At 65.4% G+C, this 222,532-nt stretch carries 230 protein-coding genes, 10 tRNA genes and 1 other RNA gene (2 of these 241 only partly in view); 141 read left to right on the forward strand and 100 right to left on the reverse strand.

Going from position 1 to position 222,532, the window contains the following annotated elements; genetic code table 11:
* On the forward strand, nt 1-137 hold the end of the coding sequence (locus tag Q9R14_RS04725; RefSeq protein ID WP_306003652.1) for an amino acid permease. 1,276 nt of this gene lie to the left of the window's left edge; only the last 137 of its 1,413 coding nucleotides appear in the window; its start codon lies off the left edge, out of view; it ends in the stop codon at nt 135-137.
* Entirely contained in the window at nt 137-490 is a 354-nt protein-coding gene (locus tag Q9R14_RS04730) for an Hpt domain-containing protein (RefSeq protein ID WP_306003653.1), read from the forward strand. The genes Q9R14_RS04725 and Q9R14_RS04730 overlap by 1 nt, the downstream gene beginning before the upstream one ends.
* Nucleotides 491-704: 214 nt before the next feature.
* Here Q9R14_RS04730 and Q9R14_RS04735 read toward each other — a convergent pair whose 3' ends face one another.
* Together Q9R14_RS04735 and Q9R14_RS04740 are read right to left on the reverse strand one after the other, a co-directional pair.
* Nucleotides 705-1,037, reverse strand: coding sequence for a chorismate mutase (locus tag Q9R14_RS04735; RefSeq protein ID WP_091747140.1), 333 nt, complete (start codon nt 1,035-1,037; stop codon nt 705-707).
* A gap of 40 nt (nt 1,038-1,077) precedes the next feature.
* Nucleotides 1,078-1,920 (reverse strand): ferredoxin--NADP reductase, encoded by an 843-nt coding sequence (locus Q9R14_RS04740; RefSeq protein WP_306003654.1) that lies wholly within the window; start codon nt 1,918-1,920, stop codon nt 1,078-1,080.
* 108 nt (nt 1,921-2,028) lie between these two features.
* On the opposite strand from Q9R14_RS04740, the gene Q9R14_RS04745 reads away from it, so the two are divergent.
* The 6 genes from Q9R14_RS04745 to egtB all read left to right on the forward strand — a co-directional run bounded on the left by Q9R14_RS04745 (nt 2,029) and on the right by egtB (nt 10,042).
* Nucleotides 2,029-4,278 (forward strand): S9 family peptidase, encoded by a 2,250-nt coding sequence (locus Q9R14_RS04745; RefSeq protein ID WP_306003655.1) that lies wholly within the window; start codon nt 2,029-2,031, stop codon nt 4,276-4,278.
* On the forward strand, nt 4,212-5,705 hold the full coding sequence (locus Q9R14_RS04750) for an amidase (RefSeq protein WP_306003656.1): 1,494 nt from the start codon (nt 4,212-4,214) through the stop codon (nt 5,703-5,705). The genes Q9R14_RS04745 and Q9R14_RS04750 overlap by 67 nt, the downstream gene beginning before the upstream one ends.
* 72 nt (nt 5,706-5,777) lie before the next feature.
* A complete protein-coding gene (locus Q9R14_RS04755; RefSeq protein ID WP_306003657.1) occupies nt 5,778-6,056 on the forward strand; it encodes a SemiSWEET transporter in 279 nt (92 codons plus the stop codon).
* Between the two features lie 86 nt (nt 6,057-6,142).
* Nucleotides 6,143-6,448: an SCP2 sterol-binding domain-containing protein gene (locus Q9R14_RS04760; RefSeq protein ID WP_039243606.1), complete on the forward strand. Its 306-nt coding sequence runs from the start codon at nt 6,143-6,145 to the stop codon at nt 6,446-6,448.
* Between the two features lie 105 nt (nt 6,449-6,553).
* On the forward strand, nt 6,554-7,780 hold the full coding sequence (locus Q9R14_RS04765) for an acyl-CoA dehydrogenase family protein (protein ID WP_306003658.1): 1,227 nt from the start codon (nt 6,554-6,556) through the stop codon (nt 7,778-7,780).
* A 102-nt stretch (nt 7,781-7,882) separates the two neighbouring features.
* Nucleotides 7,883-10,042 carry an ergothioneine biosynthesis protein EgtB gene (gene egtB / locus Q9R14_RS04770; protein WP_306004118.1) on the forward strand — a complete coding sequence of 720 codons (2,160 nt, stop codon included), beginning with the start codon at nt 7,883-7,885 and terminating at the stop codon, nt 10,040-10,042.
* An 83-nt stretch (nt 10,043-10,125) separates the two neighbouring features.
* On the opposite strand, the gene Q9R14_RS04775 is transcribed toward egtB, so the two are convergent.
* A complete protein-coding gene (locus Q9R14_RS04775) occupies nt 10,126-10,347 on the reverse strand; it encodes a general stress protein (protein ID WP_242076411.1) in 222 nt (73 codons plus the stop codon).
* A gap of 116 nt (nt 10,348-10,463) precedes the next feature.
* Nucleotides 10,464-10,625 carry a hypothetical protein gene (locus tag Q9R14_RS04780; RefSeq protein WP_017506186.1) on the reverse strand — a complete coding sequence of 54 codons (162 nt, stop codon included), beginning with the start codon at nt 10,623-10,625 and terminating at the stop codon, nt 10,464-10,466.
* 103 nt (nt 10,626-10,728) lie between these two features.
* On the opposite strand from Q9R14_RS04780, the gene Q9R14_RS04785 reads away from it, so the two are divergent.
* Entirely contained in the window at nt 10,729-11,022 is a 294-nt protein-coding gene (locus Q9R14_RS04785) for a hypothetical protein (RefSeq protein WP_052689558.1), read from the forward strand.
* 18 nt (nt 11,023-11,040) lie between these two features.
* On the opposite strand, the gene Q9R14_RS04790 is transcribed toward Q9R14_RS04785, so the two are convergent.
* The gene (locus Q9R14_RS04790; RefSeq protein ID WP_306003659.1) at nt 11,041-11,742 is read right to left on the reverse strand and encodes an MBL fold metallo-hydrolase; all 702 of its coding nucleotides are present in this window, start codon (nt 11,740-11,742) and stop codon (nt 11,041-11,043) included.
* Between the two features lie 191 nt (nt 11,743-11,933).
* Here Q9R14_RS04790 and tig point away from each other — a divergent pair, with 191 nt between their 5' ends.
* Complete coding sequence (tig, locus tag Q9R14_RS04795) at nt 11,934-13,277, forward strand: trigger factor (protein ID WP_306003660.1); 1,344 nt, start codon at nt 11,934-11,936, stop codon at nt 13,275-13,277.
* A 101-nt stretch (nt 13,278-13,378) separates the two neighbouring features.
* Here the strand turns inward: tig and Q9R14_RS04800 are convergent, their stop codons facing one another.
* Nucleotides 13,379-13,660 (reverse strand): hypothetical protein, encoded by a 282-nt coding sequence (locus Q9R14_RS04800; RefSeq protein ID WP_306003661.1) that lies wholly within the window; start codon nt 13,658-13,660, stop codon nt 13,379-13,381.
* Between Q9R14_RS04800 and Q9R14_RS04805 the strand changes: the two genes are divergently transcribed.
* From Q9R14_RS04805 to Q9R14_RS04815, 3 genes are all read left to right on the forward strand, one after another.
* Nucleotides 13,628-14,296: a hypothetical protein gene (locus Q9R14_RS04805; RefSeq protein ID WP_306003662.1), complete on the forward strand. Its 669-nt coding sequence runs from the start codon at nt 13,628-13,630 to the stop codon at nt 14,294-14,296. The two genes, Q9R14_RS04800 and Q9R14_RS04805, sit on opposite strands and share 33 nt — an antisense overlap.
* 93 nt (nt 14,297-14,389) lie before the next feature.
* Nucleotides 14,390-15,037: an ATP-dependent Clp protease proteolytic subunit gene (locus Q9R14_RS04810; RefSeq protein ID WP_017506180.1), complete on the forward strand. Its 648-nt coding sequence runs from the start codon at nt 14,390-14,392 to the stop codon at nt 15,035-15,037.
* 72 nt (nt 15,038-15,109) lie between these two features.
* A complete protein-coding gene (locus Q9R14_RS04815) occupies nt 15,110-15,430 on the forward strand; it encodes a hypothetical protein (protein WP_045811236.1) in 321 nt (106 codons plus the stop codon).
* A gap of 3 nt (nt 15,431-15,433) precedes the next feature.
* On the opposite strand, the gene Q9R14_RS04820 is transcribed toward Q9R14_RS04815, so the two are convergent.
* The gene (locus Q9R14_RS04820) at nt 15,434-16,081 is read right to left on the reverse strand and encodes an HAD-IB family hydrolase (protein ID WP_306003663.1); all 648 of its coding nucleotides are present in this window, start codon (nt 16,079-16,081) and stop codon (nt 15,434-15,436) included.
* 194 nt (nt 16,082-16,275) lie between these two features.
* On the opposite strand from Q9R14_RS04820, the gene clpX reads away from it, so the two are divergent.
* On the forward strand, nt 16,276-17,544 hold the full coding sequence (gene clpX / locus Q9R14_RS04825) for an ATP-dependent Clp protease ATP-binding subunit ClpX (protein ID WP_039243616.1): 1,269 nt from the start codon (nt 16,276-16,278) through the stop codon (nt 17,542-17,544).
* A 71-nt stretch (nt 17,545-17,615) separates the two neighbouring features.
* Here clpX and Q9R14_RS04830 read toward each other — a convergent pair whose 3' ends face one another.
* Genes Q9R14_RS04830 through Q9R14_RS04840 form a run of 3 tightly spaced genes read right to left on the reverse strand, consistent with a single transcriptional unit; the run spans nt 17,616 to nt 18,141 of the window.
* Nucleotides 17,616-17,810: a hypothetical protein gene (locus Q9R14_RS04830; protein WP_306003664.1), complete on the reverse strand. Its 195-nt coding sequence runs from the start codon at nt 17,808-17,810 to the stop codon at nt 17,616-17,618.
* Nucleotides 17,807-18,016 (reverse strand): hypothetical protein, encoded by a 210-nt coding sequence (locus Q9R14_RS04835; RefSeq protein WP_306003665.1) that lies wholly within the window; start codon nt 18,014-18,016, stop codon nt 17,807-17,809. The genes Q9R14_RS04830 and Q9R14_RS04835 overlap by 4 nt, the downstream gene beginning before the upstream one ends.
* Complete coding sequence (locus tag Q9R14_RS04840) at nt 18,013-18,141, reverse strand: hypothetical protein (protein WP_255520708.1); 129 nt, start codon at nt 18,139-18,141, stop codon at nt 18,013-18,015. The genes Q9R14_RS04835 and Q9R14_RS04840 overlap by 4 nt, the downstream gene beginning before the upstream one ends.
* Before the next feature lie 281 nt (nt 18,142-18,422).
* On the opposite strand from Q9R14_RS04840, the gene lon reads away from it, so the two are divergent.
* The 3 genes from lon (at nt 18,423) to Q9R14_RS04855 (ending at nt 21,311) form a co-directional block, all read left to right on the forward strand.
* Nucleotides 18,423-20,819, forward strand: coding sequence for an endopeptidase La (gene lon, locus Q9R14_RS04845; protein ID WP_306003666.1), 2,397 nt, complete (start codon nt 18,423-18,425; stop codon nt 20,817-20,819).
* A 105-nt stretch (nt 20,820-20,924) separates the two neighbouring features.
* Nucleotides 20,925-21,200 carry an HU family DNA-binding protein gene (locus tag Q9R14_RS04850; protein WP_017504003.1) on the forward strand — a complete coding sequence of 92 codons (276 nt, stop codon included), beginning with the start codon at nt 20,925-20,927 and terminating at the stop codon, nt 21,198-21,200.
* Between the two features lie 34 nt (nt 21,201-21,234).
* A tRNA-Val gene (locus Q9R14_RS04855) sits at nt 21,235-21,311 on the forward strand.
* A 58-nt stretch (nt 21,312-21,369) separates the two neighbouring features.
* Here Q9R14_RS04855 and Q9R14_RS04860 read toward each other — a convergent pair.
* Nucleotides 21,370-24,660 (reverse strand): autotransporter outer membrane beta-barrel domain-containing protein, encoded by a 3,291-nt coding sequence (locus Q9R14_RS04860; RefSeq protein WP_306003667.1) that lies wholly within the window; start codon nt 24,658-24,660, stop codon nt 21,370-21,372.
* A 311-nt stretch (nt 24,661-24,971) separates the two neighbouring features.
* Here Q9R14_RS04860 and Q9R14_RS04865 point away from each other — a divergent pair, with 311 nt between their 5' ends.
* Nucleotides 24,972-26,222: a glycosyltransferase gene (locus Q9R14_RS04865; RefSeq protein ID WP_306003668.1), complete on the forward strand. Its 1,251-nt coding sequence runs from the start codon at nt 24,972-24,974 to the stop codon at nt 26,220-26,222.
* Nucleotides 26,223-26,308: 86 nt separating this feature from the next.
* On the opposite strand, the gene Q9R14_RS04870 is transcribed toward Q9R14_RS04865, so the two are convergent.
* The 3 genes from Q9R14_RS04870 to Q9R14_RS04880 all read right to left on the reverse strand — a co-directional run bounded on the left by Q9R14_RS04870 (nt 26,309) and on the right by Q9R14_RS04880 (nt 28,270).
* A tRNA-Asp gene (locus Q9R14_RS04870) sits at nt 26,309-26,385 on the reverse strand.
* Between the two features lie 80 nt (nt 26,386-26,465).
* Nucleotides 26,466-26,542, reverse strand: a tRNA-Asp gene (locus tag Q9R14_RS04875).
* A gap of 96 nt (nt 26,543-26,638) precedes the next feature.
* A complete protein-coding gene (locus Q9R14_RS04880; RefSeq protein WP_306003669.1) occupies nt 26,639-28,270 on the reverse strand; it encodes an AbgT family transporter in 1,632 nt (543 codons plus the stop codon).
* A 205-nt stretch (nt 28,271-28,475) separates the two neighbouring features.
* Between Q9R14_RS04880 and Q9R14_RS04885 the strand changes: the two genes are divergently transcribed.
* The 26 genes from Q9R14_RS04885 (at nt 28,476) to Q9R14_RS05010 (ending at nt 52,018) form a co-directional block, all read left to right on the forward strand.
* The gene (locus Q9R14_RS04885; protein WP_017503999.1) at nt 28,476-28,853 is read left to right on the forward strand and encodes an NADH-quinone oxidoreductase subunit A; all 378 of its coding nucleotides are present in this window, start codon (nt 28,476-28,478) and stop codon (nt 28,851-28,853) included.
* Entirely contained in the window at nt 28,823-29,452 is a 630-nt protein-coding gene (locus Q9R14_RS04890) for an NADH-quinone oxidoreductase subunit B family protein (protein WP_087119131.1), read from the forward strand. The genes Q9R14_RS04885 and Q9R14_RS04890 overlap by 31 nt, the downstream gene beginning before the upstream one ends.
* Nucleotides 29,449-30,078 (forward strand): NADH-quinone oxidoreductase subunit C, encoded by a 630-nt coding sequence (locus Q9R14_RS04895; RefSeq protein ID WP_017503997.1) that lies wholly within the window; start codon nt 29,449-29,451, stop codon nt 30,076-30,078. The genes Q9R14_RS04890 and Q9R14_RS04895 overlap by 4 nt, the downstream gene beginning before the upstream one ends.
* An 86-nt stretch (nt 30,079-30,164) precedes the next feature.
* The gene (locus Q9R14_RS04900; protein ID WP_271043052.1) at nt 30,165-31,343 is read left to right on the forward strand and encodes an NADH-quinone oxidoreductase subunit D; all 1,179 of its coding nucleotides are present in this window, start codon (nt 30,165-30,167) and stop codon (nt 31,341-31,343) included.
* Nucleotides 31,340-32,017 carry an NADH-quinone oxidoreductase subunit NuoE gene (gene nuoE, locus Q9R14_RS04905; RefSeq protein WP_306003670.1) on the forward strand — a complete coding sequence of 226 codons (678 nt, stop codon included), beginning with the start codon at nt 31,340-31,342 and terminating at the stop codon, nt 32,015-32,017. The genes Q9R14_RS04900 and nuoE overlap by 4 nt, the downstream gene beginning before the upstream one ends.
* Nucleotides 32,017-32,280, forward strand: a complete 264-nt coding sequence (locus Q9R14_RS04910; protein WP_306003671.1) for a hypothetical protein — start codon at nt 32,017-32,019, stop codon at nt 32,278-32,280. The genes nuoE and Q9R14_RS04910 overlap by 1 nt, the downstream gene beginning before the upstream one ends.
* Before the next feature lie 5 nt (nt 32,281-32,285).
* Nucleotides 32,286-33,599 carry an NADH-quinone oxidoreductase subunit NuoF gene (gene nuoF / locus Q9R14_RS04915; RefSeq protein ID WP_306003672.1) on the forward strand — a complete coding sequence of 438 codons (1,314 nt, stop codon included), beginning with the start codon at nt 32,286-32,288 and terminating at the stop codon, nt 33,597-33,599.
* A gap of 2 nt (nt 33,600-33,601) precedes the next feature.
* Nucleotides 33,602-33,991 (forward strand): hypothetical protein, encoded by a 390-nt coding sequence (locus Q9R14_RS04920; protein ID WP_306003673.1) that lies wholly within the window; start codon nt 33,602-33,604, stop codon nt 33,989-33,991.
* Nucleotides 33,991-36,036 carry an NADH-quinone oxidoreductase subunit NuoG gene (gene nuoG / locus Q9R14_RS04925; protein WP_306003674.1) on the forward strand — a complete coding sequence of 682 codons (2,046 nt, stop codon included), beginning with the start codon at nt 33,991-33,993 and terminating at the stop codon, nt 36,034-36,036. The genes Q9R14_RS04920 and nuoG overlap by 1 nt, the downstream gene beginning before the upstream one ends.
* Nucleotides 36,037-36,039: 3 nt before the next feature.
* Nucleotides 36,040-37,113: an NADH-quinone oxidoreductase subunit NuoH gene (nuoH, locus tag Q9R14_RS04930; protein WP_165116609.1), complete on the forward strand. Its 1,074-nt coding sequence runs from the start codon at nt 36,040-36,042 to the stop codon at nt 37,111-37,113.
* Entirely contained in the window at nt 37,113-37,292 is a 180-nt protein-coding gene (locus Q9R14_RS04935; RefSeq protein WP_306003675.1) for a hypothetical protein, read from the forward strand. Before nuoH ends, Q9R14_RS04935 begins: the two co-directional genes overlap by 1 nt.
* A complete protein-coding gene (gene nuoI, locus Q9R14_RS04940) occupies nt 37,292-37,783 on the forward strand; it encodes an NADH-quinone oxidoreductase subunit NuoI (RefSeq protein ID WP_017503987.1) in 492 nt (163 codons plus the stop codon). Before Q9R14_RS04935 ends, nuoI begins: the two co-directional genes overlap by 1 nt.
* 74 nt (nt 37,784-37,857) lie before the next feature.
* A complete protein-coding gene (locus tag Q9R14_RS04945; protein WP_017503986.1) occupies nt 37,858-38,484 on the forward strand; it encodes an NADH-quinone oxidoreductase subunit J in 627 nt (208 codons plus the stop codon).
* Nucleotides 38,484-38,789 (forward strand): NADH-quinone oxidoreductase subunit NuoK, encoded by a 306-nt coding sequence (gene nuoK / locus Q9R14_RS04950; protein ID WP_039247409.1) that lies wholly within the window; start codon nt 38,484-38,486, stop codon nt 38,787-38,789. The genes Q9R14_RS04945 and nuoK overlap by 1 nt, the downstream gene beginning before the upstream one ends.
* A 2-nt stretch (nt 38,790-38,791) precedes the next feature.
* Nucleotides 38,792-40,879 carry an NADH-quinone oxidoreductase subunit L gene (gene nuoL / locus Q9R14_RS04955; protein ID WP_306003676.1) on the forward strand — a complete coding sequence of 696 codons (2,088 nt, stop codon included), beginning with the start codon at nt 38,792-38,794 and terminating at the stop codon, nt 40,877-40,879.
* 4 nt (nt 40,880-40,883) lie between these two features.
* Nucleotides 40,884-42,368, forward strand: coding sequence for an NADH-quinone oxidoreductase subunit M (locus Q9R14_RS04960; RefSeq protein WP_306003677.1), 1,485 nt, complete (start codon nt 40,884-40,886; stop codon nt 42,366-42,368).
* Nucleotides 42,369-42,377: 9 nt separating this feature from the next.
* Nucleotides 42,378-43,820 carry an NADH-quinone oxidoreductase subunit NuoN gene (gene nuoN / locus Q9R14_RS04965; RefSeq protein ID WP_306003678.1) on the forward strand — a complete coding sequence of 481 codons (1,443 nt, stop codon included), beginning with the start codon at nt 42,378-42,380 and terminating at the stop codon, nt 43,818-43,820.
* Nucleotides 43,821-43,824: 4 nt separating this feature from the next.
* Entirely contained in the window at nt 43,825-44,574 is a 750-nt protein-coding gene (locus Q9R14_RS04970) for a biotin--[acetyl-CoA-carboxylase] ligase (RefSeq protein WP_161639057.1), read from the forward strand.
* On the forward strand, nt 44,571-45,350 hold the full coding sequence (locus tag Q9R14_RS04975) for a type III pantothenate kinase (RefSeq protein ID WP_306004119.1): 780 nt from the start codon (nt 44,571-44,573) through the stop codon (nt 45,348-45,350). Before Q9R14_RS04970 ends, Q9R14_RS04975 begins: the two co-directional genes overlap by 4 nt.
* Nucleotides 45,351-47,024 (forward strand): ribonuclease J, encoded by a 1,674-nt coding sequence (locus tag Q9R14_RS04980; RefSeq protein WP_306003679.1) that lies wholly within the window; start codon nt 45,351-45,353, stop codon nt 47,022-47,024.
* A gap of 56 nt (nt 47,025-47,080) precedes the next feature.
* Nucleotides 47,081-47,989 (forward strand): hypothetical protein, encoded by a 909-nt coding sequence (locus Q9R14_RS04985; protein ID WP_306003680.1) that lies wholly within the window; start codon nt 47,081-47,083, stop codon nt 47,987-47,989.
* A 40-nt stretch (nt 47,990-48,029) separates the two neighbouring features.
* A complete protein-coding gene (locus Q9R14_RS04990; RefSeq protein ID WP_174085176.1) occupies nt 48,030-48,368 on the forward strand; it encodes a DUF3088 family protein in 339 nt (112 codons plus the stop codon).
* 9 nt (nt 48,369-48,377) lie between these two features.
* Nucleotides 48,378-48,644, forward strand: a complete 267-nt coding sequence (locus Q9R14_RS04995) for a DUF1467 family protein (RefSeq protein WP_017503976.1) — start codon at nt 48,378-48,380, stop codon at nt 48,642-48,644.
* 77 nt (nt 48,645-48,721) lie between these two features.
* Nucleotides 48,722-50,038: a proline--tRNA ligase gene (gene proS / locus Q9R14_RS05000; RefSeq protein WP_306003681.1), complete on the forward strand. Its 1,317-nt coding sequence runs from the start codon at nt 48,722-48,724 to the stop codon at nt 50,036-50,038.
* Entirely contained in the window at nt 50,035-51,321 is a 1,287-nt protein-coding gene (locus tag Q9R14_RS05005; protein WP_295237784.1) for a lipoprotein-releasing ABC transporter permease subunit, read from the forward strand. The genes proS and Q9R14_RS05005 overlap by 4 nt, the downstream gene beginning before the upstream one ends.
* A complete protein-coding gene (locus Q9R14_RS05010; protein WP_306003682.1) occupies nt 51,314-52,018 on the forward strand; it encodes an ABC transporter ATP-binding protein in 705 nt (234 codons plus the stop codon). Before Q9R14_RS05005 ends, Q9R14_RS05010 begins: the two co-directional genes overlap by 8 nt.
* Before the next feature lie 15 nt (nt 52,019-52,033).
* Here Q9R14_RS05010 and msrA read toward each other — a convergent pair whose 3' ends face one another.
* Entirely contained in the window at nt 52,034-52,657 is a 624-nt protein-coding gene (gene msrA, locus Q9R14_RS05015; protein WP_306003683.1) for a peptide-methionine (S)-S-oxide reductase MsrA, read from the reverse strand.
* Between the two features lie 386 nt (nt 52,658-53,043).
* Between msrA and dnaE the strand changes: the two genes are divergently transcribed.
* The 18 genes from dnaE (at nt 53,044) to Q9R14_RS05105 (ending at nt 73,285) form a co-directional block, all read left to right on the forward strand.
* Nucleotides 53,044-56,508: a DNA polymerase III subunit alpha gene (gene dnaE, locus Q9R14_RS05020; protein ID WP_306003684.1), complete on the forward strand. Its 3,465-nt coding sequence runs from the start codon at nt 53,044-53,046 to the stop codon at nt 56,506-56,508.
* Nucleotides 56,509-56,595: 87 nt separating this feature from the next.
* On the forward strand, nt 56,596-57,192 hold the full coding sequence (locus Q9R14_RS05025) for a DUF4142 domain-containing protein (RefSeq protein ID WP_242076449.1): 597 nt from the start codon (nt 56,596-56,598) through the stop codon (nt 57,190-57,192).
* A 227-nt stretch (nt 57,193-57,419) separates the two neighbouring features.
* Nucleotides 57,420-58,283, forward strand: a complete 864-nt coding sequence (gene rpsB, locus Q9R14_RS05030) for a 30S ribosomal protein S2 (protein WP_017503967.1) — start codon at nt 57,420-57,422, stop codon at nt 58,281-58,283.
* A gap of 111 nt (nt 58,284-58,394) precedes the next feature.
* A complete protein-coding gene (gene tsf / locus Q9R14_RS05035) occupies nt 58,395-59,336 on the forward strand; it encodes a translation elongation factor Ts (RefSeq protein WP_039247421.1) in 942 nt (313 codons plus the stop codon).
* A gap of 127 nt (nt 59,337-59,463) precedes the next feature.
* On the forward strand, nt 59,464-60,198 hold the full coding sequence (gene pyrH, locus Q9R14_RS05040; RefSeq protein WP_045811327.1) for a UMP kinase: 735 nt from the start codon (nt 59,464-59,466) through the stop codon (nt 60,196-60,198).
* Between the two features lie 38 nt (nt 60,199-60,236).
* Entirely contained in the window at nt 60,237-60,794 is a 558-nt protein-coding gene (gene frr / locus Q9R14_RS05045; RefSeq protein ID WP_017503964.1) for a ribosome recycling factor, read from the forward strand.
* A 37-nt stretch (nt 60,795-60,831) separates the two neighbouring features.
* Nucleotides 60,832-61,605 (forward strand): polyprenyl diphosphate synthase, encoded by a 774-nt coding sequence (gene uppS, locus Q9R14_RS05050; RefSeq protein WP_371929763.1) that lies wholly within the window; start codon nt 60,832-60,834, stop codon nt 61,603-61,605.
* Nucleotides 61,605-62,423, forward strand: a complete 819-nt coding sequence (locus Q9R14_RS05055) for a CDP-archaeol synthase (protein ID WP_306003685.1) — start codon at nt 61,605-61,607, stop codon at nt 62,421-62,423. Before uppS ends, Q9R14_RS05055 begins: the two co-directional genes overlap by 1 nt.
* A complete protein-coding gene (gene dxr / locus Q9R14_RS05060) occupies nt 62,420-63,616 on the forward strand; it encodes a 1-deoxy-D-xylulose-5-phosphate reductoisomerase (protein WP_242076450.1) in 1,197 nt (398 codons plus the stop codon). The genes Q9R14_RS05055 and dxr overlap by 4 nt, the downstream gene beginning before the upstream one ends.
* A 27-nt stretch (nt 63,617-63,643) precedes the next feature.
* A complete protein-coding gene (locus Q9R14_RS05065; protein ID WP_306003686.1) occupies nt 63,644-64,861 on the forward strand; it encodes a M50 family metallopeptidase in 1,218 nt (405 codons plus the stop codon).
* 29 nt (nt 64,862-64,890) lie between these two features.
* Nucleotides 64,891-67,350: an outer membrane protein assembly factor BamA gene (gene bamA / locus Q9R14_RS05070; RefSeq protein WP_306003687.1), complete on the forward strand. Its 2,460-nt coding sequence runs from the start codon at nt 64,891-64,893 to the stop codon at nt 67,348-67,350.
* A gap of 32 nt (nt 67,351-67,382) precedes the next feature.
* Complete coding sequence (locus Q9R14_RS05075; protein WP_055753512.1) at nt 67,383-67,988, forward strand: OmpH family outer membrane protein; 606 nt, start codon at nt 67,383-67,385, stop codon at nt 67,986-67,988.
* Nucleotides 67,989-67,995: 7 nt separating this feature from the next.
* A complete protein-coding gene (gene lpxD, locus Q9R14_RS05080; RefSeq protein WP_306003688.1) occupies nt 67,996-69,009 on the forward strand; it encodes a UDP-3-O-(3-hydroxymyristoyl)glucosamine N-acyltransferase in 1,014 nt (337 codons plus the stop codon).
* Nucleotides 69,006-69,500: a 3-hydroxyacyl-ACP dehydratase FabZ gene (gene fabZ, locus Q9R14_RS05085; RefSeq protein WP_371929780.1), complete on the forward strand. Its 495-nt coding sequence runs from the start codon at nt 69,006-69,008 to the stop codon at nt 69,498-69,500. Before lpxD ends, fabZ begins: the two co-directional genes overlap by 4 nt.
* On the forward strand, nt 69,500-70,288 hold the full coding sequence (gene lpxA / locus Q9R14_RS05090; RefSeq protein ID WP_306003690.1) for an acyl-ACP--UDP-N-acetylglucosamine O-acyltransferase: 789 nt from the start codon (nt 69,500-69,502) through the stop codon (nt 70,286-70,288). The genes fabZ and lpxA overlap by 1 nt, the downstream gene beginning before the upstream one ends.
* Nucleotides 70,285-71,124 (forward strand): LpxI family protein, encoded by an 840-nt coding sequence (locus Q9R14_RS05095; RefSeq protein WP_306003691.1) that lies wholly within the window; start codon nt 70,285-70,287, stop codon nt 71,122-71,124. The genes lpxA and Q9R14_RS05095 overlap by 4 nt, the downstream gene beginning before the upstream one ends.
* Entirely contained in the window at nt 71,121-72,290 is a 1,170-nt protein-coding gene (gene lpxB, locus Q9R14_RS05100) for a lipid-A-disaccharide synthase (RefSeq protein ID WP_306003692.1), read from the forward strand. Before Q9R14_RS05095 ends, lpxB begins: the two co-directional genes overlap by 4 nt.
* A gap of 2 nt (nt 72,291-72,292) precedes the next feature.
* Nucleotides 72,293-73,285 (forward strand): FUSC family protein, encoded by a 993-nt coding sequence (locus Q9R14_RS05105; protein ID WP_306003693.1) that lies wholly within the window; start codon nt 72,293-72,295, stop codon nt 73,283-73,285.
* Nucleotides 73,286-73,341: 56 nt separating this feature from the next.
* On the opposite strand, the gene gltA is transcribed toward Q9R14_RS05105, so the two are convergent.
* Together gltA and gltX are read right to left on the reverse strand one after the other, a co-directional pair.
* Nucleotides 73,342-74,643 (reverse strand): citrate synthase, encoded by a 1,302-nt coding sequence (gene gltA / locus Q9R14_RS05110; protein ID WP_045811199.1) that lies wholly within the window; start codon nt 74,641-74,643, stop codon nt 73,342-73,344.
* A 66-nt stretch (nt 74,644-74,709) separates the two neighbouring features.
* Nucleotides 74,710-76,125 (reverse strand): glutamate--tRNA ligase, encoded by a 1,416-nt coding sequence (gene gltX / locus Q9R14_RS05115; RefSeq protein ID WP_306003694.1) that lies wholly within the window; start codon nt 76,123-76,125, stop codon nt 74,710-74,712.
* Nucleotides 76,126-76,191: 66 nt separating this feature from the next.
* On the opposite strand from gltX, the gene Q9R14_RS05120 reads away from it, so the two are divergent.
* Nucleotides 76,192-78,309, forward strand: a complete 2,118-nt coding sequence (locus Q9R14_RS05120) for a ComEC/Rec2 family competence protein (protein WP_306003695.1) — start codon at nt 76,192-76,194, stop codon at nt 78,307-78,309.
* Here Q9R14_RS05120 and lexA read toward each other — a convergent pair.
* The 4 genes from lexA to Q9R14_RS05140 form a co-directional block, all read right to left on the reverse strand.
* Nucleotides 78,290-78,988 (reverse strand): transcriptional repressor LexA, encoded by a 699-nt coding sequence (gene lexA, locus Q9R14_RS05125; RefSeq protein ID WP_039247444.1) that lies wholly within the window; start codon nt 78,986-78,988, stop codon nt 78,290-78,292. The genes Q9R14_RS05120 and lexA overlap by 20 nt on opposite strands.
* Nucleotides 78,989-79,106: 118 nt before the next feature.
* The gene (trpC, locus tag Q9R14_RS05130; protein WP_306003696.1) at nt 79,107-79,901 is read right to left on the reverse strand and encodes an indole-3-glycerol phosphate synthase TrpC; all 795 of its coding nucleotides are present in this window, start codon (nt 79,899-79,901) and stop codon (nt 79,107-79,109) included.
* A complete protein-coding gene (gene trpD / locus Q9R14_RS05135) occupies nt 79,898-80,935 on the reverse strand; it encodes an anthranilate phosphoribosyltransferase (protein WP_306003697.1) in 1,038 nt (345 codons plus the stop codon). Before trpD ends, trpC begins: the two co-directional genes overlap by 4 nt.
* A 2-nt stretch (nt 80,936-80,937) precedes the next feature.
* Nucleotides 80,938-81,528 carry an aminodeoxychorismate/anthranilate synthase component II gene (locus Q9R14_RS05140; protein WP_295171191.1) on the reverse strand — a complete coding sequence of 197 codons (591 nt, stop codon included), beginning with the start codon at nt 81,526-81,528 and terminating at the stop codon, nt 80,938-80,940.
* 88 nt (nt 81,529-81,616) lie between these two features.
* Between Q9R14_RS05140 and Q9R14_RS05145 the strand changes: the two genes are divergently transcribed.
* Nucleotides 81,617-81,820, forward strand: a complete 204-nt coding sequence (locus Q9R14_RS05145) for a peptidoglycan-binding protein (protein ID WP_295183835.1) — start codon at nt 81,617-81,619, stop codon at nt 81,818-81,820.
* Here the strand turns inward: Q9R14_RS05145 and trpE are convergent.
* Together trpE and Q9R14_RS05155 are read right to left on the reverse strand one after the other, a co-directional pair.
* The gene (gene trpE, locus Q9R14_RS05150) at nt 81,817-83,334 is read right to left on the reverse strand and encodes an anthranilate synthase component I (RefSeq protein ID WP_306003698.1); all 1,518 of its coding nucleotides are present in this window, start codon (nt 83,332-83,334) and stop codon (nt 81,817-81,819) included. The genes Q9R14_RS05145 and trpE overlap by 4 nt on opposite strands.
* Nucleotides 83,331-85,238 (reverse strand): peptidylprolyl isomerase, encoded by a 1,908-nt coding sequence (locus tag Q9R14_RS05155; RefSeq protein WP_306003699.1) that lies wholly within the window; start codon nt 85,236-85,238, stop codon nt 83,331-83,333. The genes trpE and Q9R14_RS05155 overlap by 4 nt, the downstream gene beginning before the upstream one ends.
* 140 nt (nt 85,239-85,378) lie before the next feature.
* Here Q9R14_RS05155 and tpiA point away from each other — a divergent pair, with 140 nt between their 5' ends.
* The 4 genes from tpiA (at nt 85,379) to Q9R14_RS05175 (ending at nt 88,665) form a co-directional block, all read left to right on the forward strand.
* A complete protein-coding gene (gene tpiA / locus Q9R14_RS05160; RefSeq protein ID WP_306003700.1) occupies nt 85,379-86,131 on the forward strand; it encodes a triose-phosphate isomerase in 753 nt (250 codons plus the stop codon).
* 64 nt (nt 86,132-86,195) lie between these two features.
* A complete protein-coding gene (gene secG, locus Q9R14_RS05165) occupies nt 86,196-86,627 on the forward strand; it encodes a preprotein translocase subunit SecG (RefSeq protein WP_017503940.1) in 432 nt (143 codons plus the stop codon).
* A 122-nt stretch (nt 86,628-86,749) separates the two neighbouring features.
* Nucleotides 86,750-88,402 (forward strand): CTP synthase, encoded by a 1,653-nt coding sequence (locus Q9R14_RS05170; protein ID WP_045811188.1) that lies wholly within the window; start codon nt 86,750-86,752, stop codon nt 88,400-88,402.
* A gap of 98 nt (nt 88,403-88,500) precedes the next feature.
* Nucleotides 88,501-88,665: a hypothetical protein gene (locus Q9R14_RS05175; RefSeq protein ID WP_165116665.1), complete on the forward strand. Its 165-nt coding sequence runs from the start codon at nt 88,501-88,503 to the stop codon at nt 88,663-88,665.
* A gap of 1 nt (nt 88,666) precedes the next feature.
* Here the strand turns inward: Q9R14_RS05175 and Q9R14_RS05180 are convergent, their stop codons facing one another.
* From Q9R14_RS05180 to Q9R14_RS05200, 5 genes are all read right to left on the reverse strand, one after another.
* On the reverse strand, nt 88,667-90,022 hold the full coding sequence (locus tag Q9R14_RS05180) for a hypothetical protein (RefSeq protein ID WP_306003701.1): 1,356 nt from the start codon (nt 90,020-90,022) through the stop codon (nt 88,667-88,669).
* Between the two features lie 57 nt (nt 90,023-90,079).
* Nucleotides 90,080-90,412, reverse strand: a complete 333-nt coding sequence (locus tag Q9R14_RS05185; protein WP_306004121.1) for a hypothetical protein — start codon at nt 90,410-90,412, stop codon at nt 90,080-90,082.
* 45 nt (nt 90,413-90,457) lie between these two features.
* Nucleotides 90,458-91,015 carry an N-acetyltransferase family protein gene (locus Q9R14_RS05190; RefSeq protein ID WP_371929781.1) on the reverse strand — a complete coding sequence of 186 codons (558 nt, stop codon included), beginning with the start codon at nt 91,013-91,015 and terminating at the stop codon, nt 90,458-90,460.
* Between the two features lie 5 nt (nt 91,016-91,020).
* On the reverse strand, nt 91,021-93,240 hold the full coding sequence (locus Q9R14_RS05195; protein WP_306003703.1) for a S9 family peptidase: 2,220 nt from the start codon (nt 93,238-93,240) through the stop codon (nt 91,021-91,023).
* A gap of 79 nt (nt 93,241-93,319) precedes the next feature.
* Nucleotides 93,320-95,104 carry an acyl-CoA dehydrogenase gene (locus tag Q9R14_RS05200; RefSeq protein ID WP_306003704.1) on the reverse strand — a complete coding sequence of 595 codons (1,785 nt, stop codon included), beginning with the start codon at nt 95,102-95,104 and terminating at the stop codon, nt 93,320-93,322.
* 134 nt (nt 95,105-95,238) lie between these two features.
* Here Q9R14_RS05200 and Q9R14_RS05205 point away from each other — a divergent pair, with 134 nt between their 5' ends.
* Both Q9R14_RS05205 and Q9R14_RS05210 read left to right on the forward strand, forming a co-directional pair.
* Complete coding sequence (locus Q9R14_RS05205) at nt 95,239-95,790, forward strand: cytochrome b (protein WP_161639087.1); 552 nt, start codon at nt 95,239-95,241, stop codon at nt 95,788-95,790.
* Nucleotides 95,787-96,704 (forward strand): L-threonylcarbamoyladenylate synthase, encoded by a 918-nt coding sequence (locus Q9R14_RS05210; RefSeq protein WP_306003705.1) that lies wholly within the window; start codon nt 95,787-95,789, stop codon nt 96,702-96,704. Before Q9R14_RS05205 ends, Q9R14_RS05210 begins: the two co-directional genes overlap by 4 nt.
* Here the strand turns inward: Q9R14_RS05210 and Q9R14_RS05215 are convergent.
* The 5 genes from Q9R14_RS05215 to Q9R14_RS05235 all read right to left on the reverse strand — a co-directional run bounded on the left by Q9R14_RS05215 (nt 96,701) and on the right by Q9R14_RS05235 (nt 101,268).
* Nucleotides 96,701-97,768 (reverse strand): patatin-like phospholipase family protein, encoded by a 1,068-nt coding sequence (locus tag Q9R14_RS05215; protein ID WP_306003706.1) that lies wholly within the window; start codon nt 97,766-97,768, stop codon nt 96,701-96,703. The genes Q9R14_RS05210 and Q9R14_RS05215 overlap by 4 nt on opposite strands.
* 18 nt (nt 97,769-97,786) lie before the next feature.
* A complete protein-coding gene (locus tag Q9R14_RS05220) occupies nt 97,787-98,626 on the reverse strand; it encodes a 3-hydroxybutyrate dehydrogenase (RefSeq protein ID WP_306003707.1) in 840 nt (279 codons plus the stop codon).
* Nucleotides 98,627-98,679: 53 nt separating this feature from the next.
* Complete coding sequence (gene yaaA / locus Q9R14_RS05225) at nt 98,680-99,450, reverse strand: peroxide stress protein YaaA (RefSeq protein ID WP_306003708.1); 771 nt, start codon at nt 99,448-99,450, stop codon at nt 98,680-98,682.
* A 75-nt stretch (nt 99,451-99,525) separates the two neighbouring features.
* Nucleotides 99,526-100,263 (reverse strand): arginyltransferase, encoded by a 738-nt coding sequence (locus Q9R14_RS05230; protein WP_306003709.1) that lies wholly within the window; start codon nt 100,261-100,263, stop codon nt 99,526-99,528.
* Between the two features lie 114 nt (nt 100,264-100,377).
* Complete coding sequence (locus Q9R14_RS05235) at nt 100,378-101,268, reverse strand: flagellar motor protein MotB (RefSeq protein ID WP_045811177.1); 891 nt, start codon at nt 101,266-101,268, stop codon at nt 100,378-100,380.
* 116 nt (nt 101,269-101,384) lie between these two features.
* Here Q9R14_RS05235 and Q9R14_RS05240 point away from each other — a divergent pair, with 116 nt between their 5' ends.
* Nucleotides 101,385-102,245, forward strand: coding sequence for an NAD(P)-dependent oxidoreductase (locus Q9R14_RS05240; protein WP_306003710.1), 861 nt, complete (start codon nt 101,385-101,387; stop codon nt 102,243-102,245).
* 3 nt (nt 102,246-102,248) lie between these two features.
* Here Q9R14_RS05240 and Q9R14_RS05245 read toward each other — a convergent pair whose 3' ends face one another.
* Together Q9R14_RS05245 and hemB are read right to left on the reverse strand one after the other, a co-directional pair.
* Nucleotides 102,249-102,740, reverse strand: a complete 492-nt coding sequence (locus Q9R14_RS05245; RefSeq protein WP_306003711.1) for a GNAT family N-acetyltransferase — start codon at nt 102,738-102,740, stop codon at nt 102,249-102,251.
* A complete protein-coding gene (gene hemB / locus Q9R14_RS05250) occupies nt 102,740-103,738 on the reverse strand; it encodes a porphobilinogen synthase (RefSeq protein WP_306003712.1) in 999 nt (332 codons plus the stop codon). Before hemB ends, Q9R14_RS05245 begins: the two co-directional genes overlap by 1 nt.
* Nucleotides 103,739-103,886: 148 nt before the next feature.
* Here hemB and Q9R14_RS05255 point away from each other — a divergent pair, with 148 nt between their 5' ends.
* The 13 genes from Q9R14_RS05255 to Q9R14_RS05315 all read left to right on the forward strand — a co-directional run bounded on the left by Q9R14_RS05255 (nt 103,887) and on the right by Q9R14_RS05315 (nt 115,251).
* Nucleotides 103,887-104,687: a hypothetical protein gene (locus Q9R14_RS05255; RefSeq protein ID WP_306003713.1), complete on the forward strand. Its 801-nt coding sequence runs from the start codon at nt 103,887-103,889 to the stop codon at nt 104,685-104,687.
* 131 nt (nt 104,688-104,818) lie between these two features.
* A complete protein-coding gene (gene hemA / locus Q9R14_RS05260) occupies nt 104,819-106,045 on the forward strand; it encodes a 5-aminolevulinate synthase (RefSeq protein ID WP_306003714.1) in 1,227 nt (408 codons plus the stop codon).
* Complete coding sequence (locus Q9R14_RS05265; RefSeq protein ID WP_306003715.1) at nt 106,042-106,239, forward strand: hypothetical protein; 198 nt, start codon at nt 106,042-106,044, stop codon at nt 106,237-106,239. The genes hemA and Q9R14_RS05265 overlap by 4 nt, the downstream gene beginning before the upstream one ends.
* Before the next feature lie 69 nt (nt 106,240-106,308).
* Nucleotides 106,309-107,592 carry a serine hydroxymethyltransferase gene (glyA, locus tag Q9R14_RS05270; RefSeq protein WP_039245111.1) on the forward strand — a complete coding sequence of 428 codons (1,284 nt, stop codon included), beginning with the start codon at nt 106,309-106,311 and terminating at the stop codon, nt 107,590-107,592.
* A gap of 7 nt (nt 107,593-107,599) precedes the next feature.
* Nucleotides 107,600-108,070 carry a transcriptional regulator NrdR gene (gene nrdR / locus Q9R14_RS05275; protein WP_039245113.1) on the forward strand — a complete coding sequence of 157 codons (471 nt, stop codon included), beginning with the start codon at nt 107,600-107,602 and terminating at the stop codon, nt 108,068-108,070.
* On the forward strand, nt 108,070-108,690 hold the full coding sequence (locus Q9R14_RS05280; protein ID WP_242076483.1) for a RibD family protein: 621 nt from the start codon (nt 108,070-108,072) through the stop codon (nt 108,688-108,690). Before nrdR ends, Q9R14_RS05280 begins: the two co-directional genes overlap by 1 nt.
* Before the next feature lie 67 nt (nt 108,691-108,757).
* Complete coding sequence (locus Q9R14_RS05285) at nt 108,758-109,348, forward strand: riboflavin synthase (protein ID WP_306003716.1); 591 nt, start codon at nt 108,758-108,760, stop codon at nt 109,346-109,348.
* Nucleotides 109,348-110,484: a 3,4-dihydroxy-2-butanone-4-phosphate synthase gene (ribB, locus tag Q9R14_RS05290; RefSeq protein ID WP_055753613.1), complete on the forward strand. Its 1,137-nt coding sequence runs from the start codon at nt 109,348-109,350 to the stop codon at nt 110,482-110,484. Before Q9R14_RS05285 ends, ribB begins: the two co-directional genes overlap by 1 nt.
* Nucleotides 110,481-110,942, forward strand: a complete 462-nt coding sequence (gene ribH, locus Q9R14_RS05295) for a 6,7-dimethyl-8-ribityllumazine synthase (RefSeq protein ID WP_017503913.1) — start codon at nt 110,481-110,483, stop codon at nt 110,940-110,942. Before ribB ends, ribH begins: the two co-directional genes overlap by 4 nt.
* Entirely contained in the window at nt 110,939-111,463 is a 525-nt protein-coding gene (gene nusB / locus Q9R14_RS05300) for a transcription antitermination factor NusB (RefSeq protein WP_017503912.1), read from the forward strand. Before ribH ends, nusB begins: the two co-directional genes overlap by 4 nt.
* Nucleotides 111,463-112,452 carry a thiamine-phosphate kinase gene (gene thiL, locus Q9R14_RS05305; RefSeq protein ID WP_242076485.1) on the forward strand — a complete coding sequence of 330 codons (990 nt, stop codon included), beginning with the start codon at nt 111,463-111,465 and terminating at the stop codon, nt 112,450-112,452. Before nusB ends, thiL begins: the two co-directional genes overlap by 1 nt.
* A gap of 42 nt (nt 112,453-112,494) precedes the next feature.
* Nucleotides 112,495-112,926 carry a hypothetical protein gene (locus Q9R14_RS05310; RefSeq protein WP_306003717.1) on the forward strand — a complete coding sequence of 144 codons (432 nt, stop codon included), beginning with the start codon at nt 112,495-112,497 and terminating at the stop codon, nt 112,924-112,926.
* A gap of 177 nt (nt 112,927-113,103) precedes the next feature.
* Entirely contained in the window at nt 113,104-115,251 is a 2,148-nt protein-coding gene (locus Q9R14_RS05315) for a sodium-translocating pyrophosphatase (RefSeq protein ID WP_306003718.1), read from the forward strand.
* Between the two features lie 78 nt (nt 115,252-115,329).
* On the opposite strand, the gene Q9R14_RS05320 is transcribed toward Q9R14_RS05315, so the two are convergent.
* A complete protein-coding gene (locus Q9R14_RS05320; protein WP_306003719.1) occupies nt 115,330-115,809 on the reverse strand; it encodes an outer membrane protein assembly factor BamE in 480 nt (159 codons plus the stop codon).
* Nucleotides 115,810-115,900: 91 nt separating this feature from the next.
* Here Q9R14_RS05320 and Q9R14_RS05325 point away from each other — a divergent pair, with 91 nt between their 5' ends.
* From Q9R14_RS05325 to Q9R14_RS05355, 7 genes are all read left to right on the forward strand, one after another.
* Nucleotides 115,901-116,425 (forward strand): ubiquinol-cytochrome C chaperone family protein, encoded by a 525-nt coding sequence (locus Q9R14_RS05325; protein ID WP_306003720.1) that lies wholly within the window; start codon nt 115,901-115,903, stop codon nt 116,423-116,425.
* 5 nt (nt 116,426-116,430) lie between these two features.
* Nucleotides 116,431-116,949 (forward strand): DUF177 domain-containing protein, encoded by a 519-nt coding sequence (locus Q9R14_RS05330; RefSeq protein WP_306003721.1) that lies wholly within the window; start codon nt 116,431-116,433, stop codon nt 116,947-116,949.
* A gap of 139 nt (nt 116,950-117,088) precedes the next feature.
* Nucleotides 117,089-118,132 carry a phosphate acyltransferase PlsX gene (gene plsX / locus Q9R14_RS05335; protein WP_371929782.1) on the forward strand — a complete coding sequence of 348 codons (1,044 nt, stop codon included), beginning with the start codon at nt 117,089-117,091 and terminating at the stop codon, nt 118,130-118,132.
* Entirely contained in the window at nt 118,129-119,106 is a 978-nt protein-coding gene (locus Q9R14_RS05340; protein ID WP_137721609.1) for a beta-ketoacyl-ACP synthase III, read from the forward strand. Before plsX ends, Q9R14_RS05340 begins: the two co-directional genes overlap by 4 nt.
* A 77-nt stretch (nt 119,107-119,183) precedes the next feature.
* Nucleotides 119,184-119,492, forward strand: coding sequence for an integration host factor subunit alpha (locus Q9R14_RS05345; RefSeq protein WP_026108237.1), 309 nt, complete (start codon nt 119,184-119,186; stop codon nt 119,490-119,492).
* A 5-nt stretch (nt 119,493-119,497) separates the two neighbouring features.
* Nucleotides 119,498-119,905, forward strand: coding sequence for a MerR family transcriptional regulator (locus tag Q9R14_RS05350; RefSeq protein ID WP_045811158.1), 408 nt, complete (start codon nt 119,498-119,500; stop codon nt 119,903-119,905).
* Between the two features lie 59 nt (nt 119,906-119,964).
* Nucleotides 119,965-120,041, forward strand: a tRNA-Pro gene (locus Q9R14_RS05355).
* Between the two features lie 77 nt (nt 120,042-120,118).
* Here Q9R14_RS05355 and Q9R14_RS05360 read toward each other — a convergent pair.
* Entirely contained in the window at nt 120,119-120,313 is a 195-nt protein-coding gene (locus tag Q9R14_RS05360; RefSeq protein ID WP_242076494.1) for a DUF2842 domain-containing protein, read from the reverse strand.
* Complete coding sequence (locus Q9R14_RS05365; RefSeq protein ID WP_306003723.1) at nt 120,313-120,564, reverse strand: transglycosylase; 252 nt, start codon at nt 120,562-120,564, stop codon at nt 120,313-120,315. The genes Q9R14_RS05360 and Q9R14_RS05365 overlap by 1 nt, the downstream gene beginning before the upstream one ends.
* Nucleotides 120,565-120,698: 134 nt before the next feature.
* On the opposite strand from Q9R14_RS05365, the gene Q9R14_RS05370 reads away from it, so the two are divergent.
* On the forward strand, nt 120,699-121,799 hold the full coding sequence (locus Q9R14_RS05370) for a COX15/CtaA family protein (protein ID WP_306003724.1): 1,101 nt from the start codon (nt 120,699-120,701) through the stop codon (nt 121,797-121,799).
* Here Q9R14_RS05370 and Q9R14_RS05375 read toward each other — a convergent pair.
* On the reverse strand, nt 121,768-123,153 hold the full coding sequence (locus tag Q9R14_RS05375; RefSeq protein ID WP_306003725.1) for an alkaline phosphatase PhoX: 1,386 nt from the start codon (nt 123,151-123,153) through the stop codon (nt 121,768-121,770). The genes Q9R14_RS05370 and Q9R14_RS05375 overlap by 32 nt on opposite strands.
* Before the next feature lie 261 nt (nt 123,154-123,414).
* Between Q9R14_RS05375 and rplM the strand changes: the two genes are divergently transcribed.
* The 4 genes from rplM (at nt 123,415) to msrB (ending at nt 125,983) form a co-directional block, all read left to right on the forward strand.
* A complete protein-coding gene (rplM, locus tag Q9R14_RS05380; RefSeq protein ID WP_017503897.1) occupies nt 123,415-123,891 on the forward strand; it encodes a 50S ribosomal protein L13 in 477 nt (158 codons plus the stop codon).
* A gap of 2 nt (nt 123,892-123,893) precedes the next feature.
* Complete coding sequence (gene rpsI, locus Q9R14_RS05385; protein ID WP_017503896.1) at nt 123,894-124,388, forward strand: 30S ribosomal protein S9; 495 nt, start codon at nt 123,894-123,896, stop codon at nt 124,386-124,388.
* 101 nt (nt 124,389-124,489) lie between these two features.
* Nucleotides 124,490-125,440, forward strand: coding sequence for an N-acetyl-gamma-glutamyl-phosphate reductase (argC, locus tag Q9R14_RS05390; protein WP_306003726.1), 951 nt, complete (start codon nt 124,490-124,492; stop codon nt 125,438-125,440).
* A gap of 39 nt (nt 125,441-125,479) precedes the next feature.
* Complete coding sequence (gene msrB / locus Q9R14_RS05395) at nt 125,480-125,983, forward strand: peptide-methionine (R)-S-oxide reductase MsrB (RefSeq protein ID WP_039245147.1); 504 nt, start codon at nt 125,480-125,482, stop codon at nt 125,981-125,983.
* Here the strand turns inward: msrB and Q9R14_RS05400 are convergent.
* On the reverse strand, nt 125,980-126,357 hold the full coding sequence (locus tag Q9R14_RS05400; RefSeq protein WP_306003727.1) for a hypothetical protein: 378 nt from the start codon (nt 126,355-126,357) through the stop codon (nt 125,980-125,982). The two genes, msrB and Q9R14_RS05400, sit on opposite strands and share 4 nt — an antisense overlap.
* Entirely contained in the window at nt 126,354-128,294 is a 1,941-nt protein-coding gene (gene phaC / locus Q9R14_RS05405) for a class I poly(R)-hydroxyalkanoic acid synthase (RefSeq protein WP_306003728.1), read from the reverse strand. Before phaC ends, Q9R14_RS05400 begins: the two co-directional genes overlap by 4 nt.
* Before the next feature lie 84 nt (nt 128,295-128,378).
* Between phaC and Q9R14_RS05410 the strand changes: the two genes are divergently transcribed.
* The 9 genes from Q9R14_RS05410 to Q9R14_RS05450 all read left to right on the forward strand — a co-directional run bounded on the left by Q9R14_RS05410 (nt 128,379) and on the right by Q9R14_RS05450 (nt 133,677).
* Nucleotides 128,379-128,828 (forward strand): hypothetical protein, encoded by a 450-nt coding sequence (locus Q9R14_RS05410; RefSeq protein ID WP_306003729.1) that lies wholly within the window; start codon nt 128,379-128,381, stop codon nt 128,826-128,828.
* Between the two features lie 39 nt (nt 128,829-128,867).
* Complete coding sequence (gene recJ, locus Q9R14_RS05415) at nt 128,868-130,679, forward strand: single-stranded-DNA-specific exonuclease RecJ (RefSeq protein ID WP_306003730.1); 1,812 nt, start codon at nt 128,868-128,870, stop codon at nt 130,677-130,679.
* Nucleotides 130,680-130,757: 78 nt separating this feature from the next.
* Nucleotides 130,758-130,832 (forward strand) — tRNA-Glu (locus Q9R14_RS05420).
* A gap of 219 nt (nt 130,833-131,051) precedes the next feature.
* Nucleotides 131,052-131,591, forward strand: a complete 540-nt coding sequence (locus Q9R14_RS05425; RefSeq protein ID WP_045811719.1) for a cold-shock protein — start codon at nt 131,052-131,054, stop codon at nt 131,589-131,591.
* Between the two features lie 21 nt (nt 131,592-131,612).
* Entirely contained in the window at nt 131,613-132,092 is a 480-nt protein-coding gene (locus Q9R14_RS05430) for a DUF192 domain-containing protein (protein WP_306003731.1), read from the forward strand.
* A 45-nt stretch (nt 132,093-132,137) separates the two neighbouring features.
* Nucleotides 132,138-132,214: transfer RNA gene (locus tag Q9R14_RS05435), tRNA-Pro, on the forward strand.
* Nucleotides 132,215-132,291: 77 nt separating this feature from the next.
* Nucleotides 132,292-132,597 (forward strand): ETC complex I subunit, encoded by a 306-nt coding sequence (locus Q9R14_RS05440; RefSeq protein WP_039245189.1) that lies wholly within the window; start codon nt 132,292-132,294, stop codon nt 132,595-132,597.
* Between the two features lie 19 nt (nt 132,598-132,616).
* Nucleotides 132,617-132,693 (forward strand) — tRNA-Arg (locus Q9R14_RS05445).
* 27 nt (nt 132,694-132,720) lie between these two features.
* Nucleotides 132,721-133,677 (forward strand): rhodanese-related sulfurtransferase, encoded by a 957-nt coding sequence (locus Q9R14_RS05450; protein WP_306003732.1) that lies wholly within the window; start codon nt 132,721-132,723, stop codon nt 133,675-133,677.
* 7 nt (nt 133,678-133,684) lie between these two features.
* Here the strand turns inward: Q9R14_RS05450 and Q9R14_RS05455 are convergent, their stop codons facing one another.
* The 3 genes from Q9R14_RS05455 to Q9R14_RS05465 are packed head-to-tail and all read right to left on the reverse strand — an operon-like array spanning nt 133,685 to nt 135,869.
* Complete coding sequence (locus Q9R14_RS05455) at nt 133,685-134,437, reverse strand: DUF1295 domain-containing protein (RefSeq protein WP_306003733.1); 753 nt, start codon at nt 134,435-134,437, stop codon at nt 133,685-133,687.
* A gap of 50 nt (nt 134,438-134,487) precedes the next feature.
* Entirely contained in the window at nt 134,488-135,126 is a 639-nt protein-coding gene (locus Q9R14_RS05460) for a ChrR family anti-sigma-E factor (protein ID WP_306003734.1), read from the reverse strand.
* The gene (locus Q9R14_RS05465; protein WP_306003735.1) at nt 135,123-135,869 is read right to left on the reverse strand and encodes a sigma-70 family RNA polymerase sigma factor; all 747 of its coding nucleotides are present in this window, start codon (nt 135,867-135,869) and stop codon (nt 135,123-135,125) included. The genes Q9R14_RS05460 and Q9R14_RS05465 overlap by 4 nt, the downstream gene beginning before the upstream one ends.
* Here Q9R14_RS05465 and Q9R14_RS05470 point away from each other — a divergent pair.
* Both Q9R14_RS05470 and Q9R14_RS05475 read left to right on the forward strand, forming a co-directional pair.
* Nucleotides 135,868-137,205 carry an NAD(P)/FAD-dependent oxidoreductase gene (locus Q9R14_RS05470; protein WP_306003736.1) on the forward strand — a complete coding sequence of 446 codons (1,338 nt, stop codon included), beginning with the start codon at nt 135,868-135,870 and terminating at the stop codon, nt 137,203-137,205. The two genes, Q9R14_RS05465 and Q9R14_RS05470, sit on opposite strands and share 2 nt — an antisense overlap.
* Nucleotides 137,202-138,002, forward strand: a complete 801-nt coding sequence (locus tag Q9R14_RS05475; protein WP_371929764.1) for a DUF1365 domain-containing protein — start codon at nt 137,202-137,204, stop codon at nt 138,000-138,002. Before Q9R14_RS05470 ends, Q9R14_RS05475 begins: the two co-directional genes overlap by 4 nt.
* A 69-nt stretch (nt 138,003-138,071) precedes the next feature.
* Here Q9R14_RS05475 and Q9R14_RS05480 read toward each other — a convergent pair whose 3' ends face one another.
* The gene (locus Q9R14_RS05480; RefSeq protein WP_306003737.1) at nt 138,072-138,995 is read right to left on the reverse strand and encodes an NAD(P)H-hydrate dehydratase; all 924 of its coding nucleotides are present in this window, start codon (nt 138,993-138,995) and stop codon (nt 138,072-138,074) included.
* 24 nt (nt 138,996-139,019) lie between these two features.
* On the opposite strand from Q9R14_RS05480, the gene Q9R14_RS05485 reads away from it, so the two are divergent.
* Together Q9R14_RS05485 and glnA are read left to right on the forward strand one after the other, a co-directional pair.
* Entirely contained in the window at nt 139,020-139,358 is a 339-nt protein-coding gene (locus Q9R14_RS05485) for a P-II family nitrogen regulator (protein ID WP_008261682.1), read from the forward strand.
* A gap of 81 nt (nt 139,359-139,439) precedes the next feature.
* Complete coding sequence (gene glnA, locus Q9R14_RS05490; RefSeq protein WP_066551526.1) at nt 139,440-140,846, forward strand: type I glutamate--ammonia ligase; 1,407 nt, start codon at nt 139,440-139,442, stop codon at nt 140,844-140,846.
* A 99-nt stretch (nt 140,847-140,945) separates the two neighbouring features.
* Here glnA and tatC read toward each other — a convergent pair whose 3' ends face one another.
* From tatC to Q9R14_RS05505, 3 genes are read right to left on the reverse strand one after another with little or no spacing between them, the layout of a single operon-like run.
* Nucleotides 140,946-141,836 (reverse strand): twin-arginine translocase subunit TatC, encoded by an 891-nt coding sequence (tatC, locus tag Q9R14_RS05495; RefSeq protein ID WP_295240257.1) that lies wholly within the window; start codon nt 141,834-141,836, stop codon nt 140,946-140,948.
* A complete protein-coding gene (tatB, locus tag Q9R14_RS05500) occupies nt 141,833-142,411 on the reverse strand; it encodes a Sec-independent protein translocase protein TatB (RefSeq protein WP_306003738.1) in 579 nt (192 codons plus the stop codon). Before tatB ends, tatC begins: the two co-directional genes overlap by 4 nt.
* A gap of 23 nt (nt 142,412-142,434) precedes the next feature.
* On the reverse strand, nt 142,435-142,653 hold the full coding sequence (locus Q9R14_RS05505; RefSeq protein WP_017503863.1) for a twin-arginine translocase TatA/TatE family subunit: 219 nt from the start codon (nt 142,651-142,653) through the stop codon (nt 142,435-142,437).
* A gap of 110 nt (nt 142,654-142,763) precedes the next feature.
* Here Q9R14_RS05505 and rnhA point away from each other — a divergent pair, with 110 nt between their 5' ends.
* On the forward strand, nt 142,764-143,216 hold the full coding sequence (gene rnhA / locus Q9R14_RS05510; protein WP_306003739.1) for a ribonuclease HI: 453 nt from the start codon (nt 142,764-142,766) through the stop codon (nt 143,214-143,216).
* Here rnhA and Q9R14_RS05515 read toward each other — a convergent pair.
* From Q9R14_RS05515 to kdsA, 7 genes are all read right to left on the reverse strand, one after another.
* Nucleotides 143,213-144,610, reverse strand: a complete 1,398-nt coding sequence (locus Q9R14_RS05515) for an MFS transporter (RefSeq protein WP_306003740.1) — start codon at nt 144,608-144,610, stop codon at nt 143,213-143,215. The genes rnhA and Q9R14_RS05515 overlap by 4 nt on opposite strands.
* Nucleotides 144,611-144,640: 30 nt before the next feature.
* On the reverse strand, nt 144,641-145,099 hold the full coding sequence (locus Q9R14_RS05520; RefSeq protein ID WP_306003741.1) for an NfeD family protein: 459 nt from the start codon (nt 145,097-145,099) through the stop codon (nt 144,641-144,643).
* 17 nt (nt 145,100-145,116) lie between these two features.
* Nucleotides 145,117-146,106, reverse strand: a complete 990-nt coding sequence (locus Q9R14_RS05525; RefSeq protein WP_066551520.1) for an SPFH domain-containing protein — start codon at nt 146,104-146,106, stop codon at nt 145,117-145,119.
* Nucleotides 146,107-146,181: 75 nt separating this feature from the next.
* Complete coding sequence (locus Q9R14_RS05530; protein ID WP_306003742.1) at nt 146,182-147,273, reverse strand: DUF3089 domain-containing protein; 1,092 nt, start codon at nt 147,271-147,273, stop codon at nt 146,182-146,184.
* Nucleotides 147,273-148,274, reverse strand: a complete 1,002-nt coding sequence (gene rfaD, locus Q9R14_RS05535) for an ADP-glyceromanno-heptose 6-epimerase (RefSeq protein ID WP_306003743.1) — start codon at nt 148,272-148,274, stop codon at nt 147,273-147,275. Before rfaD ends, Q9R14_RS05530 begins: the two co-directional genes overlap by 1 nt.
* On the reverse strand, nt 148,274-149,752 hold the full coding sequence (gene rfaE2 / locus Q9R14_RS05540; protein ID WP_306003744.1) for a D-glycero-beta-D-manno-heptose 1-phosphate adenylyltransferase: 1,479 nt from the start codon (nt 149,750-149,752) through the stop codon (nt 148,274-148,276). The genes rfaD and rfaE2 overlap by 1 nt, the downstream gene beginning before the upstream one ends.
* An 18-nt stretch (nt 149,753-149,770) precedes the next feature.
* A complete protein-coding gene (gene kdsA / locus Q9R14_RS05545) occupies nt 149,771-150,649 on the reverse strand; it encodes a 3-deoxy-8-phosphooctulonate synthase (protein ID WP_371929765.1) in 879 nt (292 codons plus the stop codon).
* 111 nt (nt 150,650-150,760) lie between these two features.
* Here kdsA and Q9R14_RS05550 point away from each other — a divergent pair, with 111 nt between their 5' ends.
* From Q9R14_RS05550 to sseA, 3 genes are read left to right on the forward strand one after another with little or no spacing between them, the layout of a single operon-like run.
* Nucleotides 150,761-152,218: a deoxyribodipyrimidine photo-lyase gene (locus Q9R14_RS05550; protein WP_306003745.1), complete on the forward strand. Its 1,458-nt coding sequence runs from the start codon at nt 150,761-150,763 to the stop codon at nt 152,216-152,218.
* Nucleotides 152,219-152,250: 32 nt separating this feature from the next.
* On the forward strand, nt 152,251-153,471 hold the full coding sequence (locus Q9R14_RS05555; RefSeq protein WP_306003746.1) for a cyclopropane-fatty-acyl-phospholipid synthase family protein: 1,221 nt from the start codon (nt 152,251-152,253) through the stop codon (nt 153,469-153,471).
* Nucleotides 153,468-154,292 carry a 3-mercaptopyruvate sulfurtransferase gene (sseA, locus tag Q9R14_RS05560; protein WP_306003747.1) on the forward strand — a complete coding sequence of 275 codons (825 nt, stop codon included), beginning with the start codon at nt 153,468-153,470 and terminating at the stop codon, nt 154,290-154,292. The genes Q9R14_RS05555 and sseA overlap by 4 nt, the downstream gene beginning before the upstream one ends.
* Nucleotides 154,293-154,294: 2 nt before the next feature.
* Here the strand turns inward: sseA and Q9R14_RS05565 are convergent, their stop codons facing one another.
* Nucleotides 154,295-155,620 (reverse strand): dicarboxylate/amino acid:cation symporter, encoded by a 1,326-nt coding sequence (locus Q9R14_RS05565; RefSeq protein ID WP_306003748.1) that lies wholly within the window; start codon nt 155,618-155,620, stop codon nt 154,295-154,297.
* 33 nt (nt 155,621-155,653) lie between these two features.
* A complete protein-coding gene (locus Q9R14_RS05570; RefSeq protein ID WP_306003749.1) occupies nt 155,654-156,721 on the reverse strand; it encodes an amino acid ABC transporter substrate-binding protein in 1,068 nt (355 codons plus the stop codon).
* A gap of 104 nt (nt 156,722-156,825) precedes the next feature.
* Between Q9R14_RS05570 and metC the strand changes: the two genes are divergently transcribed.
* From metC to Q9R14_RS05590, 4 genes are read left to right on the forward strand one after another with little or no spacing between them, the layout of a single operon-like run.
* Nucleotides 156,826-158,004, forward strand: coding sequence for a cystathionine beta-lyase (metC, locus tag Q9R14_RS05575; RefSeq protein WP_306003750.1), 1,179 nt, complete (start codon nt 156,826-156,828; stop codon nt 158,002-158,004).
* A gap of 23 nt (nt 158,005-158,027) precedes the next feature.
* Nucleotides 158,028-159,374, forward strand: coding sequence for an O-antigen ligase (locus tag Q9R14_RS05580; protein ID WP_306003751.1), 1,347 nt, complete (start codon nt 158,028-158,030; stop codon nt 159,372-159,374).
* Entirely contained in the window at nt 159,349-161,433 is a 2,085-nt protein-coding gene (locus Q9R14_RS05585; RefSeq protein WP_306003752.1) for a DNA topoisomerase IV subunit B, read from the forward strand. Before Q9R14_RS05580 ends, Q9R14_RS05585 begins: the two co-directional genes overlap by 26 nt.
* A 48-nt stretch (nt 161,434-161,481) precedes the next feature.
* Complete coding sequence (locus tag Q9R14_RS05590) at nt 161,482-162,894, forward strand: FAD-binding oxidoreductase (RefSeq protein WP_306003753.1); 1,413 nt, start codon at nt 161,482-161,484, stop codon at nt 162,892-162,894.
* A gap of 18 nt (nt 162,895-162,912) precedes the next feature.
* On the opposite strand, the gene parC is transcribed toward Q9R14_RS05590, so the two are convergent.
* Nucleotides 162,913-165,114: a DNA topoisomerase IV subunit A gene (parC, locus tag Q9R14_RS05595; protein ID WP_039245099.1), complete on the reverse strand. Its 2,202-nt coding sequence runs from the start codon at nt 165,112-165,114 to the stop codon at nt 162,913-162,915.
* Nucleotides 165,115-165,247: 133 nt separating this feature from the next.
* On the opposite strand from parC, the gene Q9R14_RS05600 reads away from it, so the two are divergent.
* Nucleotides 165,248-166,990 carry a cytochrome c biogenesis protein DipZ gene (locus Q9R14_RS05600; protein ID WP_306003754.1) on the forward strand — a complete coding sequence of 581 codons (1,743 nt, stop codon included), beginning with the start codon at nt 165,248-165,250 and terminating at the stop codon, nt 166,988-166,990.
* On the opposite strand, the gene recO is transcribed toward Q9R14_RS05600, so the two are convergent.
* The 13 genes from recO to folK all read right to left on the reverse strand — a co-directional run bounded on the left by recO (nt 166,987) and on the right by folK (nt 177,933).
* Nucleotides 166,987-167,718, reverse strand: coding sequence for a DNA repair protein RecO (recO, locus tag Q9R14_RS05605; protein ID WP_306003755.1), 732 nt, complete (start codon nt 167,716-167,718; stop codon nt 166,987-166,989). The two genes, Q9R14_RS05600 and recO, sit on opposite strands and share 4 nt — an antisense overlap.
* Nucleotides 167,718-168,194, reverse strand: a complete 477-nt coding sequence (locus Q9R14_RS05610; protein ID WP_306003756.1) for a nuclear transport factor 2 family protein — start codon at nt 168,192-168,194, stop codon at nt 167,718-167,720. Before Q9R14_RS05610 ends, recO begins: the two co-directional genes overlap by 1 nt.
* A 47-nt stretch (nt 168,195-168,241) precedes the next feature.
* A complete protein-coding gene (locus Q9R14_RS05615) occupies nt 168,242-169,480 on the reverse strand; it encodes a serine hydrolase domain-containing protein (RefSeq protein WP_306003757.1) in 1,239 nt (412 codons plus the stop codon).
* A 15-nt stretch (nt 169,481-169,495) separates the two neighbouring features.
* Nucleotides 169,496-170,443: a GTPase Era gene (gene era / locus Q9R14_RS05620; RefSeq protein WP_306003758.1), complete on the reverse strand. Its 948-nt coding sequence runs from the start codon at nt 170,441-170,443 to the stop codon at nt 169,496-169,498.
* The gene (gene rnc, locus Q9R14_RS05625; RefSeq protein ID WP_112861980.1) at nt 170,440-171,150 is read right to left on the reverse strand and encodes a ribonuclease III; all 711 of its coding nucleotides are present in this window, start codon (nt 171,148-171,150) and stop codon (nt 170,440-170,442) included. The genes era and rnc overlap by 4 nt, the downstream gene beginning before the upstream one ends.
* On the reverse strand, nt 171,150-172,043 hold the full coding sequence (lepB, locus tag Q9R14_RS05630) for a signal peptidase I (RefSeq protein ID WP_306003759.1): 894 nt from the start codon (nt 172,041-172,043) through the stop codon (nt 171,150-171,152). The genes rnc and lepB overlap by 1 nt, the downstream gene beginning before the upstream one ends.
* Before the next feature lie 55 nt (nt 172,044-172,098).
* Nucleotides 172,099-172,500, reverse strand: a complete 402-nt coding sequence (gene acpS, locus Q9R14_RS05635; RefSeq protein ID WP_306003760.1) for a holo-ACP synthase — start codon at nt 172,498-172,500, stop codon at nt 172,099-172,101.
* A complete protein-coding gene (locus Q9R14_RS05640) occupies nt 172,497-173,237 on the reverse strand; it encodes a pyridoxine 5'-phosphate synthase (RefSeq protein ID WP_161639155.1) in 741 nt (246 codons plus the stop codon). The genes acpS and Q9R14_RS05640 overlap by 4 nt, the downstream gene beginning before the upstream one ends.
* Before the next feature lie 4 nt (nt 173,238-173,241).
* A complete protein-coding gene (gene pyrE / locus Q9R14_RS05645) occupies nt 173,242-173,826 on the reverse strand; it encodes an orotate phosphoribosyltransferase (RefSeq protein WP_306003761.1) in 585 nt (194 codons plus the stop codon).
* A gap of 50 nt (nt 173,827-173,876) precedes the next feature.
* Nucleotides 173,877-174,635, reverse strand: coding sequence for a TIGR00730 family Rossman fold protein (locus Q9R14_RS05650; RefSeq protein WP_306003762.1), 759 nt, complete (start codon nt 174,633-174,635; stop codon nt 173,877-173,879).
* Nucleotides 174,632-176,791 carry a bifunctional (p)ppGpp synthetase/guanosine-3',5'-bis(diphosphate) 3'-pyrophosphohydrolase gene (locus Q9R14_RS05655; protein WP_165118675.1) on the reverse strand — a complete coding sequence of 720 codons (2,160 nt, stop codon included), beginning with the start codon at nt 176,789-176,791 and terminating at the stop codon, nt 174,632-174,634. The genes Q9R14_RS05650 and Q9R14_RS05655 overlap by 4 nt, the downstream gene beginning before the upstream one ends.
* Before the next feature lie 134 nt (nt 176,792-176,925).
* On the reverse strand, nt 176,926-177,285 hold the full coding sequence (gene rpoZ / locus Q9R14_RS05660) for a DNA-directed RNA polymerase subunit omega (protein WP_017504892.1): 360 nt from the start codon (nt 177,283-177,285) through the stop codon (nt 176,926-176,928).
* Nucleotides 177,286-177,369: 84 nt separating this feature from the next.
* Nucleotides 177,370-177,933, reverse strand: a complete 564-nt coding sequence (folK, locus tag Q9R14_RS05665; protein WP_306003763.1) for a 2-amino-4-hydroxy-6-hydroxymethyldihydropteridine diphosphokinase — start codon at nt 177,931-177,933, stop codon at nt 177,370-177,372.
* On the opposite strand from folK, the gene Q9R14_RS05670 reads away from it, so the two are divergent.
* A complete protein-coding gene (locus tag Q9R14_RS05670) occupies nt 177,932-178,468 on the forward strand; it encodes an NYN domain-containing protein (RefSeq protein WP_306003764.1) in 537 nt (178 codons plus the stop codon). The genes folK and Q9R14_RS05670 overlap by 2 nt on opposite strands.
* Nucleotides 178,465-179,103 carry a uracil-DNA glycosylase gene (locus tag Q9R14_RS05675; protein WP_306003765.1) on the forward strand — a complete coding sequence of 213 codons (639 nt, stop codon included), beginning with the start codon at nt 178,465-178,467 and terminating at the stop codon, nt 179,101-179,103. The genes Q9R14_RS05670 and Q9R14_RS05675 overlap by 4 nt, the downstream gene beginning before the upstream one ends.
* 3 nt (nt 179,104-179,106) lie before the next feature.
* On the opposite strand, the gene smpB is transcribed toward Q9R14_RS05675, so the two are convergent.
* Together smpB and dapA are read right to left on the reverse strand one after the other, a co-directional pair.
* Nucleotides 179,107-179,580 carry an SsrA-binding protein SmpB gene (gene smpB, locus Q9R14_RS05680; protein ID WP_045810817.1) on the reverse strand — a complete coding sequence of 158 codons (474 nt, stop codon included), beginning with the start codon at nt 179,578-179,580 and terminating at the stop codon, nt 179,107-179,109.
* A complete protein-coding gene (dapA, locus tag Q9R14_RS05685; RefSeq protein ID WP_066628287.1) occupies nt 179,580-180,464 on the reverse strand; it encodes a 4-hydroxy-tetrahydrodipicolinate synthase in 885 nt (294 codons plus the stop codon). Before dapA ends, smpB begins: the two co-directional genes overlap by 1 nt.
* A gap of 125 nt (nt 180,465-180,589) precedes the next feature.
* On the opposite strand from dapA, the gene Q9R14_RS05690 reads away from it, so the two are divergent.
* Nucleotides 180,590-182,650, forward strand: coding sequence for a lytic transglycosylase domain-containing protein (locus Q9R14_RS05690; protein ID WP_306003766.1), 2,061 nt, complete (start codon nt 180,590-180,592; stop codon nt 182,648-182,650).
* Here the strand turns inward: Q9R14_RS05690 and Q9R14_RS05695 are convergent.
* The 4 genes from Q9R14_RS05695 to Q9R14_RS05710 form a co-directional block, all read right to left on the reverse strand.
* Nucleotides 182,644-183,426 (reverse strand): ABC transporter ATP-binding protein, encoded by a 783-nt coding sequence (locus Q9R14_RS05695; RefSeq protein ID WP_371929766.1) that lies wholly within the window; start codon nt 183,424-183,426, stop codon nt 182,644-182,646. The genes Q9R14_RS05690 and Q9R14_RS05695 overlap by 7 nt on opposite strands.
* Nucleotides 183,396-184,385 carry an iron ABC transporter permease gene (locus Q9R14_RS05700; RefSeq protein ID WP_306003768.1) on the reverse strand — a complete coding sequence of 330 codons (990 nt, stop codon included), beginning with the start codon at nt 184,383-184,385 and terminating at the stop codon, nt 183,396-183,398. Before Q9R14_RS05700 ends, Q9R14_RS05695 begins: the two co-directional genes overlap by 31 nt.
* The gene (locus Q9R14_RS05705; protein WP_306004124.1) at nt 184,382-185,107 is read right to left on the reverse strand and encodes an ABC transporter substrate-binding protein; all 726 of its coding nucleotides are present in this window, start codon (nt 185,105-185,107) and stop codon (nt 184,382-184,384) included. The genes Q9R14_RS05700 and Q9R14_RS05705 overlap by 4 nt, the downstream gene beginning before the upstream one ends.
* A gap of 68 nt (nt 185,108-185,175) precedes the next feature.
* Complete coding sequence (locus Q9R14_RS05710; protein ID WP_306003769.1) at nt 185,176-185,805, reverse strand: TetR/AcrR family transcriptional regulator; 630 nt, start codon at nt 185,803-185,805, stop codon at nt 185,176-185,178.
* A 204-nt stretch (nt 185,806-186,009) separates the two neighbouring features.
* Between Q9R14_RS05710 and Q9R14_RS05715 the strand changes: the two genes are divergently transcribed.
* Genes Q9R14_RS05715 through Q9R14_RS05725 form a run of 3 tightly spaced genes read left to right on the forward strand, consistent with a single transcriptional unit; the run spans nt 186,010 to nt 189,050 of the window.
* Nucleotides 186,010-187,326 carry a glycosyltransferase family 2 protein gene (locus Q9R14_RS05715; protein WP_306003770.1) on the forward strand — a complete coding sequence of 439 codons (1,317 nt, stop codon included), beginning with the start codon at nt 186,010-186,012 and terminating at the stop codon, nt 187,324-187,326.
* Between the two features lie 18 nt (nt 187,327-187,344).
* Complete coding sequence (locus Q9R14_RS05720; protein WP_306003771.1) at nt 187,345-188,256, forward strand: class I SAM-dependent methyltransferase; 912 nt, start codon at nt 187,345-187,347, stop codon at nt 188,254-188,256.
* The gene (locus Q9R14_RS05725; protein WP_306003772.1) at nt 188,253-189,050 is read left to right on the forward strand and encodes an RNA methyltransferase; all 798 of its coding nucleotides are present in this window, start codon (nt 188,253-188,255) and stop codon (nt 189,048-189,050) included. Before Q9R14_RS05720 ends, Q9R14_RS05725 begins: the two co-directional genes overlap by 4 nt.
* On the opposite strand, the gene Q9R14_RS05730 is transcribed toward Q9R14_RS05725, so the two are convergent.
* Nucleotides 189,047-190,324 carry an MFS transporter gene (locus Q9R14_RS05730; RefSeq protein ID WP_306003773.1) on the reverse strand — a complete coding sequence of 426 codons (1,278 nt, stop codon included), beginning with the start codon at nt 190,322-190,324 and terminating at the stop codon, nt 189,047-189,049. The two genes, Q9R14_RS05725 and Q9R14_RS05730, sit on opposite strands and share 4 nt — an antisense overlap.
* A 56-nt stretch (nt 190,325-190,380) precedes the next feature.
* Complete coding sequence (gene hrpB, locus Q9R14_RS05735) at nt 190,381-192,807, reverse strand: ATP-dependent helicase HrpB (protein WP_306003774.1); 2,427 nt, start codon at nt 192,805-192,807, stop codon at nt 190,381-190,383.
* A 145-nt stretch (nt 192,808-192,952) separates the two neighbouring features.
* Between hrpB and Q9R14_RS05740 the strand changes: the two genes are divergently transcribed.
* On the forward strand, nt 192,953-194,527 hold the full coding sequence (locus Q9R14_RS05740) for an amino acid permease (RefSeq protein WP_306003775.1): 1,575 nt from the start codon (nt 192,953-192,955) through the stop codon (nt 194,525-194,527).
* Between the two features lie 124 nt (nt 194,528-194,651).
* On the opposite strand, the gene Q9R14_RS05745 is transcribed toward Q9R14_RS05740, so the two are convergent.
* The 4 genes from Q9R14_RS05745 to Q9R14_RS05760 form a co-directional block, all read right to left on the reverse strand.
* Nucleotides 194,652-194,736, reverse strand: a tRNA-Leu gene (locus tag Q9R14_RS05745).
* 49 nt (nt 194,737-194,785) lie between these two features.
* A complete protein-coding gene (locus tag Q9R14_RS05750) occupies nt 194,786-195,148 on the reverse strand; it encodes a hypothetical protein (protein ID WP_306003776.1) in 363 nt (120 codons plus the stop codon).
* Nucleotides 195,149-195,216: 68 nt separating this feature from the next.
* Nucleotides 195,217-195,732, reverse strand: a complete 516-nt coding sequence (locus Q9R14_RS05755; RefSeq protein ID WP_045810805.1) for a Dps family protein — start codon at nt 195,730-195,732, stop codon at nt 195,217-195,219.
* A 125-nt stretch (nt 195,733-195,857) separates the two neighbouring features.
* A tRNA-Gln gene (locus Q9R14_RS05760) sits at nt 195,858-195,931 on the reverse strand.
* A gap of 201 nt (nt 195,932-196,132) precedes the next feature.
* Between Q9R14_RS05760 and Q9R14_RS05765 the strand changes: the two genes are divergently transcribed.
* Nucleotides 196,133-196,209: transfer RNA gene (locus Q9R14_RS05765), tRNA-Pro, on the forward strand.
* Nucleotides 196,210-196,269: 60 nt separating this feature from the next.
* Here Q9R14_RS05765 and ilvC read toward each other — a convergent pair.
* Nucleotides 196,270-197,304 (reverse strand): ketol-acid reductoisomerase, encoded by a 1,035-nt coding sequence (ilvC, locus tag Q9R14_RS05770; RefSeq protein WP_306003777.1) that lies wholly within the window; start codon nt 197,302-197,304, stop codon nt 196,270-196,272.
* Between ilvC and Q9R14_RS05775 the strand changes: the two genes are divergently transcribed.
* The 3 genes from Q9R14_RS05775 to Q9R14_RS05785 all read left to right on the forward strand — a co-directional run bounded on the left by Q9R14_RS05775 (nt 197,303) and on the right by Q9R14_RS05785 (nt 199,644).
* Complete coding sequence (locus Q9R14_RS05775) at nt 197,303-197,845, forward strand: DUF924 family protein (RefSeq protein ID WP_306003778.1); 543 nt, start codon at nt 197,303-197,305, stop codon at nt 197,843-197,845. The two genes, ilvC and Q9R14_RS05775, sit on opposite strands and share 2 nt — an antisense overlap.
* Nucleotides 197,846-197,920: 75 nt before the next feature.
* A complete protein-coding gene (locus tag Q9R14_RS05780) occupies nt 197,921-198,778 on the forward strand; it encodes a thymidylate synthase (protein ID WP_306003779.1) in 858 nt (285 codons plus the stop codon).
* An 11-nt stretch (nt 198,779-198,789) separates the two neighbouring features.
* Nucleotides 198,790-199,644 carry an alpha/beta hydrolase gene (locus Q9R14_RS05785; protein WP_306003780.1) on the forward strand — a complete coding sequence of 285 codons (855 nt, stop codon included), beginning with the start codon at nt 198,790-198,792 and terminating at the stop codon, nt 199,642-199,644.
* Nucleotides 199,645-199,950: 306 nt separating this feature from the next.
* On the opposite strand, the gene Q9R14_RS05790 is transcribed toward Q9R14_RS05785, so the two are convergent.
* A complete protein-coding gene (locus tag Q9R14_RS05790; RefSeq protein ID WP_306003781.1) occupies nt 199,951-200,538 on the reverse strand; it encodes a hypothetical protein in 588 nt (195 codons plus the stop codon).
* A 57-nt stretch (nt 200,539-200,595) separates the two neighbouring features.
* Between Q9R14_RS05790 and Q9R14_RS05795 the strand changes: the two genes are divergently transcribed.
* The gene (locus Q9R14_RS05795; protein WP_306003782.1) at nt 200,596-201,123 is read left to right on the forward strand and encodes a dihydrofolate reductase; all 528 of its coding nucleotides are present in this window, start codon (nt 200,596-200,598) and stop codon (nt 201,121-201,123) included.
* Between the two features lie 9 nt (nt 201,124-201,132).
* Nucleotides 201,133-201,453 (forward strand): YbjQ family protein, encoded by a 321-nt coding sequence (locus tag Q9R14_RS05800; protein WP_306003783.1) that lies wholly within the window; start codon nt 201,133-201,135, stop codon nt 201,451-201,453.
* A gap of 19 nt (nt 201,454-201,472) precedes the next feature.
* Here the strand turns inward: Q9R14_RS05800 and Q9R14_RS05805 are convergent, their stop codons facing one another.
* Together Q9R14_RS05805 and Q9R14_RS05810 are read right to left on the reverse strand one after the other, a co-directional pair.
* The gene (locus tag Q9R14_RS05805; protein WP_306003784.1) at nt 201,473-202,570 is read right to left on the reverse strand and encodes an NADH:flavin oxidoreductase; all 1,098 of its coding nucleotides are present in this window, start codon (nt 202,568-202,570) and stop codon (nt 201,473-201,475) included.
* Between the two features lie 76 nt (nt 202,571-202,646).
* On the reverse strand, nt 202,647-203,714 hold the full coding sequence (locus tag Q9R14_RS05810) for an Mrp/NBP35 family ATP-binding protein (RefSeq protein WP_306003785.1): 1,068 nt from the start codon (nt 203,712-203,714) through the stop codon (nt 202,647-202,649).
* Between the two features lie 74 nt (nt 203,715-203,788).
* Between Q9R14_RS05810 and miaA the strand changes: the two genes are divergently transcribed.
* From miaA to Q9R14_RS05825, 3 genes are all read left to right on the forward strand, one after another.
* On the forward strand, nt 203,789-204,661 hold the full coding sequence (gene miaA / locus Q9R14_RS05815; protein ID WP_306003786.1) for a tRNA (adenosine(37)-N6)-dimethylallyltransferase MiaA: 873 nt from the start codon (nt 203,789-203,791) through the stop codon (nt 204,659-204,661).
* 10 nt (nt 204,662-204,671) lie between these two features.
* Nucleotides 204,672-205,039, forward strand: a transfer-messenger RNA (tmRNA) gene (ssrA, locus tag Q9R14_RS05820).
* Between the two features lie 111 nt (nt 205,040-205,150).
* Nucleotides 205,151-205,624 (forward strand): SspB family protein, encoded by a 474-nt coding sequence (locus Q9R14_RS05825; RefSeq protein ID WP_017504863.1) that lies wholly within the window; start codon nt 205,151-205,153, stop codon nt 205,622-205,624.
* A gap of 6 nt (nt 205,625-205,630) precedes the next feature.
* Here the strand turns inward: Q9R14_RS05825 and Q9R14_RS05830 are convergent, their stop codons facing one another.
* Together Q9R14_RS05830 and Q9R14_RS05835 are read right to left on the reverse strand one after the other, a co-directional pair.
* A complete protein-coding gene (locus Q9R14_RS05830) occupies nt 205,631-205,990 on the reverse strand; it encodes a RusA family crossover junction endodeoxyribonuclease (protein ID WP_066551435.1) in 360 nt (119 codons plus the stop codon).
* Nucleotides 205,987-206,640, reverse strand: a complete 654-nt coding sequence (locus tag Q9R14_RS05835) for a peptidylprolyl isomerase (RefSeq protein ID WP_306003787.1) — start codon at nt 206,638-206,640, stop codon at nt 205,987-205,989. The genes Q9R14_RS05830 and Q9R14_RS05835 overlap by 4 nt, the downstream gene beginning before the upstream one ends.
* Before the next feature lie 61 nt (nt 206,641-206,701).
* On the opposite strand from Q9R14_RS05835, the gene fumC reads away from it, so the two are divergent.
* Nucleotides 206,702-208,093 carry a class II fumarate hydratase gene (gene fumC, locus Q9R14_RS05840; protein ID WP_306003788.1) on the forward strand — a complete coding sequence of 464 codons (1,392 nt, stop codon included), beginning with the start codon at nt 206,702-206,704 and terminating at the stop codon, nt 208,091-208,093.
* A 63-nt stretch (nt 208,094-208,156) separates the two neighbouring features.
* On the opposite strand, the gene Q9R14_RS05845 is transcribed toward fumC, so the two are convergent.
* Nucleotides 208,157-208,543, reverse strand: a complete 387-nt coding sequence (locus tag Q9R14_RS05845; RefSeq protein ID WP_242076603.1) for a YccF domain-containing protein — start codon at nt 208,541-208,543, stop codon at nt 208,157-208,159.
* A 96-nt stretch (nt 208,544-208,639) separates the two neighbouring features.
* Nucleotides 208,640-208,879, reverse strand: coding sequence for a DUF2171 domain-containing protein (locus Q9R14_RS05850; RefSeq protein WP_306003789.1), 240 nt, complete (start codon nt 208,877-208,879; stop codon nt 208,640-208,642).
* Between the two features lie 305 nt (nt 208,880-209,184).
* On the opposite strand from Q9R14_RS05850, the gene Q9R14_RS05855 reads away from it, so the two are divergent.
* Both Q9R14_RS05855 and Q9R14_RS05860 read left to right on the forward strand, forming a co-directional pair.
* Nucleotides 209,185-210,288, forward strand: a complete 1,104-nt coding sequence (locus tag Q9R14_RS05855) for a patatin-like phospholipase family protein (RefSeq protein ID WP_306003790.1) — start codon at nt 209,185-209,187, stop codon at nt 210,286-210,288.
* A 2-nt stretch (nt 210,289-210,290) separates the two neighbouring features.
* Nucleotides 210,291-210,479: a DUF4169 family protein gene (locus Q9R14_RS05860; protein ID WP_242076605.1), complete on the forward strand. Its 189-nt coding sequence runs from the start codon at nt 210,291-210,293 to the stop codon at nt 210,477-210,479.
* Between the two features lie 4 nt (nt 210,480-210,483).
* Here the strand turns inward: Q9R14_RS05860 and Q9R14_RS05865 are convergent, their stop codons facing one another.
* Nucleotides 210,484-211,368, reverse strand: coding sequence for a DMT family transporter (locus Q9R14_RS05865; protein WP_306003791.1), 885 nt, complete (start codon nt 211,366-211,368; stop codon nt 210,484-210,486).
* Between the two features lie 106 nt (nt 211,369-211,474).
* Here Q9R14_RS05865 and Q9R14_RS05870 point away from each other — a divergent pair, with 106 nt between their 5' ends.
* Together Q9R14_RS05870 and Q9R14_RS05875 are read left to right on the forward strand one after the other, a co-directional pair.
* Complete coding sequence (locus Q9R14_RS05870) at nt 211,475-211,882, forward strand: YbaY family lipoprotein (RefSeq protein WP_306003792.1); 408 nt, start codon at nt 211,475-211,477, stop codon at nt 211,880-211,882.
* Nucleotides 211,879-212,103: a ribbon-helix-helix domain-containing protein gene (locus Q9R14_RS05875; RefSeq protein ID WP_306003793.1), complete on the forward strand. Its 225-nt coding sequence runs from the start codon at nt 211,879-211,881 to the stop codon at nt 212,101-212,103. Before Q9R14_RS05870 ends, Q9R14_RS05875 begins: the two co-directional genes overlap by 4 nt.
* A 19-nt stretch (nt 212,104-212,122) precedes the next feature.
* Here the strand turns inward: Q9R14_RS05875 and Q9R14_RS05880 are convergent, their stop codons facing one another.
* A complete protein-coding gene (locus Q9R14_RS05880) occupies nt 212,123-212,386 on the reverse strand; it encodes a hypothetical protein (RefSeq protein WP_306003794.1) in 264 nt (87 codons plus the stop codon).
* 73 nt (nt 212,387-212,459) lie between these two features.
* Here Q9R14_RS05880 and Q9R14_RS05885 point away from each other — a divergent pair, with 73 nt between their 5' ends.
* Entirely contained in the window at nt 212,460-214,814 is a 2,355-nt protein-coding gene (locus tag Q9R14_RS05885) for an ATP-dependent helicase (RefSeq protein ID WP_306003795.1), read from the forward strand.
* A gap of 32 nt (nt 214,815-214,846) precedes the next feature.
* A complete protein-coding gene (locus Q9R14_RS05890) occupies nt 214,847-215,029 on the forward strand; it encodes a DUF3606 domain-containing protein (RefSeq protein ID WP_026108366.1) in 183 nt (60 codons plus the stop codon).
* Nucleotides 215,030-215,091: 62 nt separating this feature from the next.
* Here the strand turns inward: Q9R14_RS05890 and lpdA are convergent, their stop codons facing one another.
* From lpdA to eno, 7 genes are all read right to left on the reverse strand, one after another.
* Nucleotides 215,092-216,498 carry a dihydrolipoyl dehydrogenase gene (gene lpdA / locus Q9R14_RS05895; protein WP_306003796.1) on the reverse strand — a complete coding sequence of 469 codons (1,407 nt, stop codon included), beginning with the start codon at nt 216,496-216,498 and terminating at the stop codon, nt 215,092-215,094.
* Nucleotides 216,498-216,977 (reverse strand): glutathione peroxidase, encoded by a 480-nt coding sequence (locus Q9R14_RS05900; protein WP_306003797.1) that lies wholly within the window; start codon nt 216,975-216,977, stop codon nt 216,498-216,500. The genes lpdA and Q9R14_RS05900 overlap by 1 nt, the downstream gene beginning before the upstream one ends.
* 15 nt (nt 216,978-216,992) lie before the next feature.
* Nucleotides 216,993-218,294 (reverse strand): pyruvate dehydrogenase complex dihydrolipoamide acetyltransferase, encoded by a 1,302-nt coding sequence (locus Q9R14_RS05905; protein ID WP_306003798.1) that lies wholly within the window; start codon nt 218,292-218,294, stop codon nt 216,993-216,995.
* On the reverse strand, nt 218,291-219,670 hold the full coding sequence (locus Q9R14_RS05910; RefSeq protein ID WP_306003799.1) for a pyruvate dehydrogenase complex E1 component subunit beta: 1,380 nt from the start codon (nt 219,668-219,670) through the stop codon (nt 218,291-218,293). The genes Q9R14_RS05905 and Q9R14_RS05910 overlap by 4 nt, the downstream gene beginning before the upstream one ends.
* Before the next feature lie 3 nt (nt 219,671-219,673).
* A complete protein-coding gene (gene pdhA / locus Q9R14_RS05915; RefSeq protein ID WP_039243674.1) occupies nt 219,674-220,702 on the reverse strand; it encodes a pyruvate dehydrogenase (acetyl-transferring) E1 component subunit alpha in 1,029 nt (342 codons plus the stop codon).
* A 134-nt stretch (nt 220,703-220,836) separates the two neighbouring features.
* Nucleotides 220,837-221,136: a septum formation initiator family protein gene (locus Q9R14_RS05920; RefSeq protein ID WP_017504845.1), complete on the reverse strand. Its 300-nt coding sequence runs from the start codon at nt 221,134-221,136 to the stop codon at nt 220,837-220,839.
* 138 nt (nt 221,137-221,274) lie between these two features.
* Nucleotides 221,275-222,532 carry the 3' portion of a phosphopyruvate hydratase gene (gene eno, locus Q9R14_RS05925; protein WP_039243670.1) on the reverse strand. The gene runs 20 nt beyond the window's last position, so 1,258 of the gene's 1,278 nt are visible here — the last part of the coding sequence; its start codon lies beyond the right edge, outside the window — the gene reads right to left on this strand; it ends in the stop codon at nt 221,275-221,277.

Raw genomic sequence — 222,532 nt, forward strand, 5'->3', positions numbered from 1 at the left:
GCCTGGTCTTCTTCCTCAGCCTGAAGCCCGTGACGCAGATCGGCTTCGTGGTCTGGAACGTGGTCGGCGTGGCGATCTATCTGCTCTGGTCCTCGCGGAACTCGCGCCTCGCCAAGGGCGAGGAGACGGCGGCCTGATGGCATTGCGCGATCTGACGGGCGCCGTCGATTTCGCCGTGCTGAACGGCATGACGGGCGGGGACGACGCCATCAACGAGGAGGTGTTGGGCCTGTTCGTCAATCAGGCCGGCCTGTGGTCCGTCATGCTGGATTCCAAGGTCGAGGGCTGGCGCGACGGGGTTCATACGATCCGAGGCGCGGCGGCGGGCATCGGCGCGCGGGACCTGGCGGCGATCTGCGCCGAGGCGGAAGCGGTGGATCAGAGGTTGGCCGCGCCAGCGGTGGAGCGGGTGCGCGATGCTCTGCAAGCGGCGCTGGCCGATGTCGCGGCCTATCGGCACGAACTGATGCTGCGCGGTCTCAAGGGCTGAGGCGAAGCGGATGAAATTGCACTGCACTCCGAAAACGCGTGCAAAATACAAGAAAGTGCAATTTCGGCAGGCGAAGCGCGTCGCGATGTCAAAGACCGGACGCCCATTATACGCCGCCCTGAAAGAGCGGCGGGGTGATTGACGCTGCTGCGACCCAATCGGTTGAAACTAGGCTGAACTTTTTTCGCGGATAGGATGGCAGGCGTGCGCCGTCCTAGCTGCGAGTCCGGTCGTAGGTGGCGAACTCGTGGGCGATGCAGCGGTCGATGAGCAGGCGCCAGACGGGTTCGGCGATGTCGGGCGACAGATCGTGGGCCTCGGCCGAGACCAGAACCTTGGCGACCACGTCGTCGATCCGGGCCTGGTCGAAGACGGCGTCGCGGTCGGGCTTGATGCGGGCGGCGGCGTCCATGTAGCGCTGGCGCTCGGCCAGCAGGGCGACCAAGGCGCGGTCCAGGGCGTCGACGCCCTGGCGGACCTCGGCCATCGACTGGCATTCGGCGGGATCGACGCGCGCGTCGACGGCGACTAAGGCAGGCTTTGACATGGGCGTGGGGTTAGCGGGTCAGGCCGCCCAAGCCAAGTCGTCAGCCGACGAAGGCCCGCTCCAGCACGTAGTCCGCCGGTTCGGCGTTGGAGCCTTCCTTCAGGCCATAGGTCTCCAGCAGTTCGCCGACTTCCTTGATCATGGCCATGGAGCCGCACAGCATGGCGCGGTCGCGGGCCGGGTCGAACCCTTCGGGCAGGCCCAGGTCGTGGAAAAAGTCGCCGGACTTGATGCGGTCGGTGATCCGGCCCTTCTTCAACGGGCTGGGGGTTTCGAAATCCTCGCGGGTCACGGTGGGGTAATAGGTCAGCTGGGCCTTGGCCTCGTCGCCGATCAGAGGATCGTCGTGGATCTCGCGGGTGAAGAAGTCGCGGTAGGCGAGGTCGGCGACGCTTCGGACCGTGTGGATCACATAGACATGGCCGAAGCGGGAGTAGGTCTCTGGGTCGCGCGCGACGCTGAGCCAGGGCGCCAGACCCGTGCCGGTGCCGATCAGGAACAGACGCTCGCCGCCGGTCAGGGCGTCAAGAACCAGGGTGCCGGTCGGCTTCTTGCCCATCAGAACCGTGTCGCCGGGCTGGATTTTCTGCAGGCGCGAGGTCAGCGGGCCGTCGGCGACCTTGATCGAGAAGAACTCCAGCTCCTCGGCCCAGCAGGGGCTGGCGATGGAATAGGCGCGTAGGACAGGCTTTCCCGGTACACCGTCTTTGGCTTCGCCCGGTAGGCCAATCATCACGAACTCGCCCGAGCGGAAGCGGAAATCCTCGGGCCGCTTGACGCCAAAGCTGAACAGGCTGTCGGTCCAGTGGCGCACCCACAGAACCTCAAGCTCATTGAAGGGGCTGGCTTTCACGGGGGCGGGGGAGAGGGCGGCGTCTGTCATTGTGCGTCTCTCTAATCTGAGAACCCCTCGCAGGGAAGGACAAGCCTTTCACCCGGCGACGACATTTCCTCGTGACGGCTTGCAGAAGCACCGCTAGCGTCCCGACCCATGCGCACCCTTCTTCTCGCCTCGACCATCCTCCTGTCCGCCAGCTCGGCGCTTGCGCAGGAGACGCCCTCCAACATCCTGACGCCCGAGCGGGTGTTTTCCAGCCCCAGCCTGAACGGGCCGGTGGCCAAGGGGGTCAGCCTGTCGCCTGACGGCCAGTTGGTCGCCTTCCTGCGCTCGCGCGAGGACAATGTGGATGTGCAGGACCTTTGGGCCGCGCCGACGGGTGAGGGTGAACCCTACAAGCTGATCGATGCACGGGCGCTGGTTCCCGACGCCGGCGAACTGTCGGAGGCCGAGAAAGCTCGGCGCGAGCGGATGCGGATCAGCGCGCGCGGCGTGGTGGAATATTCGTGGGACCAGCAGGGCCGCTACATCCTGGCGCCGCTGGAAGGCGACATCTTCCTGGCGAACCGCGCGGACGGCAAGGTGCGCCGCCTGACCGAGACGCCTGCCGACGAGATCGACGCCAAGGTGTCGCCCAAGGGCAGCTACGTCTCCTATGTCCGCGATCAGAATCTGGTCGTCTATGATCTGGCGAGCGGCAAGGAGACGCCGATCACCGACGACGGCGCGGGCCTGATCACCTGGGCCACCGCCGAGTTCATCGCCCAGGAAGAGATGGACCGCGACACCGGATACTGGTGGAGCCCCGACGAGCGCTACATCGCCATGACGCGCGTGGACGAGAGCCCGGTCGATATCGTGCCGCGCTTCGAGATCACCGGCGGCGGCGCGACGATGGTGGAGCAGCGTTATCCTCGCGCAGGGCGGCCCAATGCGGTGGTCGAACTGTATGTGCGTGACCTGCAGGGCGGGGGACGGGTCAAGGTGGACCTGGGGTCCAACACCGACATCTATCTGGCGCGGGTGAACTGGTCCGGCGACGGCAAGACCCTGTATGTCCAGCGCCAGTCGCGCGACCAGAAGACACTGGACCTGCTGAGCGTCGATCCGACGACCGGCGCATCACGCGTGATCCTGAGCCAGAAGGCGCAGGCCTGGGTCGATCTGAACGACGACTTCCGCGTCCTGTCGGACGGCCGGTTCATCTGGTCCAATGAGGATTCGGGCTGGCGGCACCTGTATCTGTACGACCGCAACGGGCGTCGCCTGCGGGCCATCACGCGCGGCGACTATCCGGTCAAACATCTGGACGGCGTCAACGAGCAGACCGGCGATGTCTATTTCACCGCCTCGATGCGCGACGGCAAGGAGCTGCCGATCGAGCAGCAGATGTTCCGCGCCAATCTGAACCGCACGGTCGATCCGGTCGCGGTGACGCCGGGCGGCGGCTGGTGGACGGTGTCGGTGAACGGGCCGGCGACCGCCTATGTCGGCAACTATTCGGACCCGGCGACGCCGACGCAGTCGGCCCTGTACCGCATCGACGGCACGCGCGTGCGCTGGATCGAAGAGAACAAGCTCGACGCCAGCCATCCGTTCGCCCCTTACGTCTCGCGCCTGCGCACGCCCGAGTTCGGCACGATGCAGAGCCACGGCCAGACCCTGGTCTGGCGCATGACCACCCCGCCCGACTTCGATCCGGCGAAGAAATACCCGGTGGTGATGCAGGTCTATGGCGGCCCCGGCACCGGGGCGGGCGTGCAGAAGAGCTGGCAGCCGCTGACCAACCAGCTGCTGACCGAGGCGGGCTACATCGTCTTCCGCGTCGACAATCGCGGCGAGGGCGATCGGTCGCAGGCGTTCGAGACCAGCATCTATCGTCGTCTGGGCATTCCGGCGGTCGAGGATCAGGCCCAGGCCGCGCAATGGCTGAAGACCCTGCCTTACGTCGATGCCGACCATATCGCGGTGATGGGCTGGAGCTTCGGCGGCTTCCTCAGCCTGTTGACCCTGACCGACAAGGACGCCGGCCTGGCCTCGGCCCTGGCGGGCGCGGCCCCGACGGAATGGAGCCTGTACGACACCCACTACACCGAACGGTATATGTCCACGCCCCAGGCCAATCCGGAGGGCTATGCCGCCACCGACGTCCTGCCGCGGCTGGATGACATGACGGGGCGGCTGCTGCTGCTGCACGGCATGGCCGACGACAATGTCATCTTCGGCAATGCGACGCGCGTCATCGACGCCTTGCAGGCCAAGAGCGTGCCGTTCGAGATGATGCTCTATCCCGGCCAGCGGCATGGCGTCCGCGGCGATCCGAGGCAACTGCAACAATGGCGCACCTATCTCGACTTCCTGGACCGCACGATCGGCAAGCGGGCCGAACCCAAGGCCGACTGACTCTGGCGGCTGCGGTCGCGCTGGCCCTTGCGGGCTGCGCGACCGGGCAGGGCGCCTATCCGGCTGCATCCGCCGTAGTCGCGGCGGGACGGGCCAACGACAGCGCCCATTCGGTCTTGGTCTGGACCGCGACATCACCCAGCCGGGGCGTGTCGGCGATTTCCGGCATGCCGATCCTGCTGAAGGACAATATCGAGACGGCGGACATGCCGACCACAGCCGGGTCGTTGGCGCTGGCGAACAATGCGCCGGGACGGGACGCGCCGCTGGTCGGGCGCCTGCGCGCCGCCGGGGCCGTGATCGTCGGCAAGACCAACCTGTCGGAATGGGCCAATATCCGGTCGTCGGACTCGATCAGCGGCTGGAGCGCCGTCGGCGGCCAGACGCTGAACCCCTATGATCCCGCGCGCACGCCGTGCGGATCATCCTCCGGCAGCGGGGCGGCGGTGGCGCTGGGGCTGACGCCCGTCGCCATCGGAACGGAGACGGACGGGTCGATCACCTGCCCGGCGTCGGTCAACGGCGTGGTCGGGTTCAAGCCGACCGTGGGCCTGGTCTCGCGCACCCACATTGTGCCGATCAGCCATTCGCAGGACACGGCCGGGCCGATGGCGACGACCGTCAGGGATGCGGCCAGGGTGCTTACGGTCATCGCGGGGTCCGATCCGGCCGATCCGGCGACGGTCGAGGCCGATGCGCACAAGGTCGATTACGCCGCCTGGCTGGACGCCAATGCGTTGCGCGGTGCGCGGATCGGGGTGATGCGGTTCCTGAAAGGCTACTCGCCCGAAACCCAGGCGGTGTTCGAGCAGAACTTGAAAGCCCTGCGCGATGCCGGCGCCGTGCTGGTCGATCTGCCCGAGGGCCCGGATGGCCGGGTCATAGGCGCGGCCGAGTTCAAGGTGCTGCTCTATGAGCTGAAACACGATCTGAACGCCTATCTGGCCTCGACCGACCCGCAGCAGGTTCTCACCCGCACACTGGCTGAGGTCATCGCCTTCAACGCCGCCGAACCGCGCGAGACGGTGCTGTTCGGTCAGGACATCTTCGAGCGCGCCCAGGCGATGGGCGATTTGACCGACGCTGACTATCTGGAGGCGCGCGCGACCTCGCTTAGACTGGCGGGGCCGGAGGGCATCGATCGATTGATGAGGGACAATGGCGTGATCGCCCTGATCGCGCCCACCACGTCGCGCGCCTGGACCAACGATCCCAAGGACGACGACGACATGCAGGGATCGGCCAGCCAGATGGCCGCCGTCGCCGGCTATCCGCACCTGACCGTGCCGATGGGCTTTGATCGGGGAATGCCCGTGGGAATCAGCTTCCTCGGCGGGAAGTGGGACGATGCGCGCATCCTTTCGCTGGGTTACGCCTTCGAACAGGTGACCCAGGCCAGACGGCCGCCGCCTGGCGTTCGACGCTGACCTCCTTTGGGGCGGCCGCCGAGAGAGCGGCATGTGCAGATTTAGCCTGAACGTCACGTCGACGATCGCGACATGAGCAACCTGATCGCCAATATCGTCGGCTCAGCGGCTGCGATCTGCTCGATCACCAGCTTCGCGCCTCAGGCGGTCAAGATCTGGAAGGAGCGCGACGCGTCGTCGGTCAGCTTGAAGACCTACTCCCTGACGGTGACCTGCTTCGTGCTGTGGGTCGTCTATGGCGTCATGACGCAGGCCTGGCCTGTTACGGTCGCCAACGCCTGCGCCCTGGTGATGGCGTCCGGCGTGCTGGTGATGAAGTGGCGGTTCCGTGACGGCGATCCGGAGAAGTGATCATACCTTTCCCCGACGTGATCTTGGCGCCCCCGCCGATGCGGGCTAACCCGTAGTCCACAACGTCCAACAGGGAGACGCCCCCAATGCCCGATCTCGCACAAGTCACCGAACACATTCGCGGCGCCGTCGGCGACAACTCCGGCCTCGGCAAGACCGTCAAGCTCGACCTCGGCGACGAGGGCAAGATCTTCATCGACGGCGCCTCCACGCCGAATACGGTGACGAACGAGGACAAGCCCGCCGACGCCACCGTCTCGATGAAGTGGGATGACTTCATGGCTCTGTCGGAAGGCAAGCTGGATCCGATGATGGCCTTCATGCAGGGCAAGCTGAAGATCGCCGGCGACATGATGATCGCCCAGAAGCTGGCTCCGCTGCTGAAGCGCTGATGCCGGTCTGAACGACCAGTTATGGCGGCGCGGCTCCCGACCAGGGGCCGCGCCGTTTTCGTATCGAGCGCTCGACAGAAGCGCGAACGGGAAAGAGGAAACGACATGGACTTCAAACATTCCGACCGCGCCCTGGATTGGCACGCCCGCGTCCGTCGCTTCCTGGACGAGCAGGTCATCCCGCGCGAAGCCGAGTATTTCGCCCAGGTGCGCGAGGATTCGAACCGTCAGCCGCCGGTCATGGAGACGATGAAGGCGGCCGCGAAGGAAGCCGGACTGTGGAACATGTTCCTGCCGGGCGACCATGAAGGTGAGAATGGGGGGGCGGGTCTGACCAATCTGGAATACGCGCCGCTGGCCGAGATGATGGGGCGGCATCTGTGGTCGGCCGAGGTGTTTAACTGCAACGCCCCCGACACCGGCAATATGGAGGTGCTCCATATGTACGGGAACGCGGAGCAACAGGCGCGCTGGCTGAAGCCCCTGATGGCGGGCGAAATTCGTTCGGCCTTCCTGATGACCGAGCCGGAGGTCGCCTCATCCGACGCCACCAACATCCAGACCCGGATCGAGCGGGACGGCGACCACTATGTCATCAACGGCCGCAAATGGTGGTCGACCAATATGGGCCATCCGAATCTGGCCGTGACCATCGTCATGGGCAAGACCGACCCGGACGCCGCATCCCACGCCCAGCAGTCGCAGATCATCGTACCGGCCGACACGCCGGGATTCCGCGTCGAGCGGATGCTGTCGGTGTTCGGCTATGACGAAAAGCCGATCGGCCATGCCGAGGTCGTGCTGGAGAACGTCCGCGTGCCGGTCGAGAACCTGATCGCCGGCGAGGGCAGGGGCTTCGAAATCGCCCAGGGACGGCTTGGCCCGGGCCGTATTCACCACTGCATGCGCACCATCGGTGCGGCCGAGCGGGCGCTGGAGCTGATGGTCACGCGGCTGTTGAATAGGACGGCATTCAAGAAGCAGTTGGCGGAACACTCGGTTTGGGAACAGCGCGTCGCCGAAGCCCGCACAAACATCGAGATGTGCCGCCTGTTGGTGCTGAAGGCCGCCTGGATGATGGATCAGGCGGGGGCCAAGAACGCCCGCTCCGAGATCGCCCAGATCAAGGTCGCTGCGCCGAGGATGGCCTTGCAGATCATCGACGACGCCATTCAGGCGTTCGGCGGCGCCGGTGTGTCAGGCGACACGCCCCTGGCCGAGCTTTACGCGGGTGTCCGCACCTTGCGCATCGCCGACGGCCCGGATGAGGTCCACAATCGCACCATTGCTCGGTTGGAATACGCTAAACATGGCGGCAGACCGATGCGCTGATGGGTGATCTCGAACGGCAAGTGTCTGGGAACCTTGGCCTTGTTGGTGCGTTTGTTGGGCACTGACAAGGCGCTGGGGCTGGTGTCGGACGGGACAGCTGACATGAATGCGCGCTCCGAGCCCGACCCGCGGCTTACGTCTGACGTGGCGCGGTTCAAGGCCGTGCGTTCACGCATGATCGATCTGGCGGAAGGTTTGTCTGCCGAGGATCTGTCAGCCCAGTCGATGGCGGATTGCAGCCCCGGCAAATGGCATCTGGCGCACACCAGCTGGTTTTTCGAGGCGATGATCCTGTCGTCCGATCCTGAATACCAGCCTGTCGATCCGCGGTTTCAGCAGCTGTTCAACTCCTACTATGAGGCCTTGGGCGAGCGGGTCAGGCGGGACCAGCGTGGGCTGATGACCCGGCCGTCGGTGGACGAGGTCCTGGCTTATCGACGCGAGATCGACCGCCGCATGATCGCGTGGCTGGCGCAGGGCGAGACCAGCGGCCATCAACGCTATCTGTTCGAGCTGGGTTTGCACCACGACCAGCAGCATCAGGAGCTTTTCCTGATGGATATGCTGAACCTGATGTCGCGCTCTCCGCTCGACCCCGCCGCCTATGAGATCGAGCCCAGAGCCGAGACGCTTCAGATCATGCGCGGCGGAGCGGTGGCGTTCGACGCCGGTCTGGTGACGATCGGCCATGACCAATTGGGCTTCGCGTTCGACAATGAGGGTCCTGCACACCGTGTCTGGCTGGAGCCGTTCGCTCTGGCTGCGGATCTGGTGACGAACCGCGACTGGATCGCCTTCATTCAGGATGGCGGCTATTCGCGTTCCGACCTGTGGCTGTCGGACGGCTGGGCGACGGTCAAGGCGGAGGGCTGGACCGCGCCGCTGTACTGGCGTCGCGAGGATGGCGATTGGACCGTGATGGGTTTGACGGGACGTACACCTGTCGATCCTGCCGCGCCGGTTCGCCACATCAGCTTTTACGAGGCTGACGCCTATGCCCGGTGGGCCGGCAAGCGTCTCCCGTCCGAGGCGGAATGGGAACATGCCGCCGCTTTCTCGCCTGATGCGTTCTCGAACCTGGCTGGTGAAGTGTGGCAGTGGACGTCCAGCGCCTATGCGCCCTATCCCGGCTTCCAGCCGACGCCGGGCACCGCCGCCGAATACAACGGCAAGTTCATGGCCAATCAGATGGTGCTGCGGGGCGGATCGTTCGCCACGCCGCCGGGTCATGACCGCATCACCTATCGCAACTTCTTCTATCCCCAACAGAGGTGGGCCTTCATGGGTTTGAGACTGGCTGAAGACCGGACCGTGGCGCGAGACGCCGCCGCGGACGACGCCCAAACCGCCGCCTTTCGAAAGGATATGATCGAAGGGCTGTCGCGCGCGCAAAAGGCCGTGCCGCCGAAGTGGTTCTATGACGCAGATGGGTCTCGCCTGTTCGAAGACATCACCGTGCTGCCCGAATACTATCCGACCCGGCAGGAAATGGCGCTTTTGCGCGATCGCGCGGCGGAGTTGACGGCCGACTTCGGCCCCGACGCCGTACTGGTCGAATTTGGATCCGGCGCCAGCGAGAAGACGCGGATCTTGTTGGACGCCGCCACCAATCTCGGCGCCTACGTCCCCCTCGACATCAGCGAGAGCGCCTTGATGGACGCCGCCATTCGCGTCCGCGCTGACTATCCGACGCTGCGCGTGCAGCCGGTTCTGGGGGACTTCGAGCATTTGGCGCCGCTGCCCGATGACCTGCCGTCGGGGCGACGGATCGGCTTCTTCCCCGGCTCGACCATCGGCAATCTGCAACCGGACGAGGCCGAAGCATTCCTGGCCGCGGCGCGTCGGATGCTGGGCGAGGGGGCGTTGTTCATTCTGGGCGTCGATCTGGTCAAAGATCCTGCGATTCTGGTCGCCGCCTATGACGACAGTCAGGGCGTCACAGCGGCCTTCAATCGCAATGTTCTGATCCGCGCCAACACCGAGCTGGATGCTGATTTCGACGTGGACGCCTTTGTTCACCGCGCCGTGTGGAACCCGGACGCCTCGCGCATGGAAATGCATCTGCAAGCGATTGCGCCGACGGCCGCGCGCATCGGAGATCGGACATTCCGCTTCATGACCGGCGAGACGATCCACACCGAAAGCTCGCGCAAGTTCACTCCTGAATCGATCCAGACCATGGCGGCCGCCGCCGGCTGGACGGTCGTCCGCATCGACACCTCTCCGGCGCCGAGCGTGGCCTTGGCGGTCCTGCGCGCCTGAGCCGAATGCGCGGCTGATCGCGGACAAGAAAAAGGGCGGCGCATCGTTCGATGGGCCGCCCTGTTTGTATCGAGTTTCGCCGACTATTGTCCGTCGGCTGCGTCCGTATCTTTCTTGGTCCCGTGCGACGCTTCGCCACCCTTGCGGCCGGCCTGTGCGGCGAGGCTGCGGTCTTGGGAGAAGCTGCGTTTTTCGCTGGGGACGCTGGCGCCCCCTTTGCGCGCGATTTCGCGCTGACGTTCGGGATCCATGGAGGCGAAACCTCGCTTGGAAACGCCGGAGGGGCGTGTGGGTTGGCTGTCCATCGTGTTCCTTTCAGTGCTGCCGTTGCACTTGCTGAAGTGAACCCAGTGACTCGGTGACGGTTCCGTAGGGAAGTCGGTTTTACTGTCGCGATCCTCAAGTGCGCGTGAGTTTGACTTCAGCCAGCGCCGTAAGGCCGCGAATCACCTTCGCCCCCACCATCCGGTTCCATCGGCGGAACTTCATCGGGGGTGTCTGAAGGCTGTATTTCCGGCTGCTGCGCCGGCTCAGGCTGGATCTCGGGTTGCGGCGTGGTCGGAGTGGGTTCGATATAGGTCATGAGCGGCTCCTTGTGCGATCAACCAACGCACCCTGATCGCCCGCGTTCAAAAAGGAACCATGGGTCGCAACGCCGGTTTGTTCAGCGAAGCACGGAGATCGACATGACCAACACCCCGATAAGCGCGACATCACCCGACGACATCGTCCTGGAGGACGATGATCTGACCCAACGTCTGGACCGACAGGCTGACGCAATCCTCGCCCAAGGCGAAGGCCGTAGCTTTGGCAAGACCACGTCGGTCCGTCAGGCCGTCAGAGAAGACGCCGGTCTGGTGCGTGAGAAGATTTCCGGCCGCGTTCATCGCGTGCAGGAAGACATTCAGGACAATCCGATGAAGGCGACGCTCTATGCGTTGGGTATCGGCGTCATCATCGGCATGATCCTGCGCCGATAAGCCACACGATCAGCAGGCTCAGGCAGGCCCCGACGGCGCACGCTGGATCGGGGCCTGTCGCATTGCGGCGTCAGACACGAACGGATTGTTCCGTCGCTCTTCGCCAAAGGTGGAGATCGGCCCGTGGCCGGGCACAAAGGTGACGTCGTCGCCAAGCGGCCAGAGCTTTTCGATCACCGAGCGGATCAAGGCGGGCGGGTCGCTCATCGGGAAGTCGGTGCGGCCGACCGAACCCTTGAACAGAACGTCGCCGACTTGAGCGAATCGCGCTGCGCGATTGAAAAAGATGACGTGCCCGGGCGTATGGCCGGGGCAGTGACGCACGTCCCAGGTCGTTTCGCCCAGCGTGACGGTGTCGCCATCTTCCAGCCAGCGGTCGGGCGTGAAGGGGCGGGCGTCGGGCAGGCCGTACATCCGGCCGCTTTCCACGATTCGGTCGATCCAGAACTGGTCGGCCTTCTGAGGGCCGGTGATCTGGACGCCGGTTTTTTCCTGCATTTCGGCTGCACCGCCCGCGTGATCCAGATGGCCGTGGGTGATCCAGATCTGATCCAGCGTCAGGCCGCGCCGCGTGACCTCACCCAGGACTACGTCGACCGAACCGCCGGGATCGATCACGGCGGCCTTGTTGGTGGCGGTGCACCAGACGGTCGTGCAGTTCTGTTGAAGCGGGGTGACGGGCGTGACGAAGACGCCGATGGGGGAGGCGGGTTGGCTCATTTGGTCAACATAGCCACGCAAAGGCCGCGAAACCACCGGCTCTGACCACGCCCGCGTTGACCTTTCGGGCCCTTCTCGACATAAGGGCGGGCTTCGAGGCGCCGCTCCACACGGGGCGGCCTTCTTGCTTTATCCATTCCGCGCCGGCCGTCTCGATGGCTCATGCGCCCCAGAGCGTCAGAATCCCGACCATGCAAGTCGTCGAAAAGTCGAACGAAGGCCTCAGCCGCGTGATCGCGGTCACCATTCCCGTCGCGGAGCTGAACGAAAAGCTCGAAGCCCGCGTCAAGGAAGTCGCCCCGCAGGTGAAGCTGAAGGGCTTCCGTCCGGGCAAGGTGCCGGTCGCCCACGTCAAGAAGACCTTCGGCCGTGAGTTCATGGGCGAGATCATCAACGCCGAGCTGAACGAAACCAGCCAGAAGGCCCTCGACGAAGCCAAGATCCGCCCGGCCGCGCCGGCCGAGATGAAGCTGACGTCGGACATGGACAAGGTCATCGCCGGTCAAGAAGACCTGGCCTACGAAATGTCGCTGGAAATCATGCCGGACTTCGAGCCGGTCGATCCCAAGACCCTGAAGCTGGAACGCCCGACCTATGAAGCGTCGGACGCCGATCTGGACGAGGCCCTGACGGAACTGGCCGGTCAGGCCAAGACCTACGAAGACAAGAAGGGCAAGACCGTCAAGGCCGCCGAGGGCGACCAGCTGACGATCGACTTCCTGGGCAAGCTGGACGGCGAGCCCTTCGAAGGCGGCGCCGCCGAGGACGCGGACCTGGTGATCGGCTCGGGCCGCTTCATCCCCGGTTTCGAAGAGCAACTGACGGGCGCCAAGGTCGGCGAGGAGAAGACCATCGAGGTCACCTTCCCCGAGAACTATCAAGCCGCCCATCTGGCCGGCAAGAAGGCCACCTTCGACATCAAGGTGAAGGCCATCAAGGCGGAAGCCGAATCCAAGATCGACGACGATTTCGCCACCCGCATCGGTCTGGAGTCGCTGGACAAGCTGAAGGAACTGCTGAAGTCCAACCTGGACCAGCAGTACGCCAGCGCCGCCCGTTTCAAGCTGAAGCGCGCTCTGCTGGACCAACTGGACGAGGCCCACGACTTCCCGCTGCCGCCGAAGATGGTGGACGCCGAGTTCGACGGCATCTGGCAGCAGGTCGAAGCTGACAAGACCGCTGGTCGTCTGCCGGAAGAAGACGCCGCCAAGTCGGACGAGGACCTGAAGGCCGAATACCGCAAGATCGCCGAACGCCGCGTGCGTCTGGGCCTGGTGCTGGCCGAGATCGGTCGCGCCAACAACGTCCAGGTGACCGACCAGGAGCTGAACGCCGCCATCCTGCAGGAAGCGCGCAACTATCCGGGCCAGGAACAGGCCGTCCTGAACTTCTACCGCCAGAACCCCAACGCCGCCGCCCAGATGCGCGCGCCCATCTACGAAGAGAAGGTCGTCGACCTGATCGTGGGCGTCGCCGACGTGACCGACAAGCCGATCACGAAGGAAGAGTTGCTGAAGGAAGAAGACGAGGGCTGATTTTTCGCTCGATTACACGACCGTAACTGGCGGTTGTGGTGTCTGAGTTGTAAGTCGAATGGGTCCGCAGTGCGGGCCCATTTTGCTTTTCAGGTATGCCGTCAATGTCTTTTTCCGCTGTCGCTCTGGCCGCCCTCATCACCGCAGGCGCGCAGGCGTAGCAGGCGCAGGATCCGGGACAGCCGCCCCTGACAGATCTGGAGGAGATCACGGTCGAGGGGCAGTCGCGGCGGCAGGCTGCGCGCCAGTTTGTCCAGCGGGTCGCGACCGCGCCTGCCGGTGCGCGGCTTGGACGATGGAATACGCCGCTGTGCGTCAGCGTCGCAGGATTGAAGGCGCCCTACGGTCAGATGCTTGCCGATCGCATCGGCGAAGTCGCTCACGACCTTGAAATTCGAGTGGGTGAGCCTGGCTGCACCGCCAATGTGCTCATCATCGCCACGGAGGATGGTCCCAGTGTCGCATCTGCGCTGGTGGAAGGTTGGCGTCGTCGCTTCCGTCCTCCAATCGACAACACAAACATGGGTTTGGCGGCGCTGGAGCGGTTCAAAACGAGTGATGCACCAGTGCGATGGTGGCATATTTCCCTGCCCGTATCCGCAGATACGGGCCAACTGGCGGCCCGTGTCGCAGGTGGAGAGCCGCCCTCGATTGGATCGCGGACCGTCAGCCGCATGAGGTCGCCACTGCGTTACGACCTGAACTCTGCGACCGTCGTCATTGATATGACGAAGGCCAGTGGCGTGCTTTTGCCAGCTTTGATGGACTACGCCGCGATGGTCGTCCTGGCCCAGGTCGATCCCCGCGCCGACTACTCCGATCAGCCCACGGTGCTGAATTTATTCGGTGATTCCCAGAACGTGACCGGCCTCACGGACTGGGATCGCGCCTATCTGCAAGCTCTTTATGAAGCGGAGCCTGATCGCGCATCCGCCGCTGCACAGGAGGCCGCCGTGGCGGAACGGCTGCAAAAAGGCCGTCGTGCAGCGGCGAACCAGCAAGACGCACAGACCGAATGAGCCGGGCGTCTTGCGCAGGGTGTCATCGAACGCGATATGCAGCATAACCGGCTGACGACGCTGAATCGTCGCCACTGCATCCGAGAAGGCTAAATGCGCGATCCGATCGAACTGATGAACATGAACCTTGTGCCGATGGTGGTGGAGCAATCCAGCCGCGGCGAGCGCTCCTTCGACATCTTCTCGCGTCTGCTGCGCGAGCGGATCATCTTCCTGACGGGACCGTTCGAGGACGGTATGGCGTCGCTGATCTGCGCCCAGCTGCTGTTCCTTGAATCGGAGAATCCGAAGAAGGAAATCAGCATGTATATCAACAGCCCCGGCGGTCAGGTGACCTCGGCGCTCGCGATCTACGACACCATGCAATACATCAAGAGTCCGGTTTCGACCGTGGTGATGGGCATGGCGGCCTCGGCCGGTTCGCTGATCCTGACGGCGGGCGCCGCTGGCCAGCGCATCGCCCTGCCGAATGCGCGGGTCATGGTGCACCAGCCCTCGGGCGGTTTCCGCGGCCAGGCGTCGGACATCGAATTGCACGCCGCCGACATCCGCTACACCAAGCGTCGTCTGAACGAGATCTACGTCCATCACACCGGCCGCACGTATGAGGAGGTCGAAAAGACGCTGGACCGCGACCACTTCATGTCGGCCGAGGAAGCCAAGGCTTGGGGCATCGTGGACCACGTCTATGATCGCCGCGAACAGGCCGACGCCGACGGCGTAAAGACGCCTGGCAACTAAGACCGCTGTCGAGAGACGAAAGGGCGCGCCCGTTGCGGCGCGCCCTTTTCATTTTGTGCTATCGGAACGGCCATGCAGTTCACACGAGATCAAAGCGGCACGGTCGATGTCGATGGCGAAAGCTACGTCTGGGAGCTTCGTCGCCAACCTCAGCCCAAGGGCGGCAACGTCTGGGAGGGCATGGCCGTTTCCCTTCGCCACGCGGACTTCAAGCGCGAAGCCATCGTCCAGTTTCCGCCGCCGCTTCGGCCCAACGGCCGGCCGGACGTGGAAAAGCAGCGCGTCAATGTCGACGCTGTCCGCACCGCCGTCGCCTCGGCGATCGAGGCGGGTTGGGACCCCACGTCACGCGGCAAGGCGATGGTGTTCGACGTGGACGCCGACGGGAACTGAACGTCAGGGCTTCTGACGGAAGACCCGAAAACCTGGCTGCTGGGCCATCGCCAGCATTTCGGTATCGCCCGAGGTGTCGCCATAGGCGGCCGTCAGGGTCATGTCTTCGCCATAGGCCGCCTTCAGCCGCCGCACCTTTTCCTGACCCCGACAATTCGGACCGGCGAAGTCGCCGGTTATCCGGTCATCGGCGTCGAAGACGAACTCGGTGCCCAGCAGGGCCTCGGCCCCCAGCTTTCGGGCGAATGGCGCGACGGTCGTCGTGGGCGACGCGGTCACGATGACGCGATGCGCGCCGCGTCGGCCCCAGTCGTTCCAAACCTCAAGCGCATCGGGGCGCATGAAGCGGGGCCAGATCTCTTCGGCGAAGGCTGCGGCTTCCGCTTCCAGCGTCTGGCAGTTCACGCCAAGCAGGAACTCCCTGACGGAGGCCGCCTTAATCCGTCCCCGGTCGCGATCCTTGGCGTAGGCGGCCAGCGCCGGAGCCAGCTTGACCAGTCCCAGCGCCCAGGCGCCCGGACCAGCGCGCCAGCGCAGGAACTCGGTGAAGCTGTCGCGAATCGTCAGCGTGCCATCGAAATCGAAAGCGACGATGACACGTCCATTTGCCGTGGACTGGCGTAAATCCTGCACAATACCCATGTCAGACATTCGCCTTGATCCCCGTCGACACTGATCCATCCACGCACTGCAACAATCCCCTGCCGCCTTCGGGGTTGTTCCGGAACGTGTGATGGGTGATTGTCATTTTTTGAAGACCTTCGCATCCAGAGTGCTGGAATCAATGTGAGGGAAGCGCGTTTCGGGCCATTTCGGTCCGCCCCGCGGGAGTGAGATAAGGGTCTATGACCAAAGCAGCCGGCACCGACGCCAAAAGCACCCTCTACTGCTCGTTCTGCGGAAAGAGCCAGCACGAGGTCCGCAAGCTCATCGCGGGCCCGACCGTCTTCATCTGCGATGAATGCGTCGAACTGTGCATGGACATCATCCGCGAAGAGCACAAGATCGGCTTCAAGAAGACGACCGACGGCGTGCCCACGCCCAAGGAAATCCGCGACGTGCTGGACGACTATGTCATCGGCCAGGCGCACGCCAAGAAGGTGCTCTCGGTCGCCGTCCACAATCACTACAAGCGCCTGAATCACGCGACGAAGAACAACGACGTCGAACTGGCCAAGTCGAACATCATGCTGATCGGGCCGACGGGCTCGGGCAAGACGCTGCTGGCCCAGACGCTGGCGCGCATCATCGATGTGCCCTTCACCATGGCCGACGCCACGACCCTGACCGAAGCCGGTTACGTGGGTGAGGATGTCGAGAACATCATCCTGAAGCTGCTCCAGGCGTCCGACTACAACGTCGAGCGGGCCCAGCGCGGCATCGTCTACATCGACGAGATCGACAAGATTTCGCGCAAGTCGGACAACCCGTCGATCACCCGCGACGTGTCGGGCGAAGGCGTGCAGCAGGCCCTGCTGAAGATCATGGAAGGCACCGTCGCCTCCGTGCCGCCGCAGGGCGGCCGCAAGCATCCGCAGCAGGAGTTCCTGCAGGTGGACACCGCCAACATCCTGTTCATCGTCGGCGGCGCCTTCGCCGGCCTGGAAAAGGTGATTTCGGCGCGTGGATCCGGCGCGTCGATCGGCTTCGGCGCCAAGGTCAAGGAGATCGACGAACGCCGCACGGGCGATATCCTGAAGGGTGTCGAGCCTGACGATCTGATGCGGTTCGGCCTGATCCCCGAATTCATCGGCCGCCTGCCTGTTCTGGCGACGCTGGAAGACCTGGATGAGACGGCGCTCGTCACCATTCTGACCGAGCCGAAGAACGCCTTGGTCAAACAGTACAAGCGTCTGTTCGAGATGGAGAATGTCGAACTGACCTTCACCGACGACGCGCTGATCGCCGTCGCCAAGAAAGCCATCACCCGCAAGACCGGCGCGCGCGGCCTGCGCTCGATCCTGGAAGGCATCCTGCTGGAGACCATGTTTGAACTGCCGACCTTCGAAGGCGTCGAAGAGGTCGTCGTCAACGCCGAGGTCATCGACGGCAAGGCCCAGCCTCTGCTGATCTACTCGGAAGCCTCCAAGAAAAAGGCCGACGGCGCCGCCTGAACCGGCGACAAACGCTGAAATGACCAAGGCCGGAGCGATCTCGCTCCGGCCTTTTTCTTGACTTGGGGCGATCACGCGGGTTCGGCCAGCATCAGGACATGGCCCGGATGGGCGTCGGCCTCGGCCTTGGCGCAACGGACGGCGCTTTTGGCGTCGGTGAAGACGCCTTCGAACAGGCCGTCGCTTGAGGTAATGCGCCAGCGATCGCCGACAGGTTGGATGGTCAGGACTTCGAAGGCGGGTGGCGAGGCTAGGGTAGTAATCATTGGGTTTGGCGATGTTGGTCGCGGTTCAGGCGGTCGGCCTCGGCCTGAAGTCGGGCGGCGAGACGTTCGGCCGAGATGCGATCGGGCAGGGGGCGAGTGCAGGCGTTGTTGACCGCCACGGCCCAACCGCTGGCGCGAGGCACGACCCGATAGCGTCGGGGAGGGGTGGCGCGGGTCACGCCGCCCTCGACATGGCCCTGCATCATCGCGCGCGGCCCTTGCGGATCGGGGCGCCGAACAGGGCGCCGATGAAGGTCATCGCCATCTGAAGGGTTGTCGGCGCCGGGACGGGACGTTTCAGGGTCTCGGCCAGCAGGTGGGAACGGCTCATGGTCATCTCCTTGGAGCGGCAGAAGACGCCCGATCCCCGTAAAGCGGCCATGTCGAAAGCGCCGCCGGGCGTAATGCGGACCTAAAGCGGCGCGATCGGAAGGCCTTGTGGCCACGCAGATGTGGGCCGTTCGGCGGTCACGCTTGAACCGCGGGTCTTTCAAACCACATACTCATCCGAACGCCGTCGGAATCGACGGGCCGTCATGCGCCGGTCGGGCCTCTTGCCCGGCGGACCCTGGCGGCGGGCCGGAGATGATCAATGGCCCAGGAGTACGCATCATGACTGAACCAAAAATCCTGCCCGTCCTGCCGCTGAGAGACATCGTCGTCTTCCCGCACATGGTCGTGCCGCTCTTCGTCGGACGCGAGAAGTCGGTGAAGGCGCTGGACGAGATCATGAAGGGCGAAAAGCAGATTCTGCTGGCGACCCAGAAGAACAGCGTCGACGACGATCCGTCGCCGGACGCCATCTATCCCATCGGCGTGCTGGCGAGCGTGCTTCAACTGCTGAAACTGCCCGACGGCACGGTGAAGGTGCTGGTGGAGGGCAAGGGCCGCGCGCGCTTGACCCGCTTCACCGACCGTGAGGAGTATTTCGAGGCCGAGGCCGTCGAGATCGAGGACGAAGCCGGCGACGCCTCGCAGGCCGAGGCCATGCTGCGCGCCGTGGTCGAGCAGTTCGAAAACTATGTGAAGCTGAACAAGAAGGTCCCGCCCGAGGCGCTCAGCTCCATCCCCCAGATCACGGACGCCTCCAAGCTGGCGGACTCGGTCGCCGCTCATCTGTCGGTCAAGATCGCCGACAAGCAGGGCCTGCTGGAAACCTTCGACGTGCCCAAGCGGCTGGAGAAGGTCTATGGGCTGATGGAGGGCGAAATCTCCGTCCTTCAGGTCGAGAAGAAGATCCGCTCGCGCGTGAAGCGCCAAATGGAGAAGACCCAGCGCGAATATTATCTGAACGAGCAGATGAAGGCGATCCAGCGCGAGCTGGGCGAGACCGACGACGCGCGCGACGAGATCATGGATCTGGAGAAGCGCATCCGAAAGACGCGCCTGTCCAAGGAAGCGCGGACCAAGGCCGAGGCCGAGGTCAAGAAGCTGCGCAACATGAGCCCGATGTCGGCCGAATCGACGGTCGTGCGCAACTATCTCGACTGGCTGCTGTCCGTGCCCTGGGGCAAGGCCAAGCAGAAGCCGATCGATCTGGCCAAGGCCGAGGACATCCTGGAAGAGGATCACTTCGGCCTGGAGAAGGTCAAGGAACGGATCATCGAGTATCTGGCGGTCCAGGCCCGCACCGGCAGCCTGAAGGGTCCGATCCTGTGCCTGGTCGGCCCTCCCGGCGTCGGCAAGACCTCGCTGGCCAAGTCCATCGCCAAGGCGACGGGCCGTGAATACGTCCGCATGTCGCTGGGCGGCGTGCGCGACGAGAGCGAGATCCGGGGTCACCGCCGGACTTACATCGGCTCCATGCCCGGCAAGATCATCCAGTCGATGAAGAAGGCCAAGACCACCAACGCCTTCGTCCTGCTGGACGAGATCGACAAGCTGGGATCGGACTGGCGCGGCGATCCGTCGTCGGCCCTGCTTGAGGTGCTGGACCCGGCCCAGAACTCGACCTTCGGCGACCACTATCTGGAGGTGGACTACGACCTGTCCCAGGTGATGTTCGTGACGACCGCGAACAGCCTGAACATGCCGCAGCCGCTGATGGACCGGATGGAGATCATTCGGGTGTCTGGCTACACCGAGGATGAAAAGGTCGAGATCGCCAAGCGCCACGTCCTGCCCAAGCAGCTGGCTGACCACGGTCTGAAAGACGGCGAGCTGATCGTGCCGGAAGACACGATCCGCGATCTGATCCGCTATTACACCCGCGAGGCCGGCGTGCGTTCGCTGGAGCGGGCTCTGGGCGGTCTGGCGCGCAAGGCCGTGCGCGAAATGGCCAAGACGGGCGCCAAGTCGATCACGGTCGATGAGGCCAAGCTGGCCGACTATGCGGGCGTGAAGAAGTTCCGGTACGGCGAGACGGATGAGGAGGATCAGGTCGGCATCGTCACCGGTCTGGCCTGGACCGAGTTCGGCGGCGACATCCTGACCATCGAGGCGATCAAGATGCCGGGCCGCGGGCGCATGACCGTGACCGGCAATCTGAAGGACGTGATGAAGGAGTCGATCTCCGCCGCCGCCTCCTATGTCCGCTCGCGTGCTCTGGCCTTCGGCGTCAAGCCGCCGGTGTTCGAGAAGACCGACATCCACGTCCACGTGCCGGACGGCGCGACGCCCAAGGATGGCCCGTCCGCCGGCGTGGCCATGACCGTGGCGATGGTCTCGGTTCTGACCGGCATTCCGATCCGCAAGGATATCGCCATGACCGGCGAGATCACCCTGCGCGGCCGGGTCACTGCTATCGGCGGCCTGAAGGAGAAGCTGCTCGCGGCCCTGCGCTCCGGCGTCAAGACCGTGCTGATCCCGCAGGAGAACGAGAAGGATCTCGCCGACGTGCCGGACAATGTGAAGTCGGCGCTGGAGATCGTGCCGATCTCCACGGCGGACGAGGCGCTGAAGTGGGCTCTTGTCGGCACGCTGACGCCGGTGGAGTGGGACGAGGCGGCCGAACCTCTGCCGGCCCCGGTCGCCGCTCCGGAAGGACCGGTGGCGGCGGTCAGCCACTAACGCCGAGTTGAACAGCGAGCGCCGCCGGTGACCCCACCGGCGGCGTTTTCGTTTTTGACGCAACCGCCGATCTGTCCTTTAGTGATTCGTTCTGGAGGGGGACGGATGACCAAGGCGGAACTGATCGGCCGGATGGCCAGCGCGGCGAACATCAGCCGCGACCAGGCCAAGACGGCGCTGGAAGCGTTTACCGACGGCGTGACCGAGTCGCTGACGCGCGGCGCGGATGTGAAGCTGATCGGTTTCGGCAGTTTCGTCGCCGTAGACCGCAAGGCTGGGGTTGCGCGCAATCCGCAGACCGGCGCGGCCGTCGCGCGTCCGGCGTCGCGCACCGCGCGCTTTCGCCCGGGCGAAGGTTTGAAAAGCGCCTTGAACGGTTGAGGCGCGACGGGCATAAGCCCGTCTCTGCCCTTGGGGGCGGCTAGCTCAGCTGGTCAGAGCATCTCGTTTACACCGAGAGGGTCGGCGGTTCGAACCCGTCGCCGCCTACCAAACAAAAAGGCCGCCGGATCGCTCCGGCGGCCTTTCGTTTGTCTGGATCGGGCTGCGATCAGAAGCGGAAGCTGGCCCGCAGCAGTAGCGAGTAACGGACGTAATCTTCCAGCAGCTCGGCGTCGCCGGTCAGCGACAGCATGCCCAGTTCGTTGCCAAAGTTCAGGCGGAAGCCCAGGATCGGCCCACCGCCTTCGATGGCGTCCGGCGACAGGATGAAGTCCGGGCCGCCGCTGGCGAAGCGCGCGATGGTTTCGCCGGCGTCGACCGAGATGTTCTGACGATAGCCGACGCGCAGTTCCGGACGGATCCAGCCGTTGCGGCCGAAGCCATAGCCGACGTTCATCGCCGCCACCGCCGAGAAGATGTGGCTGTCGCGCGAATCGATGTCGAGATCGAAGCCGTCGCCGCCGCCCTTCTCGCTGCGCGAGCCTTCCGACAGGCTGAAATACTCGCCGTAGATTTCGGGGCGGATGTTCAGACGGCCGAAGTTGCGCTCATACGAGGCGCCGCCGGCGACCGCCGCCGTCCAGCCGTGCCAGTCGGACTTGTTGTTCAGATAGACGCCGGTGGCGACCAGCGAGCGATCGGCGCTGAAGGAGGCGTAGCCCCCCGCCGCACGGGCCCAGGTCGTCCAGTACTGACCCTGAGCGCGCCAATACAGGCCCAGTTCCAGCAGGTTCGCGGACAGGACCTCTTCGGCCTCGGCCTCGGGATCCTTGATGTCGGACGAGGTGAAGGCGGCCGAGATGCCGACGGCGCCCAGGCTGGTGCCCTTTTCGACGCCGCCGGCGACGCCGAAGCCTTCGGACCGGAAACCGTAGGAGTCGGTCTTGTCCTTGTCGGCGTAGAAGTTGATCTCCTGCACCCAGGCGCTGGTTTCACCCGGCGCAGCGGCGGCGTTGCGCCCGGTCAGCGCGCGGGTGACCGCGTCCACGCCGGCCGACAGCGACATCAGCGGTCCGCCGGAGTGGTCGGGCAGCATCTGCTCGTAGGCGTCAATGAAGCCGTCGCGCGACGTCTGCGACAGGAACAGGTTGCGCAGGGCCTCATTGGACCCCAGCGCGCCATAGACGGCGTCGTAGGCGGACGCCTCGACCGGGATCAGACCGGCCTCGGAGGCCGTACGGCGACGCGCGTCGACATAGACGGTGTTGCCGGCCACGCCGCCCTGCACGACGTACAGATAAGGCGAGTTGTCCGACAGAAGGGTCTGGTTGATCTGACCCACATTCAGCGTGCCGGCCGTGATGACGTTGAACCGCTCGGGCTGATCGATCAGCGACGAGAAGCGGACGCCCAGGGTGGAGCCTGTCGCCAGGGTCGCATTGCCGCTGACGTTGAAGCCGCCGGCGCGGTCGTTGGCGGGGTCAAGATTGACCAGCAATGTCCCTTCGGCGCCGATGTTCAGGTTGGAGATCGCCGTGGCGCCGGTCTGGGTCGCGGCCAGGGTGCCCTTAGATACATTGATGTCCAGCAGGCCGTCGCTGTTGGCGATGGCGCCGGTCACGACCGCGCCGCCGCTGATGTTCAGCCGGTCGGCGCCGGCGCCGAAATCGATGTCGCCGTTGACGACGCCGTTCTCAATATTGAGCGTGTCGGCGCCCGAGCCGAGCTTGATCGCGCCGACGATGGCCGGTTCGTTGGCGTCTGGCACCCCGTCGCCGTCCGTGTCCGTCGCTGTGCTGCCGGCAGCGGCGGGAATGCCGTACTGCCGCAGGGTGACGCCGGTCGTATTTGCTGACAGGTCGAGTGCGGTCACTGTCCCATCAACTGGCGTCTCCGTGTTAGTCGCGGTGAGAGAGCCGAGAATCGAACCAGCGTTATTCAACTGAGTGAGCGAACCGGACTGATCGCGAATGACGGTCGCTGACCCTTGGTTGCCACTAAACGCTGCAACGAGATTTCCGGTATTCGTTAACGATGCGACGTTGGCGCCTGTGCTGATTAGGATACCAGTGGCGGCTTGAGCACTACTACCCGATGCCGCGGCCTGGATAGAGCCGGAGTTATAAATCGCGGGTGCTGTCACACCGGACCCGATCGCTATACCCGTGGCGTTGGCATTCAGGGCAGTTGACGATATGCCGCCCTCGTTTCGCACACCTCCAGCCACATTTACGGTCTGGCCGCCCGCCACGCCCAACTGCACAGCGCGAGAATCAAATCCGGAGTAGAGGCCCGATGCAATGATTGAGCCTCGGTTGATCAGACCGTACGCCGCATCACCTGTACCTACAGCGCCTAAAGTTACGGTGTTGGTCGTCGAACCGATCAAAAGAGCCGGCGCGCTGCCGAGAGAGGTGATCGATGCATTGGTTTCGCTTGCATCCGGGATGCCGTCGCCGTCCCGGTCCGTATCGTCACGGTTCTTGACGCCGTCGCCGTCATCGTCCTCATCGCCGTTCTTTACGCCGTCCTTGTCGTCGTCGCCCTCGATGCCGGCCTCAGAATAGGCGAGCGCTTTGTCCAGCAGCACGCCGCCGGCGACATTGGCGCCGACGCGCACGGCCGGTCCCCCTTGCAGTTTGTCGTCATCGTCCAGTTCGTCGAGGAACACGGTTGTAGCATTATCGAACGTGCCGGTCGTCGGACGCACGGGCGGCGGGGTCGTGTAGCGGTAGCCGGTAACGACCACGGTGGAGTGGATTTTCAGCGCGCCGCCGACATCGCCTTCGACGGAGACGCCCGATGCGTTGGCGCCCAGCGCCGAGATGGAGCCGGCGAGATCGACATTGCCGGAAATCGGTCCCGTGGTGCGAATGGCGGCGCTGTCGTTGCCGGTCACACGGACCGTTCCCAGGCTCTGAAGCTTGCCGTTCAGGGCGGATTCGACGGACAGGCCGTAGGAATTGTTGCCCTCGACCGCGATCGCGCCCGTGCCCTCGACCAGGATGTTGCCGGTGAAGGGCGAGGCGCCGGTGACCCGCACGCCGTAGCGGCCGGTTCCGGTGGCGAACGGGCCGTCAAGATCGCCGTCGCCGTCAGTGTCTTTTATGTCCGCTGTTTCCAGCGTGTCGTTGACAGTGATGGAGCCGCCGACGATCACCGAACCGGTGTTGCCGCCGTTGACCAGAAGACCCGTCGAGCCGTCGGCCGACTTGTCCATCGTGATCGAGCCGCCGCTGTCCAGATCGACCGTGTTGTTGCTGTTCAGGGTCACCGCCGCGCCCGAGGCGACGGCGACGCTGCCGCCGCTGGCGATGCGAATGTTGTCGGCGGCCGTGCCCGTCGCATTGGACGTCTGGATCGGCGTGGTCCGGGCGTTCGAGATGACGATCTCGGCCTGGGATCCGGTGGCGACCATCAAGGGGGCGATCGCCACGGCGGTCGCGAGCAAAATACGCATTCGGTAGAAACCCCTGGTGGTCACGCGTCACGTTACGGGAGACCCCTTAGCAGGGTCCGCGCCAGCGTTCCAAGTTTATCGAATTTGAGGCGAATGCAAGGCCGTGCTGCTCCTGAGGCGATCCTGTAAGGCGACCCGCGTTCGCTCGTGGATGCCTCAGAGACCGAATGCGGAGGAAATCGCGACGGCACGCACTTGAGCTTTGCCGCGCCGGGGTCTACGGGCGTCGGACGGTCCAGAGGCCGCGTCCCGTGGACGCATCCATCGAACCCCTCCGGCGTTCGACAGCCCAGACCAGGCGAGAACACTCCATGAGCATGACAGACCTCGACGTCCAGGAAAGCGAACTCCGACTGATTCCGGGGCTGGACGTGGAAGTCGCCGATACGCTGCGGGCCTTAAAGGCGGCGGCGATGGACGAGCGGCCCCGCCTGGTGGACACCACAATGCTCTATGCGCCGCGCTCGGGCGGGGTGAAGCGCTATATCCTGTCCAAGAAGGCGTGGATCGAGGCCAATCGGCCGGGAGTCAGTCACTCGCTGATCGTGCCCGGCGCGCGTCACAAGGCGAGAGCCGACGGCATCGTGCAACTTCGGGCGACCAAGCTGCCGTTCGGCGACGGCTATCGTTGGCCCAGTTCGGTGAAACGCTGGAGCGCCTGGGTCGCGGCGATGAAGCCGTCGATCATCGAGGCCGGAGATCCTTACACACCGGGGCAGGGGGCTTTGGAGGCCGGGCAGCGGGTCGGCTGCCCGGTCGTCGGTTTCTGCCACTCCGATCCGGCCGGGCTGGCGGCGCTGCACTTTGGCGAATGGGCCAAAAAGCCGGTGGAGAAGCGCTGGGCGAAGCTGTTTTCACAGTTTGATCGGGTCGTGTCGCCCAGTCGCTTTATCGCGCGGCGCCTGGAAGAGGCCGGTGTGAACAACATCGTCATCCGGCCTCTGGGTGTGGAGATCGACACCTTCCGTCCGGACCGTCGTGACCGGCAGTGGCTGCTGAAACAGCTGGGTCTGGGCGATGACGCGCGGCTGCTGTGTTTCGCCGGTCGTCCGGCCAAAGAGAAGAACGTCGATGTGCTGATCGAGGCGGTCCAGAAGCTGGGCGCGCCCTATCATCTGGTGCTGGTCGGGGCTGGTGCGGGGATGCCGGAAGAAGATCGCGTCATCTCCATGCCCTATGAAAGCGATCCCAAGGCGGTCGCCAAGATCATCGCCAGCTGCGACGCCTTCGTTCACGCCAATGACAAGGAGCCGTTCGGGCTGATCGTGCTGGAGGCCATGGCCTGCGGTCGCCCCGTGGTCGGGGTCAATGCGGGCGGCGTCGCCGAGACGGTTGACGAGAGCGTGGGGCAACTGGCCGCCAGCGCGGACGCCGACGATTACGCCCAGGCGGTCGAGGCCCTGTTCGCGCGCGATATCGAAGCGATCGGCCGGGCGGCGCGCGAAAAGGCGGTCAGCCAGTTCGCCTGGAATCGCGTCTTCGAGGATCTGTGCATGGTCTATGGGGAGCTGACGGGCGAAGCGGCGTTCGTGAACCCGGATATGGCACTGCCGCTGCACTGAGGCGGCCAGGGCTTTGATCCGTTCGAATGGCGCGTTTTGCGAAAACGGGAACGCGCCACTTCTTTTATCGATGTCTTGAAAAGAAGTGGCGCGAGTGACGGGGCTCGAACCCGCGACCTCCGGCGTGACAGGCCGGCACTCTAACCAACTGAGCTACACCCGCGTATCAGGTCGAAACTTTTGAGCTGTTTCGAAAGCTTTTTGGGAAGGCGGTGTGCGCCACTCTTCTATTTCTAGAAAGAGTGGCGCGAGTGACGGGGCTCGAACCCGCGACCTCCGGCGTGACAGGCCGGCACTCTAACCAACTGAGCTACACCCGCGTTTCCCGGCCGAAGCGGCTGTGCGCCCCGGCGAGGGGCGTCGTTTAGGCGGGCTGACACATCGCGTCAAGCGACCTTTTCGGAGAAACGCGCCCCTCAACGCGACGGGGCTGTGGACGGTGTGACGATCGCCGCCTGGGGCGGGCTGTGCGGGCCCGCTACGCCGCCGTCTGCAGGCTCATGGGCCGCCACGGCGGGAGGCGGCGGCTCATAGTGGACGCCGACGCCCGGCCCCAGCGGCAGGTCGAAGGCGACCCAGGCCGCCACCATGGCCAGACCGGCGACCAGGAAGGCCCCGGCATAGGGGAGCATCGTCGCCATCAAGGAACCAAGGCCGAATCGCGGATCCCAGCGCTGGGCGAAGGTCAGGATCAGCGGGAAGTAGCTCATCAACGGCGTGGCGATGTTGGTGACGGAATCACCCATGCGATAGGCGGCGGTCGTCATCTCGGGCGAAATGCCCAGCAGCATGAACATCGGCACCACGATGGGCGCCAGGGCTGACCACTTGGCCGAGGCCGAACCGATGAACAGATCGAAGAAGCACGAGACGAAGACCACGCAGATCAGCAGCAGAGGGGCGGGCAGGGCCAGGGTCTTCAGACCCGCCGCCGCATTGACCGCCAGGATCGGCCCCAGCCCCGACCAGTTGAACATGGCCACGAAGTGCGCGGCGAAGAAGGCCAGCACGATATAGGGCGCCAACTGGGCGATGCCGTCGCGCATCATCGTGACCATGTCGCGGTGCGACTGGATCGTGCCGGCTCCGGCCCCATAGGCCCCGCCGGTGACGAAGAAGGTGATGGCGAAGAAGGCGACCAGGGACTTGTAGAGCGGATTGAACTTCTGCTCCGGGTTCACCTCGGGATCGACGAACGGCGAGCCCGGTATGAAGGTCAGCAGGGCCCAGAGCGCGATCATGCCCAGAAGCGCCAGGCCGGCGAACTTCAGGCCGCGCTTTTCGGAGGCGGTCAGGGGCTGTTTTTCCGAGGCGTTCGGGGCGGCGACCCCCTCTGACGGCTTCCAGACGCCGAGGCGCGGCTCGATCACCCGGTCGGTCAGAAACCAGACGATGGGGGTGAAGACGAAGACGACGCCGACGATGAAGAACCAGTTGCCCGCGATGTTCACGGAATAGGACGGATCGATCAGGCGGGCGGCCGGCTCGGTGATGCCCAGGATCAGGGCGTCGCTGGCGCCGGGGAACAGGTTGCCGGCGTATCCGCCCGACACGGCGGCGAAGCCTGCGGCCAGACCCGCCAACGGATGTCGGCCCGCTGCGGCGAAGATGACGGCCGCCAGCGGGATGACCACGACATAGGAGGCGTCCGACGCGTGATGGGACACCATGCCGGTGATCACGACGACGGGCGTCAGTATGGAACGCGGGGCGTTCAGCAGGGCGCCGCGAATGGCGGTCGCGAACATCCCGGTGCGTTCGGCGACCGAAGCGCCATAGATGATGGTGATGACGATGCCGAGGGGCGGGAAGTCCGCCAGGGTGCGCGGCATGCCGATGATCAACTGTTCCAGATTCTCGGCCGACAGCAGGCTCTTGGCGACCAGTTGATCGCCGGTGACCGGATTAACGGCAGACCAGCCCAGGCCGGCGCCGACCATGCTGAGGACAATCAGACCGCCGATCAGCCACAGGAATAGGAAGACGGGATCGGGCAGCCGATTGCCGATCCGTTCGACAGCGTTCAGGGCGCGGCTGGCTAGGCTCATTCGGATGACTTTCGGTTACGCGATCGGCCCGCCAATAGGCCTTTGCAGCCCTGCGCCGCGCAAGCGTCGGCCCTGCGACATATGGCGCGCAAAGTTGCGAGCCATTCTCAATGAAAATCCAATGGTCGCAGGGGTTTGAACGGCGGCGGTCTTGGGTCTAAGAAGCGCCGAATCCCGCCTCTCCCCGGCGGACGAGGTTCTTCGAATGAACGCATTCCTTCTCGAATATCTTCCGGTCCTGGTCTTCGCCGGCGTAGCCGCCTTCATCGGCATTCTTTTCATCGTGCTGCCGCTGCTGCTGGCGCCGAAAAGCCCCGATAGCGAGAAGCTGTCGGCCTATGAGTGCGGCTTCAATGCCTTCGACGATGCCCGGATGAAGTTCGACATCCGCTTCTATCTGGTGTCGATCCTGTTCATCATCTTCGATCTGGAAGTCGCCTTCCTCTTCCCGTGGGCGGTGTCGATGTTCGATCTGTCGCACGCCGGCATGGTGTTCGCCTTCTGGTCGATGATGGTCTTCCTGGGCGTGCTGACCATCGGCTTCATCTACGAATGGAAGAAGGGAGCCCTGGAATGGGAGTAGTCGCCGCTTCCAAGCCCGCGGGCCTGGTGTCCGCATCGGGCGCGCCGCTGGTTCCGGCCGGCGCCGGCGCGCGTTCGACCGTCGAGGGTTATGATCCCAAGGTCCACGACAAGTTCTTCGAGGCCGTGAACATGGAGCTCGGCGAGCGCGGCTATCTGGTCGCCGCCGCCGACGACGTCATCAACTGGGCCCGCACGGGTTCTCTGATGTGGATGACGTTCGGCCTGGCCTGCTGCGCCGTCGAGATGATCCAGATGTCGATGCCGCGCTTCGATGTCGAGCGCTTCGGCATGGCGCCGCGCGCCAGCCCGCGCCAGTCGGACCTGATGATCGTCGCCGGCACCCTGACCAACAAGATGGCCCCGGCCATCCGCAAGGTCTACGACCAGATGCCCGATCCGCGCTATGTCGTGTCGATGGGCAGCTGCGCAAACGGCGGCGGCTACTACCACTATAGTTATAGCGTCGTACGCGGTTGCGACCGCGTGGTGCCGGTCGACGTCTATGTGCCCGGCTGCCCGCCGACGGCCGAGGCGCTGCTGTACGGCCTGCTGCAACTGCAGAAGAAGATCCGTCGCACGGGGACCATCGACCGATGACCTCTCTGGCTGTTCAAGCGCAACACGAAGCCGCCCTGACGCCTCTGGGCGCCGAGATGGTCGGCGCCCTGGGCGTCGAGGCCCAGGTGGCGTTCGGCGAACTGACGCTGGTCGCGCCGCGCGAGCGGATCGTCGAGGTGCTGACGACGCTGCGCGATCAGTTCGGCTTCCAGCAGCTGCTCGATCTGTGCGGCGTGGACTATCCGGATCGCAAGGAGCGGTTCGAGGTGGTCTATCACCTGCTGTCGATGACGAGGAACGCGCGCCTGCGGGTCAAGGTCTCGACCGACGAGACCCAGCCGGTGCCTTCGGTCATCTCGGCCTATCCGGCCGCCAACTGGTTCGAGCGTGAAGCCTACGACATGTACGGCATGCTGTTCTCGGGCCATCCGGACATGCGTCGCCTGCTGACGGACTATGGTTTCGAAGGCCATCCGCTGCGCAAGGACTTCCCGATGACGGGCTATGTCGAGGTCCGCTACGACGAGGAACAGCGCCGCGTGGTCTATGAGCCGGTCAAGCTGACCCAAGAGTTCCGCACCTTCGATTTCCTGTCGCCCTGGGAGGGCGCTGAATACCCCGCGCCGGTCCTGCCCGGCGACGAGAAGGCGGGAGGCCAGGCGTAATGGCTGACGGAAACCCCACTCTGCCGCCGCTAGGCGTCGATGTGTTCGAGGACGATCTCGACACCCGCACCGCGCACGCGCGCGAGATGGAAGACCGCAAGTTCACCATCAACTTCGGTCCGCAACACCCGGCCGCGCACGGCGTGCTGCGCCTGGTGCTGGAGCTGGACGGCGAGATCGTCGAGCGCGTCGATCCGCACATCGGCCTGCTGCACCGCGGCACCGAAAAGCTGATGGAGGCGCGCACCTACCTTCAGAACGTGCCGTATCTGGACCGGTTGGACTACGTCTCGCCGATGAACCAGGAGCACGCCTTCTGCCTGGCCATCGAGAAGCTGCTGGGCATCGAGGTTCCGTACCGGGCGCAGCTGATCCGCGTCCTTTACTCGGAGATCGGCCGCATCCTGTCGCACATGCTGAACGTGACGACCCAGGCCATGGACGTCGGCGCCCTGACGCCGCCGCTCTGGGGCTTCGAGGAACGCGAAAAGCTGATGGTGTTCTACGAGCGCGCCTGCGGCGCCCGTCTGCACGCCAACTACTTCCGTCCCGGCGGCGTCCACCAGGACCTGCCGATGGACCTGATCGACGACATCGGCCGCTGGTGCCACGAGTTCCCGCCGGCGCTGAAAGACATCGAAAGCCTGGTCACCGAGAACCGCATCTTCAAACAGCGCAACGTCGACATCGGCGTGGTGTCCAAGCAGGAAGCCCTGGAATGGGGCTTCAGCGGCGTGATGCTGCGCGGCTCGAACATCGCCTGGGACCTGCGCAAGTCGCAGCCCTATGAGTGCTATGCCGAGCTCGACTTCGACGTGGTCGTCGGCAAGAACGGCGACTGCTGGGACCGCTATCTGGTGCGCATCGAGGAGATGAAGCAGTCGGTGCGGATCATGGAGCAGTGCATCCACAAGCTGCGCAACTGCCCCGGCGAGCCGGTGATGGTCGAGGACAACAAGATCGTCCCGCCGCGCCGTGGCGAGATGAAGCGCTCGATGGAGTCGCTGATCCACCACTTCAAGCTCTACACCGAAGGCTTCAAGACGCCCGAGGGCGAGGTCTATGCCTCTGTCGAGGCGCCCAAGGGCGAGTTCGGCATCTATCTGGTGTCGGACGGCACCAACAAACCCTATCGCGTGAAGATCTCGGCGCCGGGCTTCCGCTCGCTGCAGGCGATGGACTGGATGAACCGCGGCCACCAGCTGGCCGACGTGTCCGCCATCCTGGGCTCGCTCGACATCGTTTTCGGAGAAGTGGACCGATGAGCGTTCGTCGTCTCGCCAAGGAACAGCCGGCCTCGTTCGCCTTCTCGGCCGATACGATGGCCAAGGCCGAATGGTGGATCAAGAAGTATCCGGAAGGCCGTCGTCAGTCGGCGGTGATCCCGATCCTGTGGCTGGTGCAGAAGCAGGAAGGCTGGGTGTCCGAACCCGCCATCCGCGCGATCGCCGAACTGCTGGACATGGCCTATATCCGGGTGCTGGAGGTCGCGACCTTCTACACCATGTTCATGCTGGAGCCGGTCGGCAAGACGGCGCTGATCCAGGTTTGCGGCACCACGCCGTGCATGCTGCGCGGCGCCAATGAGCTGATGCGCGTCTGCAAGGAGAAGATCGGTCCCAAGGATCATCTGTCCGCCGACGGCCGCTTCACCTGGCAGGAAGTCGAGTGCCTGGGCGCCTGCTCCAACGCGCCGATGGCCCAGATCAACGACTATTATTTCGAGGACCTGACGCCCGAGACGATCGGCCGGATCATCGACGACTTCGCCGCCGGCAAGACGCCCGAGCGGGGCTCCTACATCGGTCGCACCAATGCGGCGCCGGAAGGCGGGCCGAAGACCCTGCTCGATGCGACGCTTTATGACGGCTCGGCCGCCAAGCCGATCAAGAAGCTGCCGAACAGCGACCCCGCGCCGGTCGAGAAGGCGCCGGCCTGATGTCGTCGCCGGATCTGAACACCGAAGAGGGCCGCGCAGCCTACCGCAAGGAACTGCGCAACGTCGGGCGTCCGCTGCGCGCGGGCGGCCTGGCCATGGTCGTCGGCGCGGCCGTTCTGATCCTGATCTCGCGTCAGGGCGCAGTCGGACCGTGGGCGGTCAATCTCTCCTACTTCATGCTGGCGGCGGGCTGGGTGATGGTCATCGCGGCCATCTGGATGCGCACGCGCCACCACAAGCGCCGTCTGGCGGAAGGACTCTGAGGGCCATGGTCGGCATTCTCGAAGACAAGGATCGCATCTTCACAAACCTGTACGGCTTCCACGACTGGACGCTGGACGGGGCGAAGAACCGCGGCGCCTGGAACGCCACCAAGGACATGCTGGAGCTTGGCCGCGACTGGATCATCAACAACGTCAAGGCCTCGGGTCTGCGCGGCCGTGGCGGCGCCGGCTTCTCGACGGGCCTGAAGTGGTCGTTCATGCCCAAGGAAGTGAAGGATCGTCCTCACTACCTGGTCATCAACGCCGACGAATCCGAGCCCGCGACCTGCAAGGACCGCGAGATCATGCGCCATGATCCGCACCTGCTGATCGAAGGCGCCCTGATCGCCAGCTTCGCGATGCAGGCCCACGCCTGCTACATCTATCTGCGCGGCGAATATGTGCTGGAGCGCGAGCGGATGGAAGCCGCCGTCAAGCAGGCCTATGAGGCCAGGCTGATCGGCGAAGGCAACGTCCACGGCTGGGACTTCCACGTCTACATCCACCACGGCGCCGGCGCCTACATCTGCGGCGAAGAGACGGCCCTGCTGGAATCGCTGGAAGGCAAGAAGGGTCAACCGCGTCTGAAGCCGCCGTTCCCGGCCGGCGCGGGCCTGTACGGCTGCCCGACCACGGTGAACAACGTCGAGTCGATCGCCGTCGTCGGCACGATCCTGCGTCGCGGCGCCGACTGGTTCGCCAGCTTCGGCCGTCCGAACAACACCGGCACCAAGCTGATGTCCCTGTCCGGCCACGTGAACACGCCCTGCGTGGTCGAAGAGGCCATGTCGATCCCGCTGCGTCAGCTGATCGAGGATCACGGCGGCGGCGTGCGTGGCGGCTGGAGCAATCTGAAGGCCATCATCCCCGGCGGTGCGTCCTGCCCGGTGATCACGCGCGAACAGGCCGAGACGGTCCTGATGGACTTCGATTCCATGCGCGAGGTTCGCTCGTCGCTGGGCACCGCCGGCGTGACGGTGATGGACGAGTCGACCGATATCGTGAAGGCGATCGCCCGCATCAGCTATTTCTTCAAGCACGAGAGCTGCGGCCAGTGCACGCCGTGCCGTGAAGGCACCGGCTGGATGTGGCGCGTGCTGGAGCGGATGGCCGTGGGTGAGGCCGATCCGTCGGAAATCGACCTGCTGCTGGACGTCGCCGGACAGGTCGAGGGGCACACCATCTGCGCCCTGGGCGACGCCGCCGCCTGGCCGGTTCAGGGCCTGATCCGTCACTTCCGTCACGAGATCGAAGACCGGATCGCCAACTATCGCAGCCGCCGTGCGAACTTCGCCGGCCACGCGATCGCGGCGGAGTAGAGATGCGCCTCGCCGTCGCCCTGTTGCTGACGCTTCCGATCCTCGCCGCTTGCGGCGAGGGGGAAAAGGCTGCGCCTGAAGCGTCGACCGCGCCCGCGACGGCGGCTCCTGCTGAAGTGGCTCCTGTCGCGACGGCGGCGGCTCCGGCGAACCTCGAAGCGGCCTGCCGCGACATGGTGAACCGCATGTATGGCCAGGAAGGCGACGCCGTCGTCTTCACCGCCACCGGCGAACGCACGGCCCAGGTGTCGTGGCGCGCGCCGGTCGATGGCGGCAGGCTGGAATTCGAATGCCGGGCGGAAGCCGACGGCGCGGGCCTGTTCCGCGACGGTCAGCGGATGTCCGTGGATGTACAAATGGCGGCTCCCGCCGCCAAGCAAGAGGCCCGCTGATGCCTATCGCCAAGGTCAACGGCGTCGAAACCGAGTTCGAGTCCGGCATGACCGTGCTCCAGGTCGCCGAACGCGCCGGACAAGAGATTCCGCGCTTCTGCTATCACGAGCGCCTGTCCATCGCCGGCAACTGCCGCATGTGCCTAGTCGAGGTGAAGCCTGGACCGCCGAAGCCGCAGGCCTCGTGCGCGCTTCCGGCCGCCGACGGCCAGGAAATTTTCACCGACACGCCGATGGTCAAGAAGGCCCGCGAAGGGGTGATGGAGTTCCTGCTCATCAACCACCCGCTGGATTGCCCGATCTGCGACCAGGGCGGCGAGTGCGACCTGCAGGACCAGTCGGTCGGCTACGGCCGCGACGGCTCGCGCTATTCGGAGAACAAGCGCGCGGTTGAAGAAAAGGCGATGGGTCCGACCATCAAGACCTTCATGACGCGCTGCATTCAGTGCACGCGCTGCGTCCGCTTTATCACCGAAGTCGCCGGCGTGCCGGACATCGGCATGATTTCGCGCGGCGAGGACGCCGAAATCACGACCTATCTGGAGAAGTCGGTCGCCTCGGAACTGTCGGGCAACGTCAACGACCTGTGCCCTGTCGGCGCCCTGACGCACCGTCCGTGGCAGTACCACTATCGTCCGTGGGAACTGAAGAAGACCGAGACTATCGACGTCATGGACGCCCTGGGCTCGAACATCCGCGCCGACTACCGCGGGTCCGAGGTCATGCGCGTGCTGCCGCGCGTCAATGAGGGCATCAACGAGGAGTGGCTGTCGGACAAGAGCCGCTACGTCGTCGACGGCCTGACCGCGCGTCGTCTGGACCGTCCGTGGATCCGTGAGAATGGCAAGCTGCGCGCCGCCTCGTGGAACGAGGCGCTGGACGCCGTCGCCGCCAAGCTGAAGGCCGCACCGGCCGACCGCATCGGCGTGATCGCCGGCGATCTGCAGGACGCCGAGTCGATGAAGGCGACGCTGGATCTGTTCCGCGCGCTCGGCTCGAACAATACCGACTGCCGCCAGGACGGCGCCGCCGTTGGGTATGGCCCACGTGAGGGATGGCTGTTCAACTCCGGCCTGGAAGGCATTGAAAAGGCTGACGCCGTTCTGATCGTCGGCGCCAATCCGCGCACGGAGGCGCCGCTGCTGAACGCCCGCCTTCGCAAGGCCTGGCTGAAGGGCGACATGCAGATCGGTCTGATCGGCGAACAGGCGGACCTGACGTTCGATTACGCCTATCTGGGCGCAGGCACGCAGACCCTGGCCAAGCTGCCGAAGTCGGCGCTGGACTTCCTGACCAAGGCCGAGCGTCCGGCGATCATCGTCGGCTCCGGCGCGCTGGTCGGGGAGGGCGGTCCGTCCGTCCTGAACGCACTCGGCGCCCTGGCCAAGAAGGTCGGCGTGGTCGCCGACGGTTGGAACGGCTTCAACGTCCTGCACCACGCCGCGTCGCGCGTGGCCGGTCTGGACATGGGCTTCGTGCCGGCTGACGGCGGCCTGACGGTCTTTGAGATGCTGAAACCGGATGCTCTGGACGTGCTGTTCCTGTTGGGCGCGGACGAGGTCGATCCGACCGGTTCGAACGCCTTCCGCGTCTATCTGGGCAGCCACGGCGACCGCGGCGCGCACGGCGCGGACGTGATCCTGCCGGGTGCGGCCTATACCGAGAAGGCCGGCCTGTACGTCAACACCGAGGGCCGGGTGCAGATGGCCGAACGCGTCGTCTTCCCCAAGGGCGAGGCCAAGGAAGACTGGGCCATCATCCGCGCCCTGTCGGCGCGCGTTGACAAGACCCTGCCTTACGACACGCTGGAGCAACTGCGCGCCAAGCTCATGGGCGATCATCCGACCTTCGGCCGGATCGATTATCTGCCCGCGCCGGCGACGTTCGACGTGGCGGCCCTGGGCGCTAAGGGCGATCTGGGCGACCGCGCCTTCGTCTCGGCCGTGACCGACCCTTATCTTTCCAATCCGATAGCGCGCGCCAGCGCGACGATGGCCGAGCTGTCCGCCCTGCGGACCCAGCCGGTCGCAATGGCGGCGGAGTAAGCCATGGACCCCGTTTCCTTCTGGGCCACGCCTCTGGGCTGGACGCTGATCACGGTCGGTCAGGTCCTGCTGATCACCGTCGGCGTGCTGATCGCCGTCGCCTTCCTGCTGCTGGCCGACCGTAAGGTCTGGGCCGGCGTGCAGATGCGCAAGGGTCCGAACGTCGTCGGCCCCTTCGGTCTGCTTCAATCCTTCGCGGACATGATCAAGTTCGTGCTGAAGGAGGTCGTGATCCCGGCCGGCGCGGACAAGGCGGTCTTCATCATCGCCCCGATCATCACCGTGATCCTGGCCTTCATGGCCTGGGCGGTCATTCCGTTCGCGCCCGGTTGGGTGGTGTCGGACCTGAACGTCGGCATCCTGTACATCTTCGCCGTGTCGTCGCTGGGCGTTTACGGCATCATCATGGGCGGCTGGGCTTCGAACTCGAAGTATCCGTTCCTGGGCTCGTTGCGTTCGGCGGCGCAGATGGTGTCCTATGAAGTCTCGCTGGGCCTGATCATCATCAATGTGATCCTGCTGGCCGGCACCATGAACCTGTCGGCCATCGTCGACAGCCAGAAGGGCATGTTCTGGAACTGGTACGGTTTCGGCGGGGGCGCGGACACCTGGCCGCTGGTCGTGATCCTGTTCCCGATGTCGATCATCTTCTTCATCTCTGCCTTGGCCGAGACCAACCGTCCTCCGTTCGACCTGCCCGAGGCCGAGTCCGAACTGGTCGCCGGTTATCAGGTCGAATACAGCTCCACGCCGTATCTGCTGTTCATGATGGGCGAGTACGTCAACATCGTCTTCATGTCGGCGATGATCAGCCTGCTGTTCTTCGGTGGCTGGAACCCCGGCGTGCCGCAGGCCTGGATGGATGGGCTGCCGGCCTGGATCGCCTACACGATCTATCTGCTGACCTTCATGGCCAAGACGGTCTTCTGGTTCATCATGATCTCGATGGTGAAGGCCTTCGTGCCGCGCTATCGCTATGACCAACTGATGCGTCTGGGCTGGAAGATCTTCCTGCCGACGTCGCTGGTCGCGGTCGTGATCGTTTCCGCTTGGCGCGTCTTCGTGGTGGGGGCGTGATGCGCAGCCCTATCATCGGCCTCGGTCTTGTGGCGATGACCGCCGCCTGCGCGCCCGACCCGTCGCGCATGCCCGAGTCGAGCTATCAATGGCAGCAACGCCAGGACCGCATCGAACAGGACTGGCGCGCCAGCCAGACCGCACCCCAGACGACGCCCGCCCCCAAGGATAAGCCCTGATGTTCACCCGTATCGTCCAGGCGACCAAGGGCGCGATGATGCTGGATGTCATCGGCGCCATCGGTCTGTCGCTGAAATATATGGCCCGTCCCAAGATGACGGTGAACTATCCGTTCGAGCGCAATCCGCAGTCGCCGCGCTTCCGTGGCGAGCACGCGCTGCGTCGCTATGCGAACGGCGAGGAACGCTGCATCGCCTGCAAGCTGTGCGAAGCCATCTGCCCCGCCCAGGCCATCACCATCGAGGCCGAGCCGCGCGCCGACGGCAGCCGTCGCACGACCCGCTACGACATCGATATGGTCAAATGCATCTACTGCGGCCTGTGCCAGGAGGCCTGCCCGGTGGACGCCATCGTGGAAGGGCCGAACTCGGAGTTCGCCGTCGAGACACGCGAAGAGCTGCTCTACGACAAGCAACGCCTGCTCGATAACGGCGACCGCTGGGAACGGCAGATCGCCAAGAATCTGGAACTCGACGCGCCTTACCGCTAAGGCGCATCTCGCTAAACGGGTCGGCGATTCCTGAAACGGGGTCGCGGCCGATACGAAAGGGGCTTCGTCCCGACATGCTGCAAGGCATAGCCTTCTATCTGCTGGCGGCGGTCGCCACGGTTTCCGGCCTTCTGGTCGTGACCGCGCGCAACCCGGTGCACAGCGTGCTGTGGTTGATCCTGGCCTTCTTCTCGTCGGCGGGTCTGTTCGTCCTGCTGGGCGCCGAGTTCCTGGCGATGCTGCTGGTCGTCGTTTACGTCGGCGCGGTCGCGGTGCTGTTCCTGTTCGTCGTCATGATGCTGGACGTGGACTTCCTGAAGCTGCGCGAAGGCTACGCGCGCTATTTGCCGCTGGGCGCCATCATCGCCGCCGTGCTGCTGGTCGAGATGATCATCGTCTCGGTCGCCGTGGTTCAGGGCGGCGCCGCCGCGGGCCTGCCGGCGCCGGGCGCGCCGGACGCTAGCGTCACCAATGTCGAGGCCATCGGTCGCGTGCTCTATACGGACTACGTCTACTTCTTCCAGGCGGCCGGGATCGTGCTGCTGATCGCGATGATCGGCGCCATCACCCTGACCCTGCGCCACAAGCCGCACATCAAACGCCAGAATCCCGGCGACCAGGTGAACCGCGACCGTCGCAAGTCGGTCGAGATCAAGTCCGCCGCCACGGGCGAAGGCGTCAGCGCCGAGGAGCTTCTCTGATGATCGGTCTGACCCACTATCTGACGGTCGCTGCGATCCTGTTCACCATCGGGGTGTTCGGCATCTTCGTGAACCGCAAGAACGTCATCATCATCCTGATGTCGATCGAGCTGATCCTGCTGGCGGTGAACATCAACTTCGTCGCCTTCTCGGCCTATCTGAACGAGATCAGCGGGCAGATCATGGCGATGTTCGTCCTGACCGTCGCCGCGGCCGAGGCCGCCGTCGGCCTGGCGATCCTGGTGACCTTCTTCCGTAACCGCGGCGACATCGCCGTGGACGATGCCTCCGTGATGAAGGGCTGAGCGTGACCTTCCATACCCTCGTCATTCTCGGGATCTTCGCCCCGCTGCTGGGCGCGGCCATCGCCGGCTTCTTCGGACGCCGGATTGGCAATATCCCGTCGCAGGCCGTCACGACCGGCCTTCTGTTCTTCTCGTGCGCCGTGGCCTGGACGGTGTTCGGCCAGTGGACCTGGGGCCATATGGAGCCCTTCACCATCCGCCTGGCGCCCTTCATTAACGTCGGTGACTTCCAGTCGGCCTGGTCGATCCGCATCGATGCCCTGTCGGCGACCATGCTGATCGTGGTCACCAGCGTGTCGTCGCTGGTTCACCTGTATTCCTGGGGCTACATGGCGGAGGACGACAGCCGGCCGCGCTTCTTCGCCTATCTGTCGCTGTTCACCTTCATGATGCTGGCGCTGGTGACGGCGGCCGACTTCATGCAGATCTTCTTCGGCTGGGAAGGCGTCGGCCTGGCGTCCTATCTGCTGATCGGCTTCTGGTTCAAGAAGCCGACGGCCAGCGCCGCCGCCATCAAGGCCTTCGTCGTTAACCGCGTGGGCGACTTCGGTTTCGTGCTGGGGATCATGACGATCTTCTGGATGTACGGCACCATCAACTTCGCCGAGCTGTTCCCGCTGATCGCCACCAAGGCCGGCACGACGTGGGAGTTCCTGGGCGTCCAGTGGTCCGCGCTGGATCTGGCCGGCTTCCTGCTGTTCATCGGCGCCATGGGCAAGTCGGCCCAGTTCTTCCTGCACACCTGGTTGCCGGACGCGATGGAAGGCCCGACCCCCGTGTCGGCGCTGATCCACGCCGCGACCATGGTCACCGCCGGCGTCTATATGGTCTGCCTGCTGAGCCCGATCTATGAGTATGCGCCGGGCGCGTCGCAGATCATCGCCATCATCGGCGCGATCACGGCCCTGTTCGCCGCCACGGTCGGCCTGACCCAGAACGACATCAAGCGGGTCATCGCCTATTCGACCTGTTCGCAGCTGGGCTATATGTTCTTCGCGGCGGGCGTCGGCGCCTATCAGGCGGCCATGTTCCACCTGTTCACGCACGCCTTCTTCAAGGCCCTGCTGTTCCTGGGCGCCGGTTCGGTGATCCACGGCATGCATCACGAGCAGGACATGCGGAAGATGGGCGGCCTGTGGAAGCTGCTGCCGGTCACCTATGCGGTGATGACCATCGGCACCATCGCCATCACCGGCCTGGGCATCCCCGGCGTCGGCGGCTTCGCCGGCTTCTACTCCAAGGATTCGATCATCGAGAGCGCCTATGCCTCGGCGGCCTCGGGTCATTCGGCTATCGGCCTGTTCGCCTTCTTCGTCGGCATCATCGCCGCCGGTCTGACGGCCTACTATTCGTGGCGCCTGGTCTTCATGACCTTCCACAACAAGCCGGTATGGAAGGAAGAGGGCGACGCCCATCATGCTGACGACCACGCCTCGCACGCCCAGCTGGAAACCCATTCCGAGCCGGTCGGCGATCATCACGACGATCATGCGCATGACGACCATGGTCATCATGGCCCGCTGAAGCCGCATGAGAGCCCGCTGGTCATGCTGATCCCGCTGATCCTGCTGTCGGTCGGCGCCGTCGCCGCAGGCTTCGTCTTCGCGCCGCACTTCATCGGCCACCACGAAGGCGAGTTCTGGCGCGGCGCGATCTTCACCGGCGCGACCAACCACGTCCTGCACGAAAGCCACGACGTCCCGACCTGGGTGAAATGGTCGCCGCTGATCCTGACGCTGATCGGCACCGCCTTCGCCTACTGGATCTACGTCGCTCGCGAGGGCATGGGCCGTCGCATGGCCGAGCGGAACGGCGTCATCTACCGCTTCCTCTACAACAAGTGGTACTTCGACGAGCTGTACGACTTCGTCTTCGTGCGCGGCTTCCGCGCCATCGGGAACTTCTTCTGGAAGATCTGCGACGTGAAGATCATCGACGGCCTGGGCCCGAACGGCGCCGCCTGGGTGTCGCTGAAATCCGCCGCTCGACTGGGCAAGATCCAGTCCGGCTATGTCTATCACTACGCCTTCGTGATGCTGCTCGGGGTGGCTGGTCTGCTCACCTTCGCCATCCTCGCGTGGGGAGCCTGATCTCGTGCCCTACATCCTGAGCCTCGTTACATTCCTGCCCCTCGTCGGGGCCCTGGCGATCTTCGCCGCCCGGCTGACGTCAAAGTCGGCCGATGCGGCCGCGCCGGCCGCGCGCTGGATCGCGCTGATCACCACCCTGGTCACCCTGGCGGTGTCGGTCGTGCTCGTCGCTGGCTTCGATCCGGCCAACACCAGCTATCAGTTCGTGGAGATGGTCCCGTGGTTCGCGGGCGCCAGCTATCACCTGGGTGTCGACGGGATCTCGATCCTGTTCGTGCTGCTGACGGCCTTCCTGATGCCGATCTGCATCCTGGCCAGCTGGAAGTCGGTCGAGACGCGCGTCGTCGAATATATGATCGCCTTCCTGATGCTGGAGACGCTGGTCATCGGGGTGTTCACCTCGCTGGACCTGTTCCTCTTCTACATCTTCTTCGAAGGCACCCTGGTCCCGATGTTCCTGATCATCGGCATCTGGGGCGGTCAGAACCGCATCTATGCGGCCTACAAGTTCTTCCTCTACACCCTGCTGGGGTCCGTCCTGATGCTGCTGGCCATGCTGTGGATGGCGCATGAGGCGGGCACCACCAGCATTCCCGAGCTGAAGCGTTTCGCCTTCGATCCGGCCGTCCAGCCGATCCTGTGGCTGGCCTTCTTCGCCTCGTTCGCGGTCAAGATGCCGATGTGGCCGGTCCACACCTGGCTGCCCGACGCCCACGTTCAGGCGCCGACGGCCGGTTCGGTCATTCTGGCGGGCATTCTGCTGAAGCTGGGCGGCTACGGCTTCATCCTGTTCAACGTGCCGATGTTCCCCATGGCGTCGGAGATGTTCCGCCCGCTGGTCTTCACCCTGTCGGTGATCGCCATCGTCTATACGTCGCTGGTCGCCTGGCGTCAGACGGACATCAAGAAGCTGATCGCCTATTCGTCGGTGGCCCACATGGGCTTTGTGACCCTGGGCATCTTCGCCGGCAACGACATCGGCATGCAGGGCGCCATCTTCCAGATGATCAGCCACGGCCTGATCTCGGGCGCGCTGTTCCTGTGCGTCGGCGTCGTCTACGACCGGATGCACACCCGCGAGATCGCCTTCTACGGCGGCCTGACCTCCAAGATGCCGTGGTACGCCGCCATCTTCCTGATGTTCACCATGGCCAACGTCGGCCTGCCGGGCACCTCGGGCTTCATCGGCGAAGTGCTGACCATGACCGGCGCCTACAACGCCTCGACCTGGGCGGCGCTGGTCGCGGCCTCGGGCGTCATCTTCTCGGCGGTCTATGCCTTGACCCTGTACCGCGCGGTCATGTTCGGCGAGATCACCAATCCGAAGCTTGAGACCATCACCGACATCGACAAGCGCGAACTGCTGCTGTTCGTGCCTCTGATCGTCGGCACCATCTGGCTGGGGGTCCATCCGGCCTCTGTCCTCGATTACACCGGGCCTGCCGTCGAGGCCCTGACCAGCGCGTATCGCGCCGCGATCGGCGGGTGAGACTTACAGATGCCTGATCTATCCTCCGCCCTGCATCTCGCCGCCTCGGAAGTCACCCTCGCGGTCGGCGCCCTGGTCCTGCTGATGGTCGGCGCCTTCATCGGCGACAAAAGCGCCCGTCTGGTCTCGATCCTGTCGGTCCTGCTGCTGATCGTCGCGTCGGTCATCTCGATCGTCGGACCGTGGGGCGTCGCCTTCAACGGCGCCTATGTCGCCGATCCTCTGGCCATCTACGCCAAGAGCCTGATCTATCTGTCGGCCGCCGTGGCGGTCGTGCTGGGCGACGGCTGGATGAAGCGCACGCGCATCGCCAAGTTCGAATATCCGGTCCTGATCGTGCTGGCCTCGGCCGGCATGGGGATGATGGCGTCCTCGGGCGACCTGATCTCCATGTACGTCGGGATCGAGCTGCACTCGCTGGCCCTGTATGTGCTGGCCGCCTTCCACCGCAACGACGTCAAGGCGTCGGAAGCGGGTCTGAAGTATTTCGTCCTGGGCGCCCTGTCGTCGGGTCTGCTGCTGTATGGCGCCAGCCTGATCTACGGCTTCGCCGGTTCGATGCGGTTCGAGGACATCGCCGCCGTCGCCGCCGACAATCCCGGCCCGGGCTTGGTCTTCGGCCTGGTCTTCCTGATCTGCGGCCTGGCGTTCAAGGTTTCGGCCGCGCCGTTCCACATGTGGACGCCCGACGTCTATGAAGGTGCGCCGACGCCGGTCGTGGCCCTGTTCGCCACGGCGCCCAAGGTCGCGGCCATGGTGCTGATCGCCCGCGCGCTGGAAAACGGTTTCGGCGACGCCCACGCCCAGTGGTCGCAGGTCCTGATCGCCATCTCGCTGATCAGCTTCGTCGTCGGCGCCTTTGGCGGCCTGGCGCAGAAGGACATCCAGCGCCTGCTGGCCTATTCCTCGATCGCCAACATCGGTTACGCCCTGCTGGGCATTGCGGCGGGCACGGCCGAGGGCCTGCAGGCCATGCTGATGTTCATGACGCTGTATGTCATCGACCAGTTGGGCTTCTTCGCCATCCTGCTCAGCCTGTCCAAGTCGGGCCGTCCGATCCGCCGCATCGCCGATCTGGCCGGATTGAAGAAGGATCGTCCGCTGACCGCCGTGGCCCTGACCATCCTGTCGCTGTCGGTCCTGGGCATGCCGCCGTTCTCGGGCTTCTGGGGCAAATACTATGTGTTCGGCGCCGCCGCCGATGCAGGGCTGTGGCCCGTCGCGGCCGCCGGTCTGGTCGCCTCTGTCGTCGCCGCCTTCTACTATCTGCGCATCCTCAAGCTGATGTGGTTCGATGCGCCGGTGGACGACATCGCCACCGACGCCGCGCCGGTCGAGGCCAAGTGGATCGGCTGGGCGTGCGCCGCCTTCGCCTTCCCCTTGGTGATCGTCGGTCTGACCTGGCTGGAGCCGCTGACCAAGGCTGCGAGCGCCGGCTTCGGGAACGGGTAGGGCGTTGGCGCCCGTCCCACTGGTCATCCTCGATGAGATCGACTCGACCAACGCCGAGGCGCGCCGCCTCGCCGAGGCCGGAGAGGCGGGGCCGCGCTGGATCGTGGCGCGCCGCCAGACTGCCGGCCGCGGTCGGCGGGGTCGCAAGTGGGACACCGATCAGGGCAATCTGGCCGCCACCCTTCTGATCACCACGCCCAAGTCAGCGGCGGAGGCGGCTCAGGCCACCTTCATCGCCGCCCTGGCGGTCGCGGATCTGCTGGACGTCTTCGTCTCGCCTGCGCTCGTTTCGATCAAATGGCCCAACGACGTCCTGCTGGACGGGGTCAAGGTGTCGGGCATACTGGTCGAATCCGGCCGGCACGCGAACGGCGACCTCTGGCTTGCGGTCGGGATCGGCGTGAATCTGGCCCATGCGCCCGAGGGCACCGAGCGGGGGGCGACCTCGGTTGCCGAACGTCTGCGCGCCGACCTGGCCTATGTGCCGCCGATCGAGGCCGCCGCCGAAATCCTGGCCGAGACATTCGCCGTCTGGTGGGGGCGCTGGCAGACGATGGGCTTCGAGCCCGTGCTCGACGCCTGGACCAGTCGTTTGACGGGCCTAAACGGACCATGCGTCGCGCGTCTGGACAATGAGACGCTGGAAGGTTTGGCCGAGGGCGTGGAGGCGGACGGCGCCTTACGCCTGCGTCTGGCCGACGGCTCGGTGCGGTTGATCTCCGCCGGCGACGTCTTTTTCGGGAAAGCCGCCTGATGCTTCTCGCCATCGAGCAGGGCAACACCAATACGCTGTTTGCGGTCCACGACGGCACGGACTGGATCGCCCAATGGCGCGCCGCGACCGAGGCCAGCCGCACGGCCGACGAATACGCCGTCTGGCTGAACCAGTTGATGGTGATGAAGGGATTGGCCTTCGGGGCGCTGAGCGGCTGCATCATCTCCAGCGTCGTGCCGCAGTCGATCTTCAACCTGCGCAATCTGGCGCGGCGCTATCTGAATATCGAACCCCTGGTCATCGGCGAGAACGCCGAGCTGGGGATCGAGGTGCGGATCGCCAAGCCCAGCGAGGCGGGTGCCGATCGTCTTGTGAACGCCGTGGGCGCCTCGCTGATGTATCCCGGCGACCTTCTGCTGATCGACAGCGGCACGGCGACGACTTTTGACATCGTCTCGGGCGACGGCGCCTTCGAGGGCGGTCTGATCGCGCCCGGCATCAATCTGTCGCTTCAGGCCCTGCACGAGGCGGCGGCCAAACTGCCGCGCATCGCCATCCAGAAACCCGAGAACGTCATCGGCAAGGGCACGGTCGAGGCCATGCAGTCCGGCGTCTTCTGGGGCTATATCTCGTTGATCGAAGGCCTGATCGGACGCATCAAGGCGGAGTGGGGCAAGCCCGTGACCGTCGTCGGCACCGGCGGGGTCGCCAGCCTGTTCGAAGGCGCTACCGACAGCATCGATCACTTCGATCCCGACCTGACTATTCGCGGCCTCCTCGAAATCTGGCGTCGTAACGCCCATTTGACTGATTGAATGAAAAAGCAAACCCAAGACGAACTCGTTTTCCTGCCGCTGGGCGGCTCGGACGAGGTCGGTATGAACCTGAACGCCTATGGCTTCGGCCCAGAGGCGAACCGTGAATGGCTGATCGTCGATGTCGGCGTCACCTTCGGCGACCTGTCCACGCCCGGCGTGGACGTGATCGTGCCCGATCCCACCTTCCTGGAGGGTGAGACCATCAAGGGCATCGTGCTGACCCACGCGCACGAAGATCACATCGGCGCCCTGGGCTGGCTGTGGCCGCGCATCAAGGCGCCGATCTACGCCACGCCCTTCACCGCCTATCTGATCCGCGACAAGCTGCGCGAGCGCGGCATTCTGGACGAGGTCGAACTGATCGAGGTGCCGCTGGGCGGGACCGTCGACATCGGCACGTTCGGCGTGACCTTCGTTAACATGACCCACTCGATCGCCGAGCCCAGCGGCCTGGCCATCGATACGCCGCTGGGCATGGTGTTCCACACCGGCGACTGGAAGATCGACGACCAGCCGGTGACCGGGACCAAGACCGACGCCCCCGTCATCCGCGCCTTGGGCGACGAAGGCGTGCTGGCCATGGTCTGCGATTCGACCAATGTCTTCGTGCCGGGCGTCGCCGGGTCCGAGGGCGATGTCGCCGTCGCCATCTCCAAACTGATCGCCAGCCTGAAGGGGCGCGTCGCGGTTGGCTGCTTCGCCTCCAACGTCGCCCGTATGGACAGCGTGATCCGTGCGGCCGAGGCCTGCGGGCGTCGCGTGGCCCTGGCCGGCCGGTCGATGCACCGGATCACGGCGGCGGCCAAACATGTCGGCATGCTGAAGGACGTGAAGCCCTTCCTGTCGGACGAGGAGGCCCGCGTCTGGCCCGCCGATCAGATCCTGTATCTGTGTACCGGCAGCCAGGGCGAGGCGAGGGCGGCCCTGTCGCGCGTCGCCGACGGCACCCATCCGGTCGTGAAACTGGGTCTGGGCGACCACTGCATCTTCTCGTCGCGCCAGATCCCCGGCAACGAACTGGCGATCGGCAATCTGCAGGACCGGCTCGCGGACCGCGGCGTGCGCCTCTACACCGAGAAGGATCACCCCGGCATCCACGTCTCGGGACACCCCTGCCGTGACGAGCTGAAGCAGATGTACGAATGGGCCCGGCCGCAGATCGCGGTGCCGACCCACGGCGTGCGTCGGTTCCTGTTGGAACACGCTAATCTGGCCAAGGACATGGGCGTTCCGGAAACGGTGACGCCGCGCAACGGCGACATGGTCCGCCTGGCCCCTGGGCCGGCCAAGATCATCGACGAGGTGCCGAACGGCCGCCTCTATGTCGACGGCGGGATGCTGGTGACCGAGCAGGGCGAGGCCCTGAAGGAACGTCGTCACGCCTCGACCAACGGCGTGCTGATCGTCAGCTTCGCCCTGGACAAGCGCGGTCGCATCGCCAGCGACATCGATATCCGCAGCGTCGGCCTGCCCGGCGACACGGCCACGCCGCTCGGCGATGCGCTGGACAAGCTGGCCGAGCGGGTCGAGCAGGTGGTCAAGGGCCTGAAGGGCGATGCGCTGGACGACGAAATGGTCATCGAACAGGCCGTCGCCCGCGTGCTGAAAAAGGCCAGCCAGCAAATCTGGGATCGTCGTCCCATCGTCGAGACGGTCGTCCTGCGCGTCTGATGCAACCTTGACCGTTCGGGCGCATTGGTCGTGCGCCTGTACGGTCGGGGAAACGCATGTCGAAAAAGCCTGCCCGAGCGCGCCGTTTGCTGGAGCGGATCAGGCACGCCCGCCATCCGCTGCGTGGGTGGCGGCGATGGGCGGTGATCACGGGGCAGGGGCTGGTCGGGTTCGTCGTCCTGTTCGCCGTCGTCAATCTGGTGCTCAGCCTTTCGACGTTCCGAGGCGAAGACCCCCTGGCGCGTACGGTTCACGAACTGCGCGTGCTGTGGTTCAGCCCGCCTGACGGCCAGCCGATGTCGCCGACCGCCTTTCCGACCGTCTATGGTCGCGATCTCGGCCCGGCGCCCGACACCGCCTCCATTCACGCCTATCTGGAGCGCGAGGCGGAGGACGGCGTCTTTCTGCTCGACCACGTCATGGTCGATCGCATCCTGAAGCTGAACGGCCGGATCGATGCGCGCAGCGTGCCGTCGGGCGTCTATGTCGGCGCCCATGCCCTGGGACCGGACGGTATGCCGTTGGTGCCGGTGACCAAGTTCATGGCGCAATATCTGCTGTTTCCGCGCCACGCATATATTCTGGTCGTTCCCGAAAGCGGGCCGGCCCTCGCCTTCTCCGCCAGCCAGAACGCCAAGTTCGGCATCGACATTCATCCCGAACGCCTGTCGGCGGAGATCGCGCCGTTCGATCCGAACGCCTATGACTTTCCCAGCTCGGGCGAGGCGCTGCACGAGATGACGCGCATCACAAACAACCCGGTGCGCGTCGCGACGGCCGTCGAAACGTTGAGGGGCGCCCAGGCGCGGCTGGCCCAGGAGGGTCTGACCTACGGCCTTCTGGCGCCCAACTCGAACACGGCGGTCGGCTGCGTGCTGCAAGGCGCGGGGGCGATCACGCAGCAGGCGCGGTCGTCTATCCTTCTGGCTCTGCGCGCGCCAGGGTTTGGCGCATCGTGCGAATAGCGGTCGCGCCGACGGCCTCAACTCGGATATATCCACGCCGATGACCGAGCGACTCTTCTTGCTGAACCCCGACTGGCACGACGACCAGGGCGGTCCGTGGTTTTGCCCGCCCGGCGCCTATATCGAGGGCGTGCTGGCCTTCTATCCCCAGCTTCGCGATGCACTCGACGTCGTCTATCTGGACCATCCGCGCCCGCGCCAGCCGGTCATCGACCAGGTCGGCGAGGCCCATCAGAGCTGCCCCATCCTGATCCTGGACGGCGCGCTGGATTGGCCCGAGGCCGAGGTCAGCGAAACGACCGGCCGGCGCTTCCTTCAGGATCACGCCATCGCTCCCTATCTGGCGGCCCGCTACGGCGTTGGCCGGCCGCATCCCTAGAGGTCCGTCATGCCCATCGGCGTCTTCACCATGGTCGGCATCTACATCATCGCCTGGTGGACGGTGCTGTTCGCCGTGCTTCCGCTGGGCACGGCGAGCGAGACGCACGAGCCGCCGACCGACGGCTCACAATGGGGCGCGCCCAAGACGCCCAATCTGAAGAAGAAGTTCCTGACGACCACCTGGGTTTCGGCCCTGGTCTGGGCGTTCGTCATGGTGCTGATCTTCACGGGCTGGCTGCCCCTGCCGAACTTCGCCAGCGGCCCGGCCGTCTAAACGACGCATCGGCCTAGCTTTCGCCCCGTCCGAGCGGCTAAAGCCTTGTTCCGTCTCTACGCCTAGGATTCCCGACCATGCGCCTGTCGCGCTTTTTCCTGCCCACGCTGAAGGAAGCTCCTTCGGACGCCCAGATCGTCTCGCACCAGCTGATGCTGCGCGCCGGCATGATCAAGCAGGAGGCCGCCGGCATCTACGCCTGGCTGCCGCTGGGTCTGAAGGTGCTGCGCAAGATCGAGCAGATCGTGCGCGAGGAGCAGATGCGGGCAGGGGCCGTCGAGCTGTTGATGCCGACGCTGCAACTGGCCGATCTGTGGCGCGAGAGCGGCCGCTATGACGCCTACGGTCCCGAGATGCTGCGCATCACCGACCGGCATGAGCGCGAGCTGCTGTACGGGCCGACCAACGAGGAGATGATCACCGACATCTTCCGTGCCTATGTGAAATCCTACAAGTCGTTGCCGCTGAACCTGTTTCACATCCAGTGGAAGTTCCGTGACGAGCGTCGTCCGCGCTTTGGCGTGATGCGCGGGCGCGAGTTCCTGATGAAGGACGCCTATTCGTTCGACGTGGACGAGGCCGCGGCCCGCGTCGCCTACAACCGCATGTTCGTCGCCTATCTGAACACCTTCGCCCGCATGGGCCTGAAGGCCGTGCCGATGCGCGCTGACACCGGCCCCATCGGCGGCGATCTGAGCCACGAGTTCATCGTCCTGGCCGAAACCGGCGAGAGCGAGGTCTTCTGCGACCGCAAGCTGGTCGAGATGCCCGCGCCCGGCGACGACTTCAGCCCGGAGGCCGTGCAGGCCGTCTTCGACGAACGCACCGCCCTGTACGCCGCGACGGAGGAGATGCACGATCCGGCGCAGTTCGAGGCCAAGACCGCCGAGGGCGACCGCCTGTCGGCGCGCGGCATCGAGGTCGGCCACATCTTCTACTTCGGCACGAAATACTCCGCCCCGATGAAGGCCAAGGTGGCCGGGCCTGACGGGCAGGACGCCGAGGTCCATATGGGCAGCTATGGCGTCGGCGTGTCGCGTCTGCTCGGGGCCATCATCGAGGCCAGCCACGACGCCGGCGGCATCATCTGGCCCGATGCGGTCGCGCCGTTCGACGTGGTCGTGATCAATCTGCGCGCCAATGACGAGGCCGTCTCGGCCGCCTGCGAGGACGCGGTGGCCAAGCTTGAAAAACTCGGCAAGGACGTCCTTTACGACGATACCGACGAACGTCCCGGCGGCAAGTTCGCCACCGCCGACCTGATCGGCGTGCCGTGGCAGCTGACCATCGGTCCCAAGGGGCTGGCGGGTGGCGTGGTCGAACTGAAACGCCGCGCCACCGGCGAGAAGGTCTCCGTGCCGCTCGCCGAAGCTATCGAAAGGCTGACCGCTTGAGCCTGCCGTCTCGTCCGTCCGGCGCCTTCTCCTCGTGGGAGATCGGCCTGGCCCTGCGCTACCTGCGCGCCAAGCGCAAGGAAGGCGGCGTCGCCACCATCGCCGTCATCAGCTTCATCGGCATCATGCTGGCCGTCGCCGTGTTGATCAGCGTGATGAGCATCATGTCCGGCTTCCGCAGCGAACTGCTGGGCCGCATGCTGGCGTTCAACGGCCATATGTATGTGCAGGGCCCGGTTTTGACGTCGCCTGATCGAGACGCGGTCCTGAAAAAGATCGAGGCGATCCCCGGCGTTTACAGCGTCAATCCGCTGAACGAAGCCCAAAGCCTGATCCGTGTGGGCAACTTCACAACGGGCGTGATGGTCAAGGGTATCCGCCCACAGGATCTGGCCAAAACGCAGTACGTCTTTGACAGCTTGTCGCCTCAAGAGCGGGCGAGCTTCGGGCAAGGCGCTTATGGCGGCGACCGAGTGCTGATCGGCGCCGCTTTGGCGAACTCGCTGGGGCTGCGTGTCGGCGACGCCATCACGGTCTATTCGCCGACCGGGGCCGACAGCGCCTTCGGCAACCTCGGCGGGCTCGAGAAGACCTATTTCGTCGGCGGCCTGTTCCGCTCGGGCGCCGCCGATTACGATCGCGCCTTCATGTTTATGCCTTTGGAGCAGCAGCAGCTCTTCTTCGGCAAGGAAGGCGTCTGGGACGCGATCGAGATCAAGGTGGACGATCCCGATCAGGTCGGCGCCCTGACCGCGGCCATCCGCGACGCCGCCGGTCCCGGCTCGGTCGTCAGCGACTGGCGCGAGCGTCTCGCCGCCTTCTACGGCGCGCTGAAGGTCGAACGCGTGGCCATGAGCATCATCCTGGGCCTCGTCGTCGCCATCGCCGCCATGAACATCATCTCCGGCATCGTCATGCTGGTGAAGAACAAGGGGCGCGACATCGCCATCCTGCGTACCATCGGCGCCAGCCCCTCGGCGATCCTACGCGTCTTCTTCATGGCCGGCGCCATGATCGGGGTGGCGGGCACCATCGCGGGCCTGATCCTGGGTCTGCTGTTCTGCTGGAACATCGGCTCGATCCAGCACTTCCTGGAGTTCGTGCTGCAGACCAAGCTGTTCGATTCCGATGTCTATATGCTGGACGCCATCCCGGCCCTGGTCGATCCGGTGGACGTGACCTGGGTGGCCTTCTGGTCCTTGTTGATGAGCTGTATCGCCAGCCTGCCGCCGTCCTGGAACGCGTCTCGCATCGATCCCGTGGAGGCGCTGCGCTATGAGTAAGGCTCCCATCCTTTCGGTGCGCGGCCTGATCCGCACCTATGACACCGCCCAAGGCGGCCTGACCGTGTTGAAGGGCGTCGATCTGGACGTTTATCCGGGCGAACTGGTCGGGCTGATCGGACCGTCGGGCTCGGGCAAGTCGTCGCTGCTGCACGCCGCCGGCCTGTTGGAGAAACCCACCAGCGGCACGGTCGCCATCGACGGCGAACAGGTCGGCGATCTGGACGAGCGCGCCCGCACGCGTTTGCGCCTGGGCCGGATCGGCTTCGTCTATCAGTTCCACCACCTGCTGCCCGAGTTCGACGCGCGCGACAATGTCGCCCTGCCGATGCGGATCGCCGGCGTGTCTCAGGACGAGGCGCGCAAACGCGCCGAGGTCACGCTGACGGCCCTGGGGCTAGGCGAACGTCTGACGCACCAGCCGGCTCAGTTGTCGGGCGGTGAACAGCAGCGCGTCGCGATCGCACGGGCCCTCGCCAATGGCCCGCGGCTGCTGCTGGCCGACGAGCCGACCGGCAATCTGGATCCGACCACCAGCCAGTCCGTGTTCGAATCCCTGCGCAACCTGGCCAAGACCACGGGCGTCGCCGCCCTGATCGCCACCCACAATATGGAGCTGGCCGGCCATATGGACCGCGTCTTTGCGCTGAAGGACGGTCATCTGGAACAGCGCGAGGCCCAGAGCCACGCCTACTGAGCCAATGCCGATCAATCAGCTGACGGCGGCGTCGCCCCAGATCGCTCGCAGGCGTTCGGGGCGGCGGCATCCGATCCGGTAGGCCTGATAGCTGGCGGCGTGGCGCTTGGCGTAGTTCTGATGCTCCTCGCCCGCCGGCCAGAACCGCTGGGCGCCGACGACCGGGGTGGTGAAGCTCTTTCTCAGCACGCGCATCGCCGCATCGCGCGAGGCGATGGCGTCCGCGCGCTGGGCCGCTGTCGCAAAGACGGCGGATCGATAGGACGGACCCTGGTCGCAGAACTGACCGTTCGGATCGGTTGGGTCGATGGTGCGCCAGTAGCGATCAACCAGAGTGCGATAGCTGACCACACGCGGATCGAAGGTGACCTGCACCGCCTCCATATGGCCGGTGCCGCCGCGCACCACCTGCTCATAGGTCGGGTTTGCGGTATGGCCGCCCACAAAGCCGGACACGGCCGAGCGCACCCCCGGCACGTCATCAAAGGCCTTCTCCTCCGACCAGAAGCAGCCGCCGGCGAAGATCGCGGTCTGGAGCGCCGTCTGCGCCTCGGCCTGATGGGCCAGGGGCGCGCCGATCGCCAGCGCGGCGACAGTCAAGGATGCAACGGCGGCGAGGGCGGTCGTGCGAAGGGACATGGTCTCATCTCCTGTTGCATTGACTACGACGGCGACGCGCAAACGGTTTCACCGAGAACGACTTGACCGGAACAAAACGCCAACATAGAACATTAGTAGAACATATCGGGTGTCTCGGAGCCAAGGTCATGCCGCGTTTGATGAGGGATATACTGTCGCTGGCGTCGTGCGGCGGTTTCGTTTGGATGGTCTGGACCGTGGCGATCAGCGTCTCCGCCTGAGATCAGACGAATTAGACACTTTAGACGGTGTTTTTTCGAAGAACCGTCTGAAGCCAGCGATCCACAGCCGATCTGTCGGGCGACCGGTTTGCGATGGCCGCGCGACGCCCGATATGAGACTCAGGATAGGGTAGGGCTCGGCAGCGGGTCAGGGTCGAATAAGGCGTGAACGAGCCGGTGAACAGTCAGGGTTTTGTCCATCTGCGGGTCCGCTCGGCCTATTCGCTGCTGGAAGGCGCGATCAAGGCGGCCAAGGTCGGCAAGCTGGCGGCCGACGGCGGAATGCCGGCGGTTGGGGTGGCGGACCGGGCCAATCTGTTCGGCGCGCTGGAGTTCAGCCAGACGGCGAAGGATGCAGGTGTTCAGCCGCTCGTGGCCTGCGCCCTGCCGGTCTTCGGCATCGGCGGCCAGATCAACGCCCGCTGGGCCAAGGTTCCGACCGTGGTGCTGCTGGCCCAGGATACGGCCGGGTGGCTGAACCTGTGCGCCCTGTCGTCATCGGCCTATCTGGACGCCGGAGAAATGGCCGAGCCGGGCGTGGCTTGGGAGCAGGTGATCGCCCGCTCCGAAGGCCTGATCCTGCTGTCCGGCGGCCCGGACGGACCGATTGATCCGCTGTTCGCCCAAGGCAAGAAGGCCGAAGGCGCCGCCGCCCTGGCGGCGATGAAGGCGGCGTTCGGCGACCGCTTCTACGTCGAACTGCAGCGTCACGGGCTGGAGGACGAAAAGCGCGCCGAGCCGGGGCTGGTCGAATGGGCCTACGCCAACGACGTGCCGCTGGTCGCCACCAACGACGTCTATTACGCCAAGGCGGCGCAGGCGAAGTCTCACGACGCCCTGCTTTGCATCGCCGACGGCGCCTTCACCGGCCAGGAGGATCGTCGCCGCATCACCGGCGAACATTGGTTCAAGCCGGCCGCCGTCATGCGCGAGCTGTTCGCCGACCTGCCCGAGGCTTGCGACAACACCATCGACATCGCGCGCCGCTGCGCCTTCCTGGTCAATACGCACGCGCCCATCCTGCCGCGCTTCGACACCGGCGCCGGTCGCTCCGAGGCCGATGAACTGGCCCACCAGGCGCGCGAGGGGCTGAAAGTCCGCCTGACCGAGGTCACGCCGGCCGTGCCAGAAGAGGAATACTGGACCCGCCTGGAATGGGAGGTGGGGATCATCCAGCAGATGGGCTTCCCCGGCTACTTCCTCATCGTGTCGGACTTCATCAAATGGGCCAAGACCCACGGCATTCCCGTGGGGCCGGGGCGGGGCTCCGGCGCCGGGTCGCTGGTCGCCTGGTCCCTGACCATCACCGATTTGGACCCGCTGCGGTTCGGCCTGCTGTTCGAACGGTTCCTGAACCCCGAACGCGTCTCCATGCCCGACTTCGACATCGACTTCTGCCAGGAGCGGCGCGAAGAGGTGATCGACTATGTTCAGGACCGGTACGGCAAGGACCGGGTGGCCCAGATCATCACCTTCGGCACCTTGCAGGCGCGGGCCGTGCTGCGCGACGTAGGCCGGGTGCTGCAGATGCCGCTGGGCCAGGTCGACCGGCTCTGCAAGATGGTGCCGAACAACCCGGCCGCGCCCGTCACCCTGGCCCAGGCCATCGACATCGAACCGCGCCTGAAGGAGGCGAGGGACGCCGAGCCCGCGGTCAAGACCCTGCTGGAGACCGCGCTGGAGCTGGAGGGGCTATACCGTAACGCCTCGACCCACGCCGCCGGCATCGTCATCGGCGACCGGCCGCTGACGGAACTGGTGCCGCTGTATCAGGATCCGCGCTCCACCATTCCGGCGTCCCAGTTCAACATGAAATGGGTCGAGCCGGCAGGTCTGGTGAAGTTCGACTTCCTGGGCCTGAAGACGCTGACGGTGCTGGACCGAGCGCGCGGCTATCTCGAACGTCGCGGCGCAGCCAAGGACTGGAACAGCCTGCCGCTGGACGATGCGCGCACCTATGAGCTGATGGCCTCTGGCCAGACGGTCGGGGTGTTCCAGCTGGAATCCCAGGGCATGCGCGACACCCTGCGCAAGATGCGCTGCGGCTCCATCGAAGAAATTACAGCCCTGATCTCGCTTTATCGGCCAGGGCCGATGGAGATGATCGACACCTATATCGACCGCAAGTTCGGGCGTGCCGAGGTCGATTACCTACACCCCAGCCTCAAAGAGGTGCTGACCGAGACCTACGGCGTCATCATCTATCAGGAACAGGTGATGAAGATCGCCCAGATCCTGGCGGGCTACAGCCTGGGCGAGGCCGACCTGCTGCGCCGGGCCATGGGCAAGAAGAAGAAGGAGGAGATGGATTTCCAGCGCCTCCGCTTCGTCAAGGGCGCCGCCGAAAAGGCCGTGCCGGAGGCGCAGTCCGGCTCCATCTTCGATCTGGTGGCCAAGTTCGCCGGATACGGCTTCAACAAGTCCCACGCCGCCGCCTATGCGCTGATCTCGTTCCAGACGGGTTGGCTGAAGGCCAATCAGCCGGTGGAGTTCTTCGCGGCGTCCATGAGCCTGGACTTGTCGAACACCGACAAGCTGGCGGTCTTCTATCAGGACGCCAAACGGTTCGACGTGCCGGTTCTGGCGCCCGACATCAATCGCTCCTCGGCCGACTTCGACGTGGCCTGGGACGACGACAAGGGGGCCGTGCTCTACGCCCTGGGCGCGATCCGAAACGTGGGTCTCGAGGCGATGAAACACGTCATCGAGGTGCGCGAGACGGGCGGGCGGTTTGCCGACATCTTCGACTTCCTCGAGCGCGTCGATCCGCGCAGCGTGAACAAGCGCGCGCTGGAAGGCCTGGCCAAGGCCGGCGCCTTCGACAGCATCCACCCCAACCGGCGTCAGTTGCTGGAACAGGCCGACGTTCTGATGGCCTATTGTCAGAGCGTGGCGGCCGAGCGTGCCTCGTCGCAGGTGTCGCTGTTCGGCGGCGACCAAGCCCATGCCGCGCGCCCGCGTCTGAAGAGCGTCGAGCCCTGGGTCGGGCCGGAGCGGCTGGATCACGAACTGTCGGCGGTCGGCTTCTATCTGTCGGGCCACCCGCTGGACGAGATGACCTCAGCGCTGAAGCGCAAGCGCGTCACCTTCGTCGCCGAAGCGATCCCGCTGGCTGAGTCCGGCCATGAAGCGTTCCAGATGGCCGGCGTCGTGCGTCGCAAACAGGAGCGGGCCAGCGCGCGGACGGGCGAGAAGTTCGCCTTCGTGACCTTCTCGGATCCGACCGGCGAGTTCGAATGCCTGTTCCCGCCCGAACAACTGCGCAAATGCCGCGAGGTGCTGGAGCCCGGGGCCTCGGTGATGGTGCGCGTGCGCGCCAAGTCTTCGGAAGGGGAGGTGCGTTTCTTCGGCGACGACGCCTCCCAGATGGACAATCTGCTGGACGACGCCAACATCGGCCTTCGCATCCACGTCTCGGCCCGCAGCGCGGACGCCGAGGCCCTGAAGGCGCGGCTTGAGCGCGCGCGATCGGGCGCGATCGGCAAGGGGGGAGAGGTGTCGTTGATGATCGCGGGCCTCGATCAGGGGCGCGAGGTCGAGGTCAAGATTCCCGGCCGCTACCGCCTGGACGGCGCCTTGCGTGGCGCGTTGAAGTCAGCGCCGGGCGTCGTCATGCTGGAGGACGCCTAAGCCTTCGCGGATATGGTCAAGTTTTTGATTTTCCGGAACCTCACGGACGCGTGATGGGTTTGGTCAGTCCATAGGGAGACTGTTCCAATGAAATATCTCGCCATCGCCAGCGTCGCCTCGCTGGCCCTCCTCGCCGCCTGCAACCAAGGTGGCGACAGCGCCGCCCAGAACACCAGCGAAGCGGTCAACGCAACCCAGGACGCCACGTCCGGCGTCGTCGGCCAGACCTCGGCCATGACCATGGGCGCCAACACCGTCGACGGTTTCGTCACGGGTCTGGGCACCGGCAACATGTATGAGCTGGAAGCCGCCAAGATCGCCGCCGCCAAGTCCAAGAATGCCGACGTGAAGGCCCTGGCCGCCATGATCACCAAGGATCACACCGCCGCTGGCGAGAAGCTGGCCGCCGCCCAAGCGACCGCCGCGCCGAACGTCGCCATCCCCACGACACTGGACGAACGCCGCAAGGGCCTGATCGACAATCTGAACGCTGCGACGCCGGACGATTTCGACAAGGTCTATCTGGACCAGCAGGTCGCCGCCCACAACGAGACGCTGACGCTGCTGAACGGCTTTGCCGACAACACCGAGGCGCCCGCTCTGGCCACCCTTGCGCGCGAGCTGGTGACGCCCGTCACTGCACACCGCGACCGCGCCCGGACCCTGCTGGACGCAATGAAGTAAAGGCCGCCGGCGCGTTGCTGACCAAAGGCGGTCCCGAAAGGGGCCGCCTTTTCCGCATTTGCAGGGCTGCGCTTGCTATTGCGGCCCATCCGGCCTACATGGCCCCCGCATTTCGCAACGCGGGTGAGGCGCGCTTCGGGGAGACATCCCGATCCGCACCATTCCGAGGGTCTTTCAGACCTTTAATCCCCCGCGCCACGTTTGATCGGAAAAAGGACTGAATGATCATGGCTCTGCCTGAATTCTCGATGCGCACCCTGCTTGAAGCCGGCGCCCACTTCGGCCACCAGACGCACCGCTGGAACCCGAAGATGGACCGCTACATCTTCGGCTCGCGCTCGAACATCCACATCATCGACCTGTCACAGACGATGCCGCTGTTCCACCAGGCTCTGGTGGCCGTGCGCGAAGTCGCCGCCAAGGGCGGTCGCGTTCTGTTCGTCGGCACCAAGCGCCAGGCCGCAGAGCCGGTCGCGGAAGCCGCGAAGCGCTGCGCCCAGTACTACATGAACAACCGTTGGCTCGGCGGCACGCTGACCAACTGGCGCACCGTGTCGGGCTCGATCGCTCGTCTGCGTGAGCTGGAAGGCATTCTGGAAAACGGCGGCGAAGGCCGCGTCAAGAAAGAGCTGCTGAACCTGCAGCGCGAGAAGGACAAGCTTGAGCTGTCGCTGGGCGGCATCAAGGACATGGGTTCGATCCCGGACATCATGTTCGTGATCGACACCAACAAGGAAGCGATCGCGATCCAGGAAGCCCGCAAGCTGAACATCCCGATCATCGCCATCCTGGACACCAACTCGGACCCGGACGGCATTACCTATCCGGTCCCCGGCAACGACGACGCCGCCCGGGCCATCCAGACCTACTGCGACCTGATCGCCGACGCCGTCCTGGACGGCCTGGCCGCCGGCGCTTCGGCCTCGGGCATCGACCTGGGCGCTTCGGAAGCTCCGGTCGAGCCGATGCTGCGTGAAGCCTCGGCCCCCAAGGCTGAAGCCGAAGCCGCGCCGGCCGGCACGGAAGGCGCCGCCGCCGAACTGGAAGCCGCTGCTGAGCCGGCTGCCGAAACCGAGAAGGCCGAGGGCTGATCGCCCGCCGGGCGGCTTTCGCGTTCTTGAGCGCCGCCTGACGAACTGACACACGGCCGGGCTAAATCAGTCCGGCCGTTCCCACATACGAAATCCCCCAAGGAGAAGAACATGGCCGAGATCACTGCCGCCCTCGTGAAGGAGCTTCGCGAGCGTTCGGGCGTCGGCATGATGGACTGCAAGAAGGCGCTGGTCGAAAACGACGGCAACATCGAAGCAGCAATCGACTGGCTGCGCGCCAAGGGCCTGTCCAAGGCCGCCAAGAAGGCCGACCGCGTCGCCGCCGAAGGTCTGGTCGCCGTCGCGTCGAAGGAAGACGGCAAGGGCGAAGTCGCCGCCGCCATTGAGTTCAACGCCGAAACCGACTTCGTGGCCCGTAACGAGCTGTTCCAGAACGCCGCCAAGTCGTTCGCCCAACTGGGTCTGGAGCACCACTCGGTCGAGGCCCTGCACGGCGCCGAACTGGAAGCCGGCAAGACGGTCCAGGACGAAGTGACCAACATGATCGCCACGATCGGCGAGAACATGCAACTGCGCCGCGCCGCCCGCCTGTCGGTGTCGGAAGGCGTCGTCTCGACCTACGTCCACAACGCGGTTTCGCCGGGTGTCGGCCGTATCGGCGTGCTGGTGGCCCTGGAAGGCGAGGGCGACAAGACCGCACTTCGCGAGCTGGGCCGCAAGATAGCCATGCACGTCGCCGCTACCGCGCCGCTGTCGCTGAACACCGACGACCTGGACCCCGCCGCCATCGAGAAGGAACGCGCCGTTCTGATCGAAAAGGCCAAGGAAGAAGGCCGCCCGGAAGCCATGATCGAAAAGATTGTGGAAGGTCAGATCAACAAGTTTCAGAAGGACGTGGTGCTGTCCAAGCAGCCGTTCGTCATGGATCCGGACGTGACCATCGAGCAACTGGTCGCCAATTCGGCCAAGGAACTGGGCTCCTCCAACCTGCACCTGGCCGGCTTCGTCCGCCTGGCGCTGGGTGAAGGCGTCGAGAAGGTCGAAGGCCCCGACTTCGCGTCGGAAGTCGCCTCCATGATGGGCGGCAACTAAAAAACATTCCCCTCATTCGTGAGGGTTTTGTATCAGAAGGGCGCGTTCGGCTTTGATGGCCGGCGCGCCTTTCGTCTATAAGAAGCCGCCTGATTCAATGGCGCCGCAGTCAAACGGACCTTCCCGCATGCCCGACGCCCCCTCGACCTTCCGCTACAAACGCGTCCTGCTGAAGGTGTCGGGCGAGGTGCTGATGGGCGACCAGTCGTTCGGCGTCGACATGAAGACCGTCGATGCGGTGGCCAAGGCCGTCGCGGACGTTGCGGCCGAGGGCGTCGAAATCTGCCTGGTCATCGGCGGCGGCAACATCTTCCGCGGCCTGTCCAAGGCGGCGGCCGGCATGGAGCGCGCCCAGGCCGACTATATGGGCATGCTGGCGACCATCATGAACGCCCTGGCCATGCAGTCCGCGCTGGAAAAGATCGGCGTCTCGACCCGCGTGCAGAGCGCCATTCCGATGGCGGCCATCGCCGAACCCTACATCCGCCGTCGCGCTCTGCGGCATCTGGAAAAGGGCCGGGTCGTGATCTTCGCCGCCGGCGTGGGCGCACCGTTCTTCACCACGGACTCGGGCGCGGCGCTGCGTGCGGCGGAAATGGGCTGCGACGCCCTGCTGAAGGGCACCAGCGTGGACGGGGTCTATACCGCCGACCCGAAGAAGGATCCCGACGCGACGCGGTACGAGACGCTGTCCTATCAGGATGTGCTGGCCAAGGATCTCCGGGTCATGGACGCCTCGGCCATCGCCATGATGCGCGACACGGGCATACCGATCGTGGTCTTCTCCATTCGGGAAGACAATTCGCTGCGCCGGACCCTGACTGGCGAAGGCACGTTCACGGTCATTCAGGACGTCGCCTGACGTTCGCCTGACCAGGAAAGACAAGAGAGACCAAGACCATGGCAAAGCCTGACCTCAAGACCTATCGCGACCGCATGGATCGCTCCGTCGCCGCCCTGAAGGAAGAGTTCAGCGGTCTGCGCACCGGCCGGGCCAACGCCGGCCTGCTGGAGCCCGTGCGGGTCGAAGCCTATGGCTCGGCTTCGCCCCTGACCGCCGTCGCCGCCATCAGCGTGCCTGAGCCCCGAATGCTGAGCGTCAACGTCTGGGACAAGGGCATGGTCGTCGCCGTCGAAAAGGCGATCCGCAACGCCAACCTGGGTCTGAACCCGATCGTGGACGGCCAGACCCTGCGCATTCCGGTGCCGCCCCTGACCGAGGAACGCCGCAAGGACCTGGTCAAGTTGGCCGGAAAATACGCCGAGCAGCAGAAGATCTCGGTTCGCAACGTCCGCCGCGACGCCAACGACGACCTGAAGAAGGCCGAGAAGGCCGGCGAGATCAGCCAGGATGAGCAAAAGAAGATGGAGACCGAGGTCCAGAAGGACACCGACGCGGCCATCAAGCGCATCGACGAGACCTTGAAGACCAAGGAACAAGAGATCATGCAGGTCTGAGGCGAAACGGCTGGGTCCGGAAGGGATCGCACGACAGATGACGGCAGACCGCGCCGCGCCTTCAGGCCAAAGCCCAGACAAGCAGGGTCAGGACGGCCCGCGCCACGTCGCCATCATCATGGACGGCAATGGACGCTGGGCGAAGGCGCGCGGCCTGCCGCGGGCTCTGGGCCACCGCGAAGGCGTCCAGGCGCTGAACCGCACCATCCAGGCGGCGCCGGATCTGGGCATCGATTGTCTGACGGTGTTCGGCTTCTCAACCGAAAACTGGAGCCGCCCCGAAGACGAGGTGTCGGACCTGATGGGGTTGGTGCGGTCTTACGTCGCCAGCGATCTGGCCCGGCTAACCAAGGCCGGCGTCCGGCTGAAGATTCTGGGGCGACGCCAGGGACTGCCGGCCGACATCGCCACCATCATCGAACGGGCCGAGGCCCAGACCGCCCATAACGACCGGTTCCTGTTACAGGTCGCCTTCAACTACGGCGGTCGTGCGGATCTGGTGGACGCGGCGCGTCGCCATATGGAGCGGGTGCTGGCGGGCGAGACGGTCGAGCCTTTCAACGAGGCGATCCTGACGGCCGGCCTGGCCACGGCGGGCTCGCCGCCGCTTGACCTGATCGTGCGCACATCGGGCGAGCAGCGGCTGTCGAACTTCCTGTTGTGGGAGGCCGCCTACGCCGAGCTCGTGTTCCAGGACATTCTGTGGCCCGACTATGGCCCCAAGGCCCTGGCTGAGGCGATTTCGGCCTTTGGTCAGCGCGACCGCCGTTTCGGCGGACGCGTGATCGCGCCTGAACGCGCGACGGCCTGATGGCGGTCAAGGGTCGGGATATCGCCCTCAGGGCTGCGTCCGCCGTCGTGCTGGCGCCCGCCGCCGTCGCTGCGACGTGGGGCGGCGGCGTGTGGTTCCTGGCGCTGATGATTGTCGCCAGCGTCGTTTTGGCGTTCGAATGGGCGGCGATGAGTGCGCCCCATGCGCGCCGCGTCATGGGCGGCGCGGTCAGCTTCGGCGTCGTGGCGGCGGTGATCAGCGCCCATTTCGGCGCCATGTCCGTCGCCTTCATCATGCTGGTGTTCGGCGCGGTCGCGGCCGGGGTCTATGCCCGCAGCCGAGGGCAGGAGGCGCTGGATGCCGCCTATGGCGTGCTCTATCTCGGCTGGCCTTCAGTTCTGCTGATCTGGCTGCGCGACGTCGACAGTTTGATCGGGCTGCACTGGACCGTGCTGGTCTTCGCCGTCACCTGGTCGGCCGACATCGTGGCATATCTGGCGGGATCCACCTTTGGCGGACCCAAGCTGTGGCCGCGCTTCTCGCCGAACAAGACCTGGTCCGGGTTCATCGGCGGCGTTGCGGCCGGCGCGGTTGCGGGCGCCGTCATGACGGCCTGGGTCAATATGGGCGCCTTGAGCGTCGTCTGGGGGGCGGTGCTGGGCTTGGCGGCGGCCTTGGCGACCATGGCGGGGGACCTGTGGGAATCGGCGCTGAAGCGACGGTTCGGGGTCAAGGATGCGGGCAACACCATTCCGGGCCACGGCGGCCTGCTGGACCGCGTCGATGGCCTGATGTTCGCGGTCGTGGTTGTCGCGGCTGGCCGACTGCTCGTCCTGATGCTGGAGCGTGGGGCGTGATCCGGCGTCGCATAACCGTGCTTGGCGCGACAGGATCGGTCGGCGCCTCCACGCTGGACCTGATGGCTCAAGCGGAGGCGACGGGCACGGGCGCGTTCGAGGTCGAGGCCCTGACGGGCGGCGCCAATATCGCTAAACTGGCCGAGCAAGCCAGGCGCTGGCGGCCCAAGCTGGCCGTGACCGCCGATCCGGCTCGGTTGGAAGAGCTCCGCGACGCCTTGTCCGGCACGGATGTCGCTGTCGCCGCCGGCGACGCGGCCATCGTCGAGGCGGCGACGCGACCTGTCGATTGGATCATGGCGTCCATCGTCGGAGCGGCGGGTCTGAAGTCCGCCTGGGCGGCGGCGGGAACGGGCGCGACCCTGGCGTTGGCCAATAAGGAAAGCCTGGTCTGCTGCGGCCCAGCGTTGATCGAACGGGTCAAGCGGGCGGGGGGGCGCTTGATCCCCGTCGATTCCGAACACTCCGCCATCTTCCAGGTGTTTCCGGCCGAAGCGCCTGAGCGCGTGGCCAAGCTGATCCTGACGGCATCGGGCGGACCGTTCCGCCAGACTTCGCGCGAGCAGATGGTCGGCATCACGCCCGAACAGGCCGTCGCCCACCCCAACTGGAGCATGGGGGCCAAGATTTCGGTCGATAGCGCCACCATGGCCAACAAGGGCCTAGAGATGATTGAGGCGGCCTATCTGTTCGATATGCCGCAGGATCGGATCGACGTCGTGGTGCACCCCGAATCGATCATCCACAGCCTTGTGGAATATGTGGACGGTTCGACCCTGGCTCAGATGGGACCGCCGGATATGCGCACGCCGATCGCCTGCGCGCTCGCCTGGCCGGACCGGATCGCGTGGCCGGCACCCAAGCTGGATCTGGCTGAGCTAGGTCGGCTGACGTTCGAAGCGCCCGATCTGACGCGCTTTCCCGCCCTCGATCTGGCGCGTCAGGCCCTGAAGGCGGGGGGCGCGACGCCGGCTGTGTTCAACGCCGCCAACGAGGTCGCCGCCTTCGCCTTCCTTGACCGCAAGCTGGCGTTTCTCAATATTGCCGCAGTCGTCGCCGAAACCCTTGAGCGTGCGACGAAAGCGGGGATGGCTTTCGGTTCTGGAGATGCCTGCGGCGCGGCCCTCTCGGTCGACGCCGAGACGCGTCGAATGGCCGAGACCGTCATCGCCGGCCTTGCGAATGCGGCCTGACAGCAGGCCAGGGGAGACGATTTTCGAATGCTGGGCGTCCTGGGTCAGGTCCTGATCTCCATCGCCTCGTTCCTGCTGGTGCTGACCTTCATCGTCACCATCCACGAACTGGGTCACTTCCTTGTTGCGCGCGCCTTTGGCGTGAAGGTGGACCGGTTCGCGGTCGGCTTCGGCAAGGCCGTGGCCAGCCGCACGGACCGTCACGGCATCGAATGGCGTCTCGGCTGGCTGCCGCTGGGCGGCTATGTGAAGTTCTCGGGAGATCTGGATGCGTCCAGCGTGCCTGATCGGGCCGGGCTGGACGAACTGCGTCGCCGCGTGGTCGCCGAGCGTGGACCGGGCGCCGAGCGCGATTATTTCCACTTCAAGCCGGTGTGGCAGCGCGCCCTGATCGTCGCGGCCGGACCCATGGCCAACTTCATCCTGGCCATCACCATCTTCGCCGTCGTCTTCATGGCCGTCGGCGTGTCCCTGCGCCCCGCGCGTGTCGCGCAAGTCCAGGCCGGATCGCCGGCCGCCGCCGCCGGCTTCCAGGTCGGGGACCTGATCACCGAGGTGAACGGCAAGGCCATCAAGGACGGCAGCGCGGTCACCCGCACCGTCATGCTCTCGACCGGCGATCCCGTGCGTTTCACGGTCGAGCGCGCCGGGCGTCCGGTCGAACTGGTCGCCACGCCTGAACGCCGCGAGGAAAACGACCCCATCGCTGGACGTGTCAAGGTCGGCCGCATCGGCCTGGGGCTGGGCTCGTCGGCCGGCGATGTCCGCCACATACGTTACGGCACTGTCGACGCCGTGATGGAGGGTGCGCGCCAGACGGCCGACGTTATCGGCTCGACCCTGACCTACCTCGGACGCCTGGCGACGGGTCGCGAGTCGGGCGATCAGTTCAGCGGTCCGCTAGGCATGGCAAAGGCGACGGGCTCGCTGACCACGGCTGCGGTCGAAGCCAATCCAGCGCCTGGCGCCATGGCGATCAACCTGATCCTGACGCTGACAACCTTGGCCGCCATACTTTCGATCGGAATCGGCTTTCTAAATCTGCTTCCCATTCCGGTCCTCGACGGCGGGCACCTGCTTTTCTACGGCTATGAGGCTGTGGCGAAACAGCCTGTGTCGGCGCGGTTCCAGGAGATGGGCTATCGTGCAGGCCTTGCGCTTTTGGCGGGATTTATGTTGTTCGCAACGTGGAACGACCTACAGAAGCTCAATATCTTCCAATTCCTCGGCGGGCTCGTCTCGTGAGCCGACGCCAGCCCCCGACGGTTTCCCGAATGAATGACATGACCTCTCGCGCCGCCGTTCGACTGAGCGCCCGCTCCAGCCTGCTGGCTCTGGCGGTCGCCGCTGGGCTGGGCGCGCCTGCGCTGGCGCAGACTGCGTCGGCCCAGACCGCGCCGGCGACGACGACGCCTGCTGCGCCGGCTCAATCGCCAGCCCAGACGGCCCCGGCGAGCGCTGCCGAACCGCGCGTCGAAATCGCTGCGCCGCAGACGATCACGATCAACCGCATCGTCGTGCAGGGGGCGCAGCGGATCGACCAGACGACGGTCCTGTCCTATCTGCCGATCCGTCCCGGCGACGCAGTCGACGCCTCGGTGCTGGACGTCGCGGTGCGCACCCTGTCGCGCACGGGCCTGTTCGCCGATGTGCAACTGGGCATCCAGAACGGCGACCTGATCGTCCAGATCGTCGAGAACCCGATCATCAACCAGGTGGTGTTCGAGGGAAACAAGGCGTTGTCCAAGGACAAGCTGACCACGGAAGTGACCCTGGCGCCGCGCGGCATCTATACCCGCGCCAAGGTTCAGGAGGACGTCGGCGCCATCGTCGAACTGTATCGCTTGCAGGGCCGCATCTCTGCGACCGTCACGCCCAAACTGGTCCAGTTGGAACAGAACCGCGTCGATGTGATCTTCGAGATCAACGAAGGCCCGCAGACCGGCATCAGCGCCATCAACGTGCTGGGCAACGAGGCGTTTTCGGATCGCGACGTGCGCGGCGTGATGGTCACCGAGAAGTCGACCTGGTGGAAGTTCTTCTCCAACAACGACAATTACGATCCCAACCGCCTGGAATACGATCAGGAGCAGCTGCGGAAGTTCTACACCAACCGCGGCTATTACGACTTCCGCGTGGTGTCCTCGGTCGCCGAACTGCAGCCAGACGATCAGGCGTTCCAGCTGACCCTGACGCTAAACGAAGGCGACAAGTACAACTTCGGTGAGATCAAGGTCGTCACCCAGAACGACCGCCTGAACGCCGACTTCCTGAAGGCTCTGGTGCCGATTCGGGAAGGCCAGCTGTACGAAAGCGACAAGATCGAACAGGCGGTCGACGCCCTGACGTTCGCGGCCGGTTCGGCCGGTTATGCCTTCGTCGAGATCAATCCGACCTACAAGGCCAATCCCGAGACGGACACGGTCGATGTGACCTTCAACGTGTCCGAGGGTCAGCGCGTCTATATCGATCGCATCAATGTGGTCGGCAACACCCGCACGATCGACCCGGTCATTCGCCGCGAACTGCTGCTGACCGAAGGCGACGCCTTCAACCGCGCCCTGATGGAGCGCTCGCGCAACAATCTGCGCGCCCTGGGCTTCTTCAAAGACGTGACGGTCGAGGAAACGCGCGGCAGCGCGCCGGACCGCTCGGTCATCAACGTCAACGTCCAGGAACAGCCGACCGGCGAACTGTCCGTCGGCGCGGGCTTCAGCTCCGTCGATTCCTTCACGGTCAACCTGGGCATCTCGGAGCGGAACTTCCGTGGACGCGGCCAGAACGTGGTCGCCCGTCTTGAGTGGGGTTCGCTGCGCCAGCAGGTCGACTTCCGCTTCACCGAGCCGAAGTTCCTGGGACGTGATCTGCGCGCCGGCTTCGACCTGTTCCACTCGCGCTACGACCTGAGCCAATATTCGTCGTACGACTATCGCTCGACCGGCGCGGGCCTGCGTCTGTCCTATCCGCTGAACGGCAATATGCTGCTCAGCACCCGCTATTTCCTGAAGTCCGACGAGATTATCGTGCCGACAGGCTTCTGCTCGGGCGTTGGCCAAGGGTCTTCGGCGCTGTGCGACCAGATCGGCAGCTTCATCAACTCGTCTGCCGGCTATACGCTGCAGGTCAACTACACCAACGATCCGATCCGTCCGACACGCGGCTGGGCCGGGTCGCTGCGTCAGGACCTCGCGGGTCTGGGCGGCGACGTGAACTATGTGAAGACCGAGGCTGATGCGAGCTGGTACTATGGCATCACCCCAGCCTGGGTCGTCAGTGTTCAGGGCTCGACCGGCTACGTCAGCGGCTGGAACGGCGATCCGATCCGCATCAACGACCGCTTCTTCAAGGGCGGCAACAGCTTCCGCGGTTTCGAGACGGCCGGGATGGGACCGCGCGATCTGAATACGACCGACGCTCTGGGCGGCAACTTCTACGCCATCGGCACGGTGGAGCTGACCGTGCCGAACTATCTGCCGGAGCAATACGGCATCAAGACCTCGCTGTTCGCCGATGTCGGTACGCTGGGCGTTCTGGATGACCGCTACAAGCTGACGTCAACCGGAACGGTGAACACCAACATCGCCGATGAGCTGTCGCTGCGCGCGTCGGCGGGTGTCAGCATCCACTGGAAGTCGCCGATGGGTCCGATCCGCTTCGACATCTCCAAGGTCCTTTCCAAGGAAGATTACGACAAGACGGAATCCTTCCGCTTCTCGACCTCCACTCAATTCTAATCGCGGCTTTTTCGACCGCACGAGGAAACACCATGAAAGCTCTGATCATCGCGGCGACCGCCGCTGCTTCGCTCATCGCCACCGCCGCCTCGGCGCAACAGGCCGGCGCGCCCGCCAACCCCGGCCCGGTCATTCCCGGCGTCTGCGTCTATTACAACGCACGCCTGCTGGCCCAGTCGTCGGCCGGTCAGGCCGTCGAAGCTCGCATGCAACAGCTGGCTCAGGAAGTTCAGGGCGAGTTGCAGCCTTACGCCACGTCCATCCAGTCGGACGCGCAGCAACTGCAAGCCTCGGGTTCGAGCCTGCCGGCAGACCAACTGCAACAGCGCCGTCAGGCCCTGCAGCAGCGCGCTCAAGAAGCCCAGCAGCTGGAAGCCACCCGTGAGAACGAGCTGCGTTACACCCTGGGCATGCAACGTCAGGCCATCACCGAGGCCGTCTCGCCGATCCTGACCGCCCTGTATCAAGAGAAGGGCTGCGGCCTGCTGCTGGACCGCGAGAGCGTCTTCATGATGAACCCGGCGATGGACGTCACCGATCTGGCGATCCAGCGCCTGAACACGGCCCTGCCGACGCTGAGCTTCAACCGTATGGCCGTGCCGGCTCAGACGCAGGCTCAACCGGCCGCCGCTAACTAAGTCTTCGATGCCCGATACCCGTTTTTTCGAAACCCTGTCGCCCCTCAGCGTCGCCCATCTGGCGACGCAGATCGGCGGCGAGGTCGAGCGGGGCGGGGATCGCATGATCGCCTCCGTCGCGCCCTTGTCCTCTGCGGACGGGGGCGCGATCGCGTTTTTGGGTGACCGCAAGTTCGCCGCTGCGCTGGCGACGACCCAAGCCGGCTGCGTCATCGTGCCGGCTGAGGCCAAGGACGCCGCGCCGTCGTCCGCCGCCGTCATCATCTCGCGCACACCTCAAGCCGCCTGGGCCAAGGCGTCGCTGGCGCTTCACCGCCCTATGCTTCTGGACAAGGCGATCAGCCGCCAGGAGGCGGCCGAGGACGACAGCGTCGTGGTCGAACCCGGCGCGATCCTGGGGCAGGGCGTCCGCATCGGCCGCGGGTCTCGCATCGGCGCCAACAGCGTCATCGCGCCGGGCGTGCAGATCGGCCGTGATTGCGTGATCGGCGCCAACGTCAGCGTGGCCTTCGCGCTGATCGGCGACCGGGTGGAGCTGTATGCCGGCGCCCGGATCGGCGAAGCGGGCTTCGGCGCTACGGGGACAGCGGCGGGGGTCATGGATATTCCCCAACTGGGCCGCGTCATCCTTCAGGACGGCGTAACGGTCGGCGCCAACTCCTGCATCGACCGCGGCGCCTATGACGACACGGTCATCGGCGAGAACACCAAGATCGATAATCTGGTCATGGTCGGCCACAACTGCGTCATCGGTCGCAACTGCCTGCTGGTCGCTAACACGGGTATCTCAGGCTCTGTGACCGTGGGCGACAACGTCATCTTCGGCGGCAAGGCGGGGATCGGCGACCACATCACGATCGGAGAGGGCGCGCGTGTCGCGGCCGGCGCCGGCGTGCTGGCTGATGTTCCTGCCGGCGAAACCTGGTCGGGTTATCCGGCGCGTCCGATCCGACAGTTCTTGCGCGAGACGGTCTGGCTCGCCAAACAGGCCTCATCGAAGAAGGCTCCGAAGGAATCATAGGGATGAGCGACACGACTGCCGTCGAAGGCAAGATCGATTACGCCGAGGTGATGCGGCGGCTGCCGCACCGTTATCCCTTCCTGCTGGTGGACAAGGCCGAAGACTTCGTGCCCGCGACGTCGATCGTCGGCATCAAGAACGTCACCCACAACGAGCCCTTCTTCCCCGGTCACTTCCCGATCGATCCCGTCATGCCCGGCGTGCTGATCGTCGAGGCCATGGCCCAGACCGGCGCCCTGCTGATGTCCAAGACGCTGGATGTCGCCGTGGCCGACAAGGTCATCATGTTCATGTCGATCGACGGGGTTCGGTTCAGAAAGCCCGCGCGGCCCGGCGACCAACTGCGCATGGAGGTCAAGGTGATCCGCGCGCGGGGCGACGCCTATAAGTTCCGGGGCGAGACCTTCATTGACGGCAAGCTGGCGGCCGAAGCCGAGTTCATGGCCATGGTCGTGACTGTGCCTGCTCCAGCGCTTGGGCCGGCGGCCTGATGACCGTTCATTCCACGGCTCTGATCGACGCGACGGCGACCCTGGCCGAGGGAGTCGAGGTCGGCCCCTGGTGCACGGTCGGGCCGAATGTTGTGCTGGGCGACAATGTGCGTCTGGTCAGCCATGTCGTGGTCCAGCAGGACACGACAGTCGGGGCCGGGACGGTCATCCACCCCTTCGCCGTCATTGGCGGCGACCCGCAGCACAATGGCTACAAGGGCGAGACGGTTCGGCTGGAGATCGGCGAGAACAACCTGATCCGCGAGCACTGCACCTTCAATCGGGGCACGCCGCAGGGGACGGGCGTGACGATCGTGGGTTCGAACAACCTGTTCATGACCGGCGCCCATGTCGGTCACGACTGCGTCGTCGGCGACAATGTGGTCATGGCCAACAACGCGACTCTCGGCGGTCATGCTCAAGTCGGGGACAAGGTGTTCCTGGGCGGACTGTGCGCGGTGCACCAGAACGGCCGAGTGGGGCAAGGCGCGATCATCGGCGGTCTGGCGGCGGTGACGCGCGACGTCATCCCCTATGGCTCGGCCTGGGGCAATCATGCGCGGCTGCGTGGGCTGAACTTGATCGGGCTGAAGCGCAAGGGCTACGGCAAGGATCAGGTGCGGCGTCTGCTCACGGCCTACCGCGATCTGTTCGAGGGCGAGGGCGAGTTCGCCGGTCGGATCGATGGCGTGGCGGAACGCTATGCCGACCTGCCCGAGATCATGGAGATCATCGCCTTCATCCGCGACGGCGGGCGGCGTCCGCTGTGCCTGCCCAACGCGGAATGAGCGCATCTGGAAAACTGGGGCTGATCGCAGGCGGCGGTGATCTACCGGCGGCCGTCGCGACGCGTTGCGACGCGCTCGGGCGGCCGCTTTTCGTGATCCGTCTGGCGGGGTTTGCCGATGAACATCTGGCGCGTTGGCCCGGCGCCGAGTTCGGGATGGCGCAGATCGGCGCGATCCTGAAGGCGTTGAAGGCCGAGGGCTGCACGACCGTTTGTCTGGCGGGCATTGTCAATCGGCCGGATTTCAAGACGCTCAAGCCTGACTTCAAAGGGGCGACCCTCTTGCCGGGCATCGTCGCCGCCGCCTCCAAGGGCGACGACGCTCTGCTGCGTAAAATCCTGTCAGTGTTCGAGGCCGAAGGCTTCGCCGTCGAGGGCGCCGACGACATTCTGGGCGGCGACACGCTTGGCGCGGGCGCCTTGGGCGCCGTCTCGCCGACCGAGGAGCAGCTAGCCGATCTGAAGAAGGCGCTGCATGTCGCCGAGAAATCAGGCGAACTCGATATTGGTCAGGGCGCCGTGGTCTGTGACGGCCTGGTCCTCGCGGTCGAGGCGCAGGAAGGCACGGACGCCATGCTGACCCGTGTCGCCGGCCTGCCCGCCGACTTGCGTGGAGCGGTCGACAGCCCCAGGGGGGCGCTCGGCAAGGCGCCCAAGCCGATCCAGGATCTGCGCGTCGATATGCCCGTGATCGGGCCGCGCACCGTCGAAATGGCGGCGGCGGCGGGTCTGGCGGGCATCGGCGGCGTGGCGGGACGTTTGATCCTGATCGATCGCGCGGCCATCGTCGAGACGGCGAACCGTCTGGGCCTGTTCGTCTGGGGCGAGGATCGGTGAGCCGTCCGCTGAAGATCATGTTGGTGGCGGCTGAGGCTTCGGGCGATGCGCTGGGCGCCGGTCTGGCCAAGGCATTGAAGATGCGGTTGGGGCACGATGTGGCCTTTGTCGGCGTCGGCGGGCCCAAGATGGCGGCCGAGGGCGTCGCCAGCCCATTCGATATCGCCGAACTGTCGATCCTGGGCTGGATCGAGGGCTTGCGCGCCTATGGCAAGGTCAAGCGGCGCGTCGAGCAAACGGCGGCGCTGGCCGAGCGGGAACAGCCCGACGCCGTAGTTCTGATCGACAGCTGGGGCTTCACCATCCGTGTGGCCAAGGCGATCCGGGCCGCGCGCCCTGATCTGCCGCTAATCAAATACGTCGGGCCTCAAGTCTGGGCCTCGCGACCGGGCCGGGCCAAGACCTTGGCGGGCGCCGTCGATCATTTGCTGGCCCTCTATGGCTTCGATGCGCCCTGGTTTGAGCGCGAGGGCCTGCCGACGACCGTGGTCGGATCGTCTGCGCTTCATGTGAACTTGGATGCTACGGACGGTGCAGCGTTCCGCGCGCGTCGTGGGATCGCGGCCGATGCGCAGCTTCTCTTGGTGCTGCCCGGCAGCCGGCCCAGCGAGATCACCCGAATGGCCCCCGTCTATGAGGCGACGGTCAGAAAACTGAAGACTACGAATCCCGGCCTGGAAGTCGCCGTGGTCGCCGCAGGGACAGTCGCTCACGATGTTGCAGGTCGCGTCGCCACCTGGCCCTTCCGCGTACACCTGGTCGATGAAGCCGAAAAGTATGACGCCATGCGCGCCGCGACCGTCGCCCTGGCCACCAGCGGCACCGTGTCGACCGAACTGGCGCTTGCGGGCGCGCCGATGGTCATCGCCTACAAGATCGACGGGCTCAGCTATCAGCTGATGAAGCGGTTCGTGACCGCCAAACACATCACTCTGTTCAATGTCGCGGCTGACGATCGGATCGCACCCGAGTTCATCCAGCACGAGGCGACCCCGGCCATCCTGACGGCGGCGGTCGGGCGGCTGCTGGCCGACCCGGCCTTGGCGGCCGAACAGGCGCGTCGCCAGACGGCGGCATTGGACCTGATGGGGCGCGGAGGACCAGACCCCTCCGAACTGGCTGCCGACGCCGTGCTCAGGGTCATCGCCGCCAAGTCGGCGCGCTGACGATGGCGCGGGCGCTCAGTCCGCGACGTGCGGCCGAGGTCCGCGCCGCGCTGCAGATGGCGGTGGGCGCGATGGCCGCGCTCTATCTCGCGACCTGGCTGAACCTGCCGCACCCGTACTGGAGCGTGATTTCCGCCATCGTCGTCATTCAGGCGAGCGTCGGCGGCGGCGTCCTGACCGTTGCGCGCGACCGGGCCATCGGTACGGCGACCGGAGCGCTGGCGGGGGCGGTCTTCGCCTTCCTTCGTCCGCCGGGCCTGGAAAGCATGGCCCTGAGCATCGCCGTCTCGGCGGGCCTGCTGGCCTTCTTGGCAGCCGGGCGGCCTTGGCTGAAAGTTGCGCCCGTGACGGCGACGATCGTCATCGCCGGCGGGACGGGTGCGGAAGGGCCGGCGTCCCTGGCGCTGGATCGGGTGATGGAAATCCTGGTCGGCAGCGGCGTCGGGGTTCTGGCGATTCTGGCGCTGTTTCCGCGTCATGCCAGGCAGTCCTTCAAACTTCAGGCGCGCGAGGCGGCGGGCGAGGCGGCGGTGCTGCTAGCTTTGGTCTCCAAGGGCTCCCCGGAGGATGCGGCCGAGATCTCGCGCCGTCATGCCGATCTGAAGCGGCGGCTGGATGCGTTGGGTCAGGCCGCCAAGAACGTCATCGATCTGCCCGGTCCGCAACGTGAGACCGCCGACCGGGCTGCGCTCGTGCGCGCCTTCTGGCGCGTGCGCAGCGACATCGTCATCCTGGGGCGTGGCTTCCAGGCCGAGGGTGCCGGCGCACGGCTGGATCCCTGGTCGCAGGATGCGGAGCGAGCGGTGGAGCAACTCGAGGCTCTGTTTCAGGGCAGGGTCGCCCAGCCCATGGGCGCGATCGACCAAAGCCTGGCCCTGTCCATGGCCGTCGAAGGGGACGATGTGGCTCTGGGCGCTGCTGCAATCGGCGTGGCCCATATGCACCGTGATCTGGATGACCTGGCCGCGCGTTTCGCGGATTTGAAGCTGGTCTGACGACAAAGAAAAACGCCGGGGATGTCTCCCCGGCGTTCTGCATTCTCGCCTTCGTCTCAGCCGCGCTGTTCGATCGGCACATAATCGCGCTGGGTCGGGCCCGTGTAGAGCTGACGCGGGCGACCGATCTTCTGCGACGGATCGGCCATCATTTCCTGCCACTGCGAGATCCAGCCCACGGTGCGGGCCAAGGCGAACAGAACGGTGAACATGGTGGTCGGGAAGCCCATCGCCGACAGGGTGATGCCCGAATAGAAGTCGACGTTCGGGAACAGCTTGCGCGAGGTGAAGTATTCGTCCGACAGGGCGACCTTCTCCAACTCCTTGGCGACGAGGAACAGCGGATCGTTTTCGCGGCCCGTGGCGGCCAGCACTTCATAGGCCGACTGCTGCATGACCTTCGCACGCGGGTCGTAGTTCTTGTACACGCGGTGGCCGAAGCCCATCAGCTTGTACTTGCGATCCTTCACGCCCTGAATGAACTCCGGGATCTTGTCCGGGGTGCCGATTTCCTTGAGCATCGTCAGCGCTTCTTCGTTGGCGCCGCCGTGCGACGGGCCCCACAGGCAGGCGATGCCGGCGGCGATACAGGCGAACGGATTGGCGCCCGACGAACCGGCGAGACGCACGGTCGAGGTCGAGGCGTTCTGTTCGTGGTCGGCGTGCAGGGTGAAGATGCGGTCCATGGCGCGAACCAGGGCGGGATCGACGTGATAGTCCTCGGCCGGCACGGCGAAGCACATGCGCAGGAAGTTCTCGGCGTAGGACAGGTCGTTGCGCGGCGAAACGAACGGCTGGCCGATATGGTATTTGTAGGCGCGGGCCGCGATCGTGGGCATCTTGGCGATCAGGCGAATGGCCGAGATGTCACGCTGGATCGGATCGTGGATGTCCAGGCTGTCGTGATAGAAGGCCGACAGGGCGCCGACGGTGCCGACCATGATGGCCATCGGGTGGGCGTCGCGGCGGAAGCCTTCGAAGAAGCGATCGAACTGGCTGTGCAGCATCGTGTGGGTGGTGATGCTGTTTTCGAACTTCTCGTACTGAGCGGCGGTCGGCAGTTCGCCATGCAGCAGCAGGTGGCAGACCTCCACGAAGTTCGACTTCGATGCCAGTTGGTCGATCGGATAGCCGCGGTGCAGCAGCACGCCGGCGTCGCCGTCGATATAGGTCAGGGCCGATTCACAGGCCGCCGTCGAGGTGAAGCCGGGATCGAAGGTGAAGGCGCCCGTTCCCGCATAGAGTTTGCGGATGTCGATGACGTCCGGGCCGGTGGAGCCCGAAAGGACCGGCAACTCGATCGTCTTGTCCTCGAAGGACAGGGTCGCCGAGCCGGCGGGTTTGGCTTGTTCAGTCATGAATGCCCCTTTGCATCACACGTCCAGGCGCGGGGAGGCGTCGGCCGCTTTTTGGTTTGTGGGTGATCACTTAGTCTGTTGCAGCGCATCATCCAAGCGCCCGAGACTTTCGTCGCGCCCAAGAGCCGACAAAGTTCGTGCAATATCAGGTGATGTTGACCCTGCGGTAAGCGCCGCGCGCATCGGCGGGCCGATTTTTCCGAACCCGACGCCCTCGGATTCCGCAAAGGCCTTGAGCTCGGCTTCCAGCGCGAAGACATCCCAGGATTGGAACAGGGACAGCCGCTCGCGCAGGCGGCCTAGGCGATCCAAGGTTTCCCCCGACAGCAGCGCCTTCGCCTTGTCGTCCAGGGTCAGCGGGCGCGATTTCAGGACGAAGGCGGTTTGGTCGGCCAGATCGAGGATCGTCTTGGCGCGGTCCTTGACGAAAGGCATGGCGCGCTGGAGCCGGGTTTCGTCCGCCTCCGCCAGGGCGTGGCCCTTCTGCAGATGCGCATCCAGCGTCAGCTTGGCGAGCCGTTCATCGTCGGCGAGGCGCAGCCAGTGCGAATTGACGTGGGCCAGTTTGTCGAAGTCCAGACGGGCCGGCGCCTTGCCGATGCCGGCGAGATCGAACCATGCGATGGCTTGGGCGTCGCTGAACAGTTCGTCGTCGCCGTGCGCCCAGCCCAGGCGAGCCAGATAGTTGCGCATGGCCTCGGGCAAATAGCCCATTTCGGCATATTCATGCACCGCCTGGGCGCCGTGACGCTTCGACAACTTGGCGCCGTCCGGTCCATGGATCAGGGGGATGTGGGCGAAGGTCGGACGCGTCCAGCCCAGCGCATCGTAGATCAGGCTCTGGCGCGCGGCGTTGTTCAGATGGTCGTCGCCGCGAATGACGTGGGTCACCCCCATGTCGTGGTCGTCCACGACGACGGCGAGATTATAGGTCGGCGCGCCGTCCGAACGCAGCAGCACCAGATCGTCCAGGTCGTCGGTCGACCAGTTCACGTCACCCTGGACCTCATCGGCCACCGTGACTGTGGTCGCCTTTGGCCGCCGGAAGCGCACGACGTGGGGCAGCGCCAGGTCGTCCACAGTCGGCTCGCGGTCGCGCCAGGGCGATTCGAAGGTGCGCTTTTCAGCCTTGGCCTCGTCACGCAGACGATCGGTTTCCTCGGCCGAGGTAAAGTCGCGATAGGCATGTCCGGTTTCGAGCAGCTGATCGACCACCTGGCGGTGGCGGTCGGCCCGGCTGAACTGAAACAGCGGCTCTTCGTCGGCGAACAGCTCCAGCCAGCTCAGGCCGTCAAAAATGGCCTTCACCGCCTCATCGGTCGAGCGTTCGCGGTCGGTATCCTCGACACGGATCAGGAAACGTCCAGCGTGTCTCCTGGCGTACAACCAGTTGAATAAAGCGGTTCTCGCCCCGCCGATATGCAGATAGCCTGTCGGCGAGGGGGCGAAGCGGGTGACGACAGTCGAGGAAGGTGAGGTCATGGGGGAGGGTCCGTAAGCGAGGCCCTTATACGCCCCGATGCGGCAAAACCTACCCCCGCTGCGCGATTGCGAGCCTGGCTGCACGCCGAAGTCGCCGCCCAGACACTGAGATGGCGGCTATGGGCGCCGGTCGCATTCGGCGCAGGCGGCGGCGTCTATTTCGCCCTGCGTGCCGAGCCGGTCTTGTGGCCCTTGTTGTTGGGCGCCGCCTTGGCCTTTGGGCTGTGGGTCGTGGCGCGCCGGCGTGGCGGGTCGCGGCGCCTGACCTCGCTGCTCTTGATGCTGGCCTGCGTTTCAGGCGGGCTGGCGGCGGCCAAGGTGCGCACCGAAGCTGTCGCCGCACCGATCGCGCCTGCCCTCAGCGAACCGACCGTGATCGAGGCCTGGGTCGTCGATGTCGACAGCCCGGGTCAGCGAGGCGCGCGGGTCGTGATCGCGCCGGTCTGGATTCGCGGACTGACGCCCGAGCAGACGCCGGTCCGCTTGCGGGCGACGGTGCGGGGCCACCCGCCGCGGCCGGGTGAGGCGATCCGCCTGTTCGGCATTCTGAATCCGCCGCCAGCGCCGGCCAGTCCCGGCGCGTACGATTTCGGGCGCAACGCATTCTTCCAAGGCATGGGCGGCGTGGCGTTCGCCTTGGGTGAAACGCGTGGGGCCGATCTGGCCCCGCCGCCGTGGCGCCTTCGACTTGAAATGGCGGTCAACGGCGCCCGCTTCGCACTGGCCGAGCGGATCGTGGCACGGCTCGGCGAACGGACCGGCGGGATCGCCGCCGCCATGACCACCAGCCATGAAACCTGGATCAGTCAGGCGGACATGGATGTGATGCGCGATTCCGGCCTGGCGCACATCCTGTCGGTGTCAGGGCTGCATATGGCCATCGTCGGCGGTTTCGTCTTCTTCGCCGTGCGGCTGGGCGTCGCGGCCTGGCCCTGGTTGGCCCTGCGGGTTCACGGCAAGAAGGTCGCGGCTTTGGCGGGCCTCACGGCGGTCGGGGTCTATCTGGTGGTGTCGGGCGCACCGCCTCCGGCCGAGCGGGCCGCCATCACCGCCTCCATCGCCTTTCTCGCCATCCTGCTGGATCGGCAGGCTGTGACGATGCACGGCCTGGCGGTCGCGGCCTTCATCGTTTTGGCTATTCAGCCTGAAGCCATCGTCACGCCGGGTTTCCAGATGTCGTTCGCGGCGACGGCGGCCTTGGTCGCCCTGGCCGAGGCCTGGCCGAAGCGCCCGCGCGAAATATCCGCGCCTTGGCCGATCATGGCAGTCCAACGGCTAGGCGGTTGGTTGACGGCGGCTGTGGCGGCCAGCGTCGTCGCAGGATTGGCGACGGGACCGTTCGCCATGCAGCATTTCAACCGCACCGCAATGTACGGACTACTCGCCAATCTCGGCACGTCGCCCGTGGCGGACTTCATCCTGATGCCAGCGCTGGCTCTGGGCGCAGCGCTCGAGCCCTTGGGGCTGGGGGGACCGTTCTTGGCGGTCGCGGGATGGGGCGTCGATCTGATGCTGGCGATCGGCGCCTGGACGGCGGGGTTGCCCGGCGCGGTCAGAACGGTCGCCAGCGCGCCGAACTATGTCCTGCCGATCGCTTTTCTGGGCGTGCTGTTCGTCTGTCTGTGGCAGGGCCGCCTGCGATGGTTGGGACTGCCGTTCGCAGCCGCCGTCCTGATCTGCCCGCGTGAACCGACGCCGGACCTTTGGATTGGCGATGGCGGGACGAACGCCGCCTTTCGCCGTGACCAGGCGGCGGTCGTCTTGCGGCCTGGCGTGCGTGAGTTTGCAGTCGATCTCTGGTCACGAAGACGGGGGCTGACCATGACGGACCGGTCGAAGACGGGCTGGGTCTGCGACCGTTTCTCCTGTCGACCGGAAGCCGATGAGACCGGGCCCGTAGCAATCTGGTGGGGGCGGAAGTCGCCGAGCTCCGATCAGATGGAGATGTTATGCCGCGCAGCGCCCGTCGTCAGCGTCCGCGCCGTCGTCACCTCAATTCCAAGCGCCTGTCAGGATCGCCTTGTTTTGGACGGCGTCGACTTTGCGCGAGGCGGGGCGGTGGAGTTGTGGCGCGTTCGTTCGGGTGAGCCGGATCGATGGCGCGCGGTGTGGACGGCCGACGTTCGCGGCGACCGCCCCTGGACGTGTCAGTCCGATCCGGACGTCAGTGATAACGGCGCATGAGGCCGACCAGCTTGCCCTGAACGGCGACTTGATCGGAGCCGTAGATCTTGGTCTCGTAGTTGCGGTTGGCGGGTTCAAGCGCGATCGACGCCCCCTTCTTGCGAAGGCGCTTCAGCGTCGCCTGCTCGCCCTCGACCAGAGCCACCACGATCTCGCCGGAGGCGGCGTTGTCGGTCGATTTGATCACCACCATGTCGCCGTTCAGGATACCGGCTTCGATCATGGAGTCGCCTTCGATCTCCAGCAGGTAGTGCTCGCCAGAACCCAGCATCGATTCCGGAACCGGATAGCGGGCGGTTTCATGCTCGATCGCGTCGATCGGCGTGCCGGCGGCGATCTTGCCCATCAGCGGCAGTTCGCGGGTGTCGTTGGCCGCCATCGGAGCCGCAGGTCTGACACCGCCGCCGCCCTCGATGACGTCGGGCTTGAACCCGGCGCGACCGCGCGGCGCGCCGGCCGTCGCCTGCTCGGGCAGTTTCGTGACTTCCAAGGCGCGGGCGCGGTGAGCGAGACGGCGGATGAAGCCGCGTTCCTCCAGCGCCGTGATCAGCCGGTGAATGCCGGACTTGGAAGCCAGATCCAGCGCCTCCTTCATCTCGTCGAACGACGGGGAGACGCCGGTCTCCTGGATGCGTTCGTGGATGAACATCAGCAGTTCGTGCTGTTTGCGCGTGAGCATCGCCAGGCCCTCATGCGCCCGCCGACGAATCGGAACGGGCCGTGAACATTTGTCGATGTTCTGTAAGTGTTCCTTGCTAATGTCAACTTAACGGCGAGGCTTGCCGCCGCGCCTCGGCTCAGACCGCCAGCAGCTGACGGGTGGCGGCCTCGACATCGGCCTGCCGCATCAGGCTTTCGCCAACCAGGATCGCCTGGGCATGGGCAGCCGAGACGCGCGCCACATCGTCGGGCGTGAAGATGCCGCTCTCGGCGACCAGCAGAGCGCGAACGGGGCTGAGCATCGACAGCCGTTCCGTGGTTTCCAGATCGACCTCGAACGTGCGCAGGGAGCGATTATTGACCCCCACCAGATCGCCGCCGAGCGCACAGGCGCGCGCCATTTCTTCCTCGTCGTGCGTCTCGATCAGCGCGTCCATGCCGAATCGCTCGGCCTCGAACAGCAGTTCGGCCGCCAGGCTGTTATCGATCATGGCGAGGATGATCAGGATGCAGTCGGCGCCAAGGGCGCGGCTTTCGGCGACTTGCCAGGGATCGACCAGGAAATCCTTGCGCAGGCAGGGCAGGGCGACGGCCTCGCGGGCCTGGGCCAGATAGGCGTCGTCGCCCTGGAAGCTGGGGCCATCGGTCAGCACCGACAGACAGGCCGCGCCGCCAGCCTCATAGGCGCGGGCCAGAGCCGGCGGATCGAAATCGGGCCGGATCAGGCCCTTGGAGGGGCTGGCCCTTTTTATCTCGGCGATCAGGGCAGGACGTCCGGTTTCCTCTCCGACCCGCTCCAACGCAGCGCGAAAGCCGCGCGGGGCCGATGCGGCGCGGGCCAAGGCTTCGATCGCGTCCTGCGAAGTCGCTGCCTTGCGGGCGGCGACGTCCTCGCGCTTGTAGGCGGCGATGCGGTCCAGAACGTCGGTCATGCGGGCTCTTCGCTTTCCAGCGGCGTGGAGGTGATGCGGGCCAGGCGATCCAGCGCCTCGGCGGCTCGACCGTCATCGATCGCGGCAGCGGCGAGTGCGGCGCCCTCGCCCAGATCGGCCGCGCGATCGGACACCACGAGGGCGGCGGCGGCGTTTAGCAGGACGATGTCGCGGTAGGGTCCGGCCGCGCCGGCCAGAAGCGCGCGCAGGGCCACGGCGTTCTCCTCGGCGTCGCCGCCACGGATGTCTGCGATGGAGGCGCGCGGCAGGCCGGCGTCCTCGGGCATGACCTGGAAGCGGCGAACCGCGCCATCCTTCCATTCGGCGACGTCCGTAGGGCCGGAAGTCGCCAATTCGTCCAAGCCTTGGCCGTGAACGGTCCAGGCCCGGGTCGCGCCCAGCCGGCCCAGCACCTCGGCCAGCGGCTCCAGCAGGCGCGGATCATAGACGCCCATGACCTGTCGCCTTGCAGACGCCGGGTTCGAAAGCGGTCCCAACAGGTTGAAGACGGTGCGAAAACCGATCTCGGCCCGCACCGGTCCGACATGACGCATCGCCCCGTGATAGGCAGGCGCGAACAGGAAGCAGATCCCGGCCTCGTCCAGCGCCTTCTTCTGCTGCGCCTGCGACGCCATCAGGTTCACGCCCAGGATCGACAGGACGTCGGAAGAGCCTGATTTCGATGACATCGCCCGATTGCCATGCTTGGCGACCTTCAGACCGGCGCCGGCCAGAACCAGGGCTGCGGCGGTCGAGATATTGTAGGTGTGCTGACCGTCGCCCCCGGTGCCGCAGGTGTCGATCACCTCATAGGGGTGATCCAGCGTCAGGGCGGCCTCGCGCATGGCGCCGGCGAAGGCGGCGATCTCGTCCACGGTCTCGCCGCGCATCCGCATGGCGGTGACGGCGGCGGCGACTTGCGACGGGGTCGGCTCGCCGCGCAGACAGGCGGCGAAGAAGTCGTGCGCCTGCTGGGACGTCAGGGGATGGCCCTCGACCAGTCGGGCGAGGATCGGCTTGAACCCGTCGCCCACGGTCAGGCGGCCGCGAGGCGCTTTACGCCAGCGATCTCGAGGAAGTTGGCCAGCATGTCGTGACCGTGTTCGGTGGCGATGGATTCGGGGTGGAACTGCACACCGTGGATCGGGCGGGTGCGATGCTGCAAACCCATGATCTCGCCGTCGGCGGTCCAGGCGGTGACCTCCAGGTCGTCGGGCAGGGTTTCGCGCTTGACCGCCAGCGAGTGATAGCGTGTGGCGGTGAAGGGCGAGGGCAGGCCGGCGAAGACGCTCTGGCCCTCGTGCAGGATCGGCGAGGTCTTGCCGTGCATCAGGGTCTTGGCGCGAATGACGTCGCCGCCGAAGGCCTGGCCGATGGCCTGATGACCCAGGCACACGCCCAGGATCGGCATCGATTCTGGCGCGGTCGTGATCAACGGCAGGCAGATGCCCGCCTGATCGGGCGCGCACGGGCCGGGCGACAGCAGAACGGCGGCGGGGTTCAGCGCCCATGCCTCGTCCACCGTCAGGTCGTCGTTGCGCACCACATGCGTCGGCGCGCCCAACTCCGCGAGGTAGTGGACGAGGTTGTAGGTGAAGCTGTCGTAGTTATCGACGACGAGGATCATGGCTTGGCTTCTAGGCGTGACGCGCGTCCGCGCCAAGCGGGCGCGGCCTTAAAGCGCATTTTAACTCGGCGGGACTAGGACTGAGCGCGTGAAACTCGCCGCTGAAAAAGACATCGCCGCCAAGATCGCCGCCGCCAAGGCGAAGCTGGTCGTGGTCGAAACCAAGCCCAACCCCGTCGCCGCGCTTGGCGCAGCCGCCCTTGCAGCGACCGCAGCGGTTTTGATGGCCGGGGTCGTCATCATCGGCCCCGGCGTGCAGTTCAACGACCCGGCAATGACGATTTCGCGCTAGCGATTGCCGGTCCGAAAGCGCCAGGCGTCTTCCGCCGCCCGCATCGGCGCGCGCGCCTTGTGCTGGGTCTCGGCATATTCGGCCGCGGGGTCGCTGTCGGCGACGACGCCGGCCCCGGCCTGAACAAAGATCCGGTCGTCTGCGAACAGGGCGGTGCGCAGGGTGATGCAGATGTCCGCCTCGCCGCCGGCCGAAATATATCCGACGCCGCCGCCGTAACCGACGCCGCGCTTTTCGCTTTCCAGTTCGTCGATAATCTCCATCGCGCGCACCTTGGGCGCGCCCGACAGGGTGCCGGCGGGCAGGGCGGCCAGCAGCGTGTCCACGGCGTCCAGCCTTGGGTCGGCCTTGCCGCGCACGTTGGAGACGATGTGCATGACCTGGCTGTAGCGTTCGACGACGAAGCTCTCGGTGACCTCGACCGTGCCGGGCGCCGCGACGCGGCCCACATCGTTGCGGCCCAGGTCGAGCAGCATCAGGTGCTCGGCCAGCTCTTTCGGATCGGCCAGCAGTTCGGCTTCCAGCGCCTTGTCCACCTCAGGCGTCGCGCCGCGCATGCGGGTGCCGGCCAGCGGCCGGATCGTGACCTCGCCGTCCTTGAGCCGAACCAGGATCTCGGGGCTGGAGCCGGCGAGCTGGAAGCCTTCGAAGTTCAGATAGAACAGATAGGGCGAGGGGTTCTGGCGACGCAGCGAGCGATAGAAGGCGAACGGATCGTCAGTCCAAGGCGCGGAGAATCGGTGGCTGAGCACGACCTGGAAGATGTCGCCGGCGCCGATGTAGTCCTTGGCCCTGGCGACCATCTCGCCGAAAGCTGGCTCGTCAATCGGCGAAGTGAAGACGGGAGGCGGCGTTTGCTGCGGAGCGGCGCGGACGGGCAGGGGTTCGCGCAAGGCCGTCTCGAACGCGTCCAGCCGCGCCGTCGCGGCGTCGAACGCCTCTTGCGCGGCGATGCCGGCGTCGGGATAGGCGGCCGACACCAGAACGATCTCGTGGCGGACCGAATCGAAGATGGCCACCAGCGACGGCCGCGTCAGCACGGCGTCGGGCAGATCGACAGGGTCAGGATTTGGTGCGCCCAGCGGTTCCAGCAGACGCACCATGTCGTAGCCGAAGACGCCGAACAGGCCGGCGGCCATCGGCGGCAAGCCCTCCGGCAGATCGAACTTCGACGCCGCGATCAGCGCGCGCAGGGACTGCAGCGCCGGCAGGGCTTCGGCCGTAAAGCGACCCTCCGCTATGGCGGACCCGCGCGACAGTTCCGCCGCATTGGATCGACAACGCCAGACCACATCGGGATCCAGCGTCAGGATGGAGTAGCGTCCCTTGACCGCGCCGCCCTCGACCGATTCCAGCAGGCAGGCGTACGGCCGATCGCGTCCCAGCTTCAGATAGGCCGAGACCGGGGTTTCCAGGTCGTCGATGACCCGGCGAACCAGGACCTGCGGCCGACCGGCCGAAAGGCCGGCGGCGAAGGCTTCGAACGTGATGTCGCGCGAAACGTCGTCGGTCATTGCGCCGGTGCGGCGGGCGTTGCGCCACCCGACAGACCCAGGGCCGACAGCGCCTGGGCCGGGTCGTTCTTGGCTTTGGAGCGCTGGGCGCCCGCCGAGACCGACGATTCGACCATGGCCTGCACCAACTCCTGCGTCAGGCGCGGGCGGACCTGCTCGGCCAGCGGACCGGCAACGGCCGGATTGGCGGCGCGGACGTTGTCGACGCGGCCGACCACATAGGCGGTCTGCGACGCCGGCTGCGAGAAGGCCTGGCCCTTGGACTGGCCGAACAGACCTTGAAGCACACCCTGACCCAAGGCTTCCTGGGTCTGCTGATTGCGGATGACCCCGGTGCGCACGGTCAGCGGCGCATTGACCGAGCGGGCGACCGCAGCGATGTCCTCGCCATTGCGCACGCGGGTCGTCAGTTCTTCAGCCTTGGCCGACAGGCGACGCATGGTCTCCCGCTGGATCCATTGGGCGGCCAGGGGCTCGCGCACCTCGGCCAAGGTCGGCAGGGCCGACGGGCGGATGTCGTTGACGCGCACGGCGAAATACTGGCCCTGACCGGCGTCGATGACGTCGCTCTCGCCGCCCTTGGTCAGGCTCCAGGCCGTCTCGAAGATTTGCGGCGGAGCGTTCAGCGCCTGACCGTTCGGCAGCTTGCCGTCCTTCGTGAAGGGCGGCAGATCGACGATGCGACCGCCGGCTTCGCGCGCCGCGTCAGCCAGGTTCTTGCCGGCCGTGCGGGCGGCTTCATACTTCTCGACCTTGGCGTAGGTCTGGGTCTTCACGTCCTCGGCGCGCAGTTCCTGGATCAGTTCCTCGCGAGCGCTGTCCAGCGTGGCGGGCGCGGCCGGCTGAACGGCCGTGACCTTGGCGACGGCGAAGCCGACACCGGCCTGGACCGGGTTGGACACCTGATTGGCTTGCAGGCCGAAGACGGCGGCAGCGGTCGCGGCGTCGCCGATGGCCGAGCGGGGGGTCTCGTTGAAGGCGGCCGGCGTGATGTTGTTGGCGCGACCGACGTCGGCGGGCGATTGGCCCGCACGCAGGGCGGCGGCGATCTTCTGCGCCGTCTCGCGGTTCGGCGCGGTCAGGGTGACGAAGGAGCGCGTCTCGGGCTTGCTCAGCGTGTCTTTCTTGAACTCGAAGCGCTCGCGGATGCGGTCTTCCGAGATCGGCGCATTGGCCGAAGCCTCAGGCGTGAACAGAACCACCGACACCATGCGGAACTCGGGCGCGCGCAAGCGGTCGGCGTTTTCCTGGATGAAGGCGTTCAACTGGGCGTCGGTCGGGGCGGGGATCTGACCGGCCATCGCCGGGGTGACCTCGAACCAACGACCGTCGCGGCTTTCGAAGGCGGAACCGGCCAGCAGCGCGCCATAGATGCGCGGCACGCGGGCGCCGGCGAAGACGGCGGCTCCGAAATGCTCCGTGGCGTATTGGTCGCGCAGGTCCTGCTCCAGCATGGCCGGGGTCAGGTTCTGCTGCGCGAGAGCCGCCTCATAAGCCTGCTGGTCGAACAGGCCGGTGACCGAGTTGAAGAAGGCCGGGATCTGGCGGATCTGCTTGACGATCAGCTCCTTGCCCGGGCGGATGCCGGCCTTGTAGGCCCAGTTCAGGAAGCCCAGCTGCTGCGTCTGCTCGGTCAGGAAGCGCACGTGGATGTTTTCCGCGACCAGCTCCTGGTTCGTCAGGGGACGGCCGACCTGCTGCTGCAGCCGTTCACGCACCTGATCGAAGGCCGTGCGGAACTCGGCCTCGTTCATCGAGCGGTCGCCTGCGTCGATGACGTGCTTCGGTCCCAAGTTGGAGAAGACATCCATCCGCGCGCCGACGATCACGAAGCTGATCGCGATCAGGACAAGCAGGGCGGCCGCCCATTTGGATCGAGAGAAGGCGCGGAAGGCGGTGAGCATTCGAAAACCCGGGACTGGCCGATGTTGGCGTCAATCGTCGCGTATAGTCGGGCCGGGGCCGCCGCTGCAAGGATGGCTTCGTGTCCGGATTGCGGCGGCGCCTCTTGGCTTGGCGGTTTTCGCCTTCTAGACAGGCGGCCATGAAACAATCCGTGAAGATGATCGTCGGCAATTGGAAGATGAACGGCGTCTCGGCCGCCCTGGCGCAGGCTGAAGCCATCAGCGACGCCGTCGGCACGACGAGGCAGGGCTGCCGTGTGGTGTTGTGCCCGCCGGCGACGCTCATCGACCGCATGCAGTCCGCCCTGGCGGGCAGCGGCGTGGCCGTGGGCGGTCAGGATTGCCATGAGAAGCCCGCCGGCGCCTTCACCGGCTCGGTATCGGCCGAAATGCTGGTCGACGCCGGCGCAACCGTGGTGATTCTGGGGCACTCCGAGCGACGCTCTGCGTTCGGCGAGACCGATGCGGACGTCGCCGCCAAGGTCGAGGCCGCCATCGCCGCCGGGCTGGAGCCCATCGTGTGCGTCGGTGAAACCCTACAGCAGCGGGAAGCGGGCGCCGCCATCGCCGTCGTGTCGCGTCAGGTCGCGGGCTCGCTGCCTTTAAGCCTGGCCGAGCGCGACTTCGCGGTGGCCTACGAACCCGTTTGGGCCATCGGGACGGGCCTGACCCCCACGCTGGATCAGATCGCCGAGGTCCACGCCGCCGTGCGCGCCGCCATCGTCGCAAAGCTGGGAGAAGGCGCTCGCACCGCGCCCATTCTGTATGGCGGTTCGGTCAAACCGGACAATGCGCGGGATATTCTGGCTACGCCGGAAGTCTGCGGCGCCCTGGTCGGCGGCGCGTCCTTGAAGGCCGAGGACTTCATGCCGATCGTCAACGCCGCCGCGTGACGTTTGCCCCTGGCGCGCTTCGATGATAGAGGCCGCCACTTGATCGGCGCAGATCCGCGCCCACATGAATGACGCCATGCTCCAGACCATCCTGCTCGTCGCCATCATCATCGTCGCCATCGCGCTGACGGGCATCGTCCTGCTTCAGAAGTCCGAGGGCGGCGCCCTGGGCATGGGCGGCGGTCCGTCGGGCTTCATGACCGCGCGCGGCGCCGGCAATCTTCTGACCGTCACCACCTGGTGGCTGGCGGCCGCGCTGTTCGCCCTGACGATCATTCTGACGGTCGTCGGCAATATGGACCGCGCGTCGGTGTCCGGCATCGACGCCGACGCCGTGGGTTCGCTGGCCACGACGCCGCAGACCCAGACGCAGCAGCCGGCCCAGCAACAGCCCGCTGCGCCGGCCAAACCGGCGACGCCCTCGCTGGATGATCTGGAAGCCAGCCTGCCGTCGGCCTCCACCGCTCCGGCGCCGGCCCAACAGCCCGCTCAGTAAGGCTCAGACAGAGACCCGAGTTTCAGAAAGCGCGCCGCAGGGCGCGCTTTCTTCTTTTGATCAACAGTTCGATTCGACGGCGGCATGACCGAGCCGCGAATCATGGAGTAAGGTGTCCCCCCATGGCTCGCTATGTGTTCATCACCGGCGGCGTGGTTTCCTCGCTAGGAAAAGGCCTCGCCTCCGCCGCTCTCGGCGCTCTTTTGCAGGCGCGCGGCTACAAGGTCCGCCTGCGCAAGCTCGATCCCTATCTGAACGTCGATCCGGGCACGATGAGCCCGTATCAGCACGGCGAGGTCTTCGTGACCGACGATGGCGCCGAAACCGACCTGGACCTGGGCCACTACGAGCGGTTCACCGGCGTTTCGGCGGCCAAGTCCGACAACATCACGACCGGCCGGATTTATTCGACCATTCTGGAGAAGGAGCGTCGCGGGGACTATCTGGGCGCGACGGTGCAGGTCATTCCGCACGTGACCGACCAGATCAAATCCTTTTGCCTGACGCCCGCCCTGACCGACGCGGGCGAAGACGTCGACTTCGTTCTGGTCGAGATCGGCGGCACGGTCGGCGACATTGAGGGGCTGCCGTTCTTCGAGGCGATCCGCCAGTTGGGGCAGGACCTGCCGCGCGGCCAAAGCTGCTTCGTTCACCTGACGCTGCTGCCGTTCATCAAGACGGCTGGGGAGATGAAGACCAAGCCGACCCAGCACTCGGTCAAGGAACTACGCTCCATCGGCATCCAGCCGGACATCCTGCTGTGCCGCTGCGAGCAGCCGATCCCGGCCGAGGAAAAGCGCAAGATCGGCCAGTTCTGCAACGTGCGCGAAAGCGGCGTCATTCAAGCAATGGACTCCGCTGACATCTATGCCGTGCCGCTGGACTATCACCGCGAGGGTCTGGACCGCGAAGTGCTGGCGCATTTCGGCATCAACGATGCGCCCGAGCCGGATCTGACCGGCTGGCAAGAGATCGCACGCCGCCGCCTGCAGCCCGACGGCGAGGTCACCATCGCCGTGGTCGGGAAATACACCGTCCTCAAGGACGCCTATAAGTCGCTGATCGAGGCCCTGCATCACGGCGGCGTGGCCAACAACGTCAAGGTCAACATCGACTGGGTCGAGGCCGACACCTTCGAAGGCGATCCCGAGGCCTGTGAGGAGCGTCTTCAGGGCGCGCACGCCGTCCTGGTGCCGGGCGGCTTCGGCGAGCGCGGCTCGGAAGGCAAGATCGAGGCGGCCCGCTTCGCCCGTGAGCGCAACATCCCTTACTTCGGCATCTGTTTCGGCATGCAGATGGCGGTGATTGAGGCCGCGCGGAACCTGGCCGGCTATCCCAAGGCCTCTTCCACCGAGTTCGGCCCGACCGCCGAGCCGGTCGTCGGCCTGATGACCGAATGGACCCAGGGCAACCAACGCGTCCTGCGTCAGCAAGGCGGCGATCTGGGCGGCACCATGCGGCTCGGGGCCTATGATTCGACTCTGGCTGCCGGGTCCAAGATCGCCGAGATCTACGGCTCGACTGCGATCAGTGAGCGTCACCGCCACCGCTACGAGGTCAACATCAACTATCGCGAGGCGATTGAGCAGAAGGGCGGCCTGGTCTTCGCCGGTCTCTCGCCTGACGGCGTTCTGCCCGAAACCGTCGAACGCCCGGACCATCCCTGGTTCATCGGCGTTCAGTATCACCCCGAGCTGAAGAGCCGTCCCTTCGCGCCGCACCCGCTGTTCGCCAGCTTCATCGGCGCGGCCGTGGTGCAGAGCCGCCTGGTCTGACGGAACGCGGTTCTCACAGACTCCATCGGGTCCGCGTTTTGCAGTAGATTGTCCGGAACGGATCGAATTGGCACGATCCGAATGCGGCGGGACCGTCGATGATCGGCGAGTTGCTTTATCACCTGCACCGGCACGTACGCCTGGTGCTGATCGCTGGAGCGCTGATGCTCGTGCTCGGCGTGGTCCTGGTCGGCTATGAAGCGCTACGGCTTCTGGACCAGCCGCCCGCCCGCCCGGCTGAAGCCGGGCAGGCCTTGAGCTAGGTTAGTCGATCTTCAGCCGTGCGAAGAGCATCGCCCCGTCGGGATCGCCGCCGTACAGCGGCTCCAACGCCGTCGGTACGCGATTGATGGCATAGAGACCGCCGAAGCCGAACCGGACGTGCTCGGCGATCCGCCAGTCGCGGACCACGCCGACCGAGGCCTTTCCGACCGTATAGAGCGGGCCGTGGCCGCCGCCGACGCCGGGAACCAGTTCATCCGTCTCGATCCGCTCGGCGCGGGCGAAGACGGTCCAGCGGTCGTTGGGGTGGACGGCGGATTCCAGCAACCAGCCGTCCTTCGATTCGCCGTGGTCGTTAGTCTTTCGACCCCAAGCCATGGTCGAGGACCACCAGCCGTCATCGCCCAGTCGCCGCGTATGTATGGCGCTGGCCGACCATTTCGTCTCGTCCTCGTCGGGTTCCAGCTGTTCCGGAGCGGAAACATCGGCGTAGGAGGCCTGCAGCGACCATTCGTCGCTCGGATTCCAGACTGCGCGAACGGACCAGCTGTCCAGCCGTGGCGGATCGATGCCCCAGCGTTCCTCGTCCGGCTCACGACCCTTAAAGGCCGAGGTCTCGATCTTGAACCGGTCGTGCGCCCAACCCAGCGTCGTCACGCCGAAGACGATATGGGTCGAATCCAGCCAGTGGTGGGTGATCGGCGCCTCCGGGCTGTCCATCGCGCTCATCCGGTGCATGAAGGCGGGCGGGCCGAAGGCGGGTTCGCCCGGAAGGCCGATGTAGCCATAGACGCTGTCCTTGTCGGACAGACGCTTCGAGTAGCTGGCTGACAGCTCCATGAAGAGGTCGTGGGGGTGCTGACGATCGACCAGCGGATTGACGCCGTCCGCCGTCTCGCCCGCCGCCAGCAGCAGCGGATAGCCGGACTTGCCCATCAGCGGATCGGGGCTGAGCATGGCGCGCAGGTTCAGTTTCGAACCGTCGTCGAAGTCACGGCGCGCCGAGGTCATCAACATGCCGGCGACGAAGGTCTTGTCGCCGCCGCGCGGTCCGGACTGTCTGTCATAGACCAGGTTCAGCATGGCGTGGGTCATCACCATCCAGTCGCCTTTGACGGTGTGAATGCCGCCATGTTCGCCGGCGTCGGGTTGCCAGCCCGTGCCTGAGGCGTCGCGGCTCATGGGCCACGGGCCATAGGGACTGGTCATTGTGTGACCCATGCGGGCGTGATCGGCCATTGTATCGCTGGCCGACATGGGCATGTCGTCGCCCGAGTGCGGATCGGCGGCGGGCGCGGTCGGCGGCGCGTGGTGAGCGTGATCCTGCGCCGCGGCGACCTGAGCCAGGGCGAGCAGGGAAGCGCCGGCGCAGGCGCCGACGAGAGTACGGATAGCCATTCAAGGCCTCCTCTGATGATCGTGACGGAATGCGTCCTGCGAGGGGCGCGAGGTGTGTCAGACGATCAGGAGGCGGGGCGGTCCGGGTTCGGGCGACAGCAAGCGACCGGCCGGCAGAGCGGCCGAAACGGCGACGACGCGCGACGGCGACAGGGTCGGACGGGAAACCGGCGCGGGGTCCAGCGTGGGCGTCGCCACGCAGGCGACGCAGCAGATCATCGCCTTCATGGCCTTGGGCGCATGGTTCGGGGTCTGGTCGGGCGAAGACTGGCCTGTCTCATGGCCCGTCTGATGGCAAGGCGCGGTGGTCGCCGGCGACGCCGAGGCGCCGACCGCGCCGAGCGCCAGAACCGACATCGCGCCGATCAGCAACAACAGGGCTTGAACCATCTTCACGGCGTCAGGATAGGCGTCGGCTCACGGCGCCGCAATGTGTCAGCGCAGCGGCTTCTTGTCGACAAGGGGCAGACCCGGCGCGTCGGGCGGTGTGGCGCCGCCGTCGCAAAGCGCCCGCTGCATGAACACCACGTCGCGCCAGTCGTCGTGCTTCCAGCCGGCCGCCTTGAACACGCCGGCGTCGGTGAAGCCGCGCGTGCGGTGCAGGGCGATTGAGCCGACGTTCTCCGCATCACCGATGACCGCGACCATCTGACGAAGCCCCATCGCTTCGCACCGGACGATCAGCGCATCGAGCAGGGCGCCGGCGACGCCGCGTCCCCTGGCCCAGGGCGCGACGTAGATGGAGTCCTCGACCATGTAGCGATAGGCCTGGCGCGTGCGAAACGGCCCGGCATAGGCGTATCCGGCGACCGCGCCGTCGATCTCGACCACAAGCCGCGGCAGGCCGAGAGCTTCGACCCCGGCCAGCCGGGACGCCATCTCGGTCTCGTCAGGCGCCTCCAGCTCGAAGGTGCCGCGCCCATTGGCGACGCTCTCGGCATAGATGACCGTGATCGCGGCGATGTCGTCGGGACGGGCGTCGCGAACCGTCAGTGCGCTCACGCCTGCTCCCAGCCCTTGTCGATGGCCCAGACGGCGAAGGCGTAATCGTGGGCGACTTCTTTCAGATAGTCGAACCGCCCGGCCGCGCCGCCGTGACCGGCCTCCATATTGATCTTCAGCAGCACCGGCTTGCCCGAGGTGGTCGCGGGTCGCAGCTTGGCGACCCACTTCTCCGGCTCCCAGTAGGTGACGCGCGGATCGGACAGACCGCCCGTCGCCAACACCGCCGGATAGTCTTTGGGCTCGACCTGATCGTAGGGGCTGTAGCTCATCATATAGTCGTAGGCGGCCGGGTCCTCGATCGGATTGCCCCACTCGGGCCATTCCGGCGGCGTCAGCGGCAGGGAGGTGTCCGACATGGTGTTGATCACGTCCACGAACGGCACCTGACCGATGATCCCGGCCCACAGGTCGGGCCGCATATTGTTGACCGCCCCCATCAGCAGACCGCCCGCCGATCCACCCTGAGCGACGATGTTTCCGGCCTTTGCGTATTTCTTGTCGATCAAGTGTTCGGCGGAAGCGATGAAGTCGGTGAAGGTGTTCTTCTTCGTCATCTTCCGGGCGTTGAGGAACCAGCCCCAGCCCTTGTCCGAACCGCCGCGAATGTGGGCGATCGCGTAGATCCAGCCACGGTCCACCAGCGACAGCCGATTGGTCGAGAAGCTGGCCGGCATGGGAATGCCGTAGGAGCCGTATCCGTAGAGCAGCAGGGGCGCAGAACCATCGACCGGCGTCGATTTGCGACGCAGCACCGTTACCGGCACCAGCTGACCATCGGCTGCCGGGGCGTTCAGCCGCTCGACCACATAGTCTTCGATATTGTGACCGGACGGAATCTGCTGCGTCTTGCGCAGGGTCCGCTCGCGCGACGCCATGTCGTAGTCGAACGTCTGCGTCGGCGTGGACGGCGAGTTGTAGGTGTAGCGTGTGGTCGTCGTTTCGTATTCGGAGGCGCCGGCCAGCGACAGGGCGAAGGCCGGTTCGTCCACCGCGATCTCATGCTCGGCGCCGGCCCGGTCGCGGATGATGATGCGGGTGTTGGCGTCTGCGCGTTCCTGACGCGCCAGATGGGCGTTGGTCAGGTCCACGCCTTCAATGAAGCGGCCCGCCGTGTGCGGCACCAGATCGGTCCAATTCGCCTTGGCCGGCGTCGCGGTCGGGGCCTGGACGATCTTGAAATCGATGGCGTCGTCCGCATTGGTGCGGATCACCCAGCGGTCGCCCCAGTGATCGACGTCATAGCGGGTCGCGACCACGCGCGGCTCCAGCACGACGGGCTCGGCCGTCGGCGTGGCGGCGGGAATGTAGCGCGCCTCGGAAGTTTCCTGGTTCTGGATGCCGATGACGATGAACTGGTCGTCGGCCGTGCGGCCCACGCCAATGAACATGCCGTCGTCGGTTTCCTCATAGAGCAGGCTGGTCTCGCCGCCGCGGGCCGGACGACGGAAGATCTTGTCCGGACGGCCGTTGTCGTCGCGATTGGTCCAGAAGATCCACTGGCTGTCCGGCGAGAAGACGAAGTCGCCGGTGGCGCTGTCGATCACCTCGGGCAGCACCTCGCCGGTCGCCAGATCCTTGACGTAGATTTTGTGCACCTCGGAACCCTGGGCGTCCTCGGCATAGGCGAACAGGTTGTGATCCGGGCTGTGGCTTGCGGCCGAAACTTCCGAATAGGCCTTGCCCTTGGCCAGTTCATTGGCGTCCAGCAGCAGCTGGGGCGTCGGGGCCATGACAAAGTTGTTCGTCACCGGCTGACCCTCGACCATCCACGTGCCCTGACGCTCGACGCGCATGTAGCGGGGGTGCTGGTCGCCGGTCTGGTATTCGACGTAGTAGTTCCAGCCGCCATCCGGCGCCGGAACCGAGCTGTCGTCTTCCTTGATGCGGCCGCGCATCTCGCTGAACATCGTCTCCTGCAAGGGCAGGGTAGAGGCCATCATGGCCTCGCGGTAGGCGTTCTCGGCGGTCAGGTGCTCCTTGACCTCGGCCTTGATCAGGGTCGGATCGCGCAGGACCGCCTGCCAATTGTCGTCCTTCATCCACTGATAGTCGTCGGTTCGGGTGCGGCCCAGTTGTTCGATGACGACGGGGATTTTCTTGGCGACGGGCGGCTGAGGCATAGGGAATCCGGTGGACTGACGGGCGAGCGCGGGGGAGGCCGAGACGGCGAGGGCGGTCGCCGCCGTGGACATGATCAGTTGCCGACGATTCATCGGACGCTCCCTGCTTGTTCGAAGGGCGGACCTTGAAGGTCCGGCCCCATCGACGTCAAACGAAGAAACGCCGAGCCGATCATCCGGCCAGCGCGTCGACCGTCATGCGCCGCAGCAGGTCGCCGCCCTGACCCACGGCCGCGAGGCGGCTGGAAACGTGACCCAGCACATTGGCGGCATAGACTTCGTAGAGGTCCAGTTTGCCCTGCAGCCAAATCGGATCACCGTCATTGGTGTCCAGCTTCGCCTTGGCTGCAAGCGCGCCCTTGGCTAGCATCCATCCGCCGGCCACATCGCCCAGCAGTTTAAGATAGGCGTCGGCGGCCGCCAGCACATCGGCCGCCGCATTCGGATCGGCCTTCTGATCCAGCAGCCACAGGGTCGCGTCCTCGACCGCCTCGATGGCGGTGGCGAACCGTTCGACGGGCTTGCCGCTGTAGAGCTTTCCGAGATCGACCAGTGTCGCCTTCATGTCTGCGATCAGCGCCTTGGCCGCATCGCCGCCGTCCATCGACAGTTTGCGACCCACCAGATCCATGGCCTGAATGCCGTTGGTGCCTTCGTAGATCGGGGCGATGCGGGCGTCGCGATAGTATTGCGCCGCACCGGTCTCCTCGATGAAGCCCATGCCGCCGTGGATCTGGACGCCCATCGAGGCGACCTCGCAGCCGATATCGGTGGACCAGGCCTTGGCGATCGGGGTGAACAGGTCTTCGCGCCCCTTCCAATGGCGGCGTTCCTCTTCGGTCCCGGCGTGGCGGGCCAGATCGGCGGCGACGCCGGTCGACAGGCACACGGCGCGCGCCGCCGAAATCTTGGCCTTCATGACGCTGAGCATGCGTCGCACGTCGGGATGGTCGAAGATCGGGGCGTTGGCCTCGCCGGTCCAGACCGAACGACCCTGGCGACGGTCCAAGGCATAGGCGAGGGCGTGCTGATAGGCGCGTTCGGCAATGCCGACGCCCTCGACGCCGACGGCCAGACGCGCAGCGTTCATCATCACGAACATATGGGCCAGGCCCTGGTTCGGCTGACCGACCAGTTCGGCGGTCGCCCCTTCATAGCTCATGACGCACGTCGGCGAGGCGTGGATACCCAGCTTGTGCTCGACGCCGACGGGGCGGAAGGCGTTGCGTTCGCCCAGCGTGCCGTCTTCCTTCACGGCGAACTTCGACGCCAGGAACAGGCTGATGCCCTTGGGGCCCTTGGGCGCATCCGGCAGGCGGGCCAGCACCAGATGGACGATGTTGTCCGTCGCGTCGTGGTCGCCCCAGGTGATGTAGATCTTCTGCCCGTTCAGCGCATAGGTCCCGTCGCCGTTCGGCGTCGCCGTGGTGATCAGCGAACCCAGGTCCGATCCGGCGCCCGGCTCGGTCAGCACCATGGCGCCGGTCCATTCGCCGCTGACCAGCTTGGTCAGATATTTGGCCCTTTGCTCTTCCGTCCCGACCTGCTCCAGCGCCTCGATCGAGGCCAGCGACAGCATGGGGCAGAGGCCGAACGCCATGTTGGCGGCATGGACGGTCTCATAGGCCGCCAGTTCCAGCGCCTTGGGCAGGGCCTGTCCGCCCGCTTCGGTCGAGGCCGACAGCCCGGTCCAGCCGCCGGCCGCGAACTGGCGATAGGCGTCGGCGAAGCCGGGCGCGGCGGTGACGGCCCCGTTGGCGTAGGTCGAGCCCTTCTGATCCCCAATCCGGTTCAGCGGTGCCAGCACCTCTTCGGAGAATTGTCCTGCCGCCTCCAGAACGGCCCCGGCGACATCGGCGTCATAGTCAGGAAAGGCGCCGGTTGCGGCCACGTCGGCCATGCCGGCGACGGATTCCAGAGTGAAGGCCAGGTCTCGAACGGGCGCGCGATAGGTCATGGGTTTCCTCAATCGTCTTTGCGGCCTAAGTGCCGCGTCGGGGCCTGTCGCTGCAAGCGTCTTGGCGACGCGCCCCGTCTCAGTGCAAAGTGGCTGAATGCATGGTGACGCCGTGCCGTCGCGGAAGGGAAGACATGGGCGAGCCCCGCAATCGATATTCGGCCGTTTCCCTGCTGATGCACTGGGGTATCGCCGCCGCCGTTCTGACGCAGGTGCTGCTGATCACCGCGCATGAGAATACGGAAGGGCCGATTTCGGGCCAGTTCGTCATGCTGCACAAGTCGCTGGGTCTGACGATCCTGGTGCTGACCCTAGCGCGGATCGGATGGCGCCTGGCGCATCCGGCGATTCCCCTGCCATCGGCCTTGCCGCGCTGGCAGAAGGTGGCCGCGCGCGCGACGCACGTTCTGTTCTACCTGGCCCTGATCGTCATTCCGATGACCGGTTGGCTCGCATCATCTGCGGGCGGGCGCGCGATCGAGTGGTTCGGTCTTTTCTCCTGGCCCTTGCTGCCCGTCGGCGGCGGGCGCGAAACGGCGCGAAGCCTGATGGGTCTGCACGAACTGGCGGTGAAGGGTCTCTACGTCTTGATCGCCCTACATGTGATCGCGGCGCTGAAGCATCAGTTCATAGATCGCGACAATGTGCTGCACCGGATGATCCCGATCATCCCGCGCCGACCGTGAGTCAAACGCCGCTGCAAGGCGCCCAGGCGCTGGCGAACGGCGATCTGATCCTGCTGCCGACCGAGACAGTCTATGGCCTGGGCGCCGACGCCAGCAATGCCGAGGCGGTCGCCGCCATCTTCGCCGCAAAGGGACGACCGAAGTTCAATCCGCTGATTTCCCATGTCGTCGATGTCGATGCGGCGGCCAAGATTGGGGAGTTGGGCCCGCTTGGACGGGCCTTGGCGGACGCCTTCTGGCCTGGGCCCTTCACCCTGATCACGCCGATCTTGGACACGCGCAGGGTTTGCGACTTGGCGCGCGCGGGGCTGGACAGCGTCGCGATCCGCGTTCCGGCGCATTCCGTGGCCAGAGAAGTGTTGGCGGCGTTCGGCGGCCCGGTCGTGGCCCCCTCGGCCAATCGTTCCGGCCGCCCGAGCCCGACGACCTTCACGGATGCTGTCGAGGAGACGGGCTTTGCCGTCTCAGCGGCTGTCGATGGCGGGCCTTGTGAGGTCGGTCTGGAAAGCACGGTCGTGTCGGTGCTGGGGGGACGGGTCGCCCTGCTGCGTCCCGGCGCCATCACTCGATCCGAGATCGAGGCGGTCGTCGGTCCCATTCATGAGAGCGGGGAGGGGCATCGTTCGCCCGGGCGACTGACCCTGCACTATGCGCCGGATGCGCCGGTTCGGATCGAGGCGAAGCAGGCGCGTGACGGCGAGATCCTGCTCGGCTTTGGCCCCGAAGCCGGAGAGCCGCGCTGGAGCCTGAGCCCGTCGGGCGACCTGCGCGAAGCCGCCACCAATCTGTTCCGACTGCTGCGCGAAGCCGACCGCACACGGCCGACAGGTATCGCCGTGTCGCCGATTCCGACGACGGGACTGGGTGAAGCCATCAACGACCGTTTGCGTCGTGCCGCAGGCTTCGTCGGCTAGCCGAAGCGAGCCTGAAGATCGACGCTCGACTGGCGACCCACGCTGCTCAGGCAAGCATTCAACCAATCGTCGGCGGCCGCACGTCCCCGCGCCTTAAGATCGTTGAGGAAACCCCATTCGGTGTTGAACTTGGACCGCAGCGACAGGTCCGAGAGCCAGCCGTCCGCCTCGATCGCGTGCAACCGGACGTGCCGATAAGGTCCGGCGCCGCCGCCTTTCAACTGCCCATGTTCGATCAGTTCACCCGCCAGGGCGATGGCGCGCAGTTCGGCGACCAGCGGCGCGTTGAAGACGATCTCGTTCAGCCGATCGACGATATCGCCTGCGCTTTTCGGCGTCTCGTCGCGGACCATTGGGTTGAGTGTGATCAGCAGCACATCGTCCGGCGTGTCGTCTCCGGTCAACGGCCATAGTGGCGGATTGGTCAGATAGCCGCCGTCCCAATAGGGCTCGCCGTCGATCTCCACGGCTTGGAACAGATGGGGCAGGCACGCCGACGCCATCAGGACATCGACATTGATCTCATTCGTCTCGAAGATGCGCGCTTTCGCCTGGCGCACGGCGGTGGCGGCGACGAAAAGTCGGATGTCCGAGGCCTGGACCGCGCGGAAATCGACCGAGGCCTGCAAAACCCGTTTCAGAGGATTATGGTTCAACGGGTTGAATTCATACGGACTCATCGACATCGCCAGCGTCTCGCCCGCGCGCCAGAATGGATTGTCCTTGATCCAGTCGGGCGTCCGCGCCGCATTCCAGATCGCGCTGTCGCCGAAGACGTTGCGACCGCCGGACTGGTTCACCTCTCGCCAGAGCTTATCCAAGGCAGCGCGGCCATCCCCTGACGCGAGACCTGACACCAGGGCCGTGCCGTTCATCGCTCCCGCCGAGACTCCGGACACCGCGCGAATATCAAGCCGATCGTCTTCCAACAGACGATCCAACACGCCCCATTGGAACGCGCCGTGCGCGCCGCCGCCCTGCAGCGCAAGGCAGATGGGACGTCGGGCTGGAGCGGTGGCGCCGGTGTTCGCCGCCTCGGCGGTCTTGCGCTTGAAAATCGCCATGACCGCCGCCTTCCTTTGCTACTGAGCGGTCCAACCGCCGTCGATCGAGAAGCTGGCCCCGTTGGCCGAGGCGCCGAGGTCGCTGACCAGGTAGAGAAAGAGGCCGGTCAGCTCCTCCGTCGTGACGAACCGCTTTGTCGGCTGGGCCGCCAGAATCACGTCCGTCAGCACCTGCTCCTCGGTCATGTTTCGCGTGCGCGCCTGATCCGCGATCTGTTTGGTCACGATCGGCGTCTCGACGAAGCCGGGGCAGATGGCGTTGCAGGTGATGTTGTCGCGCGCCAGTTCCAGCGCTGTGGTCTTGGTGAAGCCGATGACGCCATGCTTCGCCGCGACATAGGCGGACTTGAACGGACTGGCCACCAGACCGTGCGCCGAGGCCATGTTGACGATCCGGCCGCGACCTTGCGCCTTCATGATCGGGATCGCCGCGCGCGTGGCGTAAAAGGCCGAGGACAGGTTGATGGCGATGATCTTCTCCCACTGGTCGGCGGGGAAGTTCTCGACGGATTCGACGTGCTGGATGCCGGCGTTGTTGACCAGGATATCCAGGCGGCCCAGTTCGCGTTCAGCGAAGGCGATCATCTCGGCGATCTCGTCACCGCGCGTCATGTCGGCTGGATGATAGAGGACGCGAACGCCGGATGAGGCCTCCAGATCGGCGCGGGTGCGCTCGATCTCCGCCGGGTCGCCCAGGCCGTTCAGCACCACGTCGCCGCCGCCCGCCGCCACGGCCCGCGCCAGAGCCAGTCCGATGCCGGAGGTCGAGCCCGTGATGACCGCGACCTGCCCTTTCAGATCGCCGATACCGCGTGCCGCCCGACTGTCAGCGCCCGTGGAGTTAGGCTCTTGCGACATGAATCCGCCCCTTCGTTTGTTTTGGCGAGATTAGCGGGAGGTCGATGCCGGGATCAAGAATTTCCCGATCTGATGAATATCCACTCGGTGTCGGTCGAGGCGGCCTTGTCGAACGCATAACCGTCCCGGTCGAAAGCCTTCAGGTCTGCGACCCGTTCCACGCGCTCGTCGATCGCGAAACGCGCCATGGCCCCGCGCGCCTTCTTGGCAAAGAACGAGATGACGCGGCTCTCGCCATTCTTCTCTTCCCGGAACTGGGGCGTGACGACAGGCAGTTGCAAAGCCTTTGCATCGACGGCGCCGAAATATTCCTGGCTGGCGAGGTTCACCAGCGTCGGATCCGACTGGCCCTCGGCGTCCTCGTTCAGTTGTTTGGAAATCCGGTCGCCCCAGAAGTCGTACAGGCTGGCCCCACGACGCGTCTTCAGCCGCGTGCCCATCTCCAGGCGATAGGGCTGGATCCGGTCCAACGGACGCAGCAGGCCGTAAAAGCCAGACAGGATGCGCAAATGATCCTGCGCGAACGCCAGGGCCTCGGCGTCAAGTTCGCGCGCTCGCAAGCCCTCATACACATCGCCGGCAAAGGCGAAGGCGGCCTGAACGCCCTCGGTCGATTCCGGATCGAAAGCCTTAAAGCGCGCGGCGTTCAGGGTCGCCAGATCGTCGGAAATCCCCATCAGCCGACGCAGGTCCGCCTTGGTCTGACGCTTGGCGGTCGTGGACAGGCTGGCGGTGTCTTCGAGCAAACGCCGATCCGTCGCCGGAATGGCCGCATCGGCTTCGGTGAAATCGAGGCGCTTGGCGGGGGAAAGAACAATCAGCAAGACGCGGCTCCGTAATGTCGCCGCCCACATAGGATGCTTCGATGACGATTTGAACCGGCTGCGACGAAGGGCGCCTCAGGCGTCGCGCCGTGACCAGCCGAGCTTGCCGAGGGTTTCCATCGGGCGGAAGTCAGCCTTGTAATCCATCTTGGCCGAGCCCTGGACCCAATAGCCGAGGTAGACGAACGGAAGACCGACGATGGCGGCCTGGCGCACATGGTCCAGGATGGCGAACCGGCCCAGGCTGCGCCGCTCCATCGTCGGATCATAGAAGCTGTAGACCATCGACAGGCCGTCTTTCAGCAGGTCCGTCAGGGTCACAGCGACCAGATCGCCCGGACCGCCGTCGGTCGAGGGTAGGCGATACTCGATCAAATGGGTGCGGACGGCCGTGTCCTCGACCATGGCGACATAGTCGAGCCAGCCCATGTCGCTCATGCCGCCGGTGGGGTGACGGGTGGTCAGGTAGCGGCGCAGAAGCTGGAACTGTTCGGTCGTCGCCTCCGCTTCGACCAGGTCGCGCGAAAGGTTGGCGTTGCGGGCCAGAACCTTGCGCTGCGAGCGGCTGAAGGCGAACTCCGGCACCGGCAGCCGCACCGAGACACAGGCGTCACAGGCCTCGCAGGCCGGGCGATAAGCGATGTTCTGGCTGCGGCGAAAGCCGGCCAGCGTCAGTTCGTCATTGACGTGCGCGCCGTCCGAGAAGGGCAGGTTGGCGAAGACCTTCCGCTCCGTCTTGCCCGGAAGATACGGGCAGGGCGCGACCGAAGTCATAAAGAAGCGAAGCTGTCGGGTCGGTACGTGCTGGGTCACGGCCTCAGGTCCGCATCCGATCTTGCCAATATTGCGACGACACAACGCTCATCGCGCGATTTGGCGTCATCCGCCTTCCGGCTGCAAGCCTGTTCGCGTCGCAGCCGACCGGAGTCACAGCGAGGTGTCCGACGGCAGGACCGGCGCCTCGCGCAACAGGACGATGGCGATGCGGCGGTTGCCGGCCAGAGTCGGATCGTCCGGATAGAGCGGGTCGGATCCTGCCTTGCCCGCCACCGAATAGACGCGGTCGGGATCGACGCCCGAACCTTGCAGCACCAGACGCGAGCCGTTGGCGCGCTCGGACGAGAGGCTCCAGTCGGCAGGGGCGCTGGCGCGGCTGGAGCCGGGCGCGGCGCTGGTGTGTCCGGTGATGGAGATGCGGTTCGGCAACTGGTTGATCACCTTGGCCACGGCGCGCAGCAGCACCTGGGCGCGGGCATTCGGGCGGGCAGAGTTGTTGTCGAACATCGACCGGCCTTCCTGATCGACCAGTTGGATGCGCAGCCCCTCGGGCGTCTGGTCCACGATCAGCTGTTTCGACAGTTCGGCCAGCTCCGGCATCGACTGCATGGCTTGGCGCAGCGATTCGGCGGCGCTGGCGAACTCGGCGGCCTCGCGCTTCTGGATTTCGGCCTGGAGAGCCGCGTCGCTGGCGGACGACAGGCTGGAGCCCGTCTGATCGGTCGCGGGCGCTTCGGGCGCCAGTTCTTCCAGCACGGACTGCGAGCCGGCGCTCTTGACGCCATCGTCGCCCAGCGATGTGCCGCCCAGAATACCGCCGGAACCGGAAGTCGTTTCGGACACGCTGGCGGGCGCGAAATATTCGGCGATGCCGCGCTTCTGCTCCGGGTCGGTCGTGTTGATCAGCCACATCAGCAGGAAGAAGGCCATCATGGCGGTCACGAAGTCCGCATAGGCCACCTTCCACGCACCGCCGTGGTGGCCTCCGCCGGAGACCTTCTTGACCTTCTTGATGAGGATCGGACGATCGCTCACGGACATTGACGCGCACCCCGACGAATGGTGTCCCATTGTGGGCTGGCCAAGGTTAACCGGGCGTTGACCTTGAACCCCGGCGCGGCGCGGCCTAGTCCGACGGCAGGATCAAGGAGCCTGTCATGAAGATCGCATTCGCCGGCCTGGGCGTCATGGGCGCCCCGATGGCGCGTCATCTGGTCGAGGCGGGCCACGACGTGACCGGATTCAATCGCACTGTTTCAAAAGCCGAAGCCTGGGCGGCGGCGACGGGCGGCAAGGCGGCGGCGACGGTGGCTGAGGCAGCACGGGGCGTCGATCTGTTCATCCTGTGCGTCGGCAATGACGACGACATGCGCGCCGTCGTGACCGAGGCCTTGCCGCACTTGGCGGAGGCCGCCGTGATCGTCGATCACACCACGACCTCGGCCAAGGTGGCGCGCGAAATGGCCGAACTGGCAAGCGGGAAGGGGCTGTCGTTCATCGACGCGCCGGTGTCGGGCGGTCAGGCGGGCGCCGAGAACGGACAACTAAGCGTCATGGCCGGCGGGGATGCCGCCGCCCTGGCGAGGGTTGAACCCGTTCTGAAGGCCTATTCCAAGGCCATCAAACATATGGGACCGGCGGGCTCAGGCCAGTTGACCAAGATGGTCAACCAGATCGCCATCGCCGGCGTCGTTCAGGGTTTGGCCGAGGCGGTCCACTTCGCTCAGGTCGCGGGACTGGACACCGACGCCGCCTATGAGGCCGTATCCAAGGGCGCCGCACAAAGCTGGCAGATGGACAATCGCTGGAAGACGGCGGCCGTGGGCGAGTTCGACTTCGGCTTCGCCGTGGACTGGATGCGCAAGGACCTGGGCCTGGTGCTGGACGAGGCGCGCACGAACGGCGCGCGCCTGTCCCTGACGGCCCTGGTCGATCAGTTCTACGCCGAGGTTCAGGCCATGGGCGGAAACCGCTGGGACACGTCAAGCCTCGCGGCGCGACTGCAACCCCGCGACTGACGCCTAAAGCCGGCGGTGCATGATGTGCAGGCCGACCAACCCGTGCGTCGGGTGATCGAAGGCCTCGGGAACCGTGCCCACGGTCTCGAAGCCCAGCTTCTTCCACAACGCCACGGCGACGGTATTGGTCTCGACCACGGCGTTGAACTGCATGGACCGGAAGCCGGCATCCCGCGCGAAAGCCAGCGCAGCCTCGCCCAAAGTGCGGGCCACGCCGCGCCCGCGCGCCTCGGGCGCGACCATGAAGCTGCCGTTCGCGACGTGGGCGCCGTTGCCCTGCTGGTTAGGGATGATCTTGGCGGCGCCCAGCACCTGACCGTCCTCGACCGCCACCAGGGTTCCCCCCGGTGCGGGCGGCGTCCACAGGGCGCGCGCCTGCGCCTCGGTCATGTCCAGCGGATAGGTATAGGTCTCGCCCGCGCGGGTGACGGTCTCGACAATCGGCCAAAGGCCCGGCCAGTCGGCCTCCCTAATCGGCCGGATCTTCACGCCCATCAGCCCAGCAGCCGTGCGGCCTGCGGTGCGAAATAGGTCAGTACGCCCGCGCACCCCGCGCGCTTGAACCCGTGCAGGGTTTCAAGGATCGCTCGGTCCTGGTCCAGCCAGCTATTGGCGATGGAGGCCTGCATCATCGAATATTCGCCCGACACCTGATAGGCGAAGGTCGGCACGCGGAAGGTCTCGGACACTCGCCGGACGATATCCAGATACGGCATGCCCGGCTTGACCATCACCGCATCGGCGCCTTCCGACAGGTCCATCGCCACCTCCTTCAGCGCCTCGTCGGAGTTGGCGTAATCCATCTGATAGGTCTTCTTGTCGCCCTTCAGCATCGCCGAAGAGCCCACGGCGTCGCGATAGGGACCATAGAAGGCCGAGGCGAACTTGGCGGCGTAGGACAGGATCAGCGTGTCCTGAAACCCGTTGGCCTCCAGCGCCTCTCGCACCGCCTGGATGCGGCCGTCCATCATGTCCGACGGGGCCACGACATCGGCGCCCGCATGGGCGTGGATGAAGGCCTGTTCGGCCAGACGGTCCAGCGAGGCGTCGTTGGCGATCCGGTCGCCCTCCATCACCCCGTCGTGGCCATGGTCGGTGTAGCAGTCCAGGGCGACGTCGGTCATGACGCCGATCTCGGGCGCGGCGTCCTTGATCGCCTTGATGCAGTCGGGGATCAGGCCGTCGGGGTCGGTCGCGCCCGTGCCGACCGCATCCTTGATCCCGCCGTCGACATTGGGGAACAGGGCCACCATCGGAATGCCGAGGTCGCGCGCCTCGACCGCCGCCGCCGCCGCCGCCTTGGGCGAAAGCCGAAACACGCCGGGCATGGAGGCGACCGGGACGCGATCCTCAGCGCCGTCCTGGACGATCAACGGCCAGATCAGATCGGCCGGCGTCAGAGTCGTTTCCGCCACCAGCCGCCGCACCCACGGGCTGGACCGCAGGCGGCGCGGACGGGCGAGCGGGAAGGGGGCGGGCTGATAGGGAAGCATGGCGAGACCTTGGAAAATCCAGCGTCGGACTAGCGCCGCAACGGCCGGTGCGCAAATCGCGTGATGCGTCGGATCGTTTCGTGCGTGATGACGGCTTGCGCGGATCGGCGAAATGCGAGCCTATCGCGACAAATCGATGGAGACGGCGATGATCGGGAAATTGGCGGAGGGTGCAACGGCACTGGTTCTGGCGGCAGGTCTGTCCGGCTGCATCATCATCGACTCGGACGGCGGAGATCGGACCGTGGTCAGCCCGGCGGCCGACGCGCAGCCGGCGGGCTATTCCAGTCTCTATGCCGATGCGGTCGCAGATCCCAAGCGTCCAGCCGAAGAGGTCGCGCGCGATCCGCTGCGTCACCCGGCCGACATTCTCGCCTTCGCCCAACTCGAGCCGGGCGACAAGGTCGCCGACATTCGCCCCGGCGCCGGCTATTTCACGCGCCTGTTTTCCGACGTGGTCGGCCCGACCGGCCGGGTCTACGCCTTCGTGCCCGAGCGGACGATGGCTCGCGAGAACGCCGGAGCCGATGCGCTTGTCGCGGCCTATTCGAACGTGACGCGCGTCAACGGCCTGCTGGACTCCATGACTTTCGCCGAGCCGCTGGACATGATCTTCATGAGCCAGGAGTACCACGACTTCCACATCCCCGGCTTCAACACCGACGTGGCCAAGATGAACGCGGCGGTGTTCGCCGCGCTGAAGCCCGGCGGCCGCTACATTTTGATCGACCATGAAGCCGCGCCTGGCACAGGCATCTCGGCGGTCCAGACCCTGCACCGCATCGAAGGCGACTATCTGAAGCGCGAGGTCGAAGCGGCCGGCTTTGTCTTCGAGGCTGAGAGCCAGGCCGTCGCCAATCCCGCAGACGACCACAGCCTGAACGTCTTCGACGAGAAGATCCGCGGCAAGACGGACCAGTTCGTCTATCGCTTCCGCAAGCCGGGCTGATCGATGTCGATACTGAGAACCGTTATCAATTAAGGGTTTGGGGCGTTTTGTCCATGCGGCGGACATGGACAAGCCGGCTTCGGGAGAGCAAACAACGCAAAGACATCGCCATAAGCGAAAGAACGCGTAGTTTGTTCGACTATAAGGCCGCCTTTAATAGCTCCGTGGAGCAGGTTCGCAGCGAAGGACGCTATCGCGTCTTCGCCGATCTGAAGCGCGTGCGCGGTCAGTTTCCGCAGGCTGTGCGTCGCCGCGAGGATGGCTCCGAGCAGGACGTGGTCATCTGGTGCTCGAACGACTATCTCGGCATGGGCCAGCACCCCGTCGTGCTGGACGCCATGCATAATGAGATCGATGCGGTGGGCGCCGGCGCCGGCGGCACGCGCAACATCTCGGGCACCACGCGTTCGGCCGTCGATCTGGAAGCCGAACTGGCTCACTGGCACCAGAAGGAAGCAGCCCTGCTGTTCACCTCGGGCTACGTCGGCAACGAGGCGACGCTGTCGACCCTGCAGAAGATCCTGCCGGGCCTGATCACCTTCTCCGATTCGCTGAACCACGCCTCGATGATCGCCGGCATCCGCCACGGCGGCGGCGAGCGTCACGTCTTCATGCACAACGACCTGGCGCATCTGGAGGCCCTGCTGGCGGCGGCACCGGCCGATGCGCCCAAGCTGATCGCGTTCGAGAGCGTCTACTCGATGGACGGCGACATCGCCGATCTGCCTGGCACCATTGCGCTCGCCAAGAAATACGGCGCCCTGACCTATCTGGACGAGGTCCATGCGGTCGGCCTGTATGGCGAGACCGGCGCGGGCGTCGCCGAGCGCGACGGCGTGCTGGACCAGATCGACATCATCGAATGCACCCTGGGCAAGGCGATCGGCGTCATGGGCGGTTATATCGCCGCCGACGCCATGATCATCGATGCGGTGCGCAGTTGGGCCTCGGGCTTTATCTTCACCACCTCGCTGCCGCCGGCCCTGACCGCCGGCGCCCTGGCCTCGGTGCGTCACCTGAAGGCGCATCCCGAACTGCGCGTTCAGCATCAGGAGCGCGCCGCGACCCTGAAAGCCCGCTTCGCCGCCGCCGGCATTCCGGTGATGGAAAGCGAGAGCCATATCGTGCCGGTGCACGTCGGCGATCCGGTCCATTGCAAGATGATCTCGGACATGCTGCTGGACGAGTACGGCGTCTATGTTCAGCCGATCAACTATCCGACCGTGCCCAAGGGTACCGAGCGCCTGCGCTTCACGCCGTCGCCAAACCACACCGACGCCATGATGGACCATCTGGTCCAGGCGATGGATAAGTTGTTCGCCCACTGCAACGTGGCGCGCCGACCCGCCGCCGCATGACGACGGACGACGACCCCCACTTGGACTTGGGGGAGGTCATCGTCGAGTTCACCCGTAACGGCCCCTACCTCAAATGCTCGGCCATCCATGTCGCGACGGGCCGGGAGGTCAGCGCCATGGGGCCGATCAACGAACCCCAGTGCGTCGAGCGGGTGGCGATCGCCAAGCTGAGGCGGGCTCTGGGCAAAGGCTGACCACAAGATGTTGTGGTCGCGCGCGGCTGGGGATAGATAGGCCAGCTTCTGATTTCCGGGGATTCCAGCGTGACGGCCTTCACCCACGACGCCTATTTCACCAAGACGCTCGCTGACGCCGACCCGGATGTCTTCAAGGGCATTCAGGGCGAGCTGGGCCGTCAACGCGAACAGATCGAGCTGATCGCTTCCGAGAATATCGTCTCTCAGGCGGTGCTGGATGCGCAGGGTTCGGTCCTGACAAACAAATACGCCGAAGGCTATCCCGGTCGTCGCTATTACGGCGGCTGCGAGTTCGTCGACGTGACCGAGGATCTGGCGCGCGAGCGGGCCAAGCAACTGTTCGGCGCGGCCTTCGCCAACGTCCAGCCACACTCGGGCGCGCAGGCGAACCAGGCGGTCTTCTTCACCCTGCTGCAGCCCGGCGACACCTTCCTGGGCATGGACCTGGCCTGCGGCGGCCACCTGACTCACGGCTCGCCGGCGAACCAATCTGGCAAGTGGTTCCGCCCCGTGACCTACAAGGTGCGCGAAGACACCCATCTGATCGACTACGACCACGTCGCCGAAATGGCCGAGCGTGAGAAGCCCAAGCTGATCCTGGCCGGTGCCTCGGCCTACAGCCGCCATATCGACTTCAAGCGCTTCCGAGAGATCGCCGACAGCGTCGGCGCCTATCTGATGGTGGACATGGCCCACTACGCCGGCCTGATCGCCGGCGGCGCCTATCCGGACCCGGTCCCGCACGCCCACGTCGTCACCACGACGACGCACAAGACCTTGCGCGGCCCGCGCGGCGGCATGATCCTGTCCAACGACGTCGATCTGGGCAAGAAGATCAACTCCGCCGTCTTCCCTGGCCTGCAAGGCGGCCCGCTGGAACACGTCATCGCCGCCAAGGCCGTGGCCTTCGGCGAGGCGCTGAAGCCCGAGTTCAAGGGCTATGCGCAACAGGTGGTCAAGAACGCCCAGGCCCTGTCCGGCGTCCTGATCGAGCGCGGCCTGGCCATCGTCTCGGGCGGCACCGACAGCCACCTGGCCCTGGTCGACCTTCGGCCCAAGGGCGTGACCGGCAAGGCCACCGAGCATGAGCTCGAAAAGGCGCTGATGACCTGCAACAAGAACGGCGTGCCGTTCGACACCGCCCCCTTCACCGTCACCTCGGGCGTCCGCCTGGGCACCCCGGCCGGCACCACGCGCGGCTTCGGCGAGGAAGAGTTCAAGCAGATCGGGCACTGGATCGCCGATGTCGTCTCGTCGATGAACGGCGGCGACGAAGCCGATCCGGCCGTGGTCGCAGGCGTCGCGGCCCAGGTGCGAGAGTTGACGCACCGCTTCCCGATCTACGGATAAACGCCTGATGAAGTGCCCTTTTTGCGGTCATCAGGACACTCAGGTGAAGGACAGCCGGCCGTCTGACGACGGCTCGGCCATCCGACGCCGCCGGTCCTGCCCGAACTGCAACGGGCGCTTCACGACGTTCGAGCGCGTGCAACTGCGTGAACTGGTCATCTTGAAACGCAACGGACGGCGCACGCCCTTCGATCGCGACAAGCTGGAACGCTCGCTGGGCGTGGCCCTGCGCAAACGCCCGGTCCAGGCCGATCAGGTCGAGCAAATGGTCAACCGGATCGTCCGCCAGCTGGAAAGCCTGGGCGAGACCGAAATCCCGTCCAGCACGGTCGGCGACTTCATCATGAAGGCGCTGAAGGGCGTCGATGAGGTGGCCTATGTCCGCTACGCCTCGGTCTATAAGGATTTCCGCCACACCGGCGACTTTGCCAAGTTCCTGGGCGACGAAGGGTTCGACGAACCGTCCGGCAAGGCCTGATGCGGGTCACGCTGAAACTGGCGACGTCCCTGGACGGGCGGATCGCCACGGCCTCGGGCGAGAGCCAGTGGATCACCGGCGAGGCGGCGCGGCTTGAGGGTCACCGCCTGCGCGCCGCCCACGACGCCATCCTGGTCGGCATCGAGACGGTTCTGCACGACGATCCCGAATTGACCGCCCGCCTGCCGGGACGCAGCGTCGATCAACCCTTGCGCGTCGTGCTGGACAGCCGGCTTCGCACGCCGCAGGCGGCGAAGGTCGCGGGCGAAAACACCCTGATCCTGACCGCCACAGCACCGCGCACGATCGGCGCCGCCAAGGTCGTGCAGGTCGCCGCCGAGGACGGTCGTCCAACCATCACCGCCGTGCTGAAAGCCTTGGAAGCCGCCGGCGCCACATCGGTTCTGATCGAAGGCGGCGGTCAGGTCGCGGCGTCCTTCCTGCGCGCAAACGCCGTCGATGCGCTGGAGTGGTTTCGCGCCCCGGTCCTGCTGGGCGGGGAGGGGCGGCCCTGCGTCGCGGCCCTGGCTCTTGCAAAGCTGGCTGACGCCCCCAAGTTCCGTCGCCTGGGCGTCGAGCCCGTCGGGGACGATCTGTGGGAACGCTACGCCCGTCTCTGACGCCGTCCAATTTAGACGATTAGACGAATTAGACGGTATTTTTTCTCCCAAGGGGTCCAGAGTCCAAATGTTCACCGGCATCGTCACCGACATCGGCCGCGTCCGCGAGGTCCGCGAGACCGATCGCGACCGCCGTTACGAGATCGAGACCGCCTGGAACACTGACGGCATCGACTTGGGCGCCTCCATCAGCCACGCGGGCTGCTGCTTGACGGTGACCGAAAAGGGCGCCGATTGGTTCGCCGTCGAGGTGTCGAACGAGACCCTGTCCAAGACCACCCTAGGCGCCTGGAAGACCGGCGACGGCGTCAATCTGGAGCGGGCCGCCAAGCTGGGCGACGAGATGGGCGGCCATGTAGTGTCCGGCCACATCGACGGTCTGGGGCGGGTGGTTTCGATCACGCCCGAGGGCGGATCGCACCGGATCGAGGTCGAGGCCCCCGCGCCTCTGCATCGTTATATCGCCGCAAAGGGGTCGATCACGGTCGACGGCGTGTCGCTGACTGTAAACGCCGTCGAGGGTCAGGTCTTCTCGCTGAACATCATCCCGCACACCTGGGACGTAACGACCCTGGGCCGCTTGAAAGTGGGCGATCCGGTCAATCTGGAGATCGACATGCTGGCGCGATACCTCGCGCGGTGGCAGGAGACCGCGTGATGCAAGCCCAGGCCGCCAACATGAACGACAGCCCCATCAGTCCTATCGAGGACATCCTTGAGGACGCCCGCAACGGCCGTCCCTACATCTTGGTGGACGCCGAGGACCGCGAGAACGAGGGGGACATCATCATCCCCGCCCAGTTCGCAACGCCGGACCAGATCAATTTCATGATCCGCCAGGCGCGCGGATTGGTGTGCCTGGCCCTGACCGCCGAGCGCGCCCAGCAACTGCGTCTGCCGCCCATGGCTGCCGACAATCGCGAGAGCATGAAGACCGCCTTCACTGTCTCGATCGAGGCCAAGGACGGCGTCACGACCGGCATCTCGGCCGCCGACCGCTCGCGCACCATCCATGTCGCGACCGATGCATCCAAAGGCATGGACGACATCGTCTCCCCGGGACACATCTTCCCGCTGGTGGCCCGCGACGGCGGCGTGCTGGTCCGCGCCGGCCACACCGAGGCGGCGGTGGACATCAGCCGCATGGCCGGCCTGACGCCCGCCGGTGTGATCTGCGAGATCATCAAGGACGACGGCGAGATGGCGCGGATGCCCGATCTGGTCGCCTTCGCTCAGCTGCACGGGCTGAAGATCGGCACCATCGCCGACCTGATCGCCTATCGCCGGCGCACTGAACGGTTCGTCGAGCGGATCATGGATACGCCGTTCGAGAGCGTTCACGGCGGCCCGTTCCGCCTGATGCTGTACAAGAACACCATCGAGGGCGCCGAGCATGTGGCCTTGGTCAAGGGACGCATCGATCCGGCCAAACCGACACTGGTGCGGATGCATCAGGTGGACTTCGCCTGCGACCTGTTGGGCCATGTCGAGGCGCGCCAGGACTATGTGCCCAGCGCCCTGAAACAGATCACTGAGCATGACGGCCCCGGCGTCGTCGTCTTCCTGCGCGATCCGTCGCTGAACTCGCTGGCCGAACGGCTGGCGGGCGCGGACAAGCCCGCGGCGATGGATCGCTCGCTGCGCGCCTATGGCGTGGGAGCTCAGATCCTGCTGGATCTGGGTGTCAGGGATATGATCGTGATGAGTTCGACGCGACCCGAGCCGACGGCGCTGGAAGGCTACGGCCTGCGCATCGTCGGCTGGCGCGACATGGATGGAGAAACCAAGGCGTGACCGAAGCCCCCCGTATTCTGATCGTTGAGGCGCGCTTCTACGACGACCTGGCCGACGCCCTGCTGGAAGGGGCCAAGGAGACGCTGAAGGCGCGCGGCGCCGACTTCGACGTCATCACCGTGCCCGGCGCGCTGGAGGTGCCGCCAGCCATCGCCCTGGCCGAGGAGGCGGGCCGCTTTCCGACCGCCCCCCGCTATGACGGCTATGTCGCCCTGGGCACGGTCATCCGTGGCGAGACCTATCATTTCGAGATCGTCTCCGATCAGTCGGCGGCCGGCATCATGGCTCTCGGCGTCAAGGGCGTCATCATCGGCAACGGCATCCTGACGACCGAGGACGAGGACCAGGCCTGGTATCGGGCGCGTCTTTCGGAAGGGGATAAGGGCGGCGGCGCGGCCAAGGCATGCCTGGACCTCATTGCATTGAAGAAGCGGTTGCGTCATGGCGTCGGCGCATGACTGAACCGAACAGCGTCAAAGCCGTCCTCGAACAACTCGCCGAAGCCGAAAAGCAGCGCGCCGAGCCCAATCTGAGCTCCAAACAGCGTCGTGCCCGCACCGTCTCGCGTCTCGCCGCCGTCCAGGCCCTGTATCAGATGGAACTGGCCGGCGAGGGCGTGGAGACGGTGATCACCGAATTCTCCAACTTCCGCTTCGACGCCGACATCGAGGGCGAAGCCCTGGCCGAGGCCGACGAGGCCTATTTCGCCGACATCGTGCGCGGCGTGATCGAAAGCCAGCGCGACATCGACACGGCCATCAAGGCCCGCCTGGCCTCCAACTGGAAGCTGGAGCGGATCGACGCCACCCTGCGCGCCCTGCTGCGTTCGGGTGCCTGGGAGCTGATCAAGCATCCCGAGACGCCGCGCGAGGTCGTGATCGACGAATATGTCGAACTGGCCAAGGCCTTCTTCGACGACGCCGAGGCGCGCTTCGTCAACGCGGCGCTGGACGGCGTGGCCAAAGACACCCGCAAGTAATGCCGGCGCTCGACGTCGCGGGCGAGTTCGAGACGATCGAGCGGCTGTTCAAGCCCCTGGCCCATCCCGAGTGGGGCAGGGGGCTGGCCGACGATGTGGCGGCGCTGCCGTCACGTCCCGGCTATGACCTCGTCCTGACCAAGGACGCCATCGTCGAGGGCGTGCATTTCCTGCCTGACGATCCGCTGGACACGGTCGCCAGGAAGCTGCTGCGGGTCAATCTGTCGGACCTGGCCGCCAAGGGCTCAGAGCCGTTCGGCTATCTGCTGTCCTGCTTCTGGTCCGAGCGCTGCGGCTGGCCCGAGCGCGAAGCCTTCGCCGCCGGACTGGCTGAAGATCAGGCGCGGTTCGGCGTTCATTTGCTCGGCGGCGACACGGTCAGGACGCCCGGCCCGCTGTCCTTCTCTCTGACGGCCCTGGGTTGGACGCCGACAGGCAAGACCGTTTCTCGCGAAGGCGCGCAGGTCGGCGACCTCGTCTTCGTCACCGGCGTCATCGGGGACGGCCTTCTGGGCCTGAAGGCGGCGCAAGGACAACTGGCTCTGGCGCCCGAGCGGATGCAAGCCTTGGTCAGCCACTACCGGATGCCCACGCCCCGGACCGACTTCGCCGACGTGGTGCGCGAGTACGCCACCGCATCCGTCGATGTGTCGGACGGCCTGGCCGCCGACCTCGCCCACGTTGCGCAAGCCAGCAGGGTCGGTGTGGCGCTCAATCTGAACGTCCTGCCCCTGTCCGCAGCGGCCCAAGCATGGTTCGACGATCGGGTCGATCCGCAGCTATCGCTGGAAGATCTGGCCAGCGGCGGCGACGACTATGAGATAGCCTTCACCGCTCATCCGCGCCACGAGGACGCCCTGCGTCGCGAGGCCGAGCGCCGGCTGATTCGCCTGACCCGCATCGGCGAAGTCACCGCAGCTCAGGGCCTGACGGTTCTTTACGACGGTCAGCCCGTGCCGATGGCAAGAAGCGGCTGGACTCACGGCTGAGACGGCAAGGGAATCCTAACGCCCGTCCGGCAGGATGTCGTCATGGACCGTAGAACACTGATCGCCGCCGGAACCGCCGCCCTGACCGGCGCCGTGGCGAGTCGCGCTCACGCCTCCGGCAGCGAAACGGAGTCTGCGCCTGCAGCCCTGAGCATCGCGGGCCTCGGCCTGCCCGTCATCGAGGGCGGGCGTTTGCGGAACTATGTGTTCGTCGCCCTCCGGCTCGAACTGGGCGCCGGCAAGACCGTCGAGCAGATGAAGACCAAGGAAGCCTTCTTCCGCGACGCCGTCGTCCGCGCGGCGCACAAGACGCCCTTCACCGTGCCCGGCGAGTGGACACGGCTGGACGAGTGGGCCCTGTCCGCCTCGCTGGTGGCGGCGTCTGCCGCGATCTCGGGGCGCGGCTCCGTCCGGCGCGTCGAGGTCGTCAGCCAGTCGCCGCGCCGCCGCACGGGCATGCAAACCGCCCGCTGACCGGCCTGACCGACCGCTGTTGCGTCACTCCGCCTGCCATGACAGGCTCCCTTTGCAAATCCCAAAGAACGCACTGACGCGTTCGCCGCGTGCGGGGGGACCGGAAGGCGGACAGAGGCGATAACGCCCGACCGCGCCAAGGCCTGCGCGCCTGTTTGCAAGGGCATGGAAACGCCAATGACGAACTCACTTACGCTGGTCTTCGCGGCCGGTGTGCTGGCGGTGCTGTATGGCGCCGCTCAGACCGCCGTGCTGATGAAGGCGAGCACCGGCAACGACAAGATGCGAGAGATCGCCGCCGCGATTCAGGAAGGCGCCTCGGCCTATCTGAAGCGGCAATATCTGACCATCGGCATCGTCGGGATCGTGATCCTGATCGCCGCCTATTTCCTGATCGGCGCTTACGCCGCCATCGGCTTCCTGATCGGCGCCGTCCTGTCCGGCGCGGCCGGTTATGCCGGAATGCTGATCTCGGTGCGGGCCAATGTGCGCACGGCTCAGGCGGCGTCCGAAAGCCTGTCCAAGGGGTTGAACCTGGCGTTCCGCTCGGGCGCCATCACGGGCATGTTCGTAGCGGGCGGCGCTCTGATCGGGGTGTCAGGCTATTACATCGTGCTGACCCAGCATCTGGGCTTGCCCCCGACGGGGCGCGAGGTGATCGACGGGCTGGTGGCGCTGGGCTTCGGCGCCTCGCTGATCTCGATCTTCGCGCGCCTGGGCGGCGGCATCTTCACCAAGGGCGCCGACGTCGGCGGCGACATGGTGGGCAAGGTCGAGGCGGGGATCCCCGAAGACGATCCTCGCAACGCCGCGACCATCGCCGACAACGTGGGTGACAACGTCGGCGACTGCGCCGGCATGGCGGCCGACCTGTTCGAGACCTATGCCGTGACGACGGTTGCGACCATGGTGCTGGCCGCGATCTTCTTCAGGGGGCAGCCCTATGTGGATCTGATGATGGTGCTGCCGCTGGCGATCTGCGCGGTGTGCATCGTGACCTCCATCATCGGCAGCTTCTTCGTGCGGCTGGGCAAGTCCAACAACATCATGGGCGCCCTCTATCAGGGACTGATCGTCACCGGTGTCCTCTCCATCGGTGCGGTCTGGTGGGTGATCGACCAGATGGTGACAGGGCCGATCGTGACGGCCAGCGGTCTGGAGATCCAGCCGATGGAGCTGTTCTGGTCCGGCATGGTTGGCTTGGCTGTCACAGCGGCGATCGTGGTCGTGACCGAATACTATACCGGATCCGGCTTCCGTCCGGTGCGATCGGTGGCCAACGCGTCGGTGTCCGGGCACGGCACCAACGTCATTCAAGGCCTGGCCGTCTCGCTGGAGGCGACGGCGCTGCCGGCGCTGACGATCATCGTCGGCATCGTGGCCAGCTTCCAGCTGGCCGGCCTGTTCGGCATCGCCATCGCCACTACGACCATGTTGGGCGTGGCGGGAATGATCGTGGCGCTGGACGCCTTCGGACCCGTGACCGACAACGCCGGCGGCATCGCCGAGATGGCGGGCCTGCCCAGCGACGTGCGGCATTCGACGGATGCGCTGGATGCCGTGGGCAACACGACCAAGGCCGTGACCAAGGGCTACGCCATCGGTTCGGCGGGTCTGGGGGCGCTGGTGCTGTTCGCCGCCTATACGTCGGATCTGCAGTATTTCTCGGCCAACCCGGCGGACTACCCCTTCTTTGCGGGTATGGGAGAGATCGCCTTTGATCTGACCAATCCCTACGTCGTCGTCGGCCTGCTGTTCGGAGGGCTGCTGCCCTTCCTGTTCGGCGGCATGTCGATGATGGCGGTGGGACGCGCGGCTGAATCGGTCGTCGCGGAAGTGCGGCGTCAGTTCCGCGAAAACCCCGGCATCATGACCTATCAAGTGAAGCCGGAATACGGCCGGGCCGTCGATATCCTGACCAAGGCGGCGATCCGCGAGATGATCGTGCCGTCGCTGTTGCCGGTGCTGTCGCCGATCGTCCTGTTCGTCGCGGTGCTGGGTATTTCGGACAAGGCGAACGCCTTCGCCGCTCTCGGCGCCATGCTGATGGGCGTGATCGTCACCGGCCTGTTCGTCGCCATTTCGATGACCTCGGGCGGCGGCGCCTGGGACAACGCCAAGAAGGTGATCGAGGAAGGCTTCACCGACAAGAACGGCGTCGTCCACGGCAAGGGTTCTGAAGCCCACAAGGCGGCCGTGACCGGCGATACGGTCGGCGATCCTTATAAGGACACGTCCGGTCCGGCGGTGAACCCAATGATCAAGATCACCAACATCGTCGCCTTGCTGCTGCTGGCGGTGCTGGCGAGCGGGACCATCGGCTAGGCTGAAACATACAGCCCTTACGCCAACGCCCCGGAGAGCGATCTCCGGGGCGTCTTTGCTTTGGGGAGATGAGCCGCCTTAGTCGGGGCGGCGTTGGCCAGGGGTGTCGTCCTCGGTGCGCGGCAGTTGGCCACGGCCGACGTTGCCCAGCAGTTGTTCCAGAACGGTCAGCTCACGCCCGCGCGTCGGCGTCTCGTTGCGGTTCATGGCGATCTGCTCGCCGTCCGTCAGGCCGAGAGTGCGCACCGACGCCACCTGATCGCCTTGCGGGACGAAGGTGATCTCGGTCACCGTGCGCGTCGAAACCTTGGGCAGGTTGTAGGTGTATTTCTCGGTCGTCTGGCTGATGTAGTACCAGACCTCATCCGGCTCGAACGTCGAGGTGGTCGAAGGCGAACCCAGCTTGGCGAGGACGGTCTCCTTGGTGTCCGTGCCGGCGACCACGTCCTGCGGCTTGGCGTCGATGGCCTGGAAGCCGTTGGAGCCGATGGTCGGGGCGCAGGCGGCGGACAGGCCGGCCAGCGAAACAGCGACGAAAAGCGGGACGAAACGGGACATGGTCGGGTGCCTGCGAGAGAACAAGGTCTTTGACCTAGACGGACCTGCGTCCTAGTTCAACGGCGCGGCGGAAAAGGGGCCGTTGGAACCCATGCTGAAAAACCTGTTCAAACCCCGATCCGGCGTCCGTCTCGGCGACGATCTCTACGCCAAGGCCGTCAACCAGGCCCGCAATCCGGCCTTCTACACGCGACTGGCGGTTGAAGACCGCATCGACGCGCGATTCGAACTTTACACGCTGCATGTGCTGTTGCTGGTGCTTCGACTGCGCGATGAGAACACAGCTCAGGGCCAGGATGCGGCTCAGGCGGTGTTCGACGTTTATGTCTCGGCGCTGGATCACGTCTTGCGCGAAGAAGGCGTGGGCGACGTCGCCGTCGGCAAGAAGATGCGCAAGCTGGGCGAGGCCCTCTACGGCCGAATGAACGCCTATGAGCAGCCCCTGCGCGCGGGCGATGCGGCGGCTCTGGCCGAGGCGATGGCGAAGAATGTCTATGCGAACCCGCAAGCGCCCCATGCGAACACATTGGCGCGCTATGCGCTGACGACACGCGCGGCCCTGGCGGCGCAGGATTTCAACAAGGTGCTGGCGACGCCGGCTTGGTCGGAAGTTTGAAAGAGATGAGCGCGACGCTCCCCTACAGCGAAACGGTGCGGGTCAATCAGATCGGCGCGAGCCTGAGCCGCCGGCTGGAGCCGGATGCGGACACCCGCAAGCGAATCGCACGCAGCCTGGATCTTCAAGGGCTGGACGATTTCGCCGTCGATCTGGAGATCAAGCCGACGCCGTCGACCAGCGAATGGACGATGAAGGGCAGGGTGACCGCGCATGCGGTGCAGACCTGCGGCCTGACGCTTGAGCCCCTGCCGGTCGATGTGGATCGTCGTTTTTCCATTCAGCTTGTCGAGGCCAAGCCCGAGGAAACCGACGAGATCGAGGTCACGCTGGATGAAGACGACGCCGACGTGATCGAGGACGGCAAGATCGACCTGGGCCAGTATGCGGTCGAACAATTGGTGCTCTCGCTTGATCCGTTTCCGCGCAAGCCGGGCGCGGAGTTCGTGCAACCTGAGGAGCCGACGGAGATTTCGCCGTTCGCGGCCCTGAAGGCGCTCAAAACCAAAGACGACCAAGGCTGAGGTTGACGTAGGGGCCGGGTGGTTGCATCCCCCGGCGTCGGCGCTATCGTCCAGCGCATCCTGCCAAGCGTCGCGCGACAAGACGACGCGGTCATAAGAGGTCCATTTGCCAGCCCCAGTTACGATCTCGCTTGACGCCATGGGCGGCGATCACGGGCCCTCCGTCGTCGTTCCCGGCATCCGCAGCTATATCCGCACCCACGATGGCGAGGGGGTTCGCTTCCTGCTGCATGGCGACGAGGCCAAGATCGCGCCGGAGTTGGCGCGTTGCGGCCTGGCGGCGGACGTCTGCGAAATCCGCCACACCGACAAGGTCGTGGCCATGGACGAAAAGCCGGCCCAGGCCATGCGCCGCGGCAAGGGCTCCAGCCTGTGGAACGCCATCGAGGCGGTGAAGACGGGTCAGGCCGGCGGCGTCGTCTCGGCCGGCAACACCGGCGCCCTGATGGCGATCTCGAAACTGATCCTGCGCATGTCTGCGCCCGGGCTGGAGCGTCCGGCCATCGTCGCCAGCTGGCCCACCTTCAAGGGCCACACGGCGGTTCTGGACGTCGGCGCCAACATCGGCAGCGATGCGGAGCAGCTGGTCGAGTTCGCCATCATGGGCGAAGCCTTCCAGTCGGCCGTGCGCGGCATCGCGCGCCCGACCATCGGCCTGTTGAACGTCGGTTCGGAAGACATGAAGGGCAACGAACAGGTCAAGGAGGCGCACGCCATCCTGCGCGATGGACCGTTCGACCTGAACTATCACGGCTTCGTCGAGGGCGACGATATCGCCAAGGGCACGGTGGACGTGGTCGTCACCGATGGTTTCACTGGGAATATCGCGCTGAAAACCGCCGAAGGCACGGCGCGCTACATTTCCGCCCTGTTGAAAGAGGCTTTGACCTCCAATCTGCAATCCAAGCTGGGCGCCGTCATCGCCATGCCGGCGTTGAAGAAGATGCGCCAGAAGATCGACCCCAGCGCCATCAACGGGGGGCCCCTGTTGGGCCTGAACGGCATTGTCGTGAAGAGCCACGGCGGCGCCGACGCCAAGGGCTTCGGCAACGCCATCCGCATCGCTGTCGATCTGGCCCGCAGCGACTATATGAGCAAGGTGGGGGACAACCTGGGCAAGCTGGACGCGGTGTTCGATCATGCCGCCAAGCCCGCCGCAGCCGTGGGAGAACCCCTCCAGTGACCGTCACCCGCAGCGCCGTGACCGGCGTCGGCTCCTATTTGCCGGACGAGATCGTCACCAACGCCGACCTGGCCAAGTTCGTCGACACATCCGACGAATGGATTCAGGAACGCACAGGCATCAAGCAACGTCATAAGGCGCGCGACGACCAGCCGACCAGCGATCTGGCGGTCGAGGCCGCGAGGAAGGCGCTCGCCGACGCGGGCAAGGCGGCGTCCGACGTCGATCTGATTATCGTGGCCACCACCACGCCCGACATGACCTTCCCGGCGGTCGCGTCGATCGTCCAGGCCAAGCTGGGCGCGGGCGTCGGCATCGCTTTTGACGTGCAAGCCGTCTGCTCCGGTTTCGTCTATGCGCTGAGCGTCGCCGACGGATTCGTGGCGCGCGGCCTGTCGAAATGCGCCCTGGTGATCGGGGCCGAGGAGATGACGCGGCTGATGGACTGGACCGACCGGACCACCTGCGTCCTGTTCGGCGACGGGGCCGGCGCCGTGGTGCTGGAACCGCGCGAAGGGCAGGGGACATCAGACGACCAGGGCATGCTGGGCTTCGCCTTGCGGGCCGACGGATCCAAGACCGATCTGCTCTATGTCGATGGCGGCCCGGCGACGACGGGCACCGTCGGCCATCTGCGCATGGCCGGAAACCAGGTCTTCCGTCATGCCGTCGTGAACATCGCAGAAGGCATCACGGCCGCCTGCGCCGCCGCTGACATTCAGATCGCGGATGTCGATTGGTTCGTGCCGCACCAGGCCAACCAGCGAATCATCAAGGGCGTCGGCGACCGGCTAGGTCTGGACGAGAACAAGGTGATCTCGACCGTCGCGACCCACGCCAACACCTCGGCCGCCTCGATCCCGCTGGCTCTGGATGCTGCGATCCAGGATGGGCGGATCAAGAAGGGCGATATGGTGCTGCTTGAGGCCATGGGCGGCGGCCTGACCTGGGGCGCCTGCGCGCTTCGGCTCTAATCGACATCGAGGCATTGATTTTTCGGGGGCTTTGCGCCCCTATGGATGCGAGCGGATCGCATGACAGCGGGGATACGATGGCAGGCCAACAGACCGTGACGCGCGCCGACTTGTGCGAAGCCGTGCATGAAGAGGTCGGGCTGTCGCGTCAGGAATGCTCCAGCCTGGTCGAGCGCACCCTGGAACTGATCGTCGAATCGCTCGAGCGCGGCGAGACGGTGAAGCTGTCCGGCTTCGGCGTCTTTCAAGTCCGTGAGAAGCGCGCCCGCATGGGCCGCAATCCCAAGACGGGCGAACCGGCGGCGATCAATCCGCGCCGGGTCATCAGCTTCCGCGCCTCACAGATCATGAAAAGCCGGGTTCACGACGCCGTCGTCGAGGCCTGATCGCGGTGGCCAAGAGCGCCGACGCCTTCCGCACCATTTCCGAAGCGGCCGAAGAGGTCGGCGCGCCGCAGCATGTCCTGCGGTTTTGGGAAACGAAGTTCGATTTCGTCACGCCGGTCAAACGGGCCGGCGGGCGTCGCTTCTATCGGCCCCAGGACATCGCGGTTCTGAAGGCGGTCAAACGCCTGCTGCACGACGACGGGCTGACGATTCGCGGCGTCCAGCGTCTGCACAAGGAACAGGGGCTGAAAAAGCTGATCGGGGCGGAGGCCGCCGCACTGATCGACGATGGCGATGTCACGTTCGCTACGGCGACTTCCGATGTCGCGCGGGCCGAAACCTCGAAATTGCATCAGGTTCTGGCCGATCTGGAGCAGGCCAAAGCGCGTCTGGACGCCGTTCTTTCACGGTAGGTGGAAAAGTCGTTTTAGCGTTTGCGGACAGCGGTCCCCCCGTCTATAGGGAGCGCCTTCGGAGCGTGGCGCAGCCTGGTAGCGCACTTGACTGGGGGTCAAGGGGTCGCAGGTTCGAATCCTGTCGCTCCGACCATTCTTGAAAAAGAATGATGATGGTGGGGTCGTCCTTGCGGGCGGCCCCATCGCCGTATCTGTGGGCAGGTTCGGCGCTCAGCCGCGCTCGGCCCATCGCAGCAACGGGATGAGCGGCAGGCCCCAGGCGGTGCCGCCGATGCCGAAGAACAGGAAGTCGATCCCCTGCGACGGCGGCAGCATTCCGCGCAGGGCGATCAGGCCCCAGACCCAGAAAACGAGAAAGAGCAGCACGCCGATCGCGGCGACGAAGCGACGCAGACGCGGCGGCATCAGCGCTTGTTCCGGAACAGGAAGAAGGCCACGAGACAGATGCCCGATCCCACGAACGCCCACGGCACCCAGACCCAGCTGTCCATCGTGCTGACCGCGAAGACCCGCACCGCCAGAAACCACCCGCAGGCCAGGCCGATCCCGGACACAAGGCTTGTGCCGCCGAAGCCGCGCCGGCCCGTCAGAAGGTCCGCGATCCAGGCCAGCAGCAGGCCGCCTGCGACGGCGGCGGCGATATCGGCGTATTGCAACCCTGATCTCCTGCGGCGACAGTGCCGTTAACTCAATCCGACTCGATCTTGTCGCTTGGGGCGGGCATACCGCACCGGTCGCGTCTGGTCTTCGTTCGACGCGACACCATATCCGGGTCAGTGTCAGGCGTCGAATGAACCGTTTCGGAAATCCAGATCGTAACCGCGCCGTCGCCGTATGGCTGTTCGCCACGGCCGCCGTCGTCTTCCTGATGGTGGTGATCGGCGGCATCACGCGGCTGACGGGCTCGGGCCTGTCGATCACGGAGTGGAAGCCCATCATGGGCGCGATTCCGCCTCTGAACGACGCGCAGTGGGCCGAGGCATTCGAGAAGTACAAGCAGATCCCGCAGTATGCGCAGGTCAACGCCGGCATGAGCCTGGGCGAGTTTCAGGGCATCTTCTGGTGGGAATGGCTGCACCGGCTGATCGGGCGTCTGGTGGGTATGGTGTTCGCCCTGCCGCTGATCGTCTTCCTGCTGTGCCGTCTGGCGCCGGCCCGGTCGGTCTTCCACCAGTGGGCGATGCCTGATCGCCTGATCTGGCGTTGTGTCCTGCTTCTGGCCCTGGGCGGCCTTCAGGGTCTGATCGGATGGTGGATGGTGTCCAGCGGCCTGTCCGAACGTGTCAGCGTGGCGCCGGAGCGTCTGGCGACGCACCTGGGCCTGGCGTTCGTCCTTTTCGCGGCCCTGATCTGGACGGGGCTGGAGGCCTGGAACGGTGAAGATCACGGCCGCCCGCCGTCGGGCTGGGCGAGGGGCGCCGGCCTGCTGCTGGGCGCGGTCTTCCTGCAATGTCTGCTGGGCGCCCTCGTGGCCGGCGGGCATGCGGGGCTAGTGTATACCGACTGGCCGCTGATGAACGGCGCCGTTTTGCCGCCGGCCGACTGGAGCCTGGGCGCGGCCGCCTTCCTGCACGATCAGGCGCTGACGCAGTTCAATCACCGTCTGGTCGCCTATGGTCTGCTGATCGCCGTCAGCATCTACGCCTTCCAGGCTTGGCGCTGGCGCGTGGCGGAGGGAATGGGGTTCGGCGCCTTCACGCTTGCGGGTGTGGTCTGGTTCCAGGCTCTGCTTGGGATCGTGACCCTGGTGCACGCGGTTCCGGTGTGGCTGGGCGTGCTGCACCAGGCGGGCGCCGCGATCGTGCTGGCGACGGCTACCGTGAATCTGTGGCTGGTGCTGCGAGCTCAGCCGCGCATCTTCATGTCCGGACCGAGGGCCATGGGCCTCTGATCGCCAGGGTCATGCCGGGGTACATGATGTTGACGAACAGCACCTCGCCATCCGGCGAGAAACAGGCGCCGGCGAACTCGGAGTTGCCGGTGAAGACGTTGCGGCCGATCGTATAGACTTTGCCCTCTGGCGTAACGCCTTTCAGGTGATTGCGGACGTCCGAGGAATAGTTGTCCTCGCACAGGATCAGGTGTCCCCAGGGTGAGACGGTGATGTTGTCGGCCATGTTGACCGTCTTCGGGTCCGTGCTTTCCACGAACAACTGCAGCCGGTCCGCCGCGCCGTTCAGACCGGGAACAAGGCGCAGCACCTGACCGCGGCGGATCGGCCCGCCCGAGGTTGCGGTGAAATACAGTTCATCGTCGCCCCACCAGACGCCTTCGCCCCGCGCAACCCAGGCCGCGCCGGCGGCATGACCGCGCTTGGCCAGGTCGCCATTGGGAGATTCGACGTCGTCCAGATCGATCCATTCGATCTCCTTCCAGTCGCCGACAGCCCAGGTGCGAGCGTCCTGATTGCGGGTGTCGGCCGAGGACGCGCCCTTCCAGGCCATCGCCTGAAGCCGGCCGCCCTCGGTCAGCTTGCCGGGCGCATTGGGAATGAAGCGATAGAACAGGCCGGCGTTGTCGTCTTCGGTCAGATAGACGATGCCGGTGCGGGGATCGACGCAGACGGCCTCGTGATCGAAGCGGCCCATCGCCTTGAGGGGCACGGGATCGACCAGGCCGGTCGCGGTCGCCGGCACTTCGAAGACCCACCCATGGCTCTTGGTCACATCGGCGTCGGCCGGCGTCTCCAGCGTTTCCTCGCAGGTCAGCCAACTGCCCCACGGCGTCGGCCCGCCGCAGCAGTTGGTGGAGGTTCCGGCCAGCGTCAGATGTCGGCTGACCATCCGGCGGGTCGCCAGATCATAGATGATGGTGGAACAGCCGCCGGGCAGGGGGCGGCCATTCTTGTAGGTGTCGTAGCTCCGGCTGGCGTCCAGCAGGTCAAGCCGTTCCTCACGAAGTCCGCCGGGACCGAGGTTGCGATGCAGGCCGCTGGAGCCTTTCAGCTCGTGATTGACGACCAGGGCCACGCGAGACCCTTCCAGCGGGAAACAAGCCATGCCGTCAGGCTGTCCGGGAGCGAACAGGCCGTCGTTCATCGTGTCGCCGCTCTGGGCCACGACCTGATAGGAAAAGCCTTCGGGCAGATCGAGCAAGCGATTGGGATCGCGCAGCAACGGGCCGTAGCCATGGACATCGTTGACGTAGGTCTCTTCACCCGCCGTCTGAGCGGCGGCGTGACGCGCCAGTCCCGAGAAGGCGGCGGCGGCGCCCGTGGCGATCAGACCGCGACGATGAAGGATCATGAAGGGCTCCAGAGCTATCGCCGTTGCGATGCCCGCCTATAATCATGGTTTGATGACGTTTTATGTTACGCCGTAACGCTGCATCACCTTTTCGCATCAGGTATTTTAATACCGCATTTGAAAAACCGTTTTTAAACAAGGCGTTGTGGCAAATGTGGTGTTGTCGTGTGCGTTGACGCGACCAATCGTCTCCTGTATCAGCGCGCCTTCATTCGGTTCCCTCGGGGGCCGGACCCGATTTTCGTCTCCAGGAACCCCCTCATGCTGAAGAGCACTACGGCTTCGTTGAAGCCGGCCGAGGTCGAGAAGAAGTGGATCCACATCGACGCCGAAGGCGTCGTGGTGGGCCGCCTTGCGACCTTCATCGCCAACCGTCTGCGCGGCAAGCACCGCGGCGACTACACCCCGCACGTCGATTGCGGCGACTATGTCGTCGTCACCAACGTCGACAAGGTGGTGTTCACCGGCAAGAAGAACACCGACAAGATCTACTATCGCCACACCGGTCACCCGGGCGGCGTCAAGTCGACCACGCCTGAGAAGGTTCTGGGCGGCCGCTTCCCCGAGCGCGTGCTTGAAAAGGCCGTCGAGCGCATGCTGCCCAAGGAAAGCCCCTTGGCCCGCAAGCAGATGACTCACCTGCGCCTGTTCGCCGGCGCCGCGCACGACCACGAAGCCCAGCAACCGGAAACGATCGACTTCAAGTCGGCGTCGCCCAAGAACACCCGGAGCGTCTGAGCATGACCGACGTGACCAACACCGAAACCGCCACCGGCTTCGACGCCCTGAAGGGCCTGAGCTCTTCGGTCGAGAACGACGCGCCCGTCTATGTCCAGAAGCTGGACGCCCAGGGCCGCGCCTATTCGACCGGCAAGCGCAAGAACGCCATCGCTCGCGTCTGGGTGAAGCCCGGCACCGGCAAGATCACCATCAACGGCAAGGACCAGGAGCAGTATTTCGCTCGTCCCGTGCTGCGCATGATGATCGCTCAGCCCCTGACCGTTTCGGACCGCGCCACGCAATATGACGTGATCTGCACCGTCGAAGGTTCGGGTCTGTCGGGCCAGGCCGGCGCCATCCGTCACGGCCTGTCGCACGCCCTGACGCACTTCGAACCGGAACTGCGCAAGGTCCTGAAGCCGCACGGCTTCCTGACCCGCGACAGCCGCGTCGTCGAGCGCAAGAAGTACGGCCGCGCCAAGGCTCGCCGCAGCTTCCAGTTCTCGAAGCGCTAATCGCGTTCACGCGATTTGGATTTGGGGCGCTTCGGGGAGACCCGAAGCGCCCTTTTTCTTGCGCCTTTGCTCCTTAAGCGGAGAAGGGACGGGAGAGACAAATGACCCATACCATCTTCATCGACGGCGAGGCCGGCACCACGGGGCTAGAAATCCGCGAGCGGCTGGAAGCGCGCCCGGATCTGGAACTGCTGTTGCTGGGCGAGCGTCGTCGGGATGCGGATGCGCGGCGTGAGGCCCTGAACGGCGCCGACGCGGTGATCCTGTGTCTGCCCGACGATGCGGCGCGGGAAGCCGTGTCCATGATCGAAAACCCGTCGGTCAAGGCGATCGACGCCTCAACCGCCTATCGGGTCGCGCCGGGCTGGGCCTATGGCTTTCCTGAAATGGATGCCGGGCAGCGTGCGCTGATCGCGCGCGCTCAGTTCGTGTCGAACCCCGGCTGCTATCCCACGGGCTTCATCGGCCTGATGCGGCCGCTGGTGAAGGCGGGTCTGTTGCCCGCCAACTATCCGGTCACGGTCAATGCGGTCTCGGGCTATTCCGGCGGCGGCAAGGCCATGATCGCCGAGTTTGAGACGGCCCCAAAAGACAGCGGGGGCGCCACGACCGCCTATCGGGCCTATGGTCTGACGCTGAGGCATAAGCATGTGCCTGAAATGACCAAACACACAGGTCTGAACCGAGACGTGCTGTTCACGCCGGCGGTTGGCAACTACCGCCAGGGCATGCTGGTCGAGGTTCCGCTGCATCTGACGGCTCTGCCGGAAACCCCCTCGGTCGAGCGGCTGCACGGCGCGCTGGTCGAGGCCTATGACGGCCAGCGGTTCGTCGAGGTCGCCGACCTGGAGGAGACCGAGGTCATGACAGGCATCGAGCCCGAAGGCCTGAACGGCACCAACCGCCTGCGTTTGCACGTCTTCGGCGACCGCAATGGCGAGCAGGCGCGGCTGGTCGCCTTGCTCGACAATCTGGGCAAGGGCGCTTCGGGCGCGGCCGTGCAGAACCTGAACATCATGCTAGGCCTGGATGAGGCGACCGGCCTGATCTGAGGTCTGAAACCATTCGGCGGCATCCGTCGTATCAGGGACATGACCCAGTCCCTGATCCTGCATCGCCGGGGCCTCTTGTTGGGCGCCGGCGCGCTCGCCCTGTCCGCCTGTTCGCCAGAGACGTCCGAAGCCGGGGAGGGGCAGTACGCAGCCTCGCCCTATCGTCGGGTGTCCGATGCAGATTGGCGACGACGCCTAGGCGACGCCTCCTGGCGCGTGATGCGGCACGAGGGGACGGAGCGTCCCTATTCCAGCCCGTTGAACGATCAGCATGCGCGCGGGACGTTCGTCTGCAAGGGCTGCGATCTGCCGCTGTTCCGATCGCAGTGGAAGTTCGATTCCCACACCGGCTGGCCCAGCTTCTATGACGTGATCGCCGCCAATATCGGCAAGAAGCGTGACCTGGCCATCGGCATTCCACGCACCGAATATCATTGCGCCCGTTGCCTGGGACACCAGGGGCATGTGTTCGACGACGGTCCGCGTCCGACGGGGCTGCGCTACTGCAACAACGGCGTGGCGCTGAAGTTCGTCTCGGCCTAGGCGCGACGGGCGCGGACGGCTGAATCGACGGTCAGGCCGAAGATGACCGAGGCGATGATCACCAGCAGACCATAGTCGTGACCGGCGAAGACAACGGGCGCGCAGGCCATGGCGATGACGATCAATGGAAACAGCCCGGCCCAGACCGCCGTACCCGGCGTGCTGATGTGGATCAGCGGCTGAGCGACCGGTCGTTTCATCGCGCGCGCCATCCGTTCGTTGAGCAGGACGAAGGCGGCCGCGCAGATGACGGCCGAGATCACATATTTGACCGTGTTCCCCGGTTCTCCGAACAGGCTGGCTGTCATGATCAGCAGGATCAAGGCGACGCCTGTGCTGACGGCGAGCAGGGCGTTGGGTTCGAGACGGTTCAAGACTTCACTTTCACATAGCTGCCCGGCGCCGGCTCGATGGGCTTGAGCGGGCCCATGGCCGGGTCGCGGGCGGGGATTTGCTTACCGGATCGCGCGCCGAGCCAGGCCGCCCAATGCTCCCACCAACTGCCGGGATGTTCGACGGCGTCAGCCTGCCATTCGGCCAAGGTCGCGGGCAGGGCAGGGTTGGTCAAATGCTGATACTTCTTTGCGGCGGGGGCGTTGATGACGCCGGCGATGTGACCTGACCCGGCCAGGGTGAAGGTCACATCCTTGCCGCCGAACAGTTTGGCGGACCGATAGACCGAGTTCATCGGCGCGATGTGATCCTCGCGACTGGCCTGGAAATAGAGCGGAATCTCAACCTTCGACAGGTCCGCCGTCAGGCCGCCGATCTCGAACTGCCCCTTGGCCAGGGCGTTGGCTCCATACATCTGACGTAGATAGTCGAGATGCAGGGTCTTGGGCATGCGGGTCTGATCGGCGTTCCAGAACAGCAGGTCAAAGGCGGGCGGATCCTTACCCAGCAGATAGTTGCTGATGAAGAAGGACCAGATCAGGTCGTTGGACCGCAGGGCGTTGAACGTTTCCGCCATCGCTGCGCCCGGCAGGACGCCGCCCGCCGCATCCATCTGACGCTCGATCTCGGCGATCCAGTGTTCGTCGGTGAACAGCAGCAGATCGCCGGCCTCGGCGAAGTCATGTTGAGCGGCGAAGAAGGTGGCGGCGGCGATGCGCTTGTCGCCCTTGGCCGCCATATGCGCCAGACCAGCGCCAAGCAGGGTGCCGCCGATGCAATAGCCCACGGCGTTCAGATGCTTGGTTCCCGTCTGCTCCAGCGTCTTCTCGACCGCGCGATAGATGCCCTTGTCCAGATAGTCGTCGAAGCCGAGGCCGGCCTTGTCCTTGTCCGGATTGACCCAGGAACAGACGAAGACCGTGAAGCCCTGCGCCGACAGCCAGCGGATCAGCGAGTTCGCCGGTTGCAGGTCCATGATGTAGAATTTGTTGATCCAGGGCGGGAAGATCAGCAGAGGGGTTTCGTGCTGGGTCTCGGTCGTCGGCGCGTACTGGATCAGCTCGAAAAGTTCATCTCGCCAGACGACCTGGCCCGGCGCCGTGGCGACGTTCTCACCGACGACGAACTTGCCGTAGTCGGCCTGGCTGATACGCAGCGATCCGCCGCCACGTTCCAGATCGGCGGCGAAGTTCTGCATGCCCTTCACCAGCGATTCGCCGCTGGTCTCCGCCAAGGCTTTCAGCGCGACGGGATTGGAAGCCAAGAAGTTGGACGGCGAGAAGGCGTCGGTCAGCAGGCGAGTGAAGAACTGGGCACGACGTTTCAGCGTCGGATCGACGTCTTCGACCCCGGCGATAAGGCCGTTCATCCAGTCCGACGTCAGCAGATAGGATCGCCGCATCATGTCGAACATCGGGTTTTCGGACCAGGCCGGGTCCTTGAAGCGCTTGTCGATCGGTGCGGGATCGGGCGCCTCGCCAACCGCTTGGCGCGCCGTCGACGACCAGAGCTGCATATAGCGGCCAAACAGGTCGGCCTGGGCCTGAATCATCTTGTCGGGCTGGGCGGCCAGGCTGGTCATGACCGACGTCATGGCCGGCGCGACGTTGAAGGGATCGGCCGAAAGAGCGGCCGGGCGATCGGCCTGGGTCAGCGCCGCCTCGGCGATCGCGCTCTGGGCCATCACGGCCGCCTTGGCCAGGTTCATCGACAGGGTTTCGATCAACTCGGCTTGGTTGGGCGTCGCAGCAGTCGGTTCAGGGGTCGGGTGTGCATGGGTTTCAGAGTTGGCTTCCCGCGTTTCGGCAGGTTTCGACTTGGGCTGGCGAGGCGGGCGGGGCTTGGCGGACGTTGGACGTCCGGCCTTGCGCACAGGGCGGTCGGGGGCGTCTGTCGGCGTTCTGGGAGTCTTGGCCATGATCGTCCTTCGCGCGTCCTGCGCCAGAGGGCGGTTCATCCGCCCTTCCGCGCACCGCGATGATGGCATAAGACCATCAAGGAAATGAACGCGTCGCACTCGAAAAAGATGATCCTGATCGCCGCAGCCGCGATCACGACGCCATTGAGCGGCTGTGTCGGCGCATCCGCCTCCAGGACGGAGGCTGTCTCGCCGCTGGCGCCGCGTATTCAGGAACTGGTCGACGCCAATCGGCGCTATCCGCGCTGGGAAGATTTTCCGGCAGCGCCGACCGATCTGCCGCCGGTCACTCAGGTCGCATCGAATGTGCAGCGTCTCCAAGGCGACAGCGCGACGCTGACCAGTGAGATCGCACGGATCGACTGGACGCTCGGCGACGCCGAGGCGCTCGCCGCCGAAACACGCGCGGCCGTGAACGCCGTTCCGGTGTCGCCTGACGCCGTCCGAACCCAGGCGGATATCGAGGCCTTCGCCCAAAACCTGCGTGACAAGGCCAAGGCTCCTCCGCCGCTCGACCGCCGCCCGACGCGATGACCGGTCGCGCGGGAGGCAGAATCCCGCGATAATGCGCTGATGGCAGACGACGGCGGCGCAAAGACACTGAACGCATTCCTCGGCGTGTCTCGATCCCTGTCCGGGCGCGCCTGGCGTCAACGTCCGGCCGACGCCGCAACGACGCGCGCACACATGCAGACCCTGAATCTGGAAGAACCGCTGGCCCGGGCCTTGGCCTCTCGGGGCGTACGTGCAGACCAGGGCCAGGATTTCCTTACCCCGACCCTGCGCGCCCTGTTTCCCGATCCGTCCAGCTTTATGGATATGGACGCAGCGGCCGATGCGATCCTGAACGCGCTTCAGGCCAAGGCGAACATTCATGTGTTCGCCGACTACGACGTGGACGGCGCCTCCAGCGCGGCGCTGCTGGTGCGTTGGTTTCGGGCGATGGGACATACGCTTTCGATCTATGTTCCGGATCGGATGACCGAAGGCTACGGGCCCAGCGCCAAGGCCTTCGATACGCTGAAGGCCTCGGGCGCCGATCTGGTCATCACGGTGGATTGCGGGGCTGCGGCGAACGAAGCCTTGGCCCATGCGGCCGCCATCGCCCTGAACGTTGTCGTGATCGATCACCACCTGATGCGCAGCGAGCCGCCGACGGCGCTGGCGGTCGTCAATCCGAACCGGCCGGGCTGCAACTCGGGTCAGGGAAATCTGGCGGCGGCAGGCGTCGTCTTCGTCCTTCTCGCGGCGCTGAACCGGGAGGGGCGGCGTCGGGGCCTGTTCGCCGAGAGGGCCGAGCCGGACATTCGTCAGTGGCTGGATCTGGCGGCCCTGGGCGCCATCTGCGACGTGACCGGCCTGACCGGCTTCAATCGCGCTTTGACCGGACTTGGTCTCAAGGTCATGAGCGACTGGCGTAATCCGGGTCTGCGCGCGCTGCTGGCGGCGGCCGGCGCCGAACCGGGACCGGCCAAGAGCAATCATGCTGGTTTCATCCTGGGGCCGCGCATCAATGCGGGAGGACGCATCGGTCGCTCCGACCTCGGCGCGCGGTTGTTGTCGACGGATGATCCCGCCGAGGCCGAAGCCCTGGCGATCGAACTCGATGCACTGAACCTGTCGCGCCGCGATGTCGAGCGGGCCGTCACCGACGCCGCCGTTCGTCGGGTCGAGGCGACCGGCGCCCATGCCGACGAAAGCGCCGTCGTCGTGGTCGCGGGCGAGGACTGGCACCCCGGCGTCGTCGGCATCGTCGCCGGCCGTTTGCGCGAGCGCTGGCGCAAGCCGGTGATCGTCATCGGCATCGACCCTGTGGCCGGTCTCGGGAAGGGCTCAGGCCGGTCGCAGCCAGGCATGAACTTGGGACGCGCGATCCAGGCGGCTTGGGAAAGCGGGATCCTGCTCGCTGGCGGCGGCCATGCCATGGCGGCAGGCCTGACGATGGACGGTGCGCGCGTGTCGGAGCTGACCGCCTTTTTGAACGAGCGACTCGCTACCGAAAGAGCTGAAGCTGTCGCACAGGACGTGCTTGAGATCGACGCGCTGATCGAACCGGCGGCGGCGACGCGCGATCTGTTCGAATCGTTCGAGCGTCTGGCCCCATTCGGCCCTGCCAACCCGGAACCCAGGTTCGCCCTAAGCGGGGTTCAAGCCCGCGAACCCGTCGCCATGAATGGCGGTCACGTGCGGTGCCGGCTGGTCGGTCCAGATGGCGCGTCGGTCAAGGCCGTCGCCTGGCGCTGCGCCGATCTGCCGACCGGCCAGGCCTTGCTGTCGGGCCAGGGCGGGCTGAGCGTCGTGGGCCGGCTGAAGGCTGACGACTGGAATGGCCGCAAGGGCGTGCAGTTCGAGATCGAGGATGTCGCCGATCCTCGAATGATCTAACGACCGCTTCAAAAAACTGAAAATCCACGCTTGCACCGCCCCGAGGGCGCGGCTATATCGCCGGCTCTCCCGCGCAGCGGTCCCTTCGTCTATCGGTTAGGACGTCAGGTTTTCAACCTGAAAAGAGGGGTTCGACTCCCCTAGGGACTGCCACGCGGGCAGTATGGTGGTTGAGCCTTTGAGGCTCCCGGCAAGCAGCCTAGCTCAGGTAGCACAAGAGACTGGCGGTCATTTGCCAGCGCTTGCGATGCGCGTCTGCACTCCCCCAAACACAAGCTTCTGCATAGACGCGCATTTTCCGCTTTTCAAAATTTCGCGGAACGGTGTTAAATATAAAACGAGTCCGCTGGAGGCGCGGGCGGGGGTTTTTAAGTGTCTGACTTTAGAGAGACGGAAACGGCGCAGACCGTTCGCGTCACTGGGCGCGTGAAGTGGTTCGACGCCGTCAAGGGCTATGGGTTCATCGTCCCTGACGATCCGACCTTGACCGAAACGAGAGATGTTCTGCTGCATATCAGCAGCCTGCGCGATCTCGGCCGCGACGCGGCTGACGAAGGCGCGACCATAACGTGCGATTGCGTCAAGCGCGCCAAGGGTTGGCAGACGATCGAGATCCATGACCTGGGCGAGGGCGAAGCGACGCCGGCCGTGCGTCGCCCCGTGACTTCGCCGCCGCCGCGGCCGGTCGCCGAAAGTGACGAACAGCTGGAGACCGCTCTGGTCAAATGGTTCAATCGTACCAAGGGCTACGGATTCGTCGTGCGTGATCGTGAGCCGGGCGATATCTTCGTCCACATCGAAACCCTGCGTCGCTGCGGCCTGGATGATCTGATTCCTGGCGATGCGGTGCGGGTGCGATTCGCCAACGGGCCCAAGGGTCTGGTTGTGGCGGACATCAGAACGGGCGACTGATCCAGCGCCCAGGAGAGGCGTATGATCAAGGCGACGAGACGTTTTGCGATGGCGGGGCTTATGATGCTCGCGCTCGCCGGATGTGCGGCCAAGGCGCCGGTCGGCCCCAATGGCGAGCCGCTGCAGAAGCTGGCCGTCGTGACCACGTCGGGCGAGCATCAGTTCTGGGTCGAAATCTCCGACGAAGAGCCCGAACGTCAACGGGGGCTGATGTTCCGTCCGCCGCTTGAGGCCGATCGCGGCATGCTGTTCCAATGGCCGGGAGAAGCGCCGCGCGAGCAAAGCTTCTGGATGCGCAACACGCCGAGTTCGCTGGACATTCTGTACATCGATCCGCAGGGCCGGATCGTCTCCATTGCCTCGCACGCCACGCCCTTCTCCGAGGCGCCGATCCCTTCCAATGGCGCCGCCAACGGCGTCCTGGAACTGCGGGCAGGGCGAGCGGCCGAAATCAACGCCAAGCCCGGCGACAAAGTTTTACATCCTTATTTCAAGCCTTGATTGCGGATCGCGCCGCGAAGTGCCAATAGAGCGCTCCGTTCGGTCCGGGGTGTAGCGCAGCCTGGTAGCGCATCTGGTTTGGGACCAGAGGGTCGGAGGTTCGAATCCTCTCGCCCCGACCAACGGAAGGCCGCTGGATCATATGTCCGGCGCGCGTTATGGCAGGGTCACAAACCCCGCCGTCACTGAGGATTTCGCCATGTTGGCTCGCATCTACCGCCCGGCCAAAACTGCGATGCAGTCGGGCAAGGCCAAGAGCCGCGACTGGCGGCTGGAATTCGAACCGGCGTCGGCGCGCACCATCGATCCGCTGATGGGCTGGACCAGCTCCACCGACATGAACGGCCAGGTTCGGCTGAGCTTCGAATCCAAGGAAGAGGCGATCGAATACGCCGAGCGTCACGGCATAGCCTTCCGCTTGCACGAGCCGAACGATCCGCCGGTGATCATCAAAGCCTATGCCGACAATTTCGCCACCAACCGCAAGCAGTCCTGGACGCACTGACGCCTGACGTCTTGCCAGAGCGCCCATAGCTCAACCGGATAGAGCACCCGCCTTCTAAGCGGGATGTTGCAGGTTCGAGTCCTGCTGGGCGCGCCATCTCCGGCGCCTTCGAGGGGCTGATCCATGACCGACCATCAGACCTCGTCCGATCAAGCCGTCCGCGTCGCCGCGCTCTACCGGTTCGCGCCGGTGGCTAACCCCGAAGCCGTACGCGAGACGCTTCAGGCGATCTGCGACGCTGGGCAGGTGAGGGGGACACTGCTCGTCGCGCCGGAAGGTCTTAACGGCACCATCGCCGGATCGGAAACAGCCATCGCAGCGGTGTTGTCCGCGATCCACGCCATGCCAGGCTTCGAGACGCTGGAACTCAAATACGCCTGGACCGACGCCCTGCCTTTCCACCGGATGAAGGTGCGCGTCAAACGCGAGATCGTCACCATGGGACAGCCGGATCTGGACCTTGCGAACCAGGCGGGTGTGTACGTTTCACCTACGGACTGGAACGCCCTGATCGCCGATCCCGAGACCTTGGTGATCGATACGCGCAACGACTATGAGGGCGAGATCGGCGCGTTCGAACGGGCCGTCCAGCCGAATACCCGCAGCTTTCGCGATTTCCCAGACTGGTTCCGCAGCGAAGGTCGCGCCCTGATTGAGCAGACCGGCGCCAAGCGCGTGGCCATGTACTGCACCGGCGGCATTCGCTGTGAGAAATCGACGGCCTTCCTGAAGGCCCATGGGGTGGAGAACGTCCACCATCTGGAAGGCGGCATCCTCCGCTATCTTGAGACAGTCGATGAGGATCAGAGCCTATGGCGCGGGTCGTGTTTCGTTTTCGACGAACGCGTCTCGGTCGGGCACGGTCTGAGCCAAGGTCCCCACACTTTGTGCCGGGGATGTCGTCTGCCAGTGGACGAGGCCGGTCGGGCTTCGCCGCACTATGTCGAAGGCGTGTGCTGCGAGCGCTGTCACGATGTCCGCGATGAAATCCAACGGCAGCGATATGCCGAGCGTCACAGGCAGATGGAGATGGCCCGCGAACGCGGCGAGACGCATCTGGGATCAGCTCAGAAAGACTAAGATCGCCTCAACGACGGGGCGGGCGAGGGAAGAAGGCGCTTGTGCGGGCGGCATAGGCCTCGAACGCCTTTGGTCTTGATTGTCGCATATGCTCTTCCAGCAAGGGCACGCCGGACACCTTGGTCAAAAGCCAGTACATATAGGCTGGCCCTGTCAGCGCCAGCCAACCCCAAGGCCATTCGCCGCTCAGATTGATGGCGAACACAGGCCAGGCGCACCAACTCACCCATTCGAAAAAGTAGTTTGGGTGGCGTGACCAGGCCCACAGACCGATATCGCAGACTCCGCCCTTGTTGGCCGGATTACGTTTGAAGGCCGCCAGTTGGCGATCGGAAACAGCTTCGCCAATCAGGGCTCCGACAAAGATCAGTGTCGCTAAGGCATCCTGGAGCGTCAGGCCCGGCGCTGGGTTGCGCGCCGCCGCCATCACGCTGAGCGCCAGGAAGGCTGCGGCTCCGGCTTGCAACATAAGAAAGCCCAACATCTTGGCCTGAAAACCGGCGCCCCAGTCCTCTCGCAGACGCGCATAGCGAGCGTCTTCGCGTTCCTCGTGAGCGGCGCGAACAGCGATGTGGGACCCCAGTCGCAAGCCCCAAAGGCCGATCAGAAGCGCCGCAAGATACTGGCGCAATGACGGAGCGGCGCCGTCGATCGGGAAGAGCGCGACGCCGACGCCGGCCGCTCCCAATCCGAGCGACCAGAAGGCGTCCGCCCAACCGCCCTGGCCGGTTCGTCTCTGAACCAGCCAAGCCGTAGACATGACGACAACGAGAAACAGGGCGGCCACACCCCAAATGGTCGCGAGAGCCGTCACAGGCGAACGAAGGGCTGGATCAGCTTGCCGACCCACCCATCCAGCTGAATCTGACCGTCAAGCGCGACGACGCACAGGCACGGCTCGTCCGACACTACACGGGGTTGGTGCAGCACCTCCGGATCCGCCTCTTCGAAATCGCCGACGTCGAAACGCTCGGTTTCGGTCGCATAGGCGCCGGAGATGACGCAGGTCAGCTCGACGCCGCCATGTGTGTGTTTTGGCGTCTCACGACCCGATTCGATCTTCAGAAGAATGACGCGGCAATCACCGTCCCGCGGCGCATGGACATCGCGCACGCGCATCCCCGGCCCAACCCAACGCCATGGGCCCAGCGCATAGCGCCGCAGAGGCTCGGGCAGCTCGGGCATGTCGTTCAGGGGCGCGCTGTGATTGGCTTTGCCGGCATCCGTCTCGATCCGCGCCATCGCCAAGGCGAGCGCATCATTGGACAAGGGGGAGGGGTGGGTCTCGTCCAAAAACTCCCCGCCCACGGCCTGCAGGTCGCGCACCCAGGCGTCATTGGCCGGCCGCATCGCCAGATGCGCCGCCATCACCACAGCCTCGGGCGGGCTGAGCGTGCCGGCCGCATAGGCCAGCAAACGTTCTTCGGAGGGATTGCGCTGAGGTGTCATCGCGCAGCCTCCTCAGACGGCGCGAGGATCAAACGAAGCTTGGTCATGGCGTTACGAATACGGGATTTGACGGTGCCGAGCGGCAGGCCGAGATGTTTGGCGATCTCGGAATGAGAGTTGTCCATGAAGAAGGCCAAGCGCAGGACCTCCACATGATCAGCGCTGAGCCGCGCTAGGGCATCACGCACGCGATCCGCGTCTTGCGACATCGACAGCAGTTCATCAGGTCGGCGGACATCGTCCCCCGCCAGCTCGATTTCGGGCGTCGGCAGGGGACGCGCGTCACGACGAAGCATGTCCAGCCGACGGTTGCGAGCGATGGTGAAAATCCATGTGGCGGCGCGCGCCTTGGAAGAATCAAACAGATCGGCTTTGCGCCACACGGTCAGCATGGCGTCCTGCGCAAAGTCCTCGGCCGCGCCAGGGGTCGCGCCCGACTTGATCAGCCAGGCCTTCAACCGCGGAGCGAAGTAGGCGAAGAGCGCAGCGAAGGCGTCACGATCGCGCCTTAGAGCGATCTGTTCGATCAGACGATCGTGGAGCAGCGGATCAGGCAAGCTGTCGAGCGCCTTCACGCGGTTTGACCGACATGGCGTTGATGCGAAGGATAACGGCTCAGCATGCATGAACACTAATACGCTCAGCGGAAATGTCTGGATCAATCGCGATCCGAACATGACGGCGACCCGTAATCCGTTCATGCCGTAGCGATTGCGCAGCGGTGTATCTTTCGGAGTTTTCATGCCCCTGTCGTCCGCGACGCCCTCTGCCGAACGTCAAAAGATCGCTGTGGTCGGATCTGGCGTCGCCGCCCTGTCTTCGGCCTGGCTTCTGTCGAAACGCCATGACGTGACGCTTTACGAAAAGGGCGACCGGCTGGGGGGGCACTCCAATACGGTGATGGCCAGCGTGCCTTCCGGCGACATCGCCGTCGACACCGGCTTCATCTGCTTTAACGACGCTACCTATCCCAATCTCATCGCGCTGTTTGAGCATTTGGGGATCGCGACACGGGCGACGGATATGTCGTTCGCCGTCTCGCTGGATGACGGGCGGTTCGAATATGCCGCGCCGGGCCTGTTTGCTCAGCGTCGCAACGCCCTGCGCCCTCGTTTCTGGTCGATGCTGAGCGAAATCCTGCGCTTCTATCGTGACGCGCCAAAAGATTTGGCGGCGATGTCCGATTCTTCGCTGACGCTCGGCGACTATCTAAAGCGCGAAGGGTTCAGCGAGGCGTTCCGCGACGATCACCTGCTGCCCATGGCCGCCGCGATCTGGTCATCGCCGGCGCACACGCTGATGGACTATCCGGCCGAGTCCTTCATCCGTTTCTGCGGCAATCACGGCCTGCTGAAACTGGTGGGACGCCCGCTGTGGCGCACCGTCGAGGGCGGCAGCCGCGTCTATGTCGAACATCTCGCTCGCGCGATCCAAGACATTCGGCTGAACCACGGCGTCACGGCGGTGCGGCGCAGCGAGCATGGCGTCTTCGTTCACGACAGCCAAGGCGGCGTCGAACGCTACGACCAGGTCGTGATCGGTTCGCATGCCGACCAGGCTCTGGCGATGCTGGCCGAACCGACGGCGCAGGAGAAGGCGCTGCTCGGCGCTTTCCGATACAGTCGAAATCTGACCGTCCTGCATACCGACGCCGGCCTGATGCCGCATCGTCGTCGCGCCTGGGCCAGCTGGAACTATATCGGCGCGGACGACGGTCTCTGCGTCACCTATTGGATGAACCGACTGCAAGGCCTGCCGGGCGACGACCTGTTCGTGACGCTCAATCCACCCCGACCGCCACGCGCCGACACGATTTTACGCAGCGAACTGTACGAGCACCCCATCTTCGATCCCGCGGCCATAAAGGCGCAAAAGCAGTTGTGGAGCCTGCAAGGGCAGGGGGGCGTCTGGTACTGCGGGGCACATTTCGGCGCTGGCTTCCACGAAGACGGCTTGCAATCCGGCCTCGCCGTCGCTGAACAACTCGGCGGCGTACGTCGCCCTTGGTCCGTCGCCGACGAAAGCGGTCGCATTCATTTGACCACGCCGATGGGCCCTCAGTTGGAACGTGCTGCGTGAACCTCAACTCGGCCCTTTATCGCGGCCGGGTCATGCACCGACGCCTTCGCCCCAAGACCCATAGGCTGAACTATCGCGTCTTCTGGCTTCTGCTCGATCTGTCAGAAATCGATGCTGTGGATGCGCGCCTACGCCTGTTTTCGCGCAATCGGTTCAATCTCTTGTCCTTCCACGACAAGGATTACGGAGACGGTTCTGGCGCGCTGCGTCCTCAGGTGGATGCGTGGATGGCTCAAGCCGGCATCGATCTCGCAGGTGGACCTGTCCGCCTGTTAACCATGCCGCGCGTTCTCGGATACGTCTTCAACCCGATCAGCATCTACTATTGCCATTGGCCGGACGGACGGTTGGCCGCCATGGTGTACGAGGTGACCAGCACCTTCGGCATCCGCCACGCCTATGTCATTCCGATCCCGATCGAAGATCAGGCCGCAGGCGTCATTCGTCAGGGCGCGGCCAAGACGCTCTATGTGTCGCCATTCATGGGCATGGAGATGGACTACCAGTTCCGTGGCCATACGCCGGGCGATCGCCTGAACATGACCATCGATGGGCTAGATGCCGAAGGCGTGCTGATCACGGCCGCTATGGCGGCCAAGCGGGAACAGTTGGATGATCGCAACATCGCCGCTGCAACAGCAGCAATCCCGCTGATGACGTTCAAGGTGGTCGCGGCGATCCATTGGGAGGCGCTGAAGCTATGGCTCAAGGGCGTCGGTCTGACACTGCAGCCCGAACCGGCAGAACAGCCAGTGACCATTCAACGCCAAGCTCAAGAGAGCCGTTTGAGGCCTTGAGCAGCCTACACAGTTTCTCGCCTAAGATATATTATGTGAACTATAATGGTTGGGTTGAGGTAGGACGAGCTAGGTCGCTAAGGCCTTCCATTGCTCGAACAAGGCCTTTGGCAAAATGTCATAGAGGTCGTCCGAGGTCAGTCCGGGACCAAAGCGTTCTGCGGCGTCGGAATGGAGCCAGACCGCGGCACAAGCGGCATCGAAGCTGTCCATGCGCTGGGCGGCCAATCCGCCGATCATGCCGGCCAGGACATCGCCGGTTCCAGCGGTCGCCAGCCACGGCGAACCGTTCTCGTTTCGGCGGGTGCGGCCGTCAGGTGATGCGATCAGGGTCTGAGCGCCCTTCAGGACGATCGTCGCTTGGGCCGCTCGCGCCGCTTCTTGAACGGCCGTTTCGCGGCCTTGCGCCAGCAGGCCTGGGAACAGTCGTTCGAACTCGCCTTCATGCGGCGTCAGGATATCGTCACGATCCAACACGGCGAACAGTTCAGCTGTTCGCCCTTTGAAGACCGACAGGCCGTCGGCGTCGATCACCAGAACGGCGCCGGTCGAGCCCAGCGCCTGAATGTTTGCAATCGTCGCATCCTCCAGGCCTGCGGCAGGTCCGATCACGACGGCGTCACTGCCGGCGGCTTCCCGACTTAAGTTTTCGGGTGAAGAGAAAGGCGTCAACATCACCGCCTGTACAGCCGGCGCGATTACCGACGCTGCATCTGGCGGACAAAGGATTCGCACGACCCCAGCGCCCATCCTCAGACCTGCATGGGCTGCAAGCCGCGCGGCGCCGGTGTGATGCGCCTTTCCGGAAACGACCGCCAAACGACCACGCGCATGCTTGTGCGTTTCCGCGCTCGGCCAAGGCAGAAAATTGCGCCAGATCGCCGGGTCGTTGGTTTCTATCATCCGCGTTCCGATTATCCTGCGCCAGCTTGCGAAAATCGCTTGCTTTGAGCGGCCCTGCTGTGTCCCATTCGCGCCCGAGCGCCGCTGCATTCCGTGCGCCGCTCCGGGGTCGCCATGAAGAAAATCGAAGCCATCATCAAGCCTTTCAAGCTGGATGACGTCAAAGAGGCGCTCCAGGACGTGGGCGTGCAAGGCATGACTGTGCTGGAGGCCAAGGGATATGGCCGCCAGAAGGGTCATTCCGAACTGTATCGCGGCGCGGAGTACGTCATCGACTTCCTGCCCAAGATCAAGATCGAGGTGGTCGTCGCCGACGACCTCGCACCCGCAGTTGTCGAGGCCATTCAGACCTCGGCCCGCACAGGCAAGATCGGCGACGGCAAGATCTTCGTGTCCGACGTCGCCGAGGTGATCCGCATCCGCACCGGCGAAACCGGAGCCCAAGCCGTCTGACCTGACTACCCTCCCCGGCCCTCGGCCCTAGGGTCGCGGTCCGATCTCCTCCCCAAACGACAAGAACAGGACTTTTCGAGAATGAGCGCCAGCAAGATCCTCAAAGAGATCAAGGATGAGGAGGTCCAATATGTGGACGTCCGCTTCACCGACACGCGCGGCCGTCTGCAGCACGTCACCTTTGACGTCGATCTGGTCGACGAGGACTTCCTGAACGAAGGCACGATGTTCGACGGCTCGTCGATCGCCGGCTGGAAGGCCATCAACGAGTCCGACATGCTGCTGAAGCCGGACCTGACCACGGCCTATATCGATCCCTTCTATCAGCAGAAGACGATGTTCCTGTTCTGCGACGTGCTGAACCCGGACACCGGCGAGCCCTACAACCGCGACAGCCGCTCGATGGCCAAGAAGGCGCTGTCCTACGTCCAGTCGTCGGGCGTGGGCGACCAGGTCTTCTTCGGACCGGAAGCCGAGTTCTTCATCTTCGACGACGTGCGCTGGTCCACCCAGCCGCACGACACCGGCTACAGCTACGATTCGACCGAGCTGCCGGCCAACACGGGCGCCGAATATTCCGAAGGCAATATGGGCCATCGCCCTGGGCCCAAGGGCGGCTATTTCCCCGTCAATCCGGTCGATTCCGGTCAGGACCTGCGCGGCGAAATGCTGGGCGTCATGCGCGATCTGGGCCTTCAGCCCGAGAAGCACCACCACGAGGTGGCTCCGGCTCAGCACGAACTGGGCCTGAAGTTCTCGGACCTGCTGACCATGGCCGACCGCCTGCAGCTCTATAAGTACGTGATCCATAATGTGGCCCACGCCTACGGCAAGTCGGCGACCTTTATGGCCAAGCCGATGTTTGCGGACAACGGTTCGGGCATGCACGTCCACATGTCGATCTGGAAGGACGGCAAGCCCCAGTTCGCCGGCGACCAGTACGCCGGTCTGTCGCAGGAATGTCTGTGGTACATCGGCGGCATCATCAAACACGCCAAGGCCATCAACGCCTTCGCCAACTCGACCACCAACTCCTACAAGCGTCTGGTCCCCGGCTATGAAGCCCCGGTGAAGCTGGCCTATTCGGCCCGCAACCGCTCGGCCTCGATCCGTATCCCGCACGTCTCCTCGCCCAAGGCCAAGCGTCTGGAAGCCCGCTTCCCCGACCCGATGGGTAACCCCTATCTGACCTTCGTCGCCCTGCTGATGGCCGGTCTGGACGGGATCGAGAACCGTATCGATCCGGGCGCGCCCGCCGACAAGAACCTCTACGATCTGCCGCCGGAAGAGCGCGGCTCGATCCCCGAAGTCTGCGGCTCGCTGCGTGAAGCGCTGGAGAACCTGGATAAGGACCGCGCCTTCCTCAAGAAGGGCGGCGTGATGGATGACGACTTCATCGACAGCTACATCGAGCTGAAGATGGAAGAGGTGATGCGTCTTCAGCTGCATCCGCACCCGGTCGAGTTCGACATGTACTACAGCTGCTGATCACCTGATCGCAGCCAAGACAAAGGGCCGGGGATCACTCCCCGGCCCTTTTTGCGTGGCTTGACTGCTTCGAGCAGCGATCGACACGCCGAGGTCGCGCTAAGCGATCTCGGCTTCCAGATCGTCCGACTTCTTGCGGCGCAGCTCGATCAGTCGCACGCACCAGATTGAAATCTCGTAGAGAATGACCAGAGGCACAGCCAGCATCAGTTGGCTGATCGGATCGGGCGGCGTGACCACGGCCGCGACCACAACCACAGCCACGATGGCGTAGCGCCGACCGGCCGCCATGACCTTGGAACTGATCAGACCGGCGAGGCCAAGCAGCGTCGTGACCACGGGCAGCTGGAAGCAAAGACCGAAGGCGAGCAGCAACGAGGTGACCAGGCTGAGGTAGTCGGAAATCTTGGTGGTTTGCGCCACGGATATGCCGTCAGTGGCGACCTGCTGGCTCAGCGAGAACAGCATCACGAACGGCAGCATCACGTAATAGACCAGCGCCCCGCCCAGGCAGAACATCACAGGCGCGGCGATCAGGAACGGCAGAAACGCCCCGCGTTCGTTGCGATAGAGACCCGGCGCCACAAACCGGTACATCTGCCATGCCATGACGGGGAAGGTCAGAACCGCCGCGCCAAAGGCGGCGATCTTCATCTTAGTGAACAGTTGTTCCAGCGGCGCCGTGGCGATCAGCTGCACAACGGCGGCGCTGCCTGGCGGATAGGGTTTGATCCCCGTCATCACCGCAATCAGTTCGATGGGATTGGCGTGACCGCCGGTCGCCAAGGCAGCGGCATGGATCGCCACGGCGGCCTGATACGGCTTGATCAGCGCAATCTGGATCTGATTGGCGAAGGCGAAGCAGAGGATGAAGGCCAAGAAGAAGGCCACGACGCAGATGAGCAGTCGTCCGCGCAGCTCGATCAGGTGATCCATCAGAGGCGCGCGTGACGCCTCGATCTCGGCCTCGTCACGATCGGAAGGCGTCACAGGTCAGCGGCTTTCTTGCGCGAGGTCTTGGGCTTGGCGGCTGCAGCCTTGGTCTTCGCTGCAGACGCGGCGGTCTTCGGTTTGGCGGCTGAGCGCGGTTTGGCCGTCGCCGATCCGGAAACACCCGTCTCGGTCTTAGCCTTGGGAGCCGATCGCTTGGACTTCGTCGTCATAACGGGCTCAACAGGCGCCGGCGTATCCAGCCATTCATCGGCCGCAGGCGTCATCACCGGCGCCTCCGGCTCGGGCGCAGGCAGGGCAGCCGCCGCAGTCGGCCCGGTCAATCCGGCGTTGATGTCCTTGAACGCGGCGTCCGCCTCGGCGCCCAGGGGATACATGGCCCCCTGCCCCGTGCGCAGCGCCTCGACCTCCTTGCGCAGGTCGTCCAGTTCGGACTGACGCGCCATCTCGTCGAAACTGGATCGGAACTCGTTGGCCATGGCGCGCGCCTTGGCCACCATCTGACCGACGCGCCGCATCAGGACAGGCAGATCCTTTGGCCCCACCACAAGCAGGGCCACCAGACCGATCACCACTAATTCGAAACCCCCGATACCGGGGCCGAGCCCGCCCATGCGTCAGCCCTTACAGACGACGACTAGCGCTTCAACTCTTCCTTTTCCGCCTCGGTGCGCGGCAGCGAGCTGACGCCCTCGTGCGGGCCGTCCTTCTTGTCTTCGTCCTTCAGACCATCCTTGAAGGCGCGGATGCCCTTGGCGGCGTCACCCATGATGCCCGACAGCTTGCCCCGGCCGCCGAACAGCAGCGCGATGACGACGATGACGATGGCCCAATGCCAGATGCTCATGGAGCCCATGGCTAATCTCCTCGCGGGGATCGGTCATCCGATCCCATCCACTCTTATTCGACCCGCATATAGGCGCAGTGATGGCCGCGCGCCAAGGGAGGCTGTAGGTCTGCGCGACTATGAGTCCCTCCGATCACGTCATCATCCACACCGACGGCGCCTGCAAGGGCAATCCGGGCCCCGGAGGCTGGGGCGCCGTGCTTCAGGCCGGCGGCGGTCACGAGAAGGAATTGTGGGGCGGCGAGGCCAACACGACCAACAATCGAATGGAGCTGATGGCCGCCATTATGGCGCTGGAAGCCTTGAAACGGCCCTGTAAGGTCGAACTGCATACCGACAGCAAATACGTCATGCAGGGAATCACCGAATGGATGCGCGGCTGGAAGGCGCGCGGTTGGCTGACGGCCGACAAGAAGCCTGTAAAAAACGCAGAGCTATGGAAGCGGCTGGACGCGGCCCGCCTGCGTCACGACGTGAAATGGCGATGGGTGAAGGGTCATGCCGGCCATGAACTGAACGAACGCGCCGACCAACTGGCGAATCGCGGTGTCGCCGAACTGCCCCGGCGCTAGACCGCCTCGACCTCCTTGTCCGGCTCGGCTGGACGTCGGCGAACGCGCGACCCGCTCATCACCGCGCCAAACAGAGCCGTGACCGCCGCGATCTGAAACCCGTGAGCGACGCCGTTTATCGGCGCGGCCGACAGCAGAAAGGCCACCACCACGGCGCCCAGGGATTGCCCGACGACCCGCGCCATGCCCAGGGTGCCGCCCGCCGCGCCGGCACGATTCTTCGGCGCTTCCGACAACATGGCGCGATTGTTGGGCGACTGGAAAAATCCGAAGCCCGCGCCGCAAAGCGCCATGCGCCAGATGATGTCGAAGTGGCTCGAATCGGCATTGAGGAAACTCAGCGCCATCAGGCCGCATGCGAACAGGCTAAGCCCGATCGCGCCCAGCACGCCCGCCGAATAGCGATCGGAAAGATAGCCAGCCAACGGCGCAGCAATCATGGTCGCCAGTGGCCAAGGCGTCATCAGCAGGCCGGTCTCGACCGCTGTAAGTCCCAATGATCCTTGGAGGAAGAAGGGCAAGGCCACGAACGCCATCATCTGGGCGGTGAAGGATATGATCGACGTCGCGACCGACAGGCTGAACATCGGTCGCGCCAGCAGGTCAAGCGGGATCAACGGCGACGTCCGTGAGCGCTCGTGACGAATCAGCAAGATCCCGGCTGCGAGCCCTGCCCCTGTCAGACCGAAGCCAAGAACGGCCGCCTCACCGTGTGCCAGCGATTGAAGGCCGGTGATCAGCAGGCCGAATGCCGCAGCGTTCAGCGCAGCGCCGAGCCAGTTCAGCTTTCGCGGCTGAAGTCGGTTATGCGGCAGGGTGAAACCCGCCAGCGACACCGCCAGCAGGCCGATCGGCACATTCAGCGCGAACAGCCAGCGCCAGTGTCCGACAGCCAGGATGGCGCTGGCGATGGTCGGCCCCGCGGCTGCCGCCAACGAAACGATCACCGCGTTGATCCCGACCGCACGACCCAGCAGTCGCTGCGGATAGGTGTACCGGACCAAGGCTCCGTTGACGCTCATGATGCCTGCCGCTCCGAAGCCCTGAACAACACGCGCGAGGCTGAGTGTCTCGATGGAGTTGGCGAACACACAGGCGATGGAGGCCAGGGTGAAGACGGCCAGACCGGCCTGCGACACACGGCGATAACCGACGATCTCGCCCAGTGACGCCAGCGGCAAAAGAGCGACCACGATGGCGATCTGATAGGCGTTGACGATCCAGATCGAGGCGGCCGATGACGCCTGTAGATCCTGCGCAATCGACGGCAGGGCGACATTGGCGATCGCGCCATCCAGAACGGCAAGCGTAATGCCCAGGCCGATGGACACGATGGCCCAATAGCGCCTGGGTGTCGGCAAGCCGTCTGTGCCGGCGGTTTGGCTGTCAGTCATGCCTGACGAACGCCGCGCGACGCTTGCGGTTCAGACGGGCGACTGCACCGTCAGCAAGGAGCCGTTCACCCGCATCACAACAACGTCCTGCCCCTCGATCGGCGCCTCGCCAACGATCTCGGCCGGCCATTCAGCGCCGGAGATGAAGACACGACCGCGGCCCGAGACGAACGTCTCGACCACGCGCGCACGCTGGCCGACCAGACGGCTGTCGCGGTCGTTGATGTCGGGACCGTCGGGATTGGCTTTAGAGATCAGACGACGGGACAGCAGGGTGGCGATGACAGTCAGAACCGCGAAGACGGCGACCTCGTTCGGCAGCCCCAACCGCACACCCGCCGCCGTCATGACCGCGACGACGCCGGCCGAAACAGCGGGCCACAGCAGCCACTCGGTCGAGAACATCGCCTCGATCGCCAGCAGCAGAACCCCGATCGCCAACCAGATCCAGAACGGCTGGGCGACATAGAGATCAGCAAGCGACATCATCGGGCAGCCTCCTTGGATCAGGCCGAGGGTGGAACGGAGCCCCCGGCGGGGCGGCGGGGCGGCGCGGGCCGCACGGGCGGCGTCGCGGCCGAGTTTTGATCCTTGGCCAGGCTGACCATCTCGCCGATGCCGGCGATCGTGCCGACCAAGGCGCCCATTTCGGCGGGCACGATGACGGTGCGTTGCTGCGGGCTGCGCGCCAGTTCGGCGAAGGCTTCGACGTATTTCTGAGCGACGAAATAGTTGATGGCGTTGACGTCCCCGCGGGCGATGGCTTCCGACACCATGGCCGTGGCGCGGGCCTCGGCCTCGGCCTCACGCTCGCGCGCCTCGGCATCGCGGAAGGCGGCTTCCTTGCGGCCCTCAGCCTGAAGGATAGCGGCCTGTTTGGCGCCCTCGGCGCGGGCGATGGCGGCGGATTTCTCGCCGTCGGCCTCGGTGATGACGGCCCGACGTTCACGCTCGGCCTTCATCTGACGCGCCATGGCGTTGGTGATGTCGGTCGGCGGGGTCAAATCCTTGATCTCGATCCGATTGACCTTGACGCCCCACGGCTCGGTCGCGGCATCGATGACGTGCAGCAGGCGCGTGTTGATACTGTCACGCTGGCTCAGCACCTCGTCCAGTTCCATCGAACCAACCACGGTCCGCAGATTGGTCATGCACAGTTGCGAAATCGCATAGGGCAGATCGTCGACGCGATAAGCGGCGCGGGCGGAATCCATCACCTGGATGAAGACGATGCCGTCGACCTTCACCATGGCGTTGTCCTTGGTGATGACCTCCTGGGTCGGGACGTCCAGAACCTGCTCCATCATGTTCATGCGGCGGCCGACCCGCTCCACGAACGGGGTCAGGAAGCCGATGCCGGGGCTCAACGTCTTCGTGTATTTGCCAAAGCGTTCGACTGTGAATTCACGGCCTTGCGGCACGATCTTGATCACGCTGATCAACAGCACGATGGCCAGCAGCAGCACGACGCCGGCGAAGATGGTGGTCACGTCCATTCAGATCCCTCCCTGACGCGGCAAGCCTACCCGCTGCGCGCGAGCGGCGCCAGACAAACCGGGAGGACGGCCACCTTAAAGGCCGTGCTTGGCTCGCCAGGCCGCCATACGCACGCTGACGTCACGTTCGATATCGCCGTAGAAGAGGTTGTAGGGCACGATCTTGCGCCGGTCCGCCCAACTGCCGCCAGCCGTCAAAAAGTCGGCATCCGGCGCGCTATGCCACAACAGGCCGCCACGACATTGCGTGGAGATCAGCCGACCCGTGAGAGCGGGTCGGGCGCCCCATTCCAAACCGGTCGCATTGGTGGCACCGCTGTGCTGACGCGCCGCGGCACGCGGTTGGCTGGCAGCACCCGTTACCGGATTCACGCAGATGGGGTCAGTAGACAGGTTCACCAGATCGCCCCGATCATCCCACTCCAGGGCGCGCCTCAGCTTGCGCCGCGCGCCCGGTTCGTCGCCGTCCTGCACCGACGCCCAGGCCACGATACATCCCGTTTGGTCGGCCGTGTCGCAGGGAGAGATCGCCTGCCGGAACATCTCGCGCCCGACCAGGGTCTCGATCAGATAGGCGGCGACAAGCCTGTCCTTCAGCGCCGGACTGGCGCGGAGCCGGTCGCGAACGAGACGCGCCGTCAGTTCCCCGCCCTGTTCGACGCCGGCGATCACGATCGGGCCGGCAGGATGCTGTCGCAGCCACAAGTCGAAGGCGGCCTTCACATCGTCATAGGCGAAGGCGCGCGCTTCACGGGCGTCGTCTCGCAAGGTCAGGCGCGTGTAAAGGCTGGCTTGGCGATACAGCGGCGCGCTTACCCTTCCTTCCCGAGCGAAGGGCGACGCATAGTTGGGCAGCACGACGCGTCGCATATAGGCGTTGGCCCGCGCGTCGTCGATCGGCCCATTCCACTCGGCCCCGCCATCGAAAGTGGTCGGCATGACGAAGAAGACCGCCGCCTGACTAGGCGCGCCCTGATCGATCAGCGCCCAGGAGGATGTTTTTCGATAGTCGGGCGCGGGCGGCGGCTTGTAGGTTTGAAACGGCACCTGCGGGTCCAGACCTGCCCTCAGGATGTCGCCGCTCCAAACCGCGACGGCCGCCGTCAGCACGAAGACGGCGGCGAAGCCTGCATATCCGACCCATTGCCTGAAGGTCAGCCGACGCATCAGCGGTACGGATCAGCCGTGGCGAGGAAGTCCTGCACGTAGCGCCGCACGCCCTCTTCCAGCGGCGTGGATTGACCCTCGAAGCCTGCGGCGCGGATGCGATCCATGCGGGCTTCGGTGAAATATTGGTAGCGGTCGCGGATCGACAGGGGCGTATCGACATAGTCGATGGAGGGCGTCTTGCCGGCGGCGTCAAACGTTGCGCGCGCAAGATCGGCGAACGACCGCGCCTGACCCGAGCCGGCGTTGAAGATGCCCGAGACCTGCGGCGACTGGAGCAAAAACTCGATGATATCGACTACATCGTCGACATAGACAAAGTCGCGCATCTGGCCGCCGTCCGCATAGTTCGGATTGTGCGACCGAAACAAAGTCACGGTCTCGCCTGCGGCGACCTTGGGCCAGATCTGAGCTACGACCGATTTCATTCCGCCCTTGTGACCTTCGTTCGGGCCATAGACGTTGAAGAATTTCAGCCCTGCCCACTGGGGCGGCGCCTGCCCCCGATCCGCCTGCCGAACAGCATACTGGTCAAACAGCATCTTCGAATAGCCATAGGCATTTAGAGGGCGAAGCTGCGACAACGAGTCTGCATCGTCATCGTCGTTGAAGCCCGTCTCTCCGTCGCCATAGGTCGCAGCGGAAGACGCGTAGATCATCCGCGAGCCCCGGATTGAGCACCAGTCCCACAGGTCGCGGGATAGGATGAAGTTGGTCCGCAGAATCAGGTCGGCGTCCGGCTGGGTCGTTGAAGAGATCGCCCCCATATGCACCACGGCCTCAATCCGCTCGGCGTGGCGCTCCAGCTGCTCGAACAGTTCTTCCGGCGACCAGAAGTCGGCAATTGCGTGCTTGGCCAGGTTCTTCCACTTGGCCAGGTCGGCCGTCTCCAGCCGATCGCAGACGACCACATCATAAGCGGTCCCCGCCGTCAGCCGCGCGACGATGTTTGAACCGATGAAACCGGCGCCGCCGGTCACGACGATCATTCTCGGCGTCATCACTCGTGTCCTATCGCTGCCGCTACTTGAGGACCGGCCGTCATCTTCTCGATCGTTCGCGTGGTCGAATAGCCGTCCTTGAAATCCGCCAGCTTGACCTCGCCGCCCCAGCTTTCGACCAGGTCGCCGCCCACGACGCCTTCTCGCGTGTAGTCCGAGCCCTTGATCAGAACATCGGGACGCAACCGTTCGATTAGGGCGATCGGCGTCGGATCGTCAAAGCTGGTGACGCGGTCGACGCTGGCCAGCCCGCCGATGACGACGGCGCGACTGTCCAGATCGTTCACAGGTCGCCCCTCGCCCTTCAGTCGTTTGACGGAGGCGTCGGTGTTCAGCGCCACGACCAGACGATCGCACCAGCTGCGCGCCTGAGCCAGATAGGCCACATGGCCGCGGTGCAGGATGTCGAAACAGCCGTTGGTGAAACCGACCTTCAGGCCCTGACGTCGCCAACCCTCGACCTCGACCGCCAACTCTTCGAGCGGCGTCACCTTGGATACCGCAGCGGTGGCGTGCTGGCTCAGCTCGGCTTCGATCAGCTCGGCGGGTGTAACTACAGCCGTGCCGGCCTTCCCGACAACCACGCCAGAAGCCAGGATGGCGAACTCGACTGCCATCTCCAGCGACGCGCCCGCGCCGAGCGCCAAACCGATGGCGGCCAGGCCTGTATCGCCGGCTCCAGACACGTCGAAGACCTCGCGCGCCCGGCCAGGGAAGTGCTTCACCTGTTCGCCGCGCCGCGCCAGGCTCATACCCTTCCCTGCTCGGGTGACGATGATCGCCTTGGCGGTCGTGGCGGCCAGCAAGGCAGCCAGCGCCGTCTCGACCTCGGCGTCCGTCCCGACCGGCAGGCCGGTGGCGCCGGCCAGTTCCGAAGCATTGGGCTTGATGACATCCACCGCGCCGTACCGAGCGAAATCCCTTCCCTTTGGATCGACGACGATCGGCGCACCGGATGTCTGCGCCGCGTTCAGCGCCGAAGCCAGAAGCGCATCGCTGACGACGCCCTTGGCGTAATCTGAGAGCAAATAGACTGAAGCCTCTGCAAACGCGTTCGAATCTTGGATCAGCGTCGGCGCAGCCTCGTCATCTAGTCGCAGCAGCTGTTGGCCGCCCGAAACGAAGCGCGTCTTCACGATGGTGGACGCGCCTGCCGGCCTCGCCACGACGTCCTCGATGTGCGGCTCCGCGGCGATCAGAGCGGTCAGTTCCGCCCCGGCCGCGTCGTCGCCGATCACGGCGCCCAGCCGCGCCACCCCACCCAAGGCCGCGATATTGCGCGCGACGTTGCCGACGCCGCCCGGCATGGCGACGGTGCGGCTGGTGCGGAGCACGGGAATCGGCGCCTCGGGCGAGATGCGGCTGACCTCGCCATAGACGTAGCGATCCAGCATCAGGTCGCCGACGCAGGCGATCTTCAGGCCGCGCACGCGCTCCAACAGGCTTTGCAGGGCGCCCAGGTCCAGGGTGTCAGACATGGGTCCGACCTAGAGGATTCAGGCGGCCTGCGCCACCGGCGCCTTGGCCCCGATCTTGATGGCCAGGTCGTCGAAGGCGATCAGTTGGGCGGCCAGGGCTTCGAACTGGCTCAGCGGCACCATGTTGGGGCCATCCGACGGCGCATTGTCGGGGTCCTGGTGCGTTTCCATGAAGACCGCATCGACGCCCACAGCCACGGCCGCGCGGCCCAGCACCGGCACGAACTCGCGCTGACCGCCCGACGAGGCGCCTTGCCCGCCCGGCTGTTGAACGCTGTGGGTCGCATCGAAAACGACCGGGCAGCCGATCTCGCGCAGCACCGGAAGCGCACGCATGTCGCTGACCAAAGTGTTATAGCCGAAGCTGGCGCCGCGTTCACAGGCCATGACGTTGGCGTTGCCGGCGCCGACCACCTTGGCGATGACGTTCTTCATGTCCCAGGGGGCCAGGAACTGACCCTTCTTGATGTTGATCGCCTTGCCGGTGGCGGCGGCCGCCAGCAGCAGGTCGGTCTGACGGCTGAGGAAGGCCGGAATCTGCAGCACGTCGACGACCTCGCCGACCGGCCCACACTGAACCTCGGAGTGAACATCTGTCAGGGTCGGCAGGCCTGTGACCTCGCGAATCTCGGCGAAGATCGGCATGGCGTCTTTCAGACCGATACCGCGTGCGGCGCTGGCGCTGGTGCGGTTCGCCTTGTCGAAACTGGTCTTGTAGATGATGCCGACGTTCAGCCGCTCGCCGATTTCCTTGAGGGCATGGGCCGTCTCCAGCGCGTGCTGGCGGCTCTCCATCTGGCAAGGACCGGCAATGAAAGCGATTCTTGCGCCGCCGCCGATGACGACAGGCGTCCGAAGACCTTCGGACAACGTAATGACAGCGTTGGGTCGGCTCACGAGGCGGCTCTTTCGACGTTCGGTGTTGTGGATGCGGCTTTTGCCGCAGCTATTGGACCATCAGGTGGCGCTCTGAAGGGATGAGCGCAAGTTATCACGGAGTTCGCCCGCGTGGCCACCAAACCTGTCATCCTGTGGTTTCGCCGCGATCTGCGACTGCATGACAATCCTGCCCTGAACCACGCGGCGGAGACGGGGCGACCAATCCTGCCCGTCTATATTCTGGACGAGCATTTCGAACGGCCGATGGGCGCCGCGTCGCGCTGGTGGCTCGACAAGTCGTTAAGGGCGCTAGATGCGGCGCTTGAAGATCGCGGTTCGCGCCTGATTCTGCGCAAGGGCAATGCGCTGAACCAGCTTCAGGCGCTAGTCGGCGAAACCGATGCCGACACCGTCTTCATGAACCGCCTGTTCGAACCCGAGGCGTTTGAGCATGACGCCGAAATCGCCCACGCGCTCAAGGCGGACGGTATCGAATGCCTCGGCTTCAACGGCGCCCTGCTCTGCCGCCCCGGCGCTGTGCTGAATGGTTCAGGCCAGCCGTACAAGGTTTTCACCCCGTTCTTGAGAGCCCTGTTGGCCACGGCCGAGGCGCCGGTTCACACAACGGGACCGCGCCAAATCCAGACGCCCGAAACTGTTCAATCCGACGACCTCGACGGCTGGAAGCTGCACCCCCATCGTCCGGACTGGTCCAAAGGATTCGACTGGACGCCAGGGGAAGACGGGGCCTCGCAGGCCTTGTCCAGGTTCATACCATCCGGCCTGATGACCTATGCGAAGGATCGCGACTTTCCCGACCGGCAGGGCGCCAACAGCCGCCTTTCGCCGCATCTTCACTGGGGCGAGATCAGCCCCTGGCGGGCGATTGACCGCGCCCGACAGGCGGCCAAAGACGGCAAGGTGTCAGAGTCGGAAGCCGACAAATTCATTGCTGAGATCGGCTGGCGCGAATTCTCGGCGCACCTGCTGCACCATTTTCCCTACATCGCCGAGCGCGCGTTCCGTCCCGAGTATGACGCCATGCCCTGGCGTCAAGACGACGCGAGCCTCAAGGCGTGGCGACAGGGGCGGACCGGATACCCGTTGGTGGACGCCGGTATGCGCCAGCTCTGGACGACAGGGTGGATGCATAATCGGGTTCGGATGGTCGTCGCCTCCCTCCTGATCAAACATCTGCTGATCGACTGGCGCGAAGGCGAAGCCTGGTTCTGGGACACGCTGGTGGATGCCGACCGCGCGAGCAATGTGCAGAACTGGCAGTGGGTCGCAGGCTCGGGCGCAGACGCCTCCCCCTTCTTCCGCATTTTCAATCCCATCACGCAGGGTGAAAAGTTCGATCCCGACGGCGGCTATGTCCGTCGGTGGGTGCCGGAACTTCGCCGCCTGCCCGACCGCTGGCTGCAGTCGCCCTGGACCGCACCCACCGAAGTGCTGCGTGACGCCGGAATCGTTCTAGGGCGCGATTACCCCAAGCCGATCGTAGAACACGAGAAGGGCCGCGCTCGGGCGCTTGCTGCCCTGAAGACCGTTTCCGGTCGCGGCGACGACCACAGCGACCGTGATTGACCCCCTTTGTATTCCGCGTTGAAAGTCAAAAGATGAGCGTCGCACACGCCGATATCGAAGCCGTCGCCAGCCGAACACCGCGCGTGTTCGCCATGTTGCTGCGGCTTCTGGCCGCCAACTGGACCTTCGGCCGCTTGACGGTGCAGTTGCCCAATGGCGAGACCCATGTGCTTCAAGGCAAGCAGCCGGGTCCCAGCGGCATGATGACGGTGCGCGACTACCGGTTCGCACGCCGCGTCCTGGCGGCCGGCGATATCGGATTCGCCGAAGGCTATATCGCGGGCGAGTGGGACAGTCCGCACCTGGCCGGCCTGCTCGAAACCCTGGTGGACAACTACGATCACATCCGGCGCCTGTTCGACGGCAATCTGATCATGTGGGTGGTCAACTGGCTGAGCCACCGCACCAATCGCAACAGCAAGACGGGGTCGAAGAAGAACATCCATGCCCACTACGATCTGGGCAACGCCTTCTATTGCCAGTGGCTGGACGGGACGATGACCTATTCATCGGCCCGCTTCACCCGCGACGGGGAGGCGCTGGAGACAGCGCAGCGTGAGAAATACGCCGGCTTGGCCCGAATGATGGATCTTCGGCCGGGCATGTCAGTGCTGGAAATCGGTTGCGGCTGGGGCGGTTTCGCCGAGTTCGCGGCGCGCGAGATCGGCGCTAAGGTCACCGGGATCACGATTTCTAAAGAGCAGCATGATTACGCTCGCCAGCGCATGTTCAACGCGGGTCTGAGCGACCGCGCCGATATTCAACTGATCGACTACCGCGATGTGCAGGGTCGATTTGATCGGGTGGCGTCCATCGAGATGTTCGAGGCTGTGGGCATGGAGTACTGGCCCGCTTACTTCGGCAAGGTCCACGACGTCCTTCAACCTGGCGGCAAGGCCGGGTTGCAGATCATCACGATCCAGGACGATCTGTTCGACGAATACAACGCCCGGACGGATTTCATCCAAAAGTACGTCTTCCCCGGCGGCATGCTGCCCTCCGAAGAACGGCTGGCGCCGGTCGTATCGAAAGCCGGCCTGTCCTGGCAATCGGTGGAACGGTTCGGCCTCGACTACGCAGCCACGCTCAAGCTTTGGGATGAGCGTTTCCAGGCATCCTGGGCCGAGATCAGCAAGCTTTCCGGTTTTGACGAAAGATTCCGCCGGCTCTGGCACTTTTATCTGGCCTATTGCGAGGCCGGTTTCCGCTCTCGCCGCACCGACGTGATCCAACTGAGCCTGTCTCGACCATGAGCCCGCTGATTTCGACGACGGGCCTCGCCGCGAGATTAGGCGCGCCGGATTTGCGGATCGTTGATGGCAGTTGGCATCTGGACGGCCGTGACGCGCGCGCCGACTTTGAACAGACCCACATCCCTGGCGCCGTCTTTTTCGATCTGGACGCGATATCGGATCACGGCAGTTCTTTGCCCCACATGATGCCGACACCAGAGGCCTTCGGGGCGTCGGTCGAGGCGCTGGGCCTCTCCGTCGACGACCAGATTGTCGTCTATGATACGACCGGATTGTTCTCGGCGGCGCGCGTCTGGTGGATGCTGAAGACGATGGGCGCGACGAGGGTTCAGGTGCTCGACGGCGGCCTGCCGCGCTGGCGTGACGACGGTCTGCCGACCGTTTCCGGACCTTCGGCGGCCGAGGCAAAGGACTTTCGTGCCAAGATAGCGACCGATGCTGTCGCCTCGTTGGACGATGTGCGCGCGGCCTTGGCTCAAGATACTCAAGTCGTGGATGCGCGCGGCGCACCGCGATTTAAGGGCGCAGCGCCCGAACCTCGCGCCGGCGTTCGCAGCGGCCATATGCCCGGCGCGCGCAACCTCCCCTATGGCCGACTGCTAAACGAAAACGGCACGATGACACGTGGCTCAGCCTTGGAGCAGGCCTTTGCGGACGCCGGCGTGGATATCAACCGACAGGTCATCACGACCTGCGGATCCGGAGTGACCGCTGCTATACTGACACTGGGCCTGGCCGAACTCGGCCACCCATCGCGGCTCTATGACGGCTCCTGGGCCGAATGGGGCGCCCGAACGGACACCCCCGTCGAAACCGGCTAAGATCAGGCCGGCGGCGCCGCGGGGACGACGTCGTCGGCGTCGGCCGGTTCGTCTTCCTCGCCACGCGAAACAACGGTGGCCAAAACCAGGTCGCCCGTAACGTTCAAAGTCGTGCGGCACATGTCCAGGAAGCGATCGACGCCAAGAATCAGGCCGATGCCCTCCGGCGGCACTTTCACCATCACCAGGATCATCGCCACGACCGGCAGCGAACCGGCCGGCACGCCCGCCGTGCCGATGCCGCCCAGAATGCAGACCAGCATGACCACGACCTGCTGAGTGATCGTCAGGTCGATGCCGAAGAACTGGGCGAGGAACAGCACTGTGACGCCCTCGAACAAGGCCGTGCCGTTCTGATTGGCGGTGGCGCCGACCGTCAGCACGAAACGCGCGATCTTGCGCGGCAAGTGCAACTGCTCCTCGGCCGCCTTCAGCGACACCGGCAGCGAAGCATTGGACGAGGCGGTCGAGAAGGCGACCACCATCGGCTCGCGCACACCCTTGAAGAAGGCGATGGGCGAGCGGCCGGCCGCCAGCCAGATCACGAGCGGATAGACCACGAACATATGGATCGCCATCGCGCCGACCGCGACGCCGACGAAGGCCGCCAGGCGCACCAACAGGTCCCAACCGAACAGGGCCGCCAGGTTGAACATCAGACAGGCGATGGCCAGCGGCGCCAGTTTGATGAACAAATTGATCAGGGTCATGGAGACCTCGAAGATCCCCTGGATCACTTCCTGCAGACGGTCCGTCGCCGGGCTCTTGGCCATGACCAGACCGATGCCGAAGAACAGGGCGAAGATAATCAGCGGAAGGATCGCGTTCTCCGCCGCTGCGGTGACCGCGTTCGACGGCACCAGATCCAGGAAGAAATCGCCCAACTGGATCGAACTGTTGCGCCCGGTCTGAACGATGCTGGCGGCGCCGTCCTTGCCCTGCTCCAACAGCTGCCGGGCCACCGCCGGATCGACGCCTCGCCCGGGCTGGAAGACGTTGACCATCACCAGACCGATCACCACCGCGATGCTGGACACCACGACCGTCAAGAGCAGCGTCTTGATCCCCGCCCGTCCCAGCGAGCTGAGATCGCCCATCTCCGCTACACCGACGACCAAGGCCGAGAACAGCAGCGGGATCACCATCATGAACAGCAGGCGCAGGAAGATCTGACCGATCGGCCCGGTCACGTTGTCTGTCAGCCAGACCACCCAGGCCGCATCGGCCCCCACCGCCAGATTGACCAACAATCCCCCGATCAGACCGACCGCGAAACCGATCAACATCAGCCAGTGCAGCGCAAGGCCGCCGCGTTTCGTCTCGGTCATCTGTCCCCCAGGAAGCGATGCAAGCGTCGGCGCTTATCGGATCGGCAGCCCATAGATCAAGCCGGCCGGGCGCGCGTTCCATTGTGCGTTCAAACCACGCGCCAGGTCGAGCGCCGATTGCGATCCCAGATTCCGATCGAAAATCTCGCCATAATTTCCGACGGCTTCGACTGCGTCCTTAGCCCAGTCTTCGGATAGACCCAGCATAAGACCGAACTCGCCCTCGACGCCCAGCAAACGCCGGACACGCGGGTCGGTCGCGGTCTTAAACTGATCTTCGGCATTGGCCTTGGTGACGCCGAGCTCTTCGGCCAGCATCAGGGCATTCAGGGTCCAACGGACGGTCGAGGCCCAGCGCTCGTCGCCCGACTTGACCACCGGCCCCAGCGGCTCCTTAGACGCGACATCGGACAGGATCACATGTTCGTTGGGGTTGGTCAGCACGGTCCGCGCGGCAGCTAGCGCAGAAATGTCGGCGCTGAATGCGTCGCAATCCTCGCGACCATAGGCGTCGCGCGCCGCTTCCTCAGTCTCAAACACGACGGGCCGATATTCGATGCCGCGAGACCGGAAATAGTCGGCGGCGTTCGCCTGGGACGTCGAGCCCGACTGAACGCAAACCCGCGCGCCGGTCAGTTCAGTCGCGCTGTTCAGGTTCAGCGAACGCCGGACCAGGAAGCCCTGCCCGTCGTAGTAGTTGATCCCGGCGAACACGAAACCTTCGCCCGCGTCGCGGCTCATGGTCCAGGACGAGTTGCGCCAAAGCACATCGATCCGTCCGTCATTCAGCGCCGTGAAGCGATCTGACGCCGACAGAGGCACGAATCGCACCGCATCGGCATCGCCCAGCACCGCCGCCGCCGTCGCGCGACAGAAGTCCACGTCGAAGCCGCGCCACTGACCGCGATTGTCGGTGTAGGCGAAGCCGACCAACCCCTGATGCACGCCGCAGTTCAGGCGACCGCGGCGTTTGATGGCGGCCAGTGTCGGGCTTTTAGCGACCGCAGCCGAGGATGCCTGCGAGGGCGTGGCAGGGCTGGTTTCCGGCGCCGGGCTGGCGTCCTTGCGCCCGCAAGCCGTCGTCATCAGTACAACGGCCATCGCTCCGATCGTCCAGCACCGCATCGCGTTCCTATCCCTCGCCGCTTGCGCCCCGCTGGCTTTAGAGGCCTTTAGGGACCGATCCGCAACCCATCGGAGGGGCCATGTCGCTGCTTTCGGACCGCACCCGCCTGATCGCCGCCGCCACGCGACGCGGCCAGGGTCGGCGCGGCGTCAATCCGCCGATCGAACGCGCCTCGACGATGTTGAGCGATAGCGCGGCCGTCATGCGCGACGAGACCGACGGCCCGACCTATGGTCTCAGCGGAACCAGCGCCGCCCGCGATCTTCGCCGCGCTCTGGCCGACCTTGAGGGGGCAGAGGACGCCTTTCTGGTTCCGTCGGGTCTTGCGGCCGTCACGGTTCCGCTGCTGGCGCTGTTGAGACCGGGCGACGAGGTGATCACAACGGACGCCGTCTATGGTCCGACGCGCAGGTTCCTGAGCCGGTATCAATCGACCCGCGGCGTCACGACCCGCTTTTTGCCCGCAGACGCAGATGCGCAGGCTGTTCTGGCCGCCATTGGCGAACGCACGCGGTTGGTGCTGATGGAGTCGCCGGCCTCTCTCACATTCGAGATGGTCGATGTCGCCGCCGTGGCCCAGGCCTGCCGCGCACAAGGCGTCCTGACAGTGGTCGACAATACCTGGGCGGCCGGCCTGGCCTATCGTCCGCTGGCCCATGGCGTGGATGTCAGTGTTCAGGCCGTCACCAAATATGTCGGCGGCCATTCGGACGTGCTGATGGGCAGCATTGCTTCGAGCAATCCCGCCTGCCTGCGCGCCATCAGCGACACCATCGAGGATCTCGGCTGGCATGTGTCGCCCGACGACGCCTGGCTGGCACTGCGTGGCCTGCGGACCTTGCCGCTGCGTTATGCCGAACAGGCGCGATCAGGCTTGATCGTGGCGGAATGGCTTCAAGCCCGGCCCGAGGTGTCGCGCGTCCTCTTCCCGCCCCTGCCCGGCTCGATCGGTCATGACCTGTGGCGGCGAGATTTCACCGGCGCCGCGTCTTTGATGGGCGTGGTCATGAAGGGCGGCGACAAGGCAGCGGGCGAGGCCTTTCTGAACGCTCTGACCCTGTTCGGGCTGGGCTATTCCTGGGGCGGGTTCGAAAGTCTGATCACCCACGAGACCCATCAGATGGCCTACCGCAACCATCCGCCCGTGCTTGAGGGTGAACTGATCCGACTGCATGTCGGTCTTGAAGACCCCTCCGACCTGATCGCCGATCTGGAACGAGGTCTAGCCGCCTTCACCGCCGCGCTCACGGTTCCTTAAGCACCGCAAAGGACTGTGCGCCCGTGCGTGAAGCGCCCGTTCAGACCCCGGATGATGCTCCGCCGCTGTGGGAACAGTGGGCGGCCGGCTTCGTCGTCTTCATGCTGACCGGCGCCCTGATCGCGCCCGTCATCGCGCCAACCCAGGTCGAGACGCCGATCCTGCGGTTCATCTGGCTGCCGGTCTATGCCGTCATCGCCGGCCTGATCGTTTTTCGCTTCGACAAGGTCATCCGCGCCTGGCCGGCATGGCTGATGATGTTCGCCCTGGTCGCCCTGTGTTTTGTCTCGAAATACTGGTCCATTGACCCCGAGGTCACGGAGCGCCGCGTCATCGCCATGGCGATCAACAGCGCCTTCGCCATCTATTTGGGCGCACGCTTCCGCGACGACGCCCTGCCGCGCGTCCTGATGTACACCTGTCTGGTGATGGCGGTCGGCAGCCTGATGATGGTTTTCGGCTATCCGAAGGTAGGGGTGCACCAGTTCGACAACGCCGGCCTGTGGCGCGGCCTCTGGTACGAGAAGAACCAGATGGGGCTGGTCATGGTGGTGGGCGCCGTTTCCGCCGCAGCGACCCTGGCGGCCGATCATGTCGCAGGACGCAGCCACCGGCTCTGGATCTGCTTGGTGACATTGGGCCTGACCACGCTCCTGGTGCTCGCCACCCAATCAAAGACATCGCTTCTGTGCTGGGGCCTGGGCTTGGGCATGATCGGCGGGTGGTGGGCGTTGAAACAGGGCGGCGCCGTCATCACCGTTGTCGGCATCTGGCTTGCCGTCATCATTGCGGCGGGCGCGACTTGGCTGTGGAACTCCGATTCCGCTGCGATCCTGGAGGCGCTGGGCAAGGATCCGTCGCTGACAGGCCGCACCCTGATCTGGGAAGCCTTGATGCGGAAGGTCGCAGAGCGCCCTTGGACCGGATACGGCTTCAGCGCCTTCTGGGGCGTGGACTCGATCCCCGCGCGCGAGATCCGCATCGAGACCCAATGGCCCGTGCCTTCCGCTCACAACGGCTGGATCGACCTTCTCGTGCAACTGGGTTGGCCCGGTGCGGTGGCGGTGGGCGCCGTCATGGCGATCTCTGCGATCTTCGTCGTCGCGCGGACGAACGGGCTCGGCGCGCGCGAAGGCTATTGGAGCGTCGCCTATCTGTCGGTCTTCACAGCTTTGAGCCTTTCCGAGAGCGTCCTGCTGACCCACGCTAATCTGCCGTGGATCCTGATGCTCGCGATTATGGCCCGCGCTGTGACCTTTGATCCGGCGCCGGTTCGTGCGCCGCTTGCTCGACCGGCGTCACGGGCCTACCAGACCCGGTCCCGAATCGCCTCAGACTATGTGAATGGCCGCCGACCTCTTCGCTTTTGACGACGAACCCGAAGCTCGCAAACCCGAGCCGCCTAAGCCTGTTGTGGCAGCTCCGCCTGCGGCTGCGCCCTTTATCGTCCCCACGCCCGCGCCGCCTGCTGTTCAGGCCACGGCCACGACGGCGGCCGCCACCGGCTATTCCGCCTCGTCCATCGAGGTGTTGGAAGGGCTGGAACCCGTTCGCAAACGCCCCGGCATGTATATCGGCGGCACCGACGAGCGCGCCCTGCACCACCTGTTCGCCGAAGTCCTGGACAACGCCATGGACGAGGCGGTGGCGAAACACGCCAAGCTGATCACCGTCGATCTGGACGCCGATGGCTATCTGTCGGTCCGCGATGACGGTCGCGGCATCCCGGTCGATCCGCATCCGAAACATCCCGGTAAGTCGGCGCTGGAAGTCGTCATGACGGTCCTGCACTCCGGCGGCAAGTTTTCCGGCAAAGCCTATGAAACGTCTGGCGGTTTGCACGGCGTCGGCGTCTCGGTCGTCAACGCTCTGAGCGAAAGCGTCGAGGTCACCGTCTGGCGCGACGGTTTCGAATGGAAACAGGCCTTCAGCCGGGGCCACGTCCTGGCCCCGATCCAGCAGATCGGTCCATCCAAGAAGCGCGGCACCCTTATCCGCTTCAAGCCCGACGACGAAATCTTCGGCATGGGCGCGGCCTTCAAGCCGGCGCGCCTATTCCGCATGGCACGGTCTAAAGCCTATCTGTTCCGCGGCGTTGAGATTCGCTGGACCTGCGCGCCGGAGCGGATCACTGACTCTACGCCCGCCCAGGCCAGTCTGCACTTCCCCGGCGGCCTGGCCGACGCCCTGATCGACCGCATCGGTCAGTTGGAAACCGTCACCCCCACCTTCGCCGGCCGCGCCGAGCGTCAAGGCGAGGCGGGCGCGTTCGAATGGGCCGTCACCTGGTCGCCGATCGGCTTTGGCGAGTCGGACGGCTTCATCCAATCGTACTGCAACACCGTCTCCACGCCCGATGGCGGCACGCACGAGGCCGGCTTCCGCGCCGCCTTGGTCAAGGGGCTGAAATCTTACGGCGAACTGACCAACGAGAAACGCGCCGCGATCATCACGGCCGAGGACGTCATCGCCAATGCCGGCGCCCTGATCAGCGTCTTCATCCGCAATCCCGAATTCCAGGGTCAGACCAAGGACCGTCTGTCCTCGCCCGAGGGCGCGCGCATTGTCGAGCAGTTGCTCCGCGACCCGCTGGATCACTGGCTGACCGAAAGCCCCAAACAGGCTAACGCCCTGCTGGGCTTCGTCGTCGATCGCGCCGAGGACCGGCTGCGGCGCCGTAAGGACAAGGAGGTTCAGCGCGCCGCCGCCACCCGCAAGCTGCGCCTACCCGGCAAGCTATCGGACTGCAGCCGCCAGTCGGCTCAAGGGACCGAACTCTTCATCGTCGAAGGCGATTCGGCCGGCGGCTCGGCCAAACAGGCGCGCGACCGCACGACCCAGGCCATCCTACCCCTGCGCGGCAAGATCCTGAACGTCGCGTCAGCCACCGCCGACAAGCTGCGCGCCAACGTCGAACTGTCCGATCTGGCCCTGGCCTTGGGCGTCCAGCCTGGCAACCGCTTCAACATCGACGACCTGCGCTACGAGCGCATCGTCATCATGACCGACGCCGACGTGGACGGCGCCCACATCGCGGCCCTGCTGATCACTTTCTTCTACCGCGTCATGCCTGAGACGATCCGTCAGGGCCGAGTGTTCATGGCTCTGCCGCCGCTCTACCGCATCAGCGCCGGTCCCTTGAACGAATACGCCCGCGACGACGCCCACCGCGACGAGCTGCTGGCGACCGTGTTCAAAGGCAAGAAGACCGAGATCGGCCGGTTCAAGGGTCTGGGCGAAATGATGGCCTCCCAGTTGAAGGAGACCACCATGGATCCCAAGAAGCGCACCCTCGCGCGGATCACCGTGCCGGACGCCGAGGCCAGCATCGAAGATCTGGTCGAACGCTTGATGGGCAAGCGCGCAGACGCCCGCTTCCAGTTCATTCAGGAAAACGCCCAGTTTGTGAAAGAAGAACTCGACGTCTAAGGGCCTCGCCGCCCTTCCAACGCACGGCGACGCCTGACAAAAGGGGGCATGCAGACGCCAGCCCCCTCCTCCGCCGTGCTTGATGAACTGAAGGCCGCATTGGGTCCGGGCGGCTGGACCCAGGATCCCGAGGTCATTGCGCCGCAACTGACCGAATGGCGCAACCGCTGGACTGGGAACACGCCGATCCTGCTGATCCCGCGTTCGACGGAAGAGGTCGCGCGCGCCGTGACGATCTGCGCGCGCGAGGGCGTGGCCATCACCCCTCAGGGCGGCGGCACAGGCCTGGTCGGCGGTCAAGTGCCCTTTGGGGAGGTCCTGCTATCGACCCGCAAGATGCGCGCCGTCCGCGATGTCACGCCCTTGGATGACGCCATGACGGTCGAGGCCGGCCTGACCTTGCTGGAGGCTCAACAGGCGGCGACGGCGGCCGGTCGCTATTTTCCGCTCAGTCTGGCAGCCGAAGGCTCGGCCACCGTCGGCGGCGTCATCTCGACCAACGCCGGCGGCACCCAGGTCCTGCGCTACGGCATGATGCGCGACCTGGTGCTGGGCCTCGAGGCTGTCTTGCCGAATGGCGAAATCTTCAAGGGCCTCAAGCGGCTGCGCAAGGACAACACCGGCTACGACCTGAAACAGCTGCTGATCGGCGCCGAGGGCACCCTGGGCGTCGTCACCGCCGCGACCCTGAAACTCTTCCCCGTCATGCGCTCGCGCGCCGTCGCGATCGTCGGTCTGGAGACGGCCGCCGCCTCGGTCGAGCTTCTGGCCCGCGCCAAGGCCGAGACCGGCGGCGGGGTCGAGGCCTTCGAGCTGATGAAACGGCTAGGCATGGAACTGGTGCTCAGGAACATCCCCGACACCCGCGAGCCGCTGGACTCAACCCCCGACTGGTATGTCCTGATCGAGATCGCCTCGGGCACGCCCGGCGGCGCCGAGGCGCAGATGGAGGCCCTGCTGGAAGTCGCCTTCGAACAAGGCCTGATCACAGACGCCGCCATCGCCCAGAACGACGCTCAGCGCATCGCCTTCTGGCGTCTGCGAGAAGAACATTCGGCGGCGCTCAAGCCCGAGGGCGGCGGCTGGAAACACGACGTCTCCGTCCCCATAAGCCGCATCGCTGAATTCATCGACGAGGCCTCGGCCGCCGTCGAACGCTTCCACCCCGGCGCCCGCATCTCGGTCTTTGGCCACGTCGGCGACGGCAATCTGCACTACGACATCCTGCCCGGCGTGGGTCAGGACATCCCTGCCTTCATCGGGCGCTGGAAGGAAGGCTCGCAAGTGGTTCACGACGTTGTCGGAACCTACGACGGCTCCATCTCGGCCGAGCACGGTCTGGGCCGGCTGAAGACCGAAGAGGTCAAGCGCTACAAGTCCCCGCTCGAGATCGAAACCATGGCCGCCATCCGCCGCGCCATCGATCCCAAGCGGATCATGAACCCGTCGGTCCTGTTCTAGAGCCGACGGGCGGGCCGCCTATCTGAACTTCCGTAGGCCTCTTGGTCCCTGGCGGCCAGCGCCGGCGCGTTTGCCCAGCCAGTCTTTCCAGTCGGGCCAGTTGCGACGACGTCCGCCGCCGTCGGCCCATTCCGGTCCCGTCTCGGCGTTGAAGACAGTGATGTCGGCGAGGCCGCCCTGTTTGAAGCTTTGCAGCTTCACGCCCTTGCCGCGCCCCATCTCGGGGAGTTCGGCGAGAGGGAAGATAAGAGTCTTGATGTTCTCGCCGATGGTCGCGACGTGATCGCCGGTCACCCGCAGGACTGCCAGCATTTCGCCGTTCAGCACCTGTTTGCCGCCGCGCTTCTGGGCCAGGGTGTCGTCTTCGGGCGCAATGAAGCCGTATCCGGCCTTTGATGCGATCAGCAGCTTGCCGCCCGGCTGGTGGGCCAGGACGTTGATGATCTCGGCCTTCTCGTCCAGATCGATCATCAGGCGCAGCGGCTCGCCATGGCCGCGTCCGGACGCCAGTTTGTCCGCACCGATGGTGAAGATCCGCCCGTCCGACGCCGCCACCAGCAGCTTGTCGGTCGTATAGGCGGGCACGAGGTAAGCGAGTTGATCGCCTTCCTTGAACTTCAGCTCTGACGGATCCTCGACCTTGCCCTTGGCGGCGCGGATCCAACCGCGTTCCGACAGGATGACGGTGATCGCCTCGCGCGGAATGAAGGCCTCGGGCGCGACGAAGGCGGACGTGTCCACCGCCTCGGCGATCGTCGTCCGGCGCGGCGAGATCAGCGCCTTGCGCACGGCCTCCAGCTCCTTGGAGATCGCCTTCCACTGCTTGCCTTCAGACGACGTCAGCGCCTTCAGATTGGCAAGTTCCTCCGACAGCGCATTGAATTCCTTTTCGATCGTCATCTCTTCCAGACGCGCCAACTGACGCAGCCGGGTGTCGAGGATGAAGTCGGCCTGAACCTCCGTCAGGCCGAACCGCGCGATCAGGACGGCCTTGGGCTGCTCCTCCTCACGGACGATGCGGATCACCTCGTCAAGGTTGAGGAAGACGATGCGCAAGCCTTCCAGCAGGTGGAGGCGCTTTTCGACCCGCTCGATCCGCCATTGCGAACGACGGTTCAGCACCTCGCGCCGGTGATCCAGGAAGGCGCGCAGGCAATCCTTCAGACCCATCACGCGCGGCGTGCCGCTGGCGTCCAGCACGTTCATGTTGATCGGGAAGCGGACTTCCAGATCGGAAAGCTTGAACAGGCTTTCCATCAGCATTTCAGGCTCGATGGTGCGGTTCTTGGGCTCAAGGATCAGGCGGATGTCCTCGGCCGATTCGTCCCGCACATCGCCCAGCAGAGGCGCCTTCTTGTGCTCGATCAGGTCCGCTAGCGCCTCGATCAGTCGCGACTTCTGCACCTGATAGGGCATTTCGGTGACGATGATCCGCCACACGCCGCGCCCCAGATCCTCGGTCTCCCAGCGCGCGCGCAGGCGCACGCCGCCCCTGCCCGTCTCATAGGCGTCCAGGATGGAGGCATGACCTTCAACCGCAACGCCCCCGGTCGGGAAGTCGGGGCCGGGCACATGCTGGACCAAGTCCTCGGTCGTTGCGTCGGGACGCTCCAGCAGGAGTTGGCAGGCGTCGATCAGTTCGCCGACATTGTGCGGCGGGATCGAGGTGGCCATGCCGACCGCGATACCCGACGAGCCGTTGGCCAGAAGATTCGGGAAGCCCGCGGGCAGGACGATCGGCTCTTCGTCCTGATCGTCATAGGTTGGCCGGAAATCGACGGCGTCCTGATCGATGCCGTCCAACAGCAGGACTGCGGCCGGCGTCAGTTTGCACTCGGTGTAGCGCATGGCCGCGGCGCTATCGCCGTCGATATTGCCGAAGTTCCCCTGACCGTCGACCAACGGGTAACGCTGGGCGAAATCCTGAGCCAGGCGCACCAGAGCCTCGTAGATCGAGGCGTCGCCGTGGGGGTGATATCCGCCCATAACCTCGCCGACGACCTTGGCGCATTTGCGCGCCGCCGCCTGCGGGTTCAGCCGCATCTGATGCATGGCGTAGAGGATGCGCCGGTGCACGGGCTTGAACCCGTCACGGACGTCAGGCAGCGCGCGGTTCGTAATGGTCGACAGGGCGTAGGCCAGATAGCGGCGGCTGAGCGCCGTCTCCATCGGCTCGTCGATGATGCGGCCGCCTTCCGGCGGCGGGGCGTGGATCGTCATGGCTCTGCGAATCGGGGATCGGAAGCGGGAAGTCTAGCCCGTAAGGCGCCAGATTGGGGGATAAGCGCGCTGGGGAGTCACCAAACTGCTCCGCCGTGCGTATGTGAGAGACACACCCTCGTCAGGCCGCGCCATGATCCTGTTCCTGCTGTCCTATCTCGCCGGCGTTCTGACCATCGTCAGTCCCTGCATCCTGCCGGTTCTGCCCTTCGTCTTCGCGCGAGCGGATCGGCCGTTCATCCGCAACGGTCTGCCGTTGTTGGTCGGGATGGCCGTGACCTTTGCGGGCGTCGCGACGCTGGCGGCGCTGGGCGGCGGCTGGGCGGTGCGGGCCAATGAGGTCGGGCGCTGGATCGCCCTGGCCGTCATGGCGGTGCTGGGCGTCAGCCTGCTGTTTCCGGCCGTGGGCGATCGCCTGATGCGGCCGTTCGTGGCGGCGGGGTCCTGGCTGACGGATCGCGCCGAGCGCCAAGCCAGCAATCTGGGGGGAGATCAGGGTGACGTGCGCTCGTCCCTGCTGCTCGGCGTCGCGACGGGACTGCTCTGGGCGCCGTGCGCCGGACCCATTCTGGGCGTGATCCTGACAGGCGCCGCGCTTCAGGGCGCCGGCGTCGGCACGACGGTTCTGCTGCTGGCCTATGCAGCAGGCGCGGCGACATCACTGGGTCTGGCCCTGTTGGTCGGCGGTCGCGTGTTCAAGGCCATGAAGGGCGCGTTGGGCGTCGGCGAATGGGTGCGGCGCGGCCTGGGCGTTCTGGTGCTGATCGGTGTGGTTATCATCGGCTTGGGAGCGGATACAGGACTGTTGACCCGGATTTCGGCCGCCAGCACGGGCCGGATCGAGCAGGCGCTGCTGGGCGGGATCGGGCGCGGCATGCCGACGAACCAGGCTCCGACCGATCTGGCCAATCTGCCGGTCGAAGGGGTGATGCCGCCGCTGACCGGGGCGACGACCTGGATCAACACCCCGCCGCTGACGACCGAGCAGCTGAAGGGCAAGGTGGTCGTCGTCGATTTCTGGACCTACTCCTGCATCAACTGCATCCGCTCCATTCCCTACGTCCGCGCCTGGGCTGAGAAATATAAGGGTCAAGGTCTGGTGGTGATCGGCGTGCACACGCCCGAGTTCGCCTTCGAGAAGTCCGAGGCCAACGTCCGCCAGAACATCCAGCGGCTGGGCATCACCTATCCGGTCGCCATGGACAATGAGTTCGCCATCTGGCGGGCGTTCAAGAATCAGTACTGGCCCGCGCACTACTTCATCGACGCCAAAGGACAGATCCGTCATCACCACTTCGGCGAAGGGGACTATGCGGGCTCCGAACGCGTGATCCAGCAACTTCTGAAGGAAGCGGGCGCAGCGAACGTCGCCAGCAACGTCGTCACAGTCCAGGCTGAGGGCGCAGAGGCCGCCGCCGACATGGCCCAGGTCGAATCGCCGGAAACCTACGTCGGCTATGGCCGCGCCGAGAACTTCCGCTCTCCCGACGGCTTGGCCAACGACGTGATCAAGGACTATGTCGCCGCGCCGCTGAAACTGAACGATTGGAGCCTTTCGGGCCGCTGGCGCGTGACGCGTGAGCATGCCGACCTGCAGGCGGCCGGCGGGCGTATCGACTTCCGCTTCAAGGCGCGCGATCTCCATCTGGTCATGGGGCCCAGCAAGACGGGCGCACCCGTCCGCTTCCGTGTCCGGATCGATGGCGCGGCGCCGGGCGCGAACGCCGGCAGCGACATCGATGCCCAAGGCCTTGGCCGGGTGGATGGCGAGCGGCTGTACCAACTGGTTCGTCAGACGGGCGCGGTGCGCGAACGGACGTTCGAGATCGAGTTCCTGGATCCCGGCGTTCAGGTCTTCGCCTTCACCTTCGGCTAGAGCCGACCGGCGTCGCCCAGTTTGTCCAGCATCCACACGCGCGCAGGCGGCAGAGGCTTGTTCTGCGGGTGGAAGACGAACTGCTCCAGGAAATGCCCCGTCAGGTCGAACCCGGCCCGGACGTCGCCCTCGATCAGACCGGATTGGGCGCCCAGCATGAAGGGCGGCAGGGTCAGCATCTTGTCGGCATAGGGGGCGCCGGCGTCACGACTGACTGCCCGGCCCGTGCGCGGGCTGACGTAGATCAAGTCGTCGGCCGTGCCGGTCGCGGCGCATTTCGACAGGTCCAGAGCAAAGCCCAGATCTTCCAGGAGGCCCGCCTCGAACCGCACGAAGATCGCAGGCCAGACCGCAGGCATTTCGAACGCCGCCATCAGCGCGTCGAACGCCAGAAAAACGCCGGGATGGGGCTCACGCTCCGGCAACGCGCCTTGGGTCACACCCGCCGCCGCCGCCAGCCCTGTCAGCGCCAGGGCGTCGTCGAACAGGGCGCTGGGCCCCTCGCCTACCGGCTCCAGCCGCACCGCGCCGAGGTGATCCGAGGTGCGGGCGCGGTAATCGGCCACGACCCGCGCGCCCGCCTGCAGGAATGGCTTCATCTTGCGTGACGCTCCGCCCGCCACATAGGCCGTACGCCGGCCGTGGTTCTCGGTCAGCAGATCGACCACGGCGCCCGTGTCGCCGTGGCTGCGCGCCGACAGGACAAACGCCTCTTCGTGGAAATCCATCAGTCCGCCGGACCTTGGGCGATCAGCCCGACCACGCCCTTGGCCTTATCGTTCGGCACGGTGAAACTCAGCACATATTGCTCGATCTTCCAGCCATCGTCGGTCAGGCGCAGCACGCCCGAGCCTCGCGTCAGGCCGTAGGCGTCGTTGTCCAGCAACTCATCGAACCAGACGATGCAGCGGCAATCGCCCGGCGCCAGGGTCGCCACCCGGTCATGCGGGCGATAGGTCCAACCTTTCCCCTGCGAGAAATAGGGCGTGGCGTAGGCGCGAAACTCAGCCAGCGACCAGCGCTCGGCCGGATCCGTGCCGATGAACCGGGCGTCAGGCGTGAACAGATCGAAATAGGCGTCGCCGTCCGCACGCGAGGCCGCCGCGTGCATTCGGTCGAGAACGGCGCCGGCCTCGACGACCGGATCGCCCGCAGCCTGCGTCGGCGCAGCGGAAAGGACGAGAGCGGCAAGAAGAGCGATCATGGTTCTGTTCTACTCCTGTTCTCCTCGCCGGGAAACAGTCGGACGCCTCAGCGCGCCAGTGTCGTCGGAAACTCGTGACCCAAGGCTTCGGCCATCGCCTGCTGACTGATCAGGAAGACCTGGTCACGCAGGTGATAGTTGTTGGACAGCACGATCACCGTCACGTCGGCGTCCGGCTGATAGAGCATCAGGTTGCGGAACCCGCCCCAGCTGCCGGTATGATAAATCTGGCGGTCCTGGAAGCTGGGTCGCACCTGATCGCCCAGGCGGTTGGCGAATATGCCGAAGCCCCAGTCCCGACGCGGATGGCTGCGCTCGTTCGGCTTGGTGTCGGCCGGCGCGTGGTCGGCCAGCATCTGCTGATAGCTAGCTGGCGTCAGCAGTTCGCCCCGATGCAACGCCCTCTGCCAGACCAGGAGATCGTCCAGCGTCGAATAGACCGCGCCGGCGCCCGCCACGATCGAGGTATTGGCGTTCGGCTGGGCCGCCAGACCGCCGGGAAAGTTGGCGTAACCCATGATGATGCCGTGATCGCCGCCATCGAGATCAAGCCCGCTATCCTTCATACCGAGAGGCTTGAAGAAGGTTTCTCGCATATAGGTCTGAAAAGGCTTGCCGCTGGCCTTCTCGACGATGGCGGCGGCCAGATTGAAACCGGCGTTGTCGTACTGAACGCTGGCGCCCGGCTCGAACTGAAGACCGAACCGTTTCGAATCCTCTGTCAATTCGTCCAGCGTCGCCGGCGTCGTGCGGCGCATGCCCCAACCGGGCCGCGCCATCAGATCGGGAATGCCCGACGTATGCGACAACAGATGGCTGATGCGGATCGGCGCCCAGGCCTGCGGACAGGGCTGGATCCATTTGCAGACCGGATCGGAGATGTTGAGCTTGCCCTCGTCCTGAAGCTTCAGGATCGCCGTCGCCGTGAACTGTTTGGAGATCGAGGCCAGGCGGAAACGCGAGCCCAGCGCCAGCGGCTGGTCCTGCTCGTAGTTGGCCTTGCCATAGGCCTGGCGGAACAGGACCTTGTCGCCCTTGGCTACCAGAACCGCGCCCATGAAGCGTCCTGCAGCGGCTTCGCGATCCAGGCGCGCCGCCAGTTGCGGCAGGTCCTGAACCACGACCACGGGTGGTCGTGGCGGCGCATCGGCGCGCTCGGTCGCCAGTTCCACATCGGTCTTGGGGGTCACGGCCGTGGCGATGCCGCCCCAGACCGCGCCGCCAAGGATCAGCGCCCCGAGGACGCCCAGAACGAGCCGGGGATGCCCCCCGGCGGTACGCGGCACATCAAACACAGGAACTCAGACGTCGAAATCCAGACCGAACTGGGCATAGAGGGCGCGGCTGTCCTGCCATTTCGGATCGACCTTGACGGTCAGGAACAGGTGGACCTGACGGCCGAGGATTTCATTCAGCTCCTCGCGCGCCTTCTGGCCGATCCATTTCAGGGTCTGGCCGCCCTTGCCCAGGACGATGGGCCGCTGGCTCTCACGCTCGACATAGATGGTCTGTTCGATCCGGGCCGAGCCGTCGGCGCGATCCTCGAAACTGGTCGTCTCCACCGCTGCCGAATAGGGCAGCTCCTCATGGACGCGCAGATAGACCTTCTCGCGCGTGATTTCGGCCGCCAGAACCCGGACCGGCACATCAGCGGCCTGATCCTCGGGATACAGCCACGGCCCCTTGGGCATGGACAGGGCCAGACGCTGCTTCAGATCCTCGACGCCGTCGCCGTTGGCGGCCGAGATCATATAGACTTCGGAGTAGACGCCGCTTTCGAACAACTTCTGCGACAGCGCCAGCAGAGTGTCGCGGCGCATGCCGTCGATCTTGTTCAGCGCCAGCACAACCTTGGTCCCGGTGGACTGCAGGTTGGCGATGATGGTCTCGGTGTCCTCGGCCGAGCGACGATCGGCCGCCGTGCCCTCACGGCCTTCGGCGTTGATGTGCGATTGGGCGTCAATCAGGTGAACGACGATGTCCGCATCTTCAGCCCCGCCCCAGGCCGAGGCGACCATGGCCCGGTCCAGGCGACGACGCGGCGTGAAGATGCCGGGCGTGTCAACCAGCACGATCTGGGCGTCGCCTTCCATGGCGATGCCGCGCACCGGAAAGCGCGTCGTCTGCACCTTTTGCGTGACGATCGAGACCTTGGACCCGGTCAGCCGGTTCACCAGCGTGGACTTGCCGGCGTTGGGTGCGCCGATGATGGCGGCGAATCCTGCGCGCTGGTTTTCGAGATCGGTCAAATGACGCCTTCACGTTTGAGGAGAGCCGTTGCGGCCGCCTTCTCCGCCTCCTGACGCGAACGCCCTTGCGCGGTCAAGGGCTGCACGTCCTGCACGGACACTTCGACGGTGAAAGTGGGCGCATGATCCGAACCCGTCCGGTCGGCGACGCGATAGGTCGGCAGCGGCCGCCCCAACCCCTGCGCCCATTCCTGAAGCGCCGATTTCGGATTGGTCACGGTGCGGGACGGCGGCGCCGACAGTTCGTCGGACCAGGCCCGTTCGAACACGGCCTTGGCGGCATCCAGTCCCCCGTCCAGATAGACGGCCGCCAATATGGCCTCGACCGCATCGGCAATGACGCCGGCCTTGCGCCGCCCGCCGGTCTTGGTCTCGCCGGGCGAGAGCCGCAGCGCAGGCCCCACGCCCAGGGCTTCGCCCACGCGGGCGCAGGCCCCCTTGTCGACCAGGGCGTGCAGGCTGGACGATAGCTGGCCCTCGTCCGCCGTCGGAAACTGGGCCGACAGCCGCTCGGCGACCAGAAGACCCAGAACCCGGTCGCCCAGGAATTCCAGCCGCTCGTTGTCGCGTGGACCGTGGATGCCGACCGGCGCCCCCTCCCCCACGCTGGCGTGGGTCAGGGCGCGCTCCAGCAGGGCCTTGTCCTTGAACCTGTGTCCCAGGCGCGTTTCCAGCGCCGCGACCGCTTCGGCTCTCAGATTGGCCATCAGTGCAGGACGTTGAAGAACCGGTCGAGCCGCACGTTCAACCAAGTCCAAGGCTTCACGAACGACGAACCGGGCTTCCACGAGAACAGGATGATCTGCGCCTTGCCGACCAGGTTTTCGGCCGGGACCATGCCGACGCCGCTGGACTGTTCGACGCGGCTGTCGATCGAGTTGTCGCGGTTGTCGCCCATCATGAAGTAGTGACCGGACGGGACTTCATAGACCGGGGTGTCGTCCAGATCGTTTCCGGGACCGAAGTCCTGGGTCATGAAGCTCTTGCCTTCCGGCAGGGTCTCGCGGACCTCGGTCACAGGACGCGGTCCGAAGATGTCGTTGATCTCCTGCTCGCTGACCACGACGTCCTGCACAGGTTTGTCGTTGATATACAGTTTGTTGGCGATCATCTGGATGCGGTCGCCGGGCAGGCCGATAACGCGCTTGATGAAGTCGGTCTTGTTGTCACGCGGCAGTTTGAACACGACGATGTCGCCGCGCTTGGGCGCCGAACCCATGATCCGCCCGTCGAACAGCGGCGGGCTGAACGGGATCGAGTGCTTGGAAAAGCCGTACGACCACTTGGAGACGACGATGTAGTCGCCTTCATAGAGGTTCGGCTCCATCGAGGCCGAAGGGATGGTGAAGGGCTGGAACAGGAAGATGCGCATCACCATCGCGATCAGCAGGGCGTAGACGATGGTCTTGAAGATTTCGCCGGTTTCACTGGCCGCCGAGGTCGCCTTGTCGCCGTTCTTGGGCGTCTTGGCATAGACCTTCTGGTTCGCCGTCGTCGGCTCCTGCACCGACTTGACCGGAGCGTCCGCCTCCGAGGCCGCAAATCGTTCTTCGGGGGTGGCGTCGCGATTGGCGTCGTCGGGCTTTTGGTCTTCGCTCATGCGATCAGGCATCCTCGCCGCGTCCGCGCGGTCATCGCGCACGCCTATAACCTGATTACGACTGCGGCAAGGCTTCGATCACCACGAAGGCGATCGCATACGGATGTTCGTCGCTCAGCGTCAGGTGGATTTTGGCCTCGTGTCCGGGTGGCGTCAGACGCGCCAGATGCTCGGCCGCATGGCCGGTCAGCGCCATCGTCGGCTGACCGGAACGCAGGTTCACCACCCCCATGTCGCGCCAATAGACATCGGCCCGCATGCCTGTGCCCAAGGCCTTGGCGCAGGCTTCCTTAGCGGCGAACCGTTTGGCGTAGCTCCAGGCCGGGTCCGGCTTGCGATCCGAGCGGGTGCGTTCCAGTTCGGTGAAGCAGCGGGCCTTGAAGCGATCCCCAAACCGATCCAGCGACGCCTGAATGCGCCGGATGTCAGACAAATCTGCGCCGACGCCGATGATCATCTGGCCGCATCCATCGCCGCTCGCATCCGGCGGATCGCCCCGTCCAGGCCGATGAAGATGGAGTCGCCGATCAGGAAATGGCCGATGTTCAGTTCGCGGATTTCCGGGATCGCAAGCATGCGCGGGGCCGTATCGTAATCCAGACCGTGGCCTGCATGGACCTCAAGCCCCAGGATGTCGGCCTGGGCGGCGGCCGCGGCGAGCCGTTCGAACTCGACCTCCCGCTCTGCCGGGTCGGTCAGATGGCAGTAGCGGCCGGTGTGGAACTCGACCACCTGGGCGCCGACGGCGGCGGCGGCCTCGACCTGCGCTTCGGAAGGTTCGATGAAGAGCGAAACACGGATGCCGGCGTCCGCCAGCGCCTTGACCACGGGCGCAATCCGTCCTTCGTGACCGGCAACCGCCAGACCGCCTTCGGTCGTGACCTCTTCGCGCCGCTCGGGCACCAGACAGGCGGCATGCGGCCGGTGGCGCAGAGCGATGGCCAGCATCTCGTCCGTCACCGCCATTTCCAGATTCAGCGGCTTGCCGGCTCGGGCGCACAGGGCGCTCAACACATCGATGTCGGCGTCGGTGATGTGGCGGCGATCTTCGCGCAGGTGGGCGGTGATTCCGTCGGCCCCAGCCGCCAGCGCCGCCTCGGCCGCGCGCGCCGGATCGGGATGCGTCCCTCCCCGCGCATTTCGCACCGTGGCGACGTGGTCGATGTTGACGCCCAGCCTGACCCGTTCGCGCATGGCTCTACTTCGACAATCTGCGGCTACCGGGATCTTCCACCGGAAGCGCGGCCAATTCAGGCGGAAGTGCGTCGGCCGGATAGGCGGGCACGTCCAGCGACGCCAAGGCGATCAGCGGCACGCCCACATCCGCCTTAGCGCCCGAGCGATCGACAATACAGGCGGCGGCGATCACCTCGCCCCCGGCGGCCTGGATGGCGGCGATGCATTCGCGCGACGACAGGCCGGTCGTGACGATGTCCTCGACCATGACGACCTTCTCGCCGGGCTCGACCGAGAACCCGCGACGCAGTTTGAACGCCCCGCCTTCGCGCTCGACATACATCGAACGGACTTTCAGGTGTTTGGCCGTCTCGTAACCGGGGATGATGCCGCCCACGGCCGGCGAAATGGCGACATCGACCGGGCCGATCGTGGTCGTGATCTTGTCCGCCAGCGCCTTGCACAGCCGCTCGCAGCGAGTTCCGTCCATGAAGACGAGATTCTTCTGTAGGAAGACCGGGCTGTGCAGACCGGACGACAGGACGAAATGGCCTTCGCGCAGGGCGCCGGCGTCGCGAAACTCGTTGAGGACGTCTTCAGTGTTCATGACAGGGTTCTAGACCCGGATCGCGCGCGGATGAACCCTGCGGCGACGCTTCATTCGATGTTTTCGTTCGGCCGCAGCCCGCGCGCGAGCAGTTCGGCCCAGACGCCCTCCGCGTCCTCGGCGAAACCGATCAGGTCCAGGTCGGAGGCCGCGATCATTCCATGTTCGACCAAGGCGTCGAAACCGATCACCGAGGTCCAGTAGGCCTTGTCCACCAGAACGACCGGAACCGGCGGCGCCTTCTTCGTCTGGCGCAGCGTCAGCATCTCGAACATCTCGTCGAAGGTGCCGAAGCCGCCGGGAAACACCACCAACGCATTGGCGCGCATCGCCAGATGCATCTTCCGCATCGCGAAATAGTGGAAGCGGAACGTCAACTCCGGGGTCGAATAGGCGTTCGGCTCCTGCTCATGCGGCAGGGTGATGTTGAACCCGACGGATGGCGCGCCTGCGTCCACGGCGCCGCGGTTGGCCGCTTCCATGATGCCCGGGCCGCCGCCGGTGGCGATGACATTGTCCCGGGGTTCGCCGACGCGACCTCGCAAGGCTCCGCCGCGCTCGGACGCCAATCGACCAAAGGCGCGGGCCTCTTCATACCAACGATGCCCTTCGAGGATGCGCGCGCTGCCGAAGACGACGAGGGTCGAGCGCACGCCCCAGGCCCTCAACGCCTCCTCGGGCTTGGCGTATTCCATCAGGAATCGCACACCGCGCATCGAATCGCCCAGCAGGAAGTCCTGATCCATCGCCGCCATGCGATAGGACGGCGAGGCCATCTGCGCCGCGTTCAGCTTTATCGGATCGCTCATTCGCCGCGCGCGCGCTCGACAGAATCGACCGACGGATTGGCCCTCAGCGCCGCCATGATCATTGTCGCATGCTTGGCGTCTTCGACCTCGACATCCACGTCCACGTCGAAGAAGTCCTGCTGACGGTGGGCCATCGACAGGTTGATGATGTTGCCGCCAGCCTCGCCGATCAGGGTCGTGACCTGACCCAGCACGCCTGGCGCATTTCGGATCGTCGCGCGAATACGGGCGGCGGCGACCGCGTCCGTCTCGGCCTGAGGCGTCCATTGCAGGTCATGCCAGACCGAGTCGTCATCGGCGAAGGCGGCCAGGGTCTGGCAATCAATGGTGTGGACGGTCAGGCCAGATTCGGGCTCCAGAATGCCGACGATCCGGTCGCCCGGAACGGGCGTGCAGCATTGGCCGAAATGAACCGACACGCCCGGCGTCAGCCCCCCGCCGCGCACGAACAGCCGCGCCTTCTCGCCCTCGATGCGCTGCTTCTCGGGCCCGGCCTTCAACCGTCCTTTCAGCGCGGGGAACAGGATTTCGGCCGCCGTCGTCGGCGACAACCGCCCGCGTCCCAGGCCTTCGAACAGATCGTCGTCGCTCGCGACCGCCAGCAGTTCCAGAACCGGCTTCAGCGACACGTCGGTCAGGGTCTTGTCGACCCGGCCCAGGGTTTGATCCAGCGCGACGCGGCCCAGCTTGATGAACTCTTCGCGCTCGGAGGTGCGGATATGGCGGCGAATGGCGGAGCGCGCGCGGCCCGTGACCGTCAGGCTGCGCCAGTCGGCAGGCACTTCACGCTTGGAGCCACGGATGATCTCGACCACGTCGCCATTCTGGAGCGGCGTCCGCATGGGCTTCAGCTCGCCGTTGACCTTGACCCCGACGGCCGTATCCCCGACCTCGGTGTGGACGGCATAAGCGAAGTCCAGAGGCATTCCCCCGCGCGGCAAGGTGACCAGTTGCCCCTTCGGCGTGAAGACGAAGACCTGGTCCAGATACATTTCGAGCTTGGCGTGCTCGACCCAGTCTTCGCCGCCCTCGCCGTGCTCGATCACCTGAACCAGGTGGCGCAGGTTCTGAAGCGGATCACGCCCGCCCCCCTGCTCCATCGCCTCACGGTCGAAGCCATAGGAATGGTTCTTGTAGCGCCAGTGGGCGGCGACCCCATCCTCGGCGATCCGGTCCATGTCCTCGGTGCGGATCTGCATCTCGATGCGCAGACCCCGGGGGCCGACGACGGTGGTGTGCAGCGAGCGATAATTGTTCGACTTGGGCGTCGAGATGAAATCCTTGAACCGCTCGGGCACCATCGGCCATTCGCGGTGGATCACGCCCAGCGCGCGATAGCAGTCGTCCTCCGCCTCGACGATGACGCGGAAGCCGTAGATGTCCGACAGGGACGAAAAGCCGACCGACTTGCGCTGCAGTTTGCGCCAGATCGAATAGGGCGTCTTCTGCCGCCCATAGACATTGGCCTTCAGACCCGCCTCGGACAGGACGCGCTCGACCTCGCTCGCCACGCCGTCGATGGCGCGACCGTGCTCCAGCTTCAACGCCTCCAGCCGCCGCTCGATGGCGGTCTTGGCCGTCGGATTCAGATGGGTGAAGGCCAGCTCTTCCAACTCGGACGCGATCGAGTGGATGCCGATCGACCGGCCCAAGGGCGCATAGACTTCCAGCGTCTCGCGACTGATCCGCTCGCGCTTCTCCGGCTTCACGAACTGGAGCGTGCGCATATTGTGCAAGCGGTCGGCCAGCTTGACCAGCAGCACCCGCACATCCCGGCTGATGGCCAGGATGAACTTGCGCAGGTTCTCGGCCTGGCGCGTGTGTTCGGCCTGAAGCTCCAGCCGCGACAGCTTGGTCACGCCCTCGACCAGGACCGCGACCTCTTCACCGAACATGCCGGCGATGTCATCGCGCGTCGCGGTCGTGTCCTCGACCACATCGTGCAACAGGGCGGTGACGATGGTGGCTGTGTCGAGCTTATAGTCGGTCAGTATGCCCGCGACCTGGATCGGGTGGGCGAAATAGGGATCGCCCGAGGCTCGCAACTGCGAACCGTGCATCTTCATCGCATAGACGTAGGCGCGGTTCAGAAGCGCTTCATCGGCGGTAGGGTCATAGGCCTTGACGGCCTCGATCAGCTCAAACTGACGCAGGATCGGCGCGCGCTTGGGCTGCGGCGCGGGATCGACGAGCGCCGTCTGGGGGTCGTTTTTGTTTGCAGCTTGGGGCGCCGGCGGAACCGTCTCGGTCCGCGCCGGCAGGATAGTGACGCCAGGGGCTCCCTCGGGCGTCAGTACCGCTCCTCCTGACCGCCGTCGCGGTCGCTTTGCAGGGCGCGGATCAGTTCGGCTTCGGCCATGTTCATGTGCTGCGGCGAAGCCAGCAGGGCGACCGTTTCCGCCTCATCCTCGGCTTCCGTCCGCTCATCGACGCGTTGCAGCGTGGTGATGATGGTCTCGCGCAGTTCGTCCGGCACGACGGTGTCGTCGGCGATTTCGCGCAAGGCGACGACAGGGTTCTTGTCGTTGTCGCGGTCGATCGTCAGGGCGGCGCCGTTGGCGATGCTGCGGGCGCGGTGGCCAGCCATCAGCACCAGACCAAAGCGGTTCGGAACCTTCTCGATGCAGTCTTCGACGGTGACGCGGGCCATGAAATTCCTCGAACGCGGGGGAGAACCGCGTCAAATACAGATGAGGACGGCTTTTTGCAACGCCACAGGGGCGGAAGTTGGGCGTCAGCTCGGGTGAGCGTCGGCGCCAATGGGGGCGTAAGCGGCCAGATCGCTCGCGGCCCCGCCATGCGGATGCGTCCAATTCGGCGCGATCTCGGCGATGGGGCCCATGACGAACCGCCGCTCGGCCGCGCGGGGATGGGGCAGGATCAATCCCTGCAGATCACCGCTCAATCGTCCGTAGGCGATCAGGTCCAGATCCAGCGTCCGCGGCGCATTGCGAACCGACCGCTCGCGGCCGAACGCGTCCTCGACCCGGCCGAGCGCCGCCATCAGGGCATGCGGATCGTGTTCTGTGCGGACGATGACCACGCCGTTCAAGAAGGCGGGATCGTGCGGGTCGGGCCAGGCTTGAGAAGACCACCACGACGAGCGGGCGATGACATCAATGCCTTCACTGCGAAAGCGCGCGAGCGCCGCGTCCAGCGCTTCGGCGCAGGACGACCATGCCCCCTTGTCATTGCAGCCCAGGGCCACGATGACTGCATCATTCAGGTCGAACCCGTCATCGATTCCGACGGCGACCGCGCGATCCGATTTTTCATCTCTTTCGACGGCTTCGACCATGTTTCATCCCACCGACCGGCTGGCGATCTTCATCGACGGCTCGAACCTCTACTCCGCAGCCCGAGCCTTGCAGCACGACATGGACTTCCGGCGGATGCTGGACTGGTTCCGCGAGAGGTCCATCCTGACCCGCGCATACTACTATACGGCCGTGGTCGAGGGCGAAGAATTCTCGCCGGTCAAACCGCTGGTGGATTGGCTCGACTACAACGGCTTTTCGGTCGTCACCAAGCCGGTGAAGCGGTTCACGGACACTAGCGGCCATAGCCGGATCAAGGGCAATATGGACATCGAGATCGCGGTGGACATGCTGGAGCTGGCGCCGCACGTCGACCATGCGGTGCTGTTCTCCGGCGACGGCGACTTCCGGCGGGTGGTTCAGGCAGTCCAGGCCAAGGGCGTGCGGGTCACTGTCATCTCGACCCAGAAGACCCAGCCGCCGCATATCGCCGACGAACTACGTCGTCAGGCCGACGCCTTCCTGGACTTGAACGATCTGATGGCCGACTTCGGCCGCCCGAAGGCCGCCCAATGACCCTGACGCCCGAACCGCCCCGCGACTGCCCATTGTGCCCCCGCCTGGTCGCCTATCGTCAGGAGAATGCGCGCCAGAATCCAGACTGGTGGAACGGGCCGGCCGCCTCGTTCGGCGATCCGAACGCGCGTCTGCTGATCGCCGGCCTCGCGCCCGGCCGGACCGGCGCCAACCGCACGGGACGTCCCTTCACCGGCGATCACGCCGGCTGGCTGCTGTACGACACCCTGAAGAAGGCCGGCTTTGCCCAAGGCCATTACGATCCGAACGGCGACGATGACCTGACGCTGACGGACTGCATGATCACCAATGCTGTCCGGTGCGCCCCGCCCGGCAACAAGCCTCTGCCGATCGAGGAGACGACCTGCCGCCCCTTCCTAATCGACCGGCTCAAGCTGCTGCCGAATCTGAAGGTGATCGTGACGCTGGGCGACGTCTCGCGCCGCAACATCCTGAAAGCGTTCGGACGGCCCGCGTCAGCGATGCCGGCGGGTCACGGCGCGCAGGGCGAAGCCGGCGGCTACGTCATTCTCAACAGCTATCACTGCTCCCGCCTGAACACGAACACGGGTCGCCTGACGCCGCAGATGTTCGAGGACATCTTCGCGCGCGCCCGGACGCTGATCGAGGCCTGAGCCTCAGCCCTTGTCCCGCATCAGCCGGGCCTTGTCGCGCTGCCAGTCGCGCTCGGCCGAGGCCTCGCGCTTGTCATGCAGCTTCTTGCCCTTGGCCAGCGCGATCTCCAGCTTCGCCTTGCCCGCATCGTTCAGATAAAGCTTCAGCGGGATGATGGTCTGACCGTCGCGTTGGACCGCGCCCATCAGTTTGTCGATCTGCTTTCTGTGCAGCAGCAGTTTACGCGGTCGGCGCGGCTCGTGATTGAAGCGGTTCGCCTGTTTGTACGGCGGGATATCGGCGTTGATCAGCACGATCTCGCGCCCTTCGACGGACGCATAGCTTTCGGCGATATTGGCCCGGCCGTCGCGCAGCGCCTTGATCTCGGTGCCCAGCAGCTGGATACCGGCCTCGATATTGTCTTCCAGGAAATAGTCGAACCGCGCGCGGCGGTTTTCGGCGATGACCTTGGACTTCGATTGCGGCTTGGGGGCCATCAGATGACGCCCGCCGCCGCCATGGCGCGGTCGATAAAGGGTTTGACCGCATCGGAGGTCGGCGACAGCGGCAGACGCGCCTCCTCGTTGCACAAGCCAAGCTTGGCCAGGGCGTATTTCGTCGGCGCGGGCGAGTTGTCCAGGAACAGCGCCTTGCAAAGACTGATCAGTCGGTCCTGCCAGTCGCGTGCTGTCGCATAATCTCCGGCGGTCATCGCATTGTGCAAGGCGACCATGGCCTCGGGCGCGACATTGGACGCCACCGAGATCAGGCCGACGCCGCCATGGGCGTGGTAGCCGAGATAGCTGGGGTCGTCGCCCGAGATCAGGTCGAACTGACCATCGATGTTCGCGCGCATCCAGCTGACGCGGCTCATGTCGCCCGTGGCGTCCTTGATGCCGACGATATTGGGGTGGGCCGCCAGACGCGCGACCGTCTCATTGGACAGATCGGCCCCCGTCCGGCCGGGCACGTTGTAAAGCAGGATCGGCAACTGCACGGCGTCGGCCACCGCCTCGAAATGCGCCGCCATGCCCGCCTGCGACGGGCGAATATAATAGGGCGTCACGATCAGCGCCCCGTCCGCGCCCACCGTCTTGGCGTGGCGGGTCAGGTCGATGGCTTCCTTGGTATAGGGCGATCCGGTGCCGGCGATGACGGCGACGCGCCCGGCCGTCAGGCGCACGCACAGCTCGATGACGTGCTTGTGCTCATCCAGGTCCATGCTGGCGCCCTCGCCCGTCGTGCCCATCGGGACGACGCCGTGAACCCCTGCGGCGATCTGACGCTCGAGCAGTTTGGCGAATGCGGCTTCGTCCACGTTTCCGTCACGAAGTGGTGTGATCAGGGCGGTGATCACGCCCTTGAACAAGGGGGCGTTCATGAGACTAAGCTGGCCTGCGTGGGGAGTGACGATGGACGGATGTTCATCGCCTTTGCAATGAGCGCGGGACGTTAGGTCGCCAGCGGCTCCGCCGCAACCGGGATTGAATGGGAACAGGACAGATCATGATCGCGACCAGTCTGGCGGCGGCCCTCGCCGTCCTTGCGCCGAACCCGCAGGACGCCCTGCCCACCCAGCCTGTGCCCTATGCCTCGGCGTCTTCGTCCGTGCCCGGCTATCCGGCGACCTATCAGGGCCGCGTGCTGAACGATCAGGACACGGCGCTGTTTCGCCAGGGGCTGGCGGCGGCCCGTGCGCGCGACGTGTTCGGCGCCCAGTCCGCCATGTCGCAGATCAGGGACGCCTCGGCTCGCAAACTGGTCGAATGGGCGCTGATCGACACTTCGGGCGAGCAACTGTCCTACTCGGACCTCGCGCGAGGTCAGTCGGATCTGGCGGGATGGCCGCGCGGCGAATCAAGACGCGCCGCCGCCGAAAAGGTGCTGGACCGCTCCGGCATGGGCGCGGACGCGGCCCTGGCCCTGATGTCCGACGGCAAGCCGACGACGGTCGAGGGGGCCATCGCCTACGCCTCCGCGCTGCAGCAGCGCGGCCGCCAGGACGAGGCGCGCGCCCTGGTCCGCGACTGGTGGCGCACCCGCTCGTTCGACGACGCGCCGCAGTCGCGTATCCTAGGCCAATGGGGCTCCTGGTTGACGCCCGCCGATCATGAGGCGCGGCTGAACATGCTGCTGCTCGGTCCGCACGGACCGGCGACGCGCAGCATGATCAATCTCGTTTCGCCCGATCGCGCCGCCATCGCCAACACGGTAATGACCCTGCGCTCGGCCTACAGCCCCGACGCCGTCATCGCCAATCTGACGCCGGCCCAAGCGGCCGATCCAGCGGTGGTTCTTGAACGCGTGCGCCTGCTGCGATCGCAGAACCGCCAGTCCGAAGGCTTTGCCCTGCTGGCCAATCTGCCGCCGGCGCCGGGCCACACGACCGGCGACAACACTTTGTGGAGCGAGCGCCGCAACTACTTCCTCGACGCCCTGCAACAGGGCAACTGGCGCGCGGCGTATGACGCCATGAACGGGCACGGCTTCACCTCGGGCGATCGGATGGTGGACGCCGAGTTCTTCGCCGGTTGGGTCGCCCTGACCAAGCTGAACCAGCCCGAAGTCGCCGCCCGCCATTTCGAGGCTCTGCGCACCGCCTCGTCCACGCCCATCACTCAGGGCCGCGCCTTCTACTGGCTGGGTCGAGCCGCCGAGGCGCGCGGCGAACGCGACGCCGCCCTTGCCTACTATCGTAACGGCGCCCAGCACTGGCAGACCTTCTATGGCCAGCTGGCGGCCGAGAAGGCGGGCATGACCACGCTTCAGCTGCCGGGCGAACCTGTGCCGTCACAGGCGGACATCGCCCGCTTCGAAGGCAATGAGATCGTCCGCGCCACGCGCATTTTGGGCGAGACCGGCGAGATGAGCCTCCTGCGCGTCTTCGCCTATCAGTTGGACAATGACCTGCCGACGATCAACGACCTGGCCCTGCTGATGGACCTGTCGCGCGGCTATGGCGAGGGTTTCACCGCCATGATGGTGGGCCGCGCCGCCAGCCAGCGGGGCTTTGTCATGCCTGAGCGCATGTATCCGGTTCGCATACCGCCCCAGGTCGCCGGCGCCGCGCCGCTGGAATTCACCCAGGCGATCACACGCCAGGAATCAAGCTTCGATCCCCGCGCCCGTTCCGGCGCCGACGCGCGCGGCATGATGCAGTTCCTGCCGTCCACGGCCTCGGGCGTCGCCCGCCGCTTGGGCATGAGCTATTCGGCCGAGCAGTTGTGGGATCCCGACTACAACATGACCCTGGGCAGCTATCACCTGGGCGAGCTGATGGCCGCGAACAACGGCTCAATGCTGCTGGCGACCGTCGGCTACAACGCCGGGCCGGCGCGCCCAAGCCAGTGGATCGCCCGTTGCGGCGACCCGCGCGGCGATGCGATCAAGACCATCGACTTCATCGAGTGCGCGCCCTTCACCGAGACGCGCAACTACATGATGCGGGTGATGGAAAACATGGCGGTCTACAAGGCCCGCCTGAACGGTGGCACGGCACCGCTGACGCCGTCGGCCGACATCTCGCGCGGATCGGCAGCGGGCGCGCGGCCCTATATCGCCTACTGAGCCCGGCGGGCCGCCAAAAGCGGCCCGTTCGGCCCCTCGATCCACGCGCCGTCCAGCCCGAAGACCTCGCGCAGGACGGCGGGCGACAGGGCCTGGATCGGTGGGGCGTCCGCGACCATCCGGCCCCGATCCAGAACGACAACCCGATCCGCCATGGTCGCTGCCAGGCTCAGGTCGTGAAGACTGACCAGCACCCCTGCCCCGTCGTCAGCCCGCGCCCTCAGACGCTCCAGCACCAGACGCTGCGCATCCGGGTCCAGCCCGGCGATCGGCTCGTCGGCCAAAAGCATCGGCGCATCGACCACAAGGGCGCGCGCCAGCAGAACCCGGGCACGCTCGCCGCCTGACATCTCTGCCACGCCGCGGTCCGCCAGATGGCCAACGCCGACCTCGTCCAAAGCGGCTCGCGCGCGCGCCAACGCATCCGCGCCTGACAGAAAAGGCGCGCCGAGCGCCGCCACCTCTACCGCCGGCAGGTTCCAGGCGATGCGCCGCTCCTGCGGCAAATAGGCGATGCGCTCCGCCCGCTGGCGAGGGGACAGATCGACGATGCTCGCGCCGCCCAACCTGATTTGTCCGCCGGTCGTCTCCAGCAGGCCCACGGCGGCGCGGATGGCGCTGCTCTTGCCCGCGCCGTTCGGGCCGCACAGAGCGACGACCTGGCCCGCTGCGACCGACAGGCTCACCCCATCCAGCACGACGGCCTTGCCCAGCCGCGCCTGAACCGTCTGCAGCGACAACAGGCTCACAGCCGCCACTCCCGCGCCGCGCGCCATGCGATCAGGGCGAAGAGAGGCGCGCCGATCAGGGCGGTAAACACGCCCAACTTCAGTTCCTGATCCGTCGGCGTCAGTCGCGCCAACAGGTCCGCCACGATCAGCATCAGCCCGCCCGCCAGCGCCGAGGGCGCCAGGATTCGCTTCGCATCACCCCGCACCGCCGCCCGCACCAGATGCGGCGCGGCCAAGCCCACGAACCCGATCACGCCCGCCACCGCCACCGCCGCTCCTGTCGCCAAGGCCGCAGCGATCAGGGCGAAGGCCCGCAACTGCCCCATATTCAGTCCGGACGCCGCCGCCCCCTCGTCGCCCAGGGTGAGCATCCGCAGACCCGCGCCCGACAAGGCAGCGAAGACGCCCGCGACGATGACGACCGGAGTCACCCAGGCCACATCGATCCAGCTCCGGTTCTGCACCGATCCCAGCAGCCAGGACATGACCTCGGCCGAGGCGATCGGCGACGGCGACAGGTTAAAGATCAAGGCCGTCGCCGCGCCCGCGAAACTGGACAGAGCCACCCCGAACAGGATCAGGGCCTCCGGCGCCCGCATGGCCTTCGACGCAACGATCAACAATCCGCCCGCCAGGGCCGCGCCCGCCAGGGCCGACACCTCGACCAGTCCCGGCACGGCCGCAGCGCCGAGCACGATGGCCAGCGCCGCGCCCAGGGCCGCCGTCGCCGACACGCCCAGCACGCCGGGATCAGCCAGGGGATTACGCAACAGCCCCTGCATCACCGCCCCCGCCAAACCCAGGGCCGAGCCGACGATCAGAGCGCAGACCGCGCGCGGCGCCCTCACCTGCCACAGCACCTCGGCCGGACCGGATGTCGGATCGCTGAAGGCCGCCGCATACTGATCGACGCTGAACGCCGTCTCGCCCGCCAGCACCGCCAGAGCCAGCGCCGCGACGATCAAGCCGATCAGAACCAAGCCCAGCCGAACCGTTCTGCTCACGGCCGCCCCTTGGCCATCATCTCCACCGCGTCGGCGGCGAACCAGGCCGGGCAGGTCAAGGTCGCGGCGGGCAATCGCGCCGCCGTTCGACCCTCGGCCGCTCGCGCGACAACCGGATGCCGCCCCGGTCCGCGCAGGTCGGCGCGCAGCTGATCGAAGAAGCCGAGCACAAATCGCACTGGCGGATTCATCGCGATCCGCTCGACGCTGAGCGCGCCAAAACCAGACGCGGCCGTCAGGTTGCGAAAGCCGGCCGCCCGCATCATCGCATCCATCAGCGTGCCTGGCCCCGCAGTGAAGCCCCCCGATGTCAGATAGACGGCCCCCGGCGCCTCAGCCGTGCGCTTCACCGGCGCCGCTTTGGCCAACTGCCCGTCCATCCGTTGCTCTAACGCCTGCCCGCGCTGCATTTTACCCAGATCGCGCGCCACGGTTTGGATATTCCGGCGCACCCCATTCAGGTTCACCGCGTCCTCGATCGTGGCCACCTTGACCCCGCGCTGCGCCAGCGCCGTCAGCAGGCGTGGCTCGCCGCCCCAGTAACGCACTACGACGTCAGGCTGAAAACCTACGGCGGCTTCGAGCGTCGGACGCAAACGCCTGTGACCAATCGCCTGCTGACGCAGCCAAGCGTCCGGATCGTCGGCGCGCGGCGACAATGCGATGTCCGCGTCCGGCGCCAAGGCCAGCACATATTGATCCGCGCACTGATCCAGCGCCATGATCCGCAAGGGCCTGGCCTGAGCCGTGCTGCTGAACGCCAGAGCCGCCAAGGCGACGCAGATTCGCTTCATCCTTCGATCAAACCTGCGAACAGGGCGTCCAGGGTCGTGCGAACCAGCGCCTGTCGATCGGACCACGGAAAATAGGGCTTGGTGATCATGAGAGACACGATGCCGTGGGCCGCAGCCCAGATCGCCTGGGCGATCGTGGCGGGATCGCCTTTCATGCGACCGGCCGACACGGCGTCGCCGACCGTGGCCTCCAATGTCGTGAACAGGCTGGAGCCGAGCTCGCGCGCCGCGTCCTGAGCGCCTTCTCGCGCTTCGACCGGCCGTGTGAGATAGATCAGGCGATAGGCGTTGGGATGGGCGAAACCGAAGTCGATATAGCCCTCGATCATCCGCCGCAGGCGCTGTTCGGGCGGCGCTTCCTCATCGGCGACAGCGGCGTTCGACGCGATAAGCCGCGCAAAGGCGTCACGGCAGATTTCCTGCAGGATCGCGCCCTTGTCCGGGAAATGCATGTAGAGCGCCGTCGACGACAGCCCGACCTCGTCCGCGATCTTGCGAATCGTCGCGCCCTCATAGCCGTGCTCGACGAAGATCCGCTCGGCCGCCGCCAGGATTTCGCCCCGCCGCGAATGGCCTTCGCCCTTGGGCTTTCGGGTCGTGCGCGAGGCGTTCGAAAATTCAGACAAGCCGCTGCTCCGGGTGAGGCGCACTGAATAGCGACAATCCGTCCCGGACGCCAACCGACTTGCAGAACATGGTTGTTTCAAATATCGATTAGCGGTTGTGGCGCTTTGGGGGCGGGTGCGGTGAAGGATTGGGCGCATCCGGGGATCAGGCCCCGCCGAAACGGCGCCTCACGACGCACGCCGAGCGGTTTCCAGATCACGACCTTGATCCTGCTTACGCTGACATCCGTCGTGGCGCTGATCCGCTGGTCCGCCGCCGCGATCGAGGTCGGCTTGGTTCTGTTTCAGGCCGCCTTCGTGGTGTGCGCGTTGTGGAAGGCCGTCATCGGCATCGCCAGCCTGGGACGCCCTGCGCCCGTCCCTCGCCCGATCGAATGGCCGCGCTACACTATTCTGGCGGCGCTTTACGATGAGGCGGCGGTGACGCCGCAACTGATCGCCAACCTCAACCGGATCGACTATCCGGCGCACAGGCTGGAAGCCTTCATCGTGCTGGAAGCGCACGATGAGGCCACCCTGGCCGCAGCCCAGGCGACGCCGAAACCGCCTTGGTTGAAAATCCTGATCGCGCCGCCGGGCAGCCCCCGGACCAAGCCGCGTGCCTTGAACTATGCCTTGGGTCATGCGCGGGGCGATCTGGTCACCATCTATGACGCAGAGGATCGACCGCATCCGCAACAGCTCCGCCAGGCGGCGGCGCGCTTCGTCGCCCAGCCACGGCTGGGTTGTCTTCAGGCGCCGCTTCGCATCCGAGCATCCGGCAAGGCTGGATCGTGGTTTCTGGATCGGCAGTTCGCTTTCGAATATGCGGCGCTTTTCGAAGTGACCCTGCCGGGTATGGCGCGATTGGGCCTGCCTTTTCCGCTTGGCGGCACCAGCAATCACATCCGCATGACGGCGCTGTGTGGCGCCGGCGGTTGGGATGCGCACAATGTCACCGAGGACGCGGACCTGGGCTTCCGCCTGTGGTCGATGGGCTGGAAGCTCGGCGTCATCGACAGTCCGACGTGGGAGACGCCGCCGGGCGCGATGGACAGATGGCTGCCGCAGCGCACCCGGTGGCTGAAGGGCTATATGCAGACCTGGGGCGTGCATACGCGGCGTCCGAACGCCTTGGGCCGACGCGGAAGCTTGTCGCTGATCATGACCTTGGGCGCGGCGATCCTGTCGGCGGCCGCCCATGCCCCGACGCTGGCCTGGCTGGTTCTAGCCGTCGCCGTCTGGGCGCTTTCCGGCGTCTTGCCGCCCCTGCCCGGTGGCTCGCTGGGCGTGCTGGCGCTGGGAGTCATCGCCGCCTGGATGAGCTGTGCGGCCGGGGCGCGACGCGCCGGGCTCGATTACCGGCTGGGCGATGTGCTGGCTGCGCCGGCCTACTGGGCGCTCCTCAGCTTGGCCTTCGTCCATGCGGCCTGGCGGCTGGCGGTCGAACCGCACGTCTGGGACAAGACCCCGCACGATCGCGACGATCAGATGCCGGAATTGACCGTCGTGGCGCTGGACGCTGGACGCGAGGCGGCCTGAGCGCCTATCAGCCCGACGATGGCGCCCGTCCTTTCCAAAACTCCCGAAACCCTCGTGACCTCCGGCTGGTCCGACTATGCCCTGCTGGATAGCGGAGACGGCAAGAAGCTGGAACGCTATGGCCGCTACACCGTCGTCCGACCCGAGCCGCAGTGTTTCTGGTCGCCCCGCGATCCAAGAGCCTTCGAAAACGCGACAGCGACGTTCGATCCGCAGCAGGAGGAGGAAGACAGCGGTCGCTGGCGGTTCGACAAGCACGGCCCCATCGACGCCTTCCCGCTGAAGTGGCGCGACGTGAAGTTCACCGGCCGCTTTACCCCCTTTCGCCACCTCGCCTTCTTCCCTGAACAGGCGGCCAACTGGGAATGGCTGGACGGGCGCGTGCGGGACTTCACAGGTTCGGCCGGCCGTGCGCCGAAAATCCTGAACCTGTTCGGCTATACCGGCGTCGCGAGTATGGCTGCGGCCGCCGCAGGTGCAGAGGTCACCCACGTCGACGCCTCCAAGAAGTCGGTCGCCTACGCGCGCGAGAACGCCGAACAGTCGGGCCTGGCCCAGCATCCGATCCGGTGGATTGTCGAGGACGCCCGCAAATACGTCGCGCGCGAAGTTCGTCGCGGCTCGAAATACGATGGCGTCATTCTGGACCCGCCCAAATACGGGCGCGGCCCCACGGGGGAAGTCTGGCGCCTGTTCGAGGACATGCCGGGCCTGCTCAAGGACTGCGCGGCCCTGTTGTCCGACGATGTCGACTTTCTGCTGCTGAACGCCTATGCGGCCCGTGTGTCCGGCCTGTCCCTGGCGCACCTGATGGTCGAGGCGACCCAGGATCGCGGCGGCCGGATCGACTGGGGCGAACTGGCCCTGTCCGAAGACGGCCCGGACGCCCGCGCCATCGGCCTGTCCTTCTTCGCGCGGTGGAGCCGATGAGCGAACGCGTCATCACCTCCCTGACCAACGACACGGTCAAGGGCGTCCGGGCCCTGCATATGCGCAAGGAACGCGACCTGACCGGGACCTTCCTGGCCGAGGGGCTGAAGTTCATTGGCGAGGCGCTGGACCAGGGCCGTGCGCCCCGGATGTTGCTGGTCGGCGAGGACGCCCGTCCTCACCCTCTGCTGGATCGCGCCAAGGCCGCCACGCTCAAGGCTGGCGGCGACATCATCGTCGTCACCCACGCCATCCTCGAAAAAATCAGCCGCCGCGACAATCCGCAGACCGTGCTCGGCGTGTTCGAACAGGCCTATGCGCCTCTCGACAGCCTGAACCCCGCCTCGGCCCCCTGCTGGGTGGCGCTGGAGCAGGTGCGCGATCCCGGTAATCTGGGCACCATCATTCGCACGGTGGACGCGGCCGGTTGCGGCGGGGTGATCCTGATCGGCGACTGCGTCGATCCCTATTCGGTCGAGGCCGTGCGCGCGACCATGGGCTCGGTCTTCGCCGTCTCGATCTCCAAGACGACGCCCGAGGCTTTCCTTGCCTGGCGCAAGACTTGGCCCGGCAGCGTCGTCGGCACCCGCCTGGACGCCAAGGTCAGTCACCGCTCGGCCGTCATGCAACGGCCGTCGCTGATCCTGATGGGCAATGAACAGGCTGGCCTGACCGACGCCCTGGCCGCCGCCTGCGACGTCAACGTCAAGATCCCGATGCGCGGCCGCGCCGACAGCCTGAACCTGGCCATCGCCACCGGCATCATGGTCTATGCCGCGACGGACGAAGCCTAGCGCTGCTCCTCTGGCGCCACCCGCCCCATGCCCCACAGGGCGGCGATTGTGATCAGGGCCGAAATCGCCAGATAGCCGCCGACGGCCCCCGGCCCGAACCGTTCGGCCAGCTTCAGCGCGACATAGGGCGCCAGCGACGCCCCCAATATCCCCGCCAGGTTGAAGGCCATCGACGCGCCGGTATAGCGCACCGCCGTCGGGAACGGCCGCGCCATGGCCGCGCCGATGGGGCCATAGGTGCAGCCCATCAGGGCGAATCCCAGCGCAAAGAAGATCAGCAGGCCGCTGAGGCCGCCCCCGAACAGCGGCGCAAACAGAAAGCCGAACAGGCCGATGCCGACCGAGGAGGCGATCAGCACCCTGACCTGCCCGTATCGATCCGCCAGCAGCGCCGTCACCGGGATGAAGGCGGCGAAGAACAGTACGCCGATCAACTGGATGGGCAGCACGTCGGCCCGCGCCAGCCCCATTCCTGTCGTCGCCCAGCCCAGGGCGAAGACGGTCATCAAATAGAACAGGGTGAAGGTCGTCACGCCGCTGAACGTCCCCAGAACCAGCGCGGCCTTGTGATGGGCGAACAGGGTCACGGCGGGCGCCTTGACCCGTTCGTCGCGGTCAACCGCCTTCTGAAACTCGGGCGTCTCGGTGATCTTCAGCCGTACCCACAGGCCGACGAACACCAGCACGGCGCTGGCCAGGAACGGAATGCGCCAGCCCCAGCTCTCGAACGCGGTCTCGCTCATCGTCGACGTCAGGACGATGAAGGACGTGGTGGACAGGATGAAGCCGATGGGCGCGCCCAGTTGGGGGAACATGCCGAACCAGGCCTTCTTTCCAGGCGGCGCGTTCTCAGTCGCCAGCAACACCGCCCCGCCCCATTCGCCGCCCAGGCCCAGCCCCTGACCGAACCGGCAAAGGGCCAACAGCAGGGGCGCCAGCAGGCCGACCTGCTGGTGCGTCGGCAACAGGCCGATGGCCACCGTCGACAGACCCATGGTCATCAGCGCCGCGACCAGCGTCGCCTTGCGTCCCACCCGGTCCCCGAAATGACCAAAGGCCAGGGCGCCGATAGGCCGCGCGAAGAAGGCGATGGAGAAGGTGGCGAACGAGGACAGCAGCGCCGTCCCCGGATCCTCGCCGGGGAAGAACAGCGTCGGGAACACCAGGACGGCCGCCGTGGCGTAGATATAGAAGTCGAAGAACTCGATCGTCGTGCCGATCAGGCTGGCGAATAGCACGCGGCCGGTGGAGTTCTTCGGCAGGACGTCGGACATCTTCTTCTCCCGGTTGTCCCAGCGATGCCCGTTTCCCGCCCGCCGCGTCAAGGCGATCAAGTCCCGCGCGGTTTGACCCGGTTCGTCGCCTGCGCCTCGGCCGGGTTTTCCGGCCACGGATGACGGGGATAGCGGCCGCGCATCTCCGCACGCACCGCCGCCCACGATCCCGACCAGAAGCGCGGCAAGTCCTTGGTGACCTGCACCGGCCGTCGCGCCGGCGACAACAGCGCCAAGGTCAACGGCACGCCGCCGACGGTTGGATGCGTCGTCACGCCGAAAAGTTCCTGAACGCGAATATCCACGCGCGGTCCGCCCTCGGCGGCATAGTCGATGGCCGCCGAGCCCAGCGGCGTGATCAGACGCGGGGGCGCCAGCTCGTCCAGAAGGCGCTGCAGGTCCCAAGGAATCAGTCCACGCAAAGCCTCGGCGAGACGACCGTCAGCTAGCCCCTCCAGCGACTTCGCCCCTTCCAGCAGAGGCCACAGCCAGTCCTGACGCGCCGCCAGCAGGGCGTTGTCCGACACATCGGGCCAGGCTGGGTCGCGCGCGTGCAGGAAGGCCAGACGTGCGCGCAGTCCCGACGCCTGCTCGCCCCATTTCAGCGCGCCCAGCCCATCCGCCTCGATCTCGGCCCGAAGGGCGTCGGTCAGGGTCTTCGCATCCGGCGCGCCGACGACCTTTTCGTCCAGCACGATGGCCCCGATGCGCCGCGAGCGCCGGATCACCGACCGCCCCGACGGTTCGCGCACCAGCCGGTCCTCCGTCGAGATCAGGCGCGCCAGATCGCTGTCGATCCGGTCCGTCTCAAGCGCCGCCGCCAGTCGCACCCGGTCGCGGGTGTCGCCCCCGCCGAGTTCGGCGATCGCCACCCAGGGCTCACGCGCCAGATGGTCGGTCGCCTCCAGCACGGCCCCTCGCCCACTAGCCAAAAGGTATTCACCCGCCTTGCCCCGCGCCTTTGCGATCCGCTCGGGAAAGGCCTCGGCCAGCAGCAGTCCCGGATCGATCGTCCGACCCGATCCACCACCCGCCGCGCGCGCCCAGCGCTCCGCCAGTTTGATCGAATCGCGCGCTCTCTGCGTCCGATCGCGCTCCAGCCCGATCAGGCGATCCGCCAGATCGACGCTCGATCCGCCCAGACCCGGCTCGCTCAACACCGCCGCGATCCGTGCGCCCGTCATCGCGTCGCCGGCGTCGGACGCCACGGCGACCATATGGGCCAGCCGCGGCGACAGCGGGATCTTCGTCAGCCTCAGCCCGTGTTTCGACAGTCCGCCATCGGCATCCAGCGCCCCTAACCGCGTCAGCACCTTGCGCGCCTCGGCCAAGGCGCCGGCCGGCGGCGGGTCGAGCAGGGCCAGTCCCTCGACCGAGCGGGCGCCCCAACGCGCCAGGTCCAGGGCCAGTCCGGTCAGGTCCGCCTCCTGGATTTCCGGCCGCTGATGCGGGACCAGCCCGCGCGTCTGTTCCTCGTCCCACAAGCGGTAGCAGACGCCCGGCTCGGTGCGCCCGGCCCGGCCGCGTCTCTGTTCTGCGGAAGATCGGCTGACCTTGACAGTCGCCAACCGGGTCAGGCCGCTGGACGGTTCGAACCGCGGCACGCGCGACAGGCCCCCGTCGATCACCACACGCACGCCTTCGATGGTCAGGCTGGTTTCCGCAACCGAGGTCGCCAGCACCAGCTTGCGCCGCCCCACAGCCGCCGGTTCGATGGCTCGGTCCTGTTCGGCTCGGTCCAGTCCGCCGTATAGGGGCACGACATCGACGTTCGGCAGTCTCAGCCGCTCGTTCACCAGCCTTGCCACCCGATGGATTTCGCCCTGCCCCGGCAGGAAGATCAGCACCGACCCTGTCTCCTCCCCCAAGGCGGTCAGACAGGCCCGCGCCACAGCCTCTTCGAACCGTTCCGACGGATTGCGGCCCAGATACCGGGTCTCGACCGGCCAGGCCCGTCCTTCGGCCTCGATCACGGGCGCCCCGTCGAGCAGGCGCGAGACCCCGACCACATCCAGCGTCGCCGACATGACCAGCAGCCGCAGGTCCTCACGCAGCAACCCTTGCGTGTCTCTCGCCAACGCAAGCCCGAGATCGGCGTCCAGGCTGCGTTCGTGGAACTCGTCGAACAGGACCGCGCCCACGCCCTCCAGCCCCGGATCGTCCAGAATCATGCGCGTGAAGACACCCTCGGTGATGACCTCGATCCGCGTGTTCGGCCCGATGCGGCTTTGCAGTCGGGTGCGATAGCCCACCGTCCCGCCCGGCTGCTCGCCCAGGGTCGCAGCCATCCGGTCGGCCGCCGCCCGTGCGGCCAGGCGTCGCGGCTCGAGCACCAGCACCTTGCCCTGCAGCCACGGCTGATCCAGCAGGGCCAGCGGCACGACCGTCGTCTTGCCCGCCCCCGGCGGCGCCGCCAGCACGGCCGTATTGCCCGCGCTCAGCGCGGCTTTCAGCGGTTCAAGAACGGCGTGGATGGGCAGCATGTGTCGCCTCTAGCCTGCCGACAGGCGATCACGAAAGCGTCGTCGCGCCTTAACCACCCCGTCATGCGCGTTGCGCGCCGCCTCATCCGTCGCTAGCGTCCGCCCCAAGCAGCCGAGGGGCTGCATCAAAACGTGGGGGTATTTTATGTGGCGCGTTAAGTCGCTCGACGCGATCCTTGCCACGGCCGAGAAGAAGTCGCTTCACCGGTCGCTTGGTCCTATTCAACTGACGCTTCTGGGGATCGGGGCCATCATCGGCACCGGAATCTTCGTCCTGACCGCCTCGGCCGCCCAAAAGGCCGGACCGGGCATGATGATCAGCTTCGTCATCGCCGGCGCGGTCTGCGCGGTCGCGGCGCTCTGCTACTCCGAACTGGCGTCGATGGCCCCGGTGTCTGGCTCGGCCTACACCTACACCTACGCCGTGATGGGCGAACTGCTGGCCTGGACGGTCGGCTGGGCGCTGATCCTGGAATACGCCGTGGCGGCCTCGGCCGTGTCGGTCGGTTGGTCGGGCTACGTGCTCGGGCTAATAGAACAGGGGCTCGGATTCGATTTCCCCGACCTCCTATCCGCCGGGCCGACCTGGTCGATGAACGGCTTCATCCCCACGCCTGACTTCTCGGCCGGGATCGTCAACATCCCCGCCATCGTCGTGGCCCTGCTTGTGACCGCCCTGCTGATGGTCGGCACCACGGAATCGGCCCGGGTCAATGCGATCCTGGTCGCGATCAAGGTCGTCGCCCTGACGGTCTTCATCGTCATCACCCTGCCTGTCGTCCAATCGGCCAACCTGTCGCCGTTCGCCCCCAACGGCCTGTTCGGCCAATATTCGGGGATGGGCATCGTCGGCGCAGCAGCCTCGATCTTCTTCGCCTATGTCGGGTTTGACGCCGTTTCGACGGCGGCCGAGGAAACCAAGAATCCGCAGCGCAACGTGCCCATCGGCCTGATTGGATCGCTGGCCATTTGTACGGTCTTCTATCTGCTGGTCGCGCTCGGCGCCGCCGGCGCCATCGGCGCTCAGCCGGTTCTGGGCGCCGCCGGTGAAGCGGTCCAGCCGGGCTCGCCCGCCTTCGTCGCCGCCTGCGCCCTGCCCGCCAACGCCGAAATGCTGGTCTGCTCCAACGAGGCGCTGGCCCACGTTCTGCGCGTCGTCGGTCACCCCCAGATCGGTAACGCCCTGGGCACCGCCGCCCTGCTGGCACTGCCCTCGGTCATCCTGATGATGATCTTCGGTCAGACCCGCATCTTCTTCGTGATGGCGCGCGACGGCCTGCTGCCGGAAGGCCTGACCAAGATCCACCCCAAGTGGAAGACGCCCTACATCGTCACCGCCGCCACCGGCATCGCGGTCGCCATCGCCGGCGCCCTGTTCCCGGTCGGTCAGCTGGCCGACATTTCGAACTCGGGCACTCTGTTCGCCTTCTTCATGGTGTCGATCGCGGTGCTGGTGCTGCGGGTCAAGGATCCGAACCGTCGCCGTCCGTTCCGTACGCCGCTGATCTGGGTGTTCGCGCCCCTGTCGGCGTTCGGTTGCGCTTTCCTGTTCTGGAACCTGCCGCACGACGCCAAGATGGTGCTGCCGATCTGGGGCGGCATCGGCCTGCTGATCTACTTCGCCTACGGCTACCGCAAGAGCCACCTGGGTCGCGGCGTGGTCGAGGTTCACGAAACGGATGGTGACGTTCCGCCGCCGCCCGTGCCGCCGATCAGCTAAGACGAAATACGGGGCCTGTCGCACCAATCGCGGCAGGCCCATCGATCGGCCTCAAGTAGCCCGCACGGGCGATAGGCCAGGAATAAAGAAAGGCCCCGGATCGCTCCGGGGCCTTTTTTTGTCTTGGTGCGGATGAGAGGACTCGAACCTCCACGCCTCTCGGCGCTGGAACCTAAATCCAGTGCGTCTACCAGTTCCGCCACATCCGCATCGGGTAGGCGGTCGCGTCTAGAGGGTGACGCCGCTCAGGGCAAGGCCTCAGCGACGCCCCGCGACCAGTTCGTTGCGGATGGAGCGTCCCAATGGATCGCGGGCGCGCCAGCTGTCGCCGACATCGGCCTCAACCATCCGGCTGCAGAAGCGTGGCAGGATCTGGCGCGGGCTGAAACCCGACAGACAAATCTTGTCGCCCTCGGCCGACCAGCGGGCCGCCACACGTCGCCCGTCCGAAAACTGCGAGGTGTAGCGTCCATCCGGCTCGAAATAGTGCCGGACCCACTGGCCGTTCGGATAATGGGACACGATCGTGTTGCCGAACGCCTTGGACATATCGGCTGAGGCGGGCGAGGCCGCCAGCACCCCCACGATCACCAAAACGCAGATCACCGAAACCTGCTTCACGCGCCCCTCCTGCGCCATCCGTCATCGACTATCGACGATACATAAGACGGCGCAAGTGCTGCGGTTCCTCAGCCGTTACCGCGACGACCCGATTCGAACAGGAACCAGACGCGTTTCTCGCTCTCGTCGATCCAGTTCTCGAGCAGGCTGGCGGTCGCGACGTCGTTATGCTCGTCGCAAAGGTCATGCACCTCGCGCATCCGGCCGATCAGTTCACCGTTGTCGTCGCGAAGCTCCGCCAGCATATCGAGAGGATCGACATAGTCGGCGTCGTTATCGGCGATGCGTGATTCCTTGGCGATCTGACCGATGGAGCGCAGGGTGGTCCCGCCGATCTTGCGCGCCCGCTCGGCCATCGGATCGGTCATGGCCAGGATTTCCGCCGACTGCTCGTCCAGCATCAGATGGTAGTCCCGGAAATGCGGACCCGAGACGTGCCAGTGGAAATTCTTTGTCTTGATGTAGAGAGCGAACGTATCGGCCAGCAGGCCGGTCAGAGCGGCGGAAATGCTCTGGGTCGCCTCCTCCGACAGGCTCGTCGGCGTCTTCAGGGGCGCCAGGCGCTTTTCTTTGGCGGTGACCATCATCGTTCTCCTCAGCAGCAGTCTGCGGTCAAGCTAGGTAGTCGGGCATCCGGACGGAAGCCCTGGCGCAGATGATAATGCTGAAGCTGTGAAGTGGTTCGACGGCGCCGACCTTTGTCGGCGGATGGCTGGGGAACTAGGACTCGAACCTAGAATGACGGTACCAAAAACCGTAGTGTTACCATTACACCATTCCCCAGCAGGACCGGCGTTTCCGAAGCACTCTGTGCGGCGGAGGCGGTCAGATACGCCAAGCCGTTTTGGGATGCAACACCCTCTTTCAGGACTATTTTCGCTTACCGTGAAGATGGGTCGAAATGGGCGCTTGCGGCCTATCGAACCCATGGCTATAAGCCGCGTCCTCACTTCGGGGCGACGCCGCCAGGCCAGCCCCCACGGTCGGAGTGTGGCTCAGCTTGGTAGAGCACTGCGTTCGGGACGCAGGGGTCGGAGGTTCGAATCCTCTCACTCCGACCATCTTCTCCTCAGAATAATCGACGATGCGACAGCGGGTCTTCGCCCGCTGCCAGAGCCGCGTCAGTCGTCGTTCGCCGCGCTCTCCATCGCCCGGCGCGCCACCGCATTCAGATGCGCTCCGACCGACTCGATGGTCCTTGAGCCCAGCGCCTTTCGGCGCGCGGTCAGGTCGGGCGAGCCCGCGTCATAATCGGCCATCAGCCGCCGCACGAACGCCCCGCCCTGAACATCGGCCAACACCTGATCCATCGCCTGTCGAGACTCGGCTCCGATGACGCGCGGTCCGGTCAGATAGGCGCCGTATTCCGCCGTGTTCGAAATCTTGGCGAAGGCGCCCGCGATGCCGCGTTCGTACATCAGGTCGGTCACCAGCTTGGTTTCATAGAAACATTCGAACCACGCCACCTCGGGCGGATAGCCAGCGTCGACCAGCTTCATGAAGGCCGCGTCGATCAGTTCGGCGATGCCGCCGCACAGCACCACCTGTTCGCCGAACAGGTCGCTCTCGCACTCGTCGCGCATCGTCGTTTCCAGAATGCCCTTGCGCCCGCAGCCCAAGGCCGCCGCATAGGACAGGCCAAGCGCGTGCGCCCCGCCCGTCGCGTCCTGCTGCACGCCAAACAGGCAGAAGACACCCTCCCCCGCCTCGTAGAGGTCGCGGATGCGCGGCCCGATCCCCTTGGGCGAGGCCAGGATGACGTCCAGATCCGCGCGCGGTTCGATCAGGCCGAATCTCACCGACAGGCCGTGGGCGAAGACCAGGGCCGCGCCCGGCCGCACATTTGGCTCCAGTTCGTCGTGCCACAGATCGCGGTGCGCCTCGTCGGACGTCATGACGGCGACCACGTCAGCGCCCGACGCGGCCTGCCCGGCCGTCATCACTTCAAATCCGTCGGCGCGCGCCCGGTCGCGTGTTCTGGAGGCGGCCTTTAGGCCCACCACGATGTTGGTCACGCCCGAATCGCGCAGATTCAGCGCATGTGTGCGGCCCTGGCTGCCGTAACCGATCATGGCTACGCGCTTGCCGCGAATAATGGAAAGGTCGCAGTCGCGGTCATGGAAGACGGGAAGCGGATTGGGTAGGGTCTGGGTCATGGCCATCTTCATAACTCCTTCCTCCGTCATCGCCTTCTGGAAAGAGGCTGGGCCCGAAAAGTGGTTCGCCAAGGACGAGGCGTTCGACGCCGATTTCCGGGATCGCGGTCGCGCGGTCCACTGGGCCGCCGCGCGCCGCGAACTGGACGACTGGATGGACACGGCCGAGGGCGCCCTGGCGCTGCTGATCCTGCTGGACCAGTATCCCCGAAACAGTTTTCGCGGCACGGCGCACCAGTTCGCCACCGACCCGCTCGCCCTGATGTTTGCAAACCAAGCCGTGGCCCGCGATCTGCATCTGGCGGTCGAGCCGGCGCTGAAGAACTTCCTGCTGCTGCCCTTCGAACATTCCGAACGGATCGAGGATCAGGACCGCTACATGACCCTGGTCGCCGGCGATGAAGAGCTGGAGAAATGGGGCAAGCTGCACCGCGACATCATCGTCCGCTTCGGCCGCTTCCCCCACCGCAACGCCGCACTAGGCCGCCAGACGACGCCTGAAGAACAGGCCTTCCTCGACGAAGGCGGTTTCGGCGGCTGATTCGATCCACAACGATCAGATAGCCAGCGGCGACGGCCGATTGGCGAAAGACCGATTCGGGTGGAAGCTGATGCCATGAACGCTCAGGTCGCCATCGCTGAACTTCAGGCTCGCATCGCCGCGGCGCCGGCCGATCATCCCGAGCGGCAGTATCTGAACCTGCTGCGAGACATCCTCGACAATGGCGTCCGTCGCGACGATCGCACCGGCACCGGCACCTTGGGCGTCTTCGGCCGCCAGATGCGGTTCGATCTGTCCAAGGGCTTTCCGGTTCTGACGACCAAGAAGCTGCATCTGCGTTCGATCATCGTCGAACTGCTGTGGTTCCTGCGCGGCGAGACCAACATCGCCTATCTGAAGGACAATGGCGTTCGCATCTGGGACGAATGGGCCGACGCCGAGGGCGAGTTGGGTCCGGTCTATGGCAAGCAATGGCGGTCCTGGACTGCGCCGGATGGCCGCGTCATCGACCAGATCGAGAAGTTGGTTCATGGGCTGAAAACCAATCCCAACAGCCGTCGCCACATCGTCACCGCCTGGAACCCGGCCGATGTCGACGACATGGCCCTGCCGCCCTGCCACTGCTTGTTCCAGTTCTTCGTCGCTGAGGGAAAGCTGAGCTGCCAGCTGTACCAGCGCAGCGCCGACGTTTTCCTGGGCGTGCCCTTCAACATCGCCTCCTACGCGCTGCTGACGATGATGCTGGCCCAGGTCGTGGGGCTGGAGCCGGGCGACTTCGTCCATACCTTCGGCGACGCCCACCTGTATTTGAACCATTTGGAACAGGCCGAGCTTCAGCTGACCCGCGAGCCCCTGCCCCTGCCCGTCATGCAGATCGCGCCCAAGACCGACCTGTTCGCCTTCGACCTCTCGGACTTCACCCTTGAGGGCTATGAGGCCTGGCCGCACATCAAGGCCGCCGTCGCCGTTTAAGGTCATTCACGATGATCCGCGCCTGCTCTCTTGGTCTCATTCTGCTCGCGACGCCCGTAGCGTCGGCGATCGCCGAGCCAACCTCATCCGCTGTTGAAGCCGCCGAGATCACACCGGTCCAAATCAGCGTGCCGGCGCCGGACGGTCGGGCCATACCGATCAGCATCTGGACCGCCCCGGTGGAACGCGGCGTGGTGGTGTTTAGCCACGGCTATAACGGCTCGCCGACAGCCTATGCCCGCATTCTGTCAGCGTGGGCGGCGCATGGTTTCACGGTAATCGCACCGCTGCACGTCGATTCTCTGCGCCATCCCGAATATGAGAAATATGACAATCGCGCCGCCTTCACGACCAGGCTGGTTGACCTGGGCGTCGCACGCGGCATCGCCGCTCATGCGCATTCGGGCAAGCCGCTGATCGTGGCGGGCCATTCGTTCGGCTCTCTGATGTCCGTAATTGAGGGCGGCGCCGTTACGGCAGCGGGACCCGCAGGCGATCCGGCGGTAAAAGGCGTGATCGCCTTTTCCTCGGCCGGCTCCATCCCCGGCCTCGTCACCTCCGAGAGCTATCGCACGCTTGACCGTCCGCTGTTGGTGATCACCGGCGATCAGGATCTGGTGCCCGGCTTCGTCAGCGATTGGCGCGATCATCGCGCGCCGTTCGACAACAGCCCGGCCGGCGACAAAACTCTCATGATCTTCGCGGGCGCAGACCACCAGCTGCCGGGGACAGCGCAAGGCGAGCGGTTTGATCAGATCATCCGGGCGACGGAGGATTTCCTCGACGCCTATGCGCTGAACGACGCCGAGGCCCGGTCGCGCCTTCAGGCCTTAGCGGCGGATGGCGTCAGCGTCGAGCGTCGCTGAACGGATGGATTTGCGCGATCTGTCCGCTTCGGTGCTTCGCATCTCTGACATCTACGCCGCCGAACACGATATCGACCGCGACCGCGATTGGGCCCTGCTTAAGCTTTAGTAAGAGCTTGGCGAACTGACCGCCGAGCATCTGCGGCTGACCGGCCGCGCACGAGGCGCGCCTGACAACCAGGCGCTGGGCGACGAGGCGGCGGATGTGCTGGGGATGCTGCTGATCTACTGCGCGCGAGCGGGTGTGGATCTTGATCAGGCCATGCAGCGCAAATGGCTGAAGTGGCTGGAGCCTTAGGCCGAAGCCTAGGTCTCTGGCGCAATCATGATCATCGGCGTCAAACGCGCGACCAGGGCGTCGTCCGTTGCGATGCGCTCGACCACGATTCGGTTCTTCATCATGCCCATCTGCATGGTGGCGCGGAACGCGATCACGTCGCCGGGCGCAGCGATGAAGCCCTCAAGCGTGGGCTGGTTCTGCTTTCCCGCCAGACCGCCGAACGCCATGGACAGCTGGTGGCCGCCGGGCGAGACCGAAACAGCGGTGAAGCGCGGGCTCTTCAGCTGGGCCACGAACTTGTCGTCCACCGACAGGTCCATGCCCGCGGCCTTGCCCACGAAGCCCTCGCGATAGACGATCAGCAGAGCCTGATCGTGAAACTGAGGGCGAAACGCCAGTGCGGCCTGCTTCTGCTCCGCCGTTGCTGACTTCCCAAGTTTTGTGCCCGCCAGATTGGCCATGATGTAGGCGGTGAACACACCCAAAAACGCGCCGACCATCATCGGCAGATAGCCGGCGTCGGCTCCGGCGGAAGAGAACAAGAACGCCAGCCCGCCGCTGATGACGAACGCGACCAGGAAACCGACCACGATGGCGGGGAGATACTTGCTCACAACGGGGCTCGCGTTCATTGGATGGGCCACTTCAACGCATCGATACGGTCAAGGTTCTTGCCCCAGCCCATCATTTCCTTGGTTGTCGCCCGTGGTCACAACGGCGTCATCGGCCGCGACGGCGACCTGCCCTGGCGGCTGCGCTCGGACCTGCAAAGGTTCAAGGCCATCACCGTGGGCAAGCCCTGTCTGATGGGCCGCAAGACCTGGGAGAGCCTGCCGCTTAAGCCTCTGCCGGGTCGGCTGAACATCGTGCTGACGCGTGACGAATCCTATGAAGCCGACGGCATGGCCAGAGGGGCCCTTGTCTGCGCCACTCTGGATGAGGCCATCGAGATCGGGCGCGAAACCGCCGAGGACGATGGCGTCGAGGAGATCTGCATCATCGGCGGCACAGCCCTGTTTGAGGTCGCCCTGCCCCGCGCCAAACGTCTCTACATCACGGAAGTGAACGCCTCGCCCGAAGGCGACGCCGTCTTTCCGTCATTCGACGAAACCGCATGGGTCGAGGTATCGTCGGAATCGCACCCGGCGGGCGAGAAGGACGACCACGCCTTCACCTTTCGCATGCTGGAACGCCGCTAGGAGAAATAGATGTACGTCACCACGACCAACGACCTGCCCGGCTTTCGCGTCACCCGCCACATCGGCCTGGTGCGCGGTGTCACGGTCCGCTCTCGCAACGCCATTTCCGACGCCATCGGCGGGGTCCAGTCCATGCTGGGCGGCCGCGTCGGCGCCTATGTGAAGCTGGCAGAGGCCGGGCGTCAGGAAGCCTATGACGAACTGGTCAAACACGCCCAGGCCCATGGCGCCAACGCCATCCTGGCCGTCCGCTATGACGCGACAGAGATCATGCCGGGCGTGACCGAGGTGCTGTGCTACGGCACGGGCGCGATCGTCGAGCCGGCATAACCGGCTCGACGTCTCTCGATCAGGACAGGGTCATCAGGTCCGAACGCTCGAAGTTGCGCAGCTCGTCTTCGCGACCGTCGCGGATCTTTGCGACCCACTGAGGGTCGGCCAGCAGCGCCCGGCCGACGGCGACCAGGTCGAACTCCTCATTCTCCAGACGGCGCAACAGACCGTCCAGCGAGGCTGGCTTTGAACCTTCGCCGCCGAAGGCCGCGATGAACTCGCCGTCCAAGCCCACGGACCCGACGGTGATCGTCGGCTTGCCCATCAGCTTCTTGGTCCAGCCGGCAAAGTTCAGGTCCGAACCTTCGAACTCCGGCTCCCAGAAGCGCCGCTGCGAGCAGTGGAAGACATCGACGCCGGCGTCCGACAGCGGGGTCAGCCACTCGACCATCTGTTCCGGCGTCTCGGCTATGCGGGCCGTATAATCCTGCAGCTTCCATTGCGACAGGCGCAGGATGACGGGAATGTCGTCGCCGACGCCTTCACGCACCGCCTTCACGACCTCGGCGCCGAATCGGGCGCGGTCAGCGATGGTCGGTCCGCCCCAGCGGTCCTCGCGCGCATTCAGGCCGCTCCAGAAGAACTGATCGATCAGATAGCCGTGGGCGCCGTGGATTTCGACGGCGTCGAAGCCGAGGTCGCGAGCCGCGCGGGCCGACCGGCCGAAAGCGGCGATCGTGTCTGCGACATCCTCCTCCGTCATCGGCTCCAGCTTGGTCTTGCCCGGCATGGTCATGCCCGACGGGCTGTCCACCTTGCCCAGAGGCGCCCAGTCATCGCCGCGTCCGCGGGCCGAGCCCACGTGCCAGATCTGCGGCGCGATCAGACCGCCGGCGGCATGAACCTCTTCCACCACCGACTTCCATTCCCGCAGCGCTTCGCCGTGGAAGACCGGCACATTGGCGTCGTTGCGCGCCGCCGGACGCTCGACGACCGTGCCCTCGGTCACGATCAGGCCCACCCCGCCCTCGGCGCGACGGCGATAATAGGCGGCGACGTCGGAGGTCGGGATGCCATTCGGCGAGAAGGACCGCGTCATGGGCGCCATGACGATGCGGTTGGGCAGGGTCAGCCCCTTGATCGTGAAGGGGCTGAACAGGGCGTCGAGGCTCATTGGATCTCCTTGGGTATCTGTAGCGCCCAAGGTGGCGAACAGGGTTGCGTTTGAAAACCCCCTGCCCCCGCTTTTTCTAAAGCCCGAGCGCCGCCGACACGCGCGCGGCGATTTCGACGAAGCGGCCGGCGATATCGCCCTGCGGATCGGTTGCGACAGGCGGTCGTCCGGCATCGCCGCCCTCTCGCAAGGCGGCGTCCAGCGGCAAGGCGCCTAAAAACGGGATGGACAGGCGCTCGGCCTCCGCCTTCCCCCCGCCTTCACCAAAGACTGGCCCGCTCATGTTCTCGATCAGGCCAAACGTCAGGACATTGACGCGCTGGAACAGGGTGTGGGCGCGCCGGGCATCGGCCAGCGCGACTTCTTGCGGAGTCGACACGATCACCGCTCCATCCAGCGGCGTCTTCTGGATCAGGGTCAGCTGGACGTCGCCCGTGCCCGGCGGCAGATCGACCACCAGCACGTCCAGCGGCGCATCAGCCGTTCCCCAACGCGTCTGGGTCAGCATCTGGGTGATGGCCTGTGACGCCATGGGTCCGCGCCAGATCATGGCGTCGTCCATATTGGTCAAGAGGCCAACCGACATGGCCTTCAGCCCGTGAGCGACGTGCGGCACGATGGCGCCGTCCTCGTAGGCGGGTTGGCCGCTGATGCCCAGCATCGTCGGCAGCGACGGCCCATAAACATCGGCGTCGAGAATGCCGACCGAAAGCCCGCGCGCCGAAAGTGCGGCAGCCAAGTTCACCGCAACGGTGGACTTGCCGACCCCGCCCTTGCCGCTGGCGACGGCCAGGACGCGGCGGACATGGGGGGGACGATCTGTGGGGACCGGCGCCTTGGCGCGGCCCTGATCAACCGCCGCCTTGGAAAGGCCCGCCGTGCGCGGCGCAGCAGTAGGCTGGGTCTCGGCGGTCAGAATGACCGAGACGCGCGCCATGCCGGGAATAGCCTTCAGCGCAGCCTCCGCTTTGTCACGAACCGGCGCGTAGGCGGCCGCCTGGCTGCGATCGACTTCCAGAGCAAACCCCGCGCGATCCTCGGCCACGACCAGACCCTGAACCAGACCGGCGGCGACCAGCCCCTGGCCGGAAACCGGATCGATGACGGCGTCCAGGGCGGCGATGACGGCGGTGCGTTCGACCAAGGCGATCTCCAAGGGACTTGCAGGCGATGATGCGCGCGTTCTATCGCCCTCGAACCCGTCCCGCGAGCCACGATTTGTCCAAGCCGCCCCCAATCACCCTGATCGCCGGCCCGACGGCCTCGGGCAAATCGGCGCTGGCGTTGAAGATGGCGCGCGAAACGGGCGCGGTGATCATCAACGCCGACAGCCAGCAGCTTTACGCCGACCTGCGCATCCTGACGGCCCGCCCCTCGGCTGAAGATGAAGCCCAGGCCGATCATCGACTGTATGGTGTCGCGGACGCCGTCGATGCCTGGTCCGTCGGGCGCTGGATTCGGGCGGTGATGGCGCTGCTCGATGATCTTCGTGAAAAGGGCCGCCCTGCCATTCTCGTGGGCGGAACTGGCCTCTATTTCATGAGCCTGACACGAGGCCTTGCGGATATTCCTGCGGTGCCAAGCGCGGTGCGCGATCAGATGGATGCCGACTACACGGCGCTCGGCGAGTCAGCTTTCCGCCGGCGCCTGGCCCAGAGCGATCCCGAGGCGGCGCAAGCCATCGAACAGGGAGACCGCCAGCGACTGGTGCGGGCCATGAGCGTCTTCATCGCCAGCGGCCGCGCGCTGAGCGCCTGGAAGGCCGACACCCAGCCCTTGTTGGCGCCGGGTTCATGGACCGGATGGGTCAGGGAGCCGGAGCGTCAGCAACTCTACGCAAACTGCGACCAGCGCGTGGACCTGATGATCGATCAGGGAGCGATAGACGAAGTCCAAGCCCTCATGGACCGTGGCTTGAACCCCGCCCTGCCCGCCATGAAGGCGGTCGGGGTCAGGGAACTGGCCGCCTACCTATCCGGCGATCTGGCCCACGACGACGCGATCGCCGCTCTGAAACAAGCCACCCGCAACTACGCCAAACGTCAGTTGACGTGGTTTCGAAACCAGACCCCGGATTGGCGTCGCGCCTGAGTGCAATCCGGCGCTTGGAATGCCTCACGGCTGCGCCTATATTCGTCATGTCCGGTTTCGGCCGGACTATGGCGATAAACGCGCTTGTAATAAGCGGACCGGACCCGGGTGCGATTCCCGGCGGCTCCACCAACTTTCTCCCCGCGTTATCGGCGGAGGCAGCATGGGGCCGACTAGCATCGACGGACGTGTAAAGAGGATTGCTTTCGCTCGTCCTGGCCCACCGTATCGGGCCATTTTCTAACTGCGAACGATAACTTCGCTGGAGAAGTCGCTCTCGCCGCGTAATGCGGTTCGAGTGATTTCGAATCTTAAGTCCTAGGGGTTCAGATCCTTGGGCGGGGCCTGTCGGGAGCCTGGCAACAGAATCCCGGCGCTTTCCAAAAGATGATCGGGAGCCCGGCGTCAGAATCCCGGCGCTTTACCCTCATGACACCTTTCGCCTGCGGCCCCGCGCCGCTATCAGTCGCGCTCTGATGTGAGGTGACGATGAGCGACCAGGCCCCTCCGGTCGATGAGATGCGGTACGAACAGCTGGCGCAGGAAGCCCTGCGCGGCGTGATGCGCGCCGCGCTGGAACGCGTGCTGGCCGAGGGCCTGCCCGGCGCCCACCACTTCTACATCACCTTCAAGACACGCGCCGTCGGCGTCAGCGTGGCCCCTGACATTCTGGCGAAATATCCGGAAGAGATGACGGTCGTTCTGCAGCACCAGTACGACGACCTGCGCGTCGAGCCTGAGCGTTTCTCGGTCAAGCTGCGCTTCGGCGGCATGCCCAAGAGCCTGGTCATCCCCTATTCCGCGATCACGCGCTTCTACGATCCCAGCGTCCAATTCCTGCTGCAGTTCGAAGACCCGCAGCTTCTGGACGAGGTCGAAGACGAGCCGACCCCGCCTCAGGACATGCCGCCGATTTCGGACGGCCCCAAGGTCGTGTCGCTGGACCAGTTCCGCAAGAAATAGCCGCCGTCAGTCTTTACGCGGATAAGAGCGGATCAGGATCCGCTCTCTTTCGCCTTCGCGTCTTTCGACCAGCAGCCGTGCGACCTGGGCGTCGTCGTGAAACAGATAGCCCTTGATGGAGTCGAGCAAAGCCTTAGCCAGGTTGTCGAGGTCCATCCACGGCGGCTCGCCGACATGCTCCATGCGGATTTCTACGACATGGTCGCCCCATGATGGTCTGGCTCCGCGCCATTCCTTGCGCATGAACTCATAGACCAGCGGCTTGTAGTATTTGGCCTGGGTCGTCAGGCCGTCGATAACGATCTCGACTGCATCGCCATCCTCGCGCGCCCTGACCTTGCCGGTCCCGATCCAGCCGGCGGTCAAGGTCGCATCGACTTTATGCAGACGGCGGGCGCAGCATTCAGCAAGCGCGCGGAGCGGATCGCTACGGGCGGCGTAAGCTGCTCCTCCGAATTCGCGGGCATCCGCTGGATTCTGCGCGCGACATCCAGCCCTTCGACCACAGCACCGAATGCGGCGAAGCCCTGCCCGTCAGGATTCCGCCCTCCGCCAAAGTCCAGGCTCGGCGTATCTTGTGTGACGATGAAGAAGCTCGATGTGGCGCTGTCCGGTCCGTCCCGCGCCATGGACACCGCGCCGGCCGTATGGCGCAGGCCAGTGTCTCGTGTCCGTTCAAGAGTGATCGGCGGTCGCGAGGCGTCGTCGCTGCCCCGTGGGGTCGCCGCCTGGATCACGTCGATGGGATAGCGGCTGGCGGTATTGGTTTCGCGGCTGACGGTTCTGAAGAACGTGCCCCCATCATAATCACCCGTCACGACGTAACTGATGAAGTTGCATGTCGTGATCGGCGCAGCGGCCGCATCGAGCGCCAGCACGATCGTGCCGGCTGTCGTGTCGAGCGCCACGCGGGGCATTGTCGGTTCAGGCTGAACAGTCGCGCAGCCACCCAGCGCCGACAGCGTCGCCACGGCGATCAACCCTCGTCTCATATCCGCGCTCTTCTTGCCCTGCATGGCTCTCGTGCTACACCGCCGCGCAACCCATCGCCACGCCTGAGAGACGAGATTTACGCGCATGAGCAACGTCCGGACAGAGACCGACACCTTCGGCCCGATCGAAGTCGCCGCCGACCGCTACTGGGGCGCTCAGGCGCAGCGATCGCTGGGCAACTTCAAGATCGGCTGGGAGAAGCAGCCCCTGCCGGTCGTGCGCGCCCTGGGCATCGTCAAGCGTGCGGCCGCCGAGACCAACCGTGACCTGGGCAAGCTGGATCCGGCCCTGGCCGACGCCATCATCAAGGCCGCCAATGAGGTTATCGAAGGCAAGCTGAACGACCACTTCCCGCTGGTGGTCTGGCAGACGGGTTCGGGCACCCAGTCGAACATGAACGCCAATGAGGTGATCTCGAACCGCGCGATCGAGATTCTGGGCGGCGAGATGGGCTCCAAAAAGCCGGTTCACCCCAACGACCACGTCAACATGAGCCAGTCGTCCAACGACACCTATCCCACGGCCATGCACGTCGCCTGCGCCGAGCAGGTGGTCAATGACCTGATCCCGGCGTTGAGACATCTGCACGCCGCGCTGGACGCCAAGGCCAAGGCCTGGGCCCACATCATCAAGATCGGCCGCACCCATACCCAGGACGCCACGCCTCTGACGCTGGGCCAGGAGTTCGGCGGCTACGCCCAGCAGGTCGAGAACGGCATCAAGCGCATTGAACAGACGCTGCCGGCCCTGATGGAACTGGCGCAAGGCGGCACCGCCGTCGGCACCGGCCTGAACGCGCCCATCGGCTTCGCCGAGAAGGTTGCGGCCCAGATCGCCGAGATCACCGGCCTGCCCTTCACCACGGCGCCGAACAAGTTCGAGGCCCTGGCTGCCCACGATGCCATGGTCTTCAGCCACGGCGCCATCAATACGGTCGCCGCCAGCCTGTTCAAAATCGCCAACGACATCCGATTCCTGGGTTCCGGCCCGCGTTCGGGTCTGGGCGAACTGGCGCTGCCGGAAAACGAGCCGGGCTCGTCGATCATGCCGGGCAAGGTCAATCCGACACAGTGCGAAGCGCTGACGCAGGTCTGCGTCCAGGTGTTTGGCAACAACGCCGCCCTGACCTTCGCCGGATCGCAAGGTCATTTCGAGCTGAACGTCTACAATCCCGTGATGGCCTACAACTTCCTGCAGTCGGTGCGCCTGGTCGCCGACGCGGCTATCAGCTTCACCGACAACTGCGTCGTCGGCATCGAGGCGCGCGAGGACAATATCGCGCGCGGCCTGAACAACTCGCTGATGCTGGTCACCGCCCTGAACGGCAAGCTGGGCTATGACCTGTGCGCCAAGATCGCCAAGACCGCGCACAAGAACGGCACCACCCTGCGCGAAGAAGCTGTCGGCGGCGGCTATCTGACGGACGCCGAGTTCGATGAAGCCGTGCGGCCGGAAAAGATGATCTCGCCGGGCTGATCCCATCCAAGATCGGGGCTTTCGAAACGCCGACGTCGTCTGACGTCGGCGTTTTAGTTTGGGTCAGGCCTTGTCGCGGATGGTGCGCCCGACCGGCGCCAGCGCCAGCTTGGCCAGTTCGAGATCCTTCAGCGCGAACGGAATGCCGATGATGGAGATGAACTCCGCCACGGCGATGATCAAATGTGTCAGGGCGATGTACCAGCCGGCCACGACGAACCAGACGATGTTCAACATAACGCCGACACAGCCAGCGACAGGATGCGTGTCCTGCCACACGATCTCGCGGCCGAAGGGCCAGAACGAATAACTGGCGATGCGCCACGCCGCGAACGTCCATGGCAGGCCGACGACGGTTAGCGCCAGGATCGCGCCGCCCAGCAGCCACAGCAGGCCGGAAATCCAGCCGCCGAAGATGAGCCAAAGGATATTCAGGATCAGGCGTATCAAGACAGGCTCCAATGTCGCCCAATGCGACCTACCTCAGATAAGCAAAAGGCCCCGCCTGTGCAGCGGGGCCTTTATTAAATCGGCGTCAGGTCGGCCTTAGTGCGGCTTCTCGGTCCAGCGCGCCTTGGCGTCGTCTTGGATCAGGCTCAGATGCACGTGCTTGTCATCGACCCGTTCGACCCAGCTGACCGGGATCATGTGGTGCTTGAAGCCGCCGGCGAAATCCAGCTTCGCCAGTTCGATCTGGTCGCCCAGGACGTGATCGACCCGACCCACGTGACCGCCGTCCGAGCCTACGACTTCGAGGTGTTCCTTGATGAGCGAAACGTCGACCATGTGTATCTCCAGCAGTTGGTTTGTCCTGCCGATGAGAACACCCCCGGCCTGCGACGGTTTCAAACGGCGACGCTTGTTCATCGCCTTGATGACAGGATTGGCTAGGACGCGGTAAAAGCCGGCGTTCACACGGAACCGGAACTCAAGACATGCGGCGGATTGGATCAGGCCTGTTAGGCGTCCTCATGGCCTTGGCCTTGTCGGCGTGTGGAACCCTAGATCGCCCGACTGGCCCTCTTCGGATTACCGACGGCACGCTCGTCAAGGCGGAGGATCCTCGCATCCGCGCCAGTGACAGTGAGCGTTTGCAGGCCTTCACCCAGGAAATTGGCCAGCGACTTCGGCCCGACAAACCAACCTCGATCCTGGCGCTGTCCGGCGGCGGCGCAAACGGAGCCTACGGAGCCGGGCTTCTGGTCGGCTGGACCGAACAGGGCGATCGCCCTGCGTTCGACGTGGTCACCGGCGTCAGCACCGGGGCGCTTGCCGCGCCGTTCGCCTTTCTGGGATCGGATTGGGACGACGAACTTCAGCACGCCTACACCAGCGGCGCCGCCAGCAATTTGCTGAGCTGGCGCAGTTTCGCCGCCTTCCTGAACCCGAGCCTGTTCTCGTCACAGGTCCTGCGCAATCTGGTGGACGAGAACGTCACCCCTGAACTGATGCAGGCCGTCGCGCGCGAGCACGCCAAGGGCAGACGCCTGCTGGTGGCGACGACCGATCTGGACAGCGAGGAAACCGTCATTTGGGACATGGGCCTTTTGGCGACCCAGGGCGACGAGAATGCCCGAGAGCTGTTCAAGGAGGTGCTGGTCGCCTCGGCCAGTATTCCCGGCGTCTTTCCTCCGGTTCTGATCGCCGGGCTTCAGGACGACGACAAGGTGGTTCTGGAAATGCACGTCGATGGCGGCGTCAACACGCCGTTCCTGGCCATCCCTGAGGACCTGATGCTCTGGACGCGCCCAAAGGAAGAAGGCCGCGTCGGCGCCCTCTATGTCATCGTCAACGGTCAGGTTGGCCGCAACGACGGGGTCACGCCCGGCCGGCTGTCGGGGATCCTGGCGCGGACCTATGACAGCATGAGCAAATCGTCGCTGCGCATCCATTTGGCGGTGACGGCGGCGTTTGCATGGCGCAATGGGCTGGACATGGCGCTGTCGGCCATTCCAGACAATGTCGCCGCCTCCAGCCTGAAGTTCGATCAGGAGACGATGAGCGCCATGTTCGAACTGGGTCGCCAGCGCGGACGCGGCGCCGATGCCTGGACACGGCTGGGCGAGCGCCCGGCGGACCAGCCCTTCATCCCCCAGACGACGATTTCGGATTCTCAAGTGCCGGCGGTGCTGGCGCCTGAGCCCTCGGCCAAACCGTCGGCCGATGCGCCCCCCGCTGACAAGCCCACGTCGTAGTCATGGGCGAGATCATCAATCTGAACCGGGCGCGAAAGGCCCGCGCCAAGGCCGAGGACAAGGCGCTGGCTGCCGCCAACCGCGCGGCGCACGGACGCTCCAAGGCCGAAAAGACCCTGTCCGCTCTTGAGCGTCATCGCGCTGAGAAGCAGTTGGACGGTCAGCAGCTGGAGCCGAAATCCGACGACTGACGGCTCAGGCCTTGGCCGCGCGGATCAGCATGACCTGCCCCGCCAGCACGAGCGCCAGCCCGACCAGGGCGCTCCAGCCGAACCGCGCGCCCTCGAACATCACGGACACCAGCATGGCGATGGGCGGCGTCAGAGCCGAGATGTAGCTGGCCAGGGCATAGCCGCGTTGACGCGCGATTGTGAAATATAGCCCGAACGCGATCACCGACCCGAACAGCGACAGATAGAGCAGCGACAGGACATAATGCGGCGTCGGCTCGATCCGCCACGTCACGCCGGTCGCCATTCCGTACAGCGCCAACATGCCTGTGCCATAAGCCATCGCCCAGGAGGTGGCGGCCATGACGGGCGCGCCCGCCTGCTGGCCTTTCCAGGCGAACCAGTTGCCGAGCGCCGAAGCCAGTACAGCGGTCAGGGCGAACATGACGCCCAGCCCCGGATTGAGGCCGGCGCCCGCCGCCGTGATCTGGCCGTAGGACAAGACCCCGACGCCCATGACGCCCAGAACTGCGCCGATCCAAGCGGCCGGGGCCGCCTTTTGTCCGCCCAGCAGCCGAAACAGGATCAGGTTCACAAAGGCCAGGGCGGCGAAGATCACCGCGACCACAGCCGACGCCACCTGCCTTTCTGCGGCATAGACGAACCCATAGCTGATCGCGAAGACAAAGGCGCCCTGGCCGACGGCGGCCAGATGCTGGCTGCGCGTCAGATGCAGCGGCCGTCGCGTCACCGCGCAGAAGGCGAACAGGACCGCTGACGCCAGACCAAACCGCCAGACGATGGAGACGATGGAATCAACCGGCCCCAGCTGCAGGGTGATCGCGTACCAGGTCGTGCCCCAGATCAGGGCGCAGATGGCGATCGCGACAATTGCGAAGGGGCGGCTCAAGGGTTGACCTCCGGCGGTAGACGGCCCGCATAACACGCTCTGGCGCCACGCGCCCTCACGTCTTGCGCCTGACTGTGACACACTGGGCGCCGCGAAGGAGATCGCCATGCGAAACGCCCCCCTCATACTGCCCGCAGCCCTGGTCCTGGCGGCCTGCGCCGCCAGGCCGGCCATGACGACCGGAACGACGGTCGTAAACGTGACCGCCACCTATCGTGAACGGATCATGCTGCCGCCCGGCCATGTTCTGACTGTCAGGGTTGAGGATGTCAGTCTGGCCGACGCGCCCGCCAAGGTTCTCGCCGAGACCAGCGAGCCGCTGACCAGCGCCCCGCCCTATCGCGTCACCCTTGGCTTTCCCACGTCTCAGATCGATCCACGCCACACCTATGCCGCGCGCGCCGAGATTCGCGACGCCGCCGGCGCCCTGGTCTTTGTCACCGACACCCGCTACGCGATCCTGACGAACGGCGCGCCGGCGTCGGCCGAGATCGTGCTGAAGTCCGCGCGTTGAGCAGCCTTACCAAACGTTCGGTCGCGCTGGCCGGCCATGCCACTTCGGTGGCGCTGGAGCCAGAGTTCTGGGCCGTGCTGGACAGAATCGCGGCTGCTCGCAGCCTCAGCAAGGCTCAGCTTCTGGCTGAAATCGACGCGGGTCGCGGCCGACGTCCCCTCACCTCCGCCTGTCGCCTGCTGGCGCTGGACTGGGTGGCGGATCATGGACGTCAGACGTGAGCGGCGGCTGGAAGATCGGCTAGTCGCCGCGGCCGCGCCTGCCCTGGTCGGCTATCACTTCCGATCGGCTGATCAACTGCACCTCATCTGAAGAGGCGTCGCCCAGTTCGACGACCGCCACCCAGATCGCCATGATGGCGAACATCCCGGTCATGCCCAAGGCAAAGGCGATCCAGCCCGCCCGCCCGTTCGGCTTGCGGCGCGTCGGCCCTTGCTGGTGATCGTCGTGCTGCATTGCAGCTAGGAACCGACCCTCGCCCGCACGGTTCCGTGCATTCGTCATACGCGGCCCTGACTTTGTCGCGCGGTCACCTTATGTTCCGGTTCGATTCTGACTGACGGATAGTTTTGCGCCTGTGACTGATCTTCCCGCCCCCCGCATTTCCGACCTCGCGCGCGCTCGTGCGCCCGAGGACGAGGCGCCGCGCGATTATCTAAAGGGGCTGAACCCGGAGCAGCGCGAGGCGGTCGAGACGACCGAGGGCCCCGTGCTTGTGCTGGCGGGCGCAGGCACGGGAAAAACCCGCGTCCTGACGACACGACTGGCGCACATTCTGGCGACAAACCGGGCCAAGCCGTGGGAGCTGCTGGCCGTCACCTTCACCAACAAGGCCGCGCGCGAAATGCGCGAGCGCATCACCCATCTGATCGGCCCCTCGGCCGAAGGCTTGCGCTGGCTCGGCACCTTCCACTCGATCGCCGCCCAGATCCTGCGTCGCCACGCCGAACTGGTCGGGCTGAAATCCAGCTTCACCATCTTGGACACCGATGACCAGGAGCGGGTGCTGAAACAGCTGCTGGAAGCGGCCAACATCGACACCAAACGCTGGACGCCCAAGTCGCTGTCCGGCCTGATCGACCATTGGAAAAACCGGGGCTGGACGCCGGACAAGCTGCCGCCGGGCGAGGACTTCGCCAACGGCAAGGGCCAGGGTCTGTACGCCGCCTATCAGGCGCGCTTGCGCAGCCTGAACGCCTGCGACTTCGGCGACCTGTTGCTGCACAACATCACCATCCTGTCGCAGCATGCGGACCTGGCTGAGGAATATCGCCGTCGCTTTCGCTACATCCTGGTGGACGAATATCAGGACACCAACGTCGCCCAGTATCTGTGGCTGCGGTTGTTGACAGCCTCGACCGGCAACGTCTGCTGCGTCGGCGACGACGACCAATCGATCTATGGCTGGCGCGGGGCCGAGGTGGACAACATCCTGCGCTTCGAGCGGGACTTCCCTGGCGCCAAGATCGTCAAGCTGGAGCGCAACTATCGCTCGACCAGTCATATCCTGGGCGCGGCGTCCGGCCTGATCGCCGCCAACCGCGACCGGCTGGGCAAGACCCTGTGGACCGAGGACGACAGCGGCGACAAGGTGCGCGTGCGCGGCGTCTGGGACGGCGAGGCCGAGGCAAGGCTGATCGCCGACGAGATCGAGACCGCGCGGCGTCCCCACGCTGGCGAGCCGGGCCTGAAATACAAGGACATGGCCATTCTGGTCCGCGCCTCGTTCCAGATGCGCGCCTTCGAAGAACGGCTGGTCATGCTGGCCATCCCCTACACCGTCATCGGCGGGCCGCGCTTCTTCGAGCGCGCCGAGATCCGCGACGCCCACGCCTATCTGCGCCTGATCCTGTCGGAAGACGACGACCTCGCCTTCGAGCGGATCGTCAATGTGCCAAAACGCGGCATAGGCGACACCAGCGTGCAGAAGATCCTGCACCTGGCCCGCCAGCACGACCTGTCGGCCCTGACGGCCGTGCGGGGCCTGATCAATACCGACGAGCTTCAGGCACGCACCCGCACCGCCCTGTCCAACTTCGTGCGCGACATCGACCGCTGGCGCCAACTATCCGAGACCACGCCCCACTGGCAGGTCATGGAGACTGTGCTGGAGGAGAGCGGCTATACCGACATGCAGAAGGCCGACCGCACCAGCGGCCAGACCCGCCTGGAGAACCTGAAGGAACTGACCCAGTCCATGCAGCAGTTCGAGACGCTGCAGGCCTATCTGGAGCACGTCTCTCTGGTGATGGATCTGGAGCGCGCGACCAGCGATGATCCCAATGGCGACGGCGCGGTTCAGATCATGACCCTGCACGGCGCCAAGGGGCTGGAGTTCCCGCTCGTCTTCCTGCCGGGCTGGGAGGAAGGCGTCTTCCCCAGCCAGCGCAGCATCGACGAAAAGGGCGAAAAAGGCCTCGAGGAGGAACGCCGCCTGGCCTATGTCGGCGTCACACGCGCCAAGCAGGACGCGCGCATTTCCTTCGCTGCCAACCGGCTGGTCTATGGCCGCTGGACCTCCCAACTGCCCAGCCGCTTCGTCGACGAACTGCCCATCGCCCACGTCGATCCCCAATCGGACACCGGTTATTACGGCGCTTCGACCGGCATGAAGGAGGCCAAGAGCCGCTGGGACGACGCGCCATCGTTCGGCAGCGGCTATTCCTCCCCCGGCTGGAAACGCGCCCAATCCTTCGCCGCCGCCCAGACCCCGGCCAAGATTCCAGCGCGCAAGGCCGTCATCGAGGGCGACGGCCGCCTGATCGCCACCGCCGACCCCAAATCCAGCTCAGGCTGGAAAAAGGGCGAACGCGTCTTCCACCAGAAGTTCGGCTACGGGAACGTGCGCGTGATCGAAGGCAACAAACTGCTGGTCGAGTTCGAAAAGGCCGGGGAAAAGCGAGTCATCGACAGCTTTGTCGAGAAGGCCTAACCGGCGCTCTATCGCAACGAACGGAGCCGATCATGGCAGGCCTCAAGGACAAGCGCGGCTTCATCGACAAGGATCGCATCGACCTGACCGAGCGTCAGTCGGTCGAATACTGGATGAAGCGCTGGGGCGTGACCAAGGACCAAATCACCGCCGCGCACCGCAAGGTTGGGCGCATGACCAAAGATATTGCGGCGGAACTGGGCAAGAAGCGCTGATCGCGCTCACAGGATAAAAAAACGGCCCCGAAAATCCATTCGGGGCCGTTTCGGTTTCTGGCCTAGATGTGGATCACACGCCCATAGGCGTCCAGCGCCGCCTCGTGCATGGCCTCCGACATGGTCGGGTGCGGATAAACAATCCCGTGGATGTCTTCTTCCGTCGCCTCCATGGTGATGGCGGTGACATAGCCCTGGATCATCTCGGTGACCTCGTGACCGATCATGTGGGCGCCGATCAGGGCGCCGGTCTTGGCGTCGAAGATCACCTTGACGAAGCCGTCGGTGTCGCCCGAGGCGATCGCCTTGCCGTTCACGCGGAACGGGAAGCGGCCGATTTTGACGTCGCGCTTCTCGGCGCGCGCAGCCTGTTCGGTGACGCCGACCGAGGCGACCTGCGGCTGAGCATAGGTGCAGCCGGCGATGGGCGAATGGACGTTGGGGGTCTTGTAGCCGGCGATATGTTCGGCGGCGTGGATGCCTTCGTGCGACGCCTTGTGCGCCAGCCAGGGCGCGCCGGCGCAGTCGCCAATGGCGTACAGGCCCTTGACGTTGGTCTGGCAGTGGCCGTCGATCTTGACGTGGCCGCGGTCCATTTCCAGACCAAGTTCTTCCAGACCGATGCCGTCGGTATTGGCGGTGATGCCGACGGCCGAGATGCAGACCTCCGCCTCCAGCGTCTCCGCCTTGCCGCCGATCTCCACGGCGACCTTCACGCCCTTGGCGTCCTTGCTCACCTTGGTGACCTTGGCGCCCAGTTTGAACTTCATGCCGCGCTTTTCGAACGACTTCTGAGCAACCTTGGAGACCTCTTCGTCCTCGACCGGCATGATGCGATCCACGGCCTCGACCACGGTCACGTCACAGCCCAATGCGCGATAGAAGCTGCCGAACTCGATGCCGATGGCGCCCGAACCGATCACGACGATCGACCTGGGCATGAATTTCGGCGCCATGGCCTCGCGATAGGCCCATATGCGATCGCCGTCGGCTTCCAGCCCGATCTGCGGCAGGGCGCGAGCACGGGCGCCGACGGCCAGCATCACAGACTTGGCCTCCAAGGCGCGCGAACCGCCCGCTTTCAGAGCGACCACGACCTTCGGCGCGGCGGCGCCCTTCTCCAGCTTGGCCGCCCCCTCGATCACCTCGATCTTGTTCTTCTTCATCAGGAAGCCGACGCCCTGATTCAGCTGTTTGGCCACGCCGCGCGAGCGCTGGATGATGGCGTCGAAGTCGAACGACGCGCCGGACGCCGACAGGCCGTACTCCTTCAGGTGGCTCAGGCTCTCGAACTTCTCGCCCGACTTCAGCAGGGCCTTGGTGGGGATGCAGCCCCAGTTCAGGCAGATGCCGCCCAGGTTCTCGCGCTCCACGATGGCGACCTTCAGGCCCAACTGGCTGGCGCGAATGGCCGCGACATAACCGCCGGGGCCCGAGCCGATGACGACGAGATCGAATTCAGCAGCCATTAGATCAACTTCTCGATGTCGGCCTTGATGGCCTCGGGTTCAGTCTGCGGGGCGTAGCGGGCGACCACCCTGCCCTCGCGGTCGGTCAGGAATTTGGTGAAGTTCCACTTGATGGCCTTGGAGCCCAGGAAGCCGCGCTTCTGCTCCGTCAGCCAGGCGTAAAGCGGATGTCGGTTCGGTCCGTTCACCTCCACCTTGTCGAACAGGGGAAAGGTCACATCGAAACTGGTGGCGCAAAAGGCGGCGATCTCCGCCGCCCTGCCCGGCTCCTGCTCGCCGAACTGGTTGCAGGGGAAACCCAGCACCTCGAACGGCTGATCGGCGAACGTCCGGTGCAGTTTCTCCAGACCCTCGTACTGGCCGGTGAAGCCGCACTTGGACGCCGTATTGACGATCAGCAACGCCTGACCGCGAAAGCGATCGAGCGATACGTCCGTGCCGTCAATGGCGCGGGCGGAGAAGTCATAGACCGAGGTCATGACCTCACCCTCCCCTTAGGCCAGCATCGCGACGGGATCTTCGATCAGTGGCTTGAACGCCTGCAGGAAGCGGGCGCCGGTCGCGCCGTCCACTACGCGGTGATCGCAGGTCAGCGTCACAGTCATGACGGTGGCCGGCACGACCTGGCCGTTCTTGACGACCGCGCGCTGTTCGCCCGCGCCCACGCTCATGATGCAGCCCTGCGGCTCATTGATGATCGAGGTGAACTGCTTGATGCCGAACATCCCCAGGTTTGACACCGAGAAGGTGCCGCCCTGGAACTCTTCGGGCTTCAGCTTGCGGTCGCGGGCGCGCTTGGCCAAGTCCTTGGACTCTGTCGCGATCTGCGCCAGACCCTTGGTCTCGGCCTTCTTGATGATCGGGGTGATCAGGCCGCCGTCGATCGCCACCGCCATGGAGACATCGGCGTTGTGGTGCATGGCGATGCCTTCGGGCGTGTAGGAGGCGTTGGCCTCAGGCACCATCTTCAAGGCCAGGGCGGCGGCCTTGATGACGAAGTCGTTGACCGAAACCTTGATGCCCTGCGGCTCCAGCATCTTGTTGACCTTGGCGCGCACGGCCATCAGCTGGTCGATCTCGCAGTCGATGAACAGCGGGAAGTGCGGCACGTTCTGGACGCTGTCGACCATGCGACGCGCCACGGCCTTCTTCATGCCGTCCAACGGAATCAGGTCGTAGCTGCCGTCCGGAATGCCCATCTGCGCCAACGACTGCGCCTTGCGCGGCTCGGCTGCGGTCGCGGCGGGCGACGCCGACGATGCGGTCGCAGGTTGGACCGACGCCTTGCCGGCGGCCTCGACGTCGCGCTTGACGATGCGACCATGCGGACCCGTGCCCTTGATCGACTTCAGATCGACGCCGTTCTGGGCGGCGATACGTCGAGCAAGCGGCGACGAGAAGATGCGATCTCCGCTGTCCGACTTCGGCGCGGCGGGCGCTGGAGCGGCAGCCGTGGCGGCCTTGGGCGCCTCGGCGGCAGCCGGAGCGGCCTCGGCCTTGGGCGCGTCTTCCGTCTTTGCGGCGGGCTTTTCAGCAGGCTTGGGTGCGGCCGCGCCGCCCTCGTCCTTCAGGCGGGCGATGGGCGTATTGACCTTCACGCCTTCCGTGCCTTCAGCGACCAGGATGTCGGTGACTTCGCCCTCGTCCACGGCCTCGACTTCCATCGTCGCCTTGTCGGTTTCGATCTCGGCGATCACGTCTCCGGCGGAGACGACGTCCCCGACCTTGACGTGCCACTTGGCCAGAACGCCTTCCTCCATCGTCGGAGACAGGGCCGGCATCAGGATGTCGGTCATGCCACCACCTGCTTCACGGCCGCGATGATCTTGTCCGCACCCGGCAGCGACAGCGCTTCCAGATTGGCGGCGTAGGGCAGCGGCACGTCTTCTTGGTGAACCCGCAGCGGCGGGGCGTCCAGATAGTCGAAGGCGTGTTCGATGACGCGAGCCACGACCTCGGCGCCGACGCCCATCGGACCCCAGCCTTCTTCGGCCGAGACCAGGCGGTTGGTCTTCTTGACGCTCTCGACGATGGTCTCGTGATCCAGAGGACGCAGGGTGCGCAGGTCGATCACCTCGGCCTCGATGCCTTCCTCGGCCAGCTTCTCGGCGGCCTGCAAGGCGAAGCCGACCATGCGGCTGTGGGCGGTGATGGTGACGTCCTTGCCTTCGCGACGGACCTTGGCCTTGCCGATCGGCAGGACGTAGTCCTCCACTTCCGGAACGTCGAACTCGAGACCGTACATCATCTCGTGCTCGAGGAAGACGACCGGATTCGGGTCGCGGATGGCGGCCTTTAGAAGGCCTTTGGCGTCGGCCGCATCATAGGGCGCGATGACTTTCAGACCAGGCACCTGAGCATACCAGGCCGAGTAGTCCTGGCTGTGCTGGGCACCGACGCGCGAAGCGGCGCCGTTCGGACCGCGGAAGACGATGGGCGCGCGGATTTGACCGCCCGACATATAGAGCGTCTTGGCGGCCGAGTTGATGATGTGGTCGATCGCCTGCATGGCGAAGTTGAACGTCATGAACTCGACGATCGGCTTCAGGCCCGACATGGCTGCGCCGACGCCCAGGCCGGCAAAGCCGTGCTCGGTGATCGGGGTATCGACGACGCGCTGTTCGCCGAACTCCTGCAACAGGTCGCGGCTGACCTTGTAGGCGCCCTGATACTGGGCGACTTCCTCGCCGATCAGGAAGACGCGGTCGTCGCGACGCATCTCTTCCGCCATGGCGTCACGCAGGGCGTCGCGCACGGTTGTCTTGACCAGTTTGGCGTCGGCCGGGATTTCCGGGTCGCGCAGTTCGACCTTGGGCGTCGCGGTCTGGGCCGGGGCCTTTTCGGGATCGCCGGTCTTGCCTTCGGCCGTCGCCTTGGGCGCCTCAGCTTCACCCTTCGCGGACTCAGCCTTGGGCGCAGGCGCCGCAGCGCCGTCTTCCCCGGCCAGACGCGCGATCGGCGTGTTGACCTTCACGTTCTCGGAGCCTTCGGCGACCAGGATTTCCAGCACTTCGCCTTCATCCACGGCCTCGACTTCCATCGTCGCCTTGTCGGTTTCGATCTCGGCGATCACCTGGCCGGCCGACACCGTGTCGCCCGCCTTGATGTGCCATTTGGTCAGCGTGCCCTCTTCCATCGTGGGGGACAGCGCCGGCATCAGAATGTCGGTCACGGATCAGGCCTCCACGTAGACGTCGGTATAGAGCTCGGACGGATCGGGTTCCGGGCTCTCTTGGGCGAATTGAACAGCTTCGGCGACGATCGCCTTGATCTCGTTGTCGATGGCCTTGAGCTCGTCCTCGGTCGCATTGGCGGCCGACAGCAGCGTCTTCAGGTGATCGATAGGGTCGCGGGTCTTCTTGACCTCATCGACCTCTTCCTTGGTCCGGTATTTGGCCGGGTCGGACATCGAGTGACCGCGATAACGATAGGTCTTCACTTCCAGGATGAAGGGTCCGCCGCCTTCGCGCGCGCGCTTCACCGCACGGGCCGTCGCGTCGCGCACGGCCAGCACATCCATGCCGTCGACCTGTTCGCCCGGAATGCCGAAGCTGGCGCCACGCTGATACAGCTCGGTCGTGGAGGACGAGCGTTCGATGCTCGTGCCCATGGCGTACTGGTTGTTCTCGATGATGTAGATGGCCGGCAGCTTCCACAGCTGCGCCATGTTGAAGCTCTCGTACACCTGCCCTTGGTTCGAGGCGCCGTCGCCGAAATAGACGAAGGCCACAGAATCGTCGCCGCGATACTTGCCGGCGAAGGCCAGACCGGTGCCCAGCGCCACCTGGGCGCCGACAATGCCGTGACCGCCGTAGAAGCCGGTCGGCACGTCGAACATGTGCATCGAGCCGCCCTTGCCCTTGGACGAACCGCCGCTGCGGCCGGTCAGTTCGGCCATGACTTCCTTGGGATCCATGCCGGCGGCCAGCATGTGGCCGTGGTCGCGGTATCCGGTGATGATCTTGTCGTGGCCCTGTTTGACGCTCTCCTGAACGCCGACAGCCACGGCTTCCTGGCCGATGTACAGGTGGCAGAAGCCGCCGATCAAACCCATGCCGTAGAGCTGGCCCGCACGCTCTTCGAAGCGGCGGATCAGAACCATCTCGCGATAGAAGCGCAGAAGGTCTTCCTTGGACGCCGTCGGCGTGTTGGGCAGTTTGTCAGGCGTGGTCGTCTGAGCGGATTTGGCTGGGGCTTTCGCCATCCGGTATCTCCCGGCTAGGCGCCGAGAACCGACGCCTTCTTATCGTTACGGAAAGGGGCTTTAGCAGCCTTCCTTCCGGTAACGCAAAGGGGTGCGGGTCGCCCTGTAACAATAGTTCAAGTGGTGAAGGTCGCTCAGCCTTGGGCGGCTGGGGCCGAGACTCGGATCACATAGTCGCGCGGGTCGGAGAAACCCAGGACGGCGCGAGCACGCTCTTCCAGAAGGTCGCGAGACAGACTGTCGGTGCGCAGATAGCGAACTCGCGTCTCAAGGTCGCGGCGCTGCTCGGTCAGATGCGCCAGCTGGTCCTCGCGTTGCCCCAGCAGGGCGTCGCGAGACGATCCGCTCAACAGTCCGCGCTCGCCCGTCAGCGCCTGCACCCCGAGATAGGCCAGAAGCAGCAACAGGGCGAGGGACAGGCGGTAAGGTTTCATCCGTTCGGGCACTTGGGACGCTCCTTCTGAGCGCGAAAACACAGTTCAGAAACCGTGCCCGAAAATGCCTAACGAAATGTAGCTTGACCGTAAGATTGTCGGCGGAAAACGCTGATTCTCCGCCGACAATTCTGATCTCTATTTCAGCAGCATGCCGTCGCCGAAATAGACCCCCTGATCGCCCAGCATTTCCTCGATGCGGAGCAGCTGGTTGTACTTCGCCACCCGGTCGGAGCGGGCCAACGAGCCGGTCTTGATCTGCCCGCAGTTGGTCGCCACGGCCAGGTCGGCGATGGTGTAGTCCTCGGTCTCACCCGACCGGTGGCTCATCACGGCGGTATAGCCCGCGCGGTGGGCCATATCGACGGCGTCCAAGGTTTCCGACAGGGTGCCGATCTGGTTGACCTTGATCAGGATCGAGTTCGCCAGACCTTCGCCGATACCGGCGGCCAGACGCGCCGGATTGGTCACAAACAGATCATCGCCGACCAGTTGGACCCGGTCGCCCAGGCGCTCGGTCAGCAGGCGCCAGCCGTCGAAGTCATCCTCGGCCATGCCATCCTCGATCGACACGATCGGGAAGCGTTCGCACAAGTCGACCAAGTAGGCGGCCATGCCTTCGGAATCGACGGTCTTGCCCTCGCCGGCCATGACGTATTTGCCGTCCTTGAAGAACTCGGTCGAGGCGACGTCGAGGCCCAGGTGGAAATCCTCGCCCGCGAGGTAGCCCGCCGCCTGGCCCGCCTTGGTGATGAAGCTCAGCGCCTCATCGGCCGATGCCAGATTGGGCGCAAAGCCGCCCTCGTCGCCGACGTTGGTGTTGTGGCCGGCGTCCTTCAATTGCTTCTTCAGGGCGTGGAAGATTTCGGCGCCCATGCGCACCGCGTCCGAAAACGTCTCGGCGCCGGTGGGGAGGATCATGAACTCCTGGATGTCGATCGGATTGTCGGCGTGGGCGCCGCCGTTGATGATGTTCATCATCGGGGTCGGCAGGACGCGGGCCGAGACGCCGCCCAGATAACGATACAGCTCCTGATTGGCCGACAGGGCGCTGGCCTTGGCGACGGCCAGAGACACCCCCAGGATCGCATTGGCGCCCAGACGGCCCTTGTTGGGCGTGCCGTCCAGTTCGATCATCGCCTCGTCGATCCGGCGCTGCTGCTCGGCGTCCATGCCGGACAGGGCGTCGAAGATTTCGCCGTTGACGGCGTCGACCGCCTTCTGGACGCCCTTGCCGCCCCACATGTCCTTGTCGCCGTCACGCAGCTCGACCGCTTCGTGCGCGCCTGTAGACGCGCCGGACGGAACGGCGGCGCGGCCGAACGAACCGTCTTCCAGCGTGACATCGACCTCGACCGTCGGATTGCCCCGGCTGTCGAGTATCTGGCGGGCGACG

This window comes from Brevundimonas sp. C43 (assembly GCF_030732185.1).
Lineage (GTDB): Bacteria > Pseudomonadota > Alphaproteobacteria > Caulobacterales > Caulobacteraceae > Brevundimonas > Brevundimonas diminuta_C.

Bases quoted from the DNA above. Each gene is read 5' to 3' on its own strand.
- Q9R14_RS05695 (WP_371929766.1), bottom strand. From the start codon at position 183,426: ATGGCGCGCGGCGCGGGAGTGGCGGCTGTGAGCCTGTTGTCGCTGCAG.
- recJ (WP_306003730.1), top strand. From the start codon at position 128,868: ATGGCAGACGACGGCGGCGCAAAGACACTGAACGCATTCCTCGGCGTG.
- nuoN (WP_306003678.1), top strand. From the start codon at position 42,378: ATGCCTGATCTATCCTCCGCCCTGCATCTCGCCGCCTCGGAAGTCACC.
- Q9R14_RS05095 (WP_306003691.1), top strand. From the start codon at position 70,285: ATGAGCGCATCTGGAAAACTGGGGCTGATCGCAGGCGGCGGTGATCTA.
- nuoG (WP_306003674.1), top strand. From the start codon at position 33,991: ATGCCTATCGCCAAGGTCAACGGCGTCGAAACCGAGTTCGAGTCCGGC.
- Q9R14_RS05565 (WP_306003748.1), bottom strand. From the start codon at position 155,620: ATGACCGAGACGAAACGCGGCGGCCTTGCGCTGCACTGGCTGATGTTG.
- Q9R14_RS04815 (WP_045811236.1), top strand. From the start codon at position 15,110: ATGCAGTTCACACGAGATCAAAGCGGCACGGTCGATGTCGATGGCGAA.
- Q9R14_RS05410 (WP_306003729.1), top strand. From the start codon at position 128,379: ATGAACGCGTCGCACTCGAAAAAGATGATCCTGATCGCCGCAGCCGCG.
- Q9R14_RS05065 (WP_306003686.1), top strand. From the start codon at position 63,644: ATGCTGGGCGTCCTGGGTCAGGTCCTGATCTCCATCGCCTCGTTCCTG.
- gltX (WP_306003694.1), bottom strand. From the start codon at position 76,125: ATGACCTCACCTTCCTCGACTGTCGTCACCCGCTTCGCCCCCTCGCCG.
- Q9R14_RS05200 (WP_306003704.1), bottom strand. From the start codon at position 95,104: ATGACCTATCGCGCGCCCGTTCGAGACCTGGCCTTCACTCTGGAATCC.
- Q9R14_RS05650 (WP_306003762.1), bottom strand. From the start codon at position 174,635: ATGAGCGATCCGATAAAGCTGAACGCGGCGCAGATGGCCTCGCCGTCC.
- clpX (WP_039243616.1), top strand. From the start codon at position 16,276: ATGACCAAAGCAGCCGGCACCGACGCCAAAAGCACCCTCTACTGCTCG.
- Q9R14_RS05730 (WP_306003773.1), bottom strand. From the start codon at position 190,324: ATGTCCGACGTCCTGCCGAAGAACTCCACCGGCCGCGTGCTATTCGCC.
- secG (WP_017503940.1), top strand. From the start codon at position 86,196: ATGAATGACGCCATGCTCCAGACCATCCTGCTCGTCGCCATCATCATC.
- phaC (WP_306003728.1), bottom strand. From the start codon at position 128,294: ATGGCCAAGACTCCCAGAACGCCGACAGACGCCCCCGACCGCCCTGTG.
- tatB (WP_306003738.1), bottom strand. From the start codon at position 142,411: ATGGGCGGGCTCGGCCCCGGTATCGGGGGTTTCGAATTAGTGGTGATC.
- Q9R14_RS05920 (WP_017504845.1), bottom strand. From the start codon at position 221,136: ATGAAACCTTACCGCCTGTCCCTCGCCCTGTTGCTGCTTCTGGCCTAT.
- Q9R14_RS04910 (WP_306003671.1), top strand. From the start codon at position 32,017: ATGTCGTCGCCGGATCTGAACACCGAAGAGGGCCGCGCAGCCTACCGC.
- Q9R14_RS04830 (WP_306003664.1), bottom strand. From the start codon at position 17,810: ATGATTACTACCCTAGCCTCGCCACCCGCCTTCGAAGTCCTGACCATC.
- Q9R14_RS05530 (WP_306003742.1), bottom strand. From the start codon at position 147,273: ATGCGTCGGCTGACCTTCAGGCAATGGGTCGGATATGCAGGCTTCGCC.
- msrA (WP_306003683.1), bottom strand. From the start codon at position 52,657: ATGTCCCTTCGCACGACCGCCCTCGCCGCCGTTGCATCCTTGACTGTC.
- Q9R14_RS04780 (WP_017506186.1), bottom strand. From the start codon at position 10,625: ATGACCTATATCGAACCCACTCCGACCACGCCGCAACCCGAGATCCAG.
- thiL (WP_242076485.1), top strand. From the start codon at position 111,463: ATGCCGGCGCTCGACGTCGCGGGCGAGTTCGAGACGATCGAGCGGCTG.
- Q9R14_RS04945 (WP_017503986.1), top strand. From the start codon at position 37,858: ATGCTGCAAGGCATAGCCTTCTATCTGCTGGCGGCGGTCGCCACGGTT.
- Q9R14_RS05345 (WP_026108237.1), top strand. From the start codon at position 119,184: ATGGCAGGCCAACAGACCGTGACGCGCGCCGACTTGTGCGAAGCCGTG.
- Q9R14_RS05320 (WP_306003719.1), bottom strand. From the start codon at position 115,809: ATGTCCCGTTTCGTCCCGCTTTTCGTCGCTGTTTCGCTGGCCGGCCTG.
- Q9R14_RS05155 (WP_306003699.1), bottom strand. From the start codon at position 85,238: ATGCTCACCGCCTTCCGCGCCTTCTCTCGATCCAAATGGGCGGCCGCC.
- Q9R14_RS04765 (WP_306003658.1), top strand. From the start codon at position 6,554: ATGGACTTCAAACATTCCGACCGCGCCCTGGATTGGCACGCCCGCGTC.
- Q9R14_RS05055 (WP_306003685.1), top strand. From the start codon at position 61,605: ATGGCGGTCAAGGGTCGGGATATCGCCCTCAGGGCTGCGTCCGCCGTC.
- Q9R14_RS05525 (WP_066551520.1), bottom strand. From the start codon at position 146,106: ATGGACGTGACCACCATCTTCGCCGGCGTCGTGCTGCTGCTGGCCATC.
- folK (WP_306003763.1), bottom strand. From the start codon at position 177,933: ATGGTCGAAGCCGTCGAAAGAGATGAAAAATCGGATCGCGCGGTCGCC.
- fumC (WP_306003788.1), top strand. From the start codon at position 206,702: ATGAGCAACGTCCGGACAGAGACCGACACCTTCGGCCCGATCGAAGTC.
- recO (WP_306003755.1), bottom strand. From the start codon at position 167,718: ATGGATTTCCACGAAGAGGCGTTTGTCCTGTCGGCGCGCAGCCACGGC.
- Q9R14_RS04885 (WP_017503999.1), top strand. From the start codon at position 28,476: ATGAACGCATTCCTTCTCGAATATCTTCCGGTCCTGGTCTTCGCCGGC.
- Q9R14_RS05370 (WP_306003724.1), top strand. From the start codon at position 120,699: ATGAACCGTTTCGGAAATCCAGATCGTAACCGCGCCGTCGCCGTATGG.
- lepB (WP_306003759.1), bottom strand. From the start codon at position 172,043: ATGAGCGAAGACCAAAAGCCCGACGACGCCAATCGCGACGCCACCCCC.
- Q9R14_RS04735 (WP_091747140.1), bottom strand. From the start codon at position 1,037: ATGTCAAAGCCTGCCTTAGTCGCCGTCGACGCGCGCGTCGATCCCGCC.
- rpsB (WP_017503967.1), top strand. From the start codon at position 57,420: ATGGCTCTGCCTGAATTCTCGATGCGCACCCTGCTTGAAGCCGGCGCC.
- parC (WP_039245099.1), bottom strand. From the start codon at position 165,114: ATGACGATCCACGCCCCGCCGCCGGAAGGCGGCCGCATCATCGACGAG.
- Q9R14_RS05075 (WP_055753512.1), top strand. From the start codon at position 67,383: ATGAAAGCTCTGATCATCGCGGCGACCGCCGCTGCTTCGCTCATCGCC.
- rnc (WP_112861980.1), bottom strand. From the start codon at position 171,150: ATGGCCAATCTGAGAGCCGAAGCGGTCGCGGCGCTGGAAACGCGCCTG.
- Q9R14_RS04755 (WP_306003657.1), top strand. From the start codon at position 5,778: ATGAGCAACCTGATCGCCAATATCGTCGGCTCAGCGGCTGCGATCTGC.
- Q9R14_RS05215 (WP_306003706.1), bottom strand. From the start codon at position 97,768: ATGGCGATTTTCAAGCGCAAGACCGCCGAGGCGGCGAACACCGGCGCC.
- Q9R14_RS05265 (WP_306003715.1), top strand. From the start codon at position 106,042: ATGACGACGGACGACGACCCCCACTTGGACTTGGGGGAGGTCATCGTC.
- Q9R14_RS05600 (WP_306003754.1), top strand. From the start codon at position 165,248: ATGATCCTGTTCCTGCTGTCCTATCTCGCCGGCGTTCTGACCATCGTC.
- Q9R14_RS05690 (WP_306003766.1), top strand. From the start codon at position 180,590: ATGATCGCGACCAGTCTGGCGGCGGCCCTCGCCGTCCTTGCGCCGAAC.
- pyrH (WP_045811327.1), top strand. From the start codon at position 59,464: ATGCCCGACGCCCCCTCGACCTTCCGCTACAAACGCGTCCTGCTGAAG.
- proS (WP_306003681.1), top strand. From the start codon at position 48,722: ATGCGCCTGTCGCGCTTTTTCCTGCCCACGCTGAAGGAAGCTCCTTCG.
- Q9R14_RS05105 (WP_306003693.1), top strand. From the start codon at position 72,293: ATGGCGCGGGCGCTCAGTCCGCGACGTGCGGCCGAGGTCCGCGCCGCG.
- Q9R14_RS05905 (WP_306003798.1), bottom strand. From the start codon at position 218,294: ATGACCGACATCCTGATGCCGGCCCTGTCTCCGACGATGGAGGAAGGC.
- Q9R14_RS05720 (WP_306003771.1), top strand. From the start codon at position 187,345: ATGGCGCCCGTCCTTTCCAAAACTCCCGAAACCCTCGTGACCTCCGGC.
- Q9R14_RS05010 (WP_306003682.1), top strand. From the start codon at position 51,314: ATGAGTAAGGCTCCCATCCTTTCGGTGCGCGGCCTGATCCGCACCTAT.
- pdhA (WP_039243674.1), bottom strand. From the start codon at position 220,702: ATGGCGAAAGCCCCAGCCAAATCCGCTCAGACGACCACGCCTGACAAA.
- Q9R14_RS05235 (WP_045811177.1), bottom strand. From the start codon at position 101,268: ATGTCCGTGAGCGATCGTCCGATCCTCATCAAGAAGGTCAAGAAGGTC.
- sseA (WP_306003747.1), top strand. From the start codon at position 153,468: ATGAGCCCGCTGATTTCGACGACGGGCCTCGCCGCGAGATTAGGCGCG.
- Q9R14_RS05520 (WP_306003741.1), bottom strand. From the start codon at position 145,099: ATGATGTCGCTTGCTGATCTCTATGTCGCCCAGCCGTTCTGGATCTGG.
- Q9R14_RS05465 (WP_306003735.1), bottom strand. From the start codon at position 135,869: ATGAAAACTCCGAAAGATACACCGCTGCGCAATCGCTACGGCATGAAC.
- lpdA (WP_306003796.1), bottom strand. From the start codon at position 216,498: ATGGCTGCTGAATTCGATCTCGTCGTCATCGGCTCGGGCCCCGGCGGT.
- Q9R14_RS05170 (WP_045811188.1), top strand. From the start codon at position 86,750: ATGGCTCGCTATGTGTTCATCACCGGCGGCGTGGTTTCCTCGCTAGGA.
- uppS (WP_371929763.1), top strand. From the start codon at position 60,832: ATGACGGCAGACCGCGCCGCGCCTTCAGGCCAAAGCCCAGACAAGCAG.
- Q9R14_RS05460 (WP_306003734.1), bottom strand. From the start codon at position 135,126: ATGACACCTCAGCGCAATCCCTCCGAAGAACGTTTGCTGGCCTATGCG.
- Q9R14_RS05555 (WP_306003746.1), top strand. From the start codon at position 152,251: ATGAGCGTCGCACACGCCGATATCGAAGCCGTCGCCAGCCGAACACCG.
- Q9R14_RS05880 (WP_306003794.1), bottom strand. From the start codon at position 212,386: ATGACGAATGCACGGAACCGTGCGGGCGAGGGTCGGTTCCTAGCTGCA.
- Q9R14_RS04785 (WP_052689558.1), top strand. From the start codon at position 10,729: ATGACCAACACCCCGATAAGCGCGACATCACCCGACGACATCGTCCTG.
- Q9R14_RS05375 (WP_306003725.1), bottom strand. From the start codon at position 123,153: ATGATCCTTCATCGTCGCGGTCTGATCGCCACGGGCGCCGCCGCCGCC.
- Q9R14_RS04840 (WP_255520708.1), bottom strand. From the start codon at position 18,141: ATGAGCCGTTCCCACCTGCTGGCCGAGACCCTGAAACGTCCCGTCCCG.
- Q9R14_RS05450 (WP_306003732.1), top strand. From the start codon at position 132,721: ATGACCGACCATCAGACCTCGTCCGATCAAGCCGTCCGCGTCGCCGCG.
- Q9R14_RS04920 (WP_306003673.1), top strand. From the start codon at position 33,602: ATGCGCCTCGCCGTCGCCCTGTTGCTGACGCTTCCGATCCTCGCCGCT.
- Q9R14_RS05430 (WP_306003731.1), top strand. From the start codon at position 131,613: ATGATCAAGGCGACGAGACGTTTTGCGATGGCGGGGCTTATGATGCTC.
- msrB (WP_039245147.1), top strand. From the start codon at position 125,480: ATGACCCAGTCCCTGATCCTGCATCGCCGGGGCCTCTTGTTGGGCGCC.
- nuoF (WP_306003672.1), top strand. From the start codon at position 32,286: ATGGTCGGCATTCTCGAAGACAAGGATCGCATCTTCACAAACCTGTAC.
- Q9R14_RS05180 (WP_306003701.1), bottom strand. From the start codon at position 90,022: ATGGCTATCCGTACTCTCGTCGGCGCCTGCGCCGGCGCTTCCCTGCTC.
- Q9R14_RS04880 (WP_306003669.1), bottom strand. From the start codon at position 28,270: ATGAGCCTAGCCAGCCGCGCCCTGAACGCTGTCGAACGGATCGGCAAT.
- Q9R14_RS05900 (WP_306003797.1), bottom strand. From the start codon at position 216,977: ATGACCTCGGTCTATGACTTCTCCGCCCGCGCCATTGACGGCACGGAC.
- Q9R14_RS04980 (WP_306003679.1), top strand. From the start codon at position 45,351: ATGAAAAAGCAAACCCAAGACGAACTCGTTTTCCTGCCGCTGGGCGGC.
- Q9R14_RS04730 (WP_306003653.1), top strand. From the start codon at position 137: ATGGCATTGCGCGATCTGACGGGCGCCGTCGATTTCGCCGTGCTGAAC.
- Q9R14_RS05330 (WP_306003721.1), top strand. From the start codon at position 116,431: ATGAGCGCGACGCTCCCCTACAGCGAAACGGTGCGGGTCAATCAGATC.
- pyrE (WP_306003761.1), bottom strand. From the start codon at position 173,826: ATGAACACTGAAGACGTCCTCAACGAGTTTCGCGACGCCGGCGCCCTG.
- lpxA (WP_306003690.1), top strand. From the start codon at position 69,500: ATGACCGTTCATTCCACGGCTCTGATCGACGCGACGGCGACCCTGGCC.
- Q9R14_RS05515 (WP_306003740.1), bottom strand. From the start codon at position 144,610: ATGACTGACAGCCAAACCGCCGGCACAGACGGCTTGCCGACACCCAGG.
- Q9R14_RS04890 (WP_087119131.1), top strand. From the start codon at position 28,823: ATGGAAGAAGGGAGCCCTGGAATGGGAGTAGTCGCCGCTTCCAAGCCC.
- Q9R14_RS04865 (WP_306003668.1), top strand. From the start codon at position 24,972: ATGAGCATGACAGACCTCGACGTCCAGGAAAGCGAACTCCGACTGATT.
- Q9R14_RS04850 (WP_017504003.1), top strand. From the start codon at position 20,925: ATGACCAAGGCGGAACTGATCGGCCGGATGGCCAGCGCGGCGAACATC.
- Q9R14_RS04790 (WP_306003659.1), bottom strand. From the start codon at position 11,742: ATGAGCCAACCCGCCTCCCCCATCGGCGTCTTCGTCACGCCCGTCACC.
- ilvC (WP_306003777.1), bottom strand. From the start codon at position 197,304: ATGACCCAGACCCTACCCAATCCGCTTCCCGTCTTCCATGACCGCGAC.
- Q9R14_RS05280 (WP_242076483.1), top strand. From the start codon at position 108,070: ATGCGGGTCACGCTGAAACTGGCGACGTCCCTGGACGGGCGGATCGCC.
- lexA (WP_039247444.1), bottom strand. From the start codon at position 78,988: ATGCTCACGCGCAAACAGCACGAACTGCTGATGTTCATCCACGAACGC.
- frr (WP_017503964.1), top strand. From the start codon at position 60,237: ATGGCAAAGCCTGACCTCAAGACCTATCGCGACCGCATGGATCGCTCC.
- Q9R14_RS05825 (WP_017504863.1), top strand. From the start codon at position 205,151: ATGAGCGACCAGGCCCCTCCGGTCGATGAGATGCGGTACGAACAGCTG.
- Q9R14_RS05670 (WP_306003764.1), top strand. From the start codon at position 177,932: ATGTTTCATCCCACCGACCGGCTGGCGATCTTCATCGACGGCTCGAAC.
- rplM (WP_017503897.1), top strand. From the start codon at position 123,415: ATGCTGAAGAGCACTACGGCTTCGTTGAAGCCGGCCGAGGTCGAGAAG.
- rpoZ (WP_017504892.1), bottom strand. From the start codon at position 177,285: ATGGCCCGCGTCACCGTCGAAGACTGCATCGAGAAGGTTCCGAACCGC.
- Q9R14_RS05755 (WP_045810805.1), bottom strand. From the start codon at position 195,732: ATGGTCACCGCCAAAGAAAAGCGCCTGGCGCCCCTGAAGACGCCGACG.
- Q9R14_RS05285 (WP_306003716.1), top strand. From the start codon at position 108,758: ATGTTCACCGGCATCGTCACCGACATCGGCCGCGTCCGCGAGGTCCGC.
- Q9R14_RS05440 (WP_039245189.1), top strand. From the start codon at position 132,292: ATGTTGGCTCGCATCTACCGCCCGGCCAAAACTGCGATGCAGTCGGGC.
- Q9R14_RS05195 (WP_306003703.1), bottom strand. From the start codon at position 93,240: ATGAATCGTCGGCAACTGATCATGTCCACGGCGGCGACCGCCCTCGCC.
- Q9R14_RS05245 (WP_306003711.1), bottom strand. From the start codon at position 102,740: ATGGGCGTGAAGATCCGGCCGATTAGGGAGGCCGACTGGCCGGGCCTT.
- Q9R14_RS04895 (WP_017503997.1), top strand. From the start codon at position 29,449: ATGACCTCTCTGGCTGTTCAAGCGCAACACGAAGCCGCCCTGACGCCT.
- acpS (WP_306003760.1), bottom strand. From the start codon at position 172,500: ATGATCATCGGCGTCGGCGCAGATTTGTCTGACATCCGGCGCATTCAG.
- Q9R14_RS05850 (WP_306003789.1), bottom strand. From the start codon at position 208,879: ATGGTCGACGTTTCGCTCATCAAGGAACACCTCGAAGTCGTAGGCTCG.
- Q9R14_RS04805 (WP_306003662.1), top strand. From the start codon at position 13,628: ATGCTTGCCGATCGCATCGGCGAAGTCGCTCACGACCTTGAAATTCGA.
- Q9R14_RS05675 (WP_306003765.1), top strand. From the start codon at position 178,465: ATGACCCTGACGCCCGAACCGCCCCGCGACTGCCCATTGTGCCCCCGC.
- ribB (WP_055753613.1), top strand. From the start codon at position 109,348: ATGCAAGCCCAGGCCGCCAACATGAACGACAGCCCCATCAGTCCTATC.
- lon (WP_306003666.1), top strand. From the start codon at position 18,423: ATGACTGAACCAAAAATCCTGCCCGTCCTGCCGCTGAGAGACATCGTC.
- Q9R14_RS05835 (WP_306003787.1), bottom strand. From the start codon at position 206,640: ATGCAGGGCAAGAAGAGCGCGGATATGAGACGAGGGTTGATCGCCGTG.
- Q9R14_RS05470 (WP_306003736.1), top strand. From the start codon at position 135,868: ATGCCCCTGTCGTCCGCGACGCCCTCTGCCGAACGTCAAAAGATCGCT.
- dapA (WP_066628287.1), bottom strand. From the start codon at position 180,464: ATGAACGCCCCCTTGTTCAAGGGCGTGATCACCGCCCTGATCACACCA.
- hrpB (WP_306003774.1), bottom strand. From the start codon at position 192,807: ATGCTGCCCATCCACGCCGTTCTTGAACCGCTGAAAGCCGCGCTGAGC.
- Q9R14_RS05485 (WP_008261682.1), top strand. From the start codon at position 139,020: ATGAAGAAAATCGAAGCCATCATCAAGCCTTTCAAGCTGGATGACGTC.
- Q9R14_RS05610 (WP_306003756.1), bottom strand. From the start codon at position 168,194: ATGATCGCTCTTCTTGCCGCTCTCGTCCTTTCCGCTGCGCCGACGCAG.
- egtB (WP_306004118.1), top strand. From the start codon at position 7,883: ATGAATGCGCGCTCCGAGCCCGACCCGCGGCTTACGTCTGACGTGGCG.
- Q9R14_RS04995 (WP_017503976.1), top strand. From the start codon at position 48,378: ATGCCCATCGGCGTCTTCACCATGGTCGGCATCTACATCATCGCCTGG.
- nuoE (WP_306003670.1), top strand. From the start codon at position 31,340: ATGAGCGTTCGTCGTCTCGCCAAGGAACAGCCGGCCTCGTTCGCCTTC.
- Q9R14_RS05640 (WP_161639155.1), bottom strand. From the start codon at position 173,237: ATGCGCGAACGGGTCAGGCTGGGCGTCAACATCGACCACGTCGCCACG.
- Q9R14_RS05860 (WP_242076605.1), top strand. From the start codon at position 210,291: ATGGGCGAGATCATCAATCTGAACCGGGCGCGAAAGGCCCGCGCCAAG.
- Q9R14_RS05360 (WP_242076494.1), bottom strand. From the start codon at position 120,313: ATGCCGCCGCGTCTGCGTCGCTTCGTCGCCGCGATCGGCGTGCTGCTC.
- tpiA (WP_306003700.1), top strand. From the start codon at position 85,379: ATGAAACAATCCGTGAAGATGATCGTCGGCAATTGGAAGATGAACGGC.
- rnhA (WP_306003739.1), top strand. From the start codon at position 142,764: ATGAGTCCCTCCGATCACGTCATCATCCACACCGACGGCGCCTGCAAG.
- gltA (WP_045811199.1), bottom strand. From the start codon at position 74,643: ATGACTGAACAAGCCAAACCCGCCGGCTCGGCGACCCTGTCCTTCGAG.
- plsX (WP_371929782.1), top strand. From the start codon at position 117,089: ATGGGCGGCGATCACGGGCCCTCCGTCGTCGTTCCCGGCATCCGCAGC.
- Q9R14_RS04760 (WP_039243606.1), top strand. From the start codon at position 6,143: ATGCCCGATCTCGCACAAGTCACCGAACACATTCGCGGCGCCGTCGGC.
- Q9R14_RS04900 (WP_271043052.1), top strand. From the start codon at position 30,165: ATGGAAGACCGCAAGTTCACCATCAACTTCGGTCCGCAACACCCGGCC.
- Q9R14_RS05175 (WP_165116665.1), top strand. From the start codon at position 88,501: ATGATCGGCGAGTTGCTTTATCACCTGCACCGGCACGTACGCCTGGTG.
- nuoK (WP_039247409.1), top strand. From the start codon at position 38,484: ATGATCGGTCTGACCCACTATCTGACGGTCGCTGCGATCCTGTTCACC.
- Q9R14_RS05315 (WP_306003718.1), top strand. From the start codon at position 113,104: ATGACGAACTCACTTACGCTGGTCTTCGCGGCCGGTGTGCTGGCGGTG.
- nrdR (WP_039245113.1), top strand. From the start codon at position 107,600: ATGAAGTGCCCTTTTTGCGGTCATCAGGACACTCAGGTGAAGGACAGC.
- Q9R14_RS05785 (WP_306003780.1), top strand. From the start codon at position 198,790: ATGATCCGCGCCTGCTCTCTTGGTCTCATTCTGCTCGCGACGCCCGTA.
- trpE (WP_306003698.1), bottom strand. From the start codon at position 83,334: ATGACCGACGACGTTTCGCGCGACATCACGTTCGAAGCCTTCGCCGCC.
- Q9R14_RS05505 (WP_017503863.1), bottom strand. From the start codon at position 142,653: ATGGGCTCCATGAGCATCTGGCATTGGGCCATCGTCATCGTCGTCATC.
- Q9R14_RS05725 (WP_306003772.1), top strand. From the start codon at position 188,253: ATGAGCGAACGCGTCATCACCTCCCTGACCAACGACACGGTCAAGGGC.
- tig (WP_306003660.1), top strand. From the start codon at position 11,934: ATGCAAGTCGTCGAAAAGTCGAACGAAGGCCTCAGCCGCGTGATCGCG.
- rfaD (WP_306003743.1), bottom strand. From the start codon at position 148,274: ATGACGCCGAGAATGATCGTCGTGACCGGCGGCGCCGGTTTCATCGGT.
- Q9R14_RS05805 (WP_306003784.1), bottom strand. From the start codon at position 202,570: ATGAGCCTCGACGCCCTGTTCAGCCCCTTCACGATCAAGGGGCTGACC.
- Q9R14_RS04835 (WP_306003665.1), bottom strand. From the start codon at position 18,016: ATGATGCAGGGCCATGTCGAGGGCGGCGTGACCCGCGCCACCCCTCCC.
- Q9R14_RS05590 (WP_306003753.1), top strand. From the start codon at position 161,482: ATGCAGACGCCAGCCCCCTCCTCCGCCGTGCTTGATGAACTGAAGGCC.
- Q9R14_RS05570 (WP_306003749.1), bottom strand. From the start codon at position 156,721: ATGGCCGTTGTACTGATGACGACGGCTTGCGGGCGCAAGGACGCCAGC.
- nuoH (WP_165116609.1), top strand. From the start codon at position 36,040: ATGGACCCCGTTTCCTTCTGGGCCACGCCTCTGGGCTGGACGCTGATC.
- Q9R14_RS05140 (WP_295171191.1), bottom strand. From the start codon at position 81,528: ATGATCCTCGTCGTCGATAACTACGACAGCTTCACCTACAACCTCGTC.
- Q9R14_RS05870 (WP_306003792.1), top strand. From the start codon at position 211,475: ATGCGAAACGCCCCCCTCATACTGCCCGCAGCCCTGGTCCTGGCGGCC.
- Q9R14_RS05025 (WP_242076449.1), top strand. From the start codon at position 56,596: ATGAAATATCTCGCCATCGCCAGCGTCGCCTCGCTGGCCCTCCTCGCC.
- Q9R14_RS04775 (WP_242076411.1), bottom strand. From the start codon at position 10,347: ATGGACAGCCAACCCACACGCCCCTCCGGCGTTTCCAAGCGAGGTTTC.
- Q9R14_RS05740 (WP_306003775.1), top strand. From the start codon at position 192,953: ATGTGGCGCGTTAAGTCGCTCGACGCGATCCTTGCCACGGCCGAGAAG.
- Q9R14_RS05585 (WP_306003752.1), top strand. From the start codon at position 159,349: ATGGCCGCCGACCTCTTCGCTTTTGACGACGAACCCGAAGCTCGCAAA.
- Q9R14_RS05890 (WP_026108366.1), top strand. From the start codon at position 214,847: ATGGCAGGCCTCAAGGACAAGCGCGGCTTCATCGACAAGGATCGCATC.
- Q9R14_RS04810 (WP_017506180.1), top strand. From the start codon at position 14,390: ATGCGCGATCCGATCGAACTGATGAACATGAACCTTGTGCCGATGGTG.
- Q9R14_RS05240 (WP_306003710.1), top strand. From the start codon at position 101,385: ATGAAGATCGCATTCGCCGGCCTGGGCGTCATGGGCGCCCCGATGGCG.
- Q9R14_RS05220 (WP_306003707.1), bottom strand. From the start codon at position 98,626: ATGTCGCAAGAGCCTAACTCCACGGGCGCTGACAGTCGGGCGGCACGC.
- Q9R14_RS05185 (WP_306004121.1), bottom strand. From the start codon at position 90,412: ATGGTTCAAGCCCTGTTGTTGCTGATCGGCGCGATGTCGGTTCTGGCG.
- nusB (WP_017503912.1), top strand. From the start codon at position 110,939: ATGACTGAACCGAACAGCGTCAAAGCCGTCCTCGAACAACTCGCCGAA.
- Q9R14_RS04860 (WP_306003667.1), bottom strand. From the start codon at position 24,660: ATGCGTATTTTGCTCGCGACCGCCGTGGCGATCGCCCCCTTGATGGTC.
- hemB (WP_306003712.1), bottom strand. From the start codon at position 103,738: ATGCTTCCCTATCAGCCCGCCCCCTTCCCGCTCGCCCGTCCGCGCCGC.
- metC (WP_306003750.1), top strand. From the start codon at position 156,826: ATGTCGCTGCTTTCGGACCGCACCCGCCTGATCGCCGCCGCCACGCGA.
- trpC (WP_306003696.1), bottom strand. From the start codon at position 79,901: ATGACCGACGTTCTGGACCGCATCGCCGCCTACAAGCGCGAGGACGTC.
- Q9R14_RS05775 (WP_306003778.1), top strand. From the start codon at position 197,303: ATGGCCATCTTCATAACTCCTTCCTCCGTCATCGCCTTCTGGAAAGAG.
- Q9R14_RS05205 (WP_161639087.1), top strand. From the start codon at position 95,239: ATGGGCGAGCCCCGCAATCGATATTCGGCCGTTTCCCTGCTGATGCAC.
- Q9R14_RS05255 (WP_306003713.1), top strand. From the start codon at position 103,887: ATGATCGGGAAATTGGCGGAGGGTGCAACGGCACTGGTTCTGGCGGCA.
- glnA (WP_066551526.1), top strand. From the start codon at position 139,440: ATGAGCGCCAGCAAGATCCTCAAAGAGATCAAGGATGAGGAGGTCCAA.
- Q9R14_RS04740 (WP_306003654.1), bottom strand. From the start codon at position 1,920: ATGACAGACGCCGCCCTCTCCCCCGCCCCCGTGAAAGCCAGCCCCTTC.
- Q9R14_RS04820 (WP_306003663.1), bottom strand. From the start codon at position 16,081: ATGTCTGACATGGGTATTGTGCAGGATTTACGCCAGTCCACGGCAAAT.
- smpB (WP_045810817.1), bottom strand. From the start codon at position 179,580: ATGGCCCCCAAGCCGCAATCGAAGTCCAAGGTCATCGCCGAAAACCGC.
- Q9R14_RS05325 (WP_306003720.1), top strand. From the start codon at position 115,901: ATGCTGAAAAACCTGTTCAAACCCCGATCCGGCGTCCGTCTCGGCGAC.
- nuoI (WP_017503987.1), top strand. From the start codon at position 37,292: ATGTTCACCCGTATCGTCCAGGCGACCAAGGGCGCGATGATGCTGGAT.
- Q9R14_RS05480 (WP_306003737.1), bottom strand. From the start codon at position 138,995: ATGCAGCGGCGCTCGGGCGCGAATGGGACACAGCAGGGCCGCTCAAAG.
- Q9R14_RS05455 (WP_306003733.1), bottom strand. From the start codon at position 134,437: ATGTCTACGGCTTGGCTGGTTCAGAGACGAACCGGCCAGGGCGGTTGG.
- Q9R14_RS05780 (WP_306003779.1), top strand. From the start codon at position 197,921: ATGAACGCTCAGGTCGCCATCGCTGAACTTCAGGCTCGCATCGCCGCG.
- bamA (WP_306003687.1), top strand. From the start codon at position 64,891: ATGAATGACATGACCTCTCGCGCCGCCGTTCGACTGAGCGCCCGCTCC.
- rfaE2 (WP_306003744.1), bottom strand. From the start codon at position 149,752: ATGTCTGACACCCTGGACCTGGGCGCCCTGCAAAGCCTGTTGGAGCGC.
- argC (WP_306003726.1), top strand. From the start codon at position 124,490: ATGACCCATACCATCTTCATCGACGGCGAGGCCGGCACCACGGGGCTA.
- Q9R14_RS05800 (WP_306003783.1), top strand. From the start codon at position 201,133: ATGTACGTCACCACGACCAACGACCTGCCCGGCTTTCGCGTCACCCGC.
- Q9R14_RS05705 (WP_306004124.1), bottom strand. From the start codon at position 185,107: ATGGCGCTGGATCAGTGCGCGGATCAATATGTGCTGGCCTTGGCGCCG.
- Q9R14_RS04990 (WP_174085176.1), top strand. From the start codon at position 48,030: ATGACCGAGCGACTCTTCTTGCTGAACCCCGACTGGCACGACGACCAG.
- Q9R14_RS04985 (WP_306003680.1), top strand. From the start codon at position 47,081: ATGTCGAAAAAGCCTGCCCGAGCGCGCCGTTTGCTGGAGCGGATCAGG.
- rpsI (WP_017503896.1), top strand. From the start codon at position 123,894: ATGACCGACGTGACCAACACCGAAACCGCCACCGGCTTCGACGCCCTG.
- Q9R14_RS04750 (WP_306003656.1), top strand. From the start codon at position 4,212: ATGGCGCACCTATCTCGACTTCCTGGACCGCACGATCGGCAAGCGGGC.
- lpxD (WP_306003688.1), top strand. From the start codon at position 67,996: ATGCCCGATACCCGTTTTTTCGAAACCCTGTCGCCCCTCAGCGTCGCC.
- Q9R14_RS04935 (WP_306003675.1), top strand. From the start codon at position 37,113: ATGCGCAGCCCTATCATCGGCCTCGGTCTTGTGGCGATGACCGCCGCC.
- Q9R14_RS05310 (WP_306003717.1), top strand. From the start codon at position 112,495: ATGGACCGTAGAACACTGATCGCCGCCGGAACCGCCGCCCTGACCGGC.
- Q9R14_RS04745 (WP_306003655.1), top strand. From the start codon at position 2,029: ATGCGCACCCTTCTTCTCGCCTCGACCATCCTCCTGTCCGCCAGCTCG.
- tsf (WP_039247421.1), top strand. From the start codon at position 58,395: ATGGCCGAGATCACTGCCGCCCTCGTGAAGGAGCTTCGCGAGCGTTCG.